At 64.5% G+C, this 230686-nt stretch carries 180 protein-coding genes, 4 tRNA genes, 6 pseudogenes, 1 riboswitch and 1 other annotated feature (2 of these 192 only partly in view); of the genes and pseudogenes, 97 read left to right on the forward strand and 93 right to left on the reverse strand.

Features of this window, described 5'->3' with window-relative positions:
• The 4 genes from pcnB to KKQ75_RS07005 form a co-directional block, all read right to left on the reverse strand.
• Window positions 1-943: the 5' portion of a polynucleotide adenylyltransferase PcnB gene (pcnB, locus tag KKQ75_RS06990; protein ID WP_213361204.1), read on the reverse strand. The gene continues 812 nt to the left of window position 1, outside the view; only the first 943 of its 1755 coding nucleotides appear in the window; it begins with the start codon at window positions 941-943; the stop codon falls past the left edge of the window.
• A gap of 1 nt (window position 944) precedes the next feature.
• Window positions 945-1622: an HAD family hydrolase gene (locus KKQ75_RS06995; RefSeq protein ID WP_213361205.1), complete on the reverse strand. Its 678-nt coding sequence runs from the start codon at window positions 1620-1622 to the stop codon at window positions 945-947.
• A complete protein-coding gene (gene hda / locus KKQ75_RS07000; protein ID WP_213361206.1) occupies window positions 1619-2314 on the reverse strand; it encodes a DnaA regulatory inactivator Hda in 696 nt (231 codons plus the stop codon). Before hda ends, KKQ75_RS06995 begins: the two co-directional genes overlap by 4 nt.
• 97 nt (window positions 2315-2411) lie before the next feature.
• A complete protein-coding gene (locus tag KKQ75_RS07005) occupies window positions 2412-3494 on the reverse strand; it encodes an AI-2E family transporter (RefSeq protein ID WP_213361207.1) in 1083 nt (360 codons plus the stop codon).
• A 140-nt stretch (window positions 3495-3634) separates the two neighbouring features.
• Between KKQ75_RS07005 and purM the strand changes: the two genes are divergently transcribed.
• The 3 genes from purM (at window position 3635) to KKQ75_RS07020 (ending at window position 8727) form a co-directional block, all read left to right on the forward strand.
• Window positions 3635-4663, forward strand: coding sequence for a phosphoribosylformylglycinamidine cyclo-ligase (purM, locus tag KKQ75_RS07010; RefSeq protein WP_213361208.1), 1029 nt, complete (start codon window positions 3635-3637; stop codon window positions 4661-4663).
• 159 nt (window positions 4664-4822) lie between these two features.
• Window positions 4823-6748, forward strand: a complete 1926-nt coding sequence (locus KKQ75_RS07015) for an alkaline phosphatase D family protein (protein ID WP_213361209.1) — start codon at window positions 4823-4825, stop codon at window positions 6746-6748.
• Window positions 6749-6765: 17 nt separating this feature from the next.
• Window positions 6766-8727 carry a bifunctional metallophosphatase/5'-nucleotidase gene (locus KKQ75_RS07020; RefSeq protein WP_213361210.1) on the forward strand — a complete coding sequence of 654 codons (1962 nt, stop codon included), beginning with the start codon at window positions 6766-6768 and terminating at the stop codon, window positions 8725-8727.
• A 246-nt stretch (window positions 8728-8973) separates the two neighbouring features.
• On the opposite strand, the gene murJ is transcribed toward KKQ75_RS07020, so the two are convergent.
• Window positions 8974-10533 carry a murein biosynthesis integral membrane protein MurJ gene (gene murJ, locus KKQ75_RS07025; protein WP_213361211.1) on the reverse strand — a complete coding sequence of 520 codons (1560 nt, stop codon included), beginning with the start codon at window positions 10531-10533 and terminating at the stop codon, window positions 8974-8976.
• Between the two features lie 260 nt (window positions 10534-10793).
• Between murJ and rpsT the strand changes: the two genes are divergently transcribed.
• Window positions 10794-11096 carry a 30S ribosomal protein S20 gene (gene rpsT / locus KKQ75_RS07030; protein ID WP_213361212.1) on the forward strand — a complete coding sequence of 101 codons (303 nt, stop codon included), beginning with the start codon at window positions 10794-10796 and terminating at the stop codon, window positions 11094-11096.
• Window positions 11097-11261: 165 nt separating this feature from the next.
• Here the strand turns inward: rpsT and KKQ75_RS07035 are convergent, their stop codons facing one another.
• Complete coding sequence (locus KKQ75_RS07035) at window positions 11262-11588, reverse strand: DUF3579 domain-containing protein (protein WP_213361213.1); 327 nt, start codon at window positions 11586-11588, stop codon at window positions 11262-11264.
• A gap of 290 nt (window positions 11589-11878) precedes the next feature.
• On the opposite strand from KKQ75_RS07035, the gene KKQ75_RS07040 reads away from it, so the two are divergent.
• From KKQ75_RS07040 to KKQ75_RS07050, 3 genes are read left to right on the forward strand one after another with little or no spacing between them, the layout of a single operon-like run.
• Window positions 11879-13075, forward strand: a complete 1197-nt coding sequence (locus KKQ75_RS07040) for an aspartate aminotransferase family protein (RefSeq protein WP_213361214.1) — start codon at window positions 11879-11881, stop codon at window positions 13073-13075.
• Window positions 13076-13127: 52 nt separating this feature from the next.
• Window positions 13128-14036 carry an ornithine carbamoyltransferase gene (gene argF / locus KKQ75_RS07045; RefSeq protein WP_213361215.1) on the forward strand — a complete coding sequence of 303 codons (909 nt, stop codon included), beginning with the start codon at window positions 13128-13130 and terminating at the stop codon, window positions 14034-14036.
• Between the two features lie 23 nt (window positions 14037-14059).
• The gene (locus KKQ75_RS07050; protein ID WP_213361216.1) at window positions 14060-14371 is read left to right on the forward strand and encodes a YkgJ family cysteine cluster protein; all 312 of its coding nucleotides are present in this window, start codon (window positions 14060-14062) and stop codon (window positions 14369-14371) included.
• Window positions 14372-14421: 50 nt separating this feature from the next.
• Here the strand turns inward: KKQ75_RS07050 and KKQ75_RS07055 are convergent, their stop codons facing one another.
• Window positions 14422-14835: a COG4315 family predicted lipoprotein gene (locus tag KKQ75_RS07055; RefSeq protein WP_250131027.1), complete on the reverse strand. Its 414-nt coding sequence runs from the start codon at window positions 14833-14835 to the stop codon at window positions 14422-14424.
• Between the two features lie 93 nt (window positions 14836-14928).
• Window positions 14929-16137, reverse strand: coding sequence for an FAD-dependent monooxygenase (locus KKQ75_RS07060; RefSeq protein WP_213361217.1), 1209 nt, complete (start codon window positions 16135-16137; stop codon window positions 14929-14931).
• A 174-nt stretch (window positions 16138-16311) separates the two neighbouring features.
• On the opposite strand from KKQ75_RS07060, the gene yegQ reads away from it, so the two are divergent.
• Both yegQ and KKQ75_RS07070 read left to right on the forward strand, forming a co-directional pair.
• Entirely contained in the window at window positions 16312-17784 is a 1473-nt protein-coding gene (gene yegQ, locus KKQ75_RS07065) for a tRNA 5-hydroxyuridine modification protein YegQ (RefSeq protein ID WP_213361218.1), read from the forward strand.
• Window positions 17781-17978 carry a hypothetical protein gene (locus tag KKQ75_RS07070; RefSeq protein WP_213361219.1) on the forward strand — a complete coding sequence of 66 codons (198 nt, stop codon included), beginning with the start codon at window positions 17781-17783 and terminating at the stop codon, window positions 17976-17978. The genes yegQ and KKQ75_RS07070 overlap by 4 nt, the downstream gene beginning before the upstream one ends.
• Window positions 17979-18134: 156 nt before the next feature.
• Here KKQ75_RS07070 and acnB read toward each other — a convergent pair whose 3' ends face one another.
• The 4 genes from acnB to KKQ75_RS07090 all read right to left on the reverse strand — a co-directional run bounded on the left by acnB (window position 18135) and on the right by KKQ75_RS07090 (window position 23680).
• Window positions 18135-20726 (reverse strand): bifunctional aconitate hydratase 2/2-methylisocitrate dehydratase, encoded by a 2592-nt coding sequence (gene acnB / locus KKQ75_RS07075; RefSeq protein ID WP_213361220.1) that lies wholly within the window; start codon window positions 20724-20726, stop codon window positions 18135-18137.
• 75 nt (window positions 20727-20801) lie between these two features.
• Window positions 20802-21404, reverse strand: coding sequence for a hypothetical protein (locus KKQ75_RS07080; RefSeq protein WP_213361222.1), 603 nt, complete (start codon window positions 21402-21404; stop codon window positions 20802-20804).
• Between the two features lie 52 nt (window positions 21405-21456).
• Window positions 21457-22449 (reverse strand): HpcH/HpaI aldolase/citrate lyase family protein, encoded by a 993-nt coding sequence (locus tag KKQ75_RS07085; RefSeq protein WP_213361224.1) that lies wholly within the window; start codon window positions 22447-22449, stop codon window positions 21457-21459.
• Window positions 22450-22693: 244 nt separating this feature from the next.
• On the reverse strand, window positions 22694-23680 hold the full coding sequence (locus KKQ75_RS07090; RefSeq protein WP_213361225.1) for a malate dehydrogenase: 987 nt from the start codon (window positions 23678-23680) through the stop codon (window positions 22694-22696).
• A gap of 248 nt (window positions 23681-23928) precedes the next feature.
• Between KKQ75_RS07090 and KKQ75_RS07095 the strand changes: the two genes are divergently transcribed.
• From KKQ75_RS07095 to KKQ75_RS07160, 14 genes are all read left to right on the forward strand, one after another.
• Window positions 23929-24735, forward strand: coding sequence for a GntR family transcriptional regulator (locus KKQ75_RS07095; protein WP_213361226.1), 807 nt, complete (start codon window positions 23929-23931; stop codon window positions 24733-24735).
• A 206-nt stretch (window positions 24736-24941) separates the two neighbouring features.
• Entirely contained in the window at window positions 24942-25379 is a 438-nt protein-coding gene (gene sdhC, locus KKQ75_RS07100) for a succinate dehydrogenase, cytochrome b556 subunit (protein WP_213361227.1), read from the forward strand.
• Window positions 25380-25401: 22 nt separating this feature from the next.
• A complete protein-coding gene (gene sdhD / locus KKQ75_RS07105; protein ID WP_213361228.1) occupies window positions 25402-25767 on the forward strand; it encodes a succinate dehydrogenase, hydrophobic membrane anchor protein in 366 nt (121 codons plus the stop codon).
• A gap of 3 nt (window positions 25768-25770) precedes the next feature.
• The gene (sdhA, locus tag KKQ75_RS07110; RefSeq protein WP_213361229.1) at window positions 25771-27576 is read left to right on the forward strand and encodes a succinate dehydrogenase flavoprotein subunit; all 1806 of its coding nucleotides are present in this window, start codon (window positions 25771-25773) and stop codon (window positions 27574-27576) included.
• A gap of 13 nt (window positions 27577-27589) precedes the next feature.
• Window positions 27590-28294, forward strand: a complete 705-nt coding sequence (locus KKQ75_RS07115; RefSeq protein ID WP_213361230.1) for a succinate dehydrogenase iron-sulfur subunit — start codon at window positions 27590-27592, stop codon at window positions 28292-28294.
• Window positions 28295-28312: 18 nt separating this feature from the next.
• Window positions 28313-28591, forward strand: coding sequence for a succinate dehydrogenase assembly factor 2 (locus tag KKQ75_RS07120; protein WP_213361232.1), 279 nt, complete (start codon window positions 28313-28315; stop codon window positions 28589-28591).
• Between the two features lie 52 nt (window positions 28592-28643).
• Window positions 28644-29954, forward strand: coding sequence for a citrate synthase (locus KKQ75_RS07125; protein WP_213361234.1), 1311 nt, complete (start codon window positions 28644-28646; stop codon window positions 29952-29954).
• A gap of 232 nt (window positions 29955-30186) precedes the next feature.
• Window positions 30187-31185, forward strand: a complete 999-nt coding sequence (locus tag KKQ75_RS07130) for a LysR family transcriptional regulator (protein WP_213361236.1) — start codon at window positions 30187-30189, stop codon at window positions 31183-31185.
• Window positions 31186-31214: 29 nt separating this feature from the next.
• Window positions 31215-32666: a 3-isopropylmalate dehydratase large subunit gene (gene leuC / locus KKQ75_RS07135; protein ID WP_213361237.1), complete on the forward strand. Its 1452-nt coding sequence runs from the start codon at window positions 31215-31217 to the stop codon at window positions 32664-32666.
• 35 nt (window positions 32667-32701) lie between these two features.
• Window positions 32702-32863: an entericidin EcnAB gene (locus KKQ75_RS07140; protein ID WP_213361238.1), complete on the forward strand. Its 162-nt coding sequence runs from the start codon at window positions 32702-32704 to the stop codon at window positions 32861-32863.
• A 91-nt stretch (window positions 32864-32954) separates the two neighbouring features.
• Entirely contained in the window at window positions 32955-33605 is a 651-nt protein-coding gene (gene leuD, locus KKQ75_RS07145) for a 3-isopropylmalate dehydratase small subunit (protein ID WP_213361239.1), read from the forward strand.
• A 161-nt stretch (window positions 33606-33766) separates the two neighbouring features.
• Window positions 33767-34834 (forward strand): 3-isopropylmalate dehydrogenase, encoded by a 1068-nt coding sequence (gene leuB / locus KKQ75_RS07150; protein WP_213361240.1) that lies wholly within the window; start codon window positions 33767-33769, stop codon window positions 34832-34834.
• Window positions 34835-34986: 152 nt separating this feature from the next.
• Window positions 34987-35319, forward strand: a complete 333-nt coding sequence (locus KKQ75_RS07155) for a DUF4298 domain-containing protein (RefSeq protein WP_213361241.1) — start codon at window positions 34987-34989, stop codon at window positions 35317-35319.
• Between the two features lie 77 nt (window positions 35320-35396).
• Window positions 35397-35762, forward strand: coding sequence for a PaaI family thioesterase (locus KKQ75_RS07160; protein WP_371686263.1), 366 nt, complete (start codon window positions 35397-35399; stop codon window positions 35760-35762).
• Between the two features lie 69 nt (window positions 35763-35831).
• On the opposite strand, the gene KKQ75_RS07165 is transcribed toward KKQ75_RS07160, so the two are convergent.
• Together KKQ75_RS07165 and KKQ75_RS07170 are read right to left on the reverse strand one after the other, a co-directional pair.
• On the reverse strand, window positions 35832-37097 hold the full coding sequence (locus tag KKQ75_RS07165) for a putative Na+/H+ antiporter (RefSeq protein WP_213361244.1): 1266 nt from the start codon (window positions 37095-37097) through the stop codon (window positions 35832-35834).
• Window positions 37098-37192: 95 nt separating this feature from the next.
• A complete protein-coding gene (locus KKQ75_RS07170; protein ID WP_213361245.1) occupies window positions 37193-38440 on the reverse strand; it encodes a nucleoside recognition domain-containing protein in 1248 nt (415 codons plus the stop codon).
• Between the two features lie 126 nt (window positions 38441-38566).
• Here KKQ75_RS07170 and KKQ75_RS07175 point away from each other — a divergent pair, with 126 nt between their 5' ends.
• Complete coding sequence (locus KKQ75_RS07175) at window positions 38567-38896, forward strand: cupin domain-containing protein (protein ID WP_213361246.1); 330 nt, start codon at window positions 38567-38569, stop codon at window positions 38894-38896.
• A 4-nt stretch (window positions 38897-38900) separates the two neighbouring features.
• On the opposite strand, the gene KKQ75_RS07180 is transcribed toward KKQ75_RS07175, so the two are convergent.
• Both KKQ75_RS07180 and KKQ75_RS07185 read right to left on the reverse strand, forming a co-directional pair.
• Window positions 38901-38976 (reverse strand) — tRNA-Ala (locus KKQ75_RS07180).
• 9 nt (window positions 38977-38985) lie between these two features.
• On the reverse strand, window positions 38986-41673 hold the full coding sequence (locus tag KKQ75_RS07185) for a bifunctional acetate--CoA ligase family protein/GNAT family N-acetyltransferase (protein WP_213361247.1): 2688 nt from the start codon (window positions 41671-41673) through the stop codon (window positions 38986-38988).
• Window positions 41674-41941: 268 nt separating this feature from the next.
• On the opposite strand from KKQ75_RS07185, the gene KKQ75_RS07190 reads away from it, so the two are divergent.
• Window positions 41942-43171 (forward strand): MFS transporter, encoded by a 1230-nt coding sequence (locus KKQ75_RS07190; RefSeq protein WP_213361248.1) that lies wholly within the window; start codon window positions 41942-41944, stop codon window positions 43169-43171.
• A gap of 70 nt (window positions 43172-43241) precedes the next feature.
• Here KKQ75_RS07190 and fghA read toward each other — a convergent pair whose 3' ends face one another.
• Window positions 43242-44075: an S-formylglutathione hydrolase gene (gene fghA / locus KKQ75_RS07195; RefSeq protein WP_213361249.1), complete on the reverse strand. Its 834-nt coding sequence runs from the start codon at window positions 44073-44075 to the stop codon at window positions 43242-43244.
• A gap of 198 nt (window positions 44076-44273) precedes the next feature.
• Between fghA and KKQ75_RS07200 the strand changes: the two genes are divergently transcribed.
• From KKQ75_RS07200 to KKQ75_RS07225, 6 genes are all read left to right on the forward strand, one after another.
• A complete protein-coding gene (locus KKQ75_RS07200) occupies window positions 44274-44831 on the forward strand; it encodes a sigma-70 family RNA polymerase sigma factor (protein WP_213361250.1) in 558 nt (185 codons plus the stop codon).
• Between the two features lie 13 nt (window positions 44832-44844).
• Complete coding sequence (locus KKQ75_RS07205; RefSeq protein ID WP_213361251.1) at window positions 44845-45327, forward strand: anti-sigma factor family protein; 483 nt, start codon at window positions 44845-44847, stop codon at window positions 45325-45327.
• Window positions 45324-45779 carry a periplasmic heavy metal sensor gene (locus KKQ75_RS07210; RefSeq protein ID WP_213361252.1) on the forward strand — a complete coding sequence of 152 codons (456 nt, stop codon included), beginning with the start codon at window positions 45324-45326 and terminating at the stop codon, window positions 45777-45779. Before KKQ75_RS07205 ends, KKQ75_RS07210 begins: the two co-directional genes overlap by 4 nt.
• A gap of 96 nt (window positions 45780-45875) precedes the next feature.
• Window positions 45876-46499, forward strand: a complete 624-nt coding sequence (locus KKQ75_RS07215; RefSeq protein ID WP_213361253.1) for a DUF6448 family protein — start codon at window positions 45876-45878, stop codon at window positions 46497-46499.
• 3 nt (window positions 46500-46502) lie between these two features.
• Window positions 46503-46970 (forward strand): signal peptidase I, encoded by a 468-nt coding sequence (gene lepB, locus KKQ75_RS07220; RefSeq protein WP_213361254.1) that lies wholly within the window; start codon window positions 46503-46505, stop codon window positions 46968-46970.
• A gap of 218 nt (window positions 46971-47188) precedes the next feature.
• Window positions 47189-47674: a hypothetical protein gene (locus KKQ75_RS07225; protein ID WP_250131028.1), complete on the forward strand. Its 486-nt coding sequence runs from the start codon at window positions 47189-47191 to the stop codon at window positions 47672-47674.
• A gap of 148 nt (window positions 47675-47822) precedes the next feature.
• Here KKQ75_RS07225 and KKQ75_RS07230 read toward each other — a convergent pair whose 3' ends face one another.
• Window positions 47823-48932: an S-(hydroxymethyl)glutathione dehydrogenase/class III alcohol dehydrogenase gene (locus KKQ75_RS07230; protein WP_213361256.1), complete on the reverse strand. Its 1110-nt coding sequence runs from the start codon at window positions 48930-48932 to the stop codon at window positions 47823-47825.
• Window positions 48933-49537: 605 nt separating this feature from the next.
• Between KKQ75_RS07230 and asd the strand changes: the two genes are divergently transcribed.
• The 7 genes from asd (at window position 49538) to accD (ending at window position 56784) form a co-directional block, all read left to right on the forward strand.
• On the forward strand, window positions 49538-50674 hold the full coding sequence (gene asd, locus KKQ75_RS07235) for an aspartate-semialdehyde dehydrogenase (protein WP_091813707.1): 1137 nt from the start codon (window positions 49538-49540) through the stop codon (window positions 50672-50674).
• A 284-nt stretch (window positions 50675-50958) separates the two neighbouring features.
• Window positions 50959-52194, forward strand: coding sequence for a FimV/HubP family polar landmark protein (locus KKQ75_RS07240; RefSeq protein ID WP_213361257.1), 1236 nt, complete (start codon window positions 50959-50961; stop codon window positions 52192-52194).
• A gap of 17 nt (window positions 52195-52211) precedes the next feature.
• A complete protein-coding gene (gene truA / locus KKQ75_RS07245; protein WP_213361259.1) occupies window positions 52212-53000 on the forward strand; it encodes a tRNA pseudouridine(38-40) synthase TruA in 789 nt (262 codons plus the stop codon).
• A gap of 99 nt (window positions 53001-53099) precedes the next feature.
• Window positions 53100-53774 carry a phosphoribosylanthranilate isomerase gene (locus tag KKQ75_RS07250; protein ID WP_213361260.1) on the forward strand — a complete coding sequence of 225 codons (675 nt, stop codon included), beginning with the start codon at window positions 53100-53102 and terminating at the stop codon, window positions 53772-53774.
• A 12-nt stretch (window positions 53775-53786) separates the two neighbouring features.
• Entirely contained in the window at window positions 53787-55061 is a 1275-nt protein-coding gene (gene trpB / locus KKQ75_RS07255) for a tryptophan synthase subunit beta (RefSeq protein WP_213361261.1), read from the forward strand.
• A complete protein-coding gene (gene trpA, locus KKQ75_RS07260) occupies window positions 55058-55867 on the forward strand; it encodes a tryptophan synthase subunit alpha (protein WP_213361262.1) in 810 nt (269 codons plus the stop codon). The genes trpB and trpA overlap by 4 nt, the downstream gene beginning before the upstream one ends.
• Window positions 55868-55896: 29 nt before the next feature.
• Window positions 55897-56784: an acetyl-CoA carboxylase, carboxyltransferase subunit beta gene (gene accD, locus KKQ75_RS07265; protein WP_213361263.1), complete on the forward strand. Its 888-nt coding sequence runs from the start codon at window positions 55897-55899 to the stop codon at window positions 56782-56784.
• Window positions 56785-56824: 40 nt separating this feature from the next.
• Here accD and KKQ75_RS07270 read toward each other — a convergent pair whose 3' ends face one another.
• The 4 genes from KKQ75_RS07270 to KKQ75_RS07285 form a co-directional block, all read right to left on the reverse strand.
• Window positions 56825-57334 carry a GNAT family N-acetyltransferase gene (locus KKQ75_RS07270; RefSeq protein ID WP_349772150.1) on the reverse strand — a complete coding sequence of 170 codons (510 nt, stop codon included), beginning with the start codon at window positions 57332-57334 and terminating at the stop codon, window positions 56825-56827.
• Window positions 57331-57603, reverse strand: a complete 273-nt coding sequence (locus tag KKQ75_RS07275) for a DUF1778 domain-containing protein (protein ID WP_213361265.1) — start codon at window positions 57601-57603, stop codon at window positions 57331-57333. The genes KKQ75_RS07270 and KKQ75_RS07275 overlap by 4 nt, the downstream gene beginning before the upstream one ends.
• A 78-nt stretch (window positions 57604-57681) precedes the next feature.
• Window positions 57682-58200 (reverse strand): GNAT family N-acetyltransferase, encoded by a 519-nt coding sequence (locus KKQ75_RS07280; protein WP_213361267.1) that lies wholly within the window; start codon window positions 58198-58200, stop codon window positions 57682-57684.
• 149 nt (window positions 58201-58349) lie between these two features.
• The gene (locus KKQ75_RS07285) at window positions 58350-60047 is read right to left on the reverse strand and encodes a vWA domain-containing protein (RefSeq protein WP_213361268.1); all 1698 of its coding nucleotides are present in this window, start codon (window positions 60045-60047) and stop codon (window positions 58350-58352) included.
• A 254-nt stretch (window positions 60048-60301) separates the two neighbouring features.
• Between KKQ75_RS07285 and lysS the strand changes: the two genes are divergently transcribed.
• Both lysS and KKQ75_RS07295 read left to right on the forward strand, forming a co-directional pair.
• On the forward strand, window positions 60302-61867 hold the full coding sequence (gene lysS, locus KKQ75_RS07290) for a lysine--tRNA ligase (protein ID WP_213361269.1): 1566 nt from the start codon (window positions 60302-60304) through the stop codon (window positions 61865-61867).
• 209 nt (window positions 61868-62076) lie between these two features.
• Window positions 62077-62853: a ferredoxin--NADP reductase gene (locus tag KKQ75_RS07295; protein WP_213361270.1), complete on the forward strand. Its 777-nt coding sequence runs from the start codon at window positions 62077-62079 to the stop codon at window positions 62851-62853.
• Between the two features lie 135 nt (window positions 62854-62988).
• Here the strand turns inward: KKQ75_RS07295 and KKQ75_RS07300 are convergent, their stop codons facing one another.
• The 3 genes from KKQ75_RS07300 to purN all read right to left on the reverse strand — a co-directional run bounded on the left by KKQ75_RS07300 (window position 62989) and on the right by purN (window position 64880).
• Window positions 62989-63342, reverse strand: a complete 354-nt coding sequence (locus KKQ75_RS07300) for a hypothetical protein (RefSeq protein WP_213361271.1) — start codon at window positions 63340-63342, stop codon at window positions 62989-62991.
• Window positions 63343-63531: 189 nt separating this feature from the next.
• The gene (gene ypfH / locus KKQ75_RS07305) at window positions 63532-64269 is read right to left on the reverse strand and encodes an esterase (RefSeq protein WP_213361272.1); all 738 of its coding nucleotides are present in this window, start codon (window positions 64267-64269) and stop codon (window positions 63532-63534) included.
• The gene (purN, locus tag KKQ75_RS07310) at window positions 64266-64880 is read right to left on the reverse strand and encodes a phosphoribosylglycinamide formyltransferase (protein WP_213361273.1); all 615 of its coding nucleotides are present in this window, start codon (window positions 64878-64880) and stop codon (window positions 64266-64268) included. The genes ypfH and purN overlap by 4 nt, the downstream gene beginning before the upstream one ends.
• Window positions 64881-64975: 95 nt before the next feature.
• On the opposite strand from purN, the gene KKQ75_RS07315 reads away from it, so the two are divergent.
• The 5 genes from KKQ75_RS07315 to glmU all read left to right on the forward strand — a co-directional run bounded on the left by KKQ75_RS07315 (window position 64976) and on the right by glmU (window position 71925).
• Window positions 64976-65845 carry a hypothetical protein gene (locus KKQ75_RS07315; protein ID WP_213361274.1) on the forward strand — a complete coding sequence of 290 codons (870 nt, stop codon included), beginning with the start codon at window positions 64976-64978 and terminating at the stop codon, window positions 65843-65845.
• A gap of 62 nt (window positions 65846-65907) precedes the next feature.
• On the forward strand, window positions 65908-66963 hold the full coding sequence (locus tag KKQ75_RS07320) for a bifunctional riboflavin kinase/FAD synthetase (protein ID WP_213361276.1): 1056 nt from the start codon (window positions 65908-65910) through the stop codon (window positions 66961-66963).
• A gap of 147 nt (window positions 66964-67110) precedes the next feature.
• Window positions 67111-69936 (forward strand): isoleucine--tRNA ligase, encoded by a 2826-nt coding sequence (ileS, locus tag KKQ75_RS07325; protein WP_213361278.1) that lies wholly within the window; start codon window positions 67111-67113, stop codon window positions 69934-69936.
• Complete coding sequence (gene lspA / locus KKQ75_RS07330) at window positions 69937-70488, forward strand: signal peptidase II (protein ID WP_213361280.1); 552 nt, start codon at window positions 69937-69939, stop codon at window positions 70486-70488.
• A 36-nt stretch (window positions 70489-70524) separates the two neighbouring features.
• Window positions 70525-71925, forward strand: coding sequence for a bifunctional UDP-N-acetylglucosamine diphosphorylase/glucosamine-1-phosphate N-acetyltransferase GlmU (gene glmU / locus KKQ75_RS07335; protein WP_213361281.1), 1401 nt, complete (start codon window positions 70525-70527; stop codon window positions 71923-71925).
• 19 nt (window positions 71926-71944) lie between these two features.
• Here the strand turns inward: glmU and KKQ75_RS07340 are convergent, their stop codons facing one another.
• The 3 genes from KKQ75_RS07340 to KKQ75_RS07350 form a co-directional block, all read right to left on the reverse strand.
• Window positions 71945-72289 carry a chaperone modulator CbpM gene (locus tag KKQ75_RS07340; protein WP_250131029.1) on the reverse strand — a complete coding sequence of 115 codons (345 nt, stop codon included), beginning with the start codon at window positions 72287-72289 and terminating at the stop codon, window positions 71945-71947.
• 33 nt (window positions 72290-72322) lie between these two features.
• A complete protein-coding gene (locus KKQ75_RS07345) occupies window positions 72323-73303 on the reverse strand; it encodes a DnaJ C-terminal domain-containing protein (RefSeq protein ID WP_213361282.1) in 981 nt (326 codons plus the stop codon).
• Between the two features lie 95 nt (window positions 73304-73398).
• A complete protein-coding gene (locus KKQ75_RS07350) occupies window positions 73399-73914 on the reverse strand; it encodes an Lrp/AsnC family transcriptional regulator (RefSeq protein WP_213361283.1) in 516 nt (171 codons plus the stop codon).
• Window positions 73915-74054: 140 nt separating this feature from the next.
• On the opposite strand from KKQ75_RS07350, the gene glmS reads away from it, so the two are divergent.
• Both glmS and KKQ75_RS07360 read left to right on the forward strand, forming a co-directional pair.
• A complete protein-coding gene (gene glmS / locus KKQ75_RS07355) occupies window positions 74055-75917 on the forward strand; it encodes a glutamine--fructose-6-phosphate transaminase (isomerizing) (protein ID WP_213361284.1) in 1863 nt (620 codons plus the stop codon).
• A 6-nt stretch (window positions 75918-75923) separates the two neighbouring features.
• Window positions 75924-76715: an alpha/beta fold hydrolase gene (locus tag KKQ75_RS07360; RefSeq protein ID WP_213361285.1), complete on the forward strand. Its 792-nt coding sequence runs from the start codon at window positions 75924-75926 to the stop codon at window positions 76713-76715.
• Between the two features lie 183 nt (window positions 76716-76898).
• Here the strand turns inward: KKQ75_RS07360 and KKQ75_RS07365 are convergent, their stop codons facing one another.
• The 4 genes from KKQ75_RS07365 to KKQ75_RS07380 all read right to left on the reverse strand — a co-directional run bounded on the left by KKQ75_RS07365 (window position 76899) and on the right by KKQ75_RS07380 (window position 81091).
• Entirely contained in the window at window positions 76899-77912 is a 1014-nt protein-coding gene (locus tag KKQ75_RS07365; protein WP_213361286.1) for a sodium:calcium antiporter, read from the reverse strand.
• A gap of 135 nt (window positions 77913-78047) precedes the next feature.
• Window positions 78048-78815: a transporter gene (locus KKQ75_RS07370; RefSeq protein ID WP_213361288.1), complete on the reverse strand. Its 768-nt coding sequence runs from the start codon at window positions 78813-78815 to the stop codon at window positions 78048-78050.
• Window positions 78816-78947: 132 nt separating this feature from the next.
• Window positions 78948-79763 (reverse strand): dihydrodipicolinate reductase C-terminal domain-containing protein, encoded by an 816-nt coding sequence (locus tag KKQ75_RS07375; protein ID WP_213361289.1) that lies wholly within the window; start codon window positions 79761-79763, stop codon window positions 78948-78950.
• A gap of 56 nt (window positions 79764-79819) precedes the next feature.
• Window positions 79820-81091, reverse strand: coding sequence for a putative Na+/H+ antiporter (locus KKQ75_RS07380; RefSeq protein ID WP_213361290.1), 1272 nt, complete (start codon window positions 81089-81091; stop codon window positions 79820-79822).
• Window positions 81092-81317: 226 nt separating this feature from the next.
• Between KKQ75_RS07380 and KKQ75_RS07385 the strand changes: the two genes are divergently transcribed.
• The 4 genes from KKQ75_RS07385 (at window position 81318) to KKQ75_RS07400 (ending at window position 96750) form a co-directional block, all read left to right on the forward strand.
• Window positions 81318-82256, forward strand: a complete 939-nt coding sequence (locus KKQ75_RS07385) for a LysR family transcriptional regulator (protein WP_213361291.1) — start codon at window positions 81318-81320, stop codon at window positions 82254-82256.
• Window positions 82257-82596: 340 nt separating this feature from the next.
• On the forward strand, window positions 82597-89769 hold the full coding sequence (locus KKQ75_RS07390; protein WP_213361292.1) for a hypothetical protein: 7173 nt from the start codon (window positions 82597-82599) through the stop codon (window positions 89767-89769).
• The gene (locus KKQ75_RS07395) at window positions 89769-93599 is read left to right on the forward strand and encodes a hypothetical protein (protein ID WP_213361293.1); all 3831 of its coding nucleotides are present in this window, start codon (window positions 89769-89771) and stop codon (window positions 93597-93599) included. Before KKQ75_RS07390 ends, KKQ75_RS07395 begins: the two co-directional genes overlap by 1 nt.
• 22 nt (window positions 93600-93621) lie before the next feature.
• The gene (locus KKQ75_RS07400) at window positions 93622-96750 is read left to right on the forward strand and encodes a hypothetical protein (RefSeq protein ID WP_213361294.1); all 3129 of its coding nucleotides are present in this window, start codon (window positions 93622-93624) and stop codon (window positions 96748-96750) included.
• Window positions 96751-96767: 17 nt separating this feature from the next.
• On the opposite strand, the gene KKQ75_RS07405 is transcribed toward KKQ75_RS07400, so the two are convergent.
• From KKQ75_RS07405 to KKQ75_RS07425, 5 genes are all read right to left on the reverse strand, one after another.
• Window positions 96768-97883: a ComEC/Rec2 family competence protein gene (locus KKQ75_RS07405; RefSeq protein WP_213361295.1), complete on the reverse strand. Its 1116-nt coding sequence runs from the start codon at window positions 97881-97883 to the stop codon at window positions 96768-96770.
• Window positions 97884-97885: 2 nt separating this feature from the next.
• Window positions 97886-100441, reverse strand: a complete 2556-nt coding sequence (locus tag KKQ75_RS07410; protein WP_213361297.1) for a hypothetical protein — start codon at window positions 100439-100441, stop codon at window positions 97886-97888.
• 397 nt (window positions 100442-100838) lie between these two features.
• Complete coding sequence (locus tag KKQ75_RS07415) at window positions 100839-101954, reverse strand: patatin-like phospholipase family protein (RefSeq protein ID WP_213361298.1); 1116 nt, start codon at window positions 101952-101954, stop codon at window positions 100839-100841.
• 139 nt (window positions 101955-102093) lie between these two features.
• The gene (locus KKQ75_RS07420; protein WP_213361299.1) at window positions 102094-102978 is read right to left on the reverse strand and encodes an ATP adenylyltransferase family protein; all 885 of its coding nucleotides are present in this window, start codon (window positions 102976-102978) and stop codon (window positions 102094-102096) included.
• Window positions 102979-103004: 26 nt separating this feature from the next.
• Entirely contained in the window at window positions 103005-103814 is an 810-nt protein-coding gene (locus KKQ75_RS07425; RefSeq protein ID WP_091813589.1) for an enoyl-CoA hydratase, read from the reverse strand.
• 217 nt (window positions 103815-104031) lie between these two features.
• On the opposite strand from KKQ75_RS07425, the gene KKQ75_RS07430 reads away from it, so the two are divergent.
• Entirely contained in the window at window positions 104032-104715 is a 684-nt protein-coding gene (locus KKQ75_RS07430) for a glutathione S-transferase family protein (protein WP_091813587.1), read from the forward strand.
• Window positions 104712-106004, forward strand: a complete 1293-nt coding sequence (locus KKQ75_RS07435; RefSeq protein WP_250131030.1) for a multifunctional CCA addition/repair protein — start codon at window positions 104712-104714, stop codon at window positions 106002-106004. The genes KKQ75_RS07430 and KKQ75_RS07435 overlap by 4 nt, the downstream gene beginning before the upstream one ends.
• A gap of 68 nt (window positions 106005-106072) precedes the next feature.
• Here the strand turns inward: KKQ75_RS07435 and KKQ75_RS13125 are convergent, their stop codons facing one another.
• Window positions 106073-106204 (reverse strand): hypothetical protein, encoded by a 132-nt coding sequence (locus tag KKQ75_RS13125; protein WP_284069726.1) that lies wholly within the window; start codon window positions 106202-106204, stop codon window positions 106073-106075.
• A 116-nt stretch (window positions 106205-106320) separates the two neighbouring features.
• Here KKQ75_RS13125 and KKQ75_RS07440 point away from each other — a divergent pair.
• Window positions 106321-107033, forward strand: a pseudogene (locus KKQ75_RS07440) (IS3 family transposase); the annotation flags it as partial.
• Window positions 106599-106715: a sequence feature (AL1L pseudoknot), on the forward strand. Its footprint overlaps the pseudogene before it by 117 nt.
• Before the next feature lie 538 nt (window positions 107034-107571).
• Here the strand turns inward: KKQ75_RS07440 and KKQ75_RS07445 are convergent.
• Window positions 107572-109038, reverse strand: coding sequence for a hypothetical protein (locus tag KKQ75_RS07445; RefSeq protein WP_213361300.1), 1467 nt, complete (start codon window positions 109036-109038; stop codon window positions 107572-107574).
• 512 nt (window positions 109039-109550) lie between these two features.
• Here KKQ75_RS07445 and KKQ75_RS07450 point away from each other — a divergent pair.
• Window positions 109551-109871: pseudogene (locus KKQ75_RS07450) on the forward strand (integrase core domain-containing protein); the annotation flags it as partial.
• A gap of 258 nt (window positions 109872-110129) precedes the next feature.
• Here the strand turns inward: KKQ75_RS07450 and KKQ75_RS07455 are convergent.
• The 5 genes from KKQ75_RS07455 to KKQ75_RS07475 form a co-directional block, all read right to left on the reverse strand.
• The gene (locus tag KKQ75_RS07455) at window positions 110130-114422 is read right to left on the reverse strand and encodes an Ig-like domain-containing protein (protein WP_213361301.1); all 4293 of its coding nucleotides are present in this window, start codon (window positions 114420-114422) and stop codon (window positions 110130-110132) included.
• 158 nt (window positions 114423-114580) lie between these two features.
• On the reverse strand, window positions 114581-115456 hold the full coding sequence (locus KKQ75_RS07460) for an OmpA family protein (protein ID WP_213361302.1): 876 nt from the start codon (window positions 115454-115456) through the stop codon (window positions 114581-114583).
• A 517-nt stretch (window positions 115457-115973) separates the two neighbouring features.
• The gene (locus tag KKQ75_RS07465) at window positions 115974-128249 is read right to left on the reverse strand and encodes an Ig-like domain-containing protein (protein ID WP_213361303.1); all 12276 of its coding nucleotides are present in this window, start codon (window positions 128247-128249) and stop codon (window positions 115974-115976) included.
• A 161-nt stretch (window positions 128250-128410) separates the two neighbouring features.
• Window positions 128411-129283, reverse strand: a complete 873-nt coding sequence (locus KKQ75_RS07470; RefSeq protein WP_213361304.1) for an OmpA family protein — start codon at window positions 129281-129283, stop codon at window positions 128411-128413.
• A gap of 566 nt (window positions 129284-129849) precedes the next feature.
• Entirely contained in the window at window positions 129850-130977 is a 1128-nt protein-coding gene (locus tag KKQ75_RS07475) for a class I SAM-dependent methyltransferase (RefSeq protein ID WP_213361306.1), read from the reverse strand.
• A gap of 74 nt (window positions 130978-131051) precedes the next feature.
• Between KKQ75_RS07475 and KKQ75_RS07480 the strand changes: the two genes are divergently transcribed.
• Window positions 131052-131867, forward strand: coding sequence for an SDR family oxidoreductase (locus tag KKQ75_RS07480; protein WP_213361307.1), 816 nt, complete (start codon window positions 131052-131054; stop codon window positions 131865-131867).
• The gene (locus tag KKQ75_RS07485; RefSeq protein WP_091813573.1) at window positions 131864-132271 is read left to right on the forward strand and encodes a dihydroneopterin aldolase; all 408 of its coding nucleotides are present in this window, start codon (window positions 131864-131866) and stop codon (window positions 132269-132271) included. The genes KKQ75_RS07480 and KKQ75_RS07485 overlap by 4 nt, the downstream gene beginning before the upstream one ends.
• Here KKQ75_RS07485 and KKQ75_RS07490 read toward each other — a convergent pair.
• The 3 genes from KKQ75_RS07490 to bfr (KKQ75_RS07500) all read right to left on the reverse strand — a co-directional run bounded on the left by KKQ75_RS07490 (window position 132261) and on the right by bfr (KKQ75_RS07500) (window position 133618).
• On the reverse strand, window positions 132261-132494 hold the full coding sequence (locus tag KKQ75_RS07490; protein ID WP_091813571.1) for a (2Fe-2S)-binding protein: 234 nt from the start codon (window positions 132492-132494) through the stop codon (window positions 132261-132263). The two genes, KKQ75_RS07485 and KKQ75_RS07490, sit on opposite strands and share 11 nt — an antisense overlap.
• Window positions 132495-132668: 174 nt before the next feature.
• A complete protein-coding gene (gene bfr, locus KKQ75_RS07495; RefSeq protein ID WP_091813568.1) occupies window positions 132669-133139 on the reverse strand; it encodes a bacterioferritin in 471 nt (156 codons plus the stop codon).
• The gene (gene bfr, locus KKQ75_RS07500) at window positions 133136-133618 is read right to left on the reverse strand and encodes a bacterioferritin (RefSeq protein ID WP_091813565.1); all 483 of its coding nucleotides are present in this window, start codon (window positions 133616-133618) and stop codon (window positions 133136-133138) included. Before bfr (KKQ75_RS07500) ends, bfr (KKQ75_RS07495) begins: the two co-directional genes overlap by 4 nt.
• Before the next feature lie 346 nt (window positions 133619-133964).
• On the opposite strand from bfr (KKQ75_RS07500), the gene ttcA reads away from it, so the two are divergent.
• The 3 genes from ttcA to KKQ75_RS07515 all read left to right on the forward strand — a co-directional run bounded on the left by ttcA (window position 133965) and on the right by KKQ75_RS07515 (window position 136926).
• Window positions 133965-134930, forward strand: a complete 966-nt coding sequence (gene ttcA, locus KKQ75_RS07505) for a tRNA 2-thiocytidine(32) synthetase TtcA (RefSeq protein WP_213361308.1) — start codon at window positions 133965-133967, stop codon at window positions 134928-134930.
• 112 nt (window positions 134931-135042) lie between these two features.
• Window positions 135043-135705, forward strand: coding sequence for a histidine phosphatase family protein (locus tag KKQ75_RS07510; protein WP_091813559.1), 663 nt, complete (start codon window positions 135043-135045; stop codon window positions 135703-135705).
• A gap of 279 nt (window positions 135706-135984) precedes the next feature.
• The gene (locus KKQ75_RS07515; RefSeq protein WP_091813556.1) at window positions 135985-136926 is read left to right on the forward strand and encodes a LysR family transcriptional regulator; all 942 of its coding nucleotides are present in this window, start codon (window positions 135985-135987) and stop codon (window positions 136924-136926) included.
• On the opposite strand, the gene KKQ75_RS07520 is transcribed toward KKQ75_RS07515, so the two are convergent.
• Window positions 136923-138383, reverse strand: a complete 1461-nt coding sequence (locus KKQ75_RS07520) for an MFS transporter (RefSeq protein ID WP_091813554.1) — start codon at window positions 138381-138383, stop codon at window positions 136923-136925. The genes KKQ75_RS07515 and KKQ75_RS07520 overlap by 4 nt on opposite strands.
• 129 nt (window positions 138384-138512) lie before the next feature.
• On the reverse strand, window positions 138513-139004 hold the full coding sequence (locus KKQ75_RS07525) for a Dps family protein (RefSeq protein ID WP_091813551.1): 492 nt from the start codon (window positions 139002-139004) through the stop codon (window positions 138513-138515).
• A gap of 367 nt (window positions 139005-139371) precedes the next feature.
• Between KKQ75_RS07525 and KKQ75_RS07530 the strand changes: the two genes are divergently transcribed.
• A complete protein-coding gene (locus KKQ75_RS07530) occupies window positions 139372-141000 on the forward strand; it encodes a peptide chain release factor 3 (RefSeq protein ID WP_091813548.1) in 1629 nt (542 codons plus the stop codon).
• Window positions 141001-141142: 142 nt separating this feature from the next.
• On the forward strand, window positions 141143-141901 hold the full coding sequence (locus KKQ75_RS07535) for a copper resistance protein NlpE (RefSeq protein WP_213361309.1): 759 nt from the start codon (window positions 141143-141145) through the stop codon (window positions 141899-141901).
• Window positions 141902-141957: 56 nt separating this feature from the next.
• Here the strand turns inward: KKQ75_RS07535 and KKQ75_RS07540 are convergent, their stop codons facing one another.
• The gene (locus KKQ75_RS07540; protein ID WP_213361310.1) at window positions 141958-142578 is read right to left on the reverse strand and encodes a hypothetical protein; all 621 of its coding nucleotides are present in this window, start codon (window positions 142576-142578) and stop codon (window positions 141958-141960) included.
• Window positions 142579-142699: 121 nt separating this feature from the next.
• Between KKQ75_RS07540 and KKQ75_RS07545 the strand changes: the two genes are divergently transcribed.
• Complete coding sequence (locus KKQ75_RS07545) at window positions 142700-143362, forward strand: glutathione S-transferase family protein (protein ID WP_213361311.1); 663 nt, start codon at window positions 142700-142702, stop codon at window positions 143360-143362.
• A 161-nt stretch (window positions 143363-143523) separates the two neighbouring features.
• Here KKQ75_RS07545 and KKQ75_RS07550 read toward each other — a convergent pair whose 3' ends face one another.
• Genes KKQ75_RS07550 through dsrO form a run of 3 tightly spaced genes read right to left on the reverse strand, consistent with a single transcriptional unit; the run spans window position 143524 to window position 148522 of the window.
• Window positions 143524-146616: a molybdopterin dinucleotide binding domain-containing protein gene (locus KKQ75_RS07550; RefSeq protein ID WP_213361313.1), complete on the reverse strand. Its 3093-nt coding sequence runs from the start codon at window positions 146614-146616 to the stop codon at window positions 143524-143526.
• Window positions 146617-146655: 39 nt separating this feature from the next.
• Complete coding sequence (nrfD, locus tag KKQ75_RS07555; protein WP_213361314.1) at window positions 146656-147750, reverse strand: NrfD/PsrC family molybdoenzyme membrane anchor subunit; 1095 nt, start codon at window positions 147748-147750, stop codon at window positions 146656-146658.
• 13 nt (window positions 147751-147763) lie between these two features.
• Window positions 147764-148522: a sulfate reduction electron transfer complex DsrMKJOP subunit DsrO gene (gene dsrO / locus KKQ75_RS07560; RefSeq protein ID WP_371686624.1), complete on the reverse strand. Its 759-nt coding sequence runs from the start codon at window positions 148520-148522 to the stop codon at window positions 147764-147766.
• Between the two features lie 163 nt (window positions 148523-148685).
• Here dsrO and KKQ75_RS13130 point away from each other — a divergent pair, with 163 nt between their 5' ends.
• Window positions 148686-150581 carry a sensor histidine kinase gene (locus KKQ75_RS13130; RefSeq protein WP_213361316.1) on the forward strand — a complete coding sequence of 632 codons (1896 nt, stop codon included), beginning with the start codon at window positions 148686-148688 and terminating at the stop codon, window positions 150579-150581.
• Window positions 150568-151200, forward strand: coding sequence for a response regulator transcription factor (locus KKQ75_RS07570; protein WP_213361317.1), 633 nt, complete (start codon window positions 150568-150570; stop codon window positions 151198-151200). The genes KKQ75_RS13130 and KKQ75_RS07570 overlap by 14 nt, the downstream gene beginning before the upstream one ends.
• A 172-nt stretch (window positions 151201-151372) precedes the next feature.
• On the opposite strand, the pseudogene KKQ75_RS07575 reads toward KKQ75_RS07570, so the two are convergent.
• From KKQ75_RS07575 to KKQ75_RS07615, 10 genes and pseudogenes are all read right to left on the reverse strand, one after another.
• Window positions 151373-151883 (reverse strand): annotated as a pseudogene (locus tag KKQ75_RS07575) (helix-turn-helix domain-containing protein); the annotation flags it as partial.
• A gap of 118 nt (window positions 151884-152001) precedes the next feature.
• A complete protein-coding gene (locus tag KKQ75_RS07580) occupies window positions 152002-152862 on the reverse strand; it encodes a hypothetical protein (RefSeq protein ID WP_250131031.1) in 861 nt (286 codons plus the stop codon).
• Between the two features lie 105 nt (window positions 152863-152967).
• A pseudogene (locus tag KKQ75_RS13175) lies at window positions 152968-153114 on the reverse strand (DUF4236 domain-containing protein); the annotation flags it as partial.
• A gap of 85 nt (window positions 153115-153199) precedes the next feature.
• Complete coding sequence (locus KKQ75_RS07585; protein ID WP_091813526.1) at window positions 153200-154045, reverse strand: hypothetical protein; 846 nt, start codon at window positions 154043-154045, stop codon at window positions 153200-153202.
• Between the two features lie 72 nt (window positions 154046-154117).
• Window positions 154118-154804, reverse strand: a complete 687-nt coding sequence (locus tag KKQ75_RS07590; RefSeq protein WP_213361319.1) for a RusA family crossover junction endodeoxyribonuclease — start codon at window positions 154802-154804, stop codon at window positions 154118-154120.
• 124 nt (window positions 154805-154928) lie between these two features.
• A complete protein-coding gene (locus KKQ75_RS07595) occupies window positions 154929-155633 on the reverse strand; it encodes a hypothetical protein (protein ID WP_213361321.1) in 705 nt (234 codons plus the stop codon).
• An 86-nt stretch (window positions 155634-155719) separates the two neighbouring features.
• Complete coding sequence (locus KKQ75_RS07600) at window positions 155720-156052, reverse strand: YnfA family protein (protein ID WP_213361323.1); 333 nt, start codon at window positions 156050-156052, stop codon at window positions 155720-155722.
• A 107-nt stretch (window positions 156053-156159) separates the two neighbouring features.
• Window positions 156160-156960, reverse strand: coding sequence for a hypothetical protein (locus KKQ75_RS07605; protein ID WP_213361324.1), 801 nt, complete (start codon window positions 156958-156960; stop codon window positions 156160-156162).
• 97 nt (window positions 156961-157057) lie between these two features.
• Complete coding sequence (locus KKQ75_RS07610; RefSeq protein ID WP_213361325.1) at window positions 157058-158065, reverse strand: hypothetical protein; 1008 nt, start codon at window positions 158063-158065, stop codon at window positions 157058-157060.
• Between the two features lie 1808 nt (window positions 158066-159873).
• Window positions 159874-165945: an excinuclease ABC subunit UvrA gene (locus tag KKQ75_RS07615; RefSeq protein WP_213361326.1), complete on the reverse strand. Its 6072-nt coding sequence runs from the start codon at window positions 165943-165945 to the stop codon at window positions 159874-159876.
• Window positions 165946-166152: 207 nt separating this feature from the next.
• Between KKQ75_RS07615 and KKQ75_RS07620 the strand changes: the two genes are divergently transcribed.
• A complete protein-coding gene (locus KKQ75_RS07620; RefSeq protein ID WP_091815405.1) occupies window positions 166153-166707 on the forward strand; it encodes an NADPH-dependent FMN reductase in 555 nt (184 codons plus the stop codon).
• A 12-nt stretch (window positions 166708-166719) separates the two neighbouring features.
• On the opposite strand, the gene KKQ75_RS07625 is transcribed toward KKQ75_RS07620, so the two are convergent.
• Window positions 166720-167403 (reverse strand): LysE family translocator, encoded by a 684-nt coding sequence (locus KKQ75_RS07625; protein WP_213361327.1) that lies wholly within the window; start codon window positions 167401-167403, stop codon window positions 166720-166722.
• 157 nt (window positions 167404-167560) lie between these two features.
• Here KKQ75_RS07625 and KKQ75_RS07630 point away from each other — a divergent pair, with 157 nt between their 5' ends.
• Window positions 167561-169027, forward strand: coding sequence for a PLP-dependent aminotransferase family protein (locus tag KKQ75_RS07630; protein ID WP_213361328.1), 1467 nt, complete (start codon window positions 167561-167563; stop codon window positions 169025-169027).
• A gap of 5 nt (window positions 169028-169032) precedes the next feature.
• Here the strand turns inward: KKQ75_RS07630 and KKQ75_RS07635 are convergent, their stop codons facing one another.
• Window positions 169033-169461 carry an acyl-CoA thioesterase gene (locus KKQ75_RS07635; protein ID WP_213361329.1) on the reverse strand — a complete coding sequence of 143 codons (429 nt, stop codon included), beginning with the start codon at window positions 169459-169461 and terminating at the stop codon, window positions 169033-169035.
• Window positions 169462-169496: 35 nt separating this feature from the next.
• Window positions 169497-169772: pseudogene (locus tag KKQ75_RS07640) on the reverse strand (zinc-binding dehydrogenase); the annotation flags it as partial.
• A 139-nt stretch (window positions 169773-169911) separates the two neighbouring features.
• Between KKQ75_RS07640 and KKQ75_RS07650 the strand changes: the two are divergent.
• Together KKQ75_RS07650 and KKQ75_RS07655 are read left to right on the forward strand one after the other, a co-directional pair.
• A complete protein-coding gene (locus tag KKQ75_RS07650) occupies window positions 169912-170406 on the forward strand; it encodes a hemerythrin domain-containing protein (protein ID WP_213361330.1) in 495 nt (164 codons plus the stop codon).
• Window positions 170407-170482: 76 nt separating this feature from the next.
• Window positions 170483-171196, forward strand: coding sequence for a hypothetical protein (locus KKQ75_RS07655; RefSeq protein WP_091813483.1), 714 nt, complete (start codon window positions 170483-170485; stop codon window positions 171194-171196).
• Between the two features lie 74 nt (window positions 171197-171270).
• On the opposite strand, the gene KKQ75_RS07660 is transcribed toward KKQ75_RS07655, so the two are convergent.
• The 7 genes from KKQ75_RS07660 to tolB form a co-directional block, all read right to left on the reverse strand.
• Complete coding sequence (locus KKQ75_RS07660; RefSeq protein WP_250131033.1) at window positions 171271-173571, reverse strand: ATP-dependent DNA helicase; 2301 nt, start codon at window positions 173569-173571, stop codon at window positions 171271-171273.
• A gap of 73 nt (window positions 173572-173644) precedes the next feature.
• Window positions 173645-173720: transfer RNA gene (locus KKQ75_RS07665), tRNA-Lys, on the reverse strand.
• Between the two features lie 76 nt (window positions 173721-173796).
• A tRNA-Lys gene (locus KKQ75_RS07670) sits at window positions 173797-173872 on the reverse strand.
• A gap of 53 nt (window positions 173873-173925) precedes the next feature.
• Complete coding sequence (locus KKQ75_RS07675; RefSeq protein ID WP_213361332.1) at window positions 173926-174747, reverse strand: tRNA threonylcarbamoyladenosine dehydratase; 822 nt, start codon at window positions 174745-174747, stop codon at window positions 173926-173928.
• Between the two features lie 131 nt (window positions 174748-174878).
• Window positions 174879-175664, reverse strand: coding sequence for a tol-pal system protein YbgF (ybgF, locus tag KKQ75_RS07680; protein WP_327020809.1), 786 nt, complete (start codon window positions 175662-175664; stop codon window positions 174879-174881).
• A gap of 31 nt (window positions 175665-175695) precedes the next feature.
• Window positions 175696-176184 (reverse strand): OmpA family protein, encoded by a 489-nt coding sequence (locus KKQ75_RS07685; protein WP_213361334.1) that lies wholly within the window; start codon window positions 176182-176184, stop codon window positions 175696-175698.
• A gap of 46 nt (window positions 176185-176230) precedes the next feature.
• Window positions 176231-177580, reverse strand: a complete 1350-nt coding sequence (gene tolB, locus KKQ75_RS07690; protein WP_250131034.1) for a Tol-Pal system beta propeller repeat protein TolB — start codon at window positions 177578-177580, stop codon at window positions 176231-176233.
• A gap of 350 nt (window positions 177581-177930) precedes the next feature.
• Between tolB and KKQ75_RS07695 the strand changes: the two genes are divergently transcribed.
• Window positions 177931-179949: an ATP-binding cassette domain-containing protein gene (locus KKQ75_RS07695; RefSeq protein ID WP_213361336.1), complete on the forward strand. Its 2019-nt coding sequence runs from the start codon at window positions 177931-177933 to the stop codon at window positions 179947-179949.
• Between the two features lie 87 nt (window positions 179950-180036).
• On the opposite strand, the gene rng is transcribed toward KKQ75_RS07695, so the two are convergent.
• The 9 genes from rng to KKQ75_RS07740 all read right to left on the reverse strand — a co-directional run bounded on the left by rng (window position 180037) and on the right by KKQ75_RS07740 (window position 188323).
• Window positions 180037-181551 carry a ribonuclease G gene (gene rng, locus KKQ75_RS07700; protein ID WP_213361338.1) on the reverse strand — a complete coding sequence of 505 codons (1515 nt, stop codon included), beginning with the start codon at window positions 181549-181551 and terminating at the stop codon, window positions 180037-180039.
• Window positions 181552-181642: 91 nt separating this feature from the next.
• Entirely contained in the window at window positions 181643-182278 is a 636-nt protein-coding gene (locus KKQ75_RS07705; RefSeq protein WP_213361340.1) for a Maf family protein, read from the reverse strand.
• 52 nt (window positions 182279-182330) lie between these two features.
• Window positions 182331-182813: a 23S rRNA (pseudouridine(1915)-N(3))-methyltransferase RlmH gene (gene rlmH, locus KKQ75_RS07710; protein WP_213361342.1), complete on the reverse strand. Its 483-nt coding sequence runs from the start codon at window positions 182811-182813 to the stop codon at window positions 182331-182333.
• 6 nt (window positions 182814-182819) lie between these two features.
• On the reverse strand, window positions 182820-183836 hold the full coding sequence (gene rsfS, locus KKQ75_RS07715) for a ribosome silencing factor (protein ID WP_434087722.1): 1017 nt from the start codon (window positions 183834-183836) through the stop codon (window positions 182820-182822).
• On the reverse strand, window positions 183836-184501 hold the full coding sequence (nadD, locus tag KKQ75_RS07720; protein ID WP_250131035.1) for a nicotinate (nicotinamide) nucleotide adenylyltransferase: 666 nt from the start codon (window positions 184499-184501) through the stop codon (window positions 183836-183838). Before nadD ends, rsfS begins: the two co-directional genes overlap by 1 nt.
• Window positions 184498-185442: an oxygen-dependent coproporphyrinogen oxidase gene (gene hemF, locus KKQ75_RS07725; protein WP_213361343.1), complete on the reverse strand. Its 945-nt coding sequence runs from the start codon at window positions 185440-185442 to the stop codon at window positions 184498-184500. Before hemF ends, nadD begins: the two co-directional genes overlap by 4 nt.
• Window positions 185443-185530: 88 nt before the next feature.
• Entirely contained in the window at window positions 185531-186250 is a 720-nt protein-coding gene (locus tag KKQ75_RS07730; protein WP_213361344.1) for a 1-acyl-sn-glycerol-3-phosphate acyltransferase, read from the reverse strand.
• 21 nt (window positions 186251-186271) lie between these two features.
• Window positions 186272-187588 carry a phosphoribosylamine--glycine ligase gene (gene purD / locus KKQ75_RS07735; RefSeq protein WP_213361345.1) on the reverse strand — a complete coding sequence of 439 codons (1317 nt, stop codon included), beginning with the start codon at window positions 187586-187588 and terminating at the stop codon, window positions 186272-186274.
• Between the two features lie 3 nt (window positions 187589-187591).
• Window positions 187592-188323, reverse strand: coding sequence for a YebC/PmpR family DNA-binding transcriptional regulator (locus KKQ75_RS07740; protein ID WP_213361346.1), 732 nt, complete (start codon window positions 188321-188323; stop codon window positions 187592-187594).
• A 98-nt stretch (window positions 188324-188421) separates the two neighbouring features.
• On the opposite strand from KKQ75_RS07740, the gene KKQ75_RS07745 reads away from it, so the two are divergent.
• Both KKQ75_RS07745 and upp read left to right on the forward strand, forming a co-directional pair.
• Window positions 188422-189939 (forward strand): helicase HerA-like C-terminal domain-containing protein, encoded by a 1518-nt coding sequence (locus KKQ75_RS07745; protein ID WP_213361347.1) that lies wholly within the window; start codon window positions 188422-188424, stop codon window positions 189937-189939.
• 16 nt (window positions 189940-189955) lie between these two features.
• Window positions 189956-190594: a uracil phosphoribosyltransferase gene (gene upp, locus KKQ75_RS07750; protein WP_213361349.1), complete on the forward strand. Its 639-nt coding sequence runs from the start codon at window positions 189956-189958 to the stop codon at window positions 190592-190594.
• A gap of 12 nt (window positions 190595-190606) precedes the next feature.
• On the opposite strand, the gene KKQ75_RS07755 is transcribed toward upp, so the two are convergent.
• From KKQ75_RS07755 to clpS, 4 genes are all read right to left on the reverse strand, one after another.
• The gene (locus KKQ75_RS07755; RefSeq protein ID WP_213361350.1) at window positions 190607-190807 is read right to left on the reverse strand and encodes a hypothetical protein; all 201 of its coding nucleotides are present in this window, start codon (window positions 190805-190807) and stop codon (window positions 190607-190609) included.
• A gap of 1 nt (window position 190808) precedes the next feature.
• Entirely contained in the window at window positions 190809-191420 is a 612-nt protein-coding gene (locus tag KKQ75_RS07760) for a Tll0287-like domain-containing protein (RefSeq protein ID WP_213361351.1), read from the reverse strand.
• A gap of 161 nt (window positions 191421-191581) precedes the next feature.
• A complete protein-coding gene (gene clpA, locus KKQ75_RS07765) occupies window positions 191582-193921 on the reverse strand; it encodes an ATP-dependent Clp protease ATP-binding subunit ClpA (RefSeq protein WP_213361352.1) in 2340 nt (779 codons plus the stop codon).
• A 97-nt stretch (window positions 193922-194018) separates the two neighbouring features.
• Window positions 194019-194381, reverse strand: coding sequence for an ATP-dependent Clp protease adapter ClpS (gene clpS, locus KKQ75_RS07770; protein ID WP_213361353.1), 363 nt, complete (start codon window positions 194379-194381; stop codon window positions 194019-194021).
• 277 nt (window positions 194382-194658) lie between these two features.
• On the opposite strand from clpS, the pseudogene KKQ75_RS13180 reads away from it, so the two are divergent.
• Window positions 194659-194850, forward strand: a pseudogene (locus tag KKQ75_RS13180) (cold-shock protein); the annotation flags it as partial.
• Window positions 194851-195044: 194 nt separating this feature from the next.
• Here KKQ75_RS13180 and icd read toward each other — a convergent pair.
• Entirely contained in the window at window positions 195045-196298 is a 1254-nt protein-coding gene (gene icd / locus KKQ75_RS07780; protein ID WP_213361356.1) for an NADP-dependent isocitrate dehydrogenase, read from the reverse strand.
• 287 nt (window positions 196299-196585) lie between these two features.
• Between icd and KKQ75_RS07785 the strand changes: the two genes are divergently transcribed.
• Together KKQ75_RS07785 and KKQ75_RS07790 are read left to right on the forward strand one after the other, a co-directional pair.
• Window positions 196586-196921 carry a hypothetical protein gene (locus KKQ75_RS07785; RefSeq protein ID WP_213361357.1) on the forward strand — a complete coding sequence of 112 codons (336 nt, stop codon included), beginning with the start codon at window positions 196586-196588 and terminating at the stop codon, window positions 196919-196921.
• A 136-nt stretch (window positions 196922-197057) separates the two neighbouring features.
• Window positions 197058-197552 carry a DUF192 domain-containing protein gene (locus KKQ75_RS07790; RefSeq protein WP_213361358.1) on the forward strand — a complete coding sequence of 165 codons (495 nt, stop codon included), beginning with the start codon at window positions 197058-197060 and terminating at the stop codon, window positions 197550-197552.
• A gap of 153 nt (window positions 197553-197705) precedes the next feature.
• Here KKQ75_RS07790 and KKQ75_RS07795 read toward each other — a convergent pair whose 3' ends face one another.
• Entirely contained in the window at window positions 197706-198287 is a 582-nt protein-coding gene (locus KKQ75_RS07795; RefSeq protein WP_213361359.1) for a superoxide dismutase, read from the reverse strand.
• A gap of 199 nt (window positions 198288-198486) precedes the next feature.
• The gene (xseA, locus tag KKQ75_RS07800) at window positions 198487-199968 is read right to left on the reverse strand and encodes an exodeoxyribonuclease VII large subunit (protein WP_213361360.1); all 1482 of its coding nucleotides are present in this window, start codon (window positions 199966-199968) and stop codon (window positions 198487-198489) included.
• Between the two features lie 473 nt (window positions 199969-200441).
• Between xseA and lpxK the strand changes: the two genes are divergently transcribed.
• From lpxK to kdsB, 3 genes are all read left to right on the forward strand, one after another.
• Entirely contained in the window at window positions 200442-201542 is a 1101-nt protein-coding gene (gene lpxK, locus KKQ75_RS07805; RefSeq protein ID WP_213361361.1) for a tetraacyldisaccharide 4'-kinase, read from the forward strand.
• A gap of 121 nt (window positions 201543-201663) precedes the next feature.
• On the forward strand, window positions 201664-201879 hold the full coding sequence (locus tag KKQ75_RS07810; RefSeq protein WP_213361363.1) for a Trm112 family protein: 216 nt from the start codon (window positions 201664-201666) through the stop codon (window positions 201877-201879).
• Window positions 201876-202652 carry a 3-deoxy-manno-octulosonate cytidylyltransferase gene (gene kdsB, locus KKQ75_RS07815; protein WP_213361364.1) on the forward strand — a complete coding sequence of 259 codons (777 nt, stop codon included), beginning with the start codon at window positions 201876-201878 and terminating at the stop codon, window positions 202650-202652. Before KKQ75_RS07810 ends, kdsB begins: the two co-directional genes overlap by 4 nt.
• Before the next feature lie 130 nt (window positions 202653-202782).
• On the opposite strand, the gene KKQ75_RS07820 is transcribed toward kdsB, so the two are convergent.
• Entirely contained in the window at window positions 202783-204477 is a 1695-nt protein-coding gene (locus tag KKQ75_RS07820; protein WP_213361365.1) for an AMP-binding protein, read from the reverse strand.
• A 231-nt stretch (window positions 204478-204708) separates the two neighbouring features.
• Here KKQ75_RS07820 and KKQ75_RS07825 point away from each other — a divergent pair, with 231 nt between their 5' ends.
• Window positions 204709-205677: an MBL fold metallo-hydrolase gene (locus tag KKQ75_RS07825; RefSeq protein WP_213361366.1), complete on the forward strand. Its 969-nt coding sequence runs from the start codon at window positions 204709-204711 to the stop codon at window positions 205675-205677.
• A 94-nt stretch (window positions 205678-205771) separates the two neighbouring features.
• Here the strand turns inward: KKQ75_RS07825 and alaS are convergent, their stop codons facing one another.
• Window positions 205772-208399 carry an alanine--tRNA ligase gene (gene alaS / locus KKQ75_RS07830; protein ID WP_213361367.1) on the reverse strand — a complete coding sequence of 876 codons (2628 nt, stop codon included), beginning with the start codon at window positions 208397-208399 and terminating at the stop codon, window positions 205772-205774.
• 98 nt (window positions 208400-208497) lie between these two features.
• Window positions 208498-208720: riboswitch (cobalamin riboswitch) on the forward strand.
• A 152-nt stretch (window positions 208721-208872) separates the two neighbouring features.
• On the opposite strand from alaS, the gene KKQ75_RS07835 reads away from it, so the two are divergent.
• The 12 genes from KKQ75_RS07835 (at window position 208873) to KKQ75_RS07890 (ending at window position 220022) form a co-directional block, all read left to right on the forward strand.
• Entirely contained in the window at window positions 208873-209511 is a 639-nt protein-coding gene (locus KKQ75_RS07835; protein WP_213361368.1) for an energy-coupling factor ABC transporter permease, read from the forward strand.
• A gap of 72 nt (window positions 209512-209583) precedes the next feature.
• Window positions 209584-210420: a precorrin-4 C(11)-methyltransferase gene (cobM, locus tag KKQ75_RS07840; RefSeq protein ID WP_213361369.1), complete on the forward strand. Its 837-nt coding sequence runs from the start codon at window positions 209584-209586 to the stop codon at window positions 210418-210420.
• Window positions 210417-211370 (forward strand): sirohydrochlorin chelatase, encoded by a 954-nt coding sequence (locus tag KKQ75_RS07845; protein ID WP_213361370.1) that lies wholly within the window; start codon window positions 210417-210419, stop codon window positions 211368-211370. The genes cobM and KKQ75_RS07845 overlap by 4 nt, the downstream gene beginning before the upstream one ends.
• 21 nt (window positions 211371-211391) lie before the next feature.
• Window positions 211392-212087, forward strand: a complete 696-nt coding sequence (locus KKQ75_RS07850; RefSeq protein ID WP_213361371.1) for a precorrin-8X methylmutase — start codon at window positions 211392-211394, stop codon at window positions 212085-212087.
• Window positions 212088-212114: 27 nt separating this feature from the next.
• Window positions 212115-213338 carry a cobalt-precorrin-5B (C(1))-methyltransferase gene (locus KKQ75_RS07855; RefSeq protein ID WP_213361372.1) on the forward strand — a complete coding sequence of 408 codons (1224 nt, stop codon included), beginning with the start codon at window positions 212115-212117 and terminating at the stop codon, window positions 213336-213338.
• Between the two features lie 7 nt (window positions 213339-213345).
• The gene (gene cbiE / locus KKQ75_RS07860; protein ID WP_213361373.1) at window positions 213346-214653 is read left to right on the forward strand and encodes a precorrin-6y C5,15-methyltransferase (decarboxylating) subunit CbiE; all 1308 of its coding nucleotides are present in this window, start codon (window positions 213346-213348) and stop codon (window positions 214651-214653) included.
• Window positions 214653-215483, forward strand: a complete 831-nt coding sequence (cobI, locus tag KKQ75_RS07865; RefSeq protein ID WP_213361374.1) for a precorrin-2 C(20)-methyltransferase — start codon at window positions 214653-214655, stop codon at window positions 215481-215483. The genes cbiE and cobI overlap by 1 nt, the downstream gene beginning before the upstream one ends.
• Window positions 215480-216289 (forward strand): cobalamin biosynthesis central domain-containing protein, encoded by an 810-nt coding sequence (locus KKQ75_RS07870; RefSeq protein ID WP_213361375.1) that lies wholly within the window; start codon window positions 215480-215482, stop codon window positions 216287-216289. The genes cobI and KKQ75_RS07870 overlap by 4 nt, the downstream gene beginning before the upstream one ends.
• A gap of 55 nt (window positions 216290-216344) precedes the next feature.
• The gene (locus KKQ75_RS07875) at window positions 216345-216842 is read left to right on the forward strand and encodes a cobalamin biosynthesis protein (RefSeq protein ID WP_213361377.1); all 498 of its coding nucleotides are present in this window, start codon (window positions 216345-216347) and stop codon (window positions 216840-216842) included.
• Window positions 216843-216937: 95 nt separating this feature from the next.
• Window positions 216938-217984 (forward strand): precorrin-3B C(17)-methyltransferase, encoded by a 1047-nt coding sequence (gene cobJ, locus KKQ75_RS07880; protein ID WP_213361379.1) that lies wholly within the window; start codon window positions 216938-216940, stop codon window positions 217982-217984.
• A gap of 131 nt (window positions 217985-218115) precedes the next feature.
• The gene (locus KKQ75_RS07885) at window positions 218116-218523 is read left to right on the forward strand and encodes a (2Fe-2S) ferredoxin domain-containing protein (protein ID WP_213362718.1); all 408 of its coding nucleotides are present in this window, start codon (window positions 218116-218118) and stop codon (window positions 218521-218523) included.
• Window positions 218520-220022, forward strand: a complete 1503-nt coding sequence (locus KKQ75_RS07890) for a cobyrinate a,c-diamide synthase (protein WP_213361381.1) — start codon at window positions 218520-218522, stop codon at window positions 220020-220022. Before KKQ75_RS07885 ends, KKQ75_RS07890 begins: the two co-directional genes overlap by 4 nt.
• Before the next feature lie 101 nt (window positions 220023-220123).
• Here the strand turns inward: KKQ75_RS07890 and KKQ75_RS07895 are convergent, their stop codons facing one another.
• Entirely contained in the window at window positions 220124-221542 is a 1419-nt protein-coding gene (locus tag KKQ75_RS07895) for a PLP-dependent aminotransferase family protein (protein WP_213361382.1), read from the reverse strand.
• 199 nt (window positions 221543-221741) lie between these two features.
• On the opposite strand from KKQ75_RS07895, the gene gabT reads away from it, so the two are divergent.
• The 6 genes from gabT (at window position 221742) to KKQ75_RS07925 (ending at window position 229064) form a co-directional block, all read left to right on the forward strand.
• Window positions 221742-223040 (forward strand): 4-aminobutyrate--2-oxoglutarate transaminase, encoded by a 1299-nt coding sequence (gabT, locus tag KKQ75_RS07900; RefSeq protein ID WP_213361383.1) that lies wholly within the window; start codon window positions 221742-221744, stop codon window positions 223038-223040.
• 151 nt (window positions 223041-223191) lie between these two features.
• Window positions 223192-224640, forward strand: a complete 1449-nt coding sequence (locus KKQ75_RS07905) for an amino acid permease (RefSeq protein WP_213361384.1) — start codon at window positions 223192-223194, stop codon at window positions 224638-224640.
• 38 nt (window positions 224641-224678) lie between these two features.
• Window positions 224679-225866 carry an acyl-CoA dehydrogenase gene (locus KKQ75_RS07910; RefSeq protein ID WP_213361385.1) on the forward strand — a complete coding sequence of 396 codons (1188 nt, stop codon included), beginning with the start codon at window positions 224679-224681 and terminating at the stop codon, window positions 225864-225866.
• A gap of 78 nt (window positions 225867-225944) precedes the next feature.
• The gene (locus KKQ75_RS07915) at window positions 225945-227168 is read left to right on the forward strand and encodes a CaiB/BaiF CoA transferase family protein (RefSeq protein ID WP_213361386.1); all 1224 of its coding nucleotides are present in this window, start codon (window positions 225945-225947) and stop codon (window positions 227166-227168) included.
• Between the two features lie 217 nt (window positions 227169-227385).
• Window positions 227386-228858: an NAD-dependent succinate-semialdehyde dehydrogenase gene (locus KKQ75_RS07920; protein WP_213361387.1), complete on the forward strand. Its 1473-nt coding sequence runs from the start codon at window positions 227386-227388 to the stop codon at window positions 228856-228858.
• Between the two features lie 132 nt (window positions 228859-228990).
• Window positions 228991-229064, forward strand: a tRNA-Gly gene (locus KKQ75_RS07925).
• A 328-nt stretch (window positions 229065-229392) separates the two neighbouring features.
• On the opposite strand, the gene KKQ75_RS07930 is transcribed toward KKQ75_RS07925, so the two are convergent.
• Window positions 229393-230686 carry the 3' portion of an efflux transporter outer membrane subunit gene (locus KKQ75_RS07930; protein ID WP_250131036.1) on the reverse strand. 155 nt of this gene lie beyond the right edge of the window, so the window shows 1294 of its 1449 coding nt (coding positions 156-1449); its start codon lies beyond the right edge, outside the window — the gene reads right to left on this strand; its stop codon occupies window positions 229393-229395.

Consider the following 230686-nt stretch of genomic DNA (forward strand, 5'->3'; position numbering starts at 1 on the left):
CGGTATCCTGCAGCGAACTGCGCACAAAGGGATCATCCGCGCGCTCAACCGCCAGCGACAGCAGCGGGTAGATGCCCTTGTGCAGGCCGAGCGCGCGCAGCTGCTCGATCGTCGCCACCGCGTGGCCGGTCTGCAGCAGCTTGAGCATCTCGTCGAACAGGCGGCTCTGCGGCACGTCGGCCAACAGTGGCAGGCACTCCTGCAGCGGGCTGGCCGTGGCCTTGTCGAGCTGGAAATCCAGCTTGTTCAGCTTGGCCGCAAAGCGCACGGCGCGGATGATGCGCACCGGATCCTCGCGGTAGCGTGCCGCGGCATCGCCAATCATGCGGATGGTGCGCTTCTGCGCATCCTGCATGCCCTTGTGGTAGTCGACCACGATCTCGCGCTCGGGGTCGTAGTACATGGCGTTGAGCGTGAAGTCGCGCCGCGCCGCATCCTCTTCCTGCGGCCCCCAGACGTTGTCGCGCAGCACGCGGCCGCTGGCATCCACCGCATGCTGCACGCCTTCGAGCGCACGGCGGCTGGTCTTCTCGTTGCCGTTCACCTGCTCGGCGGCCGACGCATCCAGATAGGCGCGGAAGGTCGAGACCTCGATCACCTCATGCTCGCGTCCGCGCCCGTACACCACGTGCACGATGCGGAAACGGCGCCCGATGATGAAGGCACGGCGGAACAGGCTTTTCACCTGCTCGGGCGTGGCCGTGGTCGCCACGTCGAAATCCTTGGGCTTGAGCCCCAGAATCAGGTCACGCACCGCACCGCCAACGATGTAGGCCTCGAAACCCGCCTTCTTCAGCGTGAGCACCACGTTGACGGCGCGCTCGTCCACCAGCTTGGGATTGATCTTGTGGACCGAGGCCGGTACCTCGACGCGCTTGCCGAAAGACGGACGTACGCTTGCCGCAGGCTTGCCCAGCAGTTTGTTGATGAAGCGCTTGATCATGTCATTCCGTCGGAAACAGGTCGAGAATGCGCCAGCCGCGCTCTTGCGCCAGCGCGCGCAGGCGTTCGTCCGGATTGGTGGCCACCGGCACCGCCGATTTTTCCATCAGCGGTACGTCATTGTAGGAGTCGGAATAGAAAGTGATGTGCACTTTCTCCCAATCCAGCCCGCGCACGGCCAGCCACTGCTGCAGATTGTGCACCTTGCCCTCGCGCAGGTTGGCCACGCCGTCGATATTGCCGGTGATCCAGCCATCGGCGCCACGTTCCAGTTCGGTCGCGATGATGTTCTCGTCGGCAAACCCCAGACGCTCGCCGATCGGCCCGGCAATGAAGCGGTTGGTGGCGGTGATCATCACCAGCGTGTCGCCCGCCTCCTGATGGCCGCGCAGCAGTTCCAGCGCCTCGGGACGCACCTGCGGCTCGATGTACTCGCGCAGGTAGCGGTCGTGCGCCGCATGCGCCTCTTCCGGCGTATGTTCGCGGATGGCGCGCGTCACGAAGCGCACGTACTCGTTCATGTCCAGCACGCCATCCACATACTGCTGGTAGAAGATGTCGTTCTGTTTGAGCGATTCATCGGCATCGGTCCAGCCGATGGCATTGGTAAACAGGGCCCAGGTGAAGTCCGAATCGATCGGAAGCAGCGTGTGGTCCAGGTCAAAAAGCGCAATATTCATGTTTCGTTCAGCATCTGTTTGAGCAGCGGCACGGTCAGCGCGCGCCGCTGTTCCAGGGCATAGCCATCGAGCATGCCCAGCAATTCATTGAGGCTGCCCAGGTCGCGCGAAAAGCGGCTGAGCATGTAGTTGACCACCTCGTCACCGAGTTCCAGGCCGCGTTCGGCCGCGCCCTGCTGCAGCGCCTTGCGCACGCCCTCGTCGCCGAGCGGCTGCAGCGCATGCACCTGACCCCAGCCCAGGCGCGTGCGCAGGTCCTCGCGCAGCGGCAGGTCGGCCACCGGCAGGCTGCCCGCAGCCAGCACCCAGCGCGGCTCGCCCTGCTGCGGCGTCATGGCATTGATGAACCAGTTGAAGGCCGTGTGCTGCTGCTCGGGCGAATACAGCTCTACCTCGTCCAGCAGCACGGCGCTCCAGCGCGGATCGAACTCGCGCGCATAGCCGCCGCATGGCGTGGAGGCATCCAGCCAGCCGGCCGACAGCCCCTGCTCGTGCAGCTCCTGCAACACCGCCTGCAGCAGATGCGTCTTGCCGCTGCCCGCCGGCCCCCATACATAGGTGGGCACGGTCTGCGGCTGGCGCTGCTGCAGCGCCTCGCGCACATGGGCGAGCAGGCGCCCGTTCTCCCCCTCCACCAGCGTATGCAGGCGCGGGCGCGGAGTCAGGCCGATATCGAGCGGAATCTGTTTCATGAAGGCAGGCACAACGCGCTATTTTATGTGCAGCGCAACAACAGGGACAGCAGCTGTGCGTGAAACGCCTGCTGCCACCCCGCAAACCCGCCCGTATTCAGCCGTTGTACAGGTCGCTTTGCAGATACTGCGCCCGCAACCGGCGCCCCGCCACCAGCAGCACCGCGCTGATCGGCAGCGCCAGCAGCACGCCGACAAAGCCGAACAGCTGCCCGAAGGCCAGCAAGGCAAAGATCACCACCACCGGATGCAGGCCCATGCGTTCGCCCACCAGGCGCGGCGTGAGATAGAAGCTCTCCACCACCTGGGCCAGACCATACACCACGCCCACCATCACGAGCGCCTTCACCACCCCCAGTTGCAGGATGCCGAACAGCGTCGCCAGGATCAGCCCCACGCCGTAACCCAGATAGGGCACGAAAATCGCCAGGCCGGTAAAGATGCCGATCGGCAACGCCAGATCGAAACCGAACAGCGACAAGGCGATGCTGTAATACACCGCCAGAATCAGCATCACCGTCAGCTGCCCGCGCAGGTATTGCCCCAGCACCTCGTCTGCCTCGGTGGCGAAGTTGTGCACGGCATCGCGCATGCGGCGCGGCACCAGGCGGAACAGGTTGGCAATGATGCGCTCCCAGTCCACCAGCAGGTAAAACAGCACCATCGGTATCAGCATCAGGTTGCCCAGCACGGCAAAGGCCACGCTGCCGCCGATCTTCAGCGAGGACAGCACCGAGTCGATGCCCGACGGAGCGCCGCCCTCCGGCTTGGCGCTGAAATAGTCGCGCAGCAGATCCTTGATCGTGCCCACGTTCACCTGAAGCGGCACGCCGAAGCGGTCGAAAACACCCTGCAGCCAGTGGCTGCCGCGATCCAGCAGCACCGGAATCTGGCTCTGCAGCATCGGCATTTCCTTCACCACCACCGGCACGATCAGCATCACCACACCCGTCACCACCAGCATGAAGATGATCATCACCAGCGTGACGGCCAGCCAGCGCGGCGTCTTGCCGCGGAACCAGGCATCCAGCCGGTTCACCAGCGGATTGAGCGCATAGGCCAGCACCGCCGCCACCAGGAAGGGCGTGAGCACCGGCGCCAGCAGCCACACGAAGACCCCCACCAGCAGGGCAATGCCGGTCCAGGCCGCTGTTCGTTTCTGGTATGCCGTAAATTCCATGGGCGCAGAGCAAGGTTATTACAATAGGGAGTATTGCCTGACGGCAGATACCGCGCGCAGTGCCAGCACCGCGCCGTCTGCAAGTCTACGCTACGCTTGCCCGCGCGCGCACGCGCTCACCATTTGTAATCTTTCCGCACATGCAAACTCCCATTTCCTACAAAGACGCCGGCGTGGACATCGATGCCGGCGACGCGCTGGTCGAACGCATCAAGCCCCTCGCCAGGAAGACGATGCGCGAAGGCGTGATGGCCAGCATCGGCGGCTTCGGCGCCCTGTTCGAAGTGCCCAAGCGCTACCAGGAACCGGTGCTGGTCAGCGGCACCGACGGCGTGGGCACCAAGCTCAAGCTGGCCTTCGAGTGGAACATGCACGACACCGTCGGCATCGATCTGGTCGCCATGAGCGTGAACGACGTGCTGGTGCAGGGCGCCGAGCCGCTGTTCTTCCTCGACTACTTCGCCTGCGGCAAGCTGGATGTGGATACCGCGGCTGCCGTGGTCGGCGGCATTGCCGAAGGCTGCGCGCAAAGCGGCTGCGCCCTGATCGGTGGCGAAACCGCCGAAATGCCCGGCATGTACCCCGATGGCGAATACGACCTGGCCGGCTTCGCCGTCGGCGTGGTTGAAAAAAGCAAGATCCTCACCGGCCAGAACGTCAAGCCCGGCGATGTGGTGCTCGGCCTGGCCAGCCACGGCGTGCACAGCAACGGCTTCTCGCTGGTGCGCAAGTGCATCGACCGCGCGGCCGGCAGCCTGCCCGACACGCTGGACGGCATGCCCTTCCGCGAAGCCATCATGCGCCCCACCCGCCTGTACGTGAAGCCGGTGCTCTCCACCCTGGCCAAGTACCCGGTCAAGGCACTGGCCCATATCACCGGCGGCGGCTTGCTCGAAAACATTCCGCGCGTGCTGCCCGAAGGCACCACGGCCCGCCTCACCAAGGGCAGCTGGCCGCAGAGCGAACTGTTCGCCTGGCTGCAGCAAACCGCCGGCATTGACGATATCGAGATGAACCGCACCTTCAACAACGGCATCGGCATGGTCGTGGTGGTCGATGCCGCCGATGCAGACTGTGTGGCCGACAACCTGCGCATCGAGGGCGAAACTGTCTACGTCATCGGCCAGATTGCCGCTGCCGATGGCGCTGCGCCCGTGACAGTGGCCTGAAGCCGGCCAACGCCAACGCGTGATAAAAAGGGCGCTCCGGCGCCCATTTTGCATGCAACACGCCATGGCAACATTTCTGTCATGTTGCCTTCCTAAACTCCCAGACACCTTTTGTCACCCGGTGTCATGCGGCCTTCGTGCGCCGTCAGGGAGTTCTCCATGCAAAGAAGACAGCTGCTGCGCCGTGGCGCAGCGTTTTTCAGTGTCATCGCGGCCGGTCCGCTGATCACCGCCTGCGGTGGCGGCAATGGCAACGGCAACGCCGGCCAGGGGCCCGGCTCCGGCGACAGCGGCCCGCCGCTGGGCACGCACGTGTTCGGCCTCGGCGTCGCCAGTGGCGATCCGCGCGCCGACAGCGTGGTGCTCTGGACGCGCGTGGAACGCAGCAACCCGGGCAACAACGGCGACATTCCGCTGCGCCTGCAAGTCTCCACTTCTGCGGATTTCGCCACGCTGCTGGTCAACGAAAACCTGGTGGCCACCCAGGTCTACGATCACACCGTGCGTGCCAAGATCACCGGCCTGCAGCCCGATACACGCTACCACTACCGTTTCGTCGCCGGTCGCGACATCAGCGCCAGCGGCCTCACCAAAACGCCCCCCGCCGCCAATTCCACGCGCGAGCAGCTGCGCTTTGCCTGGTTCAACTGCCAGGACTGGAGCGTCAACCACTGGGGCGCGCTCGAACTGCTCGCTGCCGAAGAGGATCTGGACTTCACCGTCCACGTCGGAGACTACATCTACGAAACTGTGGGCGCCGCCTTCCAGGCCGGCCAGGTCGAGCCGGCCCACACCCCCATCAAGCTGCCCAACGGCATGCCCCTGGCCGACGGCTCCGTGGCCGCCCTCACCCTGGACGACTACCGCACCCTCTACCGCACCTACCGCAGCGACAAGCGCCTGCAGGAAGTGCACCGCAAGTTTCCCTTCATCGCGGTATGGGACGACCACGAGTTCAGCGACGACTGCTGGCAGGACCACCAGACCTACAACAACGCCAACCTGCAACAGACCGACCGCCGCCGCGCCGCCAACCAGGCCTGGTTCGAATACATGCCGGTGGACATGGGCGATGTCTCGTTCGACCTGAAAAACCAGCGCTACGACAACATCCGCATCTACCGCGACTTCCAGTTCGGCCCGCTGATGCACCTCGTCATGACCGACCAGCGCCTGTATCGGGATGACCATGCCATCCCCGAAGCCCTGGTAGCCACCTCCCAGGGCGCCGCACCGGAAGATGCCGTGAAGATGGACACCTCGGTCGGCGCGCGCTACTTCACCCCGCTGCCCACCCTGCTGACGGCCCAGTCCATCGATCTGGTCACCCAGCAGCCGCGTGCCGCCGCGCCCTCCATTCTCGGCAAAACGCAAACCCAGTGGTGGAAGGACACCATGCGCCAGAGCCAGTCCACCTGGAAGGTCTGGGGCAACGAGCTGTCGCTCTCCCGCATGTGGGCCGACCTGCGCCAGAACCCCATGGTCACCGACCCGGCCCTGAAGCAGCTGTTCGCCATCAACGCCGACTGCTGGGACGGCTATTCGGCACACCGTGTCGAACTCATGCAGTTCCTCACGCAGAACAACATCCGCAACGTCGTGGCCGTCACCGGCGACCTGCACGCCTTCCAGTGCGGCATCGTGCGTGACCAGATCGGCTTCGACCCGCGCCAGCCCGAAGCCCCGGTCAACCCGCCGGCGGGCAATCCCGCCATGGTCGACTTCGTGGCGGCCGGCGTGAGCAGCCACTCCTTCTTCAGCTACCTGCAAAGCGCGGCCAAAGCCATGCCGGCGCTGGGCGCGCTGGTAGCCGACCAGACCACCTTCGAAGCCTTCATGTGGCGCGGCATCCCCGCTGGTGCGCATCCCGCTTTCCCGCAGGGCATGCCCCCAAACAACCCCGACATGCTGTTCGGCGACCACCACGCCCAGGGCTACGCCAGCGCCACCATCACGGCCAGGCAGATGGAAGTGCGCTTCCACAAGGTGCGCCCGCTCGAGAACGGCCAGACACCGGCCAAGCCGCTGCTTGGCACCACCCGCATCACCCTCGCCGCCGGCAGCACCACGCCGGTGATCGGCTAACCCCCCAGGAGATTCCCATGCACGCTTCCTCTTCGCCCTTCCGCCTGCTCGGCGGTGCCGCGTTCTGCGCACTGGCACTGGCCGGCTGTGGTGGTGACGGCGGCCCCGGCCCCGCGGCCCGACCCCAGCCGATGGACCTGACCATCGCCCACATCAACGACAGCCACTCCAACCTCGACAGCAGCACGCGCACGCTGTCGCTGCTGCAGCCCAACGGCGTGCGCACCGATGTGGAAGTCGACGCCGGCGGTTTCCCGCGCGTCACGGCCACCATCAACGCCATTCGCGCGGCCAACCCCAACACCATCGCCCTGCATGCCGGCGATGCCCTCACCGGCACCCTGTTCTTCAACCGCGCAGGCAACCCCGGCGAAGCCGACGCTGCCCTGATGAACACCGTCTGCTTCGACGCTTTCACCCTGGGCAACCATGAATTCGACAAGGGCGACAGCGGCCTGAAGAGCTTCATCGACTACCTGCATGCCGGCCAGTGCAAGACGCCGGTGCTCTCCGCCAACGTCAGGTTCGGTGCCAACTCCGCCCTGGCACAGCCCAACACCAGGAACTACGTGCTGCCCTCCACCATCCTCAACCGGGGTGGCCACAAGGTGGGCGTCGTCGGCCTGACCGTGTCCGGCAAGACCAAGGAATCCTCCAGCCCCGACCCCGACACCACCTTCGAGAAGGAAGCCGTTGCCGCCCAGCGCGCCATCGACGAACTCAGGCAGAAGGGCGTGAACAAGATCGTGCTGCTCTCGCACATCGGCTACGAGGCCGACAAGGCGCTGATCGCCCAGCTCAGCGGCGTTGACGTGGTGGTGGGCGGAGATTCGCACACCCTGGTCGGCCCTGCCAGCATGAAAACCTACAAGGTGGGCACGCCCGCAGCCGAGTATCCCGCCCTGCTGCAGAACAAGGACGGCAAGCAGGCCTGCCTGGTGCAGGCCAACGAATACAGCAAGGTGGTCGGTGAACTCAAGGTCAGCTTCGACGCCAATGGCGACGTGACGGCCTGTTCCGGCACCCCGCATGTGACGGTGTCGCCCAGCTACAAGCGCGCCATGATCGTGGACGAGGCCGGCAAGGCCGTGCTCGACGCCAAGGGCAACAAGACCTGGCGCTCGATCACTGCCGACGACATCGCCAGCTTCAACAAGGATCTGGCTGCTGCCGGCTTCCTGCGCCAGATCGAACCCGACGCCAAGGCGCTGCAGGTGCTGCAGCCGTTCAAGACCAAGGTGGATGCCTTCAAGGCGCAGATCGTCGCTACCGCCCCGCAGGAAATCTGCTCGCGCCGCGTGCCGGGGGGTGAAGGAAGCGCCGACTACTCCCGCTCGGGCGCCGAGTGCAACGCCATCGGCTACGTCAGCCTGCATGGCGGCGACATCCAGCAGTTGGTGGCCCAGGCTTATCTGGACGTGGCCAACCAGGACTATGGCGGTGCCGACATGACACTGCAAAGCGGCGGTGGCGTGCGCATCCCGCTCAAGGGCGACGTGACCGCTGCCAACGTGATCGAAGTGCTGCCCTTCGGCAACATGCTGTGGCGCCTGCAGATCACCGGAGCCGAGGCCAAGGCGATGATCGAGGATGGCCTGGATGCCACCTTCAAGGCCGGCGGCTCCACCGGCCCCTACCCCTACTCCGCCGGCCTGCGTTTCGACGTTGACCCGTCTGCCGCCAAGGGCAACCGCGCCAGCAACCTGCAGGTGCTCGACCAGGCGACCAAAACCTGGGGTCCGCTGGACATGGGCAAGACCTACAAGCTCTTCGTGCTGAGCTTCAATGCCACCGGCGGTGACGGCTACACCACCCTGGCCAACATCCCCAAGGAGCGCCGTCTCGACATCGGCGTGCTCGATGCCGACGTATTCCAGACCTGGATTGACCGCATCCCCGAGAAGGACGCCAACGGCCGTTCGGTGATCCGCAAGCTGCCGGTCGAGCTTTACAGCACGCAGTTCTTCAAGATGCCCTGACGGGGCAAGCTGGCCGGCATCGCGTGTCGGCCGCTCAGCGATTTTGATGCAGAACCTCTCTGCACATCACGGGCTGCAAGCACCTTGCAGCCCGTTTTGCATGGGTACGTTGTCTAACCTGCAAGCATGATGCCCTTCCCGGGACGATGATGCTCCCGGGCGCCACATGCCGATCAGCGCAACGGTGGAGGGACAGCCCCGCCTGTGCCTATGAAACAGCGCACACTGGCGGCCAAGGAGCATCATTCAACGCCGCAGCAACTGCCGCAGCCTGAACCCCCCGAGCGCCAGCGCACCAAAGTACAACACGGCCGCACCGACGACGACCGCCACGAACTGCCCGATGCGCCACAGCTTGCTCTGCACCTCCACCCAGGGCAGCCCATCCGCCCACAGCAGGAAGGCGAACATCAGCAGCGTCGCCGCCAGCACCTGCAAAGAAAACTTGGCCCAGCCCGGCTCCGGACGGTAGCTGCCGCGGCGCAACAGCCCCGCCAGCAGCATGCCGGCGTTGAGCATGGCCGCCAGCGCAATCGACAGCGACAGGCCACCCACCGCCAGTCTGGGCACGAACACAAGGTTCATCAGTTGCGTGGCGATCAGCACGCCAATGGCAATCTTCACCGGCGTCTTGATATCCTGGCGCGCATAGTAGGCCGGCGCCAGCACCTTGATCGCCACCAGCCCCACCAGGCCGGCGCCATAGCCCATCAGCGCCAGCGTGGTCTGCTCCACGTCGGTACTACGGAAGGCGCCGTAGTGATACAGCACGCTCACCAGCGGCTTGGAAAACGCCAGCAGCGCCACGGCGCAGGGCACGGCCAGCAGCACGACCAGACGCAAGCCCCAGTCCAGCATGGACGAATACGCCTGCGCATCGCCCGAAGCCTTGGCACGTGCCAGCTGCGGCATCAGCACCACGCCCAGCGCCACGCCCAGCATGGCCGTGGGAAACTCCATCAGCCGGTCCGCGTAGCTCAGCCAGCTCACGCTGCCCGCCGCCAGATGCGAGGCAATCTGCGTGTTGATCAGCAGCGAGATCTGCGCCACGCTCACGCCGAGGATGGCCGGCAGCATCAGCTTGCCGATGCGGCGCGTGTGCGGGTCTGCCAGCGCCTCGCGCATGGCCGACACACTCATGCCGATGCGCGGGAACATGCCCAGCCGGTGCAGCGCCCACAGCTGCGTGCCCAGCTGCAGCACGCCACCCACCATCACGCCCAGGCATAGTGCATACACCGGATGGATGCCCATGCGCCCGAACCAGGGCCCGCCCAGCCAGGCCGCGGCAATCATCGCGATGTTCAGCAGCACCGGTGTGGCGGCCGGCACGGCATAACGCTTCCAGCTATTGAGCACACCGGCCGCCAGCGCCACCAGCGACATGAAGCCGATATAGGGGAAGATCCAGCGCGTCATCACCACCGCGGCCTCGAAGCCCTCGGGGTTCTTCTTCAGGCCGCTGGCCATCAGCCATACCAGCAGCGGCGCGAACAGCACGCCCAGCGCGCAGAACACCACCAGCACCCAGAACAGCACCGTGGCCACCCGGTCGATCATGCGGTGCGTGGCGGCATCGCCCTCCTGCTCGCGCGCGGCGGCCAGCACCGGCACGAAGGCCTGGCTGAACGCCCCTTCGGCAAACAGGCGGCGGAACAGGTTGGGAATGCGGAATGCCACGTTGAAGGCATCGGTGAAGGCGCTGGCGCCGAAGGCCGAGGCGATCAGCAGTTCGCGGATCAGGCCGGTGATGCGGGAGGCCAGCGTCAGCAGCGAAACGGTGGAGGCAGACTTGAACAGGCTCACGATGGAACGGTCAGGTGCGTCGCAGCAACGGCAGGAACGTCGCCACAAAAAAGCGCCCCACGGGCGCGGTGGTGCCATGGCAGGAACTGACTCCGCCAAGGCTGGCACAGGAACCTGAAGTGTAGCGCCCTGCACACGCATTGGGCAGCCCGGAGCCTGTTGCAGCGCAATAAAAAACTCGGGTTCGTGACAGCTGTGTCACACACCGCTATAATTTCGCGTTTTGCTGACAACATCCTTCAACACAAGGAATACTGAAAATGGCTTCTGGAAAACCCAAGAAAAAGAACCCGCGCCTGGCCTCCGGCCGCAAGCGCGCGCGTCAAAACGTCAAGATCAACGCTGCGAACACCTCCCTGCGCTCCAAGTACCGCACGGCCGTGAAGAACGTCGAGAAGGCCATCCTGGCCGGTGATACCGACAAGGCCAAGGACCTGTTCGCCAAGATGCAATCCGTGGTGGACGTCGTTGCCGACAAGGGCATCTTCCACAAGAACAAGGCCGCTCGCGACAAGAGCCGCCTGTCTGCCAAGGTCAAGGCCCTGGCCGCAGCAGCCGCCTGATCGGCAGCTGCAAGCCCGGAGCGGCATCCCCGCTCCGCCGTTTGTCTGGGTGCGCTGTCAGCAAGCAAGATCAAACCGCCTTCGGGCGGTTTTTTCATGGGCGCACGGCCACGCGCAAAAAAGCCGCCTGCTGGCGGCCTTGGCATCCGGGCGTAAAAAAACCGCTCAGGAAAGCGGCTTGGCGTCGGGCATCAGGCAGGCATCGACAATCTGGAGATCGTTGTCGCGGGCGAAATTCATCACGAAATCCCAGGCCTGGGGTTCGGCATCCTGCATGTCGCGGTTCACGATCACGCACTTGACGCCGGCCACGTTGTTGGGCGTGCACCAGGGCGAATAGCGCAGGTGCCCGCCAAGACGCGGCGGATCGCCCTCGGGACGGAACTGGCTCATCACGCCGGCCAGGCGTTCGGCCCAGTCGCTCGGGCGGAAACGCCGCCCTTCCGAGGTCTGCCCGATGATGAACACTTCTTGCGAATTGGTGGATGCCATGGAAGTGAAAGCCGACAAGAACCGCGCAGCCCAGGATCGCCAGGCTGTCACGAAATTGTAAAAAGAGCGATTCTACCCCATGTGCCATTTTTCCTGAGTGGCGATAACCCCAAGCGGCAAGGGCCGATCACCCCCTGCGCGAACGGTTGGCGCGCGTCGTTGTTGCGGCAATGGCGCGCCAGTGGCGCCCGGTCTGCTCTACAATGTTTTTTTGGCCGGCATGATTAGCCGGCCTGCTTCCTGCCTTCTGCACGCAGGTGCGGAGGGCTTTCTGTTTCCTGGAGCCCAGCATGTCTGCACCGATTGCCGCCGCATCCCCCCATGTCATGAACACTTACGGCCGCCTGCCGATCGCCATGTCGCATGGCCGAGGCTGCCGCGTGTGGGACGTGAACGGCAAGGAGTATCTGGACGGTCTGGGCGGCATTGCCGTCAACACGCTCGGCCACGCCCACCCCAAGCTGGTGGCCGCGCTGCAGGAGCAGGTAGGCCGGATGATCCACTGCTCCAACTACTACCACGTGCCCGGCCAGGAAGTGCTGGCGGCCAAGCTGGTGGAGCTCACCGGCATGCAGAACGTGTTTTTCTGCAATTCCGGCCTCGAAGCCAACGAAGCCGCGCTCAAGATCGCGCGCAAGTTCGGCCATGACAAGGGCATTGACAAGGCCGAAGTCGTGGTGTTCGAGAACGCCTTCCACGGCCGTTCCATCGCCACCCTGAGCGCCACCGGCAACCCGAAGATCCATGCCGGTTTCGAACCGCTGGTGCCCGGCTTCATCCGCGTGCCGCGCAATGACATCGAGGCCCTGCGCCGCGCCACCGACGGCAACGCCAATATCACCGCCGTGCTGCTCGAACCGATCCAGGGCGAAGGCGGCATCCACGAATACCATGCCGACTTCCTGCAGCAACTGCGCGCCCTGTGCGACGAGCGCGACTGGCTGCTGATGCTCGACGAAATCCAGTGCGGCTTCGGCCGTACCGGCAAGTGGTTTGCCCACCAGTGGGCCGGCATCCAGCCCGATGTGATGAGCCTGGCCAAGGGTCTGGGTTCCGGCGTGCCGATCGGCGCGCTGGTAGCCGGCCCGCGCGCTGCCAACGTGCTGCAACCCGGCAACCACGGCACCACCTTCGGCGGCAACCCGCTGGCCATGCGCGCGGGTATCGAAACCATCCGCATCATGGAAGAGGAAAACCTGCTCGAAAACGCCGCACAGGTCGGCCAGCACCTCAAGCAGGCGCTGGAACAGGCCTTCGCCGGTGTCGACGGCGTGAAGGAAGTGCGCGGACACGGCCTGATGCTGGGCGTGGAGCTGAGCAAACCCTGCGGCGCCCTGCTGGAACAGGCGGCCCAGCGCGGCCTGCTGTTCAGCGTCACTGCCGACCGCGTGATCCGCCTGGTGCCGCCGCTCACGCTCACGCGCGCCGAAGCCGACGAGATCGTCGCCATCCTGGCGCCGCTGGTCAAGGAATTCCTGGCAGCCTGATACGGGGCGGCCAGCCGCCGCCCTCCCGTTTGAACGTCCCGGGACCGCTCCCATGAAACACTACCTGCAATTCACCGACTTCAGCGCCGCCGAGTACACCTACCTGATCGACCGCGCCGGCTACATCAAGCGCAAGTTCAAGTCCTACGAAAAGCACCAGACCCTGACCGACCGCACCCTGGCCATGATCTTCGAGAAGGCCAGCACGCGCACGCGCGTCAGCTTCGAGGCCGGCATGTACCAGCTCGGCGGCAGCGTGGTGCACCTCACCACCGGCGACAGCCAGCTCGGCCGTGCCGAACCGATCGAGGATTCGGCGCGCGTCATCAGCCGCATGGTCGATCTGGTGATGATCCGCACCTTCGAGCAGACCAAGCTGGAACGCTTTGCCGAGTTCTCGCGCGTGCCGGTCATCAACGGCCTGACCAATGAATACCACCCCTGCCAGATCCTGGCCGACATCTTCACCTTCATCGAGCATCGCGGCTCGATCCAGGGCAAGGTGGTGGCCTGGGTGGGTGACGGCAACAACATGGCCAATACCTGGCTGCAGGCCGCCAAGCTGCTGGGCTTTACCGTACACGTAAGCGCGCCAAGCGGCTACGAGATCAACAGCGACATTCCCGGCGTGGAACTGGGCGACCACGTCAAGTTCTTCAAGGACCCGCACGAGGCCTGTGCCGGCGCCGATCTGGTCACCACCGATGTGTGGACCAGCATGGGCTACGAAGCCGAGAACGAAGCACGCCGCGCCGCCTTTGCCAACTGGTGCGTCGATAGCGAAATGATGGCGCTGGCCAAACCCGATGCGCTGTTCATGCACTGCCTGCCGGCGCACCGCGGCGAAGAAGTCACCGGCGAAGTGATCGACGGCCCGCAATCCGTGGTGTGGGACGAGGCCGAAAACCGCATGCACGTGCAGAAGGCGCTGATGGAGTACCTGCTGCTGGATCGCCAGTAAGCCCCTCGCCATCTTTCACGACCATGGCCGGACCCTGCCAGACCTGCGGCGCCTGTTGCGCCGCTTTTCGCGTGGATTTTTCCAGGCACGAACTGCAGTCCGATGGCGGCATCGTGCCCGACGGGCTGGCATTGCCGCTGACCGCCAGCCTGAGCCGCCTGCGCGGCACCGACCATCAGCCGCCCCGCTGCGCTGCTCTCTGTGGCCAGGTCGGCCGGCAGGTGTCCTGCGGCATCTACGAATGGCGCCCCAATCCCTGTCGCGAACTGGAAGCCGGCAGCGATGGCTGCAACCGTGCACGCTTGCGCAATGGTTTGCCAGTGCTGGACATGTGATCCCGCGCTCAGGCCCGCCAACGCGAGCTGTCTATGAAGGGGCGGGCCGCTTAACGCTTGGGCGCGATCCGGAACACGTGCCAGGTGCCGTTGACGTTGTCACCCGTAGTATCTCCCGGGCGCACATCCTTGCTCCAGAAGTACAGCGGCTTGCCCACCAGCGCCCACTGCTTGCGACCGTCGGCGCGCGTCAGCACGCTGAAGTCGCCACGGCCCACATCGCTGCTGCTGGCCAGCAGGGGCGGCCAGTTCACGGCGCACTGGTCATTGCAGTTGGACTGGTTCACGCCGTCGTTATCGAAGGTGTAGAGCGTCATGCGGTTGGCCGTACCGACCATGATGCCGCCGGCGTTCACCGCGGGAGGCATGTCGCTGGCGCTGGGAGCGTTATTGCCGGTACCGGCGCAGCCGGCCAGAAACACGGTAGCGGCAGCGGTGGTCATCAGGGCCATGGACTTGATCATGCGCATCTCCTTCGGTGCAATGTCGGAACAAGGGATAGTCCATCATACAGGGCGACATTCCCGCACGGGTAGGACAAGCGCCCGAGCGGCTCCCTACACCACCGATTGCCCGTACAGCCAGGGCACATCCAGCAGGCGTTCCCCCAGCATCCGCATGCCCAGATCACGACCCCAGCGCATCACGCCGGTGCTGTGGAAGATGTTGCCATTGCGGATGCTGCGCTGCTGCACGCGCGCGCAGCGCTGCCAGCGGCGCTCGGCATAGCGGTACAGCGCCTTTTCACCAATGCCGTCGGCCTGCATGCACTGGGCCAGCACGGCCGCATCCTCCAGCGCCATGCCGGCGCCCTGCGCCATGAAGGGACGCATCGGATGCGCCGCATCCCCGAGCAGGGCCACCCTGCCCTGCACCATCTCGCTGGCCGAGCGCACCGGCGGGCGATCGCACAGCGGCCACAGGCGCCAGTGCTCGATCGCCTTGGCCATGCCCAGCACCGGCGCCGCCGTGCCTGCCATTGCGGCCCGCAGATGTCCGGCATTGGCCGCATGGTCCCAGCTCTGCAGGTCATCCGGTCGCGGCCCCTGCACCAGCGCCACCACGTTCATGTGACTGCCGCCGCGCACGGGATACTGCACCATGTGCATGCGGTCTCCCAGCCAGGCTGTCACCTGCCGGCTGCGCAAGGCCGGCGGCAGGCTGTCCTGACGCACCAGCGCACGATAGGCCAGAATGCCGCTGTAGCGCGGCGCGGCCTCGCCCGGCAGCATCTGGCGGCGCACCTGGCTCCACAAGCCGTCCGCGCCGATTAGCACATTGGCTTCCACAGTCTCGGTGGTTTTCGGCCCAGCCATGGGACCGGCAGCGAGGTCGACGGCCAGTCTGCCGTCCTCCAGCTTCTTCCAGCCCTGCACCTGGCGCTGCAGCAAGGGCTGCACGGCAAACTGCTGCTGGACATTCTGCAGCAGCAGTTCGTGCAGATCGGCCCGGTGCACCGTGGCATAGGGCGCGCCATAGCGCAGCGCAAAGCGCGCATCCAGATGCAGGGTACCCAGCGTGCGGCCATTGGCGGCATCACGCACACGCAGCAGTTGCGGAAAGGACGCAATGCGCTGCAGCCCGTCACCCAGCCCCCAGCTCTTGAGCACGCGCACCACATTGGGGCCGAGCTGGATGCCCGCACCCACCTCTCCCCAGGCATCCGCCTGCTCCACCACAGTCACGCGGGCGCCATTGCGCGCCAGCGCCAGGGCAGCAGCCAAGCCGCCGATGCCGCCTCCGGCAATCAGAATCGGTGTATCCATGCTGCGATTGTCCCTGCAAATGGCCGGTTTCGCGCCACCGCGCGTCCATGCCGAGCGCGCTTGTTGACCTGACGCAATGCCGGATTCTTGCCTGACCCCTGTCCTTGTCAGGCCAAAAGCCGGAAAATAGCGGGTTTCACGCTATCACGACGGCCCTGCAAGTCGTCCCCTGCCATGACCGCCACCCTCAAAGCCCCCGAGCTGCTACTCCCTGCCGGCAGCCTCGACAAGATGCGCGCTGCCTACGACTACGGCGCCGATGCCGTCTATGCCGGCCAGCCGCGCTACAGCCTGCGCGCGCGCAACAACGAATTCAAACTGGAACAACTGCAACAGGGCATTGCCGAAGCGCATGCCCGCGGCAAGAAGCTGTTTGTTACCAGCAACCTGCTTCCGCACAACGACAAGGTGCGCACCTACATGCGCGACATCGAGCCGGTGATCGCCATGCGCCCGGACGCCCTGATCATGGCCGATCCCGGCTTGATCATGATGGTGCGCGAGAAATGGCCCGAAATGCCCATCCACCTGTCGGTGCAGGCCAATACCGTCAACTACGCCGCGGTGAAGTTCTGGCAGAAAGTGGGCGTCAGCCGCATCATCCTCTCGCGCGAACTCAGCCTGGACGAAATCGAGCGCATCCGCCAGGAATGCCCGGACATGGAACTGGAAGTATTCGTGCACGGCGCGCTGTGCATCGCCTACAGCGGCCGCTGCCTGCTCAGCGGCTACTTCAACCGGCGCGATCCCAACCAGGGCACCTGCACCAACGCCTGCCGCTGGAACTACGCCACGCACGATGCAGAAGTGGACAGCAATACGGGCGATGCCATCGGCACGAAGATGGACAAGGATTTCAGCTTTGAAGCGGAACAGGAGCGAGCAGAAAAAGCCTTTTCCGCCAGCAGCCGGGCGGGCTCTGCCGCGGGAGCCAGCGCGGGCAGGTGCGGGTCGGAAACAGCAGACGGAGCCACCCATGCCCTTTCCGCCACCGGCGACGGCCAGCGCCACCCGCTGGCCGACAAGGTCTACCTGATCGAGGAAGTCGGCCGCCCGGGCGAACTGATGCCCATCATGGAGGACGAGCACGGCACATACATCATGAACAGCAAGGACTTGCGCGCTGTCGAATATGTGGAGCGCCTGACGCAGATCGGCGTCGACTCCCTCAAGATCGAGGGTCGCACCAAGAGCCTGTATTACGTCAGCCGCACGGCCCAGATCTACCGCCGCGCCATCGACGATGCCGTGGCCGGCCGCCCCTTCAACCCCTCCCTCATCACCGAGCTGGAAGGTCTCAGCAACCGCGGCTACACTGCCGGCTTCCTGGAGCGCCGCCCTGCGCAAGACTACCAGAATTACGAAACCGGCAGCTCTCAGACCCAGCGCAGCCAGTTCGTCGGCGAAGTCAGCAAAAGCGAGGCGCGCGACGGCTGGCTGCAGGTGGAAGTGAAGAACCGCTTTGCCGTAGGAGACCGCATCGAGGTGATCCATCCCGGCGGCAACGAAATCATGACCCTGCAGGCCATGCAGAATGCCGACGGGCTGGATATCCAGGTCGCCAATGGCAGCCCGCTCAAGGTGTGGCTACAGTTGGATGTGCGCTACCAGGGCGCGCTGTTGGCACGGATGGTGGGCAACGCATGAAGCAGACACCCGAGCCCTCCAAGGTGGCGTTCTGGGTGGGCAACGGCGTACTCGCCGTCGCCCTGCTGATGCTGTTCTTCATGAATGCCCTGGCAGCACGTTTCGGCATGGGCGCCTTTGTGGCATGGGCCGTTCTGGCTGCGGTTGGCGTGTCCCTGGTGATGAAGGACAAGCGCGACGAACCCCCGCTCTAGTCCCATATTGCCTGCAGGGCTGCAAGAAAAACGGGCTGTTGGTACGGCACCCTGCCTCCCCGTAGATCCTCACCCGGTTTCAGTAATGAAAAAACGACCCTTGCGGGTCGTTTTATCGTTCATGCGCACCCCGCAGGGCGCGCACTGTCAGACAGCTCAGGCAGAAACGCCCTTCGCCACTTCGGCATACTCCTCGATCTGGTCGAAGTTCATGTAGCGGTACACGCTGGCCTTGTCGGCATCGATGATGCCCATTTCGGCCTGGTACTCTTCCACGGTCGGGATGCGGCCCAGCTTGGAGCAGATGGCTGCCAGCTCGGCGCTGCCCAGATACACATTGGTGTTCTTGCCCAGACGGTTCGGGAAGTTGCGGGTGGACGTGGACATCACGGTCGCGCCTTCACGCACCTGCGCCTGGTTGCCCATGCACAGCGAGCAGCCCGGCATCTCGGTACGCGCACCAGCGGTACCGAAGGCGGCGTAGTGGCCTTCCTTCATCAGCTCGTTCTGGTCCATCTTGGTCGGCGGAGCGACCCACAGCTTGACCGGAATGTCGCGCTTGCCGCCCAGCAGCTTGGCTGCGGCGCGGAAGTGGCCGATGTTGGTCATGCAGGAACCGATGAAGGCTTCATCGATCGGGGTGCCGGACACTTCGGACATGAACTTGGCGTCATCCGGGTCGTTCGGGCAGCAGACGATGGGCTCCTTGATATCGGCCAGATCGATCTCGATAACGGCGGCGTACTCGGCGTCGGCATCGGCTTCCAGCAGCTGCGGGTTGGCCAGCCACTGCTCGACCTTCTCGATACGGCGCTGCAGCGTCTTCGCGTCCTGGTAGCCATCGGCGATCATGTTCTTCATCAGCACGATGTTGGAGTTCAGGTACTCGATGACCGGTTCCTTGTTCAGCTTGATCGTGCAGCCGGCAGCGGAACGCTCGGCGGAAGCGTCGGACAGCTCGAACGCCTGCTCCACCTTCAGATCCGGCAGACCTTCGATTTCCAGCACGCGGCCGGAGAAGATGTTCTTCTTGCCGGCTTTTTCAACGGTCAGCAGGCCGGCCTTGATGGCGTACAGCGGAATGGCATGCACCAGGTCACGCAGGGTCACGCCGGGCTGCATTTCGCCCTTGAAGCGCACCAGCACGGATTCGGGCATGTCCAGCGGCATCACGCCGGTGGCCGCACCGAAGGCCACCAGGCCGGAGCCGGCCGGGAAGCTGATGCCGATCGGGAAGCGGGTGTGGCTGTCGCCGCCGGTACCGACGGTGTCGGGCAGCAGCAGACGGTTCAGCCAGCTGTGGATCACGCCGTCGCCCGGACGCAGGGCCACGCCGCCACGGCTGCTGATGAACTGCGGCAGTTCGCGGTGCATCTTGGCATCGACAGGCTTCGGATAGGCGGCAGTGTGGCAGAAGGACTGCATCACCATGTCGGCGCTGAAGCCCAGGCAGGCCAGATCCTTCAGTTCGTCGCGCGTCATCGGGCCGGTGGTGTCCTGGCTGCCGACGGTGGTCATGCGCGGTTCGCAGTAGGTACCCGGACGGATGCCCTGGCCTTCCGGCAGACCGCAAGCGCGACCCACCATCTTCTGTGCCAGCGTGAAGCCCTTGCCGGTATCAACCGGAGCCTTGGGCAGACGGAAGGCGGTGGAAGCCGGCAGACCCAGCGCCTCACGCGCCTTGGCGGTCAGGCTGCGACCGATGATCAGGTTGATACGGCCACCGGCGCGCACTTCGTCCAGCAGCACGTCGCTCTTCAGGGCGAAGTCGGCAATCTTCTCGCCACCCTTCTCAATCTTGCCCTCGTAGGGGTAGATGTCGAGCACATCGCCCATTTCCATCTTGGTCACGTCGACCTCGATCGGCAGGGAGCCAGAGTCTTCCTGGGTGTTGAAGAAGATCGGAGCGATCTTGCCGCCCAGCGTCACGCCGCCAAAGCGCTTGTTCGGCACGAAGGGGATGTCCTGGCCGGTAGCCCAGATCACGCTGTTGGTGGCGGACTTGCGGCTGGAGCCGGTACCAACCACGTCACCCACGTAGGCCACGATATGGCCCTTCTTCTTCAGGTCTTCGATGAACTGGATCGGACCGCGCTTGCCATCTTCCTCGGGCTTGAAGGCCGCGTCGGGACGGGTGTTCTTCAGCATCGCCAGATAGTGCAGCGGGATGTCGGGGCGGCTCCAGGCGTCGGGAGCGGGAGACAGGTCGTCGGTGTTGGTTTCGCCCGGCACCTTGAACACGGTCACGGTGATCTTCTGTGCCACTTCGGGACGGCTGGTGAACCACTCGGCATCGGCCCAGCTCTGCAGCACTTCCTTGGCCTTGGCATTGCCGGCCTTGGCCTTGGCTGCCACGTCGTTGAAGTAATCGAACATCAGCAGGGTCTTCTTCAGGCCTGCAGCCGCGATATCCGCAACCTCGGCATCATCCAGCAGCTCGATCAGCGGATGCACGTTGTAGCCACCAACCATGGTGCCCAGCAGTTCGGTCGCCTTGGCCTTGCTGACCAGGCCGACCTGGATGTCACCGTGGGCCACGGCGGCCAGGAAGCTGGCCTTGACCTTGGCGGCGTCGTCCACGCCCGGGGGCACGCGGTGGGTCAGCAGATCCACCAGGAAAGCTTCCTCGCCCGCCGGCGGGTTCTTGATCAGCTCGATCAGTTCGGACGTCTGCTTGGCGTCCAGGGCCAGCGGCGGGATGCCGAGTGCGGCACGCTCGGCCACATGGTCACGGTAGGCTTTCAACATGGTGGTTCTCCTGAGGTTGGTATGAAGGGCCGCGCCTTCTTGCGGAAGACGCAGCCGGCCTCAACCTGCCCGCTATCAGCGCAGCAGGTCGACGGGTCGTTGTTGCAGCTCGCGGTCGCGCGCTGCTTGTTGCGGGTTCTGGCAGCCATCGGCCACGCGTTCGCCACGTTTCTGGTCCATCAGCATGGATTTGTTGCCGAGCTGCAGCCAGGTCGCGCCATTGGCACGATCTTCCAGGCGCACCACGCCGGTGGTGGTGGGAACCTGGTGCATGGTATAGGTCAGACCTTTGCCGTTGCTGACCTGATACATGGTCGGGCGGGCGGGATCCTGGGTGATCGTCACTGCGCTGCCCAGTTCGCAGCGCATGGTGCCGGTGAACACAGTGCCGGCAGGCGGAGCCGGGAAAGGCGTGCCCGGACCGGGAATGCTCGCCACGGGCGCGCTGGCACCCGTGATCGGGTTCACAGCCAGACGTTCGCGCAGCTTGCTCGGCGCTTTCTTCGCCGGATCCGCCTTCCTGGCAACCGGCTTCTTCACGGCCTTCCGGGCGGCCGGCTTGCTGGCAGTCTTGGCTGCCGCAGCTTTCTTGGCCGGAGCCTTGGCAGGCGTGGTGGCAGCCATCGCGCCGGAAGCAGCAATCATTGTGGCAGTCAGTGCGATCAGGGTCTTTTTCATGGATACCTTTCAGTCATTGAAACGGGACAACCGATTATCAAATCAGTCCCTGTCACGCAAAGTATTTCAGCATGCCTTGTGGTAACAATTTGCCAGTCGCGTGTGCACGCTCCAACACCTGCCAGTAGTAGCGGTAGCTGGCACGATCATGCAGCTTGCCCTTGTGGCTGACGGGCGCCCACTGGGCTGCCATCGCAGCCTCGGTAATGGCCACCGCGGTATCGATTTCCGCCTCGGTCGGCGCAAATGCGGCCAGGATCGGACGAATCTGGCTCGGATGGATGCTCCACATGCGGGTGTAGCCCAGTTCGGCGGCCGCACGATGGGCCGCATGGCCGATCGCCTCGGTATCGCTGAACTCTGTCACCACGCAGTGGGATGGCGTCTTGCCATAGGCATGACAGGCCGAGGCAATCTGCAGCTTGGCCTGCACCACCAGCGGATGGGTGAACTGGCCCTGCAGGCCCATGGCCTCGCCGGGGATGGCGCCACCGTGGGCAGAAACGAAATCCATCAGGCCGAAGCTGATCGACTGCACGCGCGGATGGGCAGCTATTTCGAAGGCGTTGTGCACGGCTAGCGGGGATTCCACCAGCACCTGCAGCGGCAGCGCGCTGCCACCCGCCGCATCCACATGGCGCACGGCCATCTCCACGTCTGCGACCGAGTCCACCTTGGGAATCATCACGTGGCACCAGCGGTCGGCCGCCTGGCCCACCAGCTTTTCCACATCGGCGGCAAAGGCGGGATGGTCGACCGGGTGCACACGCACCGCCACACGGGCCTCGGGGGCGGCATCGCGGGCCACGGCCAGTACCAGATCTGCGTGCTCAGCCTCGCCACCAACGGGTGCGCCGTCCTCGCAATCCAGCGTCACGTCGAACATGCACGCGCCGAATTCCTCGCTCATTTCGGCCTGCAGCTGCAGGCTCTTGCGCATGCGTACCTCGACGCCGCAATAGTGGTCGCACACCGGCAGCAATCCGGTGGCGCCCTGGGCATCCAGCAGAACTTCGCGGGGATGGGCCGTCGTGGTGTCAGTCATGGCGGGCTTGCAGCAATCGGGTTGGGGTTGCACACATCACGTACAGGCTGCGGGCACCACCCCGAAAGGGCTGCCCTGCTCTCCTGCAATGGCATCCGTCCGCTGGCGAAACACCAGGGGGTGGACACACTTCCAGCCAAGCACTGTGCACGGGGACGCAATACTTGGCTGGAAGTCCTGACCCGCGGGCCAGGACAACCTTGGCAATGCCTGCCGGCAAACCGGCAGGCCGCACATCGCCGGATTACAGCAGGTGCTTGACGCCGTCTTCCTCGCCCTTGAGCTCGTCCAGCGTCTTGTTGATGCACTGCTGGCTGAACTCGTCGATCGGCAGGCCTTCGACGACCTTGTACTCACCGTTCTCGCAGGTGACCGGGAAGCCGAACATCACGCCTTCGGGGATGCCGTACCAGCCTTGGGACGGGATGCCCATGGTGACCCACTTGCCGTTGGTGCCCAGGGCCCAGTCGCGCATGTGGTCGATGGCGGCGTTGGCAGCGGAAGCCGCGGAGCTCAGGCCGCGTGCCTCGATGATGGCGGCGCCGCGCTTGCCCACGGTGGGCAGGAAGGTGTTGCGGTTCCAGTCTTCATCGTTGATCATGTCCTTCACGGACTGGCCGTCGATGGTGGCGAAGCGGTAGTCGGCGTACATGGTGGGAGAGTGGTTGCCCCACACGGCCAGCTTCTCGATGCTGGACACCGGCTTGCCGGTCTTCTCGGCGATCTGGCTGGCAGCACGGTTGTGGTCCAGGCGCAGCATGGCGGTGAAGTTCTTGGCCGGCAGGCTGGGCGCACTCTTCATGGCGATGTAGGCGTTGGTGTTGGCCGGGTTGCCCACCACCAGCACCTTGACGTTGCGGTCAGCCACGGCGTCCAGGGCCTTGCCCTGCGCAGTGAAGATCTGGGCGTTGGCAGCCAGCAGGTCGGCACGCTCCATGCCGGGGCCGCGCGGACGGGCGCCCACCAGCAGCACGTACTGGGCATCCTTGAAGGCGGTCATCGGGTCGGAGTGTGCTTCCATGCCGGCCAGCAGCGGGAAAGCGCAATCCTGCAGCTCCATCATCACGCCCTTGAGCGCGTTCTGGGCCTTTTCGTCGGGGATTTCCAGCAGCTGCAGGATGACCGGCTGGTCCTTGCCCAGCATTTCGCCGGAAGCAATGCGGAACAACAGGGCATAGCCAATCTGGCCAGCAGCGCCGGTAACGGCCACGCGAACGGGGGTCTTGCTCATGGAATGGTCTCCAGTTAGAAAAGTCGAAACAGCTGCACCGGCCGCCTGCCGGTCACCGCCGGAAATCGGGAAAGTTGCCTCTGCAACCGGCCATGCGAGACAGCCCCGCCGCAAAGTGCGCATAGTGTAACGCCGATTGTGACATTCGGTCAATTTGTCTTATATCTTATATAAGATATGATTTATCATTCGTGCTTGCCGCCACACCCGCGGGCAAACCCACCTTGTTTCACCCTCGCAGAGCCGCCATGCCAGACCTTTCCCCAGTGCCTTCCGACGCCGCCGTGGCGGACACCGGCGCTGCGGTCGCCGCGCCGCTGGCGCAGCCCGCACCCTCCTTCAGCCCGCTCTACCAGCAGATCAAGCAGGCCATCCTGCACAGCCTCGAAGCCGGCGAATGGAAGCCGCTCGAGGCCATCCCCAGTGAAATGGAACTGGCCAAGCGCTACGGCGTCAGCCAGGGCACGGTGCGCAAGGCCATCGACGAACTGGCGGCCGAAAACCTGGTGGTGCGCCGCCAGGGCAAGGGCACCTTCGTCGCCAGCCACAACGAGCGCCACGTCGAATACCGCTTTCTGCGCCTGCATCCCGACAGCGGCACGGTATCGGCCGAAGGCCCGGCCCAGCGCACCATCATCGAGTGCAGGCGCACGCGCGCCCATGCCGAACTGGCCCGCACCCTGGGCCTGCAGCCCGGCGATACCGTGGTGCAGATCCGCCGCCTGCTCACGCTCGGCGGCGCGCCCACCATCCTCGAAGACATCTGGCTGCCGGCCCAGCTGTTCAAGGGCCTCTCGGCAGACATGCTGACCAGCCACCAGGGCCCCACCTATGCGCTGTTCGAGAAGGAGTTCGGTGTGCGCACCATCCGCGCCGAGGAGCAGGTGCGCGCCGTGCTGCCCGACGAAGGCCAGGCCGAACTGCTCGCCATCAGCACCGTCACCCCGGTGCTGCAGGTGGACCGCGTCAGCTACACCTACAATGATGCCCCGGTAGAGGTGCGCAAGGGCCTATACCGCACCGACACACACTATTACAAGAACACGCTAAGCTGATCCCCGGACAGCGTATGCACCATACGTCACTAACTGAATGCAAACTTACGCACAACCCGGCGAAACCCCGCGTTTTTTCATAATTGCGCCAAAACGGCGCGCGCAAGCCCGCCCCATGTCCTAAAATCGGCGATTGCTCTTGTAACGCTTTTTGCGTGGCGTCACACTTGCGCCATTCTGGATTGTTGACTCTCAAAAGGCCTCCCATGACAACTACCTCCAAACCCTCCCAGCGGCCCGAGTTCCGCAACATCGGTCTTGCGGACATCACCGTGGGCTACCGCCTGCCGCTGGCCGGCAAAATGTCCATCCTGCACCGCGTCAGCGGCGCGCTGATGTTCCTGCTCCTGCCCTTCGTCGTCTGGCTGTTCGACAACTCGATCTCCTCGCAGGTGTCGTACGAGAAGTTCACCGCCCTGTTCAACGGCGGCCTGGGCATGCCCGGCTGGTTCTACAAGCTGATCGCGCTGGCCCTGATCTGGGCCTTCCTGCACCACCTGATCATGGGCGTCCGCTTCCTGATCATGGATGTGAACCACGAGCTGATCAGCAAGCAAGGTGGTCGCACGTCCGCCATGATCGTGCTGGTCCTGAGCATCGCACTGACCGTGGTGCTGGGCGCCAAGCTGTTCGGCCTGTACTGATTTCAAGCAAAAGGAAACTCCCATGTCTGTCAACTACGGCTACAAACGCCTCACTACCGGTGCCCACTACGGCGGGCGTGACTGGATCGCGCAGCGTGTCACCGCTGCCCTGATCGTGCTGTTCACGCTGGTGCTGCTGCTCTCCGTGCTGTTCACGTCGGGCCCCATCAGCTACGACACCTGGGCCGGCATCTTCGCCCCCCAGTGGATGAAATTCCTGACCCTGATCACCATCCTGGCCCTGGCCTGGCATGCCTGGATCGGCGTGCGCGACATCTGGATGGACTACGTCAAGCCGACCGGCATCCGCCTGGCACTGCATGTGTTTACGATCGTATGGCTGCTGGGTTGCGCCGGCTGGGCGATCCAAGTTCTGTGGAGAGTGTAAAAAATGACTTCGATTCCCCAATCCCTGCCCCGCCGCAAGTTTGACGTCGTCATCGTCGGTGCCGGCGGCTCCGGCATGCGCGCCTCGCTGCAGCTGGCCCGCGCTGGCCTGAACGTGGCCGTGCTGACCAAGGTTTTCCCGACCCGTTCCCACACCGTGGCCGCCCAGGGTGGCGTGTCCGCTTCCCTCGGCAACATGAGCGAAGACAACTGGGAATGGCACTTCTACGACACCATCAAGGGTTCCGACTGGCTGGGTGACCAGGACGCGATCGAATTCATGTGCCGCGAGGCCCCGAAGGTCGTGTACGAGCTCGAGCACTTCGGCATGCCGTTCGACCGCAACCCCGATGGCACGATCTACCAGCGCCCGTTCGGCGGCCACACCGCCAACCACGGCGAAAAGCCCGTACAGCGCGCCTGCGCAGCGGCTGACCGTACCGGCCATGCCATGCTGCACACGCTGTACCAGCAGAACGTTGCTTCCCGCACCAATTTCTTCGTCGAGTGGATGGCCCTCGACCTGGTCCGCGATGCCGACGGCGACGTGGTGGGCGTGACCGCCCTCGAAATGGAGACCGGCGAGGTCTACATGCTCGAAGCCAAGACCACGCTGCTGGCTACCGGTGGTGCCGGCCGTATCTTCGCCGCTTCCACCAACGCCTTCATCAACACCGGTGACGGTCTGGGCATGGCGGCTCGCGCCGGCATCCCGCTGCAGGACATGGAATTCTGGCAGTTCCACCCCACCGGCGTGGCCGGTGCCGGCGTGCTGCTGACCGAAGGCTGCCGCGGCGAAGGCGCCATTCTGCTGAACAGCGAAGGCGAGCGTTTCATGGAGCGCTATGCGCCCACGCTGAAGGATCTGGCTCCGCGTGACTTCGTGTCCCGCTCGATGGACCAGGAAATCAAGGAAGGTCGCGGCTGCGGTCCCAACAAGGACTACATCCTGATGAAGCTGGACCACCTGGGTGCCGAAACCATCCGCAAGCGCCTGCCGTCCGTGGAAGAAATCGGCCACAACTTCGCCAACGTCGACATCACCAAGGAGCCGATCCCGGTGGTGCCCACCATCCACTACCAGATGGGTGGCATCCCCACCACCATCAACGGCCAGGTGGTCGAGTACATCAACGGCGAGAACCGCATCGTCAACGGCCTCTACGCCGTGGGTGAGTGCGCCTGCGTGTCGGTGCACGGCGCGAACCGCCTGGGCACCAACTCCCTGCTCGACCTGCTGGTGTTCGGCCGCGCGGCCGGCAACCACATCGTGCAGTTCAACGACAAGAACAAGGAGCACAAGCCGCTGCCGGCGAATGCTGCCGACTTCACCCTGTCGCGCCTGGCCAAGCTGGAAAGCAACACCTCCGGCGAATACTCGCAGGACATCGCCAACGACATCCGTGCCACCATGCAGCAACACGCCGGCGTGTTCCGCACCCAGGCCAGCATGGACGAAGGCGTGCAGAAGATTGCCGCCATCCGCGATCGCGTGGGCAACATCATCCTGGAAGACAAGTCCAAGGTGTTCAACACCGCCCGCGTCGAAGCACTGGAAGTCGCCAACCTGATGGAAGTGGCCCAGGCCACCATGGTGTCTGCCGCTGCCCGCAAGGAATGCCGTGGCGCCCACACCGTGTACGACTACGAGCATCCGGCCGACCACCCCACCGCTCCGCTGGGCCGTGACGACGTCAACTGGCTCAAGCACACCCTGTGGCACAGCGAAAGCAACAGCCTGAGCTACAAGCCCGTGAACCTGAAACCCCTGACGGTTGAATCCGTGCCACCGAAGGTCCGTACCTTCTGATCCGGAGTTTTCCATGCAAAAACGTACCTTCAAAATCTACCGCTACGATCCGGACAAGGACGCCAAGCCCTACATGCAGACCATCGAGATCGAGCTCGACGGCCATGAGCGCATGCTGCTGGACGCCCTGGTCAAGCTGAAGAAAGTCGACCCGACGCTGGCATTCCGCCGCTCCTGCCGCGAAGGCGTGTGCGGTTCCGACGCCATGAATATCAACGGCAAGAACGGTCTGGCCTGCCTGACCAACCTGCGCACGCTGAAGGACCCGATCGTCCTGAAACCGCTGCCGGGCCTGCCGGTGGTGCGCGACCTGATCGTCGACATGACCATGTTCTTCAAGCAGTACGACTCTATCAAGCCGTACCTGATCAACAACACGCCGGCTCCCGAGAAAGAGCGCCTGCAGAGCCCCGAAGAGCGCGAAGAGCTCAACGGCCTGTACGAGTGCATTCTGTGCGCCAGCTGCTCCACGAGCTGCCCCAGCTTCTGGTGGAACCCCGACAAGTTCGTGGGCCCGGCCGGCCTGCTGCAGGCCTACCGCTTCCTGGCTGACAGCCGCGACCAGGCCACGGCCGAGCGTCTGGACAACCTGGAAGACCCGTACCGTCTGTTCCGCTGCCACACCATCATGAACTGCGTCGACGTCTGCCCGAAAGGCCTGAACCCGACCAAGGCGATCAGCAAGATCAAGGAAATGATCGCGCGTCGCACGATCTGATCCGGAAGAAGCATGCACATGACGGCAGACGATCGCCTGACGGCAGAGGAGTTCAGCAAGATGCGGTGGCGCTGCCGCCGCGGCTTGCTGGAAAACGACCTGTTCATCACCCGTTTCCTGGACAACCATGGCAGCACCATGACTGTCAGTGAGGCGCAAGCGATGTATGCCCTAATGGACCTGTCCGACAACGATCTGCTGGATCTGTTGCTGCGCCGCAAGCAACCTGCGGCGCCGCTCGACACTCCGGAAATCGTTGCCTTGCTGGAACGGATGCGCAATCCGGCCCCCCTTTGAGCAGCCCCGGCTGCTTTTTATTCATAGACCCAAAGAACGCAGGAGTTCCTTGATGAAACTGTCTGACAACAAAGCGACCCTCTCCTTCAGCAACGGCAGCCCGGACGTCGAGCTGCCGGTGTACCAGGGCAACATCGGTCCCGACGTGATCGACATCCGCAAGCTGTATGCACAGACCGGCATGTTCACGTACGACCCCGGTTTCCTCTCCACGGCCTCCTGCCAGTCCGCCATCACCTACATCGACGGTGACAAGGGCGAACTGCTGTACCGCGGCTACCCGATCGAGCAGCTCGCCGAGAACTGCGACTACCTGGACACCTGCTACCTGCTGCTGAAGGGCGAGCTGCCCAATGCTGCACAGTCCGAGGACTTCCACCACCGTGTGCTGAGCCACACCATGGTGAACGAGCAGATGCAGTTCTTCCTGCGTGGCTTCCGCCGCGATGCCCACCCCATGGCCGTGCTGACCGGTCTGGTGGGCGCCATGTCCGCGTTCTACCATGAGAGCACCGACGTCCATAACCCCGAGCACCGTGCCCGTGCCGCCATCCAGCTGATCGCCAAGATGCCGACGCTGGTTGCCATGGCCTACAAGTACGGCAAGGGCGAGCCCTACATGTACCCGCAGAACAACCTGAGCTATGCCGGCAACTTCCTGCGCATGATGTTCGGTACGCCCTGCGAGGAGTACAAGGTCAACCCGGTGATCGAGAAGGCACTGGACCGCATCTTCATCCTGCACGCCGACCACGAGCAGAACGCCTCCACCTCCACCGTGCGTCTGTGCGGTTCCTCCGGCACCAACCCGTTCGCTGCCATCGCAGCCGGTGTGGCCTGCCTGTGGGGCCCCGCTCACGGCGGCGCCAACGAAGCCTGCCTGAACATGCTGGAAGACATCCAGAAGATGGGCGGCGTGGCCAAGGTCGGCGAGTTCATGGAGAAAGTCAAGGACAAGAACTCCGGCGTCAAGCTGATGGGCTTCGGTCACCGCGTGTACAAGAACTACGACCCGCGCGCCAAGCTGATGCAGGAAACCTGCGACCAGGTGCTGGCCGAACTGGGTCTGGAAAACGATCCCCTGTTCGCTCTGGCCAAGGCGCTGGAAAAGATCGCCCTGGAAGACGACTACTTCGTCCAGCGCAAGCTGTACCCGAACGTGGACTTCTACTCCGGCATCGTGCAGCGCGCCATCGGCGTGCCGGTGAACCTGTTCACCGGTATCTTCGCCCTGGCCCGCACCGTGGGCTGGATTGCCCAGCTGGACGAGATGATCGGCGACCCCGAGTACAAGATCGGCCGTCCGCGCCAGCTGTACACCGGCTCCGTCCGCCGCGACGTGCCGGCCGGCTACAAGGCCTGATCGGCCCGACCAGCCGGCTGTCTGGCAGCCGGCCTGTCCAACCCGCCTGTGCGCAAGCCCGGCGGGTTTTTTCTTGGCCGCCCAGTGTGCACCTGCTGCGCGCCGATCTTTGGCGGAACGGGAAAGTTTCTTCATATAGAAGGCCAGCCATCTCTATTCACGATGTAATAGCACCAATATTTGGCGCAAAATAGCCATTCTTCATCGTCAACCACGATGTTTATCGCATTCCATGGCCGCTGACCACTCCGTTTCCCGCCGTCTTGACCTGACTTCGCTGCAGCTCTTTGTTGCCGTGTGCGAGTCCGGCAGCATCGGGCGCGCGGCGGACAAGGCCTATATTGCCGCCTCGGCCGTCAGCAAGCGACTGAGCGATCTGGAGGCGCTGTTCCATACCCCCCTGCTGGAACGCCACGCAAGGGGCGTCTCCCTCACGCCAGCCGGCGAGAACCTGCTGCACCATGCGCGCGCCGTACTGCGTCGTATCGACAAAATGCAGGACGAGCTGGGCGAATATGCCGAAGGCGTACGCGGCCATGTGCGCGTGCATGCGAGCATTTCGGCCATCGTGCAGTTCCTGCCCGAGGATCTGGGCAGCTTTGCGCGTGCACATGAACACATCAAGATCGACCTGGAAGAGCATCTGAGCCCGGACATCGTGCGTGCGGTGCAGGATGGCACTGCCGATCTGGGCATCGGCAATCTGGTGCACGGCAGCGCTGGCGTGCAGACCCTGCCCTACCGGCAGGACCAGCTGGTGCTGATCGTGCCTGAATCGCACCCGCTGGCGCAGCATGCCGAGATCGACTTTGCCCAGTCGCTCGACTATGACCATGTGGGCCTGCATGCCAACAGCTCAGTGCATCAGGCCATGCGCCATGCCGCCCTGCTGGCGGGCAAGCCGATCCGCCTGCGCATTTCGGTGTCCGGTCTGGACGCAATGTGCCGCATGATCGACAATGGTCTGGGCGTGGGCGTTATGCCGCGCCGCGCCTTCGAATTGCTGCACGGTGCCGGCAAGCTGGTGAGTATCGGTTTGCGCGATGCCTGGTCGGAGCGCCGCCTGGATCTGGTGGCACGTGATTTTTCTGCCTTGCCGCATGCGGCGCGCCAGTTGGTAGACCACCTGCTGGGGCGTGAGTCGCGTCAGCCGGTGGATCACCCGCCGGAACGCGCACCGCGTCAACTGCCGGATGACCTGCCTGGGCCTGTGCCGCCGTCTTCCATTTAACCCTTTCTCAAGCAATCACAAGGACAATCATGGCCCGTACCCTGTACGACAAACTCTGGGATGAACACGTGGTGCACACCGAAGACGACGGTACCGCCATCCTGTATATCGACCGCCACCTGGTGCACGAAGTGACCAGCCCGCAGGCATTTGAAGGCCTGCGCGAGGCCGGCCGCAAGCTGTGGCGCGTGAGCTCGGTGGTGGCCACGGCCGACCACAACACGCCGACCACCGGCTGGGAGCTGGGCTATGACGGAATCACCGATCCGACCAGCAAGGAACAGGTGACCACGCTGGACGCCAACATCAAGGAATTCGGCGCGGCGGCCTACTTCCCCTTCCTGAGCAAGCGTCAGGGCATCGTGCACGTGATGGGTCCCGAGAATGGCGCCACCCTGCCCGGCATGACCGTGGTCTGCGGTGACAGCCATACCAGCACGCACGGCGCCTTCGGCGCGCTGGCGCACGGCATCGGCACCAGCGAGGTGGAGCACGTGATGGCTACGCAGACGCTGCTGGCCAAGAAGGCGAAGAACATGCTGGTGAAGGTGGAAGGCACGCTGGCTCCGGGCGTGACCGCGAAGGACGTGGTGCTGGCCATCATCGGCAAGATCGGCACCGCCGGCGGCACCGGCTACACCATCGAGTTCGGCGGCAGCGCCATCCGCAGCCTGAGCATGGAAGGCCGCATGACGGTGTGCAACATGGCGATCGAAGCCGGTGCACGCGCCGGCATCGTGGCGGTGGATGACAAGACCATCGAGTACGTGAAGGGCCGTCCCTTTGCGCCGGGCACGGACGCGGCTACCGGCAAGTTCGTCGGCGGCCCCGAGTGGGATCAGGCGGTGGCACACTGGCGCACGCTGCATTCTGACGAGGGCGCGCATTTCGACGCCGTAGTCGAGCTGAATGCCGCCGAGATCCAGCCGCAGGTGACCTGGGGCACCAGCCCCGAGATGGTACTTGGCGTGAGCGGCAACGTGCCGGATCCGGACAAGGAAAAGGACGCCAGCAAGCGCGGCGCCATCGAGCGCGCGCTGGAATACATGGGTCTGGAGCCGGGCAAGGCCCTGACCGACATCACGGTGGACAAGGTGTTCATCGGCAGCTGCACCAACAGCCGCATCGAGGACATGCGCGAAGCCGCTGCAGTGGTGAAGAAGCTGGGCCGGAAAGTGGCCAAGAATGTGAAGCTGGCCATGGTGGTGCCGGGCTCCGGTCTGGTGAAGGAACAGGCCGAACGCGAAGGCCTGCACGAGATCTTCAAGGCAGCGGGCTTTGAATGGCGCGAGCCGGGCTGCAGCATGTGTCTGGCCATGAACGCCGACCGCCTGGAACCGGGCGAGCGCTGCGCCTCGACCAGCAACCGCAACTTCGAAGGCCGCCAGGGCAATGGTGGCCGTACGCACCTCGTCAGCCCGGCCATGGCCGCGGCGGCCGCGGTACACGGGCATTTCGTGGATGTCCGTGCTTTTGCATGAAGCCCGTTGAGGCTGTTTTCAAGAAAGGATCCTGAATGAAGACCATCGCAATCCTCGCCAGCGCTATCGTCATGGCCCTGTCCGTTTCCGGCTGCAATACCTGGGCCGGTGTGAAGCAGGATGCCAAGGAGGCCGGTCAGGCTGCCGGCGCCGGCATCGAGAAGGCGGGCGAGAAAATCCAGGAAGTTTCCAAGTAATCGCGCCTTGCGGCGGCGGGCAGGCCGGGGGTCTGCCTGCCTCCCTGGCCATTGCAGGGCGCACCTGCCCTGCCCCACTCATTGATCCATCATGCAAAAGTTCACCCTCCATCAGGGCCTCGTTGCCCCGCTCGACCGCGAGAACGTCGACACCGACGCCATCATTCCCAAGCAGTTTCTCAAGTCCATCCGTCGCACGGGCTTCGGCCCCAACCTGTTTGACGAATGGCGCTATCTGGACAAGGGCGAGCCCGGCAAGCCCGAGTCCGAACGCAAGCCCAACCCCGATTTCGTGCTGAACCAGCCGCGCTACAAGGGCGCGAGCATTCTGCTGGCACGCAAGAACTTCGGCTGCGGCTCCAGCCGTGAGCATGCGCCGTGGGCGCTCGAACAGTACGGCTTCCGCGCCATCATCGCGCCGAGCTTTGCCGACATCTTCTTCAACAACTGCTTCAAGAACGGGCTGCTGCCCATCGTGCTGCCCGAGGCCACGGTGTCGCGCCTGTTCGATGAGGTGGCGGCTTTCCCCGGCTACCAGCTGACCATCGACCTGGAACGCCAGGTGGTGGTGCTGCCGCAGGGCGAGGAAATCGCCTTCGATGTGCAGGCCTTCCGCAAGTACTGCCTGCTCAACGGCCTGGACGATATCGGCCTGACGCTGCGCCATGTGGACAAGATCAAGGCTTTCGAGGCCGAGCGCCTGGCTGGCAAGCCCTGGCTGGCCCATCAGCCGGCCGTCTGAAGGCGATCGCAGGCTCGGCAAGAGCGCGTGCGGCCAGGAGCCGCTTCGCATTGCCGTGCCGCAGATCACCCCGGTTCTCACCCCACTCAGGCATGCGTCAACACCGCTGATGGATGCCTGTTCTACCAGAGTCCTTTTTTCTTTTTCCCTGAGTATCCATCATGAAAATCGCCATTCTTCCCGGTGACGGTATCGGCCACGAAATCGTTGCAGAAGCCGTCAAGGTGCTCAACGCCCTGAACCTGCCGCTGGAAATGCACTGGGCCGACGTGGGCGGCACCGCCTACGAAAAGCACGGCCATCCGCTGCCGGAGGCCACGCTGGAGCTGGCCAAGTCGTCCGACGCCATCCTGTTCGGCGCCGTGGGCGACTGGAAATACGACGTGCTGGAGCGCCACCTGCGCCCCGAGCAGGCCATCCTGGGCCTGCGAAAGGCACTGGGCCTGTATGCCAACTTCCGCCCGGCCATTTGCTACAAGGAGCTGGTGAACGCCTCCAGCCTCAAGCCCGAGCTGATTGCCGGCCTGGACATCCTGCTGATCCGCGAGCTGACCGGCGACATCTACTTCGGCACGCCGCGCGGCCGCCGCACGGCCGAAGACGGCCACTTCCCCGGCACCGAGGAAGCCTTCGACACCATGCGCTACAGCCGCCCTGAAATCGAGCGCATTGCGCACACCGCGTTCCAGGCGGCCCAGAAGCGCGGCAAGCGCCTGACCAGCGTGGACAAGAACAATGTGCTGGAAACCTCGCAGCTGTGGAAGGACGTGATGGTCGAAGTGGCCGCGCAGTACCCTGACGTTGCGCTGGACCACATGCTGGTGGACAACGCCGCCATGCAACTCGTGAAGGCGCCGAAGAAGTTCGACGTGGTGGTGACCGGCAACATGTTCGGCGACATCCTGAGCGACGAGGCAGCGATGCTGACCGGCTCCATCGGCATGCTGCCTTCCGCCAGCCTGAATGACAAGAACCAGGGCCTGTACGAGCCCAGCCACGGCAGCGCGCCCGACATTGCCGGCAAGGGCATTGCCAACCCGCTGGCGACCATCCTGAGCGCCGCCATGATGCTGCGCTTCTCGCTGAACCAGGCGGACGCTGCCGACCGCATCGAGGCGGCCGTGCAGAAGGTGCTGGAACAGGGCCTGCGCACCGCGGACATCTGGAGCGAAGGCACGACCAAGGTGACGACCGTGGAAATGGGGGATGCGGTGGTGGCTGCGCTGTAAGCACTCCCCACCCTGCAGCAAAAGCGCGCACCTTCGGGTAGCGCGCTTTTTTTGCGCGCTATCATGCCCTCTTGCTGATCGCGTCGCACATCGGCGATGCCATTTCCCGGCCTATGGTCCACCGCCTGCGAGGCCGCCAACCGGAGCTCACTATGCCCCTGCCCCCTGATGATTTCGCCCGACTGCAGGAAATGCAGACGCTGTGCACCGCACTGGAAGATGATTTGCGGCAGTTGCGCAAGCTAGGGAAGTTCCTGAGCAATGTGGATAGCCGGTACCGGAAATTGGGTGCGCTTTATCAGGCACACTGGATGGAGTTGTCCGAATCAGAAGATCTGGATGACAATCAGCGCCAGCAGATTCAGGCCATGGTCGCCAAGGGTTCCTACTCTGTCCTGGATCAGGACACCATCTGGAACGCCTTGACCGATACCAATCAGGAGTACCTTCGGCTGCTCAAGTCTCTGGCGCAGAAAATCCGGTAGACACATGAGAGCCAGGGAGGCAGATCGTGAGCGATATCCATGACCGCATTGCGGCCAGCTTTGAAAAGCAGGGCCTGATGGCCACTCTCGGGGCCGAGTTGCTCTCGGCTCAAGAGGGCGAGGTGCAGATTGCCCTGCCTTTTTCGCTCCATCTCTCCCAGCAGCAGGGATTCATTCACGCCGGAGCCATCACCAGCATCGTCGATAGCGCTTGCGGCTATGCTGCGCTGACCAAGGCCCCTCCGGGGCACGAGGTGGTGACGGCGGAATTCAAGCTGAACCTGCTGCGCCCGGCCATTGGCGAGCGCTTTGTGGCCATCGGCAAGGTGGTGAATGCCGGCCGCATGCTGACAGTGTGCACAGGCGAAGTGCTTGCCTACAAGGATGGTGCAGTCAAAGTGATTGCGCTGATGCAGGCCACCATCGTCAACGTGAAGGTGTGAGAGCGACGACGACTCGTCATCCTTGGCGGCCCAATGCCGGCCAGCCTGGCTGCCAGGCCTCCGGAATGTTCACAGCAGGCGGAACGCCATCATCGCCACCAGCGTGGGTGGCAGCGCGGCGACCAGCAGCCAGAAGAAGTGGATGGCTCCTTCGGGGAAGTGGTCCTTGAGGATGGTGGCGCCGGCCGGGTTGGGGGCGTTGGCGATCAGCGTCAGGCCGCCACCGGTCACGGCACCAGCCACCAGCGCAGTCTTGAAGTCGAGCGTCAGGCCGTCCACCAAGGAGGCCAGATAGGTGAGCGCGGCGTTGTCGGTGATGGCGGTAAGTGCCGTGGCGGCAAAGTACACGGTGTCGGCGTTCAGACCCATCAGCAGCGGCTGCAGCCACCATTGCTGCATGCCCCCCAGCACCACCAGGCCAGCCAGGAAGAAGGCCACCAGCAGCGCCTCGCGCAGGATCAGCGGGCTCTGGTTGCGGGGATAGGCCGCCGTGAAGCCCAGAAAGAACAGGAACATGCCCATGAACACGACCGGATGGTGGGCAAACAGCACCACGGTGGCCAGGAACAGCAGGTGAATCACCACCACGGTGACCGGCACGCGGGAGGCAGCATCGGGCTGCTCGACCGGCAGGCGCTTGAGTTCGCGACGCAGCAGCCACATGGCGGCGCCCGCGTTGAAACAGACGACCACGGCCGCTTTCCAGCCGAACTGGGTCAGCATGAAGGGCAGATCCCAGCCCCACTTGGCAGCCACCATCAGCACCGGCGGCGCGGCAAACGGCGTGAGCACGCCGCCGATGGAGATGTTGACGAAGAGCACGCCCAGGGTGCCGTACTTGAGGCGGTTGCTGACCGGCTTGGTGAAGACCGCATCACGCAGCATGAGCGCGGCCAGCGTCATGGCGGCCGGCTCGGTGATGAACGAGCCCAGCAGCGGCACGAAGGACAGCAGCATGAAGTACAGCGCCATGCCGTCCGGCAGCGGCAGCAGGCGCGCCATGCGCAGCACAATGCGGCTGGCGAAGTTCAGAATGGGCCGCGTGGCCGCCACCACCATGATGACGAACACGAACATGGGCTCGGTGAAATTGCGCGATTCCAGGTAGCCCAGAGCCTGATCCTGCCCGTACAGGCCGAACAGCAGCACCATCAGCAGCATGGCCCAGAAGCCGAACACCACCTCGACCTCGCCCAGCAGGTGCCAGACGCCCGAGTGCCCCGGATAGCGCTGCGCCAGGCCGTGGAAATACTTGGTGGAAAAGGTATGGATCAGCGCCAGCGCAAACAGGGTGGCCGCAAGCAACTCGGCAGCGTGGGGAAAGGACGGATTCATGTGACTGGATCAGGCGGAAATCGGGACACGGCTCGGCACTCGCCAGCGTGCAGCGGGATAACTGTAACCAATTCTATCCCACTAGGGTTTACCCTTTATCTAAAGAATGCATACCCTACGAGTACCGCAGCGATGATACCGACAACATCCGCAAACAGGGCGCAGGCGAGCGCGTGACGTGTTTTTTTCACTCCCACACTGCCGAAGTACACCGCCAGCACGTAGAAAGTGGTTTCGGTCGAGCCCTGGATGATGGCTGCGACCTGCGCGGGGAAGGAGGCCACGCCGTAGGTGTCCATGACATCCACCATCAGGCCGCGCGCGCCGGAGCCGGAGAGGATTTTCATCAACCCTACCGGCAAGGCGGGCAGGAAGTCGGTCGGCAGGCCGAAAGCGGTGACGATGGCGGCAATGCCCTGCATGATCCAGTCCATGCCGCCGGAGGCGCGGAACACGGCGATGGCGCACAGCATGGCCACCAGGTAGGGGATGATCTGCACTGCGACGCCGAAGCCTTCCTTGGCGCCGTCGACGAAAGTTTCGTAGACGTTGACGCGTCTCAGCGCGCCGGCCAGCAGGAACAGCACCGCCAGCCCCAGGATCACGCCGCTGCCGATGGCACCGATCAGGCGGGCTGACTGCTCGGGCGGGAGCTGCGCCAGCCACCAGGTCAGGCCGCCTATTGCCGCACCGAATACGGCCAGCGGTGCCCAGACGGCCGGGCGCCATAGCGGCAGGCGCTGCACCAGCGCCACGATCAGCAGCGCTGACAGCAGCGAAATGGAGGTGGCGACCAGCGTGGGCAGAAAGATGTCGGCCGCGTTGAAGCCCGTCAGCCCCTGCTTGAGCGCGATGGTCTGGCGGATGGCGATGACCGAGGTGGGAATCAGCGTGAGGCCGGCGGTGTTGAGCACCAGGAACAGGATCTGGGCGTTGGTGGCGGTGTCGGGCTTGTCGTTGAGGGATTGCAGCTCCTGCATGGCCTTGAGGCCGAGCGGGGTGGCGGCGTTGTCCAGGCCCAGCATGTTGGCGGACATGTTCATGGTCATGGCGCCCTGCGCAGGGTGGCCCTGCGGCACGCCGGGGAACAGGTGGCGGAACAGCGGGTTGACGGCGCGGGCGAAGGCGTTGATGAGGCCGGCTTTTTCGCCCACGCGCAGGATGCCCAACCAGAGCGCCATCATGCCGGTCAGGCCGAGGGAGATTTCGAAGCCGGTCTTGGCGGCGTCGAACAGGGCGGTCTGCAGGCGGGAGAACACTTCCAGATCACCTTGCGCGAGCTGGAACAGGGCGATGACGAAGGCCGAGAGGAAAAAGCCGAGCCAGACGAGATTGAGGACCATGGGGGCACGCGGCCTGTGGAGTGGGACTGGATGCATTATCCCTGCGGGCAGCAAGCTCTTGGCGACAGGGCATCACGAAGGCCTGCGTATCATGGGCCGATCAGTGCTCAAGGAAAGGTAGCTGCCATGGCCAAGCCCCACGCCATTTCGAACCAGGTCGTTTCACTTGCCCCTTTGGGTCCTGCCCTTGCCGATACGCGCACCCATGCGCTGATCAAGGCCCGGCAGCTGGAGGTCGTGCGCATCGTGCTGCGCCAGGGCGAAACACTGCGCGAGCACAGCGTGCCGGGGGAGATTACGGTGCAGTGTCTGGAAGGCCGGATGCAAGTGCAAACCTCGCAGGGGACTCAGACGATGCGTGCGGGAGACTGGGTGCATCTGGCCGGAGGCGAGCCGCATGCGCTGGTCGCGGAAGAAGATGGATCGGCGCTGGTGACAATCTGCCTGACGACTTGAGGGATGGTGGAGACGAGGAGGATCGAACTCCCGACCTCCGCATTGCGAACGCGGCGCTCTCCCAGCTGAGCTACGTCCCCACACACTCCTCACAGCTGATGCGTCACCAACCTGAAATCCGGATCGTCCGGATAAGCCTTAATGGTGAACCCCAGCGCCCGCATCAGCTTCAGCATGTTGGAGTTGTTGGTCAGCACCAGGCCAATGATCTCACTCAGCCCCTTCTCCCGCGCCACATCCATGATCGAGCGCATCAGGCGTGAGCCCATGCCCTTGCCGGACATGTCGTCTGCCACCAGCAACGAGAATTCGCAGGTGCTGCTGTCCGGGTTGGTCACGTAGCGGGCCGAGCCGACGATGCGCTGCGTCTCGGTCACGCTGCCGTCCTCTTCCACGTGTTTCTCGGTCAGGATCGCCACCAATGCCATTTCGCGGTCGTAGTCGATCAGCGTGAACTTGGAGAGCATGTTCGGAGACAGTTCCGTCAGCGCAGATACAAAGCGGTTGTAGCGGCTCTCGGGTTTGAGGCCACGCACCAGTTCCTGAAGCATCTCGGCGTCGTCCGGATGGATCGGGCGCACGATGTAGTGCCCGCCACCCGGCAGCGGCCATTGCTGCTCGAATTGCGCCGGATACGGCAGGATGGACAGGTGCTGATAGGGCCGTGCCGTGGCCAGCGTGTTGCCCACCACGATGCGCGCATCCACCGCCACCGCGCCGTCTTCGTCGACGATGATGGGGTTGATGTCCATCTCTCGCAACTGAGGCAGTTCGCACACCATTTCCGACACGCGCAGCAGTACCTGTTCCAGTGATTCGCGGTTCACCGGCGTGGCGCCGCGCCAGGCATCGAGCGTGGCCGAGACGCGCGAGCGCTCGATCATGTGGCGTGCCAGGAACTGGTTCAGCGGCGGCAGTTCCATGGCGCGGTCGTCATACAGCTCGACCATGGTGCCGCCCGCGCCAAAGGCGATCACGGGGCCGAAGGGCTCGTCCGTCACCACGCCGATGTAGAGTTCGCGCCCGCGGTTGTGGCGCGCCATGCGCTGCACCGACACGCCGTTGATGCGTGCCTTGGGCATCTTGCGCGCCACGTTTTCCATCATCTCCTCGAACACGTCACGCACGCCCACGGCATTCATGATGTTGAGAGCCACGCCGTTCACATCGCTCTTGTGCGCAATGTCGGGCGAGTCGATCTTGAGCGCCACCGGAAAGCCCAGCTGCGAAGCCAGCATCATGGCCTCGGTTGCACTGCGCGCCAGGATCGTCTGCGTCACCGGAATATGGAAGGCCGACAGCAGCGCCTTGGATTCCATCTCCGTCAAAATCTGGCGGCGCTCGGCCAGCACGCCTTCCAGCAGCATGCGCGCGCCTTCCACATCTGGCTTGGCCAGGTGGGTGAGCGGTGGCGGCGTCTGCTGCAACAGCTTCTGGTTGTGGTAGTAGGACGCAATGTTGCCGAACGCACCGACCGCCGCTTCCGGGCTGCGGAAGGTCGGGATGCCGGCGTTGTTCAGGATGCCGCGCGCCTCGTGCACCGAGGCATCGCCCATCACGCAGCTGATCAGCGGCTTGGAAAATTTCGGACGCTCCTGCGCGATGGCCGTGGCCACGCCTTCCATATCGGCGCCGATCTTGGGCGTGTGGATGGTCAGCACGCCGTCAATGCCAGGATCGGACGCAGCAGCGCGCAAGGCTTCCAGGAAGTGCTCCGCCGATGCGTCTTCGGTCAGGTCCATCAGGTCCACCAGCGAGGCCTGCGGCAGCAGCTTGGGCTTGAGTGCGTTGATGGTGGTGTCGGACAGGTGGCCCAGTTCCAGGCCAATGTCGTTGGCGCGATCAGCCGCCAGCACGCCGGGGCCACCGCCGTTGGTGATGATGGCCAGGCGCTTGCCCACCGGACGGTAGCGCGATGCCAGACACTGCACGGCCGAGAACAGCTCGGTGAACGAACGGATGCGCACCGCACCGCCACGGCGCAGCGCGGCGTCGAACACCTCGTCGCTGCCAACGATGGCCGCCGAGTGCGTGCGCGCCGCCACGTTGCCGGCCTGCTTGCGCCCGGCCTTGAGCACCACCACCGGCTTGGCAATGGCCGCTGCGCGCAGCGCGCTCATGAAGTTGCGGGCGTTCTTGATGCCTTCCAGGTACACCACGATGCTGTGCGTCTGCGGATCGGCGGCGAGGAAGTCCAGCGTCTGCGCCATGTCTACCGCGGTGTGCGGGCCGAGCGAAATGACGGTGGAGAAGCCCACCTTGTTGGGCCGCGCCCAGTCCAGCAGGGCCGATGTGAGCGCCCCCGATTGCGACACCAGCGCCAGCGGCCCCTTCTCAGCAATCGGGCCGACGATGCTGGAGTTGAGCCCCAGGTGCGGGCGCTGGAAGCCGCGGCTATTCGGGCCCATCAGGAACATGTTGTTGCGACGGGCCACGGCGCGCAATTCGGACGCCTGCTCGGCCGTGATGCCGGTGGAAATGATCAGCGCCGCCTTGCAGCGGATGCGCCCGGCCACTTCCAGCGCCGCCATCACCTTGTGCGGAGGCAGCGCTACCAGGGCCAGATCAGCGCCGGTGTTGATCAGGTCGGCCAGGCGGCCTTCGGTGGTATCCACATCCAGAAAGTTGAACTTGCCGGCGTAGCGCTGCGCCGTCAGGGCCTCATAGAGGTTCTTCGCATCCCGGTAGGCGGGATCGGATTCGCGCAACTCGGGGTTGCCGGCAAACACCGCGATAGAGGAAGGAGCAAACAGGGGCGTGAGGTAATGCTGGTCCATATCGTAAGCCTGTCGGTTAAGAGCGCACAGAAACGCCGCGCGGCCACGGCAACGCGGCGGCGTGTAACACAGCAACTGTAACCGAGCTTCCCTGATTCCCCAATGGGTATTGCGGAGGATGTACTGACATGGATCACGCTCGCAAAACAATTCGCCGTCAGACGTTGCGCGGCAGCACACAGCCCCCATTTTTCTCCTATATTGGAAACTGCAGAAAAGGCATGCCTCGCCTGACCTGCCTTGCCGACTGATCCAGCCCTCGCACACCATGGCCGATTCGTCCAGCCCGTCCTCCTCTCCGCGCGTTTCTGCCCGCGCCCTGCCCGCCGGCATCTGGGCCATGGGCTTTGCCTCGCTGTTCATGGACATTTCGTCCGAGTTGATCCACAGCCTGCTGCCGCTGTTCATGGTGGGCACGCTGGGGGCCTCCATGGTGGCGGTGGGCCTGGTGGAGGGTATTGCCGAAGCCACTGCCTCCATCACCAAGGTCTTTTCCGGTGCACTGAGCGACTATCTGGGCAAGCGCAAATGGCTGATGGTGCTGGGCTATGGCATGGCGGCGCTGACCAAACCGATCTTTCCGCTGGCGCACAGCATGGGCTGGGTGATGGCGGCGCGCTTCATCGACCGCATCGGCAAGGGCATCCGCGGCGCGCCGCGCGATGCCCTGGTGGCCGACATTGCCCCGCCCGCACTGCGCGGTGCTGCCTATGGCCTGCGCCAGTCGCTCGATTCGGTCGGCGCGCTGGCCGGCCCGCTGCTGGCCGTGCTGCTGATGCTCTGGCTGGCAGACAACCTGCGGCTGGCCATGTGGTTCTCGGTGATTCCGGCCGTGGTCTGCGTGGTGCTGCTGGTGGTGTGGGTGCGCGATCCGGAAAAGCCGGCGGACGACGCCAAGGCCAATGGCAAGCGCCTGCGCTGGTCCAGCATCAGGGAGCTGCCGCTGCAATACTGGCTGATCGTGCTGATCGGCGCCGTGTTCACGCTGGCGCGATTCAGCGAGGCCTTTCTGGTGCTGCGCGCGCAGAGCATGGGAGTGGCAATGGCGCTGGTGCCGGTGGTGATGGTGGTGATGAACATCGTCTATGCCGCCGGGGCCTATCCCGCCGGCGCTGCATCCGACCGCATGCAGCCGCGCACGCTGTTGCTGCTCGGTCTGGCATTGCTGGTGGCGGCCGATGTGGTGCTGGCCACGGCGCCCAACGTGTGGAGGGTGTATGTCGGAGCCGGGCTGTGGGGACTGCACATGGCCGTCACGCAGGGGCTGCTGTCCAAGCTGGTGGCCGACCGGGCGCCGCAGGCCTTGCTGGGCACCGCCTTTGGCATGTTCAACCTGGTGAGCGGCGTGGCGCTGCTGGCGGCCAGCTTGATTGCCGGCTGGCTATGGGAAGCACATGGCCCGGCCACGACCTTCTGGGTCGGTGCCGGCTTTGCCGGGCTGACAGCGCTGGGGCTGCTGCTGGCGCCGGGTGCACGGGAAGCACCGCAAACCCGCTGAATTCGCTCCCCCTCAATGCCCAGCAGAGCGCCGTCTGCGCCCAGCGATACCCGGAGTGCCCGCTGCCCACTCAGTCGCTCATGGCCGCTGCATGGTGCGCGATGTGATCCCCGATGAAGCTGGCGATGAAGTAGTAGCTGTGGTCATAGCCCTGCTGCATGCGCAGCTTCAGCGGATGCTGCACGGCAGCGCAGGCTTTCCACAGCAATTCGGGCTTGAGCTGCCCGGCCAGGAAGTCATCCGCATCGCCCTGATCGACCAGCAAGGTCAGGCGTTCCTGCGCATTGGCGATCAACGCAACGGCATCATGCTGCTGCCACAGCGCCTCGTCCGGCCCCAGGTAGGCCGCAAAGGCCTTCTGCCCCCAGGGCACCTGGCTAGGCGCCACGATGGGTGAGAATGCCGAGACGCTGCGGTAGCACCCAGGATGGCGCAGTGCCAGCGTCAGCGCACCATGCCCGCCCATCGAATGCCCGGAAATGCCGCGTAGGTCGTTCGCAGGAAAGTGCGCCTCGATCAGCGCCGGTAGTTCGTCCACCACATAGTCTTCCATGCGGTAGTGCGCGGCCCAGGGCTGCTGCGTGGCGTTCAGATAGAAGCCCGCGCCCTGCCCCAGATCGTAGGCATCGTCATTGGCCACGCCGTCGCCACGCGGGCTGGTATCGGGCGCTACCAGGATCAGGTTGTGCTGTGCCGCATACTGCTGCGCCCCGGCCTTGGTGATGAAGTTCTGCTCGGTGCAGGTCAGGCCGGAAAGCCAGTAAAGCACCGGGCATTTCTCGCCAGCCAATGCCTTGGGTGGCAGATACACCCCCACGTTCATGCTGGTACCGGTGCTGGTGCTGGTGTGCTGCCAGACTTCCTGGCGGCCGTCGAAACTTGTGTGCTGTTCAATGCGCTGCATGCGCCATCCTCCCGAAAAACGCCGGCCCGTGCTACCCGGGCTCCGGCCAAGCATACACTGCCGCGGCAGCCGCGTGGTGCCCTGTACACTCGCGACATCCTTGGATATCTCGCGCCTGGTGCATGCCGGGTCGGTCATGATTCTTGTGCGCGCGTGGAACTTTTCCGCGCGCCATTCGTTGAATCCGTTGCCACGATCATGCGAATCACCACCAGCCAGCTTTCCGACGATGACTGCATTGCACGCGCCCAGCGTGGCGATGCGTCGGCGTTTGCCGAACTGGTGCGGCGTTTCCAGGATCGCGTATTCCGCTTTCTGCTGCGCCTGACCCGTACACGCGAGGACGCACAGGATCTGACCCAGGAGACCTTCATGCACGCCTACGAAGCGCTCCCCAAATGGCGCCCCGACGCCCTGTTCAGCACCTGGCTGCTGCGCATTGCGCGCAATCTGGCCTACGACATGCTCCGGCGCAGCCAGCGGGTCGATTTCGTCACGCTGGAGCCGGAACAGGAAGCCCGGCTGGTCGACACGGCCCCCACGCCCGAGGCCTCGCTGCACGACGTGCAGCAACTGCGCATGCTCGACGCCGCGCTGTCGCGCCTGCCTACGGACCAGCGCGAAGTCCTGCTGCTGCGCGAGATCGAACAACTGTCCTACGACGAGATCGCCCAGGTCCTGGAAGTGCCCCTGGGCACCATCAAGTCCCGCATTGCCCGTGCACGCCTTGCCCTGGCCGAAATCATGTCCCATTGAACGAGAGCCTGCCATGAACTGCCCTCCCACCGATGACCTGTCCGCCTATCTGGACAATGCCCTGCCCGCCGCAGAACACGAGCAGGTCGCCCAGCACCTGCTGCACTGCCCGCTATGCCAGCGCCAGTTGCAGGTCTTTACGGGCCTGCAGCACGCCCTGCATGCGCTGCCAACGCCGCCCCTGGGCTTCGACCTGGCCGCCAACCTGCAGGACCGCCTGCATGCCCATCCCAATACCAGGGCGCCTTCCAGCCGCCCAGGGCACTCTCGCCCCGGCCTGCTGTCCGGCTGGTTCGGCTGGCTAGGGGGTGCACCGGGCGGCGTGGCGGCGGGCATTGCCCTTGCGGCCGGCCTCTGGCTGGGTGGCGGCCTGCTGCCCGCGGCAACCGTGGGCAATGCCGCCGACATGGGCGGCGTACGCGTCTTCGATCCGGTGCCACCGGGCGGATTATGCGCTGCCCCCGAACTCTGCCGCATGACGAGGACCCTGCCATGAAAACCGAGCGCAAACCCCTCCACTGGCTGCTGGCCGCTTCCCTGGCACTGAACCTCGGCGTGCTGGGCGCCGTGGCCTGGCAGCAATGGCGCCCGCAGGCCGCTGCGCAGCACCTGACCGACATGCTGGAACTGGATGCCGCGCAACGCCAGCAATGGCAGGCGCTGGAGCGCCCCTTCCTGCAGGACCTCAATGGCAACTGGGAGCAGATCCGCCAGCATCGCGAGGCACTGGTAAAGGCGATTTTCTCGGCCACGCCGGACCTTTCCGCCATCGCCCGCGAACAGGCGCGCATCGCCGAGTTGCAGAACGCGCAGCAGCAACGCGTCATTACCCAGTTGATGGCCGAGCGCGAATTGCTCAACGACACGCAGCGCGCCAGACTGCTGGCCCTGCTGCTCAGCCGCTACTCCGCCGAACCGACGCAGGAAGAGCAGTTGCACGGCAAATGACGGGGATGGCCACGGCCAGGGAACTTTTTGCGCTCCCATTCGTTTGAATGAACAAGCCGGATATCACGGTGATTTTCATTCAGCAAGGAGAACATCATGCTTACCACTTCCCTTATCCTGTCGGCCATCGCCCTGTTTGCCCTGATCGCCCTCACCCCGCGTCGGGCCAGCGCGCACTGCGACACCGAAGACGGACCCGCAGTGGTCGATGGTTACAAGGCACTGCAGACCGGCAACATCAACTACGCCCTCAAATGGATCTTCGCCGACGGTGAAGCCGAACTGCGGCCCATATTCGAGCGTGCCATCCGCGTGCGTGCGTTGGGCGGCGAAGCAGCCGAGCTGGCCGACCGCCACTTCCTGGAAAACCTGGTGCGCATCCATCGCGCCGGAGAAGGCGCCGGTTATGACGGCATCAAGCCTTCCGGCACCGCGCTCGACCCAAAGGTGGTGGCCGCCGATGCCGCCATGCTCGATGGCAATCTGCAGCCGCTGCTGAAACTGACGCCAGCCGAGCAGCATGCCGAACTGCAGGCACGCTTCGAGCGCGCCCGTGCCAGCCTGGGTTTCGATGTCAACGATGTCGCCGCCGCCCGTGCGCACGTGGAAGACTATGTGTCGTTCTTCAAGTACGCCGAAGGCCACGATCATGGACACGGACACGGCGGTGGTTGCGGCCATGGGCACGACCACGGCCATCATCAGCCTCACGCCCACTGAGCCATGAGCAGCCTCTGGCTCTGGCTGGCAGCCCTGGCGACCGCGGCCCTCGCGGCGCTGGGCTTCCGGCGCTACCTCGGCCTGGTGATCCGCGTGCATTCCCGATCGATGCTGCCCACGCTGCGTGCAGGGCAGCTTCTTTTTGCGCGCCCTCTGCGCGATACCGCCCAACTCCGCCATGGAGACATCGTGGTGCTGCACTCGGCGGAGCTGCGCGAACGCATCATCAAACGCCTGATCGGGCTACCCGGTGACACACTGGTGATGGATACTCAGGGCCTGCAACGCAATGGCGAGCAGGTCATTGAATCCTATGTCGCACACCCCGGGGGACGGGCCGGCCATTGGCAAGTGCCTCCTGGGCACTACTTCGTGCTGGGCGACAACCGCGTCGCCTCCAGCGACAGCCGCAGCTGGCAAGCTCCGTATGTGCAGCCCGATGCCATCGTTGGCGTTGCAAGAGGCAAGTGACACCCCCTGGATCGGTGGACAGAACGAGCACCCCACCCTCAATCCCGACTCCGCCTCGGAGAGCCGAGGACAGTCCGGCACACCAGCGCCTGCAACGAAGGGCGCTTTTTTCAAAAAAAATGTGCAACCCGTGGAACTTTCCCCGTTCCCCACTCGTTAGTACATGCAAGCCGACTGATTCGGCCCTTTTCAATCCGAACCATTCAAGGAGAATCCTCATGCAACGCCGTACCATGCCCCTCATCCTCGCCCTCGTCCTGTCCACGCCGCTGGCGGCCTTTGCGGCCGACAACGCCCACAACCACGGCGCCGCCAGCGAAACCCACACCATCCAGCTGAACAACGGCAAGAAGTGGGCCATCGACGCGCCGCTGCGCAAGGGCATGGAATCCATCCAGGCATCCACCAACAAGACGCTGCACCGCATCCACGCAGGCAAGGCCACCTCGAGCGACTACGCCGCCTTCAACAAGCAGGTGAATGAGGATGTCGCCTATATCGTCAAGAACTGCAAACTCGATCCCAAGGCCGACGCAGAACTCCACGGCCTGATCGGCCAGATGATGAATGGCGCCGAAACAGCCCAAGGCAAGCAGGGCGATGCCAAGCGCGCCGATGGCGTGGTGAACGTGGCCAAGGCCCTGAACACCTACGGCGACTATTTCGACCATAAGGGCTGGAAGAAGATCGACCTGGGCCACTGAGCCTCAGCCGGGCGCAGCACGGCGCCCTGGCCCTCCGGGACGATACACTCCCGCGACGGGAAAGACCGTGCAGCACAGAGCAAGAGGATGGTCGCAAAGACACCATCCTCTTTGTCATTTCGGGCGTGGCGCGCCCGAAACCGCCCGCTCAATAATGCACCACGCTGCGGATCGACTTGCCCTCATGCATCAGGTCGAAGGCCTCGTTGATGTCGGTCAGCGGCATGGTGTGGGTGACGAAAGGCTCCAGCTGGATCCTGCCGGCCATGGCATCTTCCACCATGCCCGGCAGCTCGCTGCGGCCCTTCACGCCGCCGAAGGCCGTGCCCAGCCACTTGCGGCCGGTCACCAGCTGGAACGGGCGGGTGGAAATTTCCTGCCCAGCCCCGGCCACGCCGATGATGACGGACTGCCCCCAGCCGCGGTGCGCACATTCCAGCGCAGCACGCATCACGTTCACGTTGCCGATGCACTCGAAGCTGTGGTCCACCCCCCAGCCGGTCATCTCGACAATCACCTGCTGGATCGGCTTGTCGTGGTCCTTGGGGTTGACGCAATCGGTCGCACCGAAGGTGCGCGCCAGATCGAACTTGCCGGGATTGGTGTCGATGGCGATGATGCGCCCCGCCTTGGCCAGCTTGGCGCCCTGGATCACTGCCAGACCGATGCCACCCAGGCCGAAAACGGCCACGGTATCGCCTTCCTGCACCTTGGCAGTGTTCTTCACCGCACCCAGCCCGGTCGTCACGCCGCAGCCCAGCAGGCAGATCTGCTCCGGGTTGGCATCCGGATTGACCTTGGCCAGCGATACCTCCGCCACCACGGTGTACTCGCTGAAGGTGGAGCAGCCCATGTAGTGGTAGATCGGCTCGCCGTTATAGCTGAAGCGCGTGGTGCCGTCCGGCATCAGGCCCTTGCCCTGGGTGGCGCGCACGGCCACGCACAGGTTGGTCTTGCCGCTCTTGCAGAACAGGCACTCGCCACACTCGGCGGTGTAGAGCGGAATCACATGGTCGCCCGGCTTCACGCTGGTAACGCCCTCGCCCACTTCCACCACCACGCCGGCGCCCTCATGGCCCAGCACGGCGGGGAATACGCCCTCGGGATCGTCCCCGCTCAGCGTGAAGGCATCGGTGTGGCAGACGCCGGTATGGGTGATGCGGACCAGCACCTCGCCCTTCTGCGGCGGGGCCACGTCGATCTCGACGATTTCCAGCGGTTTTCCGGGGGCGAATGCGACGGCGGCACGGGATTTCATGGCGGTTTTCTCCTAGGGAATGGTCGTTCCGGAAGCGCGAGTCCAGGCGCTCCATGCCGAGAGCATACCCGGTCTGCACAGGCTGCACTCCGTCGCCAACGCATCACGCCCGCAGTCCGCCCATATCCTTCCCGATCGCGCAGTTGGTCACGTTTCGGCAGCCTACCGCGCCATCGCAACGGACTGATTGCCCGACGCCTGCGCTGCACCTCCGCAACGCCACCTCCGGGTGGCGTTTTTTGCGTCTACGCCACGCATTGCGCCCGCAAATTCGGCTTTTTCGGCAGGCCTTTCCAATTAGCACAACCGTGCATCGGGGTTGCTCCCTATAATCGTTTGCATGTCTAGCAATGTTGCCTTCTGCCCCCAGTGCGCGCCTTCCGGCGTCCGGGCTGCGGCATTGCCTGCTCCCATCACCAAAACGACAACCATCAAGGGCTGACTGCTCGGGTTCGTCGTGCGCCAAATCCGGCCGGACGAGCCGGCTGCAAACCTCCCCTGAAAACCTGCGTTGCCGTTCGGTGGCCCTGCTTTGGCACGGACACGGTGGCGATGGTGTGTCCGGATGTCTGGTTCATTTTTGAAAATCGCGAAAGGTGTGCACGATGAAAGTTGGAAACGTAGTAGGTCTGGTGGGCTGGCGCGGCATGGTCGGCTCCGTGCTGATGGACCGCATGCAGGCAGAGAATGACTTTGCCCTGATCGAGCCGGTGTTCTTCTCCACCTCCAACGCCGGCGGCGCTGCCCCGGCCATGGCCAAGAACGAGAAAACCCTGAAGGACGCGCACGACATCGAAGCACTGAAGAAGTGCGACATCATCCTGACCTGCCAGGGTGGCGACTACACCAACGAGGTGTTCCCCAAGCTGCGCGCCGCCGGCTGGAACGGCCACTGGATCGACGCTGCCTCCGCCCTGCGCATGGAGAAGGACGCCGTCATCGTGCTGGATCCCGTCAACATGCCGGTGATCAAGAACGCCATGGCCAACGGCGGCAAGAACTGGGTGGGCGGCAACTGCACCGTGAGCTGCATGCTGATGGGCGTGGGCGCACTGTACAAGGCCGGTCTGGTCGAGTGGATGAGCACCCAGACCTACCAGGCCGCTTCCGGCGGCGGTGCCCAGCACATGCGCGAACTGCTGACGCAGTACGGCACGCTGAACGCCGAAGTCAAGGCCCTGCTGGATGATCCCAAGAGCGCCATCCTCGAGATCGACCGCATGGTCGTGGCCAAGCAGCGCGCCCTGACCGCTGCCGAAACCGCCAACTTCGGCGTGCCGCTGGGTGGCAGCCTGATTCCGTGGATCGACAAGGATCTGGGCAACGGCCAGTCGCGCGAGGAATGGAAAGGCATGGCTGAAACCAACAAGATCCTGGGCCTGGGCGCCGACTTCGGCTCCAGCGAGATCCCGGTGGACGGCTACTGCGTGCGCGTGGGCGCCATGCGCTGCCACAGCCAGGCGCTGACCTTCAAGCTGAAGAAGGATGTGCCCGTGGCCGACATCGAAGCCATGATCGCCGCCGACAACGACTGGGTGAAAGTGGTGCCCAACACGCGTGAAGCCACCGTGCAGGACCTGACACCCGTCGCCGTGACCGGCACCATGACCATCCCGGTCGGCCGTATCCGCAAGCTGGCCATGGGCCCCGAATACGTCGGCGCGTTCACCATCGGCGACCAGCTGCTGTGGGGCGCTGCCGAGCCGCTGCGCCGCATGCTGCGCATCCTGCTGGAGGCGTAAGCACCATTGCCGCTGCCTGGCGGCAGTACCGCGTCATGGGCGCAACGTCTTCGGGCGCTGCGCCTTTTTGTTGCGCGGCCAGGAACGGACCGCATGTAACCCCCCTTTTCCGGCCATTGTGAGCCACCCCAGGCAGTTAGACTATCGCCATGAATATCTGCCGCCCTGCTTTCCCGCTTGATCGTCCTGCACATGCGCTCGCTGCCGCGGCCCTCCTTGTCTGCATTGCACTCCCCGCAACGGCGCAACAGGCGACTGCTCCTGTATCGGACCCGGCTGCAATCGTGGTGCAAACCAAGCCCGGTGCCATGGTCAGCCGCATTGCTTCCGCGCATCGTCCGGCAGGCGCTTCCATCGACCAGATGCTGCTGGCCATCCTGCAGGCCAACCCCGATGCCTTCATGGCCGGAAATATCAACCTGCTGAAGAAGGGGGCAGCACTGACCATGCCCGCCGCAGCCGAGGTTCTGGCCACCCCTGCTGCCGATGCACGTCGCCAGATCCAGCAGCAGAATGCGGATTTCGAAAAGCACGGCTATCGGCTGGTACAGATGGCAGCAGCCTCAGCCGCGTCCTCTGGGGCAAGCTCTGCAGCCAGTCCTGACGCATCTGCCACCGCACCTGCACTGATGGCAGGTGCCGCCAGTGACCCGCAGGCTTCGGCAGATGCCGTCGCATCGCCTCAGGCAGTGACGGCTGCGACCGCCAACACTGCTTCGGCCGCTTCCCAGGCAGCCGACGCGGCACCCCCGGCGGTCGCCGAGCCCATTACAGCAGCCAACGCGACTGACGGGGCTTCTGCTCCTGCACTGTCCGCATCCGATGTAGCCAGCGCCACTGCCGCTGCGGCTGCCGTCAGCGCCCCCGCAGAATCCGCCAGCGCACCTGGCGCCGCAGCTCCTGTTCCGGCTACCGACAGCGGCATCAACCCGCTAACGTGGCTGGCTGCCGGTGCTGCCGTGCTGCTTGCCAGCGTGGCCTGGCTGATGCTGCGCATCCGCCGCATGCGGGAAGAAGAGCGCCTTGCTGCCGAGGCTGCCGCGGCCCAGCCCCGCGCTGCTGCCGAAGCCCTTTCCCGCGTCTGGAACGTGGATCACCAGACCGCTGAATCGTCCTCCACGGCCCAAGCTCCTGCTGCCACAGAGACACCCGGCACTGCGGACGCGCTCACCGCTGCGCCAGCAAGCGCAGCCACCCAACCCGAAGCCTCTACGGCCGAAATCGACGGCCTCACGCTCGACCTGAGCGCACTGGAAGAGGCAAGCACAAACGCTCCCGCCATCCAGCCCCGCACCTTCGACTTCAGCAGCATCGACCTCGAACTGGAAGACGAGTCAGACACCACGACGAGCCCCGAAGCACTGCTGGCCCGTCTGGAACTCGCCCGCGAATTCCTGGCCATCTCCGATTTCGACGGTGCCCGTACGCTGGCAGAAGAAGTCGCGGACAAGGCCGACGAGGAACTGGAAGCGCAAGCCCGACAGCTACTCGACGCAATCGACGCCGCGGAAAAACAGTGAACGCAGACAAGCCCCGCATGCGCATCGCCCTTGGCGTCAGTTATCTCGGCACCGCCTACAACGGCTGGCAAAGCCAGCCCGATGGCCAGACCGTGCAGGACAAACTCGAACTGGCTCTGCAACGTTTCACTGACGGCCCGTCCGTCAACACCCTGTGCGCCGGCCGCACGGATGCCGGCGTGCACGGCCTGATGCAGGTGGTGCACTTCGACACCGACATCCGGCGCGATACCAATTCCTGGGTACGCGGCACCAACACCTATCTGCCGCCCGACATCGCCGTGCAATGGGCGGCCGAGGTGCCGGACAGCTTCCATGCGCGCGCGGCAGCCATCGCGCGCCGCTACGTCTATGTGCTGATGGAATCGCCCGTGCGCCCCAGCCTGGAGGCCAACCGCGTCGGCTGGGTGTTTCGCCCGCTCGACCAGACCGCCATGCAGGATGCAGCCGGGCGCATGCTCGGAGAGCATGATTTTTCCAGCTTCCGCGCCGCCGCCTGCCAGGCGCTCAGCCCGGTCAAGACGGTGCAGCGCATTGCCATCAGCCGTCGCGGCGCCTACTGGCGCTTCGAATTCCAGGCCAACGCCTTTCTGCACCACATGATCCGCAACATCATGGGTTGCCTGATCGCGGTGGGCCACGGGCACAAGCCGCCGCAATGGATCGACGAGGTACTGGCCGCGCGCAGCCGCGATGCCGCCGCGCCCACCTTTGCACCGGGCGGACTGTACTTTGCCGGGCCTGTCTATGAAGCGCACTGGGGATTGCCGGAGCGCACGGCCAGTTTTGACTGGCTGCCAGGCTGAGCGCCCAGGCATTTGCCACCGTTCACGGGCTTCGCCAGCGCCCAGATGCTTTTTCAGGGTCGGCGCATGATCCGGCCCGCCGTCCTTGACAATAGCGCCATGCAACATCCCCGCACCCGCATCAAAATCTGCGGTTTCACCCGCGAACAGGACATCGACGACGCCGTGGAAGCCGGCATCGACGCCGCCGGCTTCGTGCTCTACGCCCCCAGCCCGCGTGCCGTCACGCCGCAGCGCGCCGCCGAGCTGGCGCGCCGCCTGCCGCCCTTCGTCACGCCCGTGCTGCTGTTCGTCAATGCGGACGACGCGCTGCTGGCGGAAGCTGCCGAGGCCGTGCCCCAGGCGCTCTGGCAATTCCACGGTGACGAAACGCCCGAGCGCTGCGACGCTGTAACAGGAAACGGCCGCCGCCCCTACCTGCGTGCCGCCCGTATTCCGCTGGGGGATGACGCCCCGCGCTTCGACTTGCTAGAATTCAGCCATCTGTATTCAAACGCCCAGGCCATCCTGCTCGACGCCCATGTCGACGGTTATGGCGGTGGCGGCAAGGCATTCAATTGGTCACAGCTTCCAACAAACGTCGACGCTCGCCTCGTTTTGAGTGGTGGGTTGACGCCTGCAAATGCGGGCGATGGCGTGCGCCTGTTGCGCAAGCGCTGTAAATCGCTGTCGGTGGATGTCAGTTCCGGCGTAGAGTCGGCCAAGGGCATCAAGGACGCCGGCAAGATCCGTGCCTTCATCGCCGCCGTGCGCGCGGCCGACAGCACGCCCTGATCGAGAATTCCCATGTCTGCATATTCCCAACCCGATGCCAACGGGCACTTTGGCAAATACGGCGGTGCGTTCATCTCCGAAACGCTGACGCACGCCATCGACGAACTCAAGCAGGCTTACGCCCGCTATCAGCACGACCCCGACTTCATTGCCGAGTTCAAGCACGAACTGGCGCATTTCGTCGGCCGTCCCTCCCCCATCTATCACGCCGCGCGCATGAGCCGCGAAATGGGCGGCGCGCAGATCTACCTCAAGCGCGAAGACCTGAACCACACCGGCGCGCACAAGATCAACAACACCATCGGCCAGGCGCTGCTGGCCAAGCGCATGGGCAAGCCGCGCGTGATTGCCGAGACCGGCGCCGGCCAGCACGGCGTGGCCACCGCCACCATCTGCGCACGCTACGGCCTCGAATGCGTGGTGTACATGGGCGCGGAAGACGTGAAGCGTCAGTCGCCCAATGTCTACCGCATGCACCTGCTGGGCGCCAAGGTGGTGCCGGTCGAATCCGGCAGCCGCACGCTCAAGGATGCGCTGAACGAAGCCATGCGCGACTGGGTCACCAACGTCGACAACACCTTCTATATCATCGGCACCGTGGCCGGCCCGCACCCCTACCCCATGATGGTGCGCGATTTCCAGAGCATCATCGGCGAGGAATGCCTGACGCAGATGCCCGAGCAGAATGCCGGCCGCCAGCCCGATGCCGTCATCGCCTGCGTGGGCGGCGGCAGCAATGCCATGGGCATCTTCTACCCCTACATCAAGCACGAAAATACGCGCCTGATCGGCGTGGAAGCCGCTGGCGAAGGTCTGGATACCGACAAGCACGCTGCCAGCCTGCAAATGGGCGCCCCGGGCGTGCTGCACGGCAACCGCACCTACATCCTGCAGGATGCGAACGGCCAGATCACCGAAACGCACAGCATCAGCGCCGGCCTGGACTATCCCGGCGTCGGCCCCGAGCACGCCTGGCTGCGCGACACCGGCCGTGCCGAGTATGTCGGCATCACCGACAAGGAAGCGCTCGAGGCCTTCCACTACCTGTGCCGCACCGAGGGCATCATCCCCGCGCTGGAATCCAGCCATGCCGTGGCCCATGCCATGAAGTTGGCCAAGACCATGTCGCCCGATCAATCCATCCTGGTCTGCCTGTCCGGCCGTGGCGACAAGGATATCGGCACCGTGGCCGACCTGTCCGGCGTCGATTTCTACGATCGCCCGTCCATGCGCGGCCATGTCGTCAAGGGTGGCGCCGGCCAATCCGGTGAAGGAGTCCAGCAATGAGCCGCATCGCATCCACCATGGCTGCCCTGAAAGCCCAGGGCCGCACCGCCCTCATTCCCTACATGATGACGGGCTATCCCCACAAGGGCTGCACGCCCGAGCTCATGCACGCCATGGTCGGAGCCGGCGTGGACATCATCGAACTGGGCATTCCCTTTTCCGATCCCATGGCCGACGGCCCGGTGATCCAGCAGGCGGCCGAACAGGCGATTGCCCAGGGCAGCGGCCTGCCCGACGTGCTGGAGGCCGTGCGCAGTTTCCGCCAGAAGGACGACAAGACGCCCGTGGTGCTGATGGGCTACGCCAACCCGATCGAGTGTTACGAACTGCACCATGGCACCGGCAGCTTCGCGCGCGATGCTGCCGCAGCCGGCGTGGACGGCCTGCTGGTGGTGGACTATCCGCCCGAGGAATGCACCGAGTTTGCCGCGCAGCTGCGTGAGCATGGCATGGACCTGATCTTCCTGCTGGCCCCCACTTCCACGCCGCAGCGCATGGAACAGGTGGCGCAATTGGCCAGCGGCTATGTCTATTACGTCTCGCTCAAGGGCGTGACCGGGTCCGGCGCGCTGGATACGGCCGCCGTGGCAGAAGCCATCCCGCGCATCCGCGAGCACGTGAAGATCCCGGTCGGAGTCGGTTTCGGCATCCGCGATGCCGAAAGCGCGCGCGCCATTGCCGAGCATGCCGACGCGGTCGTGATCGGCAGCCGCATCATCCAGCTCATCGCCAACGAGCAGGGAGAAGGCATCAACCGGGCGGCTGCCAGCTTTCTGCAAGGTATCCGTAGCGCATTGGACGCATAATTACGCCAACTGAAATACAACATCACACTATGAGCTGGTTGGAAAAACTGCTGCCTGCCAAGGCAACCAAGGCCGCAAACCACGGCAGCGAACGCCGTTCGAACATGCCCGAGGGCCTGTGGATCAAGTGCCCAAGCTGCGACACGGTCCTCTACAAGAACGATCTCGAACAGAACCAGAACGTCTGCCCCCAGTGCGGCCACCATCACCGCATGGGTGCGCGCGAGCGCCTCAATGCCTTCCTCGATGCCGAGGGCCGCTACGAACTGGGACAGGAAGTGCTGCCGGTAGACGCGCTCAAGTTCAAGGACAGCCGCAAGTACCCCGAGCGCCTGAAGGAGGCGCTGGAAGCCACCAATGAAACCGATGCGCTGATCGTCATGGGCGGCAGCGTGCAGAGCATCAACGTTGTCGTGGCCTGCTTCGAATTCGACTTCATGGGCGGCAGCATGGGCTCGGTGGTGGGCGAGCGCTTTGTGCGGGGCGTCGAGCACGCTATCGAGCAGAAGGTGCCCTTCATCTGCTTCACCGCCACCGGCGGCGCGCGCATGCAGGAAGGCCTGCTGTCGCTGATGCAGATGGCCAAGACCAACGCCGCCCTCACCCGCCTGGCGAAGAAAGGCCTGCCCTATATCAGCGTGCTGACCGACCCGACCATGGGCGGCGTGTCGGCCGGTTTTGCCTTCGTGGGCGATATCGTGATTGCCGAACCCAAGGCCCTGATCGGCTTTGCCGGCCCGCGCGTGATCGAGAACACCGTGCGCGTGAAACTGCCCGAGGGCTTCCAGCGCGCCGAGTTCCTGCTGCAGAAAGGCGCCGTCGACATGATCACCGACCGCCGCGAACTGCGCAGCACCATTGCCAAATCCCTGGCCATGCTGCAGCGCATGCCGGCGGACGCGGTCGAGGCGGCTTGAGTCAGCGCCGCCGTTCGACGACGGCGGTTTTATCCTGTAGTCAGCGTGTCATCGTGCCAAGCCCGGCAATGCTCAGGCGAAGCATCAAGGTCAGTGCATGCACCGGTGACGGCTGGAATCCATAATGCTCGTAAAAGGCGCGTGCCTTGTCGTGCAAGGCATGCACCAGCAAGGCGCGAACGCCCGCATTCTCGGCCACATTCAGGGAGCGCCGAACAGCATCCTGCAATAGCGCAGCCCCCAGCCCCCTGCCTCGCGCTTGCACATCGACCGCCAGACGGCCCAGCACCATCACCGGAACAGGATCCGGCATATTGCGACGCACCGCGCCAATGGCCTCCTTGTGCGACACCGCGCCGGCCGCAAGCGCGTAATAGCCGTATACCCGGCCTTGCGCATCCGCAACGACAAAAACACGGCTTGCACCCGCAACATGATTGGCCAGGGCCCGGCGTTTGAGCCAGTCGTCCAGTACTGCCTCCCCACTGTCGAATGCGGCGAGTTGATGCTGGACCGAAAGCGGCCGCGGGGCCAGCAATTCCACGCTCACGCCTCCGGCTCGACCCATGGCGCTTTGACCTGCATCAGCCGGACGAGGCCGGCATTGCTGGCAGGCTCGGCATCCAGCAATTCGGTAAAGCGCTGGAAACGGCTGGCATCCAGCGCGAAGTGCACCTGATCCAGCAGAACGGCTTGCGCGCGCTCACAAGCCACTTCGAGCATGAAGTCCGAGCGATTCTTGCCGAGCAGCATGGCCGCCTGATCGATCAGGTCACGCTGTTCAGGCAATGCACGCAGATTGATTGCAGCATCCCGCATGGCTTTCTCCTGGTGGCTATACAACGGATATACATCCTATCAAACGTATATCCGTTGTCAATACATACTCGAACACTGTTACAGCGTCAACTGCATCCACGCCAGATCCAGCCAGCGCCCGAACTTGATGCCCACCTCGGGCATCAGGCCGGTCTGCACAAAACCCAGCTGCCGGTGCAGCGCAATGGACGGCTGGTTGCCGGCCTCGATGGCCGCCACCATCACATGCTTGTCCAACGCGCGGGCGCGTTCGATCAGCACCTGCATCAACTGGCGCGCTACGCCCTGGCCGCGCGCCTGCGGATGCACGTAGACCGAGTGTTCCACGGTGTGCCTATAGCCATCGAAAGCCCGCCAGTCACCAAAGCTGGCATAGCCCAGTACATTCCCGCCTTCGTCCACCGCCACCAGCACCGGATAGCCCATCTGCTGGCGCGCCTGCAGCCAGCCCACCCGATTGGCTTCATCCACCTCAATTTCGTTCCAGATGGCCGTGGTATGCACCACAGCGTCGTTGTAGATGTCGCGGATGCCGGCGGCGTCCTCGACTCCTGCATCACGAATCACAACACTGGAGTGGGAAATGGGGTAAGGCATACGAAGCAAAATAAAAATTACGGTTTAGACGCACAAGGGGGCAGACTCGATCATGGCGTCATTGCCTTGCCCGCCAGGCTCGCCACAGCGACCATCCCGGGCCTGCAGGCGCAAGAACGTCCGAAGCCATTGCCCGGCAAGGTGTCACACTAGCGGCTGATCTGCAACGGCGGCCGCGCGCCCGGCTTGCTGCTCAGGCTGCGCGCCACGCCCGCCAGTTCGACGAGCTCCTTGCGCAAGCCGAAGGGATCGGCCCCCAGCGCGCCCTGCGCCAGCGCGACGGTGTCGTTCCAGCCGAACTGGCCGGTATATTGCCCCCCGCGCAGCAACTGGCCATAGCTCGCCACCGCCGTGGCAAAGCGCATGTCGGTGCTGGCCTGCGCCAGGGCACGGGCACCCACCGGCACCGGTGTGCTCATCAGCACACTGGTGCTCTTGCCCACCGGCTTGTAGCGCAGCTGCACAAAGGCCAGTTCATTGCCATGCCCGGCTGGAGCCGCTTTCGGCTGATAGCGGCTGTCGCTCAGCCAGCCCGGTTTGCCCGCCGGGATGATCTCGTACAGCGCCGTCACGCCATGCCCGGCGCCGATATCGCCGGCATCCACCTGGTCATTGTTGAAGTCTTCCTTGCGCAGCAGACGGTTCTCATATCCCACCAGGCGGTACTGGCTCACCGTGGCGGGATTGAACTCGACCTGCACCTTCACGTCCTGCGCGACGGTGGCCAGCGTGGAGGTGAGCTGCTGGCGCAGCACCTTCTTCGCCTCCAGTTCGCTGTCGATATAGCTGTAGTTGCCGTCACCCGCGTCGGCCAGTTGTTCCATCAGGCGCTCGTTGTAGTTGCCGGTGCCGAAGCCCAACGTGGTGAGCGAGATGCCGGACTTGCGCTTTTCCGCCACCATGCCCTTGAGCGTGTTGAAGTCGGTGATGCCGACGTTGAAATCCCCGTCCGTCGCCAGCAGGATGCGGTTGATGCCGTTGCGCTGCCAGGCTTTCTGCGCCTCGCGGTAGGCCATCTGGATCGCCGCCTCGCCCGCCGTGGAGCCGCCAGCCTGCAGGGCGTTCACCACGGCCAGGATGGCCTCCTTGTTGCTGCCCGGCGTGGGCGGCAGCACCAGTTTTTCGCCGCTGGCATAGGTGACGATGGTCACGCGGTCCTGCGGGCGCAATTGCTCGGTCAGCAGGCGCAACGTTCTCTTCACCAGCGGCAGCTTGTCGGCCGCCTGCATGGAGCCGGACACATCCACCAGAAACACCAGGTTGGCCGGCGGCAGGCTGCCCAGCGTCTTGTCTGCGGCCTGGATGGCAATGCGCAGCAGTTGCGCATCGGCCTTCCAGGGCGACTGTGCCACTTCCGTCGTCACGCCGAAGGGATGCGGGCTGCCGGCAGCCGGACGGGGATAGTCATAGGGAAAGTAGTTGATGAGCTCTTCCACCCGCACGGCATCCACCGGTGGTAGCCGGCCGTCATTGAGAAAGCGGCGCACGTTGGCGTAGCTGCCGGTGTCCACGTCGATGCTGAAGGTGGAAACCGGCTCCTTCGCCACCTCATGCACCGGGTTGGTGTTGATTTCGCCGTACTTCTCGGTATTGGCAGGCCGCAGGTCTTCGATACCGGCTGGCGATGGCGCATACAGGACCTGTCCTCCCACAGCCATGGGCATCGCCGTACGCACCGCGGCCTTGCCCGCGAGCGGCGCAACCGCCTCTGCCCGGGCCACGTCGGACATCCGGCCTGCAGGCGGCGATCCGCAGGCCGCCAGCAACAGGGCCAGCACGGAGGCAGCAAGAGCCGGGGCGCTGCGCCGGATCGATGCGGAGTTGAAAAGGGCCGGGGTCTGCGTCATCAGTGGTCTCCAGTCTTTCGTGTTCTGGCGAACACTATCGGTTCGCCCTTGTGTGCATGGTACCGCGACTCCCGCGGGGCACAATCGCCCTCGGCGGCCAATCCCGGTTGGCACCAAACCCTTCGATTCGCCTCGCGCAGTCGGTCCGCCACAACATCCTGTACCCCCGCCACTGGCCGCAAGCACCCCGCACAGCCTAAAATAAGGGTTTTTGCCAGCCCAGAGGCAGGCCTTGCCTCGCCATCACACCGTCCATGTCCGAACAACAGAACCCCGCCCAGGCTCCCGCAGCCCCCGCCGTTGATGACAACCAGCTGATCGCCGAACGCCGCGAGAAGCTCAAGGCGCTGCGCGCCGCCCAGGCCGAAGGCAAGGGCGTGGCGTTCCCGAACGACTTCAAGCCGGCCAACCGCGCTGCCGACCTGCTCGCTGCCCACGAAGAAAAAACCAAGGAACAGCTGGACGAAGCCAACGCCGCCGGCGACAAAATCCCCGCCAGCATCGCCGGCCGCATGATGCTCAAGCGCGTCATGGGCAAGGCCAGCTTTGCCACGCTGCAGGATTCCACCGGCCGCTTCCAGATCTACATCACGCGCGACGACGTGGGCGAAGACGTGTACGGCGCCTTCAAGCACTGGGACCTGGGCGACATCGTTGCGGCCGAGGGTTATCTGTTCAAGACGCGCACCGGCGAACTGTCGCTGCACGCGACCAAAATCCGCCTGCTGACCAAGAGCCTGCGCCCGCTGCCCGACAAGTTCCACGGCGTGGCCGACCAGGAAATCAAGTACCGCCAGCGCTATGTCGACCTGATCACCGACGAGTCCGCCCGGCAGCGCTTCACCGCACGCAGCAAAGCCATCAGCAGCATGCGCGAGTTCATGGTGCACCACGGCTTCCTGGAAGTCGAGACACCCATGCTGCACCCGATTCCCGGTGGCGCCAACGCGAAGCCCTTCGTCACGCATCACAACGCGCTGGACCAGGAAATGTTCCTGCGCATCGCGCCCGAGCTGTACCTCAAGCGCCTGATCGTGGGCGGCTTCGAGCGCGTGTTCGAAATCAACCGCAGCTTCCGCAACGAGGGCATCAGCGTCCGCCACAACCCCGAGTTCACCATGATGGAGTTCTACGCGGCGTTCTGGCACTACCAGGACCTGATGGACTTCACCGAATCCCTGCTGCGCCACGTGGCCATGAAGGCGCTGGGCACGCTGCAGATCAGCTACCAGGGCCGTGCCATCGACCTGTCCCAGCCCTTCCAGCGCATGACCATCCGCGAAGCCATCCACGCCCACACCGAGGCCGGCGCACACGTGGACGATCCGGCCTGGCTGATCAGCGCGCTCAAGCGTCTGGGCATGAGCGAGGAAGAACATCGCCTGAGCAGCCGCAGCCTGCCCAGCCTGCAGGTGATGTACTTCGAGGAAGCGGTGGAAGAGAAGCTGTGGCAGCCCACCTTCATCATGGAGCATCCGACCGAGATCAGCCCGCTGGCGCGCGCCAACGATGCCCGCCCGGAAGTGACCGAGCGCTTCGAGCTCTACATCACCGGCCGCGAGATGGCCAACGGCTTCTCCGAGCTGAACGACGCCGAGGACCAGGCCGCGCGCCTGCAGGCCCAGGTGGATGCCAAGGATGCCGGCGATGACGAGGCCATGTTCTTCGACCACGACTTCATCCGCGCGCTGGAATACGGCATGCCGCCCACCGGCGGCTGCGGCGTGGGCATCGACCGCTTCATGATGCTGCTGACCGACAGCCCGAGCATCCGCGACGTGATCCTGTTCCCGGCGCTGCGCCGCGAAGCCGGCCTGTAAGCACCTTATCCACTTTCGCCACATGACGTGAAAGGCTTCTCTGATCCGGATCAGGGTTATGAGTAAATAAGACACAAATCTTTGCCAAGCCTGTCACGTCAGGCGCACAATGTGGGTTTACCCCGATAGCCGCCACCTGCACGGCCCCTGTCGTCCTGTTTTTTCCTTGTGCAGCGCCCTTTCCAGCGCCGCCTTCCTGACCGAGCACCATGAGCGCCTTTCTCGAAGAAAAAGTTCTTTCCGTCCACCACTGGACCGACCGCCTGTTCAGCTTCACCACCACGCGTGACACCGCCCTGCGCTTCTCCAACGGGCATTTCACGATGATCGGCCTGCGCCAGGAAAACGGCAAGCCGCTGCTGCGCGCCTACAGCATTGCCAGCCCCAACTACGAGGAGCACCTGGAATTCCTGAGCATCAAGGTGCCGGACGGCCCGCTGACCAGCCAGCTACAGCACCTGAAGGTGGGCGATACCGTCATCGTCGGCAAGAAGCCCACGGGCACCCTGCTGATCGACTATCTGACCCCGGCCAAAAACCTGTACCTGCTGGGCACCGGCACCGGCCTGGCGCCCTGGCTGTCCATCATCCGCGACCCGGAAACCTATGAGCGTTTCGAGAAAGTCATCCTGGTGCATGGCGTGCGCCACGTAGCCGAGCTGTGCTATCGCGACTATCTGACCAAGGAACTGCCCGAGCACGAATTCCTGGGCGAGATCGTGCGCGAGCAACTGATCTACTACCCCACCGTCACACGCGAACCCTTTGAGCGCCAGGGCCGCATCACCACCCTGATCGAAAGCGGCCAGATGGCGCGCGAACTCGGCCTGCCGGAGCTGAATCCCGAAACCGACCGCGTGATGATCTGCGGCAGCCCGACCGTGCTGCGCGACCTGAAGGAAATCTGCGAGAAGCGCGGCTTTGCGGAGGGCAATACCACTACCCCGGGCGACTATGTGATCGAGCGCGCTTTCGTGGAAAGCTGATAGCGCTACGGCCTGTATCTCGGATACGGGCTGCAGAAACGACGAGGGCGACAAGCACTGGCTTGCCGCCCTTTTCCGTTGTGGCCTGCGGATTCCGTTGGCGCATGCGGAACCAGTTCCGCCTCGCCTTCAACCTCAGGAACGGATTTCCTTGACGACCGCATCCTGCACATCGGAGGAGCGGCCAAAGCGGCGCCTGGCCGGCGCCTTGCGCGGTGCAGGTGCTTCTTCGGCGTTGGCATCGGCAGACGCCGATCCGAAACCACCGCCCTGCGGCATGGACGACCAGCCGAAATTGCCGCCACGGAAACGGTTGGCCATGTCGGAGTAGCTGCGATAGAGCAGCAGCGGATTGCGGCCGGTCAGCAGCATCCAGACGCCGCCGACGGCCACGGCGAAGGTGCCGGCGATCAGGATGCTGGTGGTGAAAACGGCTGCGGCGCCCCACATCAGGATGCGGGTGAGGACGCCAAAAAAGGAGTCAAGCATGCAGGTGTCTATTCAGGCCTTGCGGCCAAGGGTTGCAGAGATTTCTATGGTGACGGCTGGTCGCCAAAAGTCAATAGCCCTACAAGCTGTTACCGCACCGGCGGGTGACGGTGCTGATGCAGGTCAAGCCCCCTACTGAATGGCTGCGGAGACCCTGCTTCCTGCATCCGGCTCCCGCGCTGGGGAGTTCTAGTGCAGTGGCGAAGGCGGCGGCGTCTCCGGTTGCCCCGCTTCGGCCATTGCCTGACGCCACAGGCGCAGCGGCACGTGGTTGGCCAGCAGATGGAAGATGCGCTGCTCCATCTCCTCGGTCACGCAATGGCCGGTTTCGGGAAACACGTCGACGGAGAAGTCCGCATCCAGATCCCGCAACCGATAGCCCGCCTCCACCGCGGCCTGGTAGGGCATGACATCGTCGTTCTTGCCGTGCATCCAGTGGATGCAGGTGTGCTGGTGCATCTGCTCGGGCAGGCGATCGAAGCGGCCGGCCACGGCAAACAGGCGCGCGGCGAGGTCATGCTCGAGCGCCACGGTTTCCAGCGCCACCGTTGCAGACTGGGCAAAGCACAGCAGGGCCGTGCGTTCATGGCCGAGCCCGGTGTGGCGCTGCCAGGCACGCACCGTGGCGGAAAACTCCAGACGTGCCGGCAGCAGCCGCTCGGTGCGGTTCTCGTCGCGCTCGCCGCGGTGCGAGTACCACTGGAAGCCATCGCCCTCGTCGTAGGCATGGGGTGCGGCCACGCAGGCCACGATGCCCTGCGGGAACTGCCGCGCCAGGCGCTGCGCCATCTCGAGCATGTCGGACGGCTTCTGCCCCGCGCCATGGAACAGCAGGAACAACTGCTGCGGCTGTTCGGGCCAGGATGTGATCAGGTCGTGCGGCGCGGGCACCGTCACGGGAATGGCGTCGCCGGGCTGGGTCGTCATGCGGCCTCCTGCTGCAGGCTGGCCTGACGCGCAAGGCAGCGGGCAACGGCCTGCGGATAGATCAGATGTTCCTGCGTCAGCACGCGCGCAGCGAGCGTATCGGCAGTGTCGTCCGGCAGCACGGGCACCACGGCCTGCGCCAGAATCGGGCCGTGGTCCAGATCGGCCGTCACGATGTGCACGGTGGCGCCGGCAAACTGGCAGCCTGCATCCAGCGCCCGCTGGTGCGTGTGCAGCCCCGGAAAGGCCGGCAGCAGCGAGGGGTGAATGTTGAGCATGCGGCCTGCATAGCGCGCCACGAACTCCGGCGTGAGGATACGCATGAAGCCGGCCAGCACCACCAGTGAAGGCTCGTAGCGGTCGATCAGCTCCGCCAGCGCAGCATCGAAGCTGGCGCGATCGGGGAAGGCCTTGTGATCAAGCACCCCGGTGGCAATGCCCTGCTCCTGGGCAAACTTGAGGCCGCCGGCATCGGCCTTGTTGCTGATCACGGCAGCGATGCGGCCGCCGAAGCGGCGCAGCCAGTGTTCGCGCTGCGCAGCACGCACGATGGCCGCCATGTTGGAGCCGCCGCCGGAGATCAGGATCACGATGTTTTTCTGCGAAGTCATGCCCGGAATTATCCGCCATCGGCGGCGCAAGCGTGTAGGCGATACACCATGAACCGGCCGTTCCCAGCCACATGGCAGGACTAGAATGCAGGCCCATGAACCGTAAATTGCTTGTCGCGCTGCTGGCTCTGGCGGCGCTGATTGCCGGCCCCTGGTATGGCGCGCGCCAGAGCGTGCAGGCCATGGAACAGGGGCGCGAGCCCAGCGGTCTGGCGCTGAACCTGGCCTATTGGGCGGTGGTGCTGCCGGGCATGTCCTATCTGGTGGATGTGCCGCGCACGGCGCTGGCCGTCGCCTATCACCAGCACCGCGATGGCGCCGAACTGGCCGATAGCGCCCAGATGCTGCAGCGCGCCGAGCGCCTGCAGTTTCGCCTGCAGCCCTGGCTGGAAGCTTCACCGTTGAAGGCCGATGGCAGCATCGACCTGTTGCGCCTGCAGGCCCAGCAGCAGATGCTGGGCACGCTGGTACGGCTGGACCAGTGGCCGGGCAAGCTCGCCCCGCTGGTGCCGCGCCTGCAGCAGCAACTGGCCGCCGCGCTGAAAGCCCCTTCCGCTGCTTCGCTCGCCCCCCTGCAGCGCCTGCAGGTGGCCGAAACCCTGGCCATGCTGGCCGCACGCCAGCACGACAGCGCCCAGGCGGAGCAGTGGCTGGCGCTGGCCGAGCAGGCCGTGCCGCAGCCGGTTTCCATCAAGGAGCAGACGGCCGAGAACACCGCGCGCCACCTGCTGCGCCTGCGCGCCATGCTGGCCAGTTGCGCGCCCGGCCAGGAACCGCTGTTTGCCGAGTCAGCCAGCACGGCCCTGCGCCAGGGCTACGACGTGCGCCAGTTGCGCGCACAATACACTGCAGGCTGGGACCGCTCCCTGCTGTTGCTGGCGCGGCGCGATGGCACTGGCGACACCTGCCAGCGCACGGCGGATGACTATCAGCGCCTGCTGACGGCGGCGCAACCCTCGCGCTAACGCGCCGGGCTCGTGCGCATTCTTTTGCCCCAGGGGCAGCCGTGCGGCGATAATACCCGCCCATGAAGATTTTCCGCGGCTTTCGCCATTCCCAGCTCGCCCCGCGCTGCGCCCTGACCATCGGCAATTTCGATGGCGTGCACCGCGGCCACCAGGCGATGCTGGCCCTGCTGCGCAACGAGGCGCGCCATCGCGGCCTGCCCAGTTGCGCCCTCACCTTCGAGCCGCATCCGCGCGACTTCTTTGCCGAGAAGTTCAGGAAGCCGGAACTGGCCCCGGCGCGCATCGCCACCCTGCGCGACAAGCTGTCCGAACTGGCGAACAACGGCATCGACCAGACGGTGATCATCCCGTTCAACGAACAGCTGGCCTCGCTGCCCGCCGAGGAGTTCATCCGCCAGGTGCTGGTGGAAGGCCTGGGGGCGCAGTATGTGCTGGTGGGCGATGATTTCCGTTTTGGCGCGGGCCGCATCGGCGACTACGCCATGCTGGACGCCGCCGGCCGCATGCAGGGCTTCGAGGTCTCGCGCATGAACAGCTACGAGATCTCGCGCCTGACGCCGCCGGGCGAGGCCGCGCCATCGGAGCCGGGCATCCGCGTCAGCAGCACCGAGGTGCGCGAGGCGCTTGCAGCGGGCGACATGAACGAGGTCACGCGCCTGCTGGGCCGCCCCTACAGCGTCAGCGGCCATGTGGTGCATGGCCGCAAGCTGGGCCGCAGCCTGGACTTTCCCACGCTCAACCTGCGCTTTTCGCACTGGAAACCCGCCGCCAGCGGCATTTTCGTGGTGCAGGTGCACGGCCTGACGCAGGACGGACAGCCACTGCCGGGTGTGGCCAACATGGGCATCCGCCCCTCGCTCGACCCCAATGACGTGAACGGCGGACGCGTGCTGCTGGAGACGTTCTGCCTCGAATGGCCGCAGGAACTGGGGCGCGAAGGCGGCTACGGTAAAATCATCCGCGTGGAACTGCTGCACAAACTGCACGACGAACGCAAGTACGACGGTCTGGCCGCCCTGCAACAGGGCATTGCGCAAGACTGTGCCGACGCGCGCGCATGGTTTGCCGCCCGCCACAGCGAAACCCGACGCCAGACCACGCGCGACCGAATTTGACGGCCTTCGCATGGCAGGCCTGCCATGCGCGCCCGGCCTGCGGCGGCCCATGGCCCCGGCAGCGTCCGACGCCCGCATGCCCCGCCTGCCTCGTCCTGCCCGCCGCATGATGCGGCCCCTGTCCCCTCTTTCCAAGATTCCGCCGCCATGTCCGACCAGAACACCACCGACTACAGCAAGACCCTCAACCTGCCCGATACGCCCTTCCCCATGCGCGGCAACCTGCCCAAGCGCGAGCCCGACTGGGTGAAGAAGTGGGAAGACGGCAAGCTGCACGACAAGCTGCGTGCCGCCCGCGCCGGCCAGGAGAAGTTCGTGCTGCACGATGGCCCGCCCTATGCCAACGGCCAGATCCACATCGGCCACGCGGTCAACAAGATCCTGAAGGACATGATCGTGAAGGCGCGCCAGCTCAAGGGCCTGGATGCCGTTTACGTGCCGGGCTGGGACTGCCACGGCTTGCCGATCGAGAACCAGATCGAGAAGCTGCACGGCCGCAATCTGCCGCGCGACGAGGTACAGGCCAAGAGCCGCGCCTACGCCGCCGAGCAGATCGCCGGCCAGATGGCCGACTTCAAGCGCCTGGGCGTGCTGGGTGCCTGGGACAATCCGTACAAGACCATGAACTTCGGCAACGAGGCGAACGAGATCCGCGCGCTGAAGAAGATCATGGAACGCGGCTTCATCTACCGCGGCCTCAAACCGGTGTACTGGTGCTTCGACTGCGGCTCCTCGCTGGCCGAGTTCGAGATCGAATACCAGGACAAGAAGAGCACCACGCTGGACATCGCCTTCGAATGTGCGGATCCGGACAAGCTGGCTGCCGCTTTCGGCCTGCCTGGCCTGGATACGCCCGCCTTTGCCGTGATCTGGACCACCACCGCCTGGACCATTCCCGCCAACCAGGCCCTGAACATCAACCCGCACCTGAACTACGCGCTGGTCAGGACCGAGCGCGGCTATCTGCTGCTGGCGGCCTCGCTGGTCGAGAGCTGCCTGGAGCGCTTCGGCCTGCAGGGCGAGGTGGTGGGCACCACCAAGGGCGAGACCCTGGGCCTGATCCATTTCAAGCACCCGCTGTACGACGTGGACCCCGGCTACGCGCGCTTCTCGCCCGTGTACCTGGCCGACTACGCTACCGACGAGGACGGCACCGGTATCGTGCACTCCTCGCCCGCCTATGGCCTGGACGACTTCCACAGCTGCGTCACACACGGCATGAAGTACGAGGACATCCTCAACCCGGTGCAGGGCAACGGCCAGTATGAAGACGGCTTCCCGCTGTTCGGCGGCCTGCATATCTGGAAGGCGGTGCCGGTGATCATCGAGGCGCTGAAGAATGCCGGCCGTGTCCTGTCCACGCACGATATCACGCACAGCTACCCGCACTGCTGGCGCCACAAGACGCCGGTGATCTACCGCGCGGCCGCCCAGTGGTTCGTGCGCATGGACGAGGGCGAAGGCGTGTTCACCAGCGACAAGGCGCCGCGCAGCCTGCGCGAAGTGGCGCTGGAGGCCATTGAGCAGACCAGTTTCTATCCCGAGAACGGCAAGGCGCGCCTGCGCGACATGATCACCAACCGCCCGGACTGGTGCATCTCGCGCCAGCGCAACTGGGGCGTGCCTCTGCCCTTCTTCATCCACAAGGACAGCGGCGAGCTGCACCCGCGCACCATGGAAATCATGGACCAGGCCGCCAGCCTGGTGGAGCGCGGTGGCATCGAGGCCTGGAGCAAGGTCACGGCCGAGGAGATCCTGGGCGCGGAAGAGGCCCAGCACTACACCAAGGTGAACGACACGCTGGACGTGTGGTTCGATTCCGGCACCACGCACCTGCACGTGCTGCGCGGCAGCCATGCCGATGTGCTGCAGTTTCCGGCAGACCTGTACCTGGAAGGCCATGACCAGCACCGCGGCTGGTTCCACAGCTCGCTGCTCACCGCCTGCGCCACCGACGGCCGCGCGCCCTACAAGGGCCTGCTGACGCACGGCTTCACCGTGGACGGCCAGGGCCGCAAGATGAGCAAGTCGGTTGGCAACGTGGTGGCGCCGCAGAGCGTGAGCGACAAGCTCGGCGCCGAGATCATCCGCCTGTGGGTGGCCAGCACCGACTACTCGGGCGACCTGGCGATCGACGACAAGATCCTGGCGCGCGTGGTTGATGCCTACCGCCGCATCCGCAACACGCTGCGCTTCCTGCTGGCCAACATCAGCGATTTCGACATCGCACGCGATGCCGTGGCCGATGCCGAGCTGTTCGAGGTGGACCGCTTTGCGCTGGGCCGTGCCGCGGCGCTGCAGACCGACATCCTGGCGCACTACGAGGTGTACGAGTTCCACCCGGTGGTGGCCAAGCTGCAGCATTTCTGCAGCGAATTCCTGGGCGGCTTCTACCTGGACGTGCTGAAGGACCGCCTGTACACGACGCAGGCCGACAGCCGCGCCCGCCGCAGCGCCCAGACCGCGCTGTACCACATCACGCACGCCATGCTGCGCTGGATGGCGCCGTTCCTGAGCTTTACCGCCGAAGAGGCGTGGGAAATCATCGGCAGCAGCGACTCGATCTTCATCGAAACCTACAGCACCCTGCCCGCCACCGATGATCTGCTGGCCGTGAAATGGGAGCGCCTGCTGGACATCCGTGCCGCTGCCAACAAGGAAATCGAGGCTGTGCGCGAACAGGGCCAGGTCGGCTCCTCGCTGCAGGCCAACCTCACCATCGCGGCGCCGTCTGACGATCTGGCCGCCCTGCAAAGCCTGGGCGACGACCTGAAGTTCATCTTCATCACCTCGCAGGTGACGCTGCAAGCCGGCGATGCGCTGGCGATCAGCGTGACGCCCTCTTCCGCGCAGAAATGCGAACGCTGCTGGCACTACCGCGACGATGTGGGCGTAAACCCCGAGCATCCCACCATCTGCGGCCGCTGCGACAGCAACCTGCACGGCGCCGGCGAAGCGCGGGAGTTTGCATAAATGGCGACGACCACCCGCAGCCGCACCGGCACCGCCCGCAAAACCACGCGCAGCAGCGACAGCAGCCTCGGCCTGTGGCTGGCCGTGGCCGCGCTGTGGCTGATCTTCGACCAGTTCACCAAGGTGCTGATCGTCCAGAACTACCAGCTGGGCGATGCCACCTTCGTCACCAACTTCTTCAACGTGGTGCGCGTGCACAACTATGGCGCGGCCTTCTCCTTCCTGGCGCAGGCGGGCGGCTGGCAGCGCTGGTTTTTCATGGGCATCGGCATTGCGGCGGCGACCTTCATCATCTGGATGCTCCGCACGCACCCGCACCAGAAGCTGTTCAGCTTTGCCATGGCCAGCCTGCTGGGCGGCGCCATCGGCAACGTGATCGACCGCGTGTGGCATGGCTATGTGGTGGACTTTCTGGACTTCCACTGGAATTTCCTGAGCCCGCTGTTCCATCAGGGGCACTTTCCGGCCTTCAACGTCGCGGATACCGCCATCACGATTGGGGCGATCTGCCTGATCCTGGACGAGATCCTGCGCGTGCGCAAAACGCGCTGAGCGGGCTGGCTAATCTCCCTTCGCATTCTTTTCACCATGAACCACCCTCTCGACATCGTCATCATGGCTGCCGGCAAAGGCACCCGCATGAAGAGCGCCACGCCCAAAGTGCTGCAGAAGCTGGCCCACCAGGGACTGGTGCAGCATGTGCTGGATACGGCAGCGCAGCTGCAGGCGCGCAAGGTGGTGGTGATCACCGGCCACGGTGCAGAACAGGTGGAAGCGGCGCTCGCTGTGGCCGCAGAGACGCAACCCAGGCGCGAATTCGTGCGCCAGATGCCGCAGCTCGGCACCGGCCATGCCGTGCAGCAGGCGGTGCCGATGCTGGACGACGACGGCATTGTGGTGATCCTGTCCGGCGACGTGCCGCTGACCCAGGCCGACACCGTGCAGGCGCTGGTGCAGCAGTGCGGCGGCGACAAGCTGGCGCTGCTGACGCTGCGCATGGAGAACCCCTTCGGCTACGGCCGCATCGTGCGAGATGCCTATGACAACGTGGAGCGTATCGTCGAACAGAAAGACGGCACGCCGGACGAACTGGCGGTCAAGGAAATCTACAGCGGCATCATGGCCGCGCCGGCGCGCCTGCTCAAGCAGTGGCTGGGGCGTATCGACAACAATAACGCGCAAAACGAGTACTACCTGACGGACGTGGTCAAGCTGGCCGTGGCCGATGGCGTGCCGGTGCTGGCGCATGTGATCAGCGACGCGGTGCAGGTAGCCGGCGTGAACAGCCCGCTGCAACTGGCCGAGCTCGAGCGCGAGTACCAGAAGCGCCAGGCCGAGCGCCTGATGGGAGACGGTGTGCGTTTGCGCGATCCCGCGCGCTTCGATCTGCGCGGCACGCTTTCCTGCGGTCAGGATGTGGAAATCGACGTGAACTGCGTGTTCGAAGGCAGCGTGAAGCTGGGCAGCAATGTGCGCATCGGCGCCAACTGCGTGCTGGCCAACTGCGAAATCGGCGATGGCGCTGTGATTCATCCTTTCACGCATATCGACGGCGAGAAGCTGGGCGTGCGCGTCGGTGCCGGCGCGCTGATCGGGCCGTTTGCCCGTTTGCGCCCGGGTGCCGATCTGGGCGAGGAAGTGCATATCGGCAACTTCGTCGAGGTGAAGAACTCCACCCTGGCCAAGGGTGCCAAGGCCAACCATCTGGCCTATCTGGGCGATGCCACGGTGGGCGAGCGCGTGAACTACGGGGCCGGCTCCATCACGGCCAACTACGATGGCGCCAATAAGCACCGCACGGTGATCGAGGCCGATGTGCACATCGGCAGCAACAGCGTGCTGGTGGCACCGGTGACGATTGGCGCCGGTGGCACCGTGGGCGCCGGCAGCACGATTGGCCGCGACACGCCGCCGAATGCCCTGAGCGTGGTGCGCGGCCGGCTGGTGCAGAAGGAAAACTACCAGCGGCCGGTGAAAATCAAGAAGTAAGCGCCGCCCCCCGCTGTCCTCAAAGCATCGCCAGGCGGCGGCGCAAGTCGGCCACTTCCTCCATCAGATCCACCGTCATGGCCGCCAGTTGCGGGTCGGCATCGAACATCTGTTCCAGATCGGCCAGGCGGCGCGCCCGGATGGCGGTGGTGCAGGAAAAGCGCCAGGTGCCCAGGTCGTCCGCCGCCACGTGCGGATCGCCGCTGATCTGCGTGATGGAGAGCACGCCCTCCTGCACGCGTGCGCTGACCCAGTCCGGGGCCATGCGGCAGGCGCGGGCCAGCTCTTCCAGCGTCATCGAGTGGTCGCTCAGCAGCTCGGTCAGGTCGGCGGGAACGCTCACGGTGGTGTGCATCATTGCCATGGTTCGTCCTTTCAGTCAGTCGCGAACGGCCGCTCAGGCCAGACGGGGGTTGAAGCCGGGGTAGGCCTTGGCCAGGTTCTCCCAGGCCGCACGCTGCTCGGCCGTGACGGCGCCCGGAATGGCGGGCTCCAGCTCCAGATACAGATCGCCCGGCTCGGCAGAGGGGATGCCGCGGCCCTTCAGGCGCAACTTGCGGCCACTGCCCGATCCGGCCGGGACGGTCACCTCGACCGTCCCACCGGCTGGCGTGGTCACCTCGATGGCGCCGCCAATGGCAGCTTCCCAGGGGGATACACGCACGCGCTGATAGACGTCCTTGCCCTGCACGCGCCAACGCGCATCCTCGCGGAATACGACCTGCAGCATCAGATCGCCCGCCGGCCCGCCGCCGAAACCCGGACTGCCCTGCCCGGCCAGACGGATCATCTGGCCTTCGCGAACGCCCTTGGGAATTTTCACCTGCAGGCTGCGCTGCTCGGGAATGACGTGGCCCTGCTCGTCCAGGCGCGCACTTTGCAGCATGATGGTGCGCTCGACGCCCATATAGGCATCGCGCAGCTCCAGTTCGATCTTGGCGTGATGGTCTTCGCCGCGCATGCTGTGGCTGCCGCCGTGGGCACGTCCTCCGCGCTGGGCGCGTTGTGCGCGCGCGGCCTGGCCGAACAGCTGTTCGAAGAAGTCGCTGTAGTTGCCATCGCCGGAGAAACCCTGAAAGCCGCCGCCACCATCGGTGAATTCGAAACCGGCATCCCAGTTCGGGGGCGGTTGGTAATTGCCGTCCGGGCCCATGCCGGCCTGCCAGTTGGCGCCGAGCTTGTCGTAGGCGGCCCGCTTTTCGGGGTCGGAGAGCACGGTGTTGGCCTCGTTCACCTCGGCCATGCGCGCGGCGGCATCCGGCTCCTTGCTCACGTCCGGGTGGTACTTGCGGGCCAGCTTGCGAAAGGCCTTCTTGATGTCATCGGCCGTGGCGCCCTTATCGACGCCCAGCACCTTGTAGTAGTCCTTGAACTCCATGAATGACGGCTCCTGTGGGTGGACTGCCAGCCGCCCGCCGCCTGGCGGACGTGCTCGCTGCCATTATGGGCATATAGGGATGCGCTGCGGACAAATCAACTGCGCGCGATGCGCTCCGGGAAGGGAATCCGCGTGCTGAACTTGGCTCGCTTCACGCTGAAGAACGAACGCACGTTGCGCACATTGGCATTGCGCGTGAACAGGCGCTGGCTCAGCGCCATGAAGGCCGGCATGTCGGCCACAGTGGCAATCAGGATGAAATCCGGCCCGGGCGAGGTGCGGTAGCACTGCTGGATGGCGGGCTCGGCCACCGCAAGCTGTTCGAACTGCTGCTGCTCCTCCTCGGCCTGCACGTCGAGCGTGACTTCGACAATCGCGGTGAGGCCGGCGCCGGTCAGCGCGCGCAGGGCGTCTCCACCAAGGATGCTGACGGTGCGCTCGATGAACCCCAGCGCCTGCAGCCGGCGCACGCGACGCAGGCAGGTGGGGGGCGAGATATGGCAGCGCTCGGCCAGCGCCTGATTGGTCAGGCTGGCATCCTGCTGCAACTGCTCGAGCAGGCGCCAGTCGGCAGCATCCAGCTCGACTCCGCCAACATCGTATTCATTCATTTCATGAAAATTAAAAAAGTGAAATTTTTATTGATTGGCAAGTTATGGAGAAATTTTATTTCTTTGTACTTGATATTTCAACACTAAATTTCTCACACGATTTCCTATGATTCGGCATATCTATTGTCTGGAGCAAGAACATGTGCGGAATCGTCGGTGGAGTGGGAAGCAGCAACGTGGTGCCGGTGCTGGTGCAGGGCCTGCAGCGTCTGGAATACCGCGGCTATGACTCCTGCGGCGTGGCCGTATGGAACGACGGCCTCAAGCGCGCCCGCAGCACCTCGCGCGTAGCCGAGCTGCTGGAGCAGGTGCAGCACGACAAGCTCGATGGCTATACCGGCATTGCCCACACGCGCTGGGCCACACATGGCGCGCCCGCCGTGCACAATGCGCATCCGCACTTCAGCTACGGCCCCCATGTGGATGCCGCCAACACGGCCAACAAGCCGGGCCGCATCGCGCTGGTGCACAACGGCATCATCGAGAACCACGACGCGCTGCGCGCCGAGCTGCAGGCCAAGGGCTATGCCTTTGCCAGCCAGACCGATACCGAAGTCATCGCGCACCTGATCGATTCGCTCTACAACGGCGACCTGTTCGATGCCGTCAAGCAGGCGCTGGCGCGTTTGCATGGCGCCTATGCCGTGGCGGTGATCGCGCGTGACGAGCCCCACCGCATCGTCGGCGGCCGCGCCGGCTCGCCGCTCATCCTGGGCATCGGCTCCGATGGCGCGCACTATCTGGCCAGTGATGCCATGGCCCTGGCCGGCGTGACCGACCAGATCATCTATCTGGAAGAAGGCGACGTGGTCGACCTGCAGCCGGGCAAGTACTGGATCGAGAATGCCGGCCAGCGCCTGACGGCGCAGGACCGCCCGGTCAAGACCGTGCACGCCCACAGCGGCGCCGCCGAACTCGGCCCCTACCGCCACTACATGCAGAAGGAAATCTTCGAGCAGCCGCGTGCGCTGGCCGATACGCTGGAAGGCGTGGCGGGCATCGTTCCCGAGCTGTTCGGCGACGGTGCCTATCGCATCTTCAAGGAGATCGACCGCATCCTGATCCTGTCCTGCGGCACCAGCTACTACAGCGGCTGCACGGCCAAGTACTGGCTCGAAGCCATCGCCGGCATCCCGACCGATGTGGAAATCGCCAGCGAGTACCGCTACCGCACCAGCGTGCCGAATCCGAAAACGCTGATTGTCACCATCAGCCAGAGCGGCGAAACCGCCGACACGCTGGCCGCGTTGCGCCACGCCAAGTCGCTCGGCATGACGCACACCCTGACGGTCTGCAACGTCTCCACCAGTGCCATGGTACGCGAATGCGAGCTGGCCTATATCACGCGTGCCGGCGTGGAAATCGGCGTGGCTTCGACCAAGGCCTTTACCACCCAGCTGGCCGGCCTGTTTCTGCTGACACTGGCAATCGGCCAGGTCAAGGGCACCATCCCCGAGGACAAGCAGGACGAGTACCTGCAGCGCATGCGCCATCTGCCGCTGGCCATTCAGGCCGTGCTGGCGCTGGAGCCGCAGGTGATCCAGTGGTCGGAAGCCTTCGCCAAGAAGGACAACGCCCTGTTCCTGGGCCGCGGCATGCACTATCCGATCGCGCTGGAAGGCGCGCTCAAGCTCAAGGAAATCAGCTACATCCACGCCGAGGCGTATCCGGCCGGCGAGCTCAAGCACGGTCCGCTGGCGCTGGTGACCGAAGCCATGCCGGTGGTGGTGGTGGCGCCCAACGACGAGCTGATCGACAAGCTCAAGAGCAACATGCAGGAAGTGCGTGCGCGCGGCGGGGTACTGTATGTGCTGGCCGATGCGGACAGCAACATCCAGAGCGAGGAAGGCATCCATGTGATCCGCATGCCGGAGCACTACGGCAGCCTGAGCCCCATCCTGCACGTGGTGCCGCTGCAGCTGCTGGCCTACCACACGGCCTGCGCCAAGGGGACGGATGTGGACAAGCCGCGGAATCTGGCGAAGAGCGTGACGGTGGAGTAATTTCCGGTGTCAGCTGCTGTGCAAGACCAGTTCATCACCGGCACACAAGGCCGGCTGTTCGTCCGCAACTGGACGCCCGCGAGCAGCGACAGCGCGCAGGCGCCAATCATCCTGTTTCACGACTCGCTCGGCAGCGTGGAGCTGTGGCGCAGCTTTCCGCAGGCGCTCAGCACGGGCACCGGGCGGCAGGTAGTTGCCTATGACCGGCTCGGCTTCGGCCGCTCCGACGCCTATCCCGCCACGCTGCCGCTCGACTTCATCGCGCGGGAGGCGGAGGATGACTTTGCCGTGCTGATCCGGGCACTGGGCTTGCAGCAGTTCATCCTGCTCGGCCACAGCGTGGGGGGAGGCATTGCGGTGAACTGTGCGGCGCGCTATCCGCAACAGTGTGCCGGTCTGGTCACCATGGCGGCGCAGGCCTTTCGCGAAGAACGCACGGTGCGCGGGCTGGAAGAGGCGCGCGTCCTGTTCCAGGATCCGGCGCAACTCGAGCGGCTGAAGAAGTACCACGGCGACAAGGCCCGCTGGGTGCTGGATGCGTGGATCGATTCCTGGCTGCATCCGGAGTTCGAGCACTGGAGCCTGCGCCCGGTGCTGCCCGAGGTGCGCTGCCCTGTCCTGGCCATTCATGGCAGCGAGGACGAGTACGGTTCGAGCGCGCATCCCGAGCAGATCGGCGCGCTCTCGGGCGGGCCGGCGCGGGTGGAGATCATGGCCGAGACGCGCCACCTGCCGCACCGCGAGCGCGAAGATGAGGTGGTGCGCCTGGTGGCGGAGTTCGTCCGGCCTCTGGCATAAGTCCGCCAGCCCGGCAGCGCCTGCCACCCGGCATCAGCCCTGAGCCCCGAGCCCCGAGCCCTGAGCCCTGAGCCCTGAGCCCTGAGCCCTGAGTCCCTGAGCCCTGAGCCCTGAGCCCTGAGCCCTGAGCCCTGAGCCCTGAGCCCTGAGCCCTGAGCCCTGAGCCCTGAGCCCCGCAGCGTATCAGCCGGAAGCGTCCAGAAAAATCCAGATCGCGTTCAGCGCATACACGGCCGCAATGCCGACACTGATCCAGCTTACCAGCCGCAGCACCTTGCCCCGCGGCCGCATCACCAGGCCGATGATGACCATGCCCGACATCAGCATCGCCGCCAGAATGGTGCCCATGTGCGCCGGCGAGGCCGCGGCCAGGAGCGGCCCCGGCACGTAGAAAGCATCGTCGATCGACAGGATCAGCACGTTGAACAGATTGCTGCCCAGCAGGTTGCCAAGCGCCATGTCGAGCGCCCCCATGCGCAGCGCCGCCAGGGTGACGGAAATTTCGGGCAAGGTGGTGACCAGCGCCATCAGCACCGTTCCGGCAAAGCTGCGCGACAGGCCGACATGCGCGGAGAGCGCATCCACCACCCAGGGCAGCGCACTGCCCGCCAGCAGCACGGTCGTGGCCGAGAAGACGAAATTGCGCCAGGTCTGCATGCGCTCGGCACGCGGAGTTTCCGGCGGCAGCGCGATGCCGTCCAAGCCTTCGAGCAAGCGTCGCTCATGCTGGTGCACACTGCGCAAGGCCAGCAGGTACAGGCCCAGCAGCAGCGGACTGAACACGCCGATGTAGAGCACATCCGCCAGCAGTTCGCCCACCAGCAGCCCCAGCGCGACAAAACCCAGCATCACCACGCCGAAGGCGGCCGACAGCACGTGGGTGTCGCTGGCGTGGCGGTAGAGCGGTTCGCGGCGCTGCACCATGTCCACCACCACCAGGAACAGCAGGTTGAATACGCAGGCCCCCAGCGCATTGCCCACGGCCAGGTTGGGCGCCTGCACCACGGTGACGGAACTGATGCCCGAGGCGAGCTCGGGCAGCGAGGTGATGGTGGCCAGCATGGCCAGGCCGACCCAGCCGCGCCCCCAGCCGTAGATCTCGGCCAGCCGGTCGGCGCTGCGGCTGAGCGAGTAGCCGGCCCAGGCAATCACCACGGCACAGGCCAGCAACTGAAGCAGGATCCAGGCAAGCGTCACGCCCCCTCCTTTCATCGAAGATCAGGACCAGTGTACCCTCCTGCTCACCCGCTGGCGGGTTCCTCCACGATGGCCCTGCCGGCCCCGGCGGCCATTGCGGACAGGGAACCAGCGCCGCCTCCTGCGGGCAGACGCTTACCAGCGCACCGTCAAGCCGGCGCCCACGGTATGCGTCACCGGGCCGGATTGCAGGCTGCGGCGGTAGCCCAGATCGAGGTCCACATCCTTGTTCAGGTGGTAGATGCCGCCCAGCAAGGCGTAGGACTGCGTACGCGGCCCTTCACGGTCGGCATTGCGATTCGCGCCGACGTCCAGGGCCAGCGTCCAGTCTGCATGCGGCGCGTACAGCAGCGCCGTGGAAGCACTCCACAGGCCCTTGCGCTGGCCATCGCGGTTGTCGTTGTGGGTGCCGCCCACATTCACCAGCCAGGTCAGCGGCTCGGCCTCGTACTGCGCCAGCAGGTGCAGCGCAGTCGTGGCGCGGCCATTGCCCAGGCCCTTGTCATGGTTGCCGCTCGGCAAGGTCAGCACCGGCTTGAGTGCCAGCGACCAGCGCTCGCCCAAATGGAAGCGCCACTTGGCCTGCAGCGTCACATCGCCCACGCCCTGCTGGCGCGCCTCGCCAGGTACCCGGTAGGAGGTGTGCGGCAGGCTGATGCCGAGGTCGACATCGTCATGCACGCCGTAGGCAAAGCCGGCGCTGGAGGACTGTACGCGCTCGATGCCCGCGTCGGTGCGGGTGCGGTCATGGTCGCTGCTCAGTTCGAACTGGCTGTGGCCCTTGCCCTGGGTGCCGGTATCGTCGGTGATGAGGGGATGCGCCGCCATGGCGGCGCCAGCCAGCAGGGACAAACCTGCTCCGGCAAGCAGGCGGGAGCAATGGGAGAGGGACAGAAAAGACATGATGATCTGGGTCAGGTGACAAAGTCGCACATTATCACAACTCAATTGCAATAAATGCGATCCAGATTACAATTTTTTAACCATGCAGGCCCGGCCGACAGACTCTGCGCACGCCAGGCCCCGCCCCGCCGCTTACCCCGCGTCTGCGGGAGGCGCCCCCGCCGCATCCTTGGGCAGCGCGCAATCCAGCTGGAAGTACGGGCGCATCAGGTCTTCCATGGTGTAGAAGCCGGCCGACTTGTCACGCAGATTGTCGAGCGCAAACAGAATGCCATTCCCAAAGGCCTCGCGCGCGATCGATTCGTGCTTGAGCCGCACCGTCTGGTACGGAAAGCCGAACAGCACCTCGTGCACGCCGATGATGCCGCCCGCCCGCACGGCGCGGATGCGGTCATGCTCGATGCCCAGTTCGCCGGCAATCACCTTGGCCGTGCCCGACACCTCGGGCTTGCTGCGGAAGTGCTCCTCGAACACCTCCACGTCGATATCCGGCAGGATGCGGCGCAGCACCTTGGCCGCCATCAGCAGGAAGTTGATGCCCACCGTGATGTTGGGGCTGTGCATGACGACGGTACGCTCTGCCAGCTGACGCAGCAGCTCCAGGCGTTCCTCGGGATAGTCCGAAATCGCAGAGATGATGGTGATGCCGCGGCTGGCCGCTGCTTCGCCGTAGTAGAGCACGCCATCCTCGCCCGAGAAGTCGACGATGGCATCGACCGGGAAGCGGTCGAGCAAGGCGCCGGCATCCATTTCGTCGATGGTGTGGAACGGGGCCGGATGCGGCGACTCCACGCCCAGCACTTCGGCCACGGACTGGTGCCTGCTGCTCATCGAACGGCGCACCACCCACTCCAGATGGGTCTGGGGGGCATTGAAGAGGACGGTCGCCACGGCGCGGCCGGTGCGGCCGAATCCCAGCATGCCGACGCGCAAGGGTTTCTTGTTCATGTTGTGCTCCTTTTCCAGTGCGCCGGGCACGGGGCCCGGCAGGCAGTTGCAGCGGTTCAGGGCAACTGGAATGCCATGGCTGCAACAAAGGTCGGTATGGCAGCGGCCAGGGCGAGAATACCCGGGTTGACCGCGCCATGATCGAAATAGCGGCGCAGAATGGCCACGCCCGCAGGGTTGGGGGCGTTGGCGATCACGGTCATGCCGCCGCCCGTCACGGCGCCGGCCACCAGCGCCACCTTGAATTCGGGACTGAGGCCATCCACCAGCGAACCGAGATAGGTCAGTGCTGCATTATCGGTGAATGCCGTCAGGCCCATGGCCCCCCAGAATACCGCATCGCTGGACAGGCTGGTGAGTACCGGCTTGAGCCACCACTGCTGCTGGCCACCCAGCACCACCAGACCGGCCAGGAAAAAGCCCACCAGCAGGCCCTCGCGCAGAATCAGCCGGTCCTGGTGGCGGCCATAGGCCGTGACCACGCCCATGAAGAACAGGAACAGGCCGATGAACAGCACGGGATGGTGCGCCAGCACCACCACCATGACCAGGAAGGCCAGGTGCGTCAGCACCAGGGCCAGTGGCACGGGTTGCTGGCCTTCGTCGCCCTGGGCGGAGCCTTCGCGGTCCAGCTTGAGCAGCTGGCGGCCGAACACCATGGTCACCAGCACCGCGTTGATGGTTACCGCCAGCGCGGCCTTCCAGCCGAAAGTCTTCAGCATGAAGGCGCTGTCCCACCCCCAGGCCTGGGCCACCATCAGCACCGGCGGCGCCGCATAGGAAGTGAGCGTGCCGCCGATGGAGACGTTGACAAACAGCACGGCCAGCGTGGCGTATTTCAGCAGCGGCGAGACGTTGACGCGCGCAAACAGCTCGCGCGACAGCATCATGGCTGCCAGCGTCATGGCAGCCGGCTCGGTGATGAAGGAACCGAGAATCGGCACCACCGTCAGCACCACCAGATAGGTAGCCACCGTGCGCGGCAAGGGCAGCAGGCGCGCCAGCAGCTGCACCACCTTGCCGGCGGTCTGCAGGATGGGCCGCGTGGCGGCAATCACCATCACCACGAAGACGAACATCGGCTCGGTGTAGTTGCGCGTTTCCAGGTATTCCATGGCGGCGGGGGCGCCGAGCATGATGATCATCACGATGGTGAGGATCATGGCCCAGAAGCCGAACACGGCCTCCACTTCGCCCAGCAGGTGGTAGATGCCTGCATGGCGCGGATGGCGGTGCGCCAGGCGCTCGAACCATTTGGTGGAGAAGGTGTGCAGCACGGCCAGCGCGAAGATTGCGGCGGCGGCCAACTGGAAGCTGGTCGGATTCATGGAGTCGTCTTTTCGGTAATCAGGAACACACCGGGCACAGCCGGATGCTGCGCCACTGGCCACATCACCGCAAATGCCGCGAAATAAGCACCAATGCCGCATGGATCACGGTGGTAAACACCGGATGCTGCAGGGAGCGCCGATTCTAGTGCCCGAATTATTTCGTGTAAATCTGAAAATATCTAAGATATCATTCGAATAAATCTGATGATTACGACACCCCGTGATGAACTACAAGCACCTCAAGTACTTTCTGCATGTGGCTGAAGCCGGCGGCATCACGCGGGCCGCCGAGCAGCTGCACCTCACGCCACAAACGCTGAGCAGCCAGATCCAGCAACTGGAGGAGGCGCTCGGCAACGCCCTGTTCGTGCGGCAGGGACGCCAGCTGACACTGACCGAGTTCGGCCGGCTGGCATTGGACTATGCACGCGACATCTTCGCGCTCGGCCGCGAGATGGAAGCCAGCCTCAAGAGCCGCGCCGACAGCGGCCGGCCGCTGGAGCTGCGCGTGGGCGTAGCCGATGCCGTGCCCAAGCCGCTGGTGATGCACCTGCTCGCGCCGGCACTCAAGCTGCACCCGAACAGCGTGCGGCTGGTGTGCCGCGAATGGCGGCACGAGCTGCTGCTGGCGGATCTGGCCTTGCACCGCATCGACCTGGTGATTGCGGACGCACCGATGCCGGCTTCGGTCAGCGTCAAGGCGCGCAGCCACCTGCTGGGACAGCTGCCGGTGTCGCTGGTGGGCCGTCCTGAACTGCTGCAGGGACGTTGCCTGCCGCAAGGACTGGACGGACTGCCCATGGCCCTGCCGGGCGAAGACGCGCTGCTCTCGGCGCGCCTGCATGCCTGGCTGGACCATCACAAGCTGCAGCCGGTTGTGGTGGCCGAATGCGATGACCCGGCACTGGGAATGGAGCTGGCCAAGGAAGGCCATGCGGCCATGCTCTACCCCTCGACACTGACGCCCGAACTCGAGCGGCAATTCGGTCTGGTGCGCGGCGGGGAACTGCCCGGGTTGGTGGAAGAGGTCTATGTCATCACGCTGGATCGGCGCATCAGTCATCCGGGGGTGAAGGCCATCCTGCAGGGACCGCATGATTTCCTGCAGCATTCGGCGCCCACGGTGCGCCGCAAACGCGCCCGGACTTCCCAGGCAAGGTGAACGACTAACCGAAGAGCGAGAAACTGGTGAACGCCCGCTGTTGCACCAGGTTAGTCAAAAAACTGATTTTATAACCAATTAGACCAATTCATAAAAGCCTTTCGGTCAGGAAAATGGGAAAATTCCTGTCACTTTCGGACTATTTCAAGCCTGGATTACAGAGGAAGCACCATGCAAGGGTTTCCATGCAGACGAAAAGTGCTTGCGCCCGGAGCACGAATGTGAAATAGTTCACGCAAAATTCCCCATGGATAGCCCCTGTTGCCTCGGCGGCGGGCGTCCATCGTGTCCCGGGCAGTACTGGACACGCCTTGAACGCAAATGCTTCAGGAGTAGGACGATGACGAACCTGTCTCTGCTGGATCTGGTGTTGCCTTACATGCTGTCCGGACAAGGCCTGGGGCCTTGGCATGCGGCCCTGGGAGCCATCATGGTCGACTGGCATGAAAGTGCCATGGCTGCGGAAGGTATCGCGTTGCGGGGACGTGCGCAGTTCGACCTCTCCGGGCAACCCTACATCGATCCGGCGCGCGGCCGCATCGGCTTCCGCGCCAAGACCGGGGGGGCGCACCCCCATGATGACCCTTCCCGGCGCGACCCCTGGCTGGACCTGCGTGACGCAGGGATCGATTTCGAGCTGCATGCGCCCCGGATGGCCTCCTCCGTCGTTGCGGCGGCTGCGGTATCGTCCGAACCACTCGTCAGTGTTCTGGCTGCCCTTGACCCGCCTCCTCTCGATGTGCCCAGCGATTATGTCAGCACCGAGTTCACGCTCGACATGGTCCTGACTTCGCTGGCGTTGCGCCCGCCCCTGCTGCGCGGCGCGCGCCTGCGGCCGGACGATGGCCTGCTCGAACCCGACGAGGCGCACCCGGACGTGGCCTTCTGGCTGCCACGCCTGAAATTGCGTCTGCAGCAGGATGCGGCCGGCTTGCTGACGCTGGATTTGCTGAGCGTGGGCAGTTCCGGACTGGACGATGCCGGTGACCTGGGGCTGGCCGAGATGGTCCGGATGGAGCCGCCCTACGCCTTCATCGGAGACTCGCGCGTGGTAGGTTTCGGCTTCCGGCGCGCAGTGCTGGACCTGTCCGACCAGTCCACGCCGCCGGAGGTGCTGGAGCAGTTCGGCTACGATGAAAACTGGAAGGGGCTGTATCTGCCGGAGATCCGCCTGTTCGTGGCCCCGCACGGCATGCGCGATCTGGCGGTATCCGCCGGCGCACGCAACCTGCTGATCGGACTGGGAGACTCCCCCGGCATTACGGGCGATTTTGATCAGTCGATCATCAACCAGGGCGGGACGATGTCAGTGTCGGCTCGCTTCTTTGCGGCCGGCAACCGCGTCATCGGCTTCAACTCCCATGCGGATGGGAGTGCGAGTGCCGCCCTGCCACAGAAGACACGCGTCTGCATCGATGCGGCCGGCGCCAGACCGCCGTATGTCTACCAGGCAACACTGGATGGAGCGGCACTCACGGCAGCCGGCGACCCCAATGTCTTCGACCTCGATCTGGCTTCCCGCAACAGTGCAACGCTCACGCTTCAGGCCAGCACCGCAAGCTCCAGTGCCACGCTGACCCTGATGCTGACGCGTCGTGTCGAGCTGGCGCAACCGACACCCGGTGGGGCGCTGGCCCAGCCGGGCATGGAAATCCATACCGACGCCGTAACCATGGGCGGCACGGCCGTGAGCACGCACGAACTGGCCATCATTGCCCAGAATGCAGACTACGCAGTGGTCGCGCTCAGTCCGCCGCATGCGCAAACACAATGGACAGTCAACGGCACGGACAGCGGCCCCTCGACCAGCGTGCAGGTGCCCGTGGCTCCAGGGACGAGCGCGCAGGTCAAGGCCACGGTGCCTGGCGCGGCCGGCGGCATGACGGAACTCGAATGCTTCTTTCGCTTTGACCGCCCCAAACCGAGCCAGCATCCGCATGGTGCCGAATCAGGTGTTGGCGCGGCCACCTCGGACGGGCTGGCCGGGTCGTTGCCGCCGACAGGGCACACGTATTGCGTCGACTCCGGCAACAGTGCCACGCGCCCCGCCGCATCCACACGGGACGATGCCCGCTTTCCGGGTGGCAGCAGTATCGGCCAGGCCTATGGCCCGATTCTGCAGAGCCTGCCCCAATCCGCCAGTGTCACCATTGAAGGCTATGCCAGCACCGAGGCCGACCCGAACGACGGCAGCTACAACCTGCTGCTCTCGCGCCGGCGTGCAGAGGCTTTTGCCGAACTGATTCGTGCTGCTGCGCCGGGCCAGTCCTTCAGCTACACCATCACCGGCAAGGGGGAGCACGGCGATGTCTCCCTGGAATCACGACGGCAGAACTGGCGGGCCGTGGCCCGCACCACGCTGCCCCCGCAACCCGAGACGCTGATCCAGGGCCGCGTCACCCGTGGACAGAACCAGCCGCAGCCGGTATTCGTCGATCCGCCTGACCCGACGCCGAAGCAGCCTGCCACTCCTGACTGGTTCCGCGCCTTGTGCACCAAGGTACGCATCGTGCGCGACGAATTCGTCGCCGTCGAAATTTGCGGCGAATTCGACATCCAGACTCCGACGGAAAACTACCTGCAGGCTCAGGGCCACGGTGGCGACGCAGCCCTGGTCGGCCTGGGCGGCAACCCGGCAGACGGCATTCTCAAGGCGCGCATCCTCTTTCAGATCGACAACGCGACTGGCAACTGGTCGGCACAGGCCTTTCTGGGAGCCGACCCTGCTGACCGCAACGGCCTGTTTATGCTGGGACAGCTTCCTGGCCAGCCACTGCAATCTTCCGATGTCGGCCGCAACTTGCTGGGCATGACGGTGCTGTTCTGGCCCCTGCTGGATGCCACTGCGCCCGCGAACCCGTGCGCCGGCAACCTGATTCCTGCAGCGCTGTCGCTGGGCGCCATTGGTGTTGCCACCGCGCTGGCCGAAGCGGGCTGGTTCACCGTCGAGCGCATCATCTGGTATGGCGGGGAACTGGTGATCAAGCACACCGAGGGGTCCGGCACCGGCGTTGCCCTGCTGCTGGATGTGGAAACCGCCCTGTCCGCCGATGTTTCCCTGGCAGGGTTCACCCTGCTGACGATCCCGCGCGAGCAGCCCATGGTGGTGCGCTACAAGGCCATCGGGATGCGCTTCGGCAGCCAGCCGGGCGAACGCGATTTCCAGTTCCGGCCGGTTTTCGATTCGTCCAAGGGATACACCATCGACCTGTCGAGCCCCGGTGCGATTCGCGTTCCGGACCCGCTGGGCCAGATCGTGCGCATTCTGGGTGCACGCATTGCACGGACCAACCCCCTGTCCTTCGAGTTCGATCTGGGATTCGGCGTGGATCTTGGCGTGGTCTCCATCGACCGCGCCCGTATCCGCATGACGGCTAACACGAACGGCGCCAGTCCCGATTTTGGCGTGGAGTTGACCGCCTTTGGAGCCAGCGTGGATATCCCCGGCGCCCTGGCCGGCAAGGGGTACATGGAGCTGGGTCAGGAAATCGGCGGCCAGATCGACCTGACGCTGGTTCCCATCAGTACCCGTGTGTGTGCCGGCCTGAAGATCGCGCAGATTCCGGAACAGCAAGGTGGCCCCGCCACTGGCGTGATCGTGACGCTGGAGGTGGAGCTTCCGGTCTGCATTCCCCTGGCCAATTCCGGCCTGGGGATCTACGGTTTTCTCGGCCTGTTCGCGATGCACTACGGCCGCAACGAAAGCGGGCTGGAGAATTCGGCCGTGCCGGCGCTGGCCTGGCTCAAGGACCGCGCGGATGGCAACCCCACCAACCTGAGCGCCTGGAAACCGGCCATCGACCGCTGGGCCTTTGGCGTGGGCGCCATTCTGGGCACCGTGGGCACCAGCGTGCTCCTCAACCTCAAGGGGGTGCTGCTGCTCGAGTTGCCGGGTCCGCGCATCCTGTTGCTGATGAAGGCGCGCATGCTGCAGGCCATGCCTGCGCTGGGCGACAAGAATGCCGAAGGCAATCTGCTGGCAGTAATCGACGTCGATGCGGCCAAGGGAACGCTGACCATCGGGCTGGTGGCGGACTACACCATAGATCCCCTGATCCAGCTGCGTCTCCCGGTAGAAGCCTTCTTCAATCTGGGTGACAGCAAGGACTGGCATCTGTATCTGGGACGCTACGATGACCCGGTACAGGCCAGCCTGTTCGGCGTGGTCGAAGGTTCCGGCTACCTGATGCTGTCGGGCAACGGCATTCCGGCCCATGGCAGCCTGCCTGCAGTCCAGGGATTTTCCATCGGCACCGGGCTGTATGCATCCTTTACCTGGGGCAGCGTTCCGGCCCGGCTGTATGCGCGCATCGCGGGCGGCTTCGAGGCGGTGGTCGGCTTCGAACCCTTCCGGCTGAGCGGCACGATGGAGGTCCGCGGTGAATTGCGCCTGTTCATCGTCAGCATCAGCGCCTGGGCCCGGCTGACCATCGATTCAGGGGAGGAACTGGTGAACGGCCTGCTGCGGCAGTTCACGCGCATCGATGGAGAAATCTGCGGCAAGGTCAAGTTCGTGTTCTTCAGCGTGAAGGGGTGCGTGCACTTCAGGCTGGGAAACAGCAATATTCCTGCACCCGTGGCGCCAGAACTGGTGCGCGACCTCAAGCTCGTGTCCCGCTCGCCCGCCCTGGTCGTCGGAACCGGCGTCGACCGAGGAGTGGATACCGGCATAGGCACCGGTGTGCGCACGGCAGACGCCCAGCCACCCATTGACGAAAATGCCATCCCGGTGGTGCCCATCGACGCCATTCCGGTCCTGATGATGAGTGCCCCGCCCCAGGCTGACAGTCTCAAGATCTGGGACAAGCCGCCGACGACGCCTTCGGGCAGCAGCAGCGACGGCTGGACGCGTCGCGGGAGCAACTGGTACCACTACCAGCTGCACGAAGTGGTGGTGGAGCAGCCGATCGGCCCCGGACCGGCACCCAGCACCTGGTGGACCGCCAAAAAGCCCACGGATGAGAATGCCGACGTGCAGCTGGCCCTGCTTTCTTGGGTGCCAGTGGCCACACCCAAGGCCTTCACGCGCGGCCGCTTTCAGGAAGAAACCATCGTGGAACGCTGGGGCACGGTGTGTCACCCGGCTGCGCCTGCTACATCGACGCTCTGGACTTTCGGCGACACACCACTGGGCATGTCGCCCCACGGCTGGACCCTGGTCGGGCAGGCCTGGCCCGATCCACCAGACACCGTGCGATCACGGGCGCCCGACCTGCAACTGCAGATCACGGAGCGCTGGCGCTGCGGTCTGGAGCATTACGACCAGATGCGAGGCATCATTGCCGCCAGCGTACTGGGCGTGGCCAGCGCCTGCCCTCCGCTGCGCAAGAAAGAATCGCAGGAGAAGCCATCCGGAAAACCATGGCGCCCGGTATTTCATCGTGAACTGTTGCCGGATCAGCCCCTCACTCTCACCGAAGTGCTGGGCCGCATGCAGACGGGACAGTCCCTGTCACGCGCAGAAGTGCTCACCCAGGCCGGCACCCTGGCCGCAACGCAGTGGGGCGCCTATGTTCCGACCGAAAAGCAGCGAACAGCCGCAAAGCCCTGCTCGGCCCGTGCCCTCGGCGCCGCCATGCCGGACGACAAGGCGCCCGTCGCATTCGGCGATCCGGACGATGCAGAGGCTATCGTCCGCGCCTGGAAGCTGACTGGCTTCGAGCCCGGGGAACTCGGTAACGCCCTGACCCTGCATACAGGCCCGATCGTGGCCGGGCGCGTATTGCTCCTCGTCAGTTCGTTCGTGCTGCGTCAGAAGGCACTGCGCATCCGCCTGCTCGACAAGGATGGCATAACGCTGGGTTACCGCGACGTCTCGGACCCGGACCTGGTGACGGTGCGGGGCTGGCCTGTCGAGTGGACCGACCTGCAATCGCCTTGGTACGACGCGATCTGGCTGGCAGCACGGTTCATGCCGCCCGGCGCTGAAGGAAAGCTGGGGAGCTATGTCAGTGTCATTGTCGACCTCAAGGGTGATTCTGCATGCCATCGTGTGGAAATCGGTCTGCGCCGGGGCAGCTATCTGGTGGATGAGCCCGCACGACTGCTGCGTCCGTTCTATCTGTGCGCCATCGAAATGATGCGCGTCGGCGAAATGGAGCGCCACGATTACGACGAGACCACCGTCACACGCAACCGGGAGGCCGCTGCGGCGGTATTGGGCCCCGACTCTGCCAACGAGGCCCTGCTGCTCCCCGATACGCTGTATCGCGTCGAAGCACGCTGGAGCGGCAAGGTGATCTACCAGGATGCCCGCCCCACGCCCGAACAAGCTGCCGCACTGCAGGCCACCGAGCACCACAGCCACTTCTGGTTCCGCACCGACAGGCACCCCCCGCTGCGCCTGGATCCCTGGATGCTGGTGAGCCTGCCCACGCCCGATGAGCGTCATTGCTTTACGGGCGATCCGCTCAGTCTGGTGTTTGCCACCCCGTCCGTCATGCGCCTGTACGAGGCCTACGGCAAGAAGCTGCAAGTGCGCATCAAGGCGGCATCGTTCCGGCACCCGCCTTCGACTGTCGCCGTGCCGCACCCGTTCCCGATCACCATGGCGACCGTCCGGCCGGTGGCCGCGAGCATTGTCTCTCCGTTCGAAGAGGTGCTGTCCGAACTGGTCAGTGGCAAGAAGCTGCCTCCGGGCGCACTGGGGCCAGGCGACGCCGCCAGGACAGACCCGGACCAGAAGCACATTCCCGGCCTGGGCACGAGCAAGCCCGGCAGTGGTCTGCCCTGCATCGCCGTGGACGAAGAGCGGATCCGCCATTCGCGCGTGGACATCCCGTTCGCCCTGGATCCGTTTACCGACTACCTGATCGTGGTGGAGATGGTTGACATGCAGACGGGCACTTCAGGCACTCCGGTGGAAGTATGGCGACGCGGGTTCTCTACGGGTGCCTATGCATCGCCGCAAGCCCTGGCCACCGCCTTTCTGGGCTATCGGCCGGAGCATCGCTGCGTCAGGGCAGGGAGCATTGCGGGTCTGGCAGGCACATTTCCCGCAAGCGCATCCGGGAACAGCGTGCAGGCCGAGGGGGCCGACTTCGACACGGCACTGCAAGCCTGCGGCATCGAGCCCAGCCTCCCGCCGAAGGAGCCGCGTGTGGTGGCTCTGTGGGAGCAGACAGGGAATACGCCGCCGCAACCCCGGGCCGTGCTGGTGGATGCGCCCGAGCCCCTGCATCGCACTCGTCAGCTGCCGACTCGCATACAGGAGCAGACGCCCGATCGGCCCTCGCGCTGGGAACTGGAGTCCCATGCCTGGCTGGCTCTGGAGGCATACCGGCCCCAGCCGGATGAAATGGTGGCCGACGACGTCTTCGACCGTGTCATCTATGCGCCCGGCGGACAGCGCGCCATCGTACTGCTCAAGCCGGATAGCCGTGGCAAGTCCTTGCAGTTGGGGCTGACGCGGACCCGGTTCAGACATCCCCACCTGGACGGCACCGACGCGGTGGATGAGAGTTACAAATTGGGCTTCGTCGGCTTGCATGCAGCCCCTTGGGAGGAAACATGATGCGTCTAGTAGCTCCCCGGCAGTTCCTGCTGGATGCTGCGGTGCTGGATTGGACCAGCATCGCGCGCCGCCGCAAGGATGACAACTCCGACTGGATGGATGACCTGCGCGAACGGGGCATCGGGAACGGGAGCACCATCCAGTTGCGCTGGATGCTGCGCGCCGCTTCCAGCGACGAGAACGATCCCGAGCCCGCGCTGGGCATGCCGACGGAGCCCTTCCAGGTCTGGATACGCCGGCCCGTTCTGAAGGACATGAAAGCGCTGGACTTTTTCCCGCCCGTGACCGCCCCGCTGGGAACGGTCATCCGCCTGAAGGCCCGACCCCAGGCCTACGTCCGGGTCAGCTTCGATCTGGCCGGACAGCCCGCGCTGGCGCTGGCACTGTCCGGCCCGCCAGGGCTGGAGTCCATCGCGGCCTTCGTGGCAGTGCCTGCCGGCTCGACCAGCGTGGTGCTTGGAGCCAGCCACATCGTCGCTGTCCAGTTCGTGACGCAGTCCGGTACTCCCTGCTCCGTGCAATCCATCCAGGGCATCAGCGCTCAGGACTACGCCAACAGCGACGAGTGGAAGTTGCTGGAACTGGTAGGGCTGCCGGTCGACGGGCCACAGTGGCATGCCCACGCGGGGCGGCAAGGCATGATGGGGCACCCTCTGTCCCCGGTGGAGGCCGCGCTCGATCGCCTGCGCCGCGGTGCTGCACCCTTCGGCTGGCCCTTGGTGATGGGGAACCTGCCGGCTCCGGACTGGAAGCGCCCCGACTTCAAGGGACTGGTCTCCGACGTGGAGCAGGATCTGCTGCACGACCTGTATCAAGCCATGCAACTACCGCCACGCGACCAGGCCGCCTTCACTCTGGAGCGCGCGGTGGAATCGCCCCAGGGCGCTTCGGGCACCATGCAGGACGCCTCCACCGCCACGTACGCTCCGCTATCCATGTTGCTCATGGGAGTGAGCACGGATCCGCTGCTGGCGCTCGCCTGCGGCTTTGGCACGGCCTACACCAGCCTGGAACTTGGGGACGCCAAGGCGGTGCATGAGGCTGCCAATCTCCGTCCGGATTTCATGGTCACGGCCCGCTGGGAAAAGGGGCTGGATGGCCAATCCGCCCCCCTGGAAATGGCGGCGTTGGCGATCCACCTCCGTCCGCCTCTCGCCATACCGTCCCCGGCGCACATGCAGGCGCTGGAGCAGAGCCTGAGCCGCCCGCCGCAACCGGACTCCAGCTGGAGTACCGGCGTGCAGATCGGGTGGGATCGCCTGCCCGAGATGCGCCTGCTGCGTCCCTGCAGTCATGCCGTGGCGCGCGGAGATCCGGCCCGACCGGCACAGCGTGCTCAGGCCGTGATGTCACCCCGCCCCAGCGGTGGCGTCATCCCGCTGGCCCTGGTCGCCCCCCACGCCCAGGATCCCACCCCGCACCGCCTCCATGCACTCGATCCCGGCCTGGAACTGCCCCTGAGCACGGCTCCTGCCTGGGCCCGCTACGGCATCACCCTGCAGGACATCTGGGGGCAATGGAGTGCCTGGTCCGTGACCGATTTCCAGCGCGCGCAACCGCCGCTGGATCCGCCCCGTGTCCTGCACATGCAGTTGCAGGCCATTCCCAGGCAAGCCGGTCGCGTCTGCGATGGCGTACTGACGCTTGACCTGGCCGTGGACTGGAAGGTGCGCCGGCCGCAGTCGATCGAGATTGTCTGCCGCCTGTTCGATGCGCCCTTGCTCGGTGATACTCCCCTGCCCGACAGCTCCGTGCCCTCTGGCGTGCAATGGCAGGCCGGCGGCGCCATCGCCAGCCCGGTCTCCATTGCCTTCGCCGGCGATGCCGACACCCTGCCAGCAGCCGGCCCGGTCAGTATGACGTATTACGACCTGCAGGGCGACAAGCTGGTAACGCCCGGCCCGGTGGACAACGACCCGCAGCAGGATACGCGCCGCTACCGCATCCGTATCGAGGGCTTCGCGCTGGATTACAGCGCCCACCGGCATATCGGCATTGCCGTGTGGTGCCGCGTGCGCGAACGCGCCGCACCTCAGCGCGTCTCCGCCTGGCCGTCCACCCCGCCCGCAGGACCGGCGCTGGCCTTTGCGTCCGATCCGATTCCCCCGGTCCTCGATTTGCCCACGCCCGCCCTGGCCAGCCTCCCGGATGCAGCAGGTGAATGTCATGTGCGCCTGCTTCTGCCCCTGACTGTGGCTGGCGTGATCGGCTACTTTATCTACGAATCCAGCGAGAGCCAGCTACTCGGGCTGGAAGACGGCGCCTCTGCCGGGCTGGTGCAGGGCCCGGACATGCGACAGGGGCTGGCCCAGCGACTCGCCCGGGTCCTGGCGCTGATGCGCCACAAGGCGGTACGCCAGATCTTCACCCGTCGCAACGCAAGCCCCATCGTCACCCGCTCAAGCATCGATATTGCATTGCCCCGCGGCAGCCGCGACATGCACTTTTACGTCCTCATCGGTGTCAATGCCGGCAATATCGAATCGGCATGGCCCACGGGCGAAGCGTTGATCGAGCAGGTGCAGCGTTTCGTCGCACCACAGGTCAGCATTCCGCCGGCTCCCTTGCTGGAGGTCCGGCGCATGGCGACCGGCACTCCCTCGGACTGGGCCACCCACGTCGACATCCGGAGCCAGCCCGGCGCGCAGGTGTCGCATTTCGAGCTGTTCCGTACCCGTGCAGAGGCCGCAGTCCGGTCGCTGGATGCCATGGGCCCGCCCGTGGCCACCATTTCCGGCAGCGGCAACGGCTGGACCATGGAGCCGCTGCCAGCGCCCGATGGCGTGAGCCTGCAACGCGCCACCGGCCAGGATGACCCTGGCGGCTCCTGGAAACGGGTCTGGTACCGTGCCGTCGCCTGGGGAACCGCAGAGGATGACGAAGGAACGCTGGCAGGACGCTCGGAGCCTTCGGCAGCCGTTTCGGTCGTGATTCCTCCTGCAGCCGCGCCCGACCTTTCCCCGCTCACGGCCGTCTGGCCGGGAGGCTCGCCAGACCTGGTGGAAGTACAGTTCTCCAGCACCGCCCCCTGGCAGCCCACGGCACTGGGACCGCACGAGCTGCGTGCCCATGCCAGCGCCGGCAAGACGCCCATGCTCTCCGTGGAGCTGCCGCTGGATCGCCTCCCCACAACGGCACCTGCGGCCGATTCGGGCGCGTGGCGGATCGCGCTGCCGGATGCGGGCACCACACAGTATCGGCTGCTGCTTCGCCGCGCCGACATCCAGCAGCCCGTCGCCATCTCCGTCCATCTGGTCGACCCGCTGGGGCGCACCACGGAGCGTTTGCTGGCCATTCCCGCCGGGCCGATCGACCCTGATCCCGACGTGCTGGGCCTGAATACCTTCGGCATCAGCGGCCGGGGAACGGTCATCAGCTGGCAAAGCCATGCACCGACCGAGCCCCGCAGCAGTGGCCACTACCGCCTGAGCATCACCCTGACTCCCAAGTCGAAACCTCCGGGGATCCCGCGCCCCGTGCCCAATCCGCGTTCGCCCCGCCCTGGCCGCCTCACTCCCGGCGAGTTGCTGCGCAAGCCCTGGCCCGTCGAACGCACCGTCGAGCCGGCCATCCTGCGCACGCCCAGCATCCCCGATATCGAATCGCTGACCGGCAAGCCCAAACCGCTGGTGATCACCATGAATCTGGCAGAGGTTCCCCTTGCGGGAACGCCCCAGAACCCCGTGGAGCCTGATCGTGCATGGCGGCTGGAGCGCAATGCCGGCCTTCATGGGCTCGTCAGCTACACCTTGTTTTATGCTGGCAGCCTGGATCGCGTCACCGTGAGCATCACCGCACCGGATGGACGCCACGCCCAGGCCAGCCGCTAACCCTTTGTACCGAGGTGATGCCATGCCCGCAACCATTGCCACGCTGACCACGCCCTTCGCCCAGCAGCGCCTGCAGGAAGATGGCCTGACCGCGCTGGGCCTGACCATGCCGCTGTTCGCCATGCGCTGGTCTGCCTCCAGCCAGCCTGCCACCTTTCTTGCCGACGAACTGGCGCTTGCCTTGCCCGAACCTTGTGCGCCATTCAGCGGCATGCTGGAATGGCTGGAGTCCGGCAGCGAATTCATCGATGCTTCCGGAGTGCCGATCACGGACGCCGTTGCCGTGGTGCGCCTGCACCCCCAGGCCGCGCAACGGCTCGAACGGCTGGCCGCAGCCCGTTTCACCAGCGATGGCGTGCTGCTGCAGCCGGTCCCGGTTGCCTTTGTGGTGCGACTCGCCGACAAGCCCGACCGGACGCCCCAGCGCATGGAGGCGGGTGATGCCCTGGGCGGAGACATTCCCGCATCCGCGCTAGCCTCTTTCCACGACACGCGCGGCATGATCATCTGCCCGGTGGCCGTGGCGGCCATGCTGGCCGACCTGCTCACGGCATTGCCGGCCCTGCGCCATCCGGCCGCCACCGGCAATGCGGGAGACCAGAACGGCCTGACCACACTGGCGGCGCTGGCTACCGGCAACCATGTCATGCTGTGCAATCTGCACGGTGCACTATTCTCCCCCCTTCCCGGCACCGGCATGATCGTGCAGGGGGGAGGCAGCCCCGGCAATGCCGATACCGGACACATCACCCTGAGCCCCGGCCAGCAGCTGCAGGCCAGCAGTGCAAGCCTGCAACGCCTGCACTGGGGCTGGGCTCCGAACGGCACGCTGGACCAGCTGCCCCTGCCGCTCCCGGGCCTGCCAACCAGTTATCCGCCGCCCCTTTTCAACGGAGTTGCTGCTCCAACTCTGGCACGCAGGTTCCTGCGCGTGTTCGTGGTGGATGCTGCCTGGCATCTGCTGGGCAACCGCAGCCTGGAGAGCATTCGCGGCATCCCCGGGGACGATGGCAATACGCCCACCGACCTGCTGCCACCAGTACGGAACCACGTCACCCTGGATTACCTCACCGACGGCCCCGACGTCCTGGCTGCGTCGCGCCAAGTGGTGGAGCGGCTGACCAATGCGGGAGACGGTCTGGTCATGGCCTGCTCCCCACAATTCGCCCCCACCGGACTGCCGCCTGCTCCCGGCGCACCCGCACACTGGCCCGCCTTTCCCTCACCCAGCACCGCCACGTTCGGAGCCAGCCTGCCGTCTCCCGCCGCCGGACTGTCGGCACGCTGGGCCACCAGCGCATCGCTGGACGTGGTGGTGACGGTGGCCGCCGCTGCCACGCCGGCAGGCACCGGCATTCGCATCTATCCGCGCCAGTTCCAGGAAATCGTCACCTTCTCGGCAGAACCCTCGTTCCGGCGTGGCGACGGCGGCGCGGCACTGGCTGATGGTTTCAATCCCACCGAAGTCCTGCTGGCCAACCCCTTCGGGTTGCCAGAAGGCGCCAACCAGCCTCCTGATCCGACGCTTGTCATGGATATCGTGCTGGCTGCCTCCAATGGCCGGCGCCGCCTGTTTGGCGGATTGAGCGCGGCGGTCAGCGCGCCCGGTACACCCCCCGCACCTCCCGCCTTTGGCGGGCTGGACATGCTGCCTGCGATCCCGCCCAACATGCGTGGCATCTGCCCTGTTCCGCTATTCGGCCTCAAGCCGGCAGCGGTTCCCCCGGGCGGTTCGCCCGGCAGCGTGACCGAGTTGCTGCGCAAGTTTGCGTCCGAAACCACACCGCGCACCGGCCCGCGTCTGCCGATGCAGGCACGTTTCGAAACCATCGTGGCCAGCGCGGTCGGCCCCGCCGCGCCGGATGGCGCGCTGGCCTGGCAGGCCGTGTGCACCGGAGCGCGATGGATGGACGAATCCCGCTCGGCCCGACACGCCCTGGGGAACCCCGGCAATCCCCCCGGCCCTGATGTGCATGCCAGCGGCCTGCGGGTGGATGGCCAGCTGGCCCATGACCTGGCCTGGCATGCCCTGCGCCGGGCTCGCCCGCTGTTGCCGCTGCCGGGATCTCCCGGCGTTCTGGATGGCTGGCTGCTGTTTGCTGCAGGAGACAATTTCAACCTGCCGCCAGTGCCCGCCGGGGCCGGCAGCCCGACCGGCATGGGTGCGCTGCTGCAGACGGTTGCCCCGCAATGCGAAACCCCCGAGCTTTCGCTCGCACCGGACAGCATGTTTTCCGGCCCCGCTCCCAGCCTGCAGGCCATCACCGATGATCTGGCCGGCCGCCTGGGTATCAGCCCCTCGCCCGCCATCAGCCTGCACAATGCCGACCGTCAGCTGGCACAGGTAAGGCGCGAATACTGGGTCTCACGCAAGGGGCGGCGCGACACCCTCTGGTCACTGCGCAGGGTACTCGCCGATGCACGCGAACTTGTCTACATCGAGAGCGCGCAGTTTGCGCGCACCGCACAGCCCGGCCAGACGGGCGCGCATGCCATCGACCTGGTGAATGTGCTGCTGGAAAGCATGACGCAACATCCTGCCTTGTGTGTCATCGTCTGCGTTCCGCGCATGACCGACATGCAGGCCTCTCACGGCGGCTGGGTACGCCAGGCGCTGGCTGCCCGCCGTGAGGCTGCCATGGCTTTCGCGGCCAACCCCACTGTCGCCCGACGCTTTGCGCTGTTTCACCCAAGCGGTTTTCCGGGTCGCGCGGTCGCCTTGCGCGGCAGCACCGTGATTGTCGATGATGTGTACGCGCTAACGGGCAGCAGCCACTTCCGCCGGCGCGGCCTCACGTTTGACGGCGCCGCCGATCTGGCGACGCTGGACCGTGCACTCGATCAGGGCTACAGCCGCCGCATCCGTGCCTTCCGGCGCCTGCTCATGGCAGGCCGGCTCGGGATCACACCACCAGCAGGCGCCAACTTGCCCCTCAGCGCCGAATGGATCCGCCTGGAGCGTCCGCGTAGCGCCTTCGCCCTGGTGCAGGACATGCTGGAGCAAGGGGGACTGGGTGTCATCCAGCCACTCTGGGAAGGGCCTGCCGACGACAGCGTGCTGCCACAGACCGCAGCGGTGGCCGATCCGGATGGCGCTGATAGCAGCAATTTCCTGCCCCTGTTTGCCACGCTGCTGGGCCCGGATGCCTGATACCGAGCCATCCGCCGTCAATCCGTGCGCTCCATGCGCAGCACCATCGGCGCATCCGGCTGCGGGTTGTAGCAAGTGCGATAGCCCAGCTCCGAACGGCGTGCATCGTCATCCCAGGGTGCCGTACGCTCGGAGCGGTAATTGAAATGCAGCTCCGGCGGCTGCACGACCGACCGTACGATGATGCGCTCGATCGCCTCGTCGTCAGGGTGCCCGAAAATCGCCCCGTTGCTGCTGATCAGGAAGCGGGGGGACTCAATCAGCGCCAACAGGGCATCGCTGGTGTTCGACTTGCTGCCATGGTGCGCCATCTTCACGGCATCCACCTGCAGGCGCCGCTGCCCGCGCTCGCGCAACAGGCGCTTGAGCGATGCAACGATCAGCCCCGGATGGGCATCGCCAAGCAGCAACAGGCGCATGCCGTGGTACTCCAGCAGAAAGGCAATGCTGGCCCCATTGGGCACTGCGCGATCCGGTAGCGCCTGTCGCAACAGGCGCGCGTCCAGCTCTGGCGTGGAGCCCAGCAGCGTCTTGTCGGTGAGGTATTTCTTCTGGGTTGCCAATGCAGCCCAGGCCGCCTCCAGATCGCCTGGCGCAAACCGGGTCAGCGTCTTGCGCCACATCTCGCGCATGCGGTCGAGTTTGGCCCGTGTCGGCGACAACAGCGTCAGTGTGGGGCCGTTCTTCAGCGTGATGCGTGGCAGTGGTCCCTCCTCCGGCACCACTACGGCATCGCCGCCAAAGGCCTTGTTCCAGCGTCCTGCGCCAAGCCGGTTCTCGATCAGCGCACTGAAGAACTCCCCCTGGTTCGCCCCCAGGGTCTGCTGCTCCAGATGCTTCCAGCCGTTGAACCACACATCCCGCACATCGAACTGCCAGGCCGGACGCGGTTGTGCAAACAGCCGCACCAGACCGTCGACATGATCGGTATCCACATGCGTCAGCACCATCAATTCGAACAGGCGATCCCCTTCCGGCAACTGTTCCATGCGACGCTGCAGTGCAGCGTAGGCACCGATCGGGCCCCCATCAATCAACAGGCGCCGCGCCACCGCACCACGGCCGTACTCGATCCACAGACAATCACCGTGCAGGGCCGGCAGCATCTCGATCTGCAGGAAATAGGGATCCATCTTCACAGCCTCCAGTCGGCATCGCCAAAGGCGACCACGCACAGCGCCATCGGCTGGCTCGCCAGCAGTGCCCGGCACTTGGCCTGTCGCAGCAACTCGCCCAGATGCGGCTGTCCGCCAGTTGCAGCCACTTGCTCCAGCAGGTCCGCCACGATGCGTGTTCCCACCTGCACGGCATGTGCTCCCAGCACCGTGGCAATCGTCGACACCACCACCGCCGCCCCGGCCTGGCGGAAGGCGCTCACGTGCGAGGAGAAGGGTTCGGTACTGCCTGCCGTGTCACACCCCAGCAGCAGTACCAGCGGCGGATCGCCCCCCGGCCGGCGCACATGCCACGGCCCATGCGCAGCAGCCCCCTCTACCGAGCCCACCGGGTAGAAGCGGATGCCACGGGTGCGGATGGTGCTGTTGCCCAGTTCCAGTTCGCGGGTGGAGCCGCTGCCGGTGTTGTGCGGAAAGGCCACCAGCCATTGCGGCGCATGGGCCTGCACGGCAGTCGCCCATTCGTCCCAGTCCTTCACCCGCTCCACACTGCCTTGCAGATGCTTCCGCAACTCATGCAGCAAGCCGTCCACGCTGCCATGCGCCACGCGTCCGCTATGGCCCACCACGGCACCTGCCTGCAACTGCAGCTTCTCACGCGCCTGCGTCGGCTCGCTCAGTACCACCAGCGGGTGCCCTGCATCGGCCTTCGCCGGCGCATCCTGCACGTGGCGCTCGATCACCTTGCGCAAGCCCCAGAAGCCCATCGGACAGACATGCCGGCCCGGATGACGCTGCCCTTCGCAGCCGGGATTGCAACGCCCCTGCGCCAGCGCCTCCCGATGCTGCGGGCAGACACTGGCCCCGGATCCGGTTCCCAGCTCGTAGTCGTACACAAACTCCAGCGGAATCACGGCATCGCTGCGGGTCTGCACCAACTGGATGTGGCCCACCTGATCGGAACGCACATCCAGTGCACCTTCCCGGTTCTGCGCGAGTTGATCCAGTACCAGTTGCGCATACAGTTCCCGCCCGCAAAATGCCAAATCAAGCAACAACTGCGGATTGTCCTCGGCATCGAGCCCCTGACCGTGACCCTGCGTGTTGTGCGCCACCGCCGAGAGCAGGGTCCCGATTTCTCCCGCAACCTGCTGCACGCCGGTCAGGTCCGTGGCCCAGGCCTTGCCACCGCTCACCGATGTCGCGCGGGCCGTGCCATCTGCATCCGGTGCACCTGCCACCAGCGCCAGATCAAAGCGCCTGCGTGCGTCCAGGCTGCTCCAGTCATGGCGCACCTCGGCTTCGGTTTCCAGTATGATCCGCCTGCGTCCCGCAGCCTGGCGCGACGGCACCACCTGTGCCCGCAATTGGGCCGTCTGCAGCACCCGGTTGCGGTGCAAAACGGCAATGCGCGCCAGGAACGCCCCTTCGCGCCGCGGCACAAAGTCGAACAAGGCCTGCGTGCTTTCGCCGGTGCGAGGCAGGGTAATGTCCTGCTGCAGCGGCGCATCAAGCTGACCGGGCTCGTGGAACAGCACGGTGAGCCGGTGGCTGTCCTCGTTCGGCGGCAACTCCCGATCCGGGAAAGCATGGCTCCCGCTTTGCCAGCCGCTGGCCTGCTGGCTGCCGATCCGCACCTTGAGCAGCACCGGCTCGCCCAGAACATAGGCATTGCGAATCTGTCGCAGCCGGCCGTCCCTGGACTTCACCCAACTCTGTTGCTGCAGATGGCGAGCTGCCACCTGTTCGGCCTGCGCCTGCGCCGCCTCCTGCCGCAATGCCTGAGCGGCTTCGGTCATGGCACTCGCCTCATGCGCCTCGCCTGCATAACGATGGCGCACACTGGCACGCCGGATGGCCTTGCCCAGTTCATGCGCCTCCGTCTGCAAGGCATCAGGCGCTCCCCCCACCGGAACGGGATCAGCGCTTCCCAGCTGATGCATGGCCTGCGTGCTCATCTTCACGCTGGCGCCCCTTGGCTGTCGCACCAGCCTGGCGGACAGCTCTGCCATCTGCGCGCGCATGCGCCAGTGCTGCAGCAAGCCTGCTCCGGCGGCCAACAGCGCAGCGTGACCGAACACCGCGCGGACCACCAGATCAAGCGGGCGATCCTGCATCATCTGCAGGCATGCCTCCCGCACACGCTCAGCCAGCTCGCCTGGCGGCAAGGGCTCCGCGAGCAGCACGATGCCACTGGCAGACACGCGGGACACCAAAGCCTGCACCAGGGCTGCGGCCCCCGGCCGCCCCGCGTCATGACCGTTGACCAGCACCAGCCTGGCTTTCAGTTGCAGCGGCGATTGCAGCAAGCCTGCCAGCGCCCGCTCCAGCGGCTGTCCGAACACCAGCAATGCATGCCGCTCGGCATCCGGTGCCGCCGGCACATAACGGAAAGGCCAATGCGCCGGCTGAAAATCATTCAGGCGCCCCAGATGCGCCGCCGCCGGATCATCGGGCAATGCCGACACGGTCAAGGGAAAGCGCAGGGCCTGCATCTCGGCCCAGCCCGGCCCGCCGCGGATGTGTACCCCTGCCACCTCGTCCGGCAGCAGCAACCATTGTGCCAGGATGGCCACCTGCGCCCAGGGCAGGGCTGCGTACGCTACTTTATGCCCTCGGGGGATCGATTGCCGCACGATCCTGAAAGCAAGCCGCCGATGCTCCCGCACCAGGGCATGCCAGCGCTCCAGCAAGCGCTCCGGCGCCGGCAAAGCTCTCAGTACCGCTGCTTGCCAGGCCTCGCTGGGACTTTCAGAGCGCCCGCGCGACAGGACGCCTGCAACGCCCGGCCAGGCCCATTCCAGCCGGTACGGGTCCGGACCACCGCCCCGCCCCTCATCGCCCGCTGGCGCCGCAGACCCCATCCCGGCCACCGCAAGACAACGCGCAAAATCCAGATCCGCCAGCCCAAGCCCCCAGGCCTTCAGGAACAGGCGATCTCTCCCGTGCAACGACATGGCCGGCTCCCCTGCGTCAATGCGGTGCAAATTCCGGCAGCGGCCAGCCCGAGGCGGGCGCCAGCGGCAGGCGTGCGCGAGTGCGCAGCGCTGCATCCGCCAACGCATAGGCCCAGTTGATCAGCACCCCCTGTGTAGCCGCATCCGTACTGGCCAGCCGCGTGGGCACGGTCTGCAGTCCGCGTGTCATGGCGTTGTCGCCAGAAAGCACCCCGCTCGCACCGTAATCCGCAATCTGTGTGCCAATTCCCCAGTAGGCACCGCGCCGGCGGCCTTGCGCAAACTCTTCCACCAGCTGCCGCTTGCGCAAGGCCCGCCCCTGGTCGATGAAGATATCCCGGATACGCGAGAGCTGGCTGAAATAGTCGGACCGTACCGAAGCCTCCATCGTGAACGGCGCGCCGGCGTCGCTCACCAGCTGGATGCCCTCATTGAGCGATTCCAGGCCCATGTTGTCGTAAATGCCGCCGTCGGCCAACACGATCTCGCGACGCAAGTCGCGCAACAAGCCACTGTCCAGTTCCCAATCCGCATCCTGCCAGTCAGCCGGGTCGGTATCCAGGGTGACTGGAGAAAAGATCGGCGGAAAGGCACTGGAAGCCGTCACCGCCGTGGCCAGCAAGGGATTGGCCACGCGGTTGGTTCCCAGGCGGTAGTCGGCCAGCATGTCCTGGCGAAACCGGAAGCTGCGCCCGGTTTGCAGGTTGGTGGCATAAAACACGAACAGCGGCACCTGACTGGTTTGCCGCGCCGGCAAATCATGCATGCGCAGGTCGCCAAACAGCTCGTCGCGGTAGTGGCGGCACAAATAATCAGCCGCCGAGCGAAAAGGGGTGATCCAGCCGAGCAGGCCGGCCTCCACATCGGCGGTCAGCGCGCAGAACTGCTGCACCGTCTGCACCACCTCCTCGCGAAAATTGCGCGCCCTGCCATCATGAAAATCCAGCGCGTGCCAGCGGCTGGCCAGAATACCCGCCATGATCGAGCCGCCGGACACGCTGGTGACACGGTCCAGCCGCCCCAGCAGGCCGGCATCATTCAGGCGCCAGAGGCTGCCCAGGCCGAACAGCGTGGCCCGAAAGCCGCCTCCCGACAGTGCCAGACCGAGGGTTGTTCCGTCTGCAAGCGCCATGATCCGCTCCCTCGCAACGCCCCGTGCCAGACTGGCACAACGGTAGCGTGCATAGAGGCATGCTAGCAGCATCCTTGCGGCGTGGACACCCGCATTTTCACGGCCCTGCGGCAGGCGCACGCGCGCTGCGGCGCCAGGGTCACAACCGCCCGAAACCCACCCCCGCCAGCACCTGCAGCGGCCCGGCCTGCTGCACCAGATCCACCTGCTCGCGCGTGCGGGTGTACAGCGTGCCGCCAAAGCAGATCGCACTCAACGAAATGCCCTCGTACTGCTCCTGGCTGCGCGGGATCAGCAGCATCCAGCCATCACCGGCCAGCATGTTGTAGGGCGGCATGAGGCCGTCGGCGCCGGGCTGCAGGCCCAATTCGGCGCAGCCCTTCTCCCAGGCCTGCTGCAGATTGGCGGCGGCCTGCTCTACCGCCATGCCGGGGCCGCTGTCCACCCGCACAAAGCAGTGCTGCATCGGCAACGCCGGGTGGCGGGCCATGCCCAGGGGCGGCAGATCCTGCGGCAAACCGGCACTGAACAGAGCCAGCCCGGCATTGTCGTCGGTGGACGGAATCCACTGCACATGCTTGTGCCGCTGGCTGGCACCTGCCGCCGTACCGCCGTTGTACAGGCCCAGTCCGCCCGCTTCCGTCATCACGCGCGCCAGCGCGGTGAAATCGGCCGCCGTGAGCGGCAGCAGCTGCTCCTCGAACTCGCGGCAGGCCAGCACCAGATGCTGCACGCTCAACGGAAACTTGTTCAGGATCGCCACATGGGTATCGCCCAGCGGCCCCACCGTCAGCTCCGGATCGGGGTTGAGAAAGGGATTGAAATTCGGATCCCGCGGCCCGCCGGGGATTGCGGCCGGCTTGCTCGCATCCTTGGCAGCCAGCGACGACACCCAGCGCACCACAAACGGCAGGCCCTCCTGCTCGATCCGGATCTGCTCGGACTGCACGGGCTGCAGGGCACCGCTGGCCAGCGCGCTGGCGCTGCGGGCGTCGACGGACTGCATCAGGGAACTCTGGGACATGGGACTCTCCTCCTTTTTCGTGGTTATCAGGTTTTCCAGACCGGCGGCCGCTTCTCGATGAAGGCATCGATGCCCTCGGCCGCATCCTCCTCCATCATGTTGCAGGCCATCACATCGGCCGCATAGGGATAGGCATCGGCCAGCGGCATCTGGCGCTGGCGGTAGAACATGGCCTTGCCGTGGCGGATGGCGGCCGGGCTCTTGGCGCAGATGCTGTCGGTGTAGAAGGCCACAGCGTCATCCAGCTCGGCCTCAGGCACCACGCGGTTGACCAGGCCCCAGTCCTCGGCCGTAGCGGCATCGATGAAGCGGCCGGTGGCCAGCATGTCGAACGCGCGCTTGCGCGACACATTGCGTGTGAGCGCCACGGCCGGCGTGCTGCAATACAGGCCCACGTTGATGCCCGAAACCGCAAAGCGCGCACTGTCGACCGCCACCGCCAGATCGCAACTCGCCACCAGCTGGCAGCCCGCCGCCGTCGCAATGCCCTGCACGCGCGCGATCACCGGCACCGGCAGCTGCTGCAGCGACTGCATGGTGCGGCCGCAACGGTTGAACAGCTCCAGGTAATAGTCCTTGCGGTACTGGCTGCGCATTTCGCGCAGATCGTGGCCGGCGCAGAAGGCCTTGCCGTGCGCCGCCAGCACGATGCAGCGCACCGAAGCATCCTGAGCCGCATCGGCCAGCGCGGCATCCAGCGCGTCCAGCATGCCCTCGGACAGCGGGTTGAACTGACGCGGACGGTTCAGCCACAGCGTGCGTACACCGCCCTGCTGCCCGACCTGCACAAAGGCTTCATCCACGCTGCTGCTGGAAGACAAATCACTGGAAGACATGCGCGCGCCCCTTATCGCCATAAAAAAACAAGGCACGCGCGCATGGCTGCCGCGCGTGCACACCTGCCGGGGAAAGCCTACGCCAACGCCCCCGGCCAAAGACTGGAATGCCTCAAGCATAGTCGCAAAACCCTGCCGAAGGCATCGGTTCAAACCAGCACGCCCGTGCCTGGGTTACAGTCAGGGCATTCCCTTTCCTACCTGCGAGGTGCACCTCATGCTGCAACTGCATATCGGCAACAAGAACTATTCTTCGTGGTCCATGCGGCCCTGGGTGCTGCTGCGCCAGAGCGGCATTGCCTTCGAGGAAGTGATGCACCGCTTCGACAGCTTTGCGCCCGGCTCCGGCTTCAAGCACTCGCTTGAAGCCATCAGCCCGACCGGCAAGGTGCCGGTGCTGGTCGATGACGGCCTCGCCATCTGGGACACGCTGGCCATTGCCGAATACCTGGCCGAGCAGTACCCGCAACACGCGCTCTGGCCGCAGGACCGCGCCGCACGCGCCCAGGCCCGCAGCGTCTGCGCCGAAATGCACAGCGGTTTCACCGCCCTGCGCAGTGCCTGCCCCATGAACATCGAGGCCAGCCTGCCCGATACCGGCGCCCTGCACTGGCGCGACAACGCCGCCCTGCGCGCCGACGTGGCCCGGCTGGAACAGATGTGGACGGCGCTGCTGCAGCAGCACGGCGGCCCCCTGCTGTTCGGCGCCTTCAGCATCGCCGATGCCTTCTTCGCACCGGTCTGCATGCGGCTGCACAGCTACCAGCTGCCTGTCTCACCCAAAGCCGCGGCCTATGTGGAGCGCGTGCGCGCCCTGCCGTCCGTGCAGCAATGGATGGACGAAGCCCTGGCCGAACAGGATTTTCTGGATTTCGAAGAACCCTACCGGCTGCAGCGATGACCCGACGTATCCATGCCCGCATCCCCGGCGCCAGCGTCTACATGGTGGGCGGCGCCGTACGCGACGGCCTGCTCGGCCTGCCGGTGCAGGACCACGACTGGGTGGTGATCGGCGCCACCCCCGAACGGATGGTGCAGAACGGCTACCTGCCGGTGGGCAAGGATTTTCCGGTCTTCCTGCATCCGGAAACGCACGAGGAACATGCCCTGGCCCGCACCGAGCGCAAGACTGCGCGCGGCTACAAGGGCTTTGCCGTGTACAGCACGCCGGATGTCACGCTGGAGCAAGACCTCGCCCGGCGCGACCTCACCATCAATGCCATTGCCCTGGACGAACACGGCGCACTGGTCGACCCCTACCACGGCCGGCGCGATGTGGAACAGAAGGTGCTGCGCCACGTGACCGAAGCCTTTGCCGAAGACCCGGTGCGCATCCTGCGCGTGGCACGCTTTGCGGCGCGATTTTCGGACTTTACCGTGGCACCGGAAACGCTGGAACTGATGAGCCAGATGGTGCACAACGGCGAGGTGGACCACCTGGTGGCCGAGCGCGTGTGGCAGGAGCTGTCACGCGGGCTGATGGAAAACCGCCCTTCGCGCATGTTCGAGGTGCTGCGTGCCTGCGGCGCGCTGGCACGCATCCTGCCCGAAGTGCATGCGCTGTGGGGCGTGCCGCAGCGCGCCGAATCGCATCCGGAAGTGGATACGGGCGAGCACCTGATGCTGGTGCTGGACATGGCCGCACGGCTGCAGGCGCCGCTCACCGTGTGCTATGCCTGTTTATGCCACGACTTGGGCAAGGCCACCACGCCGCCTGAAGACCTGCCGCGCCATCCGGGGCATGAGCAGCGCAGCGTGGACCTGCTGCGCCCCATGAGCGCACGCCTGCGCGTGCCCACGCACTGCCGCGAACTGGCGGAAGTGGTGGCGCGGGAGCATGGGGTGATCCATGGCGCGCTGTCGCTGTCGGCAGAAGACACCGTGCTGCTGCTGGAGCGCTGTGATGCGTTTCGGCAGCCGAAGCGGTTTGAGGAGGTTTTGCTGGCTTGTGAGTGTGATTTTCGGGGAAGGTTGGGACTGGAAGACCTTGTCTACCACCAGGCGCCCTACTTGGTACACGCCCTGCACGAACTACAGAAGCTGGACGAAGGCGCCATTGCACTTGCTGCGCAGCAGCAGTGGCAGCATTTATCGCGTAGCAAGGCCCCGAGTAATGACCACCCGAGCATTGGAAGCTACATTCGGGCAACCTTGCACAGGCAAAGAGTCAAAACAATAGGCTCGCTATAACCGAATTCGCTGAAGGAGGGACCACACGTTGAGTATGGCCTCTCCCCAGCCCTGTACGCTGTACCCGGTCAGATCAGCACATAGGGACTGGCGTCCTGCATATCCGTCAGCGCAGTGGTCACCGCTCCGCCATCCGTCGCTGCTCCAACAGCAGGCGGCGTCGAATTCTGCTGAATATTCAACACTTGAGCAGTCGTCACATCCCCGTCTCCATCGGTCGCCGTGATGTCAAAGGTATATTTCTGATCAGGCGCAATCTCTGTGAACGTGAAGCGCCCCGGGTTTCGCGGAGGCTCCGACACTGGAGAATGGAGCCATGAAGAAGTCCCCGAAGTTTTCGCCTGAAGTCCGTGAGCGTGCCGTGCGCATGGTCTTGGAACACCGTAGCGAGCATCCGTCGCAGTGGGCGGCCATTGAGTCCATCGCAGGGATGATCGGTTGCGTGCCGCAGACGCTGCATGCCTGGGTCAAGCAGCATGAGGTGGATGCGGGTGTGCGTGACGGGGTCTCGACCGCCGAGGCTCAGCGCATCAAGGACCTCGAGCGTGAGAACCGCGAACTGCGCAAGGCCAACGAGATCCTGAAGCTGGCCAGTGCGTTTTTCGCCCAGGCGGAGCTCGACCGCCGCATCAAGTCCTGAAGGCCTTCGTCGATCAACATCGGGCGCAGCTTGGGGTCGAGTCGATCTGCCGTGTCTTGCAGATTGCCCCTTCAGCGTATTGGCGTCATGCAGCACGCCAGCGTCAGCCAGCCTTGCGGTCGCTGCGTGCCCAGCGTGATGCGGTCCTGGTGCCGCAGATTCACCGTGTGTGGCATGCCAACTTGCAGGTCTATGGCGCAGACAAGGTCTGGCTGCAACTCAACAGGGAGGGTGTCACCGTGGCACGCTGTACCGTCGAGCGGCTGATGCGTCAGCAAGGTCTGCAGGGTGTGCGCAGAGGCAAGGCGCAGCGCACCACGATTGCCGACCCCAAATCGCCATGTCCGCTTGATCGCGTCAATCGGCAGTTCAGAGCCGAGCGGCCCAATCTGCGTATTCCGGACCAGGCCGGCCACGCATTCCAATCCAAACCCGCCAGCCATTCCGATTGAAAGCCGCCACTCTTTCCGTTCTGGCGAAGGCCATTCGTTCCGGTTGGAGGAAGGCCACCGATTCTGGTTCGATGAAGGCCACTCATTTCGGTTCTAACTCGCCACTGCGGGCGGGTTAATCAGCTCGGCACTCTACGCTGGCGAAGAAATCGGAGCCCCCGGGTGCCGTCTGGGCTGCCCTAGAGGTGATGGATGTCAGCAGGCTACCCGCGTCGTGGGACTCCATTCCGGCGGGCAGTGCCAGCGTGCGTGCGGGCAGCAACTGGTTGAGTAGGGCAAAGACGGCGATCCTGCTGGTGCCGTCGGTCATCGCTCCCGAGGAGTCGGCGGCGTTCATCAACCCGCCGCAACCGCAAGCGACCAGGCCGCGAGCGGAGATCGTTCGCCGGTTCGACTACAACTAGCTGTTCCGGGGAAACTGATGGCGCGTTAGCGGATCGGGCGCGCAGGCGTGCCCCGGAAGGCACCCGCGAAGCTACCTGCGCGGAGTCGCGAAGGCCACTCCACACTGGTATCCGGCGTCGACCTGCGTGTTGGCCAACTTCATCGCACGCTTGTAGCAATACTGCGTGTCGTTCGCCGCCCGCCATGGCACGGTGCGTTGCCCCTTGGCGCGGTACACCACGCGACAGGCGAACGTCTTCTTCTGGTCATCGACCTCTACAGCGATGGATCGGTCGTCGGTCGACGTTGCGCAGGAATAGGCCACCTCGAGCCGCTGTTGCTGAATCGGATCTGCTTTGATGGCATCGCGGTTCACAAGGATCACACTGCCAGCACCATCCGGAGGTGCCGCCTGAGCTGCAGTCGGCCCTGCTGCAGAGCTGTTAGCGTTCTTCTTGACAGCCTGCTCACGCACCATCTCCATGAGTGGCGCGCTCGTACCGTTGTACGTGAGGATCACCGCAGGATAGATCGTCGCCTGAAGAACCCCTGGTGGCATGTTCCAGCCGAGCGCCCACTGGTCGTGGAAGACGGCCATGGCGTTGGCGCCCGGGATCTTGGAGATGGCGGTCATGATTGGAGCACCCTCGCCCGTCGCAGGCCACTTGAAGGTCGATGACAGATCAGACGAATTGCCGACGTGCGGCGCAGACGGATCAAGTTTAGACTGGTCCCATCCTTGGAACTCGCCATCGACAATCTTGGCAGCACCTGGCGGAGGTGTTCGGCAATTCACCACTGTGGAGACACAGTACGCGTCACCGCGGGATGCCTTCAAGCCGCTCGGCTTGCCTTCTCTGTCGGTTTCAGACAGCGGGTGCTTCGTGTACTCGCGATAGCCTTCCTGGATCAGCACCATGGCGCCAGCGCGCAGGAATCCGTCCCGAACGGCGTTCTCGTCTCCTCCCGCTGCAGCGATCGCTAAACCTCCGATCGCACCCGTCACCGCCGCACGCTTGGCGACGGCACTTGCCACAAGCTCCCCAGTCGCGTTTCGCGTCGGAATGTCGCCTGCGCCGGCCATTGCGTAGGCCGTCGCGCCGCTGATGATGCCGACACGCAAGGCGAGGTTGACGTCCCCGCCCGATTGGTAGTACGCCAGCCAAGCCGCATAAGCCGCGCACCCGGTCGGCCCGCCGTACACGGATGCGGACACCTGGCCAACCGTACGCAGGATTGAACTTTCCTGAGCGGCCGCAGCCGCGGCGTCGCTCTCGGTCACCACCCTGTCAGTCCCCATGTGCCATAGCGCATCGACGACTTTGCCTTCGCGAACCCTCGTGAACGCCTTGTTCAATGACAGGCCCGTACCTTTGACCACCGCTTCCCCGTAGTGCTTAGCCGCGTTCCCGAGTGCTTCTGCGTCGCGGCCGACGCGACCTACCTCGGCTTCGGCGTCCTTGCCCGCTTTGTCCAGGTTCCAAGCAGCATCTTTCACTGCCTTGTTCAAATTCCAGATGGCGTCGTTGACGGCCTTCTGCGTTACGGGGTTCACCATGCCCCCAGTTAAGATCGCCAGGCCAACAGCGGGATCGAGGCCAACCGGGGGGATCGGGACCGGTGAAATGGTCCCCGGCGGAAGCCCCGGGGGGGTCGGGTCAATCTTGCCACAACCGACATTTGCAGCAGCGCAAGTCGTCTGGCATGTGGATTCACAAACGGTGTGCGAGCCCAACAAGCCAAGGTCTACGGTGGTGCAGCACTTCTTAGAGCAGTCAAGGCATTCCCATGCCCATGCGCGCCCCGGAAGACTTGCAGCGCTCAAGATCACCGCAACAGCAACGCCCAGCCTCAAACAGGTCAGCATCACAATCTTCCCCTTTCTGCGCTCAGTGCTGTCGCGCAGCTGCATGTCGCGTTTCGCGGCGAAGGCTCTGTCACTTCCAACGGCGAGGACAAGTGGCCTCCGCGTAACCGAGATATTACAGCAGCGTGCGCATGTGGTCTACCAAGTGCGCCGCAGTACGCGCCATGCGCCAAGCGCCGAATGACGGGCAGAACCTGCGGCGCTACCATTCCGACAGGGGCTCGCAATACCTTTCAATTCGCTACAGCGAACGACTGGCCGAGGCGGGTATCGAGCCCTCAGTGGGCTCCAAGGGCGACAGCTATGACAACGCGCTGGCCGAGACCATCAACGGTCTATACAAGGCCGAGGTGATCCACCGCCGTGGACCATGGAAGACGAAGCAGGCCGTCGAACTGGCAACGCTGGAATGGTTGTCTTGGTTCAATCACCATCGATTGATGGGGCCACTGGGCAATATCCCGCCCGCCGAGTTCGAGGCAAACTATCACCAACAACGCGCTGGTCAGGCCGCGACCGCCTGACTTAAACCAACTGGCCTCCGCGAAACCCGGGGCGCTTCAGGTTATGTGACAGGCGTTGCAGGTGCTTGACATACATGCGCCCCGCGAAGGAATTCTGGAAGGCAGAAAGGAAAAAGCGGCATCCGCCCATGATGGGTGGATGCCGCCTTGAAGGTGCAACCGTGCAGGTGGGTGGGGCCTGTGCACCGCAGGCCCTGCCGCCGAGAGACGCTGATCCCGACGGCTGCAGGCCGCCGGCTAGCCGTGGAAGGCCAAGGATCAGATCACTACAAAGTCGCCACTGTTCAACGGTGCCAGGTTCTGCAGCTTGGCAAAGTCCACGGCGCCTCCAGCACCGTTACCGTCTGCATCGTAGGACAACATGCCCGTATTGCTGTTGTAGAGCACAGTTGGACTGCCATCAGTTGCCGGCCCATTCACGACCAGCTTGACAGGGTCACCTGCCTTCAGCCCCTCAAAGAACAAGGCACTGAGAACCAGCTTGTCACCCTCCGCCGAACTGAAGTCGACCACGGTATCCAGGTTGTTCGTGGAATGCAAGGGGGCTGCGAAAACAAACTTGTCGGCACCGGCTCCTCCGGTCAGCGTGTCATTGCCCTGACCGCCGACCAGGTAGTCATCACCGTTACCGCCGTTCAGGCTATCGTTGCCAAGACCGCCATAGAGCTTGTCATTGCCGGCATCCCCATTGAGGGTATCGTTGCCCAATCCTCCATACAGGATATCGTTGCCTGCACCGCCACTGAGGGTATCGTTCCCGGCCTGACCATCCATGATGTCGACCACGCCGAAACCCGTCTTGGTATTGTCAAGCAGCGTACCTGAATAGGTCGCTCCCGCTATGGGCAATGCCGAAAGATCGATCACCAGGTTGCTCGCTGCGGTATCTCCATCCTTGTCGATAAAGACGAAGCTCACGACCTCCGGATCATGGTTCAGCACTGTCTTGGGAGGCTCAAAGGAGAAGTCTCCTGATTCTCCGCCTTGCGCCATTGTCAGCGTCAGCCAACCGCCAGAAGTACCCAGCACTTTCAGCACTCCGGTACTCGGGCTGGACCAGGTCCCGCCGGAGCCACTCATGGTAGTGCCATTCCAGATATAGGTTTGTCCGTTGACCACCACTTTGGTCACATAGCCACCGTCTGCACCAAACCCGGCTCCCGGCAGATAGCCCTTGAGCAGGCTGCTGTCGACCCCCTGCGGCACCGGTGTCGTTGCAGCCAGCACGGACGCCAGATCATTCATGTCGCTGACGATTTTTACCAGGGAGTTATCATCCTGCCCGGTAACCCCGTTGTAGGCAATGGGATTAAGCGCATTGGCGCTTACGCCGCTTCCCATGCCAATGGCATAGGAAATGGTCTTCCGGCCAGCAGCAATGGGAAGATCGCCACGGAGGAATGCTTCCCAATCAGCTTGCCCCACATCGGTATTACCACCAGCGACAAAGCCGGGGAAATTACCTGGGCTGATGCCGACTTGGCCACCATTCGATGCGGTCGGCTCACCGTCCGTGAGCATATAGGAAATATTGACAGGATCCTTGGACACAGCGACCGGCTGCCCGTAGACATTCCCAAGCGCGTCATGCGTCTGGCTGAAGGAGTCGATCAGTTCCTGCAATGCGGCGTCATAATTGGTGGATCCTGCCGCACCATAGCTGTCAATAAAAGCCTTGGCCTCAGCAAGCGTAATCCACCCGGCGGAACGTTGCGTGGCGGAGCCCGCAAAAGTCGACAGACTGACTTTCACCTCTCCTTCGCCGCCATTGGCTATCGTGCTGTCAAGGTTGGACTGGTATTGATCCAGCATGAACTTGATCGCCCGCTTTGAAGCCTCAAGCCTTGTAACCGATTCTATTGAGCCATCCGGATTGGTGATCTTCACAATATCAGCCATACTTCCGGATACGTCCAGACTGATCATCACGTTCGCATAGAACTTGTTGGCTACACCAACCGTTTCGTACACCGGAGTGGCAAACGGACTGTCATCCTCAACCGTGACCGTAAGTGACTGCAAGGCACTTTCGTGCTGGCCGTCAGAGACCTTCAGGCCAAACACAAGATCGCTCACGTCCTCGACGCCCTCGCCAGAGTGATCGATGGCCTTTTTCAGCTCGACCGTATAGTCGGCCTTGAAGCCATTGGCAACACTGCTGTCGGCAGTGATGGTGCCAACCTTGATGACGATGACCTCCGGACCAGTCGCGCTTCCTGCACGCCCGGTGATCTGATTGGGAACGCTGATATCCCAAACGATTTCGACGTTGTCGGACTTGTAGACACCAGTCGGCTCCGTGAAGAATACCTTGAAGTCGGCTGCAACGTTGTCGACATCCTTGAACTTGATGCCGTCAGTGACCGTGACTTTCACTTCATTCGTCGTATCCGACGGCACACCCACATTGTCCTTGATACCACCAGGCAACCCCTCCTCGGAGACAGTGACTGACTTCAACGGCACGAAGTCTGTAGGCGGATCGTCGACACCTCTCACCGTAATAACCAAGGTGGTCGTGGACAAGTCGCCATCACCATCCTTGATGGTGTAGACGAACTCGTCGGTTCTGGAATCCCCGTTATTCAGTTTCTGCGCTTCGGCGTCTGGGGTGTACGTATACGTTCCATTGGCATCCAATTTCAGGGTGCCATAGGTGCCCTTCAAACTGGTACCAACGTTGCCTGTAGCAGGCGTGCTGGTGTCCGACCCGGTTTTCACCCCTACAACGCCGCCTGCAGCGTCCTTGCCATCTGCACCGAAAACATCGTTGGTGTACACGGAACCATTGGTGATGGTTTGGTCTTCGGTCAGTGTGGCAGTGTCGGGCTTGGCCGTCGGCACATCGTCCACAATCACCACTTTCAGCGTGTTGCTCGCCGACTGGCCATCCTGGTCCGTTACCTTCACCGCAAAGTCCACCGACGACGGATCCGTCAGCGTGTTGTCCTTGAGCGTGTACTTGTAGTGCACCACGCCCTGGCCCGTGGCCTTGTCATACGTGTAGTACGCCCACAGCTTGCCGGTGTCATCTTCCACCAGCGGATCTGCCGCAAAGTCCGTACCCTCGGCCACAGCCTTGCCTCCCAGCGTCACCGCCGCAAGGCCGTCGGCGCTGGCAAAGATGAACTGGCTCGTGGTCGTTTCGCTGTCGCTGTCCGCATCCGAACCCGCAGGCTCGTCCGTGCGCGCCGGCAGGCCCGCTTCGTTTACCTGTCCATCCGCAATCACGTAGATCGGCGTTCCGTTCGGATCATCCGGATTGGGCTCCTCTTCGCCCACCGTCGGCGTCGAGTTGCCAATCTTGATCGTCAACGTCGTCGACTTCTCGTCACCATCGCCGTCCTTGATCGTGTACGTAAACACGTCGTCCTGACCACCCGCCGAGCCCGGCGTGCGCGTGTAGGTGTACGCACCATCCTTGCCGATCGTCAGTTCGCCATACTTGCCCTGCACCACAACCGTGCCGTCGGCAGGAACCGCAACCGCATTGCCGTCCTTGTCCGTCACGCTCACCACCTGCACCGGCGCGTCGGGGTTCTTCTCATCCGCCTGCTCGCCCGGCAGGCCGCCTTCCACAACGTTGCCGGAAATGCTGGCGGCGTCCTTGGCAAGCTGGACCGCGTCCGGGTGTGCCTGAGGCTCCGTATCCGTGATCTGCACCACCAGGTCGCCGCTCACGCTGCCACCCTTGCCATCGATCACCTGAAGCGTGATCGTGTCGAGCACCTTGTCATCACCCGCCGAGTGGTCCTTGCTCAGGCCGGCCGGGTCGTACAGGTAGGTGATCTTGCCGGTTGCCGGGTCGTAGCCGGTCAGCTTGATGTCGCCCTGGCTGGTCGCCACAGTGACCGGCGAAGTGCCCAGCGCCTCGAGCTGGGCCTTGGTCACCGTCGTGCCTGCCACCACGATGCTGGTCAGCCCCTCGGGCGCCTTGATCGTGAAGTGACCTTCCACCGTCTTGTCTTCGCGCACGGTGTTCTGTCCGGGAGCAGCTCCGTTCAGGTCCGGAATGTCGATCGTCGGCGGAACCGGAGGCGGAGTCGTACCACCATCCCCCCCAGCCGCCAGCGCCGGAATCAGCAGCAACGGCAGCCACCACAGCGGCACCGGCGCCACGCTCGTGCCCAGCGCCTGCCCGGCCTGCACCCCATCGGCCAGCATGCTCACCGCATCCGTGCTCACCGCACTCTCCGGCACATACGGGTACACATTGCCGTTCTCGTGCGTGCCCACCAGCAGGTTGTCACTGCCTTCGCCGTAGCCGATCTCGCCGTTGTCCTTGTAGTAGTCCTCGATCACCAGGTCCGGCTGGTTCACGTCGCCACCTTCAAAGGCAATGTGCAGGTTCTTGCCCACCCGCTTGGTCGCCATGTTCTCCGGGCCATAGCCCGTGGCCTCATCCGTGAAGTGGTACTTCACGTTGGCCAGCGCCTTGATGCGCACGCCCTGGCCCCTGGCTCCCGCTCCGCCTTCGCCCCCGGCAATGCGCAGGCTCTGCACGGTTTCGCTGGCACTGTTGATGTTGATGGTGATGTTCTTCAGGCTCATGATCTTTCCTTGTTCCCCCTGCAGCGACTCATTGCGTTGGGCTGCGGGAGAGTTGGGGGCGGTGCCTGCTGCTGTGGCGCACCGCCAGGTTCTGATTCAGTCGGATGGGACCCGTCTCTCGGTCTTGCGCTGGAGCGGGGCGCACTGCCCCGCTGCCATCAGTTCGCCGCAGGCTGGGCAGCCTGTTGCGTGCCGTACAGGGTGATTTCCACCCGGCGGTTGGGCTGGTCGCAGGCCATGCGCTGCTTGGCATCACGCGGGAAGCGTGCACGGCAGCCGCTCACCAGCAGCTGCTTCTCGCCGCGGCCATGCGCCACGATCTGGCTGCCTGGCAGCTGGCTCTGCGACAGGGCCATGCGCACCGTGTCGGCCCGGCGTTGCGAAAGGGCCTGGTTGTACATGTCGCTGCCCTCGGGGTCGGTGTGGCCCACCACTTCGATGCGGTCCACATTGGCCTTGCTCGCGGCAATGTCCTGCGCCACCTTGCGGATCTCTTCCTTGCCCTGCGGCAGCATGCTGCCGTAATCGGACTTGTCGAACGGGAACAGGGCCGAGGCCTGCAGCGTGTAGGTCTTGAGCGGCACGGCGCACTTCAGTTGCACGCGCGGCAGCGTGTGGCCCTGCTGCTTGAGCTGCTCGGCCAGGGCCTGGCCGGCCGTGGCGTCCAGTTGCTGCAGCACGGGCTTGCCGGCTGCATCGCCCACTACCTGGAAGTAGCTCACTTCACCGGCCGGGGTGGCAAAGCTCTGGCCCTGGCGTTCCTTCTCCAGGTAGCGCGTGCTCACGTCGGTGTAGCTGGCCGTGAGGCGGTTGGAGCCGACGCAGGCCGGGCCTTGCTGGAAGCCGCCGGGGGTGAGCGAGGTGAGGTATTCGCCGTTGATGAAGATGTTGACGGCCTGGCCGGGCACTGCCCCCTGCTGGCGCAGGAAGACGGCGCTGGCTGCGTTGGCGTCCACGCTGGTGTTGACCTTGCCGCTGGTGAACTCGCGCGGATGGGCGTCTCCGCCGCTGGTGGCGCAGCCTGTGACAGTCAATGCCGTAGCTCCTGCAACGAGCAGAACCACGCTCTTTGATAGTACAAACCTATTCATTTGACTCTCCTCTTGCATTGGGACAAAGGCTGAAAAAATCATGGTTGAACGGAATAGTTCTTCTACGTTAACTAATTCACAAAACTCCGGATTCGTGCTCGCACATTTGGAACTGAAGACCACGCCAGCCATGTGTTGGCCGTACACATGGTTTCCAATGTAACGTTTTTATGTTGATGCATCCCGCTTCTCTCTGACAGGCGGAAAACCCGAAGATATGTAAGCGAAATGTTCAAGCGTTGCCAGACGTCATGATGGCCGGTTATGTGACAGGCGTTGCAGGTGCTTGACATACATGCGCCCCACGAAGGAATTCTGGAAGGCAGAAAGGAAAAAGCGGCATCCGCCCATGATGGGTGGATGCCGCCTTGAAGGTGCAACTTGTAGAAAGCCTGGACCTGCTGCATGGCAGATCCAGCCAACCGGAAGACCGCTCCCCGCGCACACGGGGAGCGTAGCGTCAGATGACGATGAATTGGCTCGGAGCCAGATCCTGCGGTTTGTTGCTCAGCACGGCAAACTGCACGGCAGCATTGCCACCCTGGCCGTCCGCATCGAAGTACAGATTACCGCTTGCCTTGTCGTACAGAACCGTCGGCTTGCCGGCTTCGGTGGCCGCATTTGCGCCACCGAACTCCAGGTGCACCGCACCGCCAGCGACCAGGCCAGCAAACACATCGGAAGCCAGCACCAGCTTGTCTGCGCCATTGCCGAAGTCGGTGATGGTGTCGACGTTGCCGCTGCCCAGGGCCGCGTTGAACACAAAACGATCGGCTCCGCCATTGCCCGTCAGCGTGTCATTGCCTGCACCGCCAACGAGGTAGTCTGCGGCAGCTCCGCCAGCCAGCGCGTCAGCGCCGCCTGTGCCCTGCAGGTACAACGGCTGTGTGCTCGCCGGATTCACCGCACCTTCCCAGTTCTTGTAGCCTTCCAGCACGATCTCCACCGTGCCGGTAACGTTGTCGCCGTCGGCATCCAGGTAGTTGTAGCTGACGGTTTCGGTGCGGCTGCCACCGATACCCACGTTCAGCTGGCCATAGTCGCTGAGTTTGAAGGTGTAGGAACCGTCGGCCTGGCCGGTGAAGGTACCCCACTGACTGGTGTGCGCAGCCCACTGCACATCGCTCAGCGGCATGTTGTCGGCACCCGGCAGCAAGCCACCATTGGCAAAGATGTTGCTGCTGACCGGGCCCACTTCATGTTCGGCTTCGACCACGGCGTAGATCTGGAAAGTATTGGTGGAATTTTCCTTGCTGTTCACTTCCTGCACGTAGTTGCCAGCGGCATCGCGGAAGCCCTTGATGACCAGCGCGTACTGGCCTTGACCAGCGGCATTGTCCAGCACGAACTTGAGGGAGCCATCCGGCAGCACCGTGCCGCCGCTACCGCTGACCGGCTCGATCTTGATGATGTCATCCGGGTGCGGGCCGTTGTTCGGCGTTTCCGTGTGGTCCAGCCTGAACTGACCGGTCAGTGTGTGCGTGGTGCCATTGACAATCACATCGAACTTGAGTTCCACGGTCACATAGTCCAGCGGCGTGCCGTTGATTGGGTTATTCGCGTGGGTAAAATCGCCCAGCTTGAAAATCTCGCCCAGCGGCGCAGCACTGCCGGTGCCAACGAACGCCGGGTTGTCTACCAGGCTGTAGCTGGAGTAACCGCTCCAGCCGCCCCACTGGACCTTGTCGATGTAGTCGTCCGCATCATTGTCGAAACGATTGCCAAAAGGTACCTGGTTGCCATTGTCCAGCACATAGCCGATGAAGCCGGCCTGCAGGTTGTTGACCACCAGACTGTCCACCCCCACGGCTACTTCATGGCGGATTCCAGCGGTCGCCGGCGTGTCATCCTGCACATGCACGGTCAGGACCTTGGCATCACTATACGAGCGGCCGTCATACACCTTCAGGCCGAAGTCAATCGGCATGCTGGTGCCTTGACCAGTCTTGACATGGTCCAGCGGCTTGTACAGATCAACGGTATAGCCGGCCTGAAACTCTGTACCAACCTGCTCAATGGAGCCCATCTTCACCTTGATGACATTCTCGCGATTCACCAGGTCGCCATTGGCATCCACGGTTGCCGTATAACCCGTGATCACTCCCTCCACGTTACGATCCCAGTAAACCTGCTTGCCACCAGACGTGTAGCTTCCCACAGGGCTCGTGAACTGGAAACTCAGGTCCGCCAGCGCCGAATCGGAATCCGTGAACTTCACGCTGCCTGCGGCAACCGCAGCGCTGGCGCTGTCAGACAGCACACCATCCGGAATACCGGCAGGCAAGCCTTCCTCGGAGACCGTGGCGGCAGCCATGGCTTCGGTTCCCCAGACAGGAGGCGCGGACTTGCCGGACAGGGTGATTCCCAGACTGGAAGCCGCGGTATCGCCATCGCCATCCACCAGTTGCAGTGGCAGGTCAAAGCTCAAGTCCCGCTCAGTCAGTTCGGTGGAAACGAACTTGGTGAACTGGAATTCCTTGCTCGTGTTTACATTCTGCACTTGCAGGCTGTTATAACCATCTGCCGTGAAGACGGAGATGCTGGTGGGCGAATCAATATCGCTAACCTCCACAGTACCATCGGCCTTCAGGATAACCTGGTACGTATCGGTGCCAACTGTATAGGTTTTCAACTGAGTGGTAGGCGTGATGAACTTGGAAGTGGTTCCGTTGTTGGTAATCACGATACCGGTAATCGGCTCCTGGGTAGGCGTTCCTGTTGCATTCTGGCCACCGCCGGTCACGTTATAGGCTCGCAACGCAATGGCCACATCGCCCGCGTTTCCAGCGTCCTTGGGCTCCAGGCTGAAACCGGCACCTTGTGCCACGTAGTATTTCTGGAACAGGAAATCCTTGTTGGCACTGCCTACTGGCTCAAGATCCACAACATAGTCGATGCGCATGGTCTCGGTGCCATTCATATACGGGTTATGAACACCGCCTACCCCGGTCGCCGTATTAACATCTCCCGAAGGTTCCGCCGTCAGCAGCAAATCCTTGCTGTCTGTCAGTGCAAGGTTGTAGTAACCGTTCCAGTCTCCCTGACCACCCTTGAAGGCATATCCCGTTGCGGCGTAGTTCACGTCGATAGTCACATCCACTGGTTGCAGCATCTCCACGGTGTATGCAGATGCTTCGGGATTCAGCGTGACGTTAAATACTGTCTTGTCAAAAGTGCCGGTGGCAGCATCGTACCCGGTGACACCTTGCAGCGTCTTGCCATCAGCGCTCACGACATAATGGATGGTTGCGCCACCCGCTGTCATCGTCGCCCCGGTTGCACCCTTCGCTTCCTGGCCAGTTGTGACATTGAACTTCACCGTGCCGCCATCGGCACCATAGTTCAGCGCAAAAGCCTTGTCCGTGGCATCCAGGGTGAAGGTGTGTGAGCCCATGAGCTTGTTGCTGATGGTGACGTCAGCCACCTGGGCATCCACCGGCGTGTCATCGTTGACATGCACCTTCAGGGAGCCTGTCGCCCAGTCCTCGTCACCATCCGTCACCTTGATGGTGAAACTGAAGGCATCGGTTTCCTCAACACCATCTCCCGTCGGTTTGGAGCTGACCACCGGGGCTAGCTGTTCGTACTTGTAGGAACCGTCGGCATTCACCGTCAGCTTGGCTACCGTGATCTTTGTAGTTCCAACGGTGATGCTCCCTGTCAGCAGCACATAGCCGTCCTGGGCAAGATTGCCGCTGGGCTCCCAGTCGATCAGATACGGCGTTGCCTTGCGGCCTGCCGTGGTGTCCACGTGGATTGCCCGCATCGCCGCGCCCCCCTGCGCCGCAGACAGCTCGATGGCCTTCACACCATCTGCACCCGCACTGAAGAGGCTTCCGGCATTGCCTTGAACCACCGTCAGGTTCGGAACATCTCCACTGGTTGCTCCCGGATTGCCATTCGGCTGCGCATCGTCGTCCAGAACCTGCGTGCTCGCATCCACGCTCTTGCCCAGCGGCACATCATCGTTGATCTGCACGGTGAGTGCGGCGCTGCCTGTATCACCGTCGCCGTCGGTCAAGGAGATGGCAAAGACGAAGTCAGTGGTTTCCTCCGTGCCATCGGCACTGGATACATGGTTGACTACCGGCATGCTCTGAACGTAGGTATAGCTACCATCCTGCTTCACCAGCAGCTGTGCCACAGTGACCGTCGCCCCGTTCACCTCAATGGTGCCAAGCAGGCTGTAGGGATCGCCCGCCTTCTCGGGGGGATACTGTTCCCAGCTGACCTTGTAGGGCTTGCCCACGCCTTGTGCATCGACATGGATGACGTGCATGACAGGGGCACCCGTCTTCAGATCCATGGTTGCCAAGCCATCTGCCCCGGCAGCGAACAGGCCTGTGCCGTTTGCTTCCTTGTAGTAGGCCTCGCCAGTGGTCTGGTTGGCGTTGGGCTGGGCGTCGTCGTCGAGCGTGGGGGTGGCGGTTTGGGGGGGGCCGCTGGGCACATCGTCCACCACCGACACATTGAACTTGCCACTGACCGGATCGCCGTCCTTGTCCGTCACCGTGAACCCGATGTCGCTCAGCGTCACCGTGTCCTCGTTGTCGTTCCCCGGATGCGTCACCGGCTGCAGCAGCTTCACCTCATAGGTGTACGTCACTTCGCCCGTCGCCGCATCCGTCACGCTCGCACCCGTGATCGCAATCGTCATCACCGGCGTCGTGCCCACGCTGCCCGTGAGCGTGCGCCCATCGGTGGACAGCGTCCAGGTCACGTCTCCACCCAGCGCATCCAGCTGCGTGTCCAGACCCGCATTCGACAGCTTGATCGCTGCCAGCAAATCCGCCGGCACGTCATTGCCATACGTCACCACCAGCGTCTTCGTATCCGTTGCGCTCTCCGTCGAGTCCGTCTCCGTGTCCAGCAGCGGAGAAGCATCCACGTTCGCATTGGACAAGCCATCCTCGTCCACCGTCGCGTGGTTCACCGTCTTCACCACCGGCACCGAGTCCGCCTGCAGCGTGATCGTCACCGTCGCGCTCGACTTGTCGCCATCGCCGTCCTCAATCTGGTACGTGAAGCTGTCCGTCGTCGACGTGCTGCCCGCTCCCGCGTTCGGCGTGTACGTGAACTTGCCCGTGGCCGCGTCATACGTCACCGTACCCTGCGCCGGCTGCGTCAGCACCGTCACCACCACATTCGGCGCGTTGTCCGTATCCACGCCGTCAGCACCAAACTCGTCATTGACCAGCGCATCAATCTCTATCGGCGCACCCTCTGTCGCCTGCGTCGCCGTGTCTGCATGCGCCTGCGGCACATCGTCCACCACCGACACATTGAACTTGCCACTGACCGGATCGCCGTCCTTGTCCGTCACCGTGAACCCGATGTCGCTCAGCGTCACCGTGTCCTCGTTGTCGTTCCCCGGATGCGTCACCGGCTGCAGCAGCTTCACCTCATAGGTGTACGTCACTTCGCCCGTCGCCGCATCCGTCACGCTCGCACCCGTGATCGCAATCGTCATCACCGGCGTCGTGCCCACGCTGCCCGTGAGCGTGCGCCCATCGGTGGACAGCGTCCAGGTCACGTCTCCACCCAGCGCATCCAGCTGCGTGTCCAGACCCGCATTCGACAGCTTGATCGCTGCCAGCAAATCCGCCGGCACGTCATTGCCATACGTCACCACCAGCGTCTTCGTATCCGTTGCGCTCTCCGTCGAGTCCGTCTCCGTGTCCAGCAGCGGAGAAGCATCCACGTTCGCATTGGACAAGCCATCCTCGTCCACCGTCGCGTGGTTCACCGTCTTCACCACCGGCACCGAGTCCGCCTGCAGCGTGATCGTCACCGTCGCGCTCGACTTGTCGCCATCGCCGTCCTCAATCTGGTACGTGAAGCTGTCCGTCGTCGACGTGCTGCCCGCTCCCGCGTTCGGCGTGTACGTGAACTTGCCCGTGGCCGCGTCATACGTCACCGTACCCTGCGCCGGCTGCGTCAGCACCGTCACCACCACCTTCGGCGCGTTGTCCGTATCCACGCCGTCAGCACCAAACTCGTCATTGCCCAGCGCATCAATCTCTATCGGCGCACCCTCTGTCGCCTGCGTCGCCGTGTCTGCATGCGCCTGCGCCACATCGTCCACCACCGACACATTGAACTTGCCACTGACCGGATCGCCGTCCTTGTCCGTCACCGTGAACCCGATGTCGCTCAGCGTCACCGTGTCCTCGTTGTCGTTCCCCGGATGCGTCACCGGCTGCAGCAGCTTCACCTCATAGGTGTACGTCACTTCGCCCGTCGCCGCATCCGTCACGCTCGCACCCGTGATCGCAATCGTCATCACCGGCGTCGTGCCCACGCTGCCCGTGAGCGTGCGCCCATCGGTGGACAGCGTCCAGGTCACGTCTCCACCCAGCGCATCCAGCTGCGTGTCCAGACCCGCATTCGACAGCTTGATCGCTGCCAGCAAATCCGCCGGCACGTCATTGCCATACGTCACCACCAGCGTCTTCGTATCCGTTGCGCTCTCCGTCGAGTCCGTCTCCGTGTCCAGCAGCGGAGAAGCATCCATGTTCGCATTGGACAAGCCATCCTCGTCCACCGTCGCGTGGTTCACCGTCTTCACCACCGGCACCGAGTCCGCCTGCAGCGTGATCGTCACCGTCGCGCTCGACTTGTCGCCATCGCCGTCCTCAATCTGGTACGTGAAGCTGTCCGTCGTCGACGTGCTGCCCGCTCCCGCGTTCGGCGTGTACGTGAACTTGCCCGTGGCCGCGTCATACGTCACCGTACCCTGCGCCGGCTGCGTCAGCACCGTCACCACCACATTCGGCGCGTTGTCCGTATCCACGCCGTCAGCACCAAACTCGTCATTGACCAGCGCATCAATCTCTATCGGCGCACCCTCTGTCGCCTGCGTCGCCGTGTCTGCATGCGCCTGCGGCACATCGTCCACCACCGACACATTGAACTTGCCACTGACCGGATCGCCGTCCTTGTCCGTCACCGTGAACCCGATGTCGCTCAGCGTCACCGTGTCCTCTTTGTCGTTCCCCGGATGCGTCACCGGCTGCAGCAGCTTCACCTCATAGGTGTACGTCACTTCGCCCGTCGCCGCATCCGTCACGCTCGCACCCGTGATCGCAATCGTCATCACCGGCGTCGTGCCCACGCTGCCCGTGAGCGTGCGCCCATCGGTGGACAGCGTCCAGGTCACGTCTCCACCCAGCGCATCCAGCTGCGTGTCCAGACCCGCATTCGACAGCTTGATCGCTGCCAGCAAATCCGCCGGCACGTCATTGCCATACGTCACCACCAGCGTCTTCGTATCCGTTGCGCTCTCCGTCGAGTCCGTCTCCGTGTCCAGCAGCGGAGAAGCATCCATGTTCGCATTGGACAAGCCATCCTCGTCCACCGTCGCGTGGTTCACCGTCTTCACCACCGGCACCGAGTCCGCCTGCAGCGTGATCGTCACCGTCGCGCTCGACTTGTCGCCATCGCCGTCCTCAATCTGGTACGTGAAGCTGTCCGTCGTCGACGTGCTGCCCGCTCCCGCGTTCGGCGTGTACGTGAACTTGCCCGTGGCCGCGTCATACGTCACCGTACCCTGCGCCGGCTGCGTCAGCACCGTCACCACCACATTCGGCGCGTTGTCCGTATCCACGCCGTCAGCACCAAACTCGTCATTGACCAGCGCATCAATCTCTATCGGCGCACCCTCTGTCGCCTGCGTCGCCGTGTCTGCATGCGCCTGCGGCACATCGTCCACCACCGACACATTGAACTTGCCACTGACCGGATCGCCGTCCTTGTCCGTCACCGTGAACCCGATGTCGCTCAGCGTCACCGTGTCCTCTTTGTCGTTCCCCGGATGCGTCACCGGCTGCAGCAGCTTCACCTCATAGGTGTACGTCACTTCGCCCGTCGCCGCATCCGTCACGCTCGCACCCGTGATCGCAATCGTCATCACCGGCGTCGTGCCCACGCTGCCCGTGAGCGTGCGCCCATCGGTGGACAGCGTCCAGGTCACGTCTCCACCCAGCGCATCCAGCTGCGTGTCCAGACCCGCATTCGACAGCTTGATCGCTGCCAGCAAATCCGCCGGCACGTCATTGCCATACGTCACCACCAGCGTCTTCGTATCCGTTGCGCTCTCCGTCGAGTCCGTCTCCGTGTCCAGCAGCGGAGAAGCATCCATGTTCGCATTGGACAAGCCATCCTCGTCCACCGTCGCGTGGTTCACCGTCTTCACCACCGGCACCGAGTCCGCCTGCAGCGTGATCGTCACCGTCGCGCTCGACTTGTCGCCATCGCCGTCCTCAATCTGGTACGTGAAGCTGTCCGTCGTCGACGTGCTGCCCGCTCCCGCGTTCGGCGTGTACGTGAACTTGCCCGTGGCCGCGTCATACGTCACCGTACCCTGCGCCGGCTGCGTCAGCACCGTCACCACCACCTTCGGCGCGTTGTCCGTATCCACGCCGTCAGCACCAAACTCGTCATTGCCCAGCGCATCAATCTCTATCGGCGCACCCTCTGTCGCCTGCGTCGCCGTGTCTGCATGCGCCTGCGGCACATCGTCCACCACCGACACATTGAACTTGCCACTGACCGGATCGCCGTCCTTGTCCGTCACCGTGAACCCGATGTCGCTCAGCGTCACCGTGTCCTCTTTGTCGTTCCCCGGATGCGTCACCGGCTGCAGCAGCTTCACCTCATAGGTGTACGTCACTTCGCCCGTCGCCGCATCCGTCACGCTCGCACCCGTGATCGCAATCGTCATCACCGGCGTCGTGCCCACGCTGCCCGTGAGCGTGCGCCCATCGGTGGACAGCGTCCAGGTCACGTCTCCACCCAGCGCATCCAGCTGCGTGTCCAGACCCGCATTCGACAGCTTGATCGCTGCCAGCAAATCCGCCGGCACGTCATTGCCATACGTCACCACCAGCGTCTTCGTATCCGTTGCGCTCTCCGTCGAGTCCGTCTCCGTGTCCAGCAGCGGAGAAGCATCCACGTTCGCATTGGACAAGCCATCCTCGTCCACCGTCGCGTGGTTCACCGTCTTCACCACCGGCACCGAGTCCGCCTGCAGCGTGATCGTCACCGTCGCGCTCGACTTGTCGCCATCGCCGTCCTCAATCTGGTACGTGAAGCTGTCCGTCGTCGACGTGCTGCCCGCTCCCGCGTTCGGCGTGTACGTGAACTTGCCCGTGGCCGCGTCATACGTCACCGTACCCTGCGCCGGCTGCGTCAGCACCGTCACCACCACATTCGGCGCGTTGTCCGTATCCACGCCGTCAGCACCAAACTCGTCATTGACCAGCGCATCAATCTCTATCGGCGCACCCTCTGTCGCCTGCGTCGCCGTGTCTGCATGCGCCTGCGGCACATCGTCCACCACCGACACATTGAACTTGCCACTGACCGGATCGCCGTCCTTGTCCGTCACCGTGAACCCGATGTCGCTCAGCGTCACCGTGTCCTCTTTGTCGTTCCCCGGATGCGTCACCGGCTGCAGCAGCTTCACCTCATAGGTGTACGTCACTTCGCCCGTCGCCGCATCCGTCACGCTCGCACCCGTGATCGCAATCGTCATCACCGGCGTCGTGCCCACGCTGCCCGTGAGCGTGCGCCCATCGGTGGACAGCGTCCAGGTCACGTCTCCACCCAGCGCATCCAGCTGCGTGTCCAGACCCGCATTCGACAGCTTGATCGCTGCCAGCAAATCCGCCGGCACGTCATTGCCATACGTCACCACCAGCGTCTTCGTATCCGTTGCGCTCTCCGTCGAGTCCGTCTCCGTGTCCAGCAGCGGAGAAGCATCCATGTTCGCATTGGACAAGCCATCCTCGTCCACCGTCGCGTGGTTCACCGTCTTCACCACCGGCACCGAGTCCGCCTGCAGCGTGATCGTCACCGTCGCGCTCGACTTGTCGCCATCGCCGTCCTCAATCTGGTACGTGAAGCTGTCCGTCGTCGACGTGCTGCCCGCTCCCGCGTTCGGCGTGTACGTGAACTTGCCCGTGGCCGCGTCATACGTCACCGTACCCTGCGCCGGCTGCGTCAGCACCGTCACCACCACATTCGGCGCGTTGTCCGTATCCACGCCGTCAGCACCAAACTCGTCATTGCCCAGCGCATCAATCTCTATCGGCGCACCCTCTGTCGCCTGCGTCGCCGTGTCTGCATGCGCCTGCGCCACATCGTCCACCACCGACACATTGAACTTGCCACTGACCGGATCGCCGTCCTTGTCCGTCACCGTGAACCCGATGTCGCTCAGCGTCACCGTGTCCTCGTTGTCGTTCCCCGGATGCGTCACCGGCTGCAGCAGCTTCACCTCATAGGTGTACGTCACTTCGCCCGTCGCCGCATCCGTCACGCTCGCACCCGTGATCGCAATCGTCATCACCGGCGTCGTGCCCACGCTGCCCGTGAGCGTGCGCCCATCGGTGGACAGCGTCCAGGTCACGTCTCCACCCAGCGCATCCAGCTGCGTGTCCAGACCCGCATTCGACAGCTTGATCGCTGCCAGCAAATCCGCCGGCACGTCATTGCCATACGTCACCACCAGCGTCTTCGTATCCGTTGCGCTCTCCGTCGAGTCCGTCTCCGTGTCCAGCAGCGGAGAAGCATCCATGTTCGCATTGGACAAGCCATCCTCGTCCACCGTCGCGTGGTTCACCGTCTTCACCACCGGCACCGAGTCCGCCTGCAGCGTGATCGTCACCGTCGCGCTCGACTTGTCGCCATCGCCGTCCTCAATCTGGTACGTGAAGCTGTCCGTCGTCGACGTGCTGCCCGCTCCCGCGTTCGGCGTGTACGTGAACTTGCCCGTGGCCGCGTCATACGTCACCGTACCCTGCGCCGGCTGCGTCAGCACCGTCACCACCACATTCGGCGCGTTGTCCGTATCCACGCCGTCAGCACCAAACTCGTCATTGCCCAGCGCATCAATCTCTATCGGCGCACCCTCTGTCGCCTGCGTCGCCGTGTCTGCATGCGCCTGCGCCACATCGTCCACCACCGACACATTGAACTTGCCACTGACCGGATCGCCGTCCTTGTCCGTCACCGTGAACCCGATGTCGCTCAGCGTCACCGTGTCCTCTTTGTCGTTCCCCGGATGCGTCACCGGCTGCAGCAGCTTCACCTCATAGGTGTACGTCACTTCGCCCGTCGCCGCATCCGTCACGCTCGCACCCGTGATCGCAATCGTCATCACCGGCGTCGTGCCCACGCTGCCCGTGAGCGTGCGCCCATCGGTGGACAGCGTCCAGGTCACGTCTCCACCCAGCGCATCCAGCTGCGTGTCCAGACCCGCATTCGACAGCTTGATCGCTGCCAGCAAATCCGCCGGCACGTCATTGCCATACGTCACCACCAGCGTCTTCGTATCCGTTGCGCTCTCCGTCGAGTCCGTCTCCGTGTCCAGCAGCGGAGAAGCATCCACGTTCGCATTGGACAAGCCATCCTCGTCCACCGTCGCGTGGTTCACCGTCTTCACCACCGGCACCGAGTCCGCCTGCAGCGTGATCGTCACCGTCGCGCTCGACTTGTCGCCATCGCCGTCCTCAATCTGGTACGTGAAGCTGTCCGTCGTCGACGTGCTGCCCGCTCCCGCGTTCGGCGTGTACGTGAACTTGCCCGTGGCCGCGTCATACGTCACCGTACCCTGCGCCGGCTGCGTCAGCACCGTCACCACCACATTCGGCGCGTTGTCCGTATCCACGCCGTCAGCACCAAACTCGTCATTGACCAGCGCATCAATCTCTATCGGCGCACCCTCTGTCGCCTGCGTCGCCGTGTCTGCATGCGCCTGCGGCACATCGTCATCAACCGTCACCGTCAACGTACTGTCGACACTGCGGTTCTGCTTATCCGTCACCGTGTAGCCCAGCTCCAAGACGATGTCGTTTTCAGTAGACACATCCTCTTCCGCGTGCATCAGCGGCTTGAGCAACGTGATGGTGTACTCGCCTGTGCCCTGATCTACAAGAATTGTCATCAGATCGCCACGGGCAGCATCCTTGGAGCTGATTGTCAGCGTATGCGTATCCGGATCCCAGGAGGAGGTCACCTCTTCAGACCCCAAATGCGTACCCCCATAGTTCAGCACAATCGACTTCAGGCCCGCAGGGGCCGTAAAGGGCAGCTTGCCACTGGTCGTGGTCAACTCGCCTGGCACGTCACTACCATCGGGAGCACCGGGGATACCACCCTCGAGTCCTTCGTCATCCAGCGTCTCTGCCACCTTCGGATCGGCAGTTGGGCCCGGCACGGGTGGCGTGCCACCGTCGCCACCCCCAGCCGCCAGTGCCGGAATCAGCAGCAGCGGCAGCCACCACAGCGGCACCGGCGCCACGCTCGTGCCCAGCGCCTGCCCGGCCTGCACCCCATCGGCCAGCATGCTCACCGCATCCGTGCTCACCGCACTCTCCGGCACATACGGGTACACATTGCCGTTCTCGTGCGTGCCCACCAGCAGGTTGTCACTGCCTTCGCCGTAGCCGATCTCGCCGTTGTCCTTGTAGTAGTCCTCGATCACCAGGTCCGGCTGGTTCACGTCGCCACCTTCAAAGGCAATGTGCAGGTTCTTGCCCACCCGCTTGGTCGCCATGTTCTCCGGGCCATAGCCCGTGGCCTCATCCGTGAAGTGGTACTTCACGTTGGCCAGCGCCTTGATGCGCACGCCCTGGCCCCTGGCTCCCGCTCCGCCTTCGCCCCCGGCAATGCGCAGGCTCTGCACGGTTTCGCTGGCACTGTTGATGTTGATGGTGATGTTCTTCAGGCTCATGATCTTTCCTTGTTCCCCCTGCAGCCTCTACTCACGGTTCTGGGCTGCGGGAGAGTTGGGGGCGGTGCCTGCTGCTGTGGCGCACCGCCAGGTTCTGATTCAGTCGGATGGGACCCGTCTCTCGGTCTTGCGCTGGAGCGGGGCGCACTGCCCCGCTGCCATCAGTTCGCCGCAGGCTGGGCAGCCTGTTGCGTGCCGTACAGGGTGATTTCCACCCGGCGGTTGGGCTGGTCGCAGGCCATGCGCTGCTTGGCATCACGCGGGAAGCGTGCACGGCAGTCGCTCACCAGCAACTGCTTCTCGCCGCGGCCGTGCGCCACGATCTGGCTGCCTGGCAGCTGGCTCTGCGACAGGGCCATGCGCACCGTGTCGGCACGGCGCTGCGAAAGGGCCTGGTTGTACATGTCGCTGCCCTCGGGGTCGGTGTGGCCCACCACTTCGATGCGGTCCACATTGGCCTTGCTCGCGGCAATGTCCTGCGCCACCTTGCGGATCTCTTCCTTGCCCTGGGGCAGCATGCTGGCGTAGTCGGACTTGTCGAACGGGAACAGGGCCGAGGCCTGCAGCGTGTAGGTCTTGAGCGGCACGGCGCACTTCAGTTGCACGCGCGGCAGCGTGTGGCCCTGCTGCTTGAGCTGCTCGGCCAGGGCCTGGCCGGCCGTGGCGTCCAGTTGCTGCAGCACGGGCTTGCCGGCTGCATCGCCCACTACCTGGAAGTAGCTGACCTGGCCTGCCGGGGTGGCGAAGCTCTGGCCCTGGCGTTCCTTCTCCAGGTAGCGCGTGCTCACGTCGGTGTAACTGGCCGTGAGGCGGTTGGAGCCGACGCAGGCCGGGCCTTGCTGGAAGCCGCCGGGGGTGAGCGAGGTGAGGTATTCGCCGTTGATGAAGATGTTGACGGCCTGGCCGGGCACTGCCCCCTGCTGGCGCAGGAAGACGGCGCTGGCTGCGTTGGCGTCCACGCTGGTGTTGACCTTGCCGCTGGTGAACTCGCGCGGATGGGCGTCTCCGCCGCTGGTGGCGCAGCCTGACGCCATCACAACGCATGCTGAAAACAGGGCAACTTGCGTGCCCCTCTGGAAAGACGTGTAGATACGGCTCATGCGTGACTCCTCCCGGGATCGCTCCCTCTTGTGGGCTAGCCGAACCGGCATCAAGCCGTCATCAAACGCATACGCGCCGGTCCGGAGTTTACTGTTTCATCCCAACGAAGTCGCTGCCGTGACTGCTCTCGCGGTTTCACCGCATACTTTTATTAATAAACAGACATAGCCCCAACTTTGCTCCGTGGGCAAGTGAAAAGTATTGTTGCATGTAGCAAGCGTTTTTTGCGAGGTATTTCAAATACCCTTGAAAGTTCGTACAAATCGGTGAAAAATTCACGGATTTCAAGCGATATTGAACGGCCAAGAAATTCCCAAGCAATTGAATTTACTGAACATTTCCGACAGAAAAGCAGCCGTTCGCCTGCACCTCGCCAAGAATGTGCATTATTTACCCCTCAAAATTAGGGGTGACACTGTGCGAAATGGGCTACTTTTGCATCTCTCCCCTGTGGGCGACAGGCTCTGTCACGCGGAAATCCCCCAAGTGCGCAACACACTCACAGCATCCGCAGCCGGTCTCCCCGCGAAAACCCGATGGCCTCCCACGGCTCCCCCTTGCACACCCCCAGCACCTTGAAGAACTCCCCCATCTCGTGCTCCATCACCAGCTTCTGCGCCAGCGCACGCTCGGCCAGGCTGCTCTGCGCCATGCGTTCGGCCAGGCCGCAGTTGAGCAGGAACCAGCCCTGGGTGGTGTAGCCCAGGATTTCCAGCCCCGCGTCCTGCGCAGCCACGGCGATGCCGGTGAAGTTGACGTGGGCGGTGATGTCCTTGTCGCCCACGGCCAGCAGGGGGTTGTCGTCGGCCTGGTGCAGCTGATGGCACATCAGGGTACCCATGTGACGCTGCTGGTGATAGTACTCGCCTTCGCCAAAGCCGTAGTCGATGAAGAAGGCCGCGCCGCGCCGTAAATGGCGGCCGATGGTGCCGATGAAGGCTTCGGCCTGCGGGTGGATTTCGGTGAGGTAGTCGTGTTCGCCCACAATGTCGAGCGGGGGGCGCAGGTCGGTCGGGCGGTCTTCCCAGGCCCAGCCCTGCTCCGTTTCTTCCCACATTACGCCGCGCTCATGCCATACGCCGCCCTTGCGCACCAGCAACTGCACCGGCATGGCGTCCAGCACCTCGTTGCCCAGAATCACCCCTTCGATCGCATCGGGCAGTTGCGCCGCCCACTGCACCACGTTGCCAAAGCGCGCCAGCCGCTCCTGCTGCCGCGCGCGCAGGCTGCCGGAGACATCGACGATGGTGTAGCGGCGCAGTGCCACGCCCTGCTGTTGCAAGGCATCGAGCACCTGCTCGGCCAGCGCGCCGCTGCCGGCACCAAATTCCCAGACTTCCTGCGTGCCGGTGCGCGCCAGCGCCTCGGCCACCTGTACGGCCAGCGTGTGCCCGTAAAGCGGACTGATTTCCGGCGCCGTGACAAAATCGCTGCCATCCGCCGGCAGATGCCCGAGCTTGGTGCTGCCATGCGCGTAGTAACCCAGCCCCGGCGCGTACAGCGCCAGATGCATGAAACGGTCGAAGGGCAGCCAGCCGCCGTTCCGGGTCACTTCAGCACGTATGATCGCCTGCAGTGCGGCATTGTCGGAGGCGGGGGTGGACGGAGAGGCAGGAGTGGTTTGCATGCGCGCAATCTACCACCGAATGCCGCCGTTTCCCCGTCGCCCGTTGCCGCAGAAGTGCCGCCCATCGAACTACCATGACTGATACATCCCCTGCCCCTACCGTCCTGATCACCGGCGGCGCCCATCGCCTTGGCGCCGAGCTGTGCGAAGTGTTTGCCCAAGCAGGCTGGCATGTGCTGTGCCACTACCAGCGCAGCCTCGAGGCGGCCCAGGCCCTGCAGCAACGCCTCCAGGCGGCCGGCCACCGCATCGACCTGCTGCAGGCCGACCTGGGCAATGCCGCGCAGCGCCGCACCTTGATGGAGCAGGCAGCAACGTTCGGCCCCCTGCAGGCCCTGATCAACAACGCCTCGCTGTTCGAGCCCGATTGCGCCATGGAGTTTGACGAAGCCCAGGCCGGCCGCCAGCTCGGCGTGAACCTGATGGCGCCCATGGACCTGACGCGCCTGATGGCACAGCAACACGCCAGCGATGCCGGGCCCGGCAGTTGCGTGGCGATTCATATCCTGGACCAGAAGGTCTACAACCTCAATCCGGACTATTTCAGCTACACCGTCAGCAAGCTGGCGCTGGAGCGCGCGGTGGAACTGCAAGCGCAGGCGCTGGCCCCGCGCGTGCGCGTGTGCGGCGTGGCGCCGGGCCTGATGCTGGTGAGCGGCCCGCAGACCGACGCCAACTTCGCCGCCGCCAGTCACGCCAACCTGCTGCGCCGCCCGGTCGATCCGCGCGATGTGGCGCGCACCTGCCTGTTCCTCGCCGGTAACGCTTCCATCACCGGCAGCACGGTCTGCGTGGATAATGGGCAGCATCTGGTTCCGCTGCCGCGCGACATCATGTTTGTGGTGGACGAGCTATTGCGACAACACCTGCCACCCAAAACAACAACATGACCGCCATCACATCTTCGACCCACTGGAACGAAGCCCTCGCCCTGTCCTGCCGCCGCCTGTTCCTGCGCAATTACGAGGTGCACATCAACATCGGCGTGCACGATTTCGAAAAGCTGGGCCCGCAGCGCGTGCGCGTGAATGTGGACATGTATGTGCTGCTGAGCCAGTCCACCCCCAAGGCAGACCGTATCCATGAGGTGGTGGACTACGATTTCATTCGCCGCACCATTGCCGCGCGTGTGAACGCCGGGCATATCGAGCTGCAGGAAACCCTGTGCGATGACGTGGCCAACACCCTGCTGGAGCACCCCAAGGTGCAGGCCGTGCGTGTGTCCACCGAGAAGCCGGACGTCTATCCGGACTGTGACGCCGTGGGTGTGGAAGTGTTCCGGATCAAGCGCTGAGCGCTTGCGCCGCCACGACCGAACCGGCAGCCTCTTCCTTGCGCAACGCGGCCATCTGGCCGCTGGTTTGGCATTGAGCCACTACATCGCGCGCATAGCATTCGCAGTTGCCGCATTGCGTGGCAACCCCCAGTTCGAGCTGGATCTCGTCGAAACTCATGCCGGTATGGGCATGGCGTGCGATTTCGCGATCGGAAATGCGCTGGCATACACAGACAATCATTCTGGACTTCCCTGCTGAAAAGTGGACTACGATGCCGACATATTAATTGATAATTGTTTTTATTATCAATCCCTATGACGCGCAGGGTCTTGTGCACGCAACACCTGCAGGCCGCTCTTCAGGCAAGCACAAGGCCGCTGTCTGGCGGCCTTGTGCAGGGTTCGGTCCGGGGGCTCAATCGTCCATCTGGCTCTGCAGGTAGTTCGGAAGCCCCATGCTGCCGATGAGGTCGTGCTGGGTTTCGAGCCAGTCGATGTGGTCTTCGTTCTCGTCCTTGAGTTCGACCAGCAGGTCACGCGAGACATAGTCCTGCTGCTGCTCGCACAGCGCGATGGCCTGCACCAGCGTGGTGTGCTTCTGCCGCTCCAGCCGCAGGTCGCAGGCGAGGATTTCCGGCGCGTCTTCACCGATCAGCAGCTTGCCCAGATCCTGCAGGTTGGGCAGACCTTCCAGCAGGAAGATGCGCTGCACCAGCTTGTCGGACAGCTTCATTTCCTCGATGGACTGGTGGTAGATGTGTTCGCCCAGCTCGTCCAGCCCCCAGTTCTTCAGCATGCGTGCATGCAGGAAATACTGGTTGATGGCGATGAGCGAATCGCCCAGCACGGCATTGAGCTGGCGCAGGACGTCGGGATGGCCTTTCATGTGCTGGCTCCTTCACCGGTCTGGCTCTGCAGATAGTTCTGCAGGCCGATCTGCTGGATCAGCCAGAGCTGCTGCTCCAGCCAGTGGGCATGGTCTTCTTCCGTGTCCTTGAGCTGCTCGACCAGCATTTCGCGGCTGACGTAATCCTGATGCTGCTCGCACAGCGCAATGCCCTGCTTGAGTGCCTCGCGCACTTCCAGTTCCACTTCCAGATCGCATTGCAGCATGGCAGGCACATCCGCACCGATTTTCAGCGCCGTTGGCACCATGGCCGGCGTGCCTTCCAGCATGAGGATGCGTTCGATGAGCGCGCTGGCATGGCCGGTTTCGTCTTCCATTTCGTGTGCGATGCGCGCATGCAGGCGGCTGTAGCCCCACTCGTGGTACATGCGGGAATGGATGAAATATTGGTCGCGTGCGGCCAGTTCGCCGGCCAGCAACTGGTTGAGGTAGGCGATGACTTCGGGATTGCCTTTCATGGAGGTCGCTCCTGTTCTGGAATGGAAACTGCAGGGGTATCGCAGTCAGTAGCGCACAGTATGACACCATGAAGCCGGCGCTGCCCTATCCCCATCGGGAATACACTGACGAGGTGCTGCGTCCCGGCCCGGTCGTGCCTCGTGCCGGCAGAGCCACACGGATGCAGCGTCACGGACCCGAAGAACGTGACCAGGCAGGCACATCGCTGCCTATCCCTTCGCCCGCAAGGCCGAGGAATGGCAAGGCCATTGCTATCCATGAACCGCCCCAGCGTTTAAAATCGCGGGCTTGGCGCAGCGGCCGCCTTGCCGCATCCCTCTTTGCGCCCCCTATCCCACACCCGCCATGTCCGATATTTTTGCCCCCGAGCTGGCCGAAGAGCAGCCCACCGACACCCATGCCCGCCCCGCCAAGGATTCTGCCGAAGCGCGCCTGCAGCGCGAGATGAACAAGCTCGACAAGCGCCTGTGCCGCCTCACCGGCCAGGCGATTGTCGACTTCAACATGATCGAGGAAGGCGACAAGGTGATGGTGTGCGTGAGCGGCGGCAAGGACAGCTTCACGCTGCTGGACGTGCTGCTCAAGCTGCAGAAGCGCGCGCCGATCCACTTCGACATCGTGGCGGTGAACCTGGACCAGAAGCAGCCGGGCTTTCCGCCCGAGATTCTGCCCGCCTACCTGGAAGGCCTGGGCGTGCCCTTCCACATCGAGACGCAGGACACCTACAGCATCGTCAAGAGCAAGATCCCCGAAGGCAAGACCATGTGCAGCCTGTGCTCGCGCCTGCGCCGCGGCATTCTGTACACGGTGGCGCGCCGTCTGGGCTGCAACAAGATTGCGCTGGGCCACCACCGCGACGACATCGTGGCCACCTTCTTCCTCAACATGTTCTTCGGCGCCAAGCTGAAAAGCATGCCGCCCAAGCTGGTGAGCGACAACGGCGAATTCATGGTGATCCGCCCGCTGGCCTATGTGAAAGAGGCTGACACGGCGCGCTGGGCCGAGCACATGCAGTTTCCCATCATCCCGTGCAATCTGTGCGGCAGCCAGGAGCACCTGCAGCGCAAGCAGGTGAGCAACATGCTCAAGGAATGGGAAAAGACCCACCCCGGCCGCACCGAGATGATTCTGCAGGCGCTGCAAAACGTGGTGCCCAGCCATCTGCTGGACCGCAAGCTGCACAACTTCCGCGATCTGCAGACCACCGGCATCCCCGATGCGGACGGCGACAAGGCGTTTGACGAGGAAGAGTTTGCGCCGCCGCTGGCGTCGATTGCCATCGACAGCATTCCGCTGGCACGCAAGGACTGAGCCTGCGCACCCTCTACGCACGCGCCGTGCAAGTGTTGCACGCGCCCTCTGCCGTGTGCGCAAAACTGCTTTCCGATTCTGAAAATGCATCCGGCGCGGCGATAATTGCGGCATGTCGATTGCCGCCGCCACCCGTCTGCTGATCATCCGCCACGGCGAAACGGCCTGGAATGCCGAACGCCGCATCCAGGGGCATACCGACATTCCCCTGAATGACACCGGACGGCAGCAGGCCAGGGCCCTGGCCGAGGCCCTCACCGACAGTCCGATCCATGCCGTCTACAGCAGCGATCTGCAGCGCGCCGAGGAGACCGGTCGCATCATCGCGGCCAGCCACGATGCCAAGGTGATCACCACACCGCAACTGCGCGAGCGCCATTTCGGACACATCGAGGGCAAGACCTTCATCGACTTCGAGGTGCATTTCCCGGAGGAATCCCTGCGCTGGCGCAAGCGAGACCCGAACTGGGCGCCGCCCGGCGGAGGAGAATCGCTGGCGCAACTGCGCGATCGCATCGTGCAGACCGTGAACGACATCGGCCGCCAGCACAACGGCGAGCATGTGGCCATCGTCAGCCACGGTGGCGTGCTGGATGTGCTGTACCGCTCCGCAGCGCGCCTGGGCCTGCAGGCGGCACGCACCTGGTACCTGCCCAACTGCGCCATCAACCGTCTGCTGTGGACGCCCGATGGCCTGACGCTGATCGGCTGGGGCGACACCCGGCATCTGGATGCACTCGACGGGCCGGCATTGCAGGACAGCAGCGTGCGCTGAGCGCACCGCACCGCACCGCACCGCACCGCACCGGATTGTTGGTCAACCGCAACGCCGCCTGCCAGCCACCCCCTCAGACAAACCCTAGGATGCCGTGCCGATCCCGCTGGCACGGACCTTTTTGTCACTCTGAACACCCCTCTTGATACCGAAAAGGTATCAGACCACCGCAATGCCTGGTTCGCCACGCTGAAGTGGGAGAAGGAAATCGCGGCCAGGAACCACACGCAGGGTAACTCGGTGTGGGTCAAGGCGGTGTTCCCGCTCTAAACTTGCCGGATGGACCTGCGTCACATCAAGTATTTTCTGGCCGTTGCCGATGAGCTCCACATGGGGCGCGCTGCGCGCAGGCTGGGCATCTCCCAGCCTCCGCTCACGCGGCAGATCCGGCAAATCGAAGACGAGTTGCAGGTCCAGCTGTTTGTGCGCACGCCGCGCGGCATGGAGCTGACGCAGGCCGGGGAAGTGTTCCGGACCGAGGCAGCCAACATCAGCATGATGGTGTCCGCCGGCATCGACCGCGTGCAGCGTGTCGGGCAGGGACGGCTCGGGCGCCTCGACATCGGGGTGTTCGGTTCCGGCATCTACGACGCCATTCCGGCCTTGCTGCAAAAGCTGCGTGCTTCGCTGCCGGGACTGAACGTGGTGCTGCACACCATGCACCGCGAGGAACAGATCGACGCCCTGCGGCAGCGGCGCATCTCGGCCGGATTCAATCGCATGATGCCGGTGTTGCCGGATCTGGCGCAGGAGCTGGTCACCCTGGAGCCGCTCTGGGCCGTGCTGCCTGCCGGCCATCCCCTGGCCGCCGAGGACAGCCTGAGCCTGGAACAACTGGCCACCCAGCCTTTCGTTCTCTTTCCCAATGCCGGCCGGCCCAATTTCGTGGATCGCGTGATCCGGATCTTTGGCGACAGGGGCCTGGACATCGCGGTTGCGCAGGAGATCGGTGACACGGTCACCGGCATGGCACTGGTGGCGCATGGTTTCGGGGTGACGCTGGTGCCCGAATCCGTCACCCGGGCCATTGCGCTGCGCAACACGGTGTACCGCCCCTTGTCTGACGCCCCGCATGCCCAGATCGACCTGAGTTGCATCTACCGCGCCGACGACGGCTCTCCCCAGCTGCACGCCCTGCTGGCATTGATCCGCGTGCAACGTGCCACCCGGTCGGCCGCCAGGCCGGATGCGGCCGCAACGTGCCAACCGCTCGGCCACTAGGCCGGATGCGTCTGCCGCTGCAACCGCCCCCAGCGCACCAGCGGCCCCAGCAGCAGCAACCCCAGCACCATCCCCGCGCTGAAGTATCCCAGATAGCCCAGTGCCTCGGCCGCATAGCCCGACAGCCAGTGCGCCACGCCGCTCACCGTGGACATGATGCTGACCTGCAAAGTGAAATCGCTGCCGCCGTTGCGGTGACGGCAATAGTCCATCACCGTGGTGAGGACGCCCACCAGCGCCATGCCGGCAGTGAAATGTTCCAGCGCATTGATGCCGTACACCAGCATGTCGAAGGCGGTAAGGCCATCCGCCGCAGACACCTTGCCCGAAAACAATAGCGCGATGAGTGCGTAGCAGCCCGTGGTGAGGGCCTGCAGGGCATTGAAACCCAGCAGCGCCCGCATCCGCGAAACCCGCCGCAGCACCGCATGGCCGGCCACGGCCCCCAGCAGTGACGCACCGGAACCCAGCATCACCACCATGGTGCCGATCTGGCTCTTGCTGTAGCCCATGTCCACCAGCATGGGCTTGACCATGCCGCTGGTGAAGGCATCGCACAGCTTGTAGACCAGCAGCACGCCGAGCCAGGCGCGCAGTTCCGGAGACGAGAGGAAGTAGCCGAATTCGGTGCGCAGGAAATGGCGGATGCGCGGGAGCAGGCCCTGTACGGGGGCAGCGCAAGCCACTTCATCGGCTTGCTGCAGCTCTGCGGGTAGCGCGGTCTGCTCCACCATCTCGCCCGCAGGCAACAGCGCGCGCTTCAGCTCCGCATCGTGGCGGACAGTGCCCGCACCGGCTACGTCCTGGTTCTTGCGCGCGCGCCGCCAGGCCGGCTCGCGCAGCAGCCAGACCGGCACGGTGGTCAGGAGGATCAGCCCCGCCATACCCAGCATCACGGTGCGCCAGGGCGCCATGTCGAGCAGCAGCAGCGCGCCGCCGCCCCCCAGGATCAGTCCCATGCGCGAGCCCGTGACCTGGATCGCGTTGCCCATGCTGCGCTCGCCCGCTGCCAGCAGGCGCACGGCCAGGCCGTCGGTGGACACGTCCTGCGTGGCGCCGGCGAAGGCGAGCAGCATCAGCAGCGAGGCGAACAGCACGGCCATCTGCGGATCGCGCAGCAGGGACGGCTCCAGCAGCGCCAGCCCCGCCACACACAGCAGCGCCACGCCTTGCGTCGGCAGGATCCAGCTGCGGCCCAGGCCGATGCGCGGCCAGTAATAGCGGTCCTGCAACGGGGCCCAGAGGAACTTGAGCCCCCAGGGCATGAGCAGCACCCCGCTCCAGCCGATCAGCACCAGCGAGGCCTGCTGCTCACGCAGGATGACGGGCAGCGCCTGCGTGACAAAGCCTACCGGCAGGCCCTGGGCCAGGTACAGCGCCAGCAACAGCAGGTAGGTGAAACGGGTGGGAGGACGCGCGCCGGACTTGCTTGGCGCGTCGGTGGAGAGCTCTTGCATGTCCGCCCTTTATACAGCGGCTATGCGACGCCCCGTTGACGGCGGCGCTGCGCAGGAACTGGCACGCACGCCGCCCGGCCGGATGCACAGCGCGAACACTGTGGCCGCCCCGATACGGAGCGCAGTCGCTCACTCCTCCAGCAGGCTGCGCAGCATCCAGGCGGTCTTTTCGTGCACGTCGATGCGCTGGGTCAGCACGTCGGCCGTGGGCTGGTCGTTGGCATCGTCCACGACCGGAAACAGCGCGCGCGCAGTGCGGGCGGTGGCTTCCTGCGCCAGTACCAGGTGGCGAATCATGTCGGTGGCTTTCGGCACGCCCTCCACTTCCTGGATCGAAGCGAGCTTGACGAATTCCTTGTAGGTGCCCGGTGCGGGGAAGCCCAGGGCGCGGATACGCTCGGCGATCACGTCCAGCGCGTTCCATTGCTCGGTGTACTGGTCCATGAACATCACGTGCAGGCTGTTGAACTGCGGGCCGGTGACGTTCCAGTGGAAGTTGTGCGTCATCAGGTAGAGCGTGTAGCTGTCGGCCAGCAGTTTGGACAGGCCTTCGGCGATTTTCTTGCGCTTGGCGTCGCTGATGCCGATGTTGACGGGAAGGGAAGCAGATTTCCTGGCCATAGGGTCTCCGTGTTCAAGGTGTCATGCGGAACGGGTGTGTCCGGTGTGTCTTGCATTGTAGGCAGCCCACGCGCCTGTATCGCACACACGTACTTATTGACGTTTTAGGGAAAATCTATGGGCCCGCGCCTGAGCACCGTATCCGGCAGCGGGACATTCCCGGCGTGGCGTTGTGCGCGTTGATGCCGCGCCGCTGCCCTTAGCCCCCCCGGCAAGCCCCGCACCAGCACCGCCGGGCAACGCCGCAACTGGCCGCCAATCACGCTGCACAGTAAAATCATGCTTTTGCACGCACTCGGGCTTCAGGCCTGCATGCGCCTCCAGCCGCCCTGCGCGGCTTTTTCTCATTGTCCCAAAGCCGCGCCCCGTGTCCTACACCCCCGAAACCCGCCGCCGCCGCACTTTCGCCATCATCTCCCACCCCGACGCCGGTAAAACCACGCTGACGGAAAAGCTGCTGCTTTTCTCCGGCGCGATCCAGATCGCCGGTGCGGTCAAGGGCCGCAAGGCCAGCCGCCACGCTACTTCCGACTGGATGGAGATCGAGAAGCAGCGCGGCATCTCGGTGGCCTCGTCGGTGATGCAGATGAGCTACCGCGACCACGTGATCAACCTGCTCGACACGCCTGGCCACAAGGACTTCTCGGAAGACACCTACCGCGTGCTGACGGCCGTGGACAGCGCGCTGATGGTGATCGACGCTGCCAACGGTGTGGAAGCGCAAACACGCCGCCTGATCGAAGTCTGCCGCCAGCGCGACACGCCCATCATCACCTTCGTCAACAAGATGGACCGCGAGGTGCGCGATCCGCTCGACATTCTGGACGAGGTGGAACGCGAGCTGGGCATGCCCTGCTGCCCGATCACCTGGCCGGTGGGCCAGGGCAAGACCTTCGGCGGCATCATCAACCTGCGCACGCAGAGCATGACGGTGTTCCAGGCCGGCAGCGAGAAGCGTCCGCAGGATTTCGAGGTGATTCCGCTGAGCGATGCCGACAAGCTGCGCGCGCGCTTTGGCGACGCTTTCGACCATGCGCTGGAAAGCATGGAACTGGCCGTGGGCGCCTCCGCAGAATGGGACCACGAAGCCTTCCTGGCCGGCAAGCTGACGCCGGTGTTCTTCGGCTCCGGCGTGAACAACTTCGGGGTGATGGAAGTGCTGGATGCGGTGGTCGACATGTCGCCGCCGCCCGGCGCGCGCCTGGCCTATGCCGAGGTCAACCGCAACCGCGAAGAGCGTATCGTGCAACCAGATGACGAGAGCTTTGCCGGCGTGGTGTTCAAGGTGCAGGCCAATATGGACAGCAACCACCGCGACCGCATCGCCTTCGTGCGTGTGGCCAGCGGCAAGTACACGCCGGGCATGAAGATGAAGGTGCAGCGCACCGGCAAGGAGTTGCGCCCGACCAGTGTGGTGACCTTCATGTCGCAGCGCCGCGAGGCGGTGGAAGAGGCCTACGCCGGCGACATCATCGGCTTTACCACGCACGGCGGCGTGCAACTGGGCGACAGCATTACCGACGGGCCGAACCTGCAGTTCACCGGCCTGCCCTTCTTTGCGCCCGAGATGTTCATGACCGTGGTGCTGAAGAACCCGCTGCGCACCAAGCAGCTGCAGCAGGGCCTGATGCAGCTCGGCGAGGAAGGCGCGATTCAGGTGTTCAAGCCCGATGCGGGCGGCAACATGTTGCTGGGTGCGGTCGGCCAGCTGCAGTTCGAGGTGGTGCAGCACCGCCTCAAGACCGAATACGACTGCGAGGTGCGGCTGGAAGGCTGCCAGTACACCGGCGCGCGCTGGATCACAGCCGATACGCCAGCCGAACTGCGCGAGTTCGAGAATGCCTACCCGCTGCGTCTGGCGCACGATGCGGCAGACACGCTGGCCTTTCTGTGCACCAGCCCGTATGACGTGCGGCTGGCGCAGGAGCGCTTTCCGAAGATCCACTTCCATCCGCTGCGCGAGCACGCGGGGCTGTCGCTGGGCAGCGCACACTGAGCGAAGACGCAGCGCAGCCGCCCCATCATCCCGTTCGGATACAAACGGAAGCGGCTGCTTGCATCGTCGTTACAGACTGGCAGGTGGCAAAGGTCATAATCGAACGACCTTTCTATTTTCCCTTTCGGGGCGATTAACTGCCATGACTTTCTCGATATCTGCTTCTTCCCGTCTGTTGGGCGCGCTGGTGGTCGGTGCTGCACTGGGCACCGTCGCGCTGCCGGCTTCGGCAAAAGGTGCCACACCCACGCCGGACGCGCACAGCGCCCGCACCGCGCTGGACTGGAACGGCACCTATGTGGGCACCATCCCGTCCGCCTCCGGCACTGGCTACAAGACCACGCTGATCCTTAACAACAACGGGACCTATACGCTGCTGCAGGAGATCGAGCACAAGGGCAAGAAGTACGCCGAGCGCAGCACTGGCCGTTTCACTTGGGAAAAAGGCGGCTCCGTGATCCGTCTGGCGAAAAAGGATGACAACCGGAGTTTCTTCATCGGCGAAGGCTTTGCCGAACTGCAGGGCGCCGAGGGCCGCGCCACCGGCCCGCTGGCCAAGGAATACCAGCTCACCAAGCTGACACGCCACGGCAACAAGCGCGAGGAACTGCTGATCAACCCGAACAGCGTGAAGGAAAACAGCCCGGCCAAGGGCCTGGTCCGCTTTGACGGCATCTGGAACATGAACCACGCCACGCAGCTCGGCCACCGCTCCCTGTCTTCCGAGTTCGTGCTGAACTGCAAGTCAAAAACGTACACCATGAACCAGGTGCGCTACTACGCGCAGCCGCATCTGCGAGGCAAACTGCTGGATCAGTCCAAGGGCACGGGCCACGACATCCCCGTCACTCGCGAAGACAAGGTGATGACCCAGGTGATGGAAACCTATTGCCCGCGCTAAGCTCTGCCGCCTTCCACGCCAACGGCCGCCCATGAGCGGCCGTTTTTGTCAGGCACTCAGAGCGGGTAATTGGTCAGCCGCGCATAGGCCTGGCGGGTGCCGTTCGAGACCGACTGCACGACCTGGCGATAGGGCGTGTCGTGCTTGGCCTGCAGGCGTGCCGAGGCCAGCGCCAGCGAGCGGCAATACCAGTGGCAACTGTGCTGCAGGAGCAGCAGTTCGGCGCTCATGGTGTAGGCACGCTGCTTGCGCGCGGCGGGGGTTTCCCCATCGGGATGCCGCGCGAGGGCGGCAATGCCCTGGGCATGCACCTGAATCAGGGCGCGCAGATCGAGCACGGCGGAATCGGGCAGCTTGTCGGCCAGCAGGGCCTGCAGCGGTACGCCGCTCATGCGCGTCTGCGCGGGATCGGCGCGCTGCAGGTCGTCGGCCAGGCGCATCACCTGCTGGCTCAGCGATTGCTCGGTCGCCTCCAGCGTGCCCCAGACCTGCTGCTGCCGCACCGGATCGGATTCGCCGAGGGCGCGCAGATAGCCGTCGATCAGGCTTTCCATCTGTTTTTCGATCTGGTAGGGGCGTAATTGTCCGGCCAGAAAGGCCAGCCGCTTGCGCTGGGCGTTGGCGTTGAGCACCATGGCTGCCAGACCCAGCATGAACACGATGCTGAAAATCTCCATTGCGGCATTGTCGCCGCAAATTCGGCCGCTTAGTACAACTGCTGACAGCACCTGTCATGTTCCGCGCCTACCATGCGCAGAAACGGCGCTGCCGTGCGCTGTCCACTCGAGGAGTTCCCTGATGCCGACTACCCCGCTCACGCTCTACACCCACCCCTACTCCCGCGGCCGCATCGCCCGCTGGATGCTGGAGGAAACCGGCCGCCCCTATGACACCGTGCTGCTCGACTACGGCACGAGCATGAAGGCGGACGAATACAAGACCATCAACCCCATGGGCAAGGTGCCGGCCATCCGGCATGGCGACGTGGTGGTGACGGAAGCCGCCGCCATCTGCGCCTATCTGGCGGACCAGTTTCCGCTGCAGCATCTGGCGCCGGCAGTGACCAGTCCGGCGCGCGGCATCTACTACCGCTGGCTGTTCTTTGCGGCCGGGCCGCTGGAGGCCGCAGTGACGGCGCATGCGCTCAAGCTGCATCCCGGCACGCCGGAGCAGTCGCGCACTGCCGGCTATGGATCGTATGCCGATGTGCTGGACACGCTGGAGATCGAGCTGGAACGCACGCTGGACAAGGGCTCCTACCTGTGCGGCGAGCATTTCACGGCGGCTGATCTGTATCTGGCTTCGCACCTGATGTGGGGGCTGCAGTTCGGCACCATCGAGAAGCGCCCGGTGTTCGAGCGTTATATTGCGCCGATCCTGGGGCGCGAGGCGCATGTGCGGGCCTCCGCCATTGATGACGAGCTGGCGGCGACGATGCAGGGAAACCCGGCGCAGACTTGACGCAAGCCGCCTCGTCGGGGCAGCAAGTGCAACGCGCATTCCCTGGCCCGTGCTGAAACGGCCCACCATGGCGGAACGGAGACAAAAAAACCTCCAGCCGTTAGGGGCTGGAGGCCAAACACTCCGGCCCCGAAGGGCCGAGAGCAGGGACAAAACGTTGATCAGGCGCGGCGGATGCGGGCCGGCAGGCCATTGCGCACCGAGGTGCCGGAAACCGAGTCCACCCAGATGTGCTTGCCGCCGCGGGTGGGGTCCTGCAGGCCGATATCGTTGATGTTGATGCCTGCGCGCAGGTCCGGGCGATCGGGCTGTCGCTGGCCGCCCAGGGTGTGGGCACGGGCACCCAGTTCCTTGTGACCGTAGCCGTGCTCGATGGCCACGGTGCCGGGCACCACGCCTTCGTGCACGATCACGGTGCATTTGGCTTCGCCGCCGGGGGTTTGCAGCTTGGCCACGTCACCAGTACGCAGGCCGGCGCGTTCGGCATCCTGCGGGTGCACGATGGCCGGGTTGTCCGGGTGCACGCCGGTGATGCGGGTGGCGATGCTGTAGGAGTTTTGCAGCGGCGACTTGAAACTGATCAGCGTGAGCGGCCAGTCCTGCGGCTTGTACACGTCTCGCATCGGCGTGCCATCGCAGAAAGCGGGCGGCGTCCAGGTGGCGCAGCCGCTGTAGGGCTTGCCGGTCAGGCTGTTCTTGGCGCCGGCGAGGTTGTCGTTCCAGAGCCAGAGCGCCTTTTCGAACTTCCAGGTCTGCCAGTCGGGGTTGGTTTCGTCCTGCGACTGGTTGAGCGGCTGGTAGCGGCCGCCGCGGGTGTAGAGGAAAGCCACCTTGCGCCATTCGTCCTCCTTCACGGTGGACTTGATCAGCGGCAGGATGCGCTCCACGCCGGAGAGCTGGATGTCCTCGTCAGTGGCGTCGATGACCGGCTCCTTGCCGGCAAAGGCGATGTTGGCACCGCCGCGCAGATACCAGTCTTCCGGGCGCTCCAGCGGCACCGGCTGGCCGTCCTTGCCGGTCAGGCCGGTGGGGCCAAAGCCGGGTAGGTTCATTTTTTTCGCCAAAGCAATCAGGAAGTTTTCCATCCCGATCGGGATGCCTGCGGGCGTCTTGGCTGCCTTGGGCTCGACAACCGGCCAGCGCGCAGCCATGGTCTTGGTCGGCACGCCGCTCCAGGGCGCCACCCAGCCCCAGCTTTCGTACATGATGCTGTCGGGCACGATGTAGTCGGCAAAGGCATTGCTCTCGTTGATAAGCGGATCGATGGCGATGATCAGCGGCAGCTTTTTCGGGTCCTTCAGCTTGTCTTCCACCAGCGGGCGCAGGCCGGGAATGCCGTAGATCGGGTTGGCGGCCCACAGCACCAGCGCCTTCAGGCTGTAGGGGTAGCCGTTGAGCGCGGCGGTGAACCACTCGGTGGCCAGGCCGGGCGCGTTGGGGAACCACTGGTCCCTGGCGGGATAGGGTTTCTCGCCGGCTTCCTTGCGCTTCTTGAACTCACTGGTGCGCTCGTAGGGCACGTTGCGGCCCAGCGGGATGCCCTTGGGCTTGATCTCGCCTTCGAAGGTGGCCAGGTTGTAGCGCGGGCCTTCCGCCGCATCGCGGAAGCCGCCGGCGCTCAGCGCAAAGCCGCCTTTGTAGTTGAGGCTGCCGATCAGCGCGTTGAGCGTCATCAGGGCATAGGCGTTGTAGAAGCCGTTGCCGCCCATCATGCCGCCGTGGCTCACCACGCAGGCCTTGCGGCCGTGGCTGGTCAGCTCGGTGGCCAGGCCATTGATCACGTCGACCGGAATGCCGGTGATGTCGGAGGCCTGCTTGACGGTCATTTTCTGCGCCGATTCGCGCAGCAGCTGGTAGGCGGTCTTGATGGCAACCTGCTGCTCGCCGATGGTCAGCGGCTGCGTGGCTTCGAGCTGGGCGGCGCCCATGTAGGTACCCGCATCGGCCAGTGCGCCATCCGCGCCCAGCACGTAGTAGGGATCCTTTTCCTTGTAGCGCTCCTCGTCCGGCAGCGCCACCAGGCCCAGGTCGGTGCCGCGCACGAAACGGCCGAAGCGCGGGTGGCCTTTTTCGGCAATCACCAGCCAGGTCGCGTTGGTGAAGGACGGCTCGCCGCCGACCTTGGCCGCTTCCTGGTTCGGGAAGGCCAGATAGGCGGTGTTGACCTTGTTGTTGTCGAACATCCAGCGCATGATGCCCATGGCCAGGGCGCCGTCGGTGCTGGGGCGGATCGGCACCCAGTGGCTGCGCGTGGGCACGGCGCGGTTGTCGGCATTGGTCAGCACCGGATCGACCACCACGTAGTCGAGCACGCCCTGCGCGCGCGCCTTGGCCACCAGCGCGCCACTGCGCTTGAACGGGTTGCCGGCGTTGGCCGGGGCGGTACCGACGAACATGGCGAATTCGGCATTGGCAAAGTCCACCTTGCCGTGCGGCATGGCCTTCATGTCGCCAAACAGCGCGCCGGAGCCGGAGCGGTAGGCACCGCCGCAGTAGGAGCCGTGGCCCACGTAGTTGAGCGTGCCGAAAGACTGTTTCCAGAAGCGCTGCGAGAAGAAGTCGCGCCCCTCGTTCACGCCCATCACCACGCCGACCTGGTTGACCTTGGCGCCCAGTTCCGGTGCATTGGGGTCGATCGGGGTTTTCAGGTCGCGCAGCTTGGCCAGGCCGTCCACATGGCCTTCGCCGAACAGGTCGCCGCCTTCGGTCACTTCCTTCACCAGCTGCTCGAAGCTGATCGGCTCCCAGCGGCCGCCGTTGCGCGGGCCGACGCGCTTGAGCGGCGTCAGCACGCGGAACGGGGAGTTCATCTGGTCCATGGCGGCGTTGCCGCGGCCGCAGGCGGTGGAGCGGCCGCCCAGGCCCTTGTCCTTGAAGGCGGAAACGCTGATCAGGCTTTCCTTGAACGGCGCCTTCATCGGCAGGTGCGGATCGGTGGAGAGCGGGTTGTAGGGGTTGCCGGTGACGCGGATCACCTGGCCGCTTTCCTTGTCGATGCGCACACGCACGCCGCACAGCGTGGTGCAGCCCTGGCAGACGGTGTAGCTCACCTGCTGCTTGGGGTTCATCTTGAGCGCGCCGGTGGCGGGATCGACGCTGAACTCGGGCTCGGGCGAACGGCCGTGTTCGAAGTGGCGCTCGGGCTGCTCGCCCAGCACGCCCTCTGCCATGCGGCCCAGGGTCTGCGAGAAGCCGGCGCCGAAGGCTGCCAGTCCACCGGCTGCGATCAGGTCACGACGTTCCAGTTTTTTCATGTTGGTACTCCTTGCGGGAATCTTGTACGGGGGCCGGGATCAGGCCTTGACGGGGGTCGAGCGACCGATGCGGTCGAGCGGCAGCACGTAGGTGATCACGATGAACAGGAACACCCACAGGCCGGCGGTGCCGATGATGCCGAGCAGGCCTTCGGGGCCCAGCGGCAGCTGGTAGCTGTAGTAGCCGGCGCCGGTCTTGGGCACTTCCTGGCCACCGATGAAGATGGCCCAGCGGATCATCCAGGCGGAGTGCAGCGCCAGCAGGGCCAGCAGCAGGCTGCTGTTGGGACGCTTCCAGCCCAGCCACCAGGTGATGGCGGTAACGACCACGGCCCAGGCGGCGGCCATCTGCCAGTTGTTGGAGCCACCCACTTCGGCCAGCGCCTCGGCGTTGATCGGGGAGATGCCGCTCAGGCCCAGCGCCAGCCAGACGCCGCCCAGCAGCAGCGAGGCCAGCTGCATCCAGGCCACGGTGTGGGCGAGGCGGCGGTTGATGGCGGCATCGTCACGACCGGGGCCGAAACGGTTGAACAGCAGCGTCAGGCCGGCCGCGCCGCCGAGCGAGGTAATGACGAACTGCAGCGGCAGCAGCGGCGTATGCCAGAGCGGACGGGCACGCACCACCATCACTTCCACACCGGTGTACAGGGCCACCAGCACGGCGCCGATCAGCGCCAGCGCAGCGGCCATCAGCAGCGGGCCGCGGCTTTCGTGACCGCCCAGCGCAACCCAGCGCGCCACGGTGGCAAAGCGGCCGTTTTCATCGGCATGCTGCTGCAGCAGCGGACGGAAAGCCAGCCAGGCATACAGGATCAGACCGGTGAGATAGACCGGAATGAAGAAGGAACCCCAGGACATCCAGGACTTGGGCGAGAAGTAGGCATAGAAGTGCCAGAAGCGGCCCGGCTGGTGCAGGTCGGCCAGCAGCGCCACCGGGGCGCTCAGGCCGCACACCAGCGCGGCCAGCAGGGCCAAGCGCGAGATCACCTCCCAGCCAGGCTTGCGCAGCGCCACGCCCGGCAGCGACAGCAGGAAGGCGCCGTAGGACAGGCCGATCAGGAAGAAGTACTGCACAGCCCAGGGCAGCCAGGCCACTTCGCGTGCGACGTTGATGGTTTCGACAATCGTGCTCATGGGGTTCTCCTTGTCAGCCGTGGGTGGCGCGCGGTTTCCACAGCGTGCCCTGGCCTTCGACCTTGCCGGTGAAGCGCTCGTCCAGCCCGATGTAGTACACCTGCGGCTTGGTGCCCTGCTCGGGCTTGAGCACCTTCAGCTTGTCCTTGTTGGCATCGAGCTGCTGGCGCAGCACGCCATTGGGATCGTTCAGGTCACCGAAAATACGGGCGCCACCGACGCAGGTTTCCACGCAGGCGGGCAGCAGGCCGGCTTCCACGCGGTGGGCGCAGAAGGTGCACTTGTCGGCCTTGTTGGTTTCGTGGTTGATGAAGCGTGCGTCATACGGGCAGGCCTGCACGCAGTAGGCACAGCCCACGCAGCGCTCGTTGTTGACCACCACGATGCCGTCGGCGCGCTTGTAGGTGGCACTGACCGGGCAGACCGGCACGCAGGGCGGCTCGTCGCAGTGGTTGCACAGGCGCGGCAGCACATAGGTGCCGGCCGGCTGCACCGAATCCTTCACCTTCACGCTGTAGGTGGAGACCACGGTGCGAAAACTGCCTTCGGGCACCACGTTCTCCTGGATGCAGGAGACGGTGCAGGCCTGGCAGCCAATGCACTTGCGCACATCCACCAGCATGCCCCAGTGGTGCTTGCTGGTTTCTGCCATGGCGGGGGTGGGCACGGTGGCCGCAGCCGCAGTGATGACGGGAATGCCGCGCAGGAAATTGCGGCGCGAGGCCGAGGGGGCTGCGCCGCCTGCGGGGGTGGGGGATGGGGAATGTTTCATGGGCATCTTGCTCCTGCGGATTCATCCGATGCCTTTGACTGTAATAACCCTACTATTCGTGCGCCATTGGCCGGATCGTTGATCGGAATAGATGCTTTTCCCTATGCCGCTGCCTGCTTGTACCGACTGCCCCGCGGCAGGGTGGCGGCCTAGAATCAGGGCTATGGGAATCGGTGCTGGACTGTGGCGGCGGTGTCGGGCGGGAGCGTTTGCGCTGGCCTGCCTGCTGGGCGTGGCTGCTTCGTCGGCGCAGGTTGCGCCCGATGCGCCATCCGCCCCCGCCAGTACGGCCGCTGCTGCCGCCAGGCCCGCCGCTTCTGCTCCCGAAGTGCGCATCGGCGTGCTCGCCTTCATGCGCGATGACAGCACCACCATGGACTGGCGCCCGCTGTTGCAGCACCTGCAGGATACCCTGCCCGGCTACCGCTTCAGCCTGCAATACCTGGACCACAACGGCCTGAACCAGGCGGTCGAATCCGGCACCATCGCCTTCCTGATCACCAACCCCGGCCAGTACGTGGAGCTGGAATCGCGCCACGGCGTAACACGCCTGCTCACGCTGGACCACGGCATGCAGGAAGGCAGCGCCAGCGGAGCGGCCTTCGGCTCGACCGTGATCGCCCTGCGCGATCGCGCCGACCTGCAGCAGTTGCAGGACCTGCGCAACCAGCGCCTGGCGGTGGTCGGCCAGGAAGCCTTTGCCGGCTACCAGATTCTGTGGGGTGAGATGGCACGCATCGGCATGGACCCGGCAGTGGACAGCGCGCGCCTGATCCGCACCGGCCTGCCCATGGAGCAGGTGGTGCAGGCCGTGCTGGACGGCAAAGCCGATGCCGGCGTGATCCGCACCTGCCTGCTGGAAGCGCATCCGCAGTGGCAGCAGCAACTGCGCGTGGTGGCGCCGGTGCAGTTGCCGGGCTTTCCGTGTGCGAGCTCTACCCGCCTCTACCCCAACTGGCCAGTGGCCAGCCTGCGCGGCACCTCGCCGGAACTGGCCAAGCAACTCACCGCCTCGCTGCTGGGCATGACGGTGGCGGCCGACCAGATGAGCTGGTCGGTGCCGGCCGATTACCAGTCGGTGCACGAACTTTTCCGCACGCTGGAAATCGGGCCCTACGCCTACCTGCGCGAGCCCACCCTGATGGTGCTGGCGCAGCGCTACTGGCCCTGGGTGGCCGGGCTGGCGCTGCTGATCGTGCTGTGGATCGTCTATACCGTACATGTGGAGCACCAGGTGCGTGCACGCACGGCGGCGCTGCAGCAGGCGCTGGATGCGCGCGATGCGCTTGAAGACAAGGCACGCCAGGCCAAGGAACAGGCCGACCACATGGCGCGGCTGTCGGTGCTGGGCGAACTCTCGAGCACGCTGGCGCACGAGCTGAACCAGCCACTGGCCGCCATCGGCAACTATGCGCGCAGCCTGCTACGCCGCGCCGACCAGCAACGCCTGACGGACGATGCCGTGCGCACCGCCGCCGGCGAAGTCGCCACCCAGGCCGACCGCGCGGCCGACATCGTCACCCGCATCCGCAGCTTCTCGCGCAAACGCAGCGCGCAAAGCGGCCCAGTCTCGCCGGTGCGCCTGGCCGAAGATGCCGTGGCCCTGTTCCGCGGCATGATGGTGCATGCGCCCACCGTGCTGGTGCACAACCGCGTGCCGGACGATGTGCTGGTGGATGCCGACGCCCTGCAGATCCAGCAGGTGCTGCTCAACCTGCTGAAAAACGGCCTGGACGCCACGCGCCAGCTCGAGCCGGAACACCAGACGCTGCAGATCGCGCTGGATGCCGACGCCCGGCAGGTGCAACTGGCCGTGCAGGACGACGGCGAACCCCTGCCGCCAGACGCGCTGCAGAGCCTGTTCCAACCCTTCTACACCACCAAGCCCGACGGCCTCGGCCTGGGCCTGGCCATCTGCCGCACCATTGCCGAGGCGCATGGCGGCCGGCTCGATGCGCGCGCGGGCGACCACGGCCGCGGCCTGCGCTTCACGCTGACGCTGCCGCGCTACCTTCCCCCTCCCCCACTTGCTGAGGCCCCTGCCTATGACCCAGCCTGACCTCTGGCATCTGCACGTCGTCGACGACGATGCCGCCTTCCGCCGCTCCCTGCTGTTCCTGCTCGAATCCATGGGCTGGGACGTGACCGGCCATGCCTCTGGGCCGGAGTTTCTGGCCGCCTGCCCCGAGCCGGACGAACGCATCGGCTGCCTGCTGCTGGACATCCGCATGCCGCAGATGAGCGGGCTGGAACTGCAGCGCACGCTGGGCGAGCGCGGCTGGACCACGCCGGTGGTGTTCATCACCGGCCATGGCGACGTGGAACTGGCCGTGCAGGCGATGAAACAGGGGGCGTTTGATTTTCTGGAAAAGCCGTTCAAGGATCAGCGGCTGCTGGATGTGGTGAGCGCGGCACTGCGCCAGCATGAGGCCACGCTGCAGCGCGACAGCCGCACGCGCGAGGCGCATGAGGCGCTGGCGCGCCTGTCACCGCGTGAGGCGGAAGTGGCGCTGCTGGTGGCGCGCGGGCTGCCGAACAAGCTGGTGGCCAGGGAACTGGATATCAGCGAGAAGACCGTGCATATCCATCGGCAGCATGTGATGGAGAAGCTGGGGATCGGCAGCGCGGCGGAATTGGCGCGGGTGGTGTTGCGGGCGGATCCGGGGGCGTTGGATTGATTCCCGCCCCTTGCATTTGCGGCGAATAAGGCGCTTATTCTCCGCATGAATTGCGGAGAATCGCAGGGTTAAGTTGCTGCGGCATAGAAGAACCCAGCTATCAGGAAGAGCAAGAACGCTACAGCTTGCGCGGCGGCGAACAATCCTTGCCAGTTCAGGCTTTTAACTGTAGAAGTTCAGAAAACTCCTGCAGGATCGTCTTGTGGAAGCGCTCGCAGATACCGTTGGTCTGTGGGTGATTGGCCTTGGTCTTGCTGTGCTCGATGTCGTTGATCGCCAGGTACAACTGATAGTCATGCGTCTCGGCCTTGCCACTTCTTGCGCTCCAGTGCGGCCACCTGGGCTTCTGTCAGCACGGCCCCTGTTTGTGCCACTTGCGCCTCCAGTTGTGCGAGCCGCTGCTTGAAGCTGGCCAGGTTGTGTCGCAACCAGATCGATCGCACCCCTGAGCCAGAGACGAAGATGCCACGCTGGCGCAGCTCATTGCTGGCACGCAGTTGGCCGTGGGCAGGTTGCTCCAGGGCATAGGCAATCACAGCAGCCTCTACGGCCTCTTCGACGCGGTTCTTGGGATTGGGTTTGCGCCGGTTGCTGTCCAACAGCGCTTGCACGCCGCCTTGTTCGTGCGCGTCACGGTAGCGATAGAAGGTATCGCGCGAGACGCCCATGACACGACATGCGCGCGGCGTCTTTCACGCGTTCGAAGAGTCTTGAGAGCCAAGCCATTTGGTCTATGACGTCTAACGTGGAGGTCACCGGCGCTGCGAGGCTATATCGCGCAGCGTCCGGTGGACCGCAGGGTTATGCCGCTTGTGCGGCACAGGCACCTTCCTTAGGCATGCTCTTGCCCAGCGAAGAAATGGCTTCAGCAAAGCCGCTTCCGGCACCGCAACGGGATAGTTGCAGCACCTCATTTAGCCCAGACTGACTCGACAGAGTGACTTCCTCGTATCGGCAGATGGGCAGTTCCTTGTTGTCCTTGAATCGTTTATCGGGACCACCAGACTTGTTGACGTACTTCCACGTTCGATCTACGACTTCGGCATCTCGGGGAACAGACTCGCTTTCGATGAATCGAGTTGCGCCTACTTCCACTCGCAGTTCTTGATAGCCAACGGCACCCACGCCGTTCTGGTCATATACGAGAACGCGGTCAGGGAAAAAGTGAAGCGTTTGACGACCTACACCAACAGCGACGGTTTCGATGTTCGTCTTGACGTATGGTGGTTCAGCCCTACGAATAGAAGTGCTCTTTCGGCGGACAAGATCGCTTGCTCCCGCATGATATTTTCGATCATGTACCTTTCCAGACGCCTCGATATGCCAAGCCGCCGCGCAATTGGCAAGCTGGCTCGCGGCCGCGTGAAGTTTGGCATAGGCGGCTTCCATGTCGGAATCGAAGTCATAGAAGAGCACAACGGTCTTTTGTAGGGCGTCTCGCGTATGGGCTGCATATGTTCCAGCAGCGGCAGCGACTGCGAGTATGCCTACGAGCCAAACGGGCCAGCCGGAAGAGAACCCAAGACCAAGCACCGCAACTGAGATAACCGCAACAAAAGGCCACAGGCGAGTCTTTGCGCGCTTTTGGTTTAGCTCGTCCAGAAGCTCTCGGGATGACGAATCGACGATTTGAGAAACATCGGCGGATTCGATTTCCTCCAATGGCGCATGAGTTCCTGGCGGTATTTCAGAAGCCGATGGCGGAAGTGACTGAGGTGGTGAGTTACGGGGAGACGACGATGGAGGAAGCGTAGCGCGATAGTAAAGTCCGCCTCGGCCCATGTGAACGTAGTTACCTCGTGGGCCGACGCCAAAGCGAAGGCCAGTTACACCAGCCGAAACGCCGATTCCTGACTTGGACAGATTGAATCGCAACGGCCCGACACTGATGCTCTTTCTCAGATAGAAGCCCATTGACTAAACCTCCAAGGCGTGACTGTAAGCAGCATAACACCTGAGTTAAGCCGCGCCGCGAAGCGGTGTCGGCTTGAATGAATTGTTATGCCCCACGCAGTGTACGCGCCAAATCATTGACTGCCGCCTGTACGACAAGCCAAGAGATGCTGCAAGTGTCTGCGTCCGGAGAGGCGCGGGTGACAAGCTGCTCATACGGGTGAATCAGGTTGCGGAAGTCACGCAGTGCATGAGAGAACTTTTTGACGTCAAGGCCGAGCCAGTTAAGGTGGTGGGCGACGTCAATCATGCTCGACAGCGACCACTGATGAAACGGCAATACTTTGCCCTCTTTGTCACGAGGAGCAGCAGCGCAAGTGTTTGCGTCTCGTGGGAAACGCTGGCAGACGCCAAGTAGCAAGCCCTCAAGGAGACTGCCCATGACAATGTTCGCCGCAAGGAAGGCTTTAGCGTCAACGCATCGTTGAGCCTCAGACCATCTATCGGCGAGGAGTTGGCCGATGCCTGGTTCCAGCCGCAATGCCAAGAAATCAGGCGGAGGGAGTGGCTTAAGCTCCGCCTCTGGTGCTTCCGGATCAAAGGAAACCGTGATGCGCTCGAAGTATGGCTCTACGCCTTTTAGCCGTACAGCAAAGCCCTCGATGTATAGGGCTTCATTGAGCAGCTTGAGCGCAATACCGGTCTTGGCTTTGTCTCCCTGATACTCCTTGGGCGAGGCGAGTCGCTTGATGACTCCCGCGAGCTCCTCACGAGAGCAGGCACGCAGTGCATCTAGAACCCAACGTTGCCGGGTTGAACCGTCATGGACAAAGCGAGGGACGCCAGCACGCTCAAAGAATGCGGTGAGGTAAGAGCTTGAGCGGTAGACCGGGTACTGCTCCCCGTTGCCGCAGATGAACTCAGCAATCTTGTCTAACGTGCTGTCATCCACGACAGATTCTCATGTGGGGCATAACGCCTGAATTAAGCCGCGCCGCGAAGCGGCGTCGGCTTGAATGAATTGTTAGGCATCTGCGGCGCCTTCCTCAACAAATGCCTCGGGAGAGAACACTGGGAACCCACCGGTGCGGCTCCTATGGAAAGGCTGGCTGCCTCCCAAGAGACCCGCTGCCTCCAAATACGATACGTTGAGATGTTCAAGCGCCGTTTTGTTTTGTTGCCCCATTCTCATAGCCTCAATCCACATGACTTTGGCGACTTTGGGCCAGGTCGTGTCGACGAAGATACACATCGCATTGTCAATCCGAATAAAAGCGAGATTTTCCTTGTTGCCCCATTGGACTGGATCGAACTTAAAGTCAAAATTCAGACTTTCCTCTCCGGACTCGATGTGTCGCCAACAGATATAGAGGCCCTTGAGTTGGCAATCATCAATGAACAATCCTTCTGGGCCAGTGAAAGCATCAATTATTGGCTTTAGGCAGTTGTCAATGTCAGCTTTAGCGTCTGTTTCATATCTGCTTTTCGCTGGAACCAGCCAAGTGATATCCAGAGTAAGTTGGCCCGTAAGAACGAACTTGTATTGTGAAAGTACATTCTTGATTTTCCCGAGATACTTATTCTTGACGTTCTTAGAAGACTGAACCGAGGCTGGTGATCCAATGATTGAAATGGATAGCTCACCAAATGGCGGTGGCTCAAGCCCCAAATTAGCTCGTTCAATTGCCTCTATCAGCTCTTCATCTGACATAGCTCACGCAATCCTCTGAAAGATGCCTAACGCTTGACGTGAGGGACCGCCGTAGCGGCGAAGCCGCGAAGGGAACCCACAAGCGCAGCTTGTGGGCGGTCCCTCTCGACGGAAGGGTTAGGCGTCAGGGCGGGCACAGCGCCGCACCCTCAAGAAGTAGGGTCTGTAATGCCTTGGCTAACCACGTGTGCAACGCATCGAACAGAGGTAGTTCTCCTTCGACTGGAGGTGTACTTGAGGTAGCGGCAAAGTGTAGCGCCATGGCGGGAGGAAGCGGAGCACCTACTGAGGCATTGATGATGCGCGGCAGATTTGATCGGTGCGACATCCGGTTGCGGAGGTCTCCCCACAGCTTCCATTCGTCCGAAGTACAGATTGTCCGTAGTGCTGCTGCCAAACCAGTGGCAGGCGCTTTCTGTGCTAGCCAGTCGTTGAGACGGTTGAGACTGCATGCTCGTTGCTCCTTCGCTCCGAAAGGCAGCGCCAAGACGCTAGGATGGCTTGCAAGTGCCGCAAGCGCGTAGGCGGTGCTGTCCATGCAGGAGACACCAGCAGAGAACATATTGAATAGGGCCTTCTCTCGAACATAGATCCCTTCATGGGGCACCGCAACGCCGAGTTCATTCCAGGATCGCTTGTAGTTCTCCCACTCTTCTCCAGCAGCCCGGAAGCGCCAGCCAATGAGGTTGGATGCTCCAGCGAATTCTTGCCATTCAGAGCCCTTTTGGGGCTGCAGCAGGATGCGACGAGCAGCAGCCATGAAGCAGGTCAGCTCGTCGATCGGGAAGTCGTCTGGGACGTTGATGCAGTACTCGTCGCAGTAGCGCATGGGTATCTGACGCCTAACGTTCGCCATAACCGGCGTGCAAAAGCAGAGCGAAGCGGCGCTTTTGCACGTCCGAGTTGATGGCGTTGTTATGCATGTTTTGGCGCGAACATGATGATTGACATACCTACAAGGGCTACTGAAGACCCTACTAGATCCCAAGTCGTGGGCTTTACACCATCAACTGCCCAAAGCCAAAGAATGGCCACAAAGATGTAAACACCACCATAGGCGGCATAGACACGACCTGCTGCGGTGGGATGCAACGACAGAAGCCACGCAAAAGCCGCGAGGCTCAACCCCGCAGGGACGAGAAGCCATACGCTCTTTCCTTGTGTGAGCCAAAGATAGGGAAGGTAGCAACCAACAATTTCGGCCACTGCCGTTACCAGAAAGAGCGAGATTGTTTTGATTTCAAGCATAGTGACTCGTAATTACCTTCTGAAATGCATAACGTGGAGGTCACCGGCGCTGCGCGGCTTTATCGCGCAGCGTCCGGTGGACCGCAGGGTTATGCCTCATGGATTAACTAAATATCCGTGATGCTGTGGAGTTGGTACCGTTTCAACCTACCGTTTGTGGAGTTGACCTTTGTTACTACTGCGGTCAGTGGATCGAACTCACCGCGTGCAACCTTCCCAAGATTGTCAGCCATGATCGTCTTCTGATAGTCATCCAATTCGCCAAAGGGGCTGAAACTGTGTGAGATTGAATTGATGGATGTAATCAGTCGCCCAGTTCCGGTTCGTGCGTTAAAGCGACTTACAGCCACTGAAACAACTTCGGTATCTGGCTCAACAACTTCAGTCTCAAGGTAGTTCAACGTGTCCGCATCAAAACTGATAATTGGTGTTCGACCAAGAGACAGCGAAGCCGATAGCCCCTGATGTTTGATCGGGAGATGTGCCCTCAGCAAAGCTCTTTCTAGGCGCTCGTGAAGGTCGTCGTTTTCCTTGGTGAGCTGTTGCAGTTTCTTTTTTGCCTTGCGGTTTGAAAGGACGAAAGGAAGACCGAGGCAGCTTGAAAGCACGAACTTGATGAGGTCGTACAAGCCATTTTTTCCAAGATCGGTCAGTAGCGTTAGGGTGTCTGGGTCTGTTACAAAAAGCTGAATGTACTGTTCCAGTGAGCCTTCGTAGCTCTTTTTCAGCACGAGGCGGAAGCCCTTCGCTGCGGGGGCTTGAACAACAACCTCGCCCTGGATCGAGGCATGAATCGTGAGTAGGAGTATTTCGGAAATGGCTGCTAATGAATGTGCACCATAGTACATATCGAGCCCATCGAACTCGCGCTCGCCGTCGTCGTACTTGACCTTAAACATCAGTTCCATTTGAACCCCATATGTGAGCACTGAAATTGGCGCGGTGAGGCATAACGCCCGGGCTCAGGGGCGTGAAGCGAAGCGGAGTGTCCCTTGGAGCCCATTGTTAGGCCATGCCCCTCTGCTTTAGCCATATCTCTCTATGTGCTCGCTTTCTGTTTTGTTTGTTTTCATCAGAATCAAAGCTTTTCAAGAATTGATCTTTTTCCGCTTCAATTTTTCTTATCTTAGCCTCTAACTCGACAACGCCGAGTCGGTGTTTTTCCTGGGTAATAAACTCTTTTTTGCTTTGCAAAAAATTCTCAATTTCGCCGGCCAAAGAGCTAATAATATTGCGTAACACATCAAGTTTCTTTTGTAACTCCTTTCTCTGATGACCTGATTTTTTCAGCTCATACATTTTTGATCGATCTTTTTTAACTTGATTTATTTGGGAGAAAAGATCTCCGATTTCCTCTTTAACTTGTTCTATTGAGCGATGCAGTTCATGTTGCTCTTTTTTTAAATTGTTAATTTTGCTTTTTGCAGCTTGCACATCTTCATAAGCAGAATCGCGATGATACTTATATGAATCAAGGTCGCCGAAACTCTGCCCAAACAAAGAATGTTTTGGTAACTTTTTGGCTGCATTTCCGAAAAGCCAAGGCGTTCTGTCAGATTTTGCGTACCACGAGTCAATTCTATCCTTGTAATCGTTGAGCGCGCTGTATGCACTGCTTTTTTCATCGAACGCCTCAGACAAGGAGTCTTTTATTTCAGATAAATCATCATAGAGCACCTTCTTCTTTGAAGAAAGAACTTCCTTCTCTGCATAAAGATCGTTAAGCTCTTTCTTGTAATCTCTTAAAAAGAACGAAAGAAGATATTCTGTTTCTCTTGCAACTTCTTCGTGTTGTTTTTTGTTTTTTTCTTTTTCATGTATTGATGCATTGAATTTAGAACCCGCCTCGGACTCAATTGTTTTAAGCAATTTTCCTTTTTCAATATTGAGCTGCTCTGTCGAGAAACGCCTTTGAGCATGGCGTTCATGCTCGTCACGATGCTGACGTTCATAGCGGGGGAAATCCAGATCAATTCTTACTTCCCGGAAAAAACTCTTAATCCGATCAAACATCTGATGTCTTTATGGCCTAACGTCTGAATTCAGGGGCGCGACGCGGTTTTATCGCGGCGCGTCCCTTGGAATGATGGGTTAGGCTGCACTGCGTTACCTAGACGTTGGACGGAGGCTCCAAAGGCTCTGGAACGTTTGTTCAACCATCTGACTACTACTGTCGTCTTTGGTTGATAGGCTTGTGAGGTAGTAGAGGGCATTCGCTTTGACTGCGTCGACAGTTACAACGCTGATAGGTCTGCTATCGACATCCGTCGTCAAAGACGCTGCAAGGAGGCCGTTCCATAAGGGTGCAGGAACGTGAGGTCGGAGTTTCTCCAGTAACGCAATGCACGCATCTTGCGACATGGCTCTATGTTGAGTCGTCAATATTTGAAGATCGTTCTTCTCGACGCCAGAGGCGGCTACAACTTCGCTCCACTTGTTTCCGAGAGCTTGAGCTAATGAACTGCAGAAGAGCTGCGGAAAGTTTGAGCTGAAGGGATCTGTATATGGTTGACCTCGAAGTCGCTGCCACCATCTGGCGACGAATCTGTATGAGACCACCCACGGCAATGAGAGCAAGAGGCGCGCATAGGACCAGCGGACTTGCCCGTTGTATCGACGGTCGAGCGCCTTCTTGCAAGGCTGGAACCAAGATTCCACAGTAAAGGCAAGAGCTGTACTAATCGGTGCGTAGGTTCGTGGTGGAGGGGCTTGGTCGGAATTTGATAGATCTGTAAGGTAGTCTGACACTGCGGTCAGAACCATTCTGAATTCATATGCACGAAGGCATTGGTCTTCCTGTCGCAGGGATGCCAGGATAACCAGTAAGCTGTCCAAGCGCCCCAGCAAAGCCTGCCCCTCTTTGGATAGGTCTTTTCGTTGCTCGGCGGTGAGGCTTCTATGCCCGGCGATATGCTCCCCAGACCTCATTCGAAGTCGGAGTAGATCCATTAAGTTCTCGGTATTTCCATATAGGGAGTGAGAGAACAGCGATTCGAGTTCGCGCCTCTCAAAGGCCGCTCTTAAGCTAGCGTTGATCTCTGCAACTCCGCCAGACTTCAATTGAAGCGCCAGTACTTCACGCAAGAACTGTGTGATAAAGAAAGAGGATGCAAAGCTAGTCGTGTTTCTTGACTGTCGGGCAAGGTAGTAGGAAATTACCTTGACACCGACGATGAGCAGAAGTACATCCAAAACCAGACCAGACGCCTCAACGAAGAGGCCTTCACGGTACTCTTTCGTGTGCGCATAGGCCCAGAATTCGGAGAGGAAATTCGCCGGGAGCATGGTGGGTTTGTGCAGCCTAACGTTAAAGGTAAGGGGCGCGCCGCGTGCGGCGCGTCCAGCGACCGAAGGGAGCAACCTTGACCGCAATGTTAGGCATTGAAGCCAAAGCTTGGGCACGAATAGCCGCAGACTCACACTGCACAGCCAGACCTGCCACCGTACCAGGCACATGACCCCACCTGCCTACGGCGGCTGGGAGCAACTGCAGTTGGGATGCACCGCTGGCTTGAAAGCGGGCAAAACCAATGCGGCAAGAATGAACCGGGAACAACATGATGGGTTTCTGGCCTCCGTGCCTGCACCAACTAAAAAACCAATTATGCCTAACGTTCAGTATGCACCTCCACGGTGCATACTTCAAAAATTTTGGTGTATAGCAGTCATATCTCCCTATAAACCCAACGCCGATCAACAACCTAGCATCAGATATGACCCTATTGACAGTGTATAGCACTTTAGTTGCCCATCAGGCGCTAGAAGCATGCTCTCGGCAAGCGGCGGCTAATGCTCGCAAATAGCTGCACAGCGCCGCTGGCTTAGCCTGCATCCCGAGCCAGCACCGGCCTCAGAGCCTCCCCCGTATGGCTCCCACAAGCCACCACCTCCTCCGGCGTCCCAGCCACCACCAGCCTCCCCCCGCCAGTCCCCCCTTCCGGCCCCAGATCCAGAATCCAGTCCGCCTCCGCAATCACATCCAGATCGTGCTCGATCACGACCACGCTGTGCCCGCCATCCACCAGCCGGTGCAGCACGCGGATCAGCTTTTCCACATCGCTCATGTGCAGCCCCACCGTGGGCTCGTCCAGCACATACAGCGTATGCGGCGTTTTCTGTCCGCGCCGCGTCACGTCGTCGCGCACCTTGGTCAGTTCGGTCACCAGCTTGATGCGCTGCGCCTCGCCGCCGCTCAGCGTGGGTGAGGGCTGGCCCAGCGTCAGATAGCCCAGCCCCACATCCTGCAGCAGCTTGAGCGGATGCGCGATGGACGGCATGCTGGCGAAGAATTGCACCGCCTCGTCCACCTCCATCTGCAGCACGTCGCCGATGCTCTTGCCGCGCCAGGTCACGGCCAGGGTTTGCAGGTTGAAGCGCGCGCCGTGGCAGACTTCGCACGGCACTTTCACGTCCGGCAGAAAATTCATCTCGATGGTGCGCATGCCCTGCCCTTCGCAGGCCGGGCAACGCCCCTCTCCGGTGTTGAAGCTGAAGCGCCCCGGGCCAAAGCCGCGCGCACGCGCCTCCAGCGTGTCGGCATATAGCTTGCGCACCGTGTCCCAAAAGCCGATATAAGTAGCCGGGCAGGAGCGTGGCGTTTTCCCGATCGGGGTCTGGTCCACTTCCAGCACGCGCGCAATCGCTTCGTAGCCTTGCACGCCGCTGCAGCCGGACCAGGCCGGCCGTTCGCCCCGCGCATCGGCCTCGCGCCCCGCCTTGGTGGAGCGCTGCAGCACAATGGCTTCGACATTGCTCAGCAGCACATCGCGCGCCAGCGTGGATTTGCCCGAGCCGCTCACGCCCGTCACGGCCACCAGCCGGTGCAGCGGCACCTGCACGTCCAGATTCTGCAGGTTGTGCAGGGTGGCACCGGTCACGCTCAGCCACTCCAGCGCCGGCTGCTGCTCCGCGTCCGCGCTTTCGCCCCGCACCGGCCGGCGCGTGCCGCGCATCGGGTGGCGCATGGCCGCGCGCAGATAGCGCCCAGTCACCGAATCGGCATCCGCCTCAATGTCAGCCACCGTGCCCTCGGCCACCACGGTGCCGCCGCGCACGCCCGCGCCCGGCCCAATGTCAATCACGTGGTCGGCGCGGCGGATGGTGTCTTCGTCGTGCTCCACCACCAGCAGGGTGTTGCCCTTGTCGCTCAGGTCCTGCAGCGCGTTGATCAGGATGTGGTTGTCGCGCGGGTGCAGGCCGATGGTCGGTTCGTCCAGCACGTAGCACACGCCCTGCAGATTGCTGCCCAGTTGCGCCGCCAGCCGGATGCGCTGCGCCTCGCCGCCGCTCAGCGTGGGCGCGCCGCGGTCCAGCGTGAGGTAGCCCAGGCCCACCTGCTGCAGAAAGGCCAGGCGGCTGCGGATTTCGGGCACGATGTCGCGCGCGATGTCGGCCTCGCGGCCGCTGAAGGCCAGCCCATCCACCCAGGCCGCCACATCGGCCACGCTCAGCGCCGCCACGTCAGCAATGCCGATGCCGTGCAGGCGCACATGGCGCGCGATCGGGTTCAGGCGCGTGCCGTGGCAGGTGGGGCACGGCTGGTCGCCCACGCCTTCCACTTCCGGCTCGGCAAAGGTCTGCTCGCGGCCCTTGTTGTCCTTGTCGGCCACGGAATCGTCCAGCGCCTTGCGCTGTTCCTTGCTCAGCTTCACGCCGGTGCCGACGCAATCCGGACACCAGCCATGTTTGCTGTTGTAGCTGAACAGGCGCGGATCGAGTTCCTCGTAGCTGGTGCTGCATACCGGGCAGGCGCGCAGCGTGGAATACACCTGCACGCGGCCAATGCCGGCGCCGGTGCCGCCATCGGCCATGGCTTCGGCCAGGCCGGCGAGATCGCTCATGACGTGTACCACGCCCTTGCCGTGGCGCAGCGCATCGCGCACGCCTTCGCGCAGCAGCATCTCGTTTTCGGGCGTCACGTCCAGGCTCAGCACCGGCAGCGCGATTTCGTGTTCCTTGAAGCGGTCCAGCCGCGGAAAGCCTGTGGTCGGCAGAAATTCGCCATCCACGCGCAGATGCGTATGGCCGCGCGGGCGCGCCCAGTCGGCCAGTTCGGTATAGACGCCCTTGCGCCCGCTCACCAGCGGCGCCAGCAGGCCGATGTGCTCGCCGCGGTGCTCGCGCAGGATCTGCGCGACGATGCGGTCCGCCGTTTGAGGCTGCACCGGGGCATCGTCGTGCACGCAGTGCTGCACGCCCAGCTTCACGTACAGCAGGCGCAGGAAGTGCCACACCTCGGTGGTGGTACCCACCGTGCTCTTGCGTCCGCCGCGGCTCAGGCGCTGCTCGATCGCCACCGTGGGCGGAATGCCGTACACCGCGTCCACCTCGGGGCGGCCGGCCGGCTGCACCATGCTGCGGGCGTAGGCATTCAGGCTTTCCAGATAGCGCCGCTGGCCTTCGTTGAAGATGATGTCAAACGCCAGCGTGGATTTGCCCGAGCCGCTCACGCCGGTGATGACGTTGAACTTGCCGCGCGGGATCTGCACGGAGAGGTTCTTGAGGTTGTGTTCGTGGGCGTGGACGACTTCGATGGCGTTGCTGCGGCGCTGGGGGGTGGCTAGCGTGGGGGCCGGGCGGCCTGGGGCCATGGATCCGACAGCATTTGCTGCAGATCCATACGCTGCCAGCGGTTCCTGCACACGCAATGCAGCACTGGATCCTTTTGCCGCGTCAGCGCCCTCTTCACCGGCACCTGGCACTTGTTGGAGCGACCCAGCGGCTTCACCCCAGCCCATCGCCACATCGTATTCCCGCAACGCCGCGCCGGTATGGCTGGCCGGATTCTGCCGCACCTGCTCCGGCGTACCCTCGGCCACGATGCGGCCGCCGCCGTCGCCGCCTTCCGGCCCGAGGTCGATCAGCCAGTCGCTGGCGCGGATCACGTCGAGGTTGTGCTCGATCACCACCAGCGAATGCCCGGCATCCAGCAACTGACGGAAGGCGCGCATCAGCTTGGCGATGTCGTCAAAATGCAGGCCGGTGGTCGGCTCGTCGAACAGGAATAGCGTGCCTTTGCGCGCCAGACTCTGCCGGCTCTTGGCGGCAGACTTGGCCGCGTCGGCGAGGAAGCCCGCCAGCTTCAGGCGCTGCGCCTCGCCCCCGCTCAGCGTGGGCACGGGCTGGCCCAGCTTCACGTAATCCAGGCCCACATCAACGATGGGCTTGAGTGCGCGCAGTACCTCGCGGTCGGCGGCAAACAGCAGCACCGCCTCATTCACCGTCAGCTCCAGCACATCGGCCACGTTGAGCGTGCGGCCGCCGCGCTCGATGTTCACCTCCAGCACCTCGGGGCGATAGCGCTTGCCGTCGCAGTCCTGGCAGCGCAAATAGACGTCACTCAGGAACTGCATTTCCACATGCTCGAAGCCGCTGCCGCCGCAGGTCGGGCAGCGCCCGTCGCCGCTGTTGAAGCTGAACTTGCTGGCCGTGTAGCCGCGCTCCTGCGACAGAGGCGCGGTGGCAAACTGCTGACGGATCGCGTCCCAAGCGCCCACGTAGCTCACCGGGTTGGAGCGCGCCGTCTTGCCGATGGGCGACTGGTCCACGAACACCACATCGGCCAGATGGTCGGCACCCAGCAGACGGTCGTGTGCGCCAGGCGATTCGGTGGCCTTGCCGAATTGGCGCAGCAGTGCCGGCGCCAGCACATCCTGAATCAGCGTGGACTTGCCGGAGCCGCTCACCCCGGTCACGCACACCAGGCGCTGCAGCGGGATTTCCAGCGAGACGTTCTTCAGATTGTTGGCGCGCACGCCTTCCAGCAGCAGGCGCGGCGTGTTGGCTTCCACCGCGCGCGGCTGCCAGCGCTGCGGGTCGATCACCTGACGGCGGCCGCCTAGGTACTCGCCGGTGACCGTGTCGGCGCGCTTGAGCGCTTCGGTCGGGCCGTCGAACACGATGGCACCGCCGCGCTCGCCGGGGCCGGGGCCCATGTCGATCATGCGGTCGGCCGCCCACATCACGGCCGGGTCGTGCTCCACCACCACCAGCGTGTTGCCGGCATCGCGCAGGCGCAGCATGGCCTCGGTGATGCGGTGCATGTCGCGCGGGTGCAGGCCGATGCTGGGCTCGTCCAGCACGAACAGCGTGTTCACCAGCGAGGTGCCCAGCGCCGTGGTCAGGTTGATGCGCTGCACCTCGCCGCCGCTCAAGGTGCGGCTCTGGCGGTCCAGTGTGAGATAGCCGATGCCCACATCGCACAGATAGCGCAGGCGGTTGTTGATTTCCTCGAACAGCAGCTTGCGGGCCTGGGTGTCGGCGGCGTCGGTCTGGGTGGCCGGCTGGCGGTCGTCCTGCCCCAGGCGGGCGAAGAAATCGCGCAGGCGGTCGAGCGGCAGCAACATCAGGTCATGCAGAGACAGACCCGGCAAGGAGGCAAGAGTTTCCCGATCCCAATCAACTCCCTTAGGCATGAATCGATCAGAAGGAGAAAGTACCGCATCGGCATCCGCCTTGCTGCCCACGCGCCAGAGCAGGCTCTCGGTCTTGAGGCGCGCGCCGCCGCAGGACGGGCATTCGGTGTAGCTGCGGTACTTGGACAGCAGCACCCGGATATGCATCTTGTAGGCCTTGCTCTCCAGGTAATCGAAGAAGCGCTGGATGCCGTACCACTGCTTGTTCCACTGTCCCTTCCAGCCCGGCGCGCCGTCGATCACCCAACGCTGCTGCGCCTCGGTCAGCTTGTTCCAGGGCGTGTCGCGCGGAATGCCGGCCGTTTCGGCGTGGCGCATCAGATCGTCCTGGCTTTCGCTCCAGGCCGGCGTCTGGATCGGCTTGATGGCGCCCTGGCGCAGCGTGAGTTTTTCGTCGGGAATCACCAGACCCCAATCCACTCCGATCACGCGACCGAAGCCGCGGCAGGCCTCGCACGCGCCCACGGCCGAGTTGAAGGAGAACATGGACGGAATCGGCGCGCTGTAGCTGATGCCGCTTTCGGGGCAATGCAGGCTACTGGAATAGCTCCAGATTTCGGGCGCCGCGTCTTCGCCGGACGCTGCCAGCGCATACACCGAAAGATGCCCGGCGCCGTGCTTGAGCGCCACTTCCAGCGCCTCGATCACGCGCGCACGTTCCACCTTGTCGATGCGGAAGCGGTCGGCCACCACGTCGAGCACCTTGCGCCCGCCTTCCGTGCGCTCGGCTTGAACGCGCGTGAAGCCGGAGGCGGACAGCCATTGCTCGACTTCTTCCGCCGTGGTGCTGGCGGGCAATTCGACCGGGAATGTGACGACCAGGCGCGGTGCTTCCGCTCCCGCCGCCCGCTCTGCACGCTCCGCCAGCGCTCCAGCCACGTCGGCGCGCTGAGCGGGAATGGGGTCGGCATGCTGCACCTGGGAGGCGTCTACGCTCTGCGCCGCCTGCACACCTGCACCATCGACCACACCACTCCGCCGCAGCAAATCCGCATAAATCGAATCCGGATTGTCCTGCCGCACCGGCAGCCCCGTCACCCGGTCGTGCAGGTGCGCAAAGCGTGCGAAGAACAGCTTCAGGTGATCGTTCAGCTCCGTCATGGTGCCGACGGTCGAGCGCGAGGTGCGCACCGGGTTGGTCTGGTCGATCGCAATCGCCGGCGGCACGCCTTCCACCTTGTCCACGGCGGGCTTGTCCATGCGGTCCAGAAACTGGCGTGCGTAGGCGCTGAAGGTTTCCACATAGCGCCGCTGGCCCTCCGCATATAGCGTGTCGAACACCAGGCTGGACTTGCCCGAACCGCTCGGCCCGGTCACCACCGTCAGCTCGCCGGTGCGGATATCCAGATCCAGATTGCGCAGGTTGTTCTGGCGCGCGCCGCGGATGCGGATCAGGCTGGCCAGATAGGCGCCCTCGCCCTGGCCACTGGCGGCGTCGGTGGAGGATTGCGGATCGGTAGTGGAGGAACGGTCAGACATGCGGTACCTTGCAGATAGGGGCCGGAAGATTGTAGAAGTTGCCAGCCGATCGCGCACTGGCAATAACGGCATTTGCGGGCGGGCTATTGGGCACGCCGCGCTCACGGTGGCGCAGGAATGGCGCACACTGCACCGGCATGCTCGCGATCGCGCCGTGGTCCTACAGCAAGGGGCCCGCGCTTGCCGCATCCTCTGCTGGAAAAGGAGATTGCCATGACCCAAATAGCCGTCATCGTCGGCAGCCTGCGCCGCGATTCCTACAACCGCCGCCTGGCCCAGGCGCTGGAAAAACTCGCACCGCACGACTTCCAGTTCCAGTACCTCGACATCAGCCAGCTGCCGCTCTACAACCAGGATGACGACAAGCAGCAGGCCGAAGTGGTGCTGCAATTCAAGCAGGCCATCAGCGACTCACAAGCGCTGCTGTTCGTCACGCCCGAATACAACCGTTCGGTCCCCGGCGTGCTGAAGAACGCGCTGGATCACGCATCGCGCCCCTACGGCAAGAACGTCTGGGCCGGCAAGCCGGCGGGTGTGCTGGGGGCCTCCATCGGCGCCATCGGCACGGCGCTGGCGCAGCAGCACCTGCGCAACATCCTGGCCTATCTGGATGCGCCCACGCTGGGGCAGCCCGAAGTGTTCCTCAAGGTGGATGACAAGTTCTTTGCGGAAGACGGCAGCGTGGCCAATGAGGGCTCGCGCAAGTTCCTGCAGGGCTGGATGGATGCCTATGCCGCCTGGGTGAAGAAGCACGCGGCCTGACCCCTTGCCCACTCACTGGCGCAGCAGCACCGGGGCCATTGACAGCAGCAATGCGGCTGCCATGCTCCAGTTGAACGCCTGCAACCGGGCAGGCTGCTGCAGCCAATGGCGCAAATGCTGGCCGGCAATCGCCCATACCGAGATGCAGGGCAGATTGGTCACGCCAAACACCAGCGCGACCAGGGCAACGGCCGCAACGCCCTGCCCCGGAGGCAGATAGGCCGAGAGCAGGCCGAGCGCCATCATCCACATCTTGGGATTGACCCACTGGAAGGCTGCCGCGCCCAAGAACCCGAGCGGGCGGGCCAGCGCTTCTGCCGAAGATGCGCCCTGCGCATGGCCGGGTGGTTGCTGTGCAGCCCCGCCCGGCACAGGCGCTTCCTGCTCCAGGGCCTCCTGCGGTGCAGGCGCGCGCGTCATCTGCCAGGCCAGCCAGAGCAGATACGCCATGCCGCCCCACTGCACACCCTGCTGCAACAGCGGATGGCGCTGAAACAGCTCCAGCAGACCGAGGCCGGTCAGCACGATCATCACCGCACCGCCAACCGAGATGCCGAGCATATGCGGCAGGCTGCGCTGCGCGCCAAACCGCACACCGGAACTGAGCAGCATCAGGTTGTTGGGCCCCGGCGTGATGGACATCACCACGATGTAGGGAACGATGGACAGCGTGAGCGTGAGGACGTCGAGAGACATGGCAAGACCTTTGCAGAAACCGGTGGCGGGGCATCCGCCATCCAGGAAACGTCTCTGCATTACATCGCCCAAATCCAGTACAGATACGATACAGTTCTTGAAACACTGCTGCCTTCTGTACTGGAAGCAATAGCGACACACCTTGGCGAGCGACAACATGACACCCGAGCCTGCTCCCCTTTCGCGCACGGACCCTGCCCCGCTGTCGGAGCAACTGGCCCGGCTTTTCGCCAGCCGCATCGACGCCGGCCTGATGGCGGCGGGCACGCGCCTGCCGTCCATCCGCCACTGCGCCAGCCGCTATGCCGTCAGCCCCCATACCGTGGTCGCGGCCTACGACCAGTTGCTGGCGCAGGGCCTGATCCGTTCGGAGCGCAACCGGGGCTTCTTTGTACGGGAGCGCAACGCACTGACTCCCGCCGCCAGCGCCGCTACGGCAGACCGCACTCCGCTCGCCTTTCCCAACGACATCGGCAGCCTGATCCGCACCATGTTTCCCGCCGGGGTGCGCAACCAGGTGAAGGACTCCATGGACGCCAGCCGCCCTTCGCCCGCCTCCGGTGTGCTGCCGGCAAGCTGGCTGGATGAAGGGCTGCTGATCAAGGCGCTGCGCCGCGCCGTGGCGCAGGACAACAGCTCCAGCGGAGCGCTGTATGGCACGGCCCAGGGCGACCCCCTGCTGCGCGACATGCTGGCCCTGCATCTGGAATCGCTCGGCATAACAACCCCCTCCGCGCAGATCATCACCACCAGCGGCGCCACCCATGCGCTGGATGTGGTGGCGCGCACCCTGCTCAGCCCCGGCGACGCGGTGCTGGTGGACAGCCCCGGCTGGTCGGTCGAATTCGCCCGGCTCACGCGCATGGGCGTGCGCCTGCTGCCCGTTCCGCGCGGCCCGCAAGGAGTGGATGTCGCCGCGCTGGAACACCTCGCTGCCACCCATCGGCCCAAGGCATATACAACGGTTTCAGTGCTGCACAACCCCACCGGCCATTCGCTGAACCTGACGCAGGCGCACCATGTGCTGCAACTGGCGCAGCAGTACGATTTCTTCATCGTCGAAGACGACACCTACGCCGCGTTCGCCCCCGCCCACAGCCCGCGCTATGCCGCGCTCGATGGCCTCAAGCGCACCTTCTACGTGACCGGCTTTGCCAAGATCATCGCCCCCGGCTGGCGTGTGGGATGCATTGCCGCCCCGGAGGACTGGATCCCCGAACTGCTGGACACCAAGCTGATCGCCGGCCTCAACACCGTCACACCGACCGAACGGGCACTCAGCCTGTGCCTGCAGCAGGGCTGGCTGCGCCGCCACACCGAAGCCGTGACCAGCCGGCTGGACGCCGCGCGCAGCCGCACCGTGCGGCTCGCCCTGCGCCATGGCGCCAGCTTCGCCGCGCCTCCTGCGGGGCTGTTCGGCTGGGTGGAAACCGGCGTCGATACCGAGCAACTGGCGCAGCGCCTGCTGGACCACGGCTGGCTGATTGCGCCCGGACACCTGTTCTATCCGGAACGCTGCAGCAGCACGCGCATGCGGCTCAATTTCGCGGCAGGGCAGGATATGGCCTTCTGGCGGGCCTATCAGAGAGAGGTGCGCCTGTCAAAGGCAACGGCTGGCGGGTGAGACTTTCACACCGATAGCAGCTTCTCCCGCACCGCATCCGGCATGGGTGCCGCCTTGCGCGCCTGCTTGTCCACCAGCACCACGCCGACCTTGCCGCGCGCCACCTCGCGTTGCGTGGTCTTTTCGCGGATACGGAACACCACATCGAAGCCGTAGCGGCTCAGGTCGGCCGGCGCCATCTCGATCTGCAGCACATCGCCGTAGAAGCCCTCGGACAGGTATTGCGCGCCCACGTCGCCTACCACCGTGCCCAGGCCGAGCACATCCATCTCGTCATAGCCGAGCCAGCGGATGAAGCGCAGCCGCGCCTCGGACACCAGCGTGAGCAACTGGGCGTTGTCCAGATGGTTGCCGTGGTTGATGTGGCTGGTGTAGATCTGCAGTTCGGTGCAGAAGGGGTAATGGTCAAGGGCGTCGAATTTCAGGCGTGCCATGGGGATGTACTCGGTTCGTTTGACAGCACTATACGTCAGTCGCCAATGGCAATCGCCAGCTTGCCGAACTGTTCGTTGCGCTCCAGCACGTCCAGCCCTTCGTGGATCGCCTCCAGTGGCAGCACGCGGTCGATAAGGGGCCGCACCTTGCCTTGTGCACACCAGGCCAGCAAGTCCTGCAGCTCGCCCGGATTGCCCAGGGTGGAACCGATCACCTGCAGCTGACGGATGAACAGGCGGCGCAGGTCGGCATCAGGCTGGTCCCCGGTCGTGGCGCCGCAAGTGACGATGCGCCCGCCGCGCACCAGTGACTTAAGCGCCGTGCTCCAGACGGCCTCGACGCTACGCCGTGGTCAGCCTGTGCATCGGCGTGGGCCAGGGCATTGCCCTTGTGATCGAACGTGAGTGAGCGAAGGGCAGATAATGGGAGCCTGCCCATCCGGAACTCCCATGTCTGCCGCTTCTGATTCCAACGCCCCTTTCGCAACTCCCTCGCTCCCGCACGCCGGCTTGCTGGAAACGCACCACACCCTGCGTACCATGCTGGAGCGCCTCAACCAGTTGGCCGCCGACATTGCAGATACGGGGCTCACGCCGCAAGTGCGCAAGGAGGCCGGCGCACTGCACGCCTGGTTCGCCCAAGCGCCGGCGCAGCACCATGCAGACGAGGAAGCGCACGTGTTTTCCCGCCTGCTGGCTTGCGGCGATGCGGAACAGATTCATCTGGCCAAACGCCTGACCGCCGACCACGGCTGGCTGGACGTGAACTGGAAGCAGATCGCTCCCTCGCTGCTGGCGGCCAGGGACAATTACCAGTGGTTCCAGCCGGCCGAACTGATTGCCGCCGTGCGCCTGTTCACCCGCATGCACGAGGAGCACATGGAGCTGGAGGAAACACAGGCTTTTCCTGCCGCCTTCGCGCCGCCGACAGCCCCGGAGCAGTAAGCAGCCCGCCCCGCGAGCCAACCCACCGGCCCGGGGCACGTCACCCCCCGCGACCCGAAGCCCCGCCCTTCCCGCCATGCTCTCCCGCCGCCACCTCACCCGCCTGCGCCAGATGTACCGCTCGGCCGGCTGGCCCTGCCAGGACCAGCTGGAAATCGACCTGCTGGCCGCCGGCCTGCTGCAGCAGCAGACGGACCCTCAGGGCCGCGACACGCTGCGCCTGACGCCGGAAGGCATCGCCACGCTGGCGCAATATGGCGAAAGCAACCGCCAGCTGCGCACTCCGCACGAGGCCCTGGTGGAACAGGTTGCCCTGCACATGCAGCGCCAGGGCCGCATCGTCTGGCGCGGGCTGGCCCTGCGCGCCTCCATCAACCAGGGCACCGAGGAGGAGCCGCAACCCGCCTGGGTCATGGCCATGCCCGATGTTTTCAGCGTGCGCAACACCACGGTGGAGGGCTATCTGGAACCGGTGGTGCACGAGATCAAGGTCAGCCGGGCCGACCTGCTGGGCGACGTGCGCAATCCGGCCAAACGCGCCGCCTATCTGGCCATGGCGCCGCAGGTGTATTACGTGCTGGGCTGCAACGCCAAAGGAGCGCCCATTGGCGGCGTGGACGACATTCCCCTGGAATGCGGAGTGATGATTGCCTCTGCATCCGGCCTGGACGTGTTGCGCCCGGCGCCGCAGCGCCCATTCGAGAAGATGCGCTTTGACGTGTGGATGGCGCTCGCCAAAGCCAGCCCGCTAGCGCGGCCGGATGACGGGGACGAGCAACTGGCATTCTGAGATTGCGGACACGGCCGCTGCGTCAGCCATCTCTCCCCACCACCGCAAACAGACAAACCCCTATTGCGCACACGCTACCCCCTGCGCCACCAGCGCGGCAGCAAGCCCCGCTGGAACAGGCGTTCAAACCGGTCATCGATCAGATACACCACGCCCCGGTCGCTCTCCGTGCGCACCACCCGGCCCGCCGCCTGCACCACCTTCCGCAGACCGGGAAACAGGTACACATAATCAAACCCCTGCCCCATCAACGCCTCGATGCGTTTGCGCATGGCCTCGTGCACCGGATCGACAGGCGGCAACCCGAGCGTGGCAACAAACGCGCCGATCAGCCGGCTGCCGGGCAAATCCACCCCTTCGCCAAACGCACCGCCCTGCACGGCAAAGCCGATTCCACTCCCTCCCTCCTGGAAACCGGCAAGAAATTTCGATCTTTCATCTTCTCTCATTGATCTGGTTTGTTCCCATAGGGGAATTTCACTATCCATAGCCTTGACTCTGTCAATCACCTTCTCCAGATAGGCAAAGCTGCTGAAGAAGGCCAGATAGTTGCCCGGCTGGGCCCGGTACTGGCGCACGATCAGTTCGGCAATCGGTTCGACAGAACGCTCCCGGTCGTTCCATCGGGTCGAAATCGGCACAACGTGCACCTGCAGTTGCTCGGCGCTGAACGGCGCTGGAACATCTAGCCAGGCATGGTCCTCCGGCAAGCCCAGCATGTCGGCATAGAAGCGCGGCGGCTGCAGCGTGGCCGAGAACAGCACCGCACTCGCTGCCGCCTGCAGCCGTGGCCGCAAAAAGGGTGCAGGCACCACATTGCGCAAGGTCAGCACGCCATCGTGCAGCCGGCCGCGCGGCAGTACGTCGGGCAGTTGGGTGGGGCGCAGCACATCGCACAAGGAATGGTCGCCAAACTCCTCCGCCAGCCGCGTGAACTGGATCGCATCGAAATAGAACCGCTGCAGCTCGGCCGGCAACTCTGCAGGATGCTCGGCCAGGAAGTCGCTGGTGCGGCCGATGAACTCCTGCAGCACGGCCAGCCATTCTTCGTCCAGCTCCACGTCCTGATAGCCCGGCTGCAGCTGCTCCATCATGCGGTTCCACTGCGCGCGCAGGCGCGTCAGCGGGCGCTTGAGCGGCCTGGGGGCGATCCGCGAGAGGCCCTGCAGGGCGAATCCGTTGAGGGATGCGCTGTACATGCCCCGGCCGCGCTCCACCAGATTGTGCGCCTCGTCCACCAGCAGGCCTGCGCGCCAGCCCTCCGCCACCGCCATGGCGTAGACAAAGGCGCTGGTGTCGAACCAGTAGTTGTAGTCGCCCACCACCACATCAGCCCAGCGCACCAGCTCCTGGCTCAGGTAATAGGGGCAGATCGTGTGCTCGGCGGCGACGGCGGCGATCTGCGCCTGATCCAGCAGTTGCGTCTCCGCGAGACGCATGGCATCCAGCCGCGCCTGCGGCAGCCTGTCATAGAAGCCCCTGGCCAAGGGGCAGGACTCGCCATGGCAGGCGGCGCCGGGGTGCACGCACACCTTGTCGCGGGCGGTGATTTCGACCACGCGCAAAGGCGGCCGGGCGTTGCCCTGGCGCAAGCGCTGCAGCGCCTCCAGCGCGGCGGCTCTGCCGGTGGTCTTGGCGCTCAGGAACAGCAACTTGTCGATCCGGTCTTCGCCCATCGCCTTCAGCATGGGAAACAGCGTGCCCAGCGACTTGCCAATGCCGGTTGGCGCCTGCGCCAGCAAGACCCTGCCGCGGCGCGCGCCGATGAACACCTGTTGAGCCAGCAGCCTCTGTCCCGGTCGCATCTTCCCTAACGGGAACTCCAGTTGCTGCAGAGCATCCAGCAAAGTTTTCCGGTGCACCTGCTCCTGCTCGCCCCATTGCCGAAAACGCGCGCACAGGCCATCAAAGAACTGTTCGAGCTCCGCGGCCTGCAGCCGGCGCGTATCGGCATGCTCCTTGTGCCCGAGCAGATCGTAGTACAGCAGCCGAACGTCCATGTGCGCCAGCCCGTGCTCCCGGCACAGCAGATGCCCGTACACCATGGCCTGCGCCCAGTGCAGCGCTTGCTGGTTGAGCGGAATGCGGTCGACCGGGCCCTTGTGCGTCTTGACCTCCTCCACCAGCTGCAAGGCCAGCGAAAAACCATCGGCGCGACCACGCACGTTGAGCGAACCGGCTTCGCCCTGCACAGCCACCTCGCTGGCAAAACCCGGTGCGCGCCGGGCTGCAATAATGCGATGGCCTTCCATGCCCTCCACGGCGGACGGGCCGGGGGTGAAGCGCAGGTCCAGATCGCCGGAGCGCGCGGCGAAATCGCACAGCGCAGTCACAGACACCTGCATCTGTTCGACGGAGTGGGTTGGATACAACATTACTGGCAGTTTGCCAGAGTTGGGCAACCAACAAAAAAGCGCCGGGAATCTGCATTCCTGGCGCCTTGGATGGTGGTAGGTCGTACAAGATTCGAACTTGTGACCAACGGATTAAAAGTCCGCTGCTCTACCAACTGAGCTAACGACCCATACTCCCGAACGCGGCAAATGCCGCATCCGGAAAGAAAAAACCACAAGGCTTGTGCACCTGGTGGCTGATATGAGTGGTAGGTCGTACAAGATTCGAACTTGTGACCAACGGATTAAAAGTCCGCTGCTCTACCAACTGAGCTAACGACCCACTCCTTCTTCATCAAGCATCACTGCCCAACGAAGATTTGAATTCTAGCACCCTTATCGCGTCTTCGGCAAGACTTCGGCGATTTTTTTCAGAATCCAGCCGGCTGCGCACATGCCGAATGTGGCGGTGACCGCAACAGCCGAGCCGTAGCCGGCACAATTCAGGCTGCCATCGACCATGCCATCCACCTCGCAGCTGTCGCTCACGGGCAGCTGCACCGCCTCGCGGCTGAACACGCACTGCACACCGATGCTCTTGCCGTCGCGCGGTGCACCGTGCTGCTTGCGCAGGCGGTAGCGCAACTGCGCCAGCAGCGGATCGTGCGTGGCCCGGCTCAGGTCATCCAGCTCCACCAGATGCGCCTGTTGCTTGCCGCCCGCCGCACCCACGCTCACAAACAGTGCCTTGTTGCGCCGGGCCCAGGCCGCCATCGCCGTCTTGGCGCCCATCTGGTCACAGGCGTCGATCACGGCCGTGGCATCGGCGGGCACCAGCTGCTCCCAGTTGTCCGCCGTCACAAAGTCATCAACCAGATCCACCCGGCAGTCGGGATGGTAGCCCGCAATGCGCTGCTGCATGGCCACGATCTTGGCCTGTCCCAGAGTGGCATCCCCCGCATGAATCTGGCGGTTGATGTTGGATTCGGCCACATGGTCCATGTCGATCAGCGTCAGGCGGCCGATGCCGGTGCGTGCCAGCGTCTCCACCGCCCAGGAACCGACGCCGCCAATGCCGACCACCACCACATGCGCCTGCGCAATGCGCTCTGCTCCGGCCTTGCCATAGAGCCGCCCCACCCCGCCGAAGCGGCGCGCGCGGTCGACGATGACAGGCAAGGGAGAAGAGGAAACCGGGGGCACAAACATCTCGGACATGGGTGAAGAATACCAAAATGCCCGCACAGGGCGGGCATCAGACAATCGCTACAGTAGCGATTGTTTCAGCGGTGCCTGCCCTGCGTGCGCCGTCATCACAAGCGGCCGTACGCGAGCCGCGACAACAGCGATCACTTCAGCCGCGCCAGCCGGTCCCGCGCAGCCTGCGCCGCCTCGGTTCGCGGATATTTGGCCACCAGCTGCTCCAGCGTCGCGCGTGCCGCCGCCGTTTCCTTCAGCTCGGTCTGGCAATTGGCGATCGACAGCAGCGCTTCCGGTGCGCGCTCATGATCCGGCGCCTGCGCCACCACGGCACGGAAGTTGGCCATGGCACTGCGGTAGTTGCGCTGGGCGTAATCCGAGTTGCCCAGCCAGAACAGGGCCGAGGTCTTCATGCTGCTTTGCGGACGGTTGCGCACAAAGGCGCGGAAGGCCGTTTGCGCCCTGGCATAGTCGCCCTTGCGGAAGTGGTTCAGGGCGGCATCGAATTCGGCCTTCTCCTTGCCACCGGCCGCCGCTTCGGCCTCTTCGCCATTGGCGGCAGACGAGGACGGACGCGCCGCGGAAGAGCCGCGCTCCTCCACCGCACGCGCCAGATCCTTCTGGCGCTGCTGCATCTCGGCCATGTCGCGCGAGAGCTGTTCCTCGCGCCCGCGCGACTTGGCCAGTTCGCTGCGCAGGGAATCGATCTGGTTCTGCAGTTCGAGCATGCTGCTGCGCGTGCGCGCCTGCTCCTCCGTCAGCGTCTGGTAACGCTGGCGCAAGTCCAGGATCGCACGGCGCGCCTCGTTGTCACCGAACAGCTGGGCCTGCGCCGGCAGCGGTGTCAGCACCGCAGCCGCCAGCGCCAGCAGCACCGCGCCCATGGGCGCGCCGCCGCGTTTCACATCCAGCCCCACTCCAGCATCCGATTTCATGGTCATCCCTGTCTGCCTGCAAAGCCGCCCATCAGCGGTACTTGAATTCCACGCGGCGGTTACGCTCGTTCTCGCCGCCTCCGCTCACTGCCGGGCGCTCCTCGCCAAAGCTCACCGCTTCCATCTGGGAATCGGCAACGCCCAGCACGGACAGCGAACGGCGCACGGCTTCGGCACGCTTCTGGCCCAGTGCCAGATTGTATTCACGGCCACCCACTTCGTCGGTATGGCCTTCCAGCATCACTTTGGCGTTCTTGTTGGCGTTCAGCCAGCGGGCATTGCCCTCGACGGTGGGACGGGCATCGGCGCGCACCGTGTACTGGTCGAAGTCGAAGTAGACCACCTTGGCCGCATCCTGCGGGCCGCCGCTGCCAGCCAGGCCGGATTCGGTGCCCACCGGGGCAACGGTGGATTGCGCATCGGTGCCGGAGCCGGCATTGGCCGATTCATCCACCTTCACGGCAGAGGAACAGGCGGCCAGGGAAGCGGCAATGGCGAGGGTCAGTAGGGCACGCTGCATGTCGATGACTCCTTTTGTGCGTGGTTAACGTAAAAAGCGGTCCGCGTCAGCGGCCCATGGGTGCCCAGGCCGGCTCGCGGATGTCTCCGCTGCGGCCGGCCAGGCGGGTCTTGATCTTGCCGTCGATGCTAGTGGTCATCAGTGCCTCGCCACCTGCGGTGCGCGTGGCATAGACGATCATCTTGCTGTTCGGGGCAAAGCTGGGCTTCTCGTCGTGTGCGGTATCGGTCACCAGATTGACAGTGCCGCTTTGCAGATCCATGACAGCCACCTTGTAGCCGCCGCTGCGCGTGATGTAGGCCATGCTGCGGCCATCGGCACTGATGCTGGGGGAGATGTTGTAGCCGCCCTGGAAGGTGATGCGCCTGGCCTCGCCGCCGCTGGTGGCAATGCGGTAGATCTGCGGCGAACCGCCACGGTCGCTCACGAAATAGACGCTGCCGCCATCCGGGCTGAAGGTGGCTTCGGTATCGATGCCCACGCTGCGCGACAGCAGGCGCGGCTCGCCGCCGGCGGCGGGAATCAGGTAGAGCTGAGAGCCGCCATCCTTGGTCAGCGTCACGGCCAGTGTGCGGCCATCCGGCGACCAGGCCGGCGCGCTGTTGGAGCCGCGGAAGTTGGCCACGGCGCGGCGCTGGCCGCTGCGCACGTCATGCACGTACACCACCGGCTTGCCGCTCTCGAACGACACATAGGCCAGCTTGCTGCCGTCCGGCGACCAGGACGGAGAGATGATGGACTGGCGGCTGCTCAGCGCGGCCTGCGCATTCTCGCCATCGGCATCGGCCACCCACAGCGTGTAGCGGCCACCGGCCTTGGTCACATAGGACACCCGGCTGGAGAATACGCCCTTCTCGCCGGTGATGCGCTCATAGATCCAGTCGGCAGCACGGTGCGATGCCAGACGCAGCTCGGCCTGCGGCACGGTGTAGCTCTGGCCGCCCATGTCGCTGTTCCTGGCCACATCCCACAGGCGGAAGCGCACCGCAAAGCGGCCATCGCCCTGGCGCTGCACGCTGCCCGCCACCAGATAGTCGGAGCCTGCCGCACGGAAGGTGCTGACCACCGGCTTGCTGTTTTCGTCGAGCTGGCCGGCATCCACCGGAATGGCACGGAACAGGCCGGTACGCAGCAGATCGGCCTGAATGATGGAGGCCGGCTTCTGCGGCGCCTCGGCCTCGCCGCGGAAGGGCGAGGAAGTGATCGGGTACTGCGTTACGCCGGCGCCGGTGATTTCCACGCGGAACTCGGCCCGGGCCGGTGCGGCGGCCAGGCTGGCCACCAGCAGGCCGACCAGCGTGGCGTGCCTGGCGAAGCTGCCGCCGGGGCGCCTGCGCTGCAGGCTGGCAGCGCTGAACATGGGGACAAGGGATTGGCGAATCAGGTCAATCAGCATGGAATGTGTGATGGAATGGATGCCACGCAGGCTGCCCTGTCAGGCAGGACCCGCTTCGTCGGGCAGACGGAACGGGAGAGCGAAGGCGGACAGCACTGGCACCCAAAGCCGGCCCCGAAGGCCCGGACCAGCATGCCAAGCGGCTCCCGCACAGCCCGGACAGTACCGAGCACAGCACATGCTACACAGGGAACGCCCCAGGGCGCCAGCGCACGCCGTTACAAACCGTAAGAAAAACCGCCGATGTTTTGCCGCTTGTGACTACCGATGCGTCAGGAACGCCCCGCGCCGGCAGCGCCCGAAGCGGCCCCGCCGTCTACAATGCTTGCAGACTTTGAAAAACCGTGCCCATGAACAGTTCCCCCGCCGGCGCCCCAGCCGACGCGCCGCAGCCTGAAGCGGCCCCCTCTCCCGCGGCTGCGGCCGACCTGCCCAGCCAGTCGCTCTGGGCACGCTTGCGCCGCATCGCCGGCTATTTCGGCACCAGCCGCAAGTGGTGGGTGTTTGCCGTGCTGGCCACGCTGATCGGCTCGCTGACTGAAGCCGGCATTCCCGCCTTGCTCAAGCCCCTGCTCGACCGCGGTTTCACGCAAGGCTCGCTGCAGTTGTGGGCCGTGCCTGCCGCCGTGCTGACGCTGTTCGTGCTGCGCGGCGTGGCCGGCTTCGCCGCCCAGTATGCGCTCTCCCGCATCGCCAACGACGGCATGGTCAAGCTGCGCCAGGACATGTTCGCCCGCCTGCTCGATGCCGAACTGGGCCTGTTCTCGCGCCAGTCGGCCAGCAGCCTCTCCAACACGGTGGTCTACGAGGTGCAGAACGGCGCCACCATGCTGGTGCATGCCCTGCTCGGCCTGTCGCGCGACACCTTCACGCTGATCGCTCTGGTGGGCTACCTGCTGTACCTGAACTGGCAGCTCACCATGGTGATCGTGGTGCTGGTGCCCGGCATGTCCTGGGTGATGCGCAAGCTCTCGCGCCGGCTCTACGGCCTGACCAAACAGGGCCAGCAGGCCACCGATGAACTGGCCTATGTGGTCGAGGAAAACGTGCTGGCCCACCGCATGGTGCGCCTGCATGGAGCGCAGGAACAGCAGCAGGAGCGCTTCGGTTTCCTGAGCCGGCGCCTGCGCCAGCTCGCGCTCAAGTCCACCGTGGCGGCCTCGGCAATGACGCCTCTGACACAGTCCGTCGCCGCAGTCGCCCTGTCTGCCGTGCTCACCATCGCACTGTGGCAGGCCCAGGCCGCCAGCGATGCCGAGCGCGCTGTCACCGTCGGCGGTTTCGTCGCCTTCGTGGCCGCCATGATGATGCTGGTGGCGCCGATCCGCCGCCTGGCCGACGTGGCCAACCCGATCACGCGCGGCGTGGCCGCGCTGGAGCGCGGGCTGAGCATGGTCGAAACCGTGCCGCCCGAGCCGCAGGAGCAGCCCGCCGCTGCCGTGCCGGCGCAGGCACGCGGCGATATCCGCTTCGATGCCGTGCAGGTGCGCTATGTGCCGCAGGCGTCGGCGGGGCCGGACGGGATTCCCGTTGCAAACGGCAACATCCCCGCAGAGGCCAAGCCCATCCAGGACGGCACACCCGACGCTTCTGCCCCGGCAAGCCAGGGAGAGGCTGGCGGCGACACAATGCCGAAGGACGGCGATGCCGGCCCTGCAGCGAACGTCCTGCCCCACGAGGAAGAGACCCCCGCCCTGCAAGGCGTCAGCCTCTCCATCGCCCCCGGCGAAGTCGTCGCCTTCGTCGGCCCCTCCGGCTCGGGCAAGACCACACTGGTGAACCTGCTGCCGCGCTTCGTGCTGCCCAGCAGCGGCAGCGTACTGCTCGACGGCATCCCGCTGGACCAGTGGCCACTGCTGGCCCTGCGTTCGCAAATCGCCATGGTCACGCAGGACGTAGTGATGCTGAACCAGAGCATTGCCGCCAACGTGGCGCTGGGCCAGGAGATCGACCGCGACCGCGTGCAGGCCGCGCTCGAAGCCGCCAACTTGTCCGCCCATATCGCGCGCCTGCCGCAGGGCATGGACACGGTGGTCGGCCACAACGCCACCCAGCTGTCGGGGGGCCAGCGCCAGCGCCTGGCCATCGCCCGCGCCATCTACAAGAACGCGCCCATCCTGATCCTGGACGAAGCCACCTCCGCGCTCGACAACGAATCCGAGCGCCTGGTGCAGGAAGCCCTGCAGCACCTGATGCAGGGCCGCACCACGTTGATCGTGGCCCACCGCCTGAGCACCATCGAGCATGCCGACCGCGTGGTGGTGATGGAAGCCGGCCGCATCGTCGAACAGGGCAGCCATGCCGAGCTGCTGCAAGCCGGCGGCGTCTATGCGCGGCTGCAACACCGCGGGGCACTGGGCACTCAGTGAAGGGCCAATCTGCCCAAAGGCAGTGCGACAGGGTTCCGGGAGAGTAACCGGTAGCGGCGCGCAGCAGCAAACTGCTTCGCGCCGCCCTTAAATCAGCACGATATCGTACTGATCCTGCGCCAGCCCCGCCTCGGCCTGTAGCGAGATCGGCTTGCCGATGAATTCGCTCAGGCCCGCCAGATGCTGGCTTTCCTCGTCCAGGAACAGCTCGATCACCTGCGGCGACGCAATCACGCGGAATTCCTGCGGATGGAACTGGCGCGCCTCGCGCAGCACCTCGCGCAGGATGTCGTAGGCCACGCTGCGCGGCGTTTTCACCATGCCGGAGCCCTTGCAGGTGGGGCAGACCTCGCTCAGCATGCGGGCCAGCGATTCGCGCGTGCGCTTGCGCGTCATCTCCACCAGCCCCAGCTGCGAAAAATCACCCACCATGGTCTTGATGCGGTCGCGTTGCAGCTGGCGGCGCAGCTCGGCCAGCACCCCCTGCTGGTGTTCCGGCCGCACCATGTCGATAAAGTCCACCAGGATGATGCCGCCCAGGTTGCGCAGCCGCATCTGGCGCGCAATTGCCTGCGCTGCCTCCAGGTTGGTCTTGAAGATGGTCTCGTCAAAGTTGCGTGCACCGACAAAGCCGCCGGTGTTCACATCGATGGTCGTCAGCGCTTCGGTCTGGTCGATCACCACGTAGCCGCCGGATTTCAGGTCCACGCGCCGGCCCAGCGCCCGCGCGATCTCCTCGTCGATCGAGAACAGGTCGAAAATCGGCCGCTCGCCCTTGTAGTGCTGCAACTTTTCGGCGGCGGCGGGCATGAACTCTTCGCCAAAGGCACGCAGCAACTGGTACTGCTCCTGCGAGTCGATGCGGATGCTCTGGGTGTTTTCGTCCACCATGTCGCGCAGCACGCGCTGCAGCAGGCTCAGGTCCTGATGCAGCAGCGAGGGCGCCGGCTGGCGCAGCGAGAGTTCACGGATGCGCGCGCACGCCTTGCGCAGATAGCGCATGTCCTGCTCCAGTTCGGCGTCGCTGGCATCTTCGGCATTGGTGCGCACGATGTAGCCACCCGGCCGGTTCAACCCCGGCTCCGGCGGCAGCTGTGACTGCAGCAACTGCACGCGCTCGCGCAAGGCATCGCGCTGCGGCAGCGGAATTTTCTGCGACACGCCAATGCTGTCGTCCTGCGGCAGATACACCATCATGCGCCCTGCAATGCTGATCTGCGTGGACAGGCGCGCGCCCTTGCTGCCGAGCGGATCCTTGATCACCTGCACCATCAGCGTCTGGCCCTCGAACACCAGCTTCTCGATCGGCTTCGGGCCGGCCACCGCCTGGTTGGCAGTGGCGCGCACGCCCTCCACGCCGTCGGATTCACCGCTGCGCTGCCACACGTCCGCCACATGCAGGAAGGCCGCGCGCTCCAGCCCGATATCGACAAAGGCCGACTGCATGCCGGGAAGCACGCGCACCACCTTGCCCAGATAGATATTGCCCACGCGCCCGCGCTGCAGCGTGCGCTCGATATGCAGCTCCTGCACCACGCCGTGCTCCACCACGGCAGCGCGTGTCTCCTGCGGAGACCAGTTGATCAGAATGTCTTGTTGCATGAAACCATCCGTCCAGCCTGCACGTCCTGCCGGTAGGCATGGATCTCCCTGCGTTCTGCCGGGTTGGCAGGCGGCGCGTCGACAGGCAAGCCTATATTCTCCACCCGAAGCCGCGCAGCAGGCGGGCTGTCTCGAACAAAGGCAGGCCCATGATGCCGGAAAAGCTGCCATCGATATGCGCGATCAGCGTGGCGGCGTGGCCCTGCACGCCATAGGCTCCGGCCTTGCCAAACGGCTCGCCGGTGGCGACGTAGGCGGTGATGCGGCCGGCGTCGAGCTCATCGAAGCGGACCTCGGAAATGCTCAGTTCCTCGTGCAGCGTGGCATTCTGCAGTGCATCGGGAGCCGCGCCGGGCACGCCGATTGCCACCGCCGTCAGCACCTCATGCTGCCGGCCCGACAGTTGCGCCAGCATCGCCGTCGCCTCCTGCGCATCGGCCGGCTTGCCCAGAATGGTGTCGCCCAGCGCCACCGTGGTGTCGGCACACAGCACCGGCGCAGGCGGCAGACCGCGACGCTGCCAGCGCTGCAGCGCAGCCTGCAGCTTCAGCAGCGTCACGCGCTGCACATAGTCACGCGGCGACTCGCCCGGCAACACCGCCTCCAGGCTCTCTGCATCCTCATCGGCATCAGGCAACAGCAACTGGTGTGCCACGCCGATCTGCTCCAGCAACTGGGCGCGACGGGGACTCTGGGAGGCGAGGTAGACGAAGGGCTTGGCGGACATGGCAGGGATACGGCGCAAAGACGTTCAGTATGCCCCGAAACCTGGGGTGCGCTCACTCCCGGTGGTAGGGATGCCCGGCATTCACCGACCAGGCACGGTAGAGCTGCTCCACCAGCAGCACGCGCGCCATGGCATGCGGCAGCGTCAGGTCGGACAGGCGGATGCGTTCGTGCGCCTGCTGGCGCAGCGCCGGCAACAGGCCGTCCGGGCCGCCAATCAGCAGTGCCACATCATCGCCCTGCTGCTGCCAGCCCCGCAGCTTGTCGGCCAGCGCCTTGGTGGTCACGGTAGTGCCGCGCTCGTCCAGCGCGACGATGCGCCGGCCCTTGTTGCAGGCGCTGTCGATGGCCGCCTCGATGCGCTGCGCCTCGGCCTGCATCAGTTGCTCGGCCGTCTTGCCACCGCTGCGCGGCTCGGTCTTGACGGTGCGGCAATCCAGCCGCAACTCGGGCGGAAAGCGCTTGGCATAGTCGTCAAAGGCGGTTTGTGCCCAATCGGGCATCTTCTGCCCGACCGCGACGATCACCAGCTTCATGCCGGTTTAACTCTTGGCCTTGATGGTCTTCTTGGTCACGGTCTTGCCGACCACCACGGTCACGACCGGCGCCTTGCGGGCGCGCGGCTTGGCGGGCTTTTCGACAGCAGCGTCGGCTGTCGGCATGGCGGCGGTCTTGCGCGTGGCAGGCTTGCGCGTAGCGGCGGGTGTCCCTGCGCCCGCATCGGTCACGCTGGCTGTTGCCGGCTTGGCGGAATTGGCCGCAGTCGAGCGGGAAGCAGTCGCCTTGGGAGCAGCCTTGCCAGCCACGGGCTTGCTTGCCGTGGGCTTGGCAGCGGTGGCTTTCGGTGCTGCTGCCTTGCTGGCAGCCGTCTTGGCGGCAGCGGCCTTGGGAGCCGCCGCCTTCTCGGCCGCCGGAGTCGCGCTGGCAGTGGCTGCCGACGCAGTCATCGCCGCCGTCTTGCGCACCGGCTTGGCCGGCGCTTCGCTCAACTCCGTACCAGCCTCGGTCGCAGCGGCAGCCGCTGCTTCCTTCTTGGCCGCCGTACGCGCCGCGGTACGCGACACCTTTTTCTCGGCTGCCGCCTTGGCCGCCGCCGCACCCATGCGCATGCGCACCGGTTTCTCGCCCCAGATATCTTCCAGCGTGTAGTACTGGCGGATGGCGGGCTGCATGATGTGCACCACGGCACTGCCACAGTCCACGATGATCCACTCGCCGTTCTCCTCGCCTTCCATGCGCGGCTTGTTGAAGCCGGCATCACGCACGGCGTCACGCACGCTGGCGGCCAGGGCCTTGGTCTGACGGTTGGAAGTACCGGATGCAATCACCACACGCTCGAACAGCGGCGACAGGTGCTCGGTATTGAACACCTGGATGTTCTGCGCCTTCACGTCTTCCAGACCGTCCACGATGGCACGCTGCAGCTTCTGGATCATCTTGCCCGCAGCCGGAGAATCGTCCGTGATGGACATCTCGACGGGGAACTCGCCGGCCTGTGCCTTGGGGGCGATGGCGGGTTTCTTGGAGGGGGTCTTGGCAGAAGTTTTTTCAGTGGCCATCAGGTGTGGGAAGTCAAGTAGAGTTGATGTCGTTCAATATACTGTGCCACGCCAGGCGGCACAAGGCTTTGCAGCCAGGCGCGACGAGTCGCGCCGTCGTCTGACATGCGCTGTTGCATGCCGGCACGAATCCGGGTGGAACTGGCGTCGCTGGCCGGCAAGTGTAGCTGCACCGTGCGCAGATCGGGCAGTTGCGCGCGCACCTGGGCCAGTTCCTGCTCCACCGCGGTCTGTTCCGCGCCAGGGCGTTGCAATACGGCCACCGTCACGCTGCGCAGCAATTCGTCGGCGCGCTGCCACTGCGGCAGGCTGTGCAGCAGGTCCTGGCCCATCACCAGATACCAGTCGATCTCCTGCTCGCCCAGCGCGGCATGGCGCTGCTGCAGCTCGTGCAGGGTGTCGATGGTGTAGGTCGTGCCTTCGCGCTGCACCTCGCAGTCGTCCACCTGCACTTCGGGCACGCTCTCGAAAGCCAGCCGCGCCATCGCCAGCCGATGTTCGGCAGCCGTCAGGCGGCGCTGCTTCATCCAGGGCTGGCCGGTGGGGATCACGTACAGGCGGTTAAGTGCCAGTTGTTCCACGGCAGCCCGGGCCAGTCCGAGATGCGCCTTGTGCGGCGGATCGAAGGCGCCGCCGTAGATGCCGATGCGCATGCGTTGCGTCACGCGGCCAGCCAGTCGCGGCGCTGCAGGAAATGCGCCGTCAGTTGCGCCTCGTGCGAGCCTTCCGGTTCGGTGCGCTGGTAGCTCCAGTTTGCCAGCGGCGGCATGGAGAGCAGGATGGATTCGGTGCGGCCGCCGCTCTGCAGCCCGAAGTGCGTGCCGCGATCCCACACCAGATTGAACTCGACGTAGCGGCCACGGCGGTAGAGCTGGAAATTGCGCTCGCGCTCGCCCCAGGCCATATCCTTGCGGCGCTGCACGATCGGCAGGTAGGCCGGCAGGAAACCGTCGGCCACCGCCTGCAGCATGGCGAAGTTGCGTGCAAAGTCGAATTCTGCGAAGTCATCGAAAAACACGCCGCCAATGCCGCGTTGCTCGTTGCGATGCCTGAGGAAGAAATACTCGTCGCACCACTGCTTGAAACGCGGGTACTTGTCGTCGCCAAAGGGCTGCAGCGCCTGCTGGCAGACGCGGTGGAAATGCACGCAGTCCTCGTCGAAGCCGTAATACGGCGTCAGGTCCATGCCGCCGCCAAACCAGCAGACGGCCGCGGCATTGGCCGGCAGCGCGGCGATCATGCGCACGTTCATGTGCACCGTGGGCACATAGGGATTGCGCGGGTGGAACACCAGCGACACGCCCATGGCCTCGAAGGGCGCGCCGGCCAGTTCCGGGCGATGTTGCGTGGCCGAGGGTGGCAGTTGCGGCCCGCGCACGTTCGACAGGCCGACACCGGCACGCTCGAACACGCTGCCGCCTTCCAGGATCATGGTGCGGCCATGGCCCTGCAGACGCTCGCCCGGCTCCTTGCGCCAGTCGTCCACCACGAAGCGTGCCTGCGGCTCCATGGCCTGCACGGCATCGGTGATGCGCTGCTGCAGGCCCTGCAGAAAGGTCAGCACACTGGATGTTTCGGCGGTGTCGAGCGAAGAGGTGTTCATCATGGCCATGTGAATTGGTGCATGCCGCAACTTGCAAAATGTTGCTGGGGAAAAAGTGTGCGCCGCTCAGTGCCAGCGCGACAACCGGAATTTACTGCCGGGCATCCTGACCGGCGTCAGCGTCCCGGGAGCGGCCCCGCTCATAGGGGCGCACGGGGGCCGCCTTTTCCGGATGGTAACCGGTACGCCTCTCGTAATAGCGCGCCAGCGCGGCGAAATCCGCTTCCATGTCGCCGCTGCAGCGCACATAGTGCTGCACGCCGATCTGCTTGTGGCCGTAGTCGATGTAGGCCAGCCCGAGCGGACAGTCGGCAGCGCGCCAGAGATGGTAGAAACCGGTGCGCCAGCCATTGGTGTAGCTGCGCGTGCCTTCCGGCGCGACCGCCAGCCAGAAGAAATCCGCCTCGCGCATCTGCTGCATGGTCTGCTCGACCACGCCATGCGCCGCCTTGCGGTTGATGGCCACGCCGCCGACCCAGCGGATCCAGCGACCGATCACCGGCAGCCGCGTGGCGCTGTCCTTGATCCAGAAACGGAACGGCAGGCCATGGGACCACTTGTAGAGCAGGCCCAGGGGAAAGTCCCAGTTCGAGGTGTGTGGATACACCACCAACAGGCCACGCGGATCCGGGAGGCCGGGAAAGTCATTGCGCCAGCCCAGCACCTTCAGGCACCACGCCGCCAGCCGGCTGCCTCCCGGCGGAACCAGCGGGCCGGAAGCGGGCATGGGCACCACCTCCAGTCCCGGCACCGGGCCCGCATCGACCAGCCCGCGCTGTTGCGAAGTTGGCTGTACGTCCTGCGCCTGCATGCCCGCTCCCGCAGGTCCGGCTCAGGCCTGGCTGCCGGAATGCCCGGCGGCGCGGTGACCGATATCGGTGCGGAACTGCATCTCGGGCAGCTGCACCTGCTGCATGGCGGCATAGGCCCTGGCCTGCGCCAGCTTCACGCTGTCGGCCAGCGCCGTCACGCACAGCACGCGGCCGCCGCTGCTGAGCAGCTTGCCATCGTCATCCAGGCGCGTGCCGGCATGGAACACCTTCACATCATCCGTATCCAGCGGCAGCTGGCTGATGGCCTCGCCGGTGCGGGGCTGCATCGGGTAACCCGGTGCGGCCACCACCACGCCCAGGGTGACGCGACGGTCCCACTGGGGCTCCACATCGGCCAGGCGCTTGCCATGGCCGCCGACCGGTTCGGTCGCTGCCATCAACAGCTCGAACAGGTCGGACTTCAGGCGCATCAGGATCGGCTGCGTTTCCGGATCGCCCATGCGGCAGTTGAACTCCAGCGTCTTGACCTTGCCATCGGCGTCGATCATCAGGCCGGCATACAGAAAGCCCGTGTAGGTGATGCCGTCTTTGGCCATGCCGCGGATGGTCGGCAGGATCACCTCGCGCATGGCGCGGGCGTGCACGTCGGCCGTGACCACCGGCGCGGGGGAATAGGCACCCATGCCACCGGTGTTGGGGCCCTCGTCCTTGTCGAGCAGGCGCTTGTGGTCCTGGCTGGTGGCCAGTGCCACCACCTCGCTGCCGTCGCACACCACCATGAAGCTGGCTTCCTCGCCCTGCAGGAATTCCTCGATAACCACGCGCGCGCCGCCTTCGTTGTGCTGCACGCCCAGGGTGTTGTCCACCAGCATGAAGTCGACCGCCTCATGCGCTTCCTGCAGCGTCATGGCCACCACCACGCCCTTGCCGGCGGCCAAGCCGTCGGCCTTGACCACGATGGGCGCGCCGATCTTGTCGACATAGGCATGGGCCGCAGCCGGATCGGTGAAGGTATCGAACGCTGCCGTGGGAATGCCATGGCGCTGCATGAAGGCCTTGCTGAAGGCCTTGGAGCTTTCGAGTTGCGCGGCCGCCTGCGTGGGGCCGAAGATGCGCAGGCCGTTGGCGCGAAACAGGTCCACCACGCCAGCCGCCAGCGGCGCCTCGGGGCCAACCACGGTCAGCTCGATCTGCTGCGCCTTGGCCCAGTCGCACAGTTCGTTCAAATCCTTGATGGGCAGGTTCTCGAGCTTGGGCTCGCGCGCCGTGCCGCCGTTGCCGGGCGCCACGAACACCTTGGTCACGCGCTCGGATTGCGCCAGTTTCCAGGCCAGGGCATGTTCACGGCCGCCGCTGCCGATCACCAGTACTTGCATGCTTTACTCTCCCAGGTCCAGTTCCGCGTTGTGATAGACGTTCTGCACGTCATCCTGGTCTTCCAGCATGTCGAGCAGCTTCTGCATTTTCTGCGCATCGTCACCGGCCAGTTCGATGCTGTTCTCGGCACGCATCGTAACCTCTGCCACCTCGGCCTGCAGGCCGGCCGCCTCCAGCGCCTCCTTCACCGTCTCGAAATCGCCCGGCGCAGTCAGCACCTCGATGGCGCCTTCCTCGTCGGTGATGACGTCCTCGGCGCCCGCTTCGAGCGCCACTTCCATCACCTTCTCCTCGTCGGTGCCGGGGGCATAGATGAACTGGCCCACATGCTGAAACTGGAATGCCACCGAGCCTTCGGTGCCCAGATTGCCGCCGTTCTTGCTCAGGATGTGACGCACTTCCGCCACGGTGCGCACGCGGTTGTCGGTCATGGTGTCGACGATGATGGCGGCGCCGCCGATGCCGTAGCCCTCGTAGCGGATTTCCTCGTAGGTGACGCCTTCGAGGTTGCCGGTGGCCTTGTCGATGTTGCGCTTGATGTTGTCGGCCGGCATGTTGGCGGCCTTGGCCTTGTCGATGGCCAGACGCAGGCGCGGGTTGGCAGCGGGATCGCCACCACCATTGCGTGCCGCGACGATGATTTCACGAATCAGCCGCGTCCAGATCTTGCCCCGCTTTTCGTCCTGACGGCCCTTGCGGTGCTGGATATTGGCCCACTTGCTATGCCCTGCCATGATGGATAATCCTTTTCAATCTTTCCCGTCCCTGTCTCTGTCTGCAGGGACAACCTCCTATTCTACTTTTTTAGCTGCCGCTCCCCGAGGACAACCCCATGGCCGACCCGATGTTGATTGCGAAAAATGCACAGACCGAGTGCGCCCTGCTGCCGGCGCTTGCCAACCGCCACGGCCTGATCACCGGCGCCACCGGCACCGGCAAGACGGTGACGCTGCAGAAACTGGCGGAATCCTTCTCGCAGATCGGCGTACCGGTGTTCATGGCCGACATCAAGGGCGACCTGACCGGCATCAGCCAGAGCGGCAACATCGGCGGCAAGATGGCCGGCGTATTGCAGGAGCGCGGCATCGCGCTGCCGCAGCCCCTGGCCTGCCCCACCACGCTGTGGGACGTGTTCGGCGAGCAGGGCCATCCGGTGCGCGCCACAGTGAGCGACATGGGCCCGCTGCTGCTGGCGCGCATGCTGAACCTGAACGACACCCAGGCCGGCGTGCTCAACATCGTGTTCCGCATCGCCGATGACAACGGCATGCTGCTGCTCGACCTGAAGGACCTGCGCGCCATGCTGCAGTACGTGGGCGAGAACGCCAGCCAGTTCACCACGCAGTACGGCAACATCAGCAGCGCCAGCGTGGGCGCCATCCAGCGCGGCCTGCTGCAGATCGAAAGCCAGGGCGGCGACAGGTTCTTCGGCGAGCCCATGCTCAACATCGAGGACCTGATGCAGACCGTCTCCGGCCAGGGCATGATCAACATCCTTGCCGCCGACAAGCTGCTGCAGGCGCCGCGCCTGTATGCCAGCTTCCTGCTGTGGATGCTGTCCGAACTGTTCGAGCAGCTGCCCGAAATCGGCGATCCGGACAAGCCCAAGCTGGTGTTCTTCTTCGACGAGGCGCATCTGCTGTTCGACGATGCGCCCAAGGTGCTGCTGGAGCGCATCGAACTGGTGGTGCGTCTGGTGCGCTCCAAGGGCGTGGGCGTGTATTTCGTCACGCAGAACCCGATCGACATTCCCGACACCGTGCTGGCACAGCTCGGCAACCGCGTGCAGCACGCGCTGCGCGCCTACACCCCGCGCGACCAGAAGGCCGTCAAGGCCACGGCCGAGACCATGCGGCCCAACCCGGAGATCGACATTGCGCAGGCCATCACCGAACTGGCCACCGGCGAGGCGCTGGTCAGCTTCCTCGACGAGAAAGGCCGCCCCGGCGTGACGCAACGCGTCTATGTGGTGCCGCCCGGCAGCCAGATCGGCCCGATCACGCCCGAGCAGCGCCACGCATTGCTGGCCAATTCGCTGGTGGCGGGCAATTACGAGAAGGCGATCGACCGCGAATCCGCCTACGAGATGCTGCAGCAGCGCGGCGCGGCAGCGGCTGCCAATGCCGGCAAGGAAGGCGCCGCAGGCAAGCCCGGCGCACCGGCACAGCAGGACGGAGGCCTGCTCGGCAGCGTCGGCGGCATGGTGAAGGAAGCCCTGTTCGGCCGTACCGGCCCGCGCGGGGGGCAGTATGACGGCCTGGTGCAGTCCATGGCCAAGTCGGCGGTGCGCAGTGCCGGCCGCGAAATCATCCGTGGCGTGCTCGGGGGCATCCTGGGCCGCCGCCGTTAAAACTGGGAAAACAACGATGACAAGCACACCCGAAGTCCACCACATCCAGCACCCGCTGATCCAGCACAAGCTCTCGCTGATGCGCAACCGGGAAGCGAGCACCAGTTCGTTCCGCCGCCTGCTCAACGAACTGAGCGCGCTGATGGCCTACGAGATCACGCGCGACATGCCGATGCAGGAGATCGAGGTCGAGACCCCGCTCGAAAAAACCACCGGCAAGGTCATCGACGGCAAGAAGCTGGCGCTGATCAGCATCCTGCGCGCCGGCAACGGCCTGCTCGACGGCATGCTCAGCGTGGTGCCGGGCGCGCGCGTCGGCCATGTCGGCCTGTACCGCGACCCCAAGACGCTGCAGGCGATCGAGTACTACTTCAAGATGCCGACACACATGGAAGAGCGCGACGCCATCGTGGTCGATCCCATGCTGGCCACCGGCAACTCGGCCGTGATGGCGCTGGACCGCATCAAGGTGCTCAAGCCGCGCTCCATCAAGTTCGTCTGCCTGCTGACCTGCCCCGAAGGCATTGCCACGCTGCACAAGGCGCACCCGGACGTGCCGATCTACACCGCGGCGATCGACCGCGGACTGAACGAGAAAGGCTATATCGTGCCTGGCCTGGGGGATGCCGGCGACCGGATCTTCGGGACGCTGTAAGCCCCACCGCCGTCAGCGGTCGGCTTCAAACTCCGCGATGCGGCGCTGCTGCTCCTGCGGGCTGAGGCTGTCCCATTCGGCCCGAGCCTTGGCGTTCGACTCTTCGAGTGCTTCCACCGTCTTGCGCAAGGCCTCGTCCGGATCGCCCACGCCGAAATGAGACCAGGACAGCAGGGTCCGGGTGCCGTCGGCATTCAAACGGATGCGTGTCATGTCAGTTCGCCACCGGCTGGCGCAGCGTCATCGCGCCACGGATCTGGCCGAGGGTAAAGCCGGTGCCCTTGTCATTCGGATAGAGCTGGGCCAGCTTCTGCGCCACGCCCGGGCCGAGCTTGTCGGCCGTGCCGTGGCACTGCAGGCAGGTCTGCTGCACCGGCAGCGCGCGCATGTAGCGGCGGATCTGCTGGCCGTTTTCCGTCACCACTTCGGCGCGCTCCAGCTTGGCCGGGTCCACGCCGGCGGCCTGGGCCTTGTCGAAGGATTCCAGCGTGGCGCGCTCCCAGGCATCGGGCACGGCCTTGGGGTTGCGATTCTTCAGGCTGACGCGGCGGATCTGCCAGCCGGTCTGCTCGGAAGCGGCCTTGGCCAGCTTGGGTGCTTCCTTGCTGCAGACGTCGATGGCACCAGCCGGGCCACGTTCCTTGATGGCGGGCTGCAGCACGGCCAGCAGCCTGGGCGGCATGGAAGACGCCGCCGCACGCGCATCCGCCACCCAGGGCTCGACGGCGGGCGTCGCGGCAGCCTGCGGGGCAGCCGGCTTGCTGGTGTTGCAGGCAGCGAGCAAGGGCACACAGGTTGCGGCCAGGATCAGGGCGGAAGTTTTCATGAGTCGGGCTCTTTCAGTGGTGTTGGCAGGGAAAGGCGAGCCCTGATCATACTTAAGCTTCATGTAAAACCTTTACAGGGTTCACCCTTGCGTGCCGCCATCAATAAAAAAAGCCAGTCGCGAACGACTGGCTTGGGTCGGAGCAAGACCTGTCAGCAGGATCAGCCCGCCGGCGCCTTCTCCTCCGGCTCGGCAGTGCCCGGCTTGGGCTCCTTCTTCGCCAGCGGCTGGATGTCCAGCACGATGCCGTTGTTCTCTTCCTGCTTCTCGTCGTAGTCTACCGTCAGGCGGCCGCCTTCGGTCAGGCGACCAAACAGCAGTTCGTCGGCCAGCGCCTTGCGGATGGTGTCCTGGATCAGGCGCTGCATGGGGCGTGCGCCCATGAGCGGATCGAAGCCCTTCTTCGCCAGATGCTTGCGCAGCACGTCGGTGAAGGTCACTTCCACCTTCTTCTCGATCAGCTGGTGCTCCAACTGCAGCAGGAACTTGTCCACCACGCGCAGGATGACCTGCTCGTCCAGCGGTTTGAAGCTCACGATGGCGTCGAGTCGGTTGCGGAACTCGGGCGTGAACAGGCGCTTGATGTCGGCCATCTCGTCGCCCGCCTGGCGCGCCGTAGTGAAGCCGATGGTCGCCTTGTTGATGGTCTCGGCGCCCGCGTTGGTGGTCATGATGATCACCACGTTGCGGAAATCGGCCTTGCGTCCGTTGTTGTCCGTCAGCGTGCCGTGGTCCATGACCTGCAGCAGCACGTTGAAGATGTCCGGGTGTGCCTTCTCGATCTCGTCGAGCAGCAGCACGCAGTGCGGCTTCTTGCTGATCTGTTCGGTCAGCAGGCCGCCCTGGTCGAAGCCGACGTAGCCCGGAGGCGCGCCGATGAGGCGGCTCACGGCATGGCGCTCCATGTACTCCGACATGTCGAAACGCACCAGATCCACGCCCATGATGTAGGCGAGTTGCTTGGCCGCTTCGGTCTTGCCGACGCCGGTGGGGCCGCTGAACAGGAAGGCGCCGATCGGCTTGTCCTGCTTGCCCAGGCCGGAGCGCGCCATCTTGACGCTGGACGCCAGCACCTCGAGCGCCTTGTCCTGGCCGAACACCACGCTCTTGAGGTCGCGCTCCAGCGTGGCCAGCTTGCCGCGGTCATCGCTGCTGACGCTGGCCGGCGGAATGCGCGCGATCTTGGCCACGATGTCCTCGATCTCGCCCTTGCCGATGGTCTTCTTGCGCTTGCTCGCCACCACGATGCGCTGTGCCGCACCGGCCTCGTCGATCACGTCGATGGCCTTGTCGGGCAACTGGCGGTCGTTGATGTACTTGGCGCTCAGCTCGGCCGCAGCCTGCAGCGCTGCCTGTGCATACTTGACGTTGTGGTGCTCCTCGAAGCGCGACTTCAGGCCCTTGAGGATTTCCACAGTCTGCTCCACCGTCGGCTCGACCACATCCACCTTCTGGAAGCGCCGCGACAGCGCCGCATCCTTTTCGAAGATGCCGCGGTACTCGGTGAAGGTGGTAGCGCCCACGCACTTGATCTGCCCGCTGGACAGGGCCGGCTTGAGCAGGTTGGAGGCATCCATGGTGCCGCCCGAGGCCGCACCGGCGCCGATCAGCGTGTGGATCTCGTCGATGAACAGGATGGAGTCCGGCTTGTCCTTGAGCGCCTTGAGCACGGCCTTGAGACGCTGCTCGAAGTCGCCGCGGTACTTGGTGCCGGCCAGCAAGGCGCCCATGTCGAGCGCGAACACTTCGGCATCGGCCAGCACCTCGGGCACCGTGCCCTGGGTGATGCGCCAGGCCAGGCCTTCGGCAATCGCGGTCTTGCCCACGCCGGCCTCGCCCACCAGCAGCGGGTTGTTCTTGCGGCGGCGACACAGAATCTGGATCACGCGCTCGACCTCGTAGTCGCGGCCGATCAGCGGATCGATCTTGCCTTCCCTGGCAGCCTGGTTCAGGTTGTTGGTGAACTGGTCCAGCGGCGAACCCTTCTCGCTGCGCTCGCCCTGCTCCTCGCCACCCTCGTTCTGGCCGCTGTCATCGGGCTTGGACGGCTCCTCCGATTCGCCGGTCTTGCGTATGCCATGCGCGATGTAGTTGACCACGTCGAGGCGGGTCACGCCCTGCTGGTGCAGGTAGTAGACGGCGTGGGAGTCCTTCTCGCCGAAGATGGCCACGAGCACGTTGGCGCCCGTTACCTCCTTCTTGCCGTTGCCGGTGGACTGCACGTGCATGATGGCACGCTGGATCACGCGCTGGAAACCCAGCGTGGGTTGCGTGTCCACCTCGTCATTGCCCGGCATCTGCGGGCTGTGGTCCTTGATGAAATTGCCCAGCGAGGTGCGCAAATCATCCCCGTTGGCTGCACAGGCGTGCAACACCTCGGACGCACTGGGGTTGTCCAGCAGCGCCAGCAGCAGGTGCTCGACCGTCAGAAACTCGTGCCTTTGCTGCCGAGCTTCCACGAACGCCATGTGCAAGGTTACTTCCAGCTCTTGTGCGATCATCACTTCTTCCTTTCGCCACACGGCATTGCGAATGTCTTCATATTACCCAACATGCATCCGCTTTGCCCTGCGGGTGCATATGGGGATATCCCGGCCGTTATTCAACCGGCTCGCAAATGCACTGCAGCGGATGGCCGGCGGCGCGCGCGGCTTCCATCACATGCTCGACCTTGGTCTGGGCGATGTCCTTGGGGTAGACGCCACAGATGCCGCGCCCTTCCATGTGCACCTTGAGCATGATGCTGGTGGCGGCCTCGCGGTCCTTGTTGAAGAACTCCTGCAGCACCAGCACGACGAACTCCATCGGCGTGAAATCGTCGTTGAGCAGCACCACCTGGTACATGGCGGGCGGCTTGGTGGCGAGGCGGCGCGGGCGCGTGGCCAGTCCGATGTCACTGTCGCGGGAGGGAGTGTGATCCGGCGGTTGCACCGGCGGCTGTTCGGGAGGAATGGTGGCCATAGGGTGATGTTGAAGAACCCCGGCACCTGCACACGCGCACGAAAACCTGTCCGCAGGGGCCGGATGCAAGGATTTTACGGCAGCCCGCAAAAGCGCGCAGCGGGTACGGCGATAGGCCTGTTTCTGTAGCGAAGTGATACAAATTCCTGCCAAATTCGCCCAGATTGCTGTTTTCTTGACCTGAAGCAAGCTCCGGCGGCATACCCCCAATGGGCAAGAAACGAGCCCGCTGATAGCATCGCCGGGGTGAAATAGTCCACAGTTCGAGAGGTAGAGGATGGCTACGGGGATAGTGAAATGGTTCAGTGATGCCAAAGGGTACGGCTTCATCCAGCCCGATGACGCCGGCAACGATGTGTTCGCGCATTTTTCCGCCATCGAGATGGATGGCTTCAAGACGCTCAAGCCCGGCGTGCGCGTGCAGTACGAGCTGCATGACGGACCCAAGGGCGTGCATGCCCTGCAGATCGTGCCGGTGGATGCCAAGCCTGCCCTGAACGGCATCGCCATGCTGCAGGACGACGCGCCTCTGCTGCAGGACTCCGCCCCGACGCCGCAGGACGTCCTGCACTTCTGATTCGTTCGCATCCAAAACAAAGCCCCGACGCCTTGCGGTGCCGGGGCTGCAGCTTTTGGGGGTAGCCGGAGCCGCCCCTTGCGAGCTTACATGTTGTCGATCATCACCTGACCGAAACCGGAGCAGCTCACCTGCGTGGCGCCTTCCATCAGGCGGGCGAAGTCGTAGGTGACCTTCTTGCTGGCGATGGATTTTTCCATGCTGCTGATGATCAGGTCGGCCGCTTCGGTCCAGCCCATGTGGCGCAGCATCATTTCGGCGGACAGGATTTCGGAACCGGGGTTCACGTAGTCCTTGCCGGCGTACTTGGGAGCGGTGCCGTGGGTGGCTTCGAACATGGCCACATTGTCGGACAGGTTGGCACCGGGGGCGATACCGATACCGCCGACCTGGGCAGCCAGGGCGTCGGACACGTAGTCGCCGTTCAGGTTCAGCGTGGCGATCACGCTGTACTCGGCCGGGCGCAGCAGGATCTGCTGCAGGAAGGCGTCAGCGATGCTGTCCTTGATGATGATCTCGCCACCCGTCTTCGGGTTCTTGATCTTCATCCACGGACCGCCGTCGATTAGCTCGCCGCCGAATTCCTTCTCGGCCAGCTCGTAACCCCAGTCACGGAAGCCGCCTTCGGTGAACTTCATGATGTTGCCCTTGTGCACGATGGTCACGCTAGGCTTGTTGTTGTCGATGGCGTACTGGATGGCCTTGCGCACCAGACGCTGCGTGCCTTCCTTGGACACGGGCTTGACGCCGATGCCGGAGGTTTCGGGGAAGCGGATCTTGGTGACACCGAAGTCTTCCTGCAGGATCTTGATCAGCTTCTTGGCCTTTTCGGACTGGGCTTCGAATTCGATGCCGGCATAGATGTCTTCGCTGTTCTCGCGGAAGATCACCATGTTGGTCTTTTGCGGCTCTTTCACCGGGGAGGGCACGCCGGCGAAGTACTGGATCGGGCGCAGGCAGACGTACAGGTCGAGTTCCTGACGCAGGGCCACGTTCAGGGAGCGGATGCCGCCACCGACGGGGGTGGTCAGCGGGCCCTTGATGGAAACCACGTAGTCACGCACGGCGTCCAGCGTCTCTTGCGGCAGCCACACGTCGGGACCGTACACCTTGGTGGATTTCTCGCCGGCGTAGACTTCCATCCAGTGGATCTTGCGCTTGCCACCGTAGGCCTTGGCCACGGCTGCATCGACCACTTTCAGCATCACGGGCGTGATATCGAAGCCGGTGCCGTCACCCTCGATATAGGGGATGATGACCTGGTCGGGCACGTTCAACGACATGTCGGCGTTGACGGTGATTTTCTGGCCCTCGGCGGGCACCTTGATATGCTGGTACATAGTCGCTCCGATGTGGTTATTGGCAAGTCAGACAGGCATGCAGACAGGGCCGCACTGGTGGCGAGGCCACGCCGACATGGTCGGCTGATCATTCTACCGGCAAATGTCACAAAGGATTCCCCGAGGACAAGCCCTAGGTACTCAACTTGCTAACAACTGACAACCAGGCTTCTGTTGCAGACGCTGTTTCAGTTGTCATTTGCGCCCCCTGTCTTTTCGCGGGAGCCAACCGTAAACTTGCCTCCGCCCTCAGCGTTTGGGGGTGCAACTTTCCCCGAGACTGACCCATGAAGAAAATCATTGCCCTGATCGCCGCCACCGCTGCTGCTGGCGCCTTTGCTGCTGCTCCCGCCGCCAAGACCGCTCCGGTTTCCGCTCCGAAGGCTTCCGCCTCTGCCGTGGCTGCCGTGTCCAAGACCCCGGCTTCCGCCGTGTCTGCCGTGACCACTGCCAAGCCGGCCCCCAAGGCGGTTGCCAAGAAGGCCGCCAAGCCGGCTCCCAGGAAGGCTGTCAAGGCTGCTCCCGCCATGAAGGCCGCCCCTGCCACCCCGGCTGCTCCCGCAGTGAAGGCCACTCCGGCTGCGCCGGCAGTGAAGGCTGCTGCCTCCGCAGCCAAGAAGTAATCAGCCGCGCTGACACGCGTCCCCAAGGCCCGCAACGCACCGGCGCTGCGGGCTTTTTCATGTGGATACGGAAAACCCCTGCGGTTCGGTGCACACTTACGGTCAACGCTTCGCCAACCGATTTCCGCCCTGTTCCATGAACCTGTCCTTCCGTCCGATTTCCACCGTCCTGCTGCTGGCATTCGCCGGCACATTCGCGCAGGCCCAGCCCGCAGCGACCGCGGCGTCGCAGCCCCAGCTCGACCTGCAGCGCGCCACCCTGCAGGCAGGGCGTCAGAAGATCAGCGTGCAACTGGCGCGCACGCCGCAGCAGCGCCAGACCGGCCTGATGCACCGCCGCTCCATGCCGCAGCAGGAGGGCATGCTGTTCGTGTTCGACCAGCCCGGAGTGCAGTGCTTCTGGATGAAGAACACCCTGCTGCCGCTTACCGCCGCCTTTGTCGACGATGACGGCACCATCGTGAACCTGGCCGACATGCAGCCGCAGACCGAAACGCCGCACTGCTCGGCACGGCCGGTGCGCTACGTGCTCGAGATGAACCAGGGCTGGTTCAAGCGCCATGGCGTGAAGGCGGGCACACGCCTGAAGTGGCTGCAAACGGCACCGTCGGCTGCGAAAGCCGGTTCCTGAGCAGAACAGGGCAGCCGTCCGGCAGGCCGGCAAGGCCATCGCACCCGCCGGACCGGAATCCGCTCCATCGACAAAACAAAAGGACTGTCCCTTTCGGGCACAGTCCTTTTGTCATTATGCGCGGCGCGCCAGACGGCGCGCCACCAGCGCCGATCAGGCGAAGTTCTTCTCGGCGAACTCCCAGTTGGCCAGCTTGTTCAGGAAGGCTTCCACGAACTTGGGACGGGCGTTGCGGTAGTCGATGTAGTAGGCATGCTCCCACACGTCCACGGTCAGCAGGGCCTTGTCGTCGGTGGTCAGCGGCGTGCCGGCGGGGCCGGTGTTGACGATGTCCACGCTGCCGTCGGCCTTCTTCACCAGCCAGGTCCAGCCGGAACCGAAGTTGCCCACGGCAGACTTGGTGAAGGCTTCCTTGAAGGCATCGAAGCTGCCCCACTTGGCGTTGATGGCTTCAGCCAGGGCGCCGGACGGCTGGCCACCGCCATTGGGCTTGAGGCAGTTCCAGAAGAAGGTGTGGTTCCAGATCTGGGCTGCGTTGTTGTAGATGCCGCCGCTGGACTTCTTGACGATCTCTTCCAGTTCCATGGATTCGAACTCGGTGCCCTTCTGCAGGTTGTTCAGATTGTCCACGTAGGCCTTGTGGTGCTTGCCGTGGTGGTATTCCAGGGTTTCCTTGGAATAGTCAGGCTCGAGGGCGTCGATCGCAAACGGCAGGGGGGGCAGTTGGTGTTCCATGGCTATGTCCTTGTGAAATCGGTTGATCGGTTGCCGGGCGCACGGCCTTGCGGCGTCGCCCGGATGCGGGCGATGCACGCGCAGTGTTGCGGCCGGCTGCTGCCCGCATTTTGTAACAGACAGGCAGACCGCCGCATTGTCGCACAGGCTGGTGTCCCCGGCTTGTCGGCAGGGGCATCGCCCCCCTGCAGGAGCAGGACTACACGGGTTCGCCGGCGTCCAGGCTGCCCTGACGCGCAACCGGCACAAGGGTGATGCTGCCGTCGCTGACGGTGGCGCGCACCTGCTGGCCGGGGCGGAACTGGGCGCGCTGGTGGATCACGTGGCCGTTTTCGTCCTGCAGCAGCGCGTAGCCACGGGCCAGCGCCTGGGTCGGATCGAGCAGGCGCAACGCGTGCTCGGCCACCTGCAGGCGGTGGCGTGCCTGCACCAGGCGTTCGCGTACGGCCTGCTGCATGACCTGTCGTGCATCCGCCTGCAGCAGATGCTCGGCGCGCAGCTGCTCGCGCACGGCGGTGGCCAGTTCCATCTGTACCCCCTGCAGACGGGCGCGGTAGCCGCCCTGCACAGTCTGGCGCGTGACGGCACGCTCCAGCCGGCTGCCGAGGCCGTCGAGTCGCGACCGGCTGGCCAGCAGGGCCTGGCGGCGCTGCTGCTGCAGGCGCAGGTCCAGGTCGTGCAGGTGCAGGCGCTGCTGGCGGGCCAGCGTGCCGGTGCGCGCCAGGCCCCAGCCGAGGCGGTCCAGCCGCTGGGCGTGGCCGTCGAGCTGGCGGCCGGCGAGTTGCTGCAGGCGCTGCATGCGGTGCGCGGCCTGCAGCCAGGCATCGCGCCGGGGCTGCGCGGCAAGCTCGGCGGCCGCGGTCGGCGTGGGGGCGCGCACATCGGCGCAGAAGTCGGCAATGGTGAAATCGGTTTCGTGGCCGACGCCCACGATCAGCGGCACCGGGCTGGCGACGATGGCATGGGCGAGTTCCGTGTCGTTGAAGGCCCAGAGGTCTTCCAGAGAGCCGCCGCCGCGCACCAGCAGGATGGTGTCGATGGGCGGCAGGTCCGGCGTGGCTTCGCCCTGCTGCTGGCGGCTGGCGATGGCATACAGGCGCTCGAGCGCCGACACCAGTTCTGCCGGAGCCGCAGCGCCCTGCACCAGTGCCGGCACCAGGAGCACCGGTACATGCGGTGCGCGGCGGCGCAGCGCCGTGACCACGTCGCGCAAGGCGGCAGCACCGAGCGAGGTGACAAGGCCGATGCCGCGCGGGTGCTGCGTGGGTGTGCGCTTGCGCTCCGGGTCGAACAGCCCTTGCGCCTCCAGCGCAGCCTTGCGGCGCAGGAAGTCCTCATACAAGGCCCCCTGGCCGGCACGGCGCATGCCTTCGACGATCAGCTGCAGATCGCCGCGCGCTTCGTACACCGCCAGCCGGCCATACACCTCGACCTGATCGCCTTCGCGCGGCGACCAGTCCATCAGGCTGGCGGCACGGCGGAACATGGCACAGCGCAACTGGCCGCTGGCATCCTTGAGGCTGAAATAGCAGTGCCCGCTGGACGCCCGGCTGAAACCCGACAGTTCGCCTTGCACGCTGACCGGCCCGAAACGGGCGTCCAGCATGTCGGCCACGGCGCGGCAGAGCGCGCCCACCTGCCACACGCGGTTGCGGCCCTGGGGCGCGGACTCAAAGGCCATGAATGGCTCCGAAAGGCTTTGTGACAGATCGGCCGGATTTTGTCACAAACCCGGCCCCGATGCCGCGGAGATGCAGAGAGATCGTCATAACCCTTTGATTTTTATACAAAAAATATCTGCTCAATTTGTAATCAATCTGTCACCCACACGGGGATTTGTGTATTTGGCGCATGCATGCAAGGCTTTTCCACAAGGTTATCCACATTTTGCGTGGACAACTTTCCGGTGGCCCGGGACAAACCCGGATGGCGCGAAAACCGGGGTTCTGGAAGCGATGATAGCGCCGGCTTCGGCGCCTGCGCCGGACCACAGGGGGCTGCCGGATACAGCCTGCAACCATCCGTTTGGGGGCCGGCAGAAACCCGTGCAAAAAGCGGTCAAAATACTGCATCGGGCCCGAGCCCCTTTATCAGGAGACCCATGTCCGTGAGCCAGCCGATTGTCGCCCTGCAGCCCTCCTCCGGAGGCACCGCATGACGGCCAATGCCTTTCTGCATCGTACCCTGCCGCGCCTGTGGCAGGAGCGCAGCGTGCTCGCGCGCGCACTCTGGCCGCTGTCGCAGCTGTATGGGGCCGCCTGGCGCTGGCAGCGCCGCCGTGCGCTGGAACAGCAGCGCGAGCGCCTGCCGGTGCCGGTGCTGGTGGTGGGTAATGTAGTGGCAGGCGGCGCGGGCAAGACGCCGGCCACGATTGCCATCGTGCAGCATTTCCAGTCGATCGGCGTGCATATCGGCGTGATCTCGCGCGGCTATGGGCGCAGCCCGCAGGCGCCGCATTGCGTGGTGATCACGCCGGATACCGACGCCAGCATCGGCGGCGACGAACCGGTGCTGATCCACCTGCGCACCAGTGCGCCGGTGATCGTGTGTGCCGACCGCAATTTCGCTGCGCGCGAAATGGTCAAGCTCTACCCGGACGTGCGGCTGATCGTCTGTGATGACGGCCTGCAGCACCACGCCTTGCTGCGCGACGGCGAGATCTGCGTGATGGACGAGCGCGGCATCGGCAACGGCTGGCTGCTGCCGGCGGGGCCGCTGCGCGAGCCCTGGCCGCGCAAGGTGGATATCGTGCTGATGACCGGGCAGCCGGCCACGCCGGTGCCCATGCCGTCCGGGCAGGCGGTGTACCAGGCGCGCCGCGCCCTGCACGACCAGGCCGTGCGCGCCGATGGGCGCAGCTTTGCGCTGGCCGAGTGGGCCAGGCAGAAGCAGCCGGTGATTGCGGTGGCCGGCATTGCGCACCCGCACCGATTCTTCGCCATGCTCGAGGCCGCCGGCCTGACGCTGGCGGAGCGCCACGCCCTGCCCGATCACGTGAGCCACGACACCCTGAGCGCGCTGGCACGTGAATGGGGGCCGCGTCGCCTGCCGGTGCTGTGCACCGAGAAGGACGCCGTCAAGCTGTGGGACAGCCTGCCACAGGCCTGGGCCGTGCCGCTGGTGCTGACACCCGAACTGCCTTTCTTCGCCGCGCTGTCGGCCTGGTGGCTGCAGCACGCGCGCGATATCCAGGGGCATGCGTTGCGGCAGATGCCCACCCAAGCCAAACCGCACCAGTCTGTCGCGGAAGCCTGAAGCCCCTGGCCCGGCAGCCAGTGGGCGCCGCCGCCTGCGGACGATGGCCCGGGATGCTGCCATGAGGCGTCGTCCGCGGCCGTACAATGCCAGCATTGTTTTCAAACGGATGTTTGCCGCCATGGATCCCAAACTGCTGGAACTGCTGGTCTGTCCCGTGACCAAGGGCCCCCTCACCTACCGCGCCGAAAGCCAGGAACTGGTGTCGCTGAGCGCGCGCCTGGCCTATCCGATCCGCGACGGCATTCCGGTGCTGCTGGAGAACGAGGCGCGCGCCCTGAGCGACGACGAGATCGAAGCCGGCCGCCAGCCCGGCACCGCTGCGCCGAGCGCATGAGCGCCAGCTACACCATCCTGATTCCGGCACGGCTGGCCAGCACCCGCCTGCCCGAAAAGCCCCTGGCCGAGATCGGCGGCGCGCCCATGATCGTGCGCGTGGCCCAGCGCGTGCAGCAGGGCCGTGCCCGCGTGGTGGTGGCGGCCGATCATCCGCGCATTGTCCAGGCCTGCGAGGCGCACGGCATCGCCGCGGTGCTGACCGACGAGAACCATGCCTCCGGCAGCGACCGGCTGGCGCAGGCCTGCACCCTGCTCGACCTGACCGACGAAGCCATCGTGGTGAACGTGCAGGGTGACGAGCCGCTGATGGACCCGGCCCTGCCCGCGGCCGTGGCCGACCTGCTGGCGCGCAGCCCCGAGGCCAGCATGTCCACCGCCGCGCATCCGATCCATGATCCGGCCGACCTGGCCAATCCGAACGTGGTGAAGGTGGTGTGCGATGCGCGCCAACTGGCGCTGTATTTCAGCCGCGCGCCGATTCCGTGGTGGCGCGATGGCTATGGCAGTTCGGTGGCCGATGCGGCCGCGCTGCCGCAGCAGCCGGCGCCCTTGCGCCATATCGGCATCTACGCCTACCGCGTGGCCTTTCTCAAGCAGTTTCCGCAATTGCCGCAGGCGCCGATCGAGACCTGCGAATCGCTGGAACAGCTGCGTGCGCTTTGGCACGGGCACCGCATTGCCGTGCACGTGACGCCGGATGTTCCCGGTCCGGGTGTCGACACACCTGCCGATCTGGAGCGTGTGCGGGCGCTGTTTGCCGCGGCTATCTAGACAGACTGCAGAACAATCGCGCAGCTACGCAGCAGAGTCGACTGCGCGCGATCAGGATGACCCCGTTCCGCGCCGAATGGTGCCCTCGCAGAACGGTTCAGTTCATCCGCAATTGCTGACAGTCTCTTGATCAGCCTTCGGTTTCGCGCAGGCGCCGGCGCAGCACCTTGCCCACGTTGGTTTTGGGCAGTTCGTCGCGGAACTCGATATGACGCGGGCGCTTGTAGCCGGTCAGGCGTTCCTTGCAGCAGCGCTGCACATCAGCCTCGGTCAGGTTCGGGTCGCTGCGCACCACGTAGAGCTTGACGGCCTCGCCCTGCTCCTCGTCCGGCACACCGATGGCCGCGCACTCCACCACGCCCGGGCAGGTGGACACCACGTTTTCGATCTCGTTCGGGAACACGTTGAAGCCGTTCACGTTGATCATGTCCTTCTTGCGATCCACGATGCGGATATGGCCATTGGGCTCCATGCGTGCGATGTCACCGGTGCGCAGGAAGCCATCCTCGGTGGTGGCGCGGCGCGTTTCCTCGGGCTGGTTGTAGTAGCCCACCATCACGTTGGGGCCGCGGATGCACAGTTCGCCCGCCTCGCCCAGCGGCAGTTCCTTGCCGTCATCGTCCAGAATGGCCACGTCGATGCCCGGCAGCGGCATGCCGATGGTGCCGGTGAACTCCCGGTTGGTGACCGGGTTGTTGGTGCCGATGGCGCAGGTCTCGCTCATGCCCCAGCCTTCGATCATCGGACAGCCGGTGGCCTCCTGCCAGCGTTTGGCCGTGCCCTCGGACGCGGCCATGCCGCCGGCCTGCGAGATGCGCAAGGACGAGAAATCGACGGTCTTGAAATCGGGCTGCACCAGCAGGGCGTTGAACAGCGTGTTCACCGCCGGCAGTACATGGAAGGGCTTTTTCTTGAGCGTGGCGATAAAGGCAGGGAAGTCGCGCGGGTTGGGGATCAGCGTCATGTGCCAGCCCTGGCGGATGCCGAGCAGGCAGACCGTGAGCGCGAAGATGTGGTACAGCGGCAGCGCGGCAATGGTGTGGATGCGCGTGGTGTCGCTGCCCATGTCCTTGAGCGCCGGCTGGAACCAGGCGTCGGCCTGCAGCATGGCGGCGACGATATTGCGGTGCGACAGGATGGCGCCCTTGGCCAGACCGGTGGTGCCGCCGGTGTATTGCAGGAAGGCGATGGAATCCAGCGTCTGCGGCACGCGCTTGAGCTGCATGCCGGCGCCCTGGCGCAGCGCCTGGCTGAAAGACGTGACAGCCGGCCCGCCGGGCATCTCCAGCTTGAAAGCCGGCACCATCTTCTTGACGTGGCGCACGGCAAAGGTCACCAGCTTGCCCTTGAGCCCGCCCAGCAGGTCGCCCATGGCGGTGACGACGACATGCTTGAGACTGGTACGGTCCATCACCTGCTCCAGCGTATGGGCGAAGTTTTCCAGGATGACGATGACGCTGGCGCCGGAGTCGCGCAACTGGTGCTCCAGCTCGCGCGGGGTGTAGAGCGGGTTGACGTTGACGCAGGTGTAGCCGGCGCGCAGCACGGCAGCCATGGTCACGCCGAACTGCGGTACGTTGGGCAGCATGATGGCCACGCGCGCACCCGGCTCCAGCCCCTGCGCCTGCAGCCAGGCGCCGAGCGCGGCCGATTCGCGGTCGAGCTGGCCATAGGTCATCGCCACATCCATGCAGATGGAGAACTGCTTGTCCTTGTATTTCTGCAGGGACTCTTCCAGCATGTCCGTGAGCGAGCCGTATTGCTCCGGGTTGACGTCGTGCGGAACGCCTTCGGGGTAATGCTGCAGCCAGATCCTGTCCACCATGCCTGTGTCTCCTCGCCTGTCGATGGTTGGCGTTGTTGTGCTTGGAATGTCGCGCTGAATAGCACGGTCGTTCGAACGACTATCCTATCCCACAGTGTCGGCTTTCTCCAGAGGGCCGAGGGCAGGGCTTACCCCTAATTGTTTGCCCCCCGATCGGGATGCGGGAGCCGTTATGCTGGGGGTTCGCATGACGTTCACGTCAATCAGCACCGCATCCTGTGTTTCTGCCCGATGTCCGCCTCCTCCCTGCTTCCTGCCGACCTGCAGCTGTTCCAGCGCGGCTGGCTGTCGTCCAACAACGTGCTGTGCCTGGGCGAACAGCCGGCGCTGATCGACACCGGCCATGACAAGCATGCCGAATTGACGCTGCATCTGGTGCAGACCGCGCTGCTGGGCGGGCCGCCGCTGCACACCATCGCGCACACCCATCTGCACAGCGACCATTGCGGCGGCACGGCGTTGCTGCAGCAGGCTTATCCCCAGGCGCACACGCTGGTGGCAGCCTCGTCGTGGGATTCCGTGCAACAGTGGGACATGCAGCGGCTGAGCTATGTGCTCACCGGCCAGCACTGCGGGCGCTTTGCCGCGCAGGGCGTGCTGCAGCCCGGCAGCGTGGTGCGGCTGGGCGCCTACGACTGGGAAGTGCACGCCACCGCCGGCCATGACAGCGATGCCGTGATGCTGTTCGAGCCGCGGCTGCGCCTGCTGCTGGCTGGCGATGCGCTGTGGCAAAGCCAGCTCAGCATTGTGTTCGACGAGTTGCCGCGCTTTGACCGGGATGGCTTTGCGGGGTTCGAGGCGACGCTGGCGCAGATCGAGCGCCTGCAGCCGCAGGTAGTGGTGCCGGGGCATGGCGCGGCGTTTGGCGAGGGCGAAGGCGCTGCCGTGACGGCCGCGATTGCCAGCGCGCGCAAGCGCATTGCACTGTTCCGCGCGCAGCCGGAGCAGCATGCGCGCTATGGCGCCAAGGCGCTGATCAAATACCACCTGCTGGATGTGGAGCGCATGGCGCTGGAAGCATTTAACCAGTGGCTGGCAGGTGCGCCGGTGTTTGCCGAACTGCACGCGGCACTGGGCGGTGGCATCAGCCTGGAGGCGTGGCTGGAAGACATCCTGAACGAGCTGGAGCGCAAGGATGCGATCTGGCGCCGTGACGGCGAAATCGGCGACAGTCCGACAGTGTCGCGGCAGCGGCTGTAGCCGTTACCGCCCTCTCACCAGCCAGCGAAGGCAAAGCAAAAAGGCATGCGCCGTTGCCAGCGCATGCCTTTACAGGGGAGGACCGCCCGGAAACTCAGACGCGCTCGGCCACCCAGCCCTGCACACCGGCCAGCGCCGCTTCCAGCCCGGCCGGGTTGGTGCCGCCGGCCATGGCCATGTCCGGCTTGCCGCCGCCCTTGCCGCCAACCTGCTGCGCCACGAAGTTGACCAGCTCGCCGGCCTTGATCTTGGCCGTCGCGTCCTTGGTGACGCCGGCAGCCAGCTGCACCTTCTCGCCATCGACGGCGGCCAGCACGATGGCGGCGGTCTTGAGCTTGTCCTTGAGCTTGTCCATGGTCTCGCGCAGGGTTTTGGCATCGGCGCCTTCCAGGCGTGCCGCCAGCACCTTGATGCCGTTCACGTCCACCGCCTGGTTCATCAGTTCGTCGCCCTGGCTGGATGCCAGCTTGCCCTTGAGCGCGGCGATTTCCTTTTCCAGCGCCTTGACCTGATCCTGCATCTGGCCGATGCGTTCCAGCACTTCGCCGGGGGCGGAGCGCAGCGCGCCGGCCACCTTGTCGACGGTGCTTTCCAGACTTTGCAGGTAGCTGAGCGCGTTGGCGCCGGTCACCGCTTCCACGCGACGCACGCCCGAAGCGACGCCACCTTCTGCCACGATCTTGAACAGGCCGATATCGCCGGTGCGGCCCACATGGGTGCCGCCGCACAGTTCGGTGGAGGAACCGATGCTGAGCACGCGCACAACATCGCCATACTTCTCGCCGAACAGCATCATGGCGCCGGTCTGCTTGGCTTCTTCCATGCCCATCAGACGGGCCTGGGTGTCGCTGTTGGAGAGGATCTCGGCGTTGACCTTGGCTTCGACTGCGGCGATCTGCTCGGGAGTGAGCGGCGCGGTGTGGGCAAAGTCGAAACGGGTGCGCTCGGCGTTGACCAGCGAGCCCTTCTGCTGCACATGCTCGCCCAGCACCTCGCGCAGCGCCTTGTGCATCAGGTGTGTGGCGCTGTGGTTGCGCACGGTTGCGGCGCGCAGTTCGCAATCCACTTCGGCCGTGACGGTATCGCCCACCTTGAGCGTGCCGCGCGACAGGGTACCGTGGTGGCCGAACACGTCGGCCTTGATCTTGAGCGTGTCGGCCACGTCGAACTGCACGCCGTTGGCCACCAGCACGCCCTGGTCGCCGACCTGACCGCCGCTTTCGGCGTAGAACGGCGTGGTGTCGAGCACGACCACGCCTTGCTGGCCGGCATCGAGTTGCTGCGCGGGTTCGCCATTGACATACAGGGCCACGACCTTGGCCTCGCCGCCCAGTTGCTCGTAGCCGGTGAAGGCATTGCCCTCGCCGCTGTAGTCGAGCAGCTTGTCCATCTTGAACTTGCCGGCCGCGCGGGCGGTGGCTTTCTGTTCCTGCATGGCTTCCTCGAAGCCGGCCTCGTCCACCGTCACGCCGCGCTCGCGGCAGACGTCCTGCGTCAGGTCGAGCGGGAAGCCGTAGGTGTCGTGCAGCTTGAAGGCGACATGGCCGGGCAGTTCGCGGCGGCCGGCAATCAAGGCGTCGTCCAGGATTTCCATGCCCTTGGCCAGGGTCTCGAAGAAACGCTCTTCCTCGCCCTTGAGCGCAGCCATGACCTGCGCCTGCTGCGCCTTCAGGCGCGGGTAGGCATCGCCCATCAGCGCCACCAGATCGGGCACCAGCTTGTGGAAGAAGGGCTTTTGCTGGCCCAGCTTGTAGCCGTGGCGGATGGCGCGGCGGATGATGCGGCGCTGCACGTAGCTGCGGCCTTCACTGCCAGGCAGCACGCCGTCGCTGACCAGGAAGGCGGTGGCGCGGATGTGGTCGGCGATCACCTTGAGCGAGGGGTTGTCCAGGTCGGTACAGCCGGTTTCGCGCGCGGCGGCCTTGATCAGGGTGTCGAACAGGTCGATCTCGTAGTTGCTGTGCACGTGCTGCAGCACGGCGGCCAGACGCTCCAGGCCCATGCCGGTATCCACGCAGGGCGCGGGCAGGCGCGTGACGCTGCCATCCTCGTGCATCTCGAACTGCATGAACACGTGGTTCCAGATCTCGATGAAGCGGTCGCCATCCTCTTCGGGCGAGCCGGGCGGGCCACCGGGGATTTCGGGTCCATGGTCGTAGAAGATCTCGGAGCAGGGGCCGCAGGGGCCGGTGTCGGCCATCATCCAGAAGTTGTCGCTCTTGTAGCGCGCGCCCTTGTTGTCGCCGATGCGGATGATGCGCTCGGGCGGCAGGCCGATCACGTCCTTCCAGATGTCGTAGGCTTCGTCATCTTCGGCGTAGACGGTGGCGGTGAGGCGCTCGGGCGGCAGGCCGTAGATCTGGGTGAGAAGTTCCCAGCCCCATTCAATGCTTTCGCGCTTGAAGTAGTCGCCGAAGGACCAGTTGCCCAGCATCTCGAAGAAGGTGTGGTGGCGTGCGGTGTAGCCGACGTTTTCCAGGTCGTTGTGCTTGCCGCCAGCACGCAGGCAGGCCTGCACGCTGGTGGCGCGGTTGTAGGGACGCTTGTCGGTGCCCAGGAACACGTCCTTGAACTGCACCATGCCCGAGTTGGTGAACATCAGCGTCGGGTCGTTGCCCGGCACCAGCGGGCTGGATTCGACGATGGTGTGGCCCTTGCTGGCGTAGAAGTCGAGAAAGGTCTTGCGGATGTCCGCAACGGTCATGGGGGAAGGGGTGCTCATGCTGGGGACGGCCGAACGGCCGCAAAAGGCTGTATGGGGAACGAAATGTGCTGCCCGAGATTATAGGTGCGCAGCCATTTTCAGCAGGAGGCCGCCTATAATTATGCATACATGCAGGTGTCCGGATGGAGTCATGTCCGTCCGGATGAAACGGGAAGCTGGTAAGGCCGAGGCCAAGTCCAGCGCTGCCCCCGCAACGGTATGTCAGTCAAGCTTGCAGCTCGATGCCACTGGTCGCTTCCGGCCGGGAAGGTGCTGCAGGCCCCCTGCCCTGTGCAGGAACTGGCAAGCCCGGAGACCGGCCTGCTGTGACACGTTTGTCAGCGTTGCGGAGGGCGATGCGGGCAGTGCACAGCCGGACTTCCCCCTTTTTCTTCCCGGCATCGCGCTTCCTTCAATACCCACCTGCCAGCGCGGCAGACTGTATGCCAGCCCCGGCTGGTCTTCTAGGGTGTTACTAAAAGGAAGCAATCATGCACATCGAACCCGGCATTCTCTCCTCCGCCAAGATCGCCTTTGCCAACGTCGCAGCCGTCGGCATGCTGGCTGCCTGCGCGCCCGCGCTGGTCAAGCGCCCGGCCCTGCTGCTGCGCACCGCGCTGGCGGCGCTGTTCTTCTCCATCTTCATGCAGGTGTTCCACATGCCGGTTGGCGCATCGGAACTGCACTTCGTCGGCGCCATGCCGATCTACCTGCTGCTGGGCTTCGTGCCCACGCTGTTCGGCTTTGCCTTTGGCCTGCTGCTGCAGGGTCTGCTGTTCGATCCGCAGGATCTGGCGCATCTGGCCGTGAACAGCCTGTCGCTGATGGTGCCGCTGGCTGCCGTGCACTACGGCCTGGGCAAGCGCCTGGCCGGCAAGTTCACCGTGGCCAACATCGTGAAGCTGGACTTTGCCTTCTACGCCGGCGTGACGCTGATGGTGGGCTTCTGGCTGTCCATGGGCACCGAACCCACGCCGCTGGCCAACTGGGCCACCTTTGCCGCCAGCTACCTGGCGCTGGTGCTGGTCGAGCCGCTGGTGACGCTGGCCATCGTGCGCGCTGCGCGCGGCTTCAAGGACAGCAACTGGGCCCAGCTGTGCCTGGATGAGCGCGTGACGGCTGCTGCCTGATCACTGCCGTCCGCCGGCCCGGCCTGCAGTGTGCGGGCCGGGCTTTTGCCGTTTCTGTTTCTGGTTTTTCCCATGCAATTCTCTTCCCTGCCAGGCAAGGTCTGGTTTGTCGGCGCCGGCCCCGGCGATCCGGAGTTGCTGACCGTCAAAGGGCGCGACCTGATCGCGCAGGCCGGTGCCATCCTGTTTGCCGGCTCGCTGGTGAGCGAGGCCGCCACGCGCTGGGCGCCTGCCGGCTGTGTGATCGCCGACAGCAAGGACATGACGCTGGAGCAGATCTGCGCCTGGCTGATCGCGCAGGCGCAGCAGCACGCCGTGGTGGTGCGCCTGCAGACGGGCGATCCTTCGCTCTACGGCACGCTGATCGAGATGGCGCAGCCGCTGGATGCGGCCGGCATACCGATCGCGGTGGTGCCGGGCGTGACCTCGGCCATGGCCTCGGCCGCTGCGGCGGTGGAGAGCCTGACACTGCCCGAGGTGACGCAAACCGTGATCCTCACGCGCGTGGAAGGCCGCACGCCCATGCCCGAAGGCGAAAGCCTGCGCGAACTGGCCCAGCATCGCTGCACGCTGTGCATCTACCTCTCCATCACCCTGCTGCACAAGGTCGAGAGCGAACTGCGCGCCGCCGGCTGGCCGGAGGACGCGCCCATGCTGGTGGTGCACAAGGCGAGCTGGCCGGGCGAGGAGCGCATCCTGCGCGGCACGCTGTCCACCATCAAGGCGATCTGCCGCGAGGCCGGCGTGGTGAGCCAGAGCATGATCATCGCCAGCCCCACACTGGGTGCCCGCCAGTGGCCCGAGTTGACCAAGTCGCGCCTGTATGACGCCGGCTTTACCCACCGTTTCCGCCGCGCCAGTGCGCCTGCGGATGACGTTTCCCCCTCTTCCTCCGGAACCCCGACATGACGACTCCTACCCTGCTGCTGGTTGGCCATGGCTCGCGCGAGCCGGGCGGCAACGCAGAAATCGAACAATTCGCACGCCGCTGGCGCCAGGACCGGCCCGAGTGGCACATCGAGGTGTGCTTTATCGAGTTTGCCGATGTGCTGCTGGACGAAGGCCTCGACCGTGCCGCCGCCCATGCGCAGCAGCATGATGGCAAAGTGCTCGTATTGCCGCTGATCCTGAACGCCGCCGGCCATGTGAAAGGCGACATTCCCTATGCCCTGGAGCAGGCGCGCCAGCGCTTTCCGCAAGTGCAGTTCGACTATGCACCGCATCTGGGCGCCTGCGAGCCGGTGCTGACGGTGCTGCGCCGCAAGCTGCGCCATGCCATGCACCGGCTGGACATGCCCGATCCGCAAGGCACCGGCGTGATCCTGCTGGGACGCGGCTCCAGCGACCGCAAGGCCAATGGCGAGGTCGCCAAGATGGCACGCTGGCTGTGGGAGGAAACCGATCACGAGCTGGTGGATGTGGCCTTTACCGGCATCACCTACCCGCGCCTGGAACGCGTGGTGCAACGGCACATGCTGCTGGGCATGACGCAGATCGTGATCCTGCCCTACTACCTGTTCACCGGCACGCTGATGCACCGCATCGACCGCCAGGTGGAGCATCTGCGCAAGCAGTATCCGCAGCTGCGCTTTGCGCACAGCCAGTATTTCGGCTTCGAGCCGGAGGTGTTTGCGCTGCTGGACGAGCGGGTGGACAAGTGGCTGCGCGGCGCGCCGCATGCGACGGTGCGCTATGACGTGGCGGGGTATGTGCCGCACAGCCATGATCACCATGATCATGCGCATGGCGAACACGGACATGACCATTCGCACGACGGGCACCACCATGCGCATGCACACGACCATGGCGACGACGGCAACGACGCCGTGCGCCACTGCACGCATGTGTCCCACCACTGATTCGCACTTCACGGGTTTGCCATGAGCACCATCAACACTGTTACCGAGCAGCTCACGCGCGCCGGCCAGGTCATCGAGCATGACAGCTTTGCCATCATCGACAGCGAAGCCGGCCCGCACGTCTATACCGAAGGCCAGTGGCCCATCGTGCGCCGCATGATCCATGCCAACGCCGATTTCGAATTCAACGGCCTGACGGACTTCCATCCCGATGCGGTCGAGGCCGGGCTGCAGGCGCTGCTCGATGCCAAGGCGCGCGGCGGCATCGCCATGGTGGCGGACGTGGAAATGATCTGCGTCGGGCTGTCCAAGCCACGGCTGTCGCACTTCGGCGTGATGACGCACCAGTTCATCAGCGATGCCGACGTGATCGCGCAGGCGCAGCAGGAAGACACCACGCGTGCCGTACAGGCCATGCGCAAGGCGCATCGGCTGGGGTTGCTGGATGGCGCCATTGTCGGGATCGGGAATGCTCCCACCGCGCTGATCGAGCTGGTGCGCCTGATCCGCGAGGAAGGTGTGCGCCCGGCGCTGGTGGTGGGCATGCCGGTGGGTTTTGTCTCTGCCGCCGAAAGCAAGGATCTGATGGCCGAAGTGCAGGAAGTGCCGTGGATCGTGATCCGCGGGCGCAAGGGCGGCTCCACGCTGGTGGTGGCTGCGCTGCACGCACTGCTGGCGCTGGCCGAGGCGCGCCAGAAGCAGGCCGTGGCTGCCTGAAGCCTTCTGACCACGGAGCTTTCAAGCATGGAAGGCAAACCCCAGAAAGGCACGCGCACCGGCTTTACCACCGGGGCCTGTTCGGCCGCAGCCGCACGGGCCTGCGCCGTGGGCATGGTGCATGGCCTGGTTCCGCCCCATATCACCAGCCTGCTGCCCAATGGCGACCGCGTGAGCTTTGCCGTGGGCGAGGGGATGGTCGAGGGCGAAGGCGTGGAGCGCCATGCCCGTGCCTGGATCGAGAAGTTCGCCGGCGATGATCCCGACTGCACCGACAAGGCCCACCTCACGGTGGACCTGCGCGTGCTGCCAGGGCAGGTCGGCCGCATCGTCTATCGCAACGGCGAAGGCGTGGGCACGGTGACCATGCCCGGCCTGGGCCTGGAAGTGGGCGGCCCGGCCATCAACCCGGTGCCGCGCCAGAACATTGCCGACAACCTGCGCGAGGCACTGGACGAGCTGGGCAGCGACCTGCTGCAGCGCCACGGGCTGGAGGTGACGATCAGCGTGCCCGGCGGGCAGGACATGGCCAAGAAGACCACCAATGCACGACTGGGGATTCTGGGCGGCATCAGCATCCTGGGCACCACCGGCATCGTCAAGCCCTACTCCACCAGCGCCTGGCGCGCCAGCGTGGTGCAGGCCATCCAGGTGGTGTCCACGCTGGGGCATGACGTGGTGGCGCTCACGACCGGCGGACGCACCGAGAGTTTCGCCATTGCCGAACTGCGCAAGGACCACCCGGAACTGCCCTCGGCCTGCTTCATCCAGATGGGCGACTTTCTGCGCTATGCGCTCGATGAAGTGGTGGCGCAGGGCATCCGGCTGGTGGTGCTGGGCGTGATGGTGGGCAAGCTCACCAAGATCGCCCAGGGCGAGACCATCACCCACGCCAACCGCAACGTGGTGGATACCGATCTGGTGGCGCGCATCGCACGGCAGATCGGCGCCAGCGACGAGGATTGCACCGCCATTGCCGACGCGCAAACCGCGCGCTTCGGCGCCGAGCTGATGGTGGAACGCGGCCTGGGCGATGCCTTCCACCATGCGCTGGCTCAGGCCGCCATCGACACCCTGACTGCACCGGATCGCTATGGCGATGCCTTCCAGATCCGCGTGCTGGTGTGCGACTTTGCCGGCAACAAGGTGGCCGACGTGCTGTCGCCGCCGGTGCCCGCGCGCCCGCGACCCGAAAGCGCCGGCCGCACCGGCATCGGCCACACCCATTCATCTGACTTCGATACGGAATAAGCCCGGCATGCAGACTCTTGCCAAGGACCCCAACCCCTGCCGCGTGATCGGCGTGCTCGACGATGGCGCCGAGAGCCTCACGCCGACCGCGCTGGCGCATATCCGCAATGCGGATGTGATCATCAGCTGGGCCGACAGCCTGACGCTGTTCGCACCCCTGTTCAAGCCCGGCGCCCAAGTGCACGACGCCGGCGGCAAGCTGTCGGAAGTGCCCGAGTGGGTGCGGTCGGCGCGTGCGCTGGACCTGCGCTGTGTGGTGCTGGCCACCGGCGATCCGCTGTGCTTTGGCGTGGGCAGCTATCTGGCTGCGCGCCTGTGCGTGCAGGCGGTGGACGTTCTGCCCAATGTGTCCACCATTCAGTTGGCCTGTGCGCGGCTGGGATTGTCCTGGGCCGACATGAAGCTGGCCTCGATCCACACGCGCGATACCGGCGAGTGGGAGCGCGGCGCTCCGCCCTCGCATGGCATGTATGCGCTGGCGCAATTGGTGCGCCGCCATGCGCGTCTGGCGGTGCTGACCAGCCCCGAGAACACGCCGGGCCGCATCGCGCGCATGCTGCAGCGCGAAGGCCTTGCGGAAGATTTCCGGATGGCGGTGGCCGAGCGCCTGGCCAGCGCGCAGGAGCGCGTGCTGGGTGAGCTGAGCGTAAATGAGGTAGCCACGGCCGAGTTTGCCCATCCCAACGTGGTGCTGCTGTGGCGCCAGACGCCGCTGCCAGAACCGGTGCTGACCAGCCAGGCCGACAGCGCCTTCACCCAGCGCCAGCCCGACAAGGGCTTGATCACCAAGCAGGAAGTGCGCGCCGTGTCGCTGGCGCGGCTGCAGTTGCGCGCCTCCAGCGTGGTGTGGGACATCGGCGCAGGCAGCGGCTCGGTGGGGCTGGAGGCGGCGCGCCTGTGCTCCAGCGGGCACGTGTTTGCCATCGAGAAGAACGCGGGCGATTTCGCCATTGCACAGTCCAATCACGCGGCGTTTGGGGTGAGCAACTACAGCCTGTTCAACGCCAAGGCGCCAGAGCTGCTGGATGGGTGGCCGGATCCGGACGCGGTGTTTGTCGGTGGCTCGGGCGGCGAACTGGAAGAGCTGATCCGGCTGATTCTGCGGCGCCTCAAGCCGGGTGGTCATCTGGTGATGAACTTCGTGACGCTGGAAAACCTGGCGACAGCCACCGCGACGCTGCAGGCGCTGGAGGACAGCGGCATCCAGTGGGATGTGCTGCAACTGCAGGCTGCCCGCAGCAAGCCCATTCTGCACATGCACCGCATGGCCGCCGAAAACCCGGTCTGGATCGTGACCGCGAAGAAGGAATGTTGATGAACCATGAATCTCCATTGAGTGCGGCGGCTGGCCTTGCCGGCAAGCCGGTAATGGGCACCCTGATCGGCGTGTCGCTCGGCCCCGGCTCGCCCGGCCTGATCACGCGCGATGCCTGGGAGCAGCTGCAGCGCACCGATGCGGCCTGGGTCTATCCCGCACGCAGCGGCAAGACCCCGAGCTATGCCTTCGACATCGCCAGCCGCGCCGGCCTGCAGCCGCCGGCCGAGCATGCGCAACTGCTGTTCCCGATGACACACGATGGCGAGAAACTCGCCGCTGCCTGGCTCAAGGCCGCGCACGCCATCCTGCCCTGGCTGGAAGCCGGCCGCGACGTGCTGTTTCTGGTCGAGGGCGATGCCAGCACCTATGCCACCTTCGGCCATCTGGCGCGCACGGTGCAGCAGCTGGATGCGGCGATTCCCGTGCGCACGATTGCCGGCGTCAACTCGTTCACCTCGGCCTGTGCCGATGCGGGCATTGCGCTGGCAGAGCAGGACGATACGGTGGCCATCATTCCCGCCGCCTATGGCGTGAGCGCCATCGACCGGCATCTGAAGGAGTTCGACACGCTGGTGCTGATGAAGATCAAGCCGCTGCTGAACGAGCTGCTGGACTGGCTGGAGCAGCGCAATCTGCTGGAAGAAGCCTGGTTCATCGAGCGCTCCGGCGCCGAGGATGAACGCCACCTGAGCGGGCGCGAACTGCTGACGCTGCGAGATACCAAGATCAGCTACCTCTCGCTGATGATCATCAAGCATCCGCACCGCGTGCGGGGGGAGCGGATCAAGGGGTGTCTGAAAAAGGACCGGGCGGGAGTTGCCGCATGAGCACGGATCACAAGGTTGTCACTTCGGCCCCGGCGGTCCCCGAGGAGCAGGTGCGTGTAGCACTGGTCGCCATCACCAAACACGGCGCGGCGCAGGCGCTGGAGCTGGCCGGCCGCTGGCCGGAGCATCTGCCGCCGGCGCATATCTGCACCTCCGCCAAGTTTGGCGAGGTGTTCGCCGGGCTGCCCAATCCGGTCCATGTCTACACCGGCGCGCTGAAGGAAGAGATTCCGCGCCTGTTCGCCGAGCATGACCAGCTGGTGTTCTTCGTCTCGCTCGGCGCCGTGGTGCGCCTGATCGCCCCGCATTTGCGCAGCAAGGACGAGGATCCGGGGGTGATCGTGGTGGACGATGCGGGCGAATATGTGATCCCCGTGCTGTCGGGCCATGTAGGCGGCGCAAATGCCTGGAGCGAGCGCGTGGGCGCCCTGATCGGCGCCACGCCGGTGCTGACCACGGCGTCGGATGTGGGCAAGACGATTCCGGTGGATATCCTTGGCCGCCATTTGGGCTGGCGTGTGGAAGCGCCCAAGATCAACATCACGCGCGTGTCGGCCGATGTGGTCAATGGCGAAGCGATTGCCTTTGTGCAGGAAGCCGGCAGCCACCATTGGTGGACGCGCCCCAACCCGCTGCCCGCCAACGTCGAACTGCTGGAGCGCTTCGATCAGGTCGATCCGGCCCGCCACCGCTCGGTGCTGTGGGTGACGCATGCCGAGCTGGATGCGCCATTCTGGCAGCAATGGCACGAGCGGCTGGTGGTGTATCGCCCTCCGGTTGGACAGCAGGAAGATGACCGTGGTTGAAGCGCAAGAACTGACGCAAAAGCCGGCGCCAGATGCAAACCAAGCCTCGACGCCCATGCAAGGGCAGGCAACGCAGCTCTGCGCGCTGGGCCTGGGCTGCGACCGCGGCACGCCTACGGCGACGCTGCAGCAGGCCATCGAGCAGGCGCTGCTGCAAGCAGGTCTGCAATGGCACCAGGTGGCCGCCGTGGCGAGCATCGACCTCAAGGCGGACGAGACCTGCATGCAGGAAATCAGCCGCCAGCATCACTGGCGCATGCGCTTTTTTCCGGCGCAGCGACTGGCGGGCGTTGCGGTGCCCAATCCGAGCGAAACCGTGCGCAAGTACACCGGCACGCCATCCGTCAGCGAGGCAGCGGCGCTGCTGGTGGGCGGCCTGCTGCTCGGCCATGCGCAAGCCCTGCCCGCCCGGCAACTGCTGGTGGAGAAGCACAAGCTCCGGGGCCAGGATGGCCGCAACGCCACCGTGTCAGTCGCCATACTGCCAGCGCATGCCTTGCCCACACATGCCCTACCCGATGTGCATCGCACGACCGGCCAGCTGGCGCCCTGATACGTCCTGACCAACCCTCTCCTGGCCCCTCGGAAGGCGCCCCGCAATCCGAACAAAGCCCAGGTGCAAACCCCTTATTCAAGAAACGGATTCCCATGACCACGACCTCCCCCTCCCGCAACGGCAAGATCATGCTGGTCGGCATCGGCCCCGGCGACGCCGGCAGCATGACGGCGCGCGCTCGCGCAGCCATCCAGGAAGCCGATACCATCATCGGTTACGTCACCTATATCAAGCTGGTGGCCGACCTGATCGAGGGCAAGGAAGTGATCCGCAAGAGCATGACCGAGGAGCTGGATCGTGCCATCGAGGCGCTGGAGCGTGCGCGCGAAGGCAAGAAGGTGGCGCTGGTGTCGTCCGGTGACGCCGGCGTGTACGGCATGGCCGGCCCGACCTTCGAAGTGCTGTTCCAGGCCGGCTGGACGCCGCCCGAGGTGCATGAGGAAGAAGCCGAAGACGGCAGCATCCGCCGCGTGGTGGCCGATGGCATCGAGGTCGAAATCATCCCGGGCGCTTCCGCCATCAACGCCTGCGCGGCGCTGGTCGGTGCGCCGCTCACGCACGATTTCTGCGCGATTTCGCTGTCCGACCTGCTCACGCCCTGGCCCACCATTGCGCGCCGGCTGGATGCCGCCGCCGCTGCCGATTTTGTGGTGGCGCTGTACAACCCCAAGAGCGGCCGCCGCACCCAGCAGATCGTGCAGGCGCAGCGCCTGTTCCTGCGCCATCGCGATCCCGCTACGCCCGTGGCCATCGTCAAGTCCGGCTACCGCCGTCGCCAGAATATCGTGCACACTACACTCGCCGAGATGACGGATTGCGATATCGGCATGCTGAGCACCGTGCTGATCGGCAACAGCAACACCTTTGTGCGCCACGGGCTGATGGTGACACCGCGCGGCTACGCCAACAAGTACGAGGTGGAAGGCAGCAAGAGCACGCGCGACGGCGAGAAGGCCGGCCGCTCGCTCAGCACCGGCCTGGCCGGCTGGCAGGAAACCGTGCGCGAGGCGCATGCGTCCGGCAGCAGCATCGACACGCTGGCGGCAGAATACCGCCTGCCCGCCGACTACATCCGCATGACCATCGAGGAACCTGTGCTGGACGGCGCGGAAATCACTGAAGAAGGAATTGAAGCATGAATGAAGCCAAGGTCGCGGAGCTGCGCAAGGAATGTCTGACCTGCGAGCGCGGATGTGATGCCGCGGTGGAGATGGCCCTCCAGAGCAGAAACGCCACTTTGCAAAAGAACGGCGCGCCAGCCGACACGGCCATGCACGACGGCGCGGCCAGTAGCGCGGCAACTTCCTCGGATGCCGTCAACACGGGCGTGACCAAGCCGAAAATCAGCCACTACCGCCGCCACCTGCTGCTGTGCGTGGGCCCGCGCTGCACGCAGGATGGACAGTCGCAGGCACTGTACGACAGTCTGGGCGAGCGCTTCAAGGCCGCCGGCCTGCAAGACGGAGCCCTGCGCGTCAAGCGCAGCCGCGTGAGCTGCTTTGCCGCCTGCAAGGGCGGCCCCATCGTCTGCGTGCAGCCCGATGGCGTGTGGTACTACAACGTGACTTCCGCCAATATGGATCGCATCATCGACGAACATCTCGTCCACGGGCGCGTGGTGGAAGACCTGGTGTTCCACCAAGGGCCCGACGTGCACGGCGATGACGACGCACCATGACCGCCTGCGTTGCCCTGCTGATCGCCGCCCCCGCTTCGCGCCAGGGCAAGACCACACTCACCGCCGGGCTGGCGCGCCTGCATGCGCGCGCCGGAAGGCGCGTGCAGGTGTTCAAGTGCGGGCCGGATTTTCTGGATCCGTACTGGCATGAACTGGCCAGCGGTCGGCCGGTGTACCAGCTCGATCTGTGGATCAACGGCGAGCAGGACATCCGCGAGCGCCTGCATCGGGCCGCGCAGGAATCGGACCTGATCCTGATCGAAGGCGTGATGGGGCTACACGACGGCAAGCCGAGCGCGGCCGATATTGCGCGGCTGCTGGATATTCCGGTGCTGTGCATCCTGAGCGCGGCGGCCATGGCGGATACCTTTGGTGCCGTAGCGTATGGGCTGCGTCGCTATCCGCATCCGTCCGGCAAGCCGCTGCCCTGGGCTGGCGTGCTGGCCAACCATGTGGGCAGCGAGCGCCATGCGGGCATGCTGCGCGACAGCATGGTGGACGATCACTTCTGGGGCCACCTGCCGCGCGATGCGGGGTTCAGTCTGCCGGAGCGGCATCTGGGGCTGGTGGTGGCGCAGGAGGTGGAAGACGCCACGGTGCGACTGGATGCGGTGGCGGATGCGCTGGCCCGGACCGAGCTGGGAGCGCTGGCGTGGGCGCCGCAACAAGCGATGATGGGCACATCGGACGCTCCATCGTTGGAGACCAAGACGGCAACTTCTTCTGATGCGCCTGCTTTCGATCGGCCTCCTTCTGGTCTAACTGTTTCAGCGGCTCTGAAAGCGGACCCGGCAGAAGAAGCCCCAGCGCAGCTTTCAGCCAGCTCCCACCCCATTTCCAGTTGGCAGGACTGGCGCGTCGACTTCGCGCCTCCTGCGCTGCAGCCGCTGCCCCGTTTACTGGAAGGCAAAACCATCGCCATCGCGCGCGATGCCGCGCTGTGCTTTATCTACGCGGCCAATCTCGATACCTTGCACGCCATGGGCGCCACAGTGGTGTCCTTTTCGCCGCTGGCCAACGAGTCGCTTCCGGAATGCGATGCCCTGTGGCTTCCCGGCGGCTATCCCGAACTGCATGCCGAAACCCTGGCGCAAGCCACTATCAGCCGCGATAGCGTGGCAGCGCACGTCCGGGCGGGCAAGCCGGTCTGGGCCGAGTGCGGCGGCATGATGCTGCTGTTTGAAACCCTGACGCAAAAGGACGGCAGCACGCAGCCCATGTGGGGCTTGCTACCGGGAAAAGTAACCATGCAGCCGCGTCTGGCCGCCCTGGGCAGCCAGCAGCTGGATTGGGGCATGGGCACACTGCGCGGCCACACCTTCCACCATTCGCGCGAGAACACGCCGCTGGTGCCGATCGCGCACACCCAGCGTCCCTCCACTGGAGAGCAGGTGGATGCGCTCTACCGCCATGGCAGCATCATGGCGAGTTACTTCCATGCCTGGTTTGCGTCCGAACCGGCAGTGACGGCGATGCTCTTTACGCAAATGCCCGAGTAACGGGCCACGGCGACGACGTGTTCACACCGGTACAACAGGTCAAATGATCAGCGTTCACGTTGTCTTGTCTCACGCGCTGGCTGCCGGTCCTGGTGGGCGTGCTACGCCGCTGCGTCCCCCTCTGGGTCGGCCCGCCCGATCTCCTGCTGCAGGAAATCGAACACCGCCTCATCCTCGCAAAACGCCACATTGAAGCGCAGCCATGGGCTCGGCTCCAGCCCTGGCGAAAACAGATGCCCCGGGCCAAGCAGGATATCGTGCTCCGTGGCGCGCAAGGCCAGTTCATTGGCATCGGCAATGCGAGGATGACGCACCCACAGGAACATGCCGGCCTTGGGCTCGGTGAACAGTTCGAAGCCCAGCTCCAGAAAGCGCGCCGCCACCTTCTCATGGGCTGCGGTGAGGCGGTCGCGCAGCGTCTTGGCATGCTTGCGCCAGCGGCCGTCGATCAGCGCGCCGTAAACGATGCGCTCCGACAATTCGGCCGAGGTGAGCCCCGAAATCATCTTGAGTTGCGCCAGATCCTCGATCAGTTCGGGGTTGCACGCCATATAGCCCACGCGCAGGTTGGGGGAAATGGTCTTGGAAAAACTGCTGATGTAGACCACGCGGTTGAGTTGGTCCAGGCTGGCAAACGAAGGATGCGGGCGCGGGTCGAGATCACTGTAAATGTCGTTGTCCACCAGCGTGACATCGTATTTTTCCGCCAGTTGCAGCACGCGGTACATATGTGCGAGCGTGGCGGATGCTCCGGTCGGGCAATGCAGGCGCGGCTGGGTGAAAAACACCTTGGGCCTGCGTTCTTCCAGCAGGCGTTCGAGCAGCGCCAGATCGTAGCCCTCCTCGGTACGTGGCACGCCCAGCAGCTCACCGCCGAGCAGGCGCAGGCCAAAGCACAGGTTGGCATAGCTCGGGTCGTCGATCAGCACCGGATCGCCTGCATGCACCAGGCGGCGCGCGATCAGGTCGAGTGCATGGCTGGAACCTTGTGTAAGCAGGATCTGTTCGGTGGTCACCGCCACTTCATGCTCAGCCAGCAGGTCACGCACCAGCTGGCGCAGCGGCGCAAAGCCCTTGGGCTCGCCATAGCCGCTGATGCTGATCTCGCCCGAAGCCAGTGTGCGCAGCGCACGGCGCACCCCATCGCCGAACAGCCAGTCTTCCGGCAACCAGCCGCAGCCGGGTTTGCGGCTGAGCCCGCGGTGCTCGAAGATGCGCCGCATGTAGTACATGGAGTCGAAATCGTAGCTGCCACCGGCTGCGGGCACCAAGCCCTCGTCCTGCCGACGCCGGCGCACGAAAAATCCCAGGTGCGGGCGCGACACGAAATAGCCCTGCGCCACCAGCCGGTCGTAAGCGTCCACCACCGTGTACACGCTCACGCCATGCGCGTGCGCAAACTGCCGGATGGAAGGGAGCTTGGAACCCGGACGCAGCGAACCTTCCTCGACCAGACGGCTGAAGCCGTCCACGATCTGCTGGACGAGAGACACGGAAGAGGAAGAGTCGAGTACGAACATGGCAATCACAGTCCCGGTGGGCGGGAACCACCAACACCTCAAAACTAGGGGTTAGTACCGATCGGGTTTGTTTGTACAGCACACACCCCCTGCACAGTACCAGTCGCCGCAGGCACAAGCTGTATATGTTAGCCCTTCGGCCCGGTCTATAGAGTGGCATCCCACTGTTCGCCAATGTTATTCACCGGAGAAGGAAGCCATGCTCGACACCACCAAGACCACCAACGCCAGCCTGTACGCGCGCCGCGAAGCGGCCATTCCGCGCGGCGTGGGCCACACGCACCAGATCTTCATCGACCGTGGCGACAACGCCGAGATCTGGGACGTGGAAGGCAAGCGCTACATCGACTTTGCCGGCGGCATCGCCGTGCTCAACACCGGCCATCGCCACCCGCAGATCATGGAAGCCGTGCAGCAGCAGATGACGCGCTTCACGCACACCTGCTTCCAGGTACTGGCTTACGAAAGCTATGTGGAACTGGCCGAGCGCCTGAACGACAAGGCGCCGGGCAATTTCGCCAAGAAGACGGTGTTCCTGTCCACCGGCGCCGAAGCCGTGGAAAACGCCGTAAAAATTGCGCGCTGCCACACCGGCCGCGGCGGCGTGATCGCTTTCAGCGGCGCCTACCACGGCCGCACCTCGCTGACCATGGCGCTGACCGGCAAGGTCGTGCCCTACAAGGCCGGTTTCGGCCCCTTCCCCGGCGAGATCTTCCATGCCCGCTTCCCCAACCCCAAGCGCGGCGTGACGATCGAGGATTCCATCGAATCCATCGAACAGATCTTCAAGAATGACATCGAGCCGAGCCGCGTGGCGGCCATCATCATCGAGCCGGTGCAGGGCGAAGGCGGCTTCAACCCGGCGCCGCGCGCGCTGCTCGAGCACATCCGCGCCGTGTGCGACCAGCACGGCATCGTGATGATCGTGGACGAGGTACAGACCGGCGCCGGCCGCACCGGCACCTGGTACGCCATCGAGCAGAGCGGCGTGGTACCGGACATGATCACCCTGGCCAAGTCGATGGCCGGTGGTTTCCCGATTTCCGCCGTCACCGGCCGCGCCGAGATCATGGACGCACCGGCACCGGGCGGTCTGGGCGGCACCTATGCCGGCAACCCGATCGGCTGCGTGGCCGCGCTGGCGGTAATGGACACCTTCGAAGAGGAAAACCTGCTGCAGCGCTCGCGTGACGTGGGCCAGCACATGGTGGCCAAGCTCGAAGGCATAGCCGAGAAGCATCCCGAGCTGGCCGACATCCGCGGCCTGGGCGCCATGGTGGCCGTGGAGCTGTGCAAGAACGGCGACATGCAGCAGCCCGCGCCCGAGCTGGCCAAGGCGATCTCTGCCGAAGCCGCACGCCGCGGTCTGATCCTGCTGACCTGCGGCACCTACGGCAACGTGCTGCGCATCCTGGTGCCGCTGACGGCCAGCAATGCGCTGCTGGACGAGGGCCTGGAGATTCTTGCCGCCAGCGTGGAAGCGGCCAAGCAGGCCTGATCCGTTTTTGTCGGGGGCGCCGGGCACACACCCTTGGCGCGGGAACAAGGCATGCAGCAGTCCTGCCCTCCCGCCGCCGGGCCGGCGCACCCCGATGTTTATCCGGAGCCCCTCGGCTCCCCCGGTACGAGAAAATAAACGAGGAGACATCATGACAACACAAGCCTGCGGTGTCCAGAGCGGCACCACGCTGAAAAACGGATTGCGCTCGCGGCACCTCACCATGATTTCGATCGCCGGCGTGATCGGCGCTGCGCTGTTCATCGGCTCCGGCAAGGTGATCGCCAACGCCGGCCCCGCGGCCATCCTGGCCTATATCGCAGGCGGCATCGTCGTGGTGCTGGTCATGCGCATGCTCGGCGAAATGGCCGTGGCCCAGCCCGACACGGGCTCATTCTCCACCTACGCAGACCGCGCCATCGGGCGCTGGGCCGGCTTCACCATCGGCTGGCTGTACTGGTACTTCTGGGCGCTGCTGATGGGCTGGGAAGCCTACGTCGCCGGCAAGATCCTGCACAGCTGGTTCCCCATGATTCCGATCTGGGGCTATATGCTGATCGTCACCGTCTCGCTCATCCTGGTCAACCTGATGAAGGTGAAGAACTACGGCGAGTTCGAATTCTGGTTCGCGCTGGTCAAGGTCACGGCCATCGTGGTGTTCCTGATCATCGGCCTGCTCGCGCTGACGCACCTGTGGCCCTGGGGCCAGCCGGATGCCGTCGGCTTCACCCATCTCACCAAGGAAGGCTTCATGCCCAACGGCTTCGGCGCCGTGGTCACCGCCATGCTCGGGGTGATGTTCGCCTTCATCGGCGCGGAAATCGTCACCGTGGCCGCCGCCGAATCCGACAACCCCAGCAAGGAAATCGTCAAGACCACCAAATCCGTGGTGTGGCGCATCATCCTGTTCTACGTCGGCTCCATCTTCATCGCTGTCTGCCTGGTGCCCTACAACGACCCGCTGCTCAAGGACGCCACCTACGGAACCTATACCGTCACGCTGACGCGCCTGGGCATTCCCGAAGCGCGCCACATCGTCAACTTCGTGGTGCTGACCTCCGTGTGCAGCTGCTTCAACTCCGCCCTGTACACCTGCTCGCGCATGCTGTATTCCCTGTCGCGCCGTGGCGATGCGCACCGCATCATGCAGATCACCGGCAAGAACAGCGGCAGCCCCTGGGTCGGCGTGCTGATCTCCAGCATCTTCTCCTTCGTTGCCATCTACCTGACCGCGACCGAGAAAATGGACATTTACGACGTGCTGATGTCTGCCACCGGCACTGTCGCCATGTACGTGTACCTGTGCATCGCCATCTCCCAGCTCAAGATGCGCCAGAAACTGCAAGCTTCGGGCAAACCCATTGCATTCAGGATGTGGCTGTTCCCCTGGCTGACCTACGCCGTGATCTTCGCCATCGCCGCTTCGCTGGTGGTGATGGTGTTCGAGGGCACCTACCGTACCGAAGTGATCTACACCTCCGTGCTGGCCGCAGTGATTATCGCCATGGGCCTGATCGCACAGAAATTCAACATCGGTGGACAATCGCAACAGAACACCGCTCCCCTGGTGGGCCTGCAGCCTGAAGCCAGCGCCACCTGACATCTCCTGTTTTTGTATCCAGAAGGAAGTTCAAGAAAATGCTCCAGAGAACCACCCGCACCGCCTTTCAATGGGATGACCCGCTGCTGCTCGACCAGCAACTGAGCGACGACGAGCGCATGGTGCGCGACGCCGCTGCCGCCTACTGCCAGGACAAGCTCGCCCCGCGCGTGCTCAACGCCTTCCGCAACGAGCAGACCGACCTGACCATCTTCCGCGAGATGGGCGAACTCGGCCTGCTCGGCCCCACCATCCCCGAGCAATACGGCGGCCCCGGCCTGAACTACGTCTGCTACGGCCTGATCGCCCGGGAAATCGAGCGCGTCGACTCCGGCTACCGCTCCATGGCCAGCGTGCAGTCCTCGCTGGTGATGGTGCCCATCTACGAGTTCGGCAACGAGGCCACGAAGCAGAAGTACCTGCCCAAGCTGGCCACCGGCGAATGGATTGGCTGCTTCGGCCTGACCGAACCCAACCACGGCTCCGACCCCGGCAGCATGGTCACCCGCGCCAAGAAGGTGGACGGCGGCTACAGCCTCACCGGCTCCAAGATGTGGATCACCAACTCGCCGGTGGCTGATGTGTTCGTGGTCTGGGCCAAGGACGATGAAGGCGCGATCCGCGGCTTTGTGCTGGAGAAAGGCTGGAAAGGCCTGAGCGCTCCGGCCATCCACGGCAAGGTCGGTCTGCGCGCCAGCATCACCGGCGAGATCGTGATGGACGAGGTATTCGTGCCGGAAGAGAACGCCTTCCCCGAGGTGCGTGGACTGAAAGGCCCGTTCACCTGCCTGAACAGCGCGCGCTACGGCATCGCCTGGGGCGCGCTGGGCGCGGCCGAAGCCTGCTGGCACACGGCGCGCCAGTACACCATGGACCGCAAGCAGTTCGGCAAACCGCTGGCGGCCAACCAGCTGATCCAGAAGAAGCTGGCCGACATGCAGACCGAGATCACGCTGGGCCTGCAGGGCGTGCTGCGCCTGGGCCGGATGAAGGACGAAGGCACGGCCGCGGTGGAAATCACCAGCATCTTCAAGCGCAACAACTGCGGCAAGGCGCTGGAGATTGCGCGCATGGCACGCGACATGCTGGGCGGCAACGGCATCAGCGACGAATTCGGCATTGCGCGCCATCTGGTGAACCTGGAAGTGGTGAATACCTACGAGGGCACGCATGACATCCATGCGCTGATCCTCGGCCGCGCCCAGACCGGCATTGCCGCCTTCTAAGCAACTCTTGTCTCCTCCCCCCGCCCTGCCGGCCCGCGTGCTGGTGGCGGCGGGGCTTTTCATCCGGAACATCTGCCCATGACAAGTACACCCCCGCGCCCGCAACCTCTGACCGGCATCCGCGTGCTCGACCTGTCCCGCGTGCTGGCCGGCCCCTGGGCCAGCCAGATCCTGGGCGATCTGGGCGCCGATGTGGTCAAGGTCGAGCGTCCCGGCAGCGGCGACGACACCCGCGCCTGGGGCCCGCCCTGGCTGAAGGACGCCGACGGCCAGCCCACGCGCGAATCGGCCTACTTCCTCTGCACCAACCGCAACAAGCGCTCCATCACCGTGGACATGGCCAGCCCCGAAGGCCAGCAGACGCTGCGCGATCTGGCCGCCAAGGCCGACATCGTGCTGGAAAACTTCAAGACCGGCGGCCTGCAGCAATACGGCTTGGACTACGCCAGCCTAAATGCCATCAACCCGCGCCTGATCTACTGCTCCATCACCGGCTTTGGCCAAAGCGGCCCCTACGCTGCGCGCCCCGGCTACGACTTCCTGATCCAGGCCATGGGCGGGCTGATGAGTATCACCGGCGTGCCCGATGACGAGGCCGGCGCCGGCCCGCAGAAAGTGGGCGTGGCGCTCACTGACATCCTGACCGGCCTGTACGCCACCATCGGCATTCTGGCCGCGCTGCAGGAGCGCAACCGCTCCGGCCTGGGCCAGCATATCGACACCGCCCTGCTCGACGTACAGGTCGCAACGCTTGCGAATCAGGCCTCCAACTATCTGGTCGGTGGCGTGGTGCCGCGCCGCATGGGCAATGCCCATCCCAGCATCGTGCCCTACCAGACCTTTCCCACGGCCGACAGCGACATGATTCTCGCCGTCGGCAACGATGGCCAGTTCGCCCGCTTCTGCCTGGTGGCCGGCCACCCGGAATGGGCGCAGGACGAGCGCTTTGCCACCAACCCGCAACGCGTCAGGCACCGCGCCGAACTGATTCCGCTGCTGCGCCAGACCACCGTGATGCGCACCACCGCCGAATGGGTCAGCGCGCTGGAACAGGCCGATGTGCCCTGTGGCCCGGTCAACCGGCTGGACCAGGTGTTTGCCGATCCGCAGGTGCAGGCACGCGGCATCCGCGTCGACCTGCCGCATCCGCTCGGCACGGTATCGACCGTGGCCAGCCCGGTGCGTCTGAGCGCCACGCCGGTGCAGTACCGCCGCCCACCGCCGCTGGTGGGGCAGCACACGGAGGAGGTGTTGCGCGACTGGCTGCAGGCCGAAGCGACGGAAGTAGCAGCGCCGGCATGACGGCGACGCATATCGGGATGGGAGGCGCGCGGTATCGGCAGCTGATGACTACAGAGCCTACTGAGCTTCCGAGCTACGGCAGGACTCTCGCCACCGTCAGTCCGGCGACTGCCGATCTCCGAACCGCTTTTCCCTCATCCAGCCCACTGGCTTTCCGATTTTCTATACTGCCCCAAGACAATAACCCCTGTTTCAAGAACCCAGCATCGAGACAACCATGACCACCAACAACTCCCCCCTGCTCCAGCTCAAGGACCCCACCCTGCTCAAGAACGCCGGCTACATCAACGGCGCCTGGGTGGAGGGCGAAGGCACCTTTGCCGTCACCGATCCCGCCACCGGCCTGGAACTGGCCCAGGTTGCCAACCTCACCGCGGCCCAGACCCAGCAGGCCATCGACGCCGCCGAGGCCGCCCTGCCCGCCTGGCGCGCCATGACGCACAAGCAGCGCAGCCAGTTGCTGCGCAAGTGGTTCGAACTGATCCTCGCGCACCAGGATGACCTGGCCCGCCTGATGACCGCCGAACAAGGCAAACCGCTGGCCGAAGCCACCGGCGAAGTGGTGTACGGCGCCAGCTTCGTTGAGTGGTATGCCGAAGAAGCCAAGCGCACCTACGGCGAAACCGTGCCCAGCTTCGCGCCCGACCGTCGCGCCATCGTGCTGCGCCAGCCGATCGGCGTCTGCGCCGCCATCACGCCCTGGAACTTCCCGGTCGCCATGATCACGCGCAAGGTCGCGCCCGCCATCGCGGCCGGCTGCACCGTGGTCGTCAAACCCGCCGAATTCACCCCGCTGTGCGCGCTGGCTCTGGCCGAACTGGCGCACCGCGCCGGCATCCCGGATGGCGTGATCAACGTGATCCCGACCGAGCACGCCGCCGCCGTCGGCAAGGTGCTGTGCGACAGCCCGGTAGTGCGCCATCTGAGCTTCACCGGCTCCACCGAAGTCGGCCGCATCCTGATGGCGCAGTGCGCACCCACCATCAAGAAGCTGGCGCTGGAGCTGGGCGGCAATGCCCCCTTCATCGTCTTCGACGACGCCGACGTGGACAGTGCCGTGGACGGCGCCATGGCCAGCAAATACCGCAACGCCGGCCAGACCTGCGTGTGCGCCAACCGCCTGTACGTGCAGGACGGCATCTACGACGCCTTCGTCGCCAAGCTGGCCGAGCGCGTGAAGGGCCTGAAAGTGGGCAACGGCTTCGAGCCCGGTGTGACGCAGGGCCCGCTGATCGAGCCCGCTGCGCTGGACAAGGTCAAGGAGCACATCGCCGATGCGGTCTCCAAGGGCGGCAACATCGTCACCGGCGGCAAGCCGCTGCACGGCCAGTTCTTCGAGCCCACCATCATCGCCAACGCCAGCCAGGACATGCGCGTGGCGCGCGAGGAAACCTTTGGCCCGCTGGCGCCGGTGTTCCGCTTCAAGACCGAGCAGGAAGCGATCGACGCTGCCAACGCCACCGAATTCGGCCTGGCCAGCTACTTCTACAGCCGCGACATCGGCCGCATCATCCGCGTGAGCGAGGCGCTGGAATACGGCATGGTGGGCGTCAACATCGGCCTGCTGGGCAGCGAACAGGTGCCGTTCGGCGGCGTCAAGCAATCCGGCCTGGGCCGCGAAGGCTCGCACCATGGCATGGATGAATACCTGGAGATGAAGTACGTGAACCTGGGGGATGTGCTGAAGTAAGACGGTTCTCCTGAACGGCGTCTCCGCAACCGGAGTCGCCGCCAATCTTCTGCACAACTGCCTGCCAACTCATACAAGCAGTCTTTCTTTTCTCGCAGTCTTACGGCAAAGCCCGCTACAATTTCCCTCTCTGCGGGCGTCGTTCAATGGCAGGACCTGAGCTTCCCAAGCTCAAGACGTGGGTTCGATTCCCATCGCCCGCTCCACATCGTGCGCGATTCAGCCCGTGGCAAAAATAGCCGGAGTCAATAAATACTACAATAGTAGTATTTAACCATGTCTCTGGATGATCGCACATACGTCAGGGATCGCACCCGACGCCGCTACCTCGCCTGGCTCGAAAGCGACGAAACGTCCGATCCCCGCGGCCCAATCTACCACCCCAAACAGTTCCGCTCAGACCGACAGAGCAAAAAGGGCCAGCCACCAGACATGAACTGGAAGCTGACCCTGTTCTGGATCACCCTGTTTGCGCTGCTCTACGTGATCGCCAGGGCATATCTGGCGCAACGCGGCTACCCGCGCTGAGCTTCTTCAGCGCGCAGCGGCAGCCGGCACCGCCGTCACATCCACCAGCCCCCCACCCAGCACCTTGTACAGGTCGATGCGGTTGTTCATCGCCGCCTGGCGTGTCAGCAGCAGCGACTGCTCCAGCGCATAGCTCTGGCGCTGCGCATCCAGCAGATCCAGCGAGCTGGAAATGCCGTTGTCATAGCGCATCTGCACCAGACGTAGACGCTCGCGCTCGGCCTGATACCCGCGCTCCTGTGCAGCGAGCTGGTCCGCCAGCGTGCGGCGTGCCGCCAGCTGATCGGCCACCTCGCGGAAAGCACCCTGGATACTCTTCTCGTACTGCGCCACCGCAATGTTCTTGCGCGCATTGGCCAGATCCAGGTTGGACTGGTTACGGCCGAAATCGAAGATCGGCAGGCTGATCTGCGGCATGAAGCTCCATGCCAGATTGGGGCCGGTAAACAGGTTGTCCAGTTCGCGGCTCGTGCTGCCGAAGCTGCCCGTCAGCGAGATGCGCGGGAAGAAAGCCGCGCGCGCCGCGCCGATGTTGGCGTTGGCCGCCTGCAACTGGTATTCGCTCTGGCGGATGTCCGGGCGACGCAGCAGCACTTCCGAGCTCATGCCTACCGGCAGGGCATTGACCGCCACCTGCTTGCCCAGCGGCAGCGCCGGCGGCAGATTGGCCGGCAACGGCTGGCCGATCAGCAGCTGCAGCGCATTGCCTGCCTGCTCGCGCAAGCGGGTCTGCGCCGCATAGTCCGCATGGGCCGACTCGATCAACGTCTCGTTCTGGCGCAGGTCGATCGCCGAAATCACGCCGGCGTTGAAGCGCAGCTTGGACAGGCGGTAGGTCTTCTCGCGCGAGTCCAGCGCCAGCTTGGACACCCGCATGGCTTCATCCGCCGTGCGCTGCGCCACATAGGCCTTGGCCACTTCGGCGATCAGGCTGATCTGCGCCGCATCACGGGCTTCCTGCGTGGCCAGATACTGGTTCAGCGCGGCGGTGCTCAGGCTTTTCACGCGGCCGAAGAAGTCCAGCTCGAAACCGGTGGAGGCCAGATTGGCGCTGTAGATGTTGCCCAGGGTTTCACGCCCAGTCGGGCTGGCATCGGCCGCTGTGCGCGAACGCGTCATGCCGGCGCCAGCCGCCACGGTCGGCAACTGGTCGGCACGCGCCACGCCGTACTGCGCCCGCGCCGCCTCGATGTTGAGCGCCGCCACGCGCAGGTCGCGGTTGTTCTGCAGCGCCAGTCCGATCAGTTCGCGCAGGCGCGCATCGGCAAAGTACTGCTGCCAGCCGATATCGGCCGCTGCG

This window comes from Brachymonas denitrificans (assembly GCF_907163135.1).
In the GTDB taxonomy this organism is placed as follows: domain Bacteria; phylum Pseudomonadota; class Gammaproteobacteria; order Burkholderiales; family Burkholderiaceae_C; genus Brachymonas; species Brachymonas denitrificans_A.

Bases quoted from the DNA above. Each gene is read 5' to 3' on its own strand.
- KKQ75_RS07810 (WP_213361363.1), top strand. From the start codon at position 201,664: ATGGATCCCAAACTGCTGGAACTGCTGGTCTGTCCCGTGACCAAGGGC.
- KKQ75_RS07165 (WP_213361244.1), bottom strand. From the start codon at position 37,097: ATGAATCCGTCCTTTCCCCACGCTGCCGAGTTGCTTGCGGCCACCCTG.
- dsrO (WP_371686624.1), bottom strand. From the start codon at position 148,522: ATGAAACATTCCCCATCCCCCACCCCCGCAGGCGGCGCAGCCCCCTCG.
- icd (WP_213361356.1), bottom strand. From the start codon at position 196,298: ATGTACCAGCATATCAAGGTGCCCGCCGAGGGCCAGAAAATCACCGTC.
- rng (WP_213361338.1), bottom strand. From the start codon at position 181,551: ATGCAACAAGACATTCTGATCAACTGGTCTCCGCAGGAGACACGCGCT.
- KKQ75_RS07745 (WP_213361347.1), top strand. From the start codon at position 188,422: ATGGCCGACCCGATGTTGATTGCGAAAAATGCACAGACCGAGTGCGCC.
- trpA (WP_213361262.1), top strand. From the start codon at position 55,058: ATGAGCCGCATCGCATCCACCATGGCTGCCCTGAAAGCCCAGGGCCGC.
- rsfS (WP_434087722.1), bottom strand. From the start codon at position 183,836: ATGGCCACTGAAAAAACTTCTGCCAAGACCCCCTCCAAGAAACCCGCC.
- KKQ75_RS07375 (WP_213361289.1), bottom strand. From the start codon at position 79,763: ATGAACAAGAAACCCTTGCGCGTCGGCATGCTGGGATTCGGCCGCACC.
- bfr (WP_091813568.1), bottom strand. From the start codon at position 133,139: ATGAAAGGCCATCCCGACGTCCTGCGCCAGCTCAATGCCGTGCTGGGC.
- KKQ75_RS07875 (WP_213361377.1), top strand. From the start codon at position 216,345: ATGCAAGGGCAGGCAACGCAGCTCTGCGCGCTGGGCCTGGGCTGCGAC.
- KKQ75_RS07295 (WP_213361270.1), top strand. From the start codon at position 62,077: ATGAGCGCCTTTCTCGAAGAAAAAGTTCTTTCCGTCCACCACTGGACC.
- KKQ75_RS07625 (WP_213361327.1), bottom strand. From the start codon at position 167,403: ATGTCTCTCGACGTCCTCACGCTCACGCTGTCCATCGTTCCCTACATC.
- KKQ75_RS07085 (WP_213361224.1), bottom strand. From the start codon at position 22,449: ATGACTGACACCACGACGGCCCATCCCCGCGAAGTTCTGCTGGATGCC.
- KKQ75_RS07650 (WP_213361330.1), top strand. From the start codon at position 169,912: ATGTCTGCCGCTTCTGATTCCAACGCCCCTTTCGCAACTCCCTCGCTC.
- KKQ75_RS07695 (WP_213361336.1), top strand. From the start codon at position 177,931: ATGAACAGTTCCCCCGCCGGCGCCCCAGCCGACGCGCCGCAGCCTGAA.
- KKQ75_RS07515 (WP_091813556.1), top strand. From the start codon at position 135,985: ATGGACCTGCGTCACATCAAGTATTTTCTGGCCGTTGCCGATGAGCTC.
- KKQ75_RS07050 (WP_213361216.1), top strand. From the start codon at position 14,060: ATGGCCGGACCCTGCCAGACCTGCGGCGCCTGTTGCGCCGCTTTTCGC.
- KKQ75_RS07820 (WP_213361365.1), bottom strand. From the start codon at position 204,477: ATGGTGGACAGGATCTGGCTGCAGCATTACCCCGAAGGCGTTCCGCAC.
- KKQ75_RS07170 (WP_213361245.1), bottom strand. From the start codon at position 38,440: ATGGTCCTCAATCTCGTCTGGCTCGGCTTTTTCCTCTCGGCCTTCGTC.
- KKQ75_RS07570 (WP_213361317.1), top strand. From the start codon at position 150,568: ATGACCCAGCCTGACCTCTGGCATCTGCACGTCGTCGACGACGATGCC.
- KKQ75_RS07610 (WP_213361325.1), bottom strand. From the start codon at position 158,065: ATGTTTGATCGGATTAAGAGTTTTTTCCGGGAAGTAAGAATTGATCTG.
- KKQ75_RS07390 (WP_213361292.1), top strand. From the start codon at position 82,597: ATGACGAACCTGTCTCTGCTGGATCTGGTGTTGCCTTACATGCTGTCC.
- KKQ75_RS07605 (WP_213361324.1), bottom strand. From the start codon at position 156,960: ATGGAACTGATGTTTAAGGTCAAGTACGACGACGGCGAGCGCGAGTTC.
- sdhD (WP_213361228.1), top strand. From the start codon at position 25,402: ATGTCTGTCAACTACGGCTACAAACGCCTCACTACCGGTGCCCACTAC.
- KKQ75_RS07250 (WP_213361260.1), top strand. From the start codon at position 53,100: ATGCAACATCCCCGCACCCGCATCAAAATCTGCGGTTTCACCCGCGAA.
- fghA (WP_213361249.1), bottom strand. From the start codon at position 44,075: ATGCAGCGCATTGAACAGCACACAAGTTTCGACGGCCGCCAGGAAGTC.
- glmU (WP_213361281.1), top strand. From the start codon at position 70,525: ATGAACCACCCTCTCGACATCGTCATCATGGCTGCCGGCAAAGGCACC.
- KKQ75_RS07040 (WP_213361214.1), top strand. From the start codon at position 11,879: ATGTCTGCACCGATTGCCGCCGCATCCCCCCATGTCATGAACACTTAC.
- KKQ75_RS07095 (WP_213361226.1), top strand. From the start codon at position 23,929: ATGCCAGACCTTTCCCCAGTGCCTTCCGACGCCGCCGTGGCGGACACC.
- KKQ75_RS07115 (WP_213361230.1), top strand. From the start codon at position 27,590: ATGCAAAAACGTACCTTCAAAATCTACCGCTACGATCCGGACAAGGAC.
- KKQ75_RS07890 (WP_213361381.1), top strand. From the start codon at position 218,520: ATGACCGCCTGCGTTGCCCTGCTGATCGCCGCCCCCGCTTCGCGCCAG.
- KKQ75_RS07855 (WP_213361372.1), top strand. From the start codon at position 212,115: ATGGAAGGCAAACCCCAGAAAGGCACGCGCACCGGCTTTACCACCGGG.
- KKQ75_RS07055 (WP_250131027.1), bottom strand. From the start codon at position 14,835: ATGATCAAGTCCATGGCCCTGATGACCACCGCTGCCGCTACCGTGTTT.
- KKQ75_RS07215 (WP_213361253.1), top strand. From the start codon at position 45,876: ATGCTTACCACTTCCCTTATCCTGTCGGCCATCGCCCTGTTTGCCCTG.
- gabT (WP_213361383.1), top strand. From the start codon at position 221,742: ATGCTCGACACCACCAAGACCACCAACGCCAGCCTGTACGCGCGCCGC.
- KKQ75_RS07225 (WP_250131028.1), top strand. From the start codon at position 47,189: ATGCAACGCCGTACCATGCCCCTCATCCTCGCCCTCGTCCTGTCCACG.
- KKQ75_RS07490 (WP_091813571.1), bottom strand. From the start codon at position 132,494: ATGATTGTCTGTGTATGCCAGCGCATTTCCGATCGCGAAATCGCACGC.
- leuC (WP_213361237.1), top strand. From the start codon at position 31,215: ATGGCCCGTACCCTGTACGACAAACTCTGGGATGAACACGTGGTGCAC.
- KKQ75_RS07835 (WP_213361368.1), top strand. From the start codon at position 208,873: ATGCACATCGAACCCGGCATTCTCTCCTCCGCCAAGATCGCCTTTGCC.
- purM (WP_213361208.1), top strand. From the start codon at position 3,635: ATGCAAACTCCCATTTCCTACAAAGACGCCGGCGTGGACATCGATGCC.
- KKQ75_RS07475 (WP_213361306.1), bottom strand. From the start codon at position 130,977: ATGCAAACCACTCCTGCCTCTCCGTCCACCCCCGCCTCCGACAATGCC.
- KKQ75_RS07155 (WP_213361241.1), top strand. From the start codon at position 34,987: ATGCCCCTGCCCCCTGATGATTTCGCCCGACTGCAGGAAATGCAGACG.
- KKQ75_RS07080 (WP_213361222.1), bottom strand. From the start codon at position 21,404: ATGAAAAAGACCCTGATCGCACTGACTGCCACAATGATTGCTGCTTCC.
- KKQ75_RS07205 (WP_213361251.1), top strand. From the start codon at position 44,845: ATGAACTGCCCTCCCACCGATGACCTGTCCGCCTATCTGGACAATGCC.
- rlmH (WP_213361342.1), bottom strand. From the start codon at position 182,813: ATGAAGCTGGTGATCGTCGCGGTCGGGCAGAAGATGCCCGATTGGGCA.
- KKQ75_RS07035 (WP_213361213.1), bottom strand. From the start codon at position 11,588: ATGGCATCCACCAATTCGCAAGAAGTGTTCATCATCGGGCAGACCTCG.
- KKQ75_RS07350 (WP_213361283.1), bottom strand. From the start codon at position 73,914: ATGAATGAATACGATGTTGGCGGAGTCGAGCTGGATGCTGCCGACTGG.
- purN (WP_213361273.1), bottom strand. From the start codon at position 64,880: ATGACTTCGCAGAAAAACATCGTGATCCTGATCTCCGGCGGCGGCTCC.
- clpS (WP_213361353.1), bottom strand. From the start codon at position 194,381: ATGGCCACCATTCCTCCCGAACAGCCGCCGGTGCAACCGCCGGATCAC.
- kdsB (WP_213361364.1), top strand. From the start codon at position 201,876: ATGAGCGCCAGCTACACCATCCTGATTCCGGCACGGCTGGCCAGCACC.
- KKQ75_RS07090 (WP_213361225.1), bottom strand. From the start codon at position 23,680: ATGAGCAAGACCCCCGTTCGCGTGGCCGTTACCGGCGCTGCTGGCCAG.
- KKQ75_RS07385 (WP_213361291.1), top strand. From the start codon at position 81,318: ATGAACTACAAGCACCTCAAGTACTTTCTGCATGTGGCTGAAGCCGGC.
- KKQ75_RS07870 (WP_213361375.1), top strand. From the start codon at position 215,480: ATGAGCACGGATCACAAGGTTGTCACTTCGGCCCCGGCGGTCCCCGAG.
- sdhC (WP_213361227.1), top strand. From the start codon at position 24,942: ATGACAACTACCTCCAAACCCTCCCAGCGGCCCGAGTTCCGCAACATC.
- KKQ75_RS07430 (WP_091813587.1), top strand. From the start codon at position 104,032: ATGCTGCAACTGCATATCGGCAACAAGAACTATTCTTCGTGGTCCATG.
- KKQ75_RS07630 (WP_213361328.1), top strand. From the start codon at position 167,561: ATGACACCCGAGCCTGCTCCCCTTTCGCGCACGGACCCTGCCCCGCTG.
- KKQ75_RS07280 (WP_213361267.1), bottom strand. From the start codon at position 58,200: ATGCCTTACCCCATTTCCCACTCCAGTGTTGTGATTCGTGATGCAGGA.
- ypfH (WP_213361272.1), bottom strand. From the start codon at position 64,269: ATGACGACCCAGCCCGGCGACGCCATTCCCGTGACGGTGCCCGCGCCG.
- KKQ75_RS07635 (WP_213361329.1), bottom strand. From the start codon at position 169,461: ATGGCACGCCTGAAATTCGACGCCCTTGACCATTACCCCTTCTGCACC.
- acnB (WP_213361220.1), bottom strand. From the start codon at position 20,726: ATGTTGAAAGCCTACCGTGACCATGTGGCCGAGCGTGCCGCACTCGGC.
- sdhA (WP_213361229.1), top strand. From the start codon at position 25,771: ATGACTTCGATTCCCCAATCCCTGCCCCGCCGCAAGTTTGACGTCGTC.
- KKQ75_RS07420 (WP_213361299.1), bottom strand. From the start codon at position 102,978: ATGTCCCAGAGTTCCCTGATGCAGTCCGTCGACGCCCGCAGCGCCAGC.
- KKQ75_RS07510 (WP_091813559.1), top strand. From the start codon at position 135,043: ATGTCGATTGCCGCCGCCACCCGTCTGCTGATCATCCGCCACGGCGAA.
- KKQ75_RS07520 (WP_091813554.1), bottom strand. From the start codon at position 138,383: ATGCAAGAGCTCTCCACCGACGCGCCAAGCAAGTCCGGCGCGCGTCCT.
- KKQ75_RS07445 (WP_213361300.1), bottom strand. From the start codon at position 109,038: ATGGTGAACCCCGTAACGCAGAAGGCCGTCAACGACGCCATCTGGAAT.
- KKQ75_RS07535 (WP_213361309.1), top strand. From the start codon at position 141,143: ATGACTTTCTCGATATCTGCTTCTTCCCGTCTGTTGGGCGCGCTGGTG.
- KKQ75_RS07740 (WP_213361346.1), bottom strand. From the start codon at position 188,323: ATGGCAGGGCATAGCAAGTGGGCCAATATCCAGCACCGCAAGGGCCGT.
- KKQ75_RS07755 (WP_213361350.1), bottom strand. From the start codon at position 190,807: ATGACACGCATCCGTTTGAATGCCGACGGCACCCGGACCCTGCTGTCC.
- KKQ75_RS07685 (WP_213361334.1), bottom strand. From the start codon at position 176,184: ATGCAGCGTGCCCTACTGACCCTCGCCATTGCCGCTTCCCTGGCCGCC.
- KKQ75_RS07370 (WP_213361288.1), bottom strand. From the start codon at position 78,815: ATGTCTTTTCTGTCCCTCTCCCATTGCTCCCGCCTGCTTGCCGGAGCA.
- KKQ75_RS07185 (WP_213361247.1), bottom strand. From the start codon at position 41,673: ATGGACCAGCATTACCTCACGCCCCTGTTTGCTCCTTCCTCTATCGCG.
- yegQ (WP_213361218.1), top strand. From the start codon at position 16,312: ATGACCGCCACCCTCAAAGCCCCCGAGCTGCTACTCCCTGCCGGCAGC.
- upp (WP_213361349.1), top strand. From the start codon at position 189,956: ATGACAAGCACACCCGAAGTCCACCACATCCAGCACCCGCTGATCCAG.
- KKQ75_RS07200 (WP_213361250.1), top strand. From the start codon at position 44,274: ATGCGAATCACCACCAGCCAGCTTTCCGACGATGACTGCATTGCACGC.
- tolB (WP_250131034.1), bottom strand. From the start codon at position 177,580: ATGCTGATTGACCTGATTCGCCAATCCCTTGTCCCCATGTTCAGCGCT.
- cobJ (WP_213361379.1), top strand. From the start codon at position 216,938: ATGACCACGACCTCCCCCTCCCGCAACGGCAAGATCATGCTGGTCGGC.
- cobI (WP_213361374.1), top strand. From the start codon at position 214,653: ATGAACCATGAATCTCCATTGAGTGCGGCGGCTGGCCTTGCCGGCAAG.
- KKQ75_RS07230 (WP_213361256.1), bottom strand. From the start codon at position 48,932: ATGAAATCCCGTGCCGCCGTCGCATTCGCCCCCGGAAAACCGCTGGAA.
- KKQ75_RS07140 (WP_213361238.1), top strand. From the start codon at position 32,702: ATGAAGACCATCGCAATCCTCGCCAGCGCTATCGTCATGGCCCTGTCC.
- KKQ75_RS07380 (WP_213361290.1), bottom strand. From the start codon at position 81,091: ATGAATCCGACCAGCTTCCAGTTGGCCGCCGCCGCAATCTTCGCGCTG.
- KKQ75_RS07705 (WP_213361340.1), bottom strand. From the start codon at position 182,278: ATGTCCGCCAAGCCCTTCGTCTACCTCGCCTCCCAGAGTCCCCGTCGC.
- alaS (WP_213361367.1), bottom strand. From the start codon at position 208,399: ATGAGCACCCCTTCCCCCATGACCGTTGCGGACATCCGCAAGACCTTT.
- lepB (WP_213361254.1), top strand. From the start codon at position 46,503: ATGAGCAGCCTCTGGCTCTGGCTGGCAGCCCTGGCGACCGCGGCCCTC.
- KKQ75_RS07315 (WP_213361274.1), top strand. From the start codon at position 64,976: ATGAACCGTAAATTGCTTGTCGCGCTGCTGGCTCTGGCGGCGCTGATT.
- KKQ75_RS07160 (WP_371686263.1), top strand. From the start codon at position 35,397: ATGGCCACTCTCGGGGCCGAGTTGCTCTCGGCTCAAGAGGGCGAGGTG.
- ttcA (WP_213361308.1), top strand. From the start codon at position 133,965: ATGTCCGATATTTTTGCCCCCGAGCTGGCCGAAGAGCAGCCCACCGAC.
- KKQ75_RS07060 (WP_213361217.1), bottom strand. From the start codon at position 16,137: ATGGATACACCGATTCTGATTGCCGGAGGCGGCATCGGCGGCTTGGCT.
- KKQ75_RS07120 (WP_213361232.1), top strand. From the start codon at position 28,313: ATGACGGCAGACGATCGCCTGACGGCAGAGGAGTTCAGCAAGATGCGG.
- KKQ75_RS07760 (WP_213361351.1), bottom strand. From the start codon at position 191,420: ATGAAAACTTCCGCCCTGATCCTGGCCGCAACCTGTGTGCCCTTGCTC.
- KKQ75_RS07895 (WP_213361382.1), bottom strand. From the start codon at position 221,542: ATGTTCGTACTCGACTCTTCCTCTTCCGTGTCTCTCGTCCAGCAGATC.
- KKQ75_RS07300 (WP_213361271.1), bottom strand. From the start codon at position 63,342: ATGCTTGACTCCTTTTTTGGCGTCCTCACCCGCATCCTGATGTGGGGC.
- KKQ75_RS07005 (WP_213361207.1), bottom strand. From the start codon at position 3,494: ATGGAATTTACGGCATACCAGAAACGAACAGCGGCCTGGACCGGCATT.
- KKQ75_RS07470 (WP_213361304.1), bottom strand. From the start codon at position 129,283: ATGGCGTCAGGCTGCGCCACCAGCGGCGGAGACGCCCATCCGCGCGAG.
- KKQ75_RS07845 (WP_213361370.1), top strand. From the start codon at position 210,417: ATGACGACTCCTACCCTGCTGCTGGTTGGCCATGGCTCGCGCGAGCCG.
- KKQ75_RS07660 (WP_250131033.1), bottom strand. From the start codon at position 173,571: ATGTTGTATCCAACCCACTCCGTCGAACAGATGCAGGTGTCTGTGACT.
- KKQ75_RS07455 (WP_213361301.1), bottom strand. From the start codon at position 114,422: ATGAGCCTGAAGAACATCACCATCAACATCAACAGTGCCAGCGAAACC.
- KKQ75_RS06995 (WP_213361205.1), bottom strand. From the start codon at position 1,622: ATGAATATTGCGCTTTTTGACCTGGACCACACGCTGCTTCCGATCGAT.
- KKQ75_RS07550 (WP_213361313.1), bottom strand. From the start codon at position 146,616: ATGAAAAAACTGGAACGTCGTGACCTGATCGCAGCCGGTGGACTGGCA.
- glmS (WP_213361284.1), top strand. From the start codon at position 74,055: ATGTGCGGAATCGTCGGTGGAGTGGGAAGCAGCAACGTGGTGCCGGTG.
- KKQ75_RS07345 (WP_213361282.1), bottom strand. From the start codon at position 73,303: ATGGAGTTCAAGGACTACTACAAGGTGCTGGGCGTCGATAAGGGCGCC.
- KKQ75_RS07210 (WP_213361252.1), top strand. From the start codon at position 45,324: ATGAAAACCGAGCGCAAACCCCTCCACTGGCTGCTGGCCGCTTCCCTG.
- KKQ75_RS07015 (WP_213361209.1), top strand. From the start codon at position 4,823: ATGCAAAGAAGACAGCTGCTGCGCCGTGGCGCAGCGTTTTTCAGTGTC.
- KKQ75_RS07525 (WP_091813551.1), bottom strand. From the start codon at position 139,004: ATGGCCAGGAAATCTGCTTCCCTTCCCGTCAACATCGGCATCAGCGAC.
- KKQ75_RS07825 (WP_213361366.1), top strand. From the start codon at position 204,709: ATGTCCGCCTCCTCCCTGCTTCCTGCCGACCTGCAGCTGTTCCAGCGC.
- hda (WP_213361206.1), bottom strand. From the start codon at position 2,314: ATGAAACAGATTCCGCTCGATATCGGCCTGACTCCGCGCCCGCGCCTG.
- KKQ75_RS07675 (WP_213361332.1), bottom strand. From the start codon at position 174,747: ATGTCCGAGATGTTTGTGCCCCCGGTTTCCTCTTCTCCCTTGCCTGTC.
- ileS (WP_213361278.1), top strand. From the start codon at position 67,111: ATGTCCGACCAGAACACCACCGACTACAGCAAGACCCTCAACCTGCCC.
- leuB (WP_213361240.1), top strand. From the start codon at position 33,767: ATGAAAATCGCCATTCTTCCCGGTGACGGTATCGGCCACGAAATCGTT.
- KKQ75_RS07175 (WP_213361246.1), top strand. From the start codon at position 38,567: ATGGCCAAGCCCCACGCCATTTCGAACCAGGTCGTTTCACTTGCCCCT.
- KKQ75_RS07600 (WP_213361323.1), bottom strand. From the start codon at position 156,052: ATGCTTGAAATCAAAACAATCTCGCTCTTTCTGGTAACGGCAGTGGCC.
- KKQ75_RS07655 (WP_091813483.1), top strand. From the start codon at position 170,483: ATGCTCTCCCGCCGCCACCTCACCCGCCTGCGCCAGATGTACCGCTCG.
- KKQ75_RS07485 (WP_091813573.1), top strand. From the start codon at position 131,864: ATGACCGCCATCACATCTTCGACCCACTGGAACGAAGCCCTCGCCCTG.
- rpsT (WP_213361212.1), top strand. From the start codon at position 10,794: ATGGCTTCTGGAAAACCCAAGAAAAAGAACCCGCGCCTGGCCTCCGGC.
- KKQ75_RS07615 (WP_213361326.1), bottom strand. From the start codon at position 165,945: ATGTCTGACCGTTCCTCCACTACCGATCCGCAATCCTCCACCGACGCC.
- KKQ75_RS07480 (WP_213361307.1), top strand. From the start codon at position 131,052: ATGACTGATACATCCCCTGCCCCTACCGTCCTGATCACCGGCGGCGCC.
- hemF (WP_213361343.1), bottom strand. From the start codon at position 185,442: ATGATGAACACCTCTTCGCTCGACACCGCCGAAACATCCAGTGTGCTG.
- purD (WP_213361345.1), bottom strand. From the start codon at position 187,588: ATGCAAGTACTGGTGATCGGCAGCGGCGGCCGTGAACATGCCCTGGCC.
- KKQ75_RS07070 (WP_213361219.1), top strand. From the start codon at position 17,781: ATGAAGCAGACACCCGAGCCCTCCAAGGTGGCGTTCTGGGTGGGCAAC.
- KKQ75_RS07275 (WP_213361265.1), bottom strand. From the start codon at position 57,603: ATGCGGGATGCTGCAATCAATCTGCGTGCATTGCCTGAACAGCGTGAC.
- KKQ75_RS07850 (WP_213361371.1), top strand. From the start codon at position 211,392: ATGAGCACCATCAACACTGTTACCGAGCAGCTCACGCGCGCCGGCCAG.
- KKQ75_RS07340 (WP_250131029.1), bottom strand. From the start codon at position 72,289: ATGGCAATGATGCACACCACCGTGAGCGTTCCCGCCGACCTGACCGAG.
- bfr (WP_091813565.1), bottom strand. From the start codon at position 133,618: ATGAAAGGCAATCCCGAAGTCATCGCCTACCTCAACCAGTTGCTGGCC.
- argF (WP_213361215.1), top strand. From the start codon at position 13,128: ATGAAACACTACCTGCAATTCACCGACTTCAGCGCCGCCGAGTACACC.
- KKQ75_RS07910 (WP_213361385.1), top strand. From the start codon at position 224,679: ATGCTCCAGAGAACCACCCGCACCGCCTTTCAATGGGATGACCCGCTG.
- KKQ75_RS07020 (WP_213361210.1), top strand. From the start codon at position 6,766: ATGCACGCTTCCTCTTCGCCCTTCCGCCTGCTCGGCGGTGCCGCGTTC.
- cobM (WP_213361369.1), top strand. From the start codon at position 209,584: ATGCAATTCTCTTCCCTGCCAGGCAAGGTCTGGTTTGTCGGCGCCGGC.
- KKQ75_RS07285 (WP_213361268.1), bottom strand. From the start codon at position 60,047: ATGACGCAGACCCCGGCCCTTTTCAACTCCGCATCGATCCGGCGCAGC.
- KKQ75_RS07595 (WP_213361321.1), bottom strand. From the start codon at position 155,633: ATGCGCTACTGCGACGAGTACTGCATCAACGTCCCAGACGACTTCCCG.
- KKQ75_RS07400 (WP_213361294.1), top strand. From the start codon at position 93,622: ATGCCCGCAACCATTGCCACGCTGACCACGCCCTTCGCCCAGCAGCGC.
- accD (WP_213361263.1), top strand. From the start codon at position 55,897: ATGAGCTGGTTGGAAAAACTGCTGCCTGCCAAGGCAACCAAGGCCGCA.
- nrfD (WP_213361314.1), bottom strand. From the start codon at position 147,750: ATGAGCACGATTGTCGAAACCATCAACGTCGCACGCGAAGTGGCCTGG.
- KKQ75_RS07415 (WP_213361298.1), bottom strand. From the start codon at position 101,954: ATGGCGCTTGCAGACGGAACAACCCTCGGTCTGGCACTGTCGGGAGGC.
- ybgF (WP_327020809.1), bottom strand. From the start codon at position 175,664: ATGAAATCGGATGCTGGAGTGGGGCTGGATGTGAAACGCGGCGGCGCG.
- KKQ75_RS13130 (WP_213361316.1), top strand. From the start codon at position 148,686: ATGGGAATCGGTGCTGGACTGTGGCGGCGGTGTCGGGCGGGAGCGTTT.
- xseA (WP_213361360.1), bottom strand. From the start codon at position 199,968: ATGGCCTTTGAGTCCGCGCCCCAGGGCCGCAACCGCGTGTGGCAGGTG.
- cbiE (WP_213361373.1), top strand. From the start codon at position 213,346: ATGCAGACTCTTGCCAAGGACCCCAACCCCTGCCGCGTGATCGGCGTG.
- trpB (WP_213361261.1), top strand. From the start codon at position 53,787: ATGTCTGCATATTCCCAACCCGATGCCAACGGGCACTTTGGCAAATAC.
- KKQ75_RS07540 (WP_213361310.1), bottom strand. From the start codon at position 142,578: ATGGAGATTTTCAGCATCGTGTTCATGCTGGGTCTGGCAGCCATGGTG.
- lpxK (WP_213361361.1), top strand. From the start codon at position 200,442: ATGACGGCCAATGCCTTTCTGCATCGTACCCTGCCGCGCCTGTGGCAG.
- asd (WP_091813707.1), top strand. From the start codon at position 49,538: ATGAAAGTTGGAAACGTAGTAGGTCTGGTGGGCTGGCGCGGCATGGTC.
- KKQ75_RS07590 (WP_213361319.1), bottom strand. From the start codon at position 154,804: ATGTCAGATGAAGAGCTGATAGAGGCAATTGAACGAGCTAATTTGGGG.
- leuD (WP_213361239.1), top strand. From the start codon at position 32,955: ATGCAAAAGTTCACCCTCCATCAGGGCCTCGTTGCCCCGCTCGACCGC.
- lysS (WP_213361269.1), top strand. From the start codon at position 60,302: ATGTCCGAACAACAGAACCCCGCCCAGGCTCCCGCAGCCCCCGCCGTT.
- KKQ75_RS07905 (WP_213361384.1), top strand. From the start codon at position 223,192: ATGACAACACAAGCCTGCGGTGTCCAGAGCGGCACCACGCTGAAAAAC.
- KKQ75_RS07190 (WP_213361248.1), top strand. From the start codon at position 41,942: ATGGCCGATTCGTCCAGCCCGTCCTCCTCTCCGCGCGTTTCTGCCCGC.
- KKQ75_RS07435 (WP_250131030.1), top strand. From the start codon at position 104,712: ATGACCCGACGTATCCATGCCCGCATCCCCGGCGCCAGCGTCTACATG.
- KKQ75_RS07405 (WP_213361295.1), bottom strand. From the start codon at position 97,883: ATGGATCCCTATTTCCTGCAGATCGAGATGCTGCCGGCCCTGCACGGT.
- KKQ75_RS07425 (WP_091813589.1), bottom strand. From the start codon at position 103,814: ATGTCTTCCAGTGATTTGTCTTCCAGCAGCAGCGTGGATGAAGCCTTT.
- KKQ75_RS07395 (WP_213361293.1), top strand. From the start codon at position 89,769: ATGCGTCTAGTAGCTCCCCGGCAGTTCCTGCTGGATGCTGCGGTGCTG.
- KKQ75_RS07465 (WP_213361303.1), bottom strand. From the start codon at position 128,249: ATGAGCCTGAAGAACATCACCATCAACATCAACAGTGCCAGCGAAACC.
- KKQ75_RS07125 (WP_213361234.1), top strand. From the start codon at position 28,644: ATGAAACTGTCTGACAACAAAGCGACCCTCTCCTTCAGCAACGGCAGC.
- KKQ75_RS07915 (WP_213361386.1), top strand. From the start codon at position 225,945: ATGACAAGTACACCCCCGCGCCCGCAACCTCTGACCGGCATCCGCGTG.
- KKQ75_RS07790 (WP_213361358.1), top strand. From the start codon at position 197,058: ATGAACCTGTCCTTCCGTCCGATTTCCACCGTCCTGCTGCTGGCATTC.
- KKQ75_RS07795 (WP_213361359.1), bottom strand. From the start codon at position 198,287: ATGGAACACCAACTGCCCCCCCTGCCGTTTGCGATCGACGCCCTCGAG.
- KKQ75_RS07545 (WP_213361311.1), top strand. From the start codon at position 142,700: ATGCCGACTACCCCGCTCACGCTCTACACCCACCCCTACTCCCGCGGC.
- lspA (WP_213361280.1), top strand. From the start codon at position 69,937: ATGGCGACGACCACCCGCAGCCGCACCGGCACCGCCCGCAAAACCACG.
- KKQ75_RS07130 (WP_213361236.1), top strand. From the start codon at position 30,187: ATGGCCGCTGACCACTCCGTTTCCCGCCGTCTTGACCTGACTTCGCTG.
- KKQ75_RS07920 (WP_213361387.1), top strand. From the start codon at position 227,386: ATGACCACCAACAACTCCCCCCTGCTCCAGCTCAAGGACCCCACCCTG.
- KKQ75_RS07785 (WP_213361357.1), top strand. From the start codon at position 196,586: ATGAAGAAAATCATTGCCCTGATCGCCGCCACCGCTGCTGCTGGCGCC.
- truA (WP_213361259.1), top strand. From the start codon at position 52,212: ATGCGCATCGCCCTTGGCGTCAGTTATCTCGGCACCGCCTACAACGGC.
- KKQ75_RS07885 (WP_213362718.1), top strand. From the start codon at position 218,116: ATGCACGACGGCGCGGCCAGTAGCGCGGCAACTTCCTCGGATGCCGTC.
- KKQ75_RS07320 (WP_213361276.1), top strand. From the start codon at position 65,908: ATGAAGATTTTCCGCGGCTTTCGCCATTCCCAGCTCGCCCCGCGCTGC.
- clpA (WP_213361352.1), bottom strand. From the start codon at position 193,921: ATGATCGCACAAGAGCTGGAAGTAACCTTGCACATGGCGTTCGTGGAA.
- KKQ75_RS07730 (WP_213361344.1), bottom strand. From the start codon at position 186,250: ATGCAGGCGCAGGACGTACAGCCAACTTCGCAACAGCGCGGGCTGGTC.